General features: G+C 72.1%; 119 protein-coding genes and 3 tRNA genes (2 of these 122 only partly in view). 56 read left to right on the top strand and 66 right to left on the bottom strand.

Annotation, left to right across the window (positions count from 1 at the left end):
• Nucleotides 1-385, bottom strand: the 5' end (the start) of a protein-coding gene (gene proB / locus ACH4TL_RS21115) for a glutamate 5-kinase (RefSeq protein WP_398316768.1). It extends 779 nt beyond the left edge of the window; 385 of the gene's 1164 nt are visible here — the first part of the coding sequence; it begins with the start codon at nt 383-385; its stop codon lies off the left edge, out of view.
• Between the two features lie 388 nt (nt 386-773).
• Between proB and ACH4TL_RS21110 the strand changes: the two genes are divergently transcribed.
• Nucleotides 774-2861, top strand: coding sequence for a hypothetical protein (locus tag ACH4TL_RS21110; protein ID WP_398316538.1), 2088 nt, complete (start codon nt 774-776; stop codon nt 2859-2861).
• 145 nt (nt 2862-3006) lie between these two features.
• Here the strand turns inward: ACH4TL_RS21110 and obgE are convergent, their stop codons facing one another.
• From obgE to ACH4TL_RS21025, 17 genes are all read right to left on the bottom strand, one after another.
• Nucleotides 3007-4440, bottom strand: a complete 1434-nt coding sequence (gene obgE, locus ACH4TL_RS21105; protein ID WP_398316540.1) for a GTPase ObgE — start codon at nt 4438-4440, stop codon at nt 3007-3009.
• A 165-nt stretch (nt 4441-4605) separates the two neighbouring features.
• The gene (rpmA, locus tag ACH4TL_RS21100) at nt 4606-4863 is read right to left on the bottom strand and encodes a 50S ribosomal protein L27 (protein ID WP_009717948.1); all 258 of its coding nucleotides are present in this window, start codon (nt 4861-4863) and stop codon (nt 4606-4608) included.
• 14 nt (nt 4864-4877) lie between these two features.
• Nucleotides 4878-5198: a 50S ribosomal protein L21 gene (gene rplU, locus ACH4TL_RS21095; RefSeq protein ID WP_009717947.1), complete on the bottom strand. Its 321-nt coding sequence runs from the start codon at nt 5196-5198 to the stop codon at nt 4878-4880.
• Between the two features lie 251 nt (nt 5199-5449).
• A complete protein-coding gene (locus ACH4TL_RS21090; RefSeq protein ID WP_398316543.1) occupies nt 5450-9484 on the bottom strand; it encodes a ribonuclease E/G in 4035 nt (1344 codons plus the stop codon).
• A 223-nt stretch (nt 9485-9707) separates the two neighbouring features.
• Complete coding sequence (locus ACH4TL_RS21085; protein ID WP_398316545.1) at nt 9708-10487, bottom strand: TIGR03936 family radical SAM-associated protein; 780 nt, start codon at nt 10485-10487, stop codon at nt 9708-9710.
• A 154-nt stretch (nt 10488-10641) separates the two neighbouring features.
• Nucleotides 10642-12567, bottom strand: a complete 1926-nt coding sequence (locus ACH4TL_RS21080; protein WP_398316547.1) for a TIGR03960 family B12-binding radical SAM protein — start codon at nt 12565-12567, stop codon at nt 10642-10644.
• A gap of 70 nt (nt 12568-12637) precedes the next feature.
• Nucleotides 12638-14194 carry a CHAD domain-containing protein gene (locus ACH4TL_RS21075; RefSeq protein WP_398316549.1) on the bottom strand — a complete coding sequence of 519 codons (1557 nt, stop codon included), beginning with the start codon at nt 14192-14194 and terminating at the stop codon, nt 12638-12640.
• A 51-nt stretch (nt 14195-14245) separates the two neighbouring features.
• Nucleotides 14246-15379 (bottom strand): rod shape-determining protein RodA, encoded by a 1134-nt coding sequence (rodA, locus tag ACH4TL_RS21070; RefSeq protein WP_398316771.1) that lies wholly within the window; start codon nt 15377-15379, stop codon nt 14246-14248.
• A gap of 65 nt (nt 15380-15444) precedes the next feature.
• On the bottom strand, nt 15445-17592 hold the full coding sequence (gene mrdA, locus ACH4TL_RS21065; protein WP_398316551.1) for a penicillin-binding protein 2: 2148 nt from the start codon (nt 17590-17592) through the stop codon (nt 15445-15447).
• 67 nt (nt 17593-17659) lie between these two features.
• A complete protein-coding gene (gene mreD, locus ACH4TL_RS21060; RefSeq protein WP_398316774.1) occupies nt 17660-18397 on the bottom strand; it encodes a rod shape-determining protein MreD in 738 nt (245 codons plus the stop codon).
• A 6-nt stretch (nt 18398-18403) separates the two neighbouring features.
• On the bottom strand, nt 18404-19345 hold the full coding sequence (mreC, locus tag ACH4TL_RS21055) for a rod shape-determining protein MreC (protein WP_398316553.1): 942 nt from the start codon (nt 19343-19345) through the stop codon (nt 18404-18406).
• Nucleotides 19346-19497: 152 nt separating this feature from the next.
• On the bottom strand, nt 19498-20517 hold the full coding sequence (locus ACH4TL_RS21050; protein WP_039941926.1) for a rod shape-determining protein: 1020 nt from the start codon (nt 20515-20517) through the stop codon (nt 19498-19500).
• 319 nt (nt 20518-20836) lie between these two features.
• Nucleotides 20837-21250 (bottom strand): nucleoside-diphosphate kinase, encoded by a 414-nt coding sequence (ndk, locus tag ACH4TL_RS21045; protein ID WP_179934270.1) that lies wholly within the window; start codon nt 21248-21250, stop codon nt 20837-20839.
• Nucleotides 21251-21349: 99 nt separating this feature from the next.
• On the bottom strand, nt 21350-21703 hold the full coding sequence (locus tag ACH4TL_RS21040; RefSeq protein WP_398316556.1) for a DUF4233 domain-containing protein: 354 nt from the start codon (nt 21701-21703) through the stop codon (nt 21350-21352).
• A 1-nt stretch (nt 21704) separates the two neighbouring features.
• Nucleotides 21705-23225, bottom strand: a complete 1521-nt coding sequence (locus tag ACH4TL_RS21035) for a bifunctional folylpolyglutamate synthase/dihydrofolate synthase (protein WP_398316558.1) — start codon at nt 23223-23225, stop codon at nt 21705-21707.
• Nucleotides 23226-23303: 78 nt separating this feature from the next.
• Nucleotides 23304-24767: a peptidoglycan D,D-transpeptidase FtsI family protein gene (locus tag ACH4TL_RS21030; protein WP_398316560.1), complete on the bottom strand. Its 1464-nt coding sequence runs from the start codon at nt 24765-24767 to the stop codon at nt 23304-23306.
• A gap of 199 nt (nt 24768-24966) precedes the next feature.
• Nucleotides 24967-27600: a valine--tRNA ligase gene (locus ACH4TL_RS21025; protein WP_398316562.1), complete on the bottom strand. Its 2634-nt coding sequence runs from the start codon at nt 27598-27600 to the stop codon at nt 24967-24969.
• 121 nt (nt 27601-27721) lie between these two features.
• On the opposite strand from ACH4TL_RS21025, the gene ACH4TL_RS21020 reads away from it, so the two are divergent.
• The 3 genes from ACH4TL_RS21020 to ACH4TL_RS21010 are packed head-to-tail and all read left to right on the top strand — an operon-like array spanning nt 27722 to nt 30565.
• The gene (locus ACH4TL_RS21020) at nt 27722-28651 is read left to right on the top strand and encodes a hypothetical protein (RefSeq protein WP_398316564.1); all 930 of its coding nucleotides are present in this window, start codon (nt 27722-27724) and stop codon (nt 28649-28651) included.
• A 31-nt stretch (nt 28652-28682) separates the two neighbouring features.
• The gene (locus tag ACH4TL_RS21015; RefSeq protein WP_398316566.1) at nt 28683-29675 is read left to right on the top strand and encodes a hypothetical protein; all 993 of its coding nucleotides are present in this window, start codon (nt 28683-28685) and stop codon (nt 29673-29675) included.
• A gap of 59 nt (nt 29676-29734) precedes the next feature.
• Nucleotides 29735-30565 carry a hypothetical protein gene (locus tag ACH4TL_RS21010; protein WP_398316568.1) on the top strand — a complete coding sequence of 277 codons (831 nt, stop codon included), beginning with the start codon at nt 29735-29737 and terminating at the stop codon, nt 30563-30565.
• Nucleotides 30566-30667: 102 nt separating this feature from the next.
• On the opposite strand, the gene clpX is transcribed toward ACH4TL_RS21010, so the two are convergent.
• The 5 genes from clpX to ACH4TL_RS20985 form a co-directional block, all read right to left on the bottom strand.
• Nucleotides 30668-31954 carry an ATP-dependent Clp protease ATP-binding subunit ClpX gene (clpX, locus tag ACH4TL_RS21005; protein ID WP_123104843.1) on the bottom strand — a complete coding sequence of 429 codons (1287 nt, stop codon included), beginning with the start codon at nt 31952-31954 and terminating at the stop codon, nt 30668-30670.
• A gap of 183 nt (nt 31955-32137) precedes the next feature.
• Nucleotides 32138-32794: an ATP-dependent Clp protease proteolytic subunit gene (locus ACH4TL_RS21000; RefSeq protein WP_055553128.1), complete on the bottom strand. Its 657-nt coding sequence runs from the start codon at nt 32792-32794 to the stop codon at nt 32138-32140.
• Between the two features lie 61 nt (nt 32795-32855).
• On the bottom strand, nt 32856-33470 hold the full coding sequence (locus ACH4TL_RS20995) for an ATP-dependent Clp protease proteolytic subunit (protein WP_079038502.1): 615 nt from the start codon (nt 33468-33470) through the stop codon (nt 32856-32858).
• A 286-nt stretch (nt 33471-33756) separates the two neighbouring features.
• Complete coding sequence (gene tig, locus ACH4TL_RS20990) at nt 33757-35220, bottom strand: trigger factor (protein WP_398316571.1); 1464 nt, start codon at nt 35218-35220, stop codon at nt 33757-33759.
• A 154-nt stretch (nt 35221-35374) separates the two neighbouring features.
• A tRNA-Pro gene (locus tag ACH4TL_RS20985) sits at nt 35375-35451 on the bottom strand.
• Between the two features lie 149 nt (nt 35452-35600).
• On the opposite strand from ACH4TL_RS20985, the gene ACH4TL_RS20980 reads away from it, so the two are divergent.
• Nucleotides 35601-35674 (top strand) — tRNA-Gly (locus ACH4TL_RS20980).
• Nucleotides 35675-35729: 55 nt separating this feature from the next.
• Here the strand turns inward: ACH4TL_RS20980 and ACH4TL_RS20975 are convergent.
• A complete protein-coding gene (locus tag ACH4TL_RS20975) occupies nt 35730-35924 on the bottom strand; it encodes a hypothetical protein (RefSeq protein WP_398316573.1) in 195 nt (64 codons plus the stop codon).
• Between the two features lie 563 nt (nt 35925-36487).
• On the opposite strand from ACH4TL_RS20975, the gene ACH4TL_RS20970 reads away from it, so the two are divergent.
• On the top strand, nt 36488-37666 hold the full coding sequence (locus tag ACH4TL_RS20970) for an acyltransferase family protein (RefSeq protein ID WP_398316575.1): 1179 nt from the start codon (nt 36488-36490) through the stop codon (nt 37664-37666).
• 79 nt (nt 37667-37745) lie between these two features.
• Here ACH4TL_RS20970 and ACH4TL_RS20965 read toward each other — a convergent pair whose 3' ends face one another.
• The 5 genes from ACH4TL_RS20965 to ACH4TL_RS20945 all read right to left on the bottom strand — a co-directional run bounded on the left by ACH4TL_RS20965 (nt 37746) and on the right by ACH4TL_RS20945 (nt 44031).
• Complete coding sequence (locus ACH4TL_RS20965) at nt 37746-40298, bottom strand: FtsX-like permease family protein (protein ID WP_398316577.1); 2553 nt, start codon at nt 40296-40298, stop codon at nt 37746-37748.
• Nucleotides 40295-41119: an ABC transporter ATP-binding protein gene (locus ACH4TL_RS20960; protein ID WP_398316579.1), complete on the bottom strand. Its 825-nt coding sequence runs from the start codon at nt 41117-41119 to the stop codon at nt 40295-40297. The genes ACH4TL_RS20965 and ACH4TL_RS20960 overlap by 4 nt, the downstream gene beginning before the upstream one ends.
• A gap of 128 nt (nt 41120-41247) precedes the next feature.
• Nucleotides 41248-42393, bottom strand: a complete 1146-nt coding sequence (locus tag ACH4TL_RS20955) for a PP2C family protein-serine/threonine phosphatase (protein ID WP_398316581.1) — start codon at nt 42391-42393, stop codon at nt 41248-41250.
• Nucleotides 42394-42733: 340 nt separating this feature from the next.
• The gene (locus tag ACH4TL_RS20950) at nt 42734-43543 is read right to left on the bottom strand and encodes an Fpg/Nei family DNA glycosylase (RefSeq protein ID WP_398316583.1); all 810 of its coding nucleotides are present in this window, start codon (nt 43541-43543) and stop codon (nt 42734-42736) included.
• The gene (locus ACH4TL_RS20945) at nt 43543-44031 is read right to left on the bottom strand and encodes a ribose-5-phosphate isomerase (protein ID WP_398316585.1); all 489 of its coding nucleotides are present in this window, start codon (nt 44029-44031) and stop codon (nt 43543-43545) included. The genes ACH4TL_RS20950 and ACH4TL_RS20945 overlap by 1 nt, the downstream gene beginning before the upstream one ends.
• Before the next feature lie 182 nt (nt 44032-44213).
• Here ACH4TL_RS20945 and ACH4TL_RS20940 point away from each other — a divergent pair, with 182 nt between their 5' ends.
• Nucleotides 44214-45647 carry an amino acid permease gene (locus tag ACH4TL_RS20940; protein ID WP_398316587.1) on the top strand — a complete coding sequence of 478 codons (1434 nt, stop codon included), beginning with the start codon at nt 44214-44216 and terminating at the stop codon, nt 45645-45647.
• A 90-nt stretch (nt 45648-45737) separates the two neighbouring features.
• On the opposite strand, the gene ACH4TL_RS20935 is transcribed toward ACH4TL_RS20940, so the two are convergent.
• Nucleotides 45738-46331 carry a biotin transporter BioY gene (locus ACH4TL_RS20935; protein ID WP_398316589.1) on the bottom strand — a complete coding sequence of 198 codons (594 nt, stop codon included), beginning with the start codon at nt 46329-46331 and terminating at the stop codon, nt 45738-45740.
• Nucleotides 46332-46609: 278 nt separating this feature from the next.
• On the opposite strand from ACH4TL_RS20935, the gene ACH4TL_RS20930 reads away from it, so the two are divergent.
• The gene (locus ACH4TL_RS20930) at nt 46610-48031 is read left to right on the top strand and encodes an amino acid permease (RefSeq protein WP_398316591.1); all 1422 of its coding nucleotides are present in this window, start codon (nt 46610-46612) and stop codon (nt 48029-48031) included.
• Nucleotides 48032-48038: 7 nt separating this feature from the next.
• Here the strand turns inward: ACH4TL_RS20930 and ACH4TL_RS20925 are convergent, their stop codons facing one another.
• Both ACH4TL_RS20925 and ACH4TL_RS20920 read right to left on the bottom strand, forming a co-directional pair.
• Nucleotides 48039-50222 (bottom strand): tetratricopeptide repeat protein, encoded by a 2184-nt coding sequence (locus tag ACH4TL_RS20925; RefSeq protein WP_398316593.1) that lies wholly within the window; start codon nt 50220-50222, stop codon nt 48039-48041.
• Nucleotides 50219-50641, bottom strand: a complete 423-nt coding sequence (locus tag ACH4TL_RS20920; protein WP_398316595.1) for a hypothetical protein — start codon at nt 50639-50641, stop codon at nt 50219-50221. The genes ACH4TL_RS20925 and ACH4TL_RS20920 overlap by 4 nt, the downstream gene beginning before the upstream one ends.
• A gap of 141 nt (nt 50642-50782) precedes the next feature.
• On the opposite strand from ACH4TL_RS20920, the gene ACH4TL_RS20915 reads away from it, so the two are divergent.
• Entirely contained in the window at nt 50783-51424 is a 642-nt protein-coding gene (locus ACH4TL_RS20915; RefSeq protein WP_398316597.1) for a superoxide dismutase, read from the top strand.
• 105 nt (nt 51425-51529) lie between these two features.
• Here the strand turns inward: ACH4TL_RS20915 and ACH4TL_RS20910 are convergent, their stop codons facing one another.
• Complete coding sequence (locus ACH4TL_RS20910) at nt 51530-52171, bottom strand: DsbA family protein (RefSeq protein ID WP_398316599.1); 642 nt, start codon at nt 52169-52171, stop codon at nt 51530-51532.
• Nucleotides 52172-52326: 155 nt separating this feature from the next.
• On the opposite strand from ACH4TL_RS20910, the gene pepN (ACH4TL_RS20905) reads away from it, so the two are divergent.
• Together pepN (ACH4TL_RS20905) and ACH4TL_RS20900 are read left to right on the top strand one after the other, a co-directional pair.
• Nucleotides 52327-54951 carry an aminopeptidase N gene (gene pepN, locus ACH4TL_RS20905; protein ID WP_398316601.1) on the top strand — a complete coding sequence of 875 codons (2625 nt, stop codon included), beginning with the start codon at nt 52327-52329 and terminating at the stop codon, nt 54949-54951.
• A gap of 122 nt (nt 54952-55073) precedes the next feature.
• On the top strand, nt 55074-56141 hold the full coding sequence (locus tag ACH4TL_RS20900) for a hypothetical protein (RefSeq protein WP_398316603.1): 1068 nt from the start codon (nt 55074-55076) through the stop codon (nt 56139-56141).
• A gap of 9 nt (nt 56142-56150) precedes the next feature.
• On the opposite strand, the gene ACH4TL_RS20895 is transcribed toward ACH4TL_RS20900, so the two are convergent.
• Entirely contained in the window at nt 56151-57887 is a 1737-nt protein-coding gene (locus ACH4TL_RS20895) for a TIGR03767 family metallophosphoesterase (protein ID WP_398316605.1), read from the bottom strand.
• A gap of 335 nt (nt 57888-58222) precedes the next feature.
• On the opposite strand from ACH4TL_RS20895, the gene ACH4TL_RS20890 reads away from it, so the two are divergent.
• The gene (locus ACH4TL_RS20890; RefSeq protein WP_398316607.1) at nt 58223-59248 is read left to right on the top strand and encodes an aspartate-semialdehyde dehydrogenase; all 1026 of its coding nucleotides are present in this window, start codon (nt 58223-58225) and stop codon (nt 59246-59248) included.
• A 176-nt stretch (nt 59249-59424) separates the two neighbouring features.
• Nucleotides 59425-61998 (top strand): aminopeptidase N, encoded by a 2574-nt coding sequence (gene pepN / locus ACH4TL_RS20885; RefSeq protein WP_398316609.1) that lies wholly within the window; start codon nt 59425-59427, stop codon nt 61996-61998.
• A 199-nt stretch (nt 61999-62197) separates the two neighbouring features.
• Here the strand turns inward: pepN (ACH4TL_RS20885) and ACH4TL_RS20880 are convergent, their stop codons facing one another.
• The 6 genes from ACH4TL_RS20880 to ACH4TL_RS20855 form a co-directional block, all read right to left on the bottom strand.
• A complete protein-coding gene (locus ACH4TL_RS20880) occupies nt 62198-63982 on the bottom strand; it encodes a tetratricopeptide repeat protein (RefSeq protein WP_398316611.1) in 1785 nt (594 codons plus the stop codon).
• A gap of 21 nt (nt 63983-64003) precedes the next feature.
• Nucleotides 64004-64978 (bottom strand): acyl-ACP desaturase, encoded by a 975-nt coding sequence (locus ACH4TL_RS20875; RefSeq protein ID WP_398316613.1) that lies wholly within the window; start codon nt 64976-64978, stop codon nt 64004-64006.
• Nucleotides 64979-65232: 254 nt separating this feature from the next.
• Nucleotides 65233-65475: a hypothetical protein gene (locus ACH4TL_RS20870; RefSeq protein ID WP_398316615.1), complete on the bottom strand. Its 243-nt coding sequence runs from the start codon at nt 65473-65475 to the stop codon at nt 65233-65235.
• Between the two features lie 49 nt (nt 65476-65524).
• Nucleotides 65525-67210, bottom strand: coding sequence for an alpha-L-fucosidase (locus ACH4TL_RS20865; protein ID WP_398316617.1), 1686 nt, complete (start codon nt 67208-67210; stop codon nt 65525-65527).
• 256 nt (nt 67211-67466) lie between these two features.
• The gene (gene malQ / locus ACH4TL_RS20860; RefSeq protein WP_398316619.1) at nt 67467-69659 is read right to left on the bottom strand and encodes a 4-alpha-glucanotransferase; all 2193 of its coding nucleotides are present in this window, start codon (nt 69657-69659) and stop codon (nt 67467-67469) included.
• Nucleotides 69659-69916 (bottom strand): hypothetical protein, encoded by a 258-nt coding sequence (locus ACH4TL_RS20855; RefSeq protein WP_398316621.1) that lies wholly within the window; start codon nt 69914-69916, stop codon nt 69659-69661. Before ACH4TL_RS20855 ends, malQ begins: the two co-directional genes overlap by 1 nt.
• 453 nt (nt 69917-70369) lie before the next feature.
• Here ACH4TL_RS20855 and ACH4TL_RS20850 point away from each other — a divergent pair, with 453 nt between their 5' ends.
• Complete coding sequence (locus ACH4TL_RS20850; RefSeq protein ID WP_398316623.1) at nt 70370-73348, top strand: beta-N-acetylglucosaminidase domain-containing protein; 2979 nt, start codon at nt 70370-70372, stop codon at nt 73346-73348.
• A 128-nt stretch (nt 73349-73476) separates the two neighbouring features.
• Here the strand turns inward: ACH4TL_RS20850 and ACH4TL_RS20845 are convergent, their stop codons facing one another.
• Nucleotides 73477-74013 carry an HNH endonuclease gene (locus ACH4TL_RS20845; protein ID WP_361481753.1) on the bottom strand — a complete coding sequence of 179 codons (537 nt, stop codon included), beginning with the start codon at nt 74011-74013 and terminating at the stop codon, nt 73477-73479.
• Between the two features lie 410 nt (nt 74014-74423).
• On the opposite strand from ACH4TL_RS20845, the gene ACH4TL_RS20840 reads away from it, so the two are divergent.
• The gene (locus tag ACH4TL_RS20840; RefSeq protein WP_398316626.1) at nt 74424-75515 is read left to right on the top strand and encodes a mechanosensitive ion channel family protein; all 1092 of its coding nucleotides are present in this window, start codon (nt 74424-74426) and stop codon (nt 75513-75515) included.
• 36 nt (nt 75516-75551) lie between these two features.
• On the opposite strand, the gene ACH4TL_RS20835 is transcribed toward ACH4TL_RS20840, so the two are convergent.
• Complete coding sequence (locus ACH4TL_RS20835) at nt 75552-77489, bottom strand: protease pro-enzyme activation domain-containing protein (protein WP_398316628.1); 1938 nt, start codon at nt 77487-77489, stop codon at nt 75552-75554.
• A gap of 207 nt (nt 77490-77696) precedes the next feature.
• Here ACH4TL_RS20835 and ACH4TL_RS20830 point away from each other — a divergent pair, with 207 nt between their 5' ends.
• The 13 genes from ACH4TL_RS20830 (at nt 77697) to ACH4TL_RS20770 (ending at nt 95359) form a co-directional block, all read left to right on the top strand.
• Nucleotides 77697-78923: an ROK family transcriptional regulator gene (locus ACH4TL_RS20830; RefSeq protein ID WP_398316630.1), complete on the top strand. Its 1227-nt coding sequence runs from the start codon at nt 77697-77699 to the stop codon at nt 78921-78923.
• Between the two features lie 52 nt (nt 78924-78975).
• Nucleotides 78976-80292, top strand: a complete 1317-nt coding sequence (locus ACH4TL_RS20825; protein ID WP_398316777.1) for an ABC transporter substrate-binding protein — start codon at nt 78976-78978, stop codon at nt 80290-80292.
• A gap of 11 nt (nt 80293-80303) precedes the next feature.
• The gene (locus tag ACH4TL_RS20820; RefSeq protein ID WP_398316632.1) at nt 80304-81257 is read left to right on the top strand and encodes a carbohydrate ABC transporter permease; all 954 of its coding nucleotides are present in this window, start codon (nt 80304-80306) and stop codon (nt 81255-81257) included.
• Nucleotides 81258-81271: 14 nt separating this feature from the next.
• Complete coding sequence (locus tag ACH4TL_RS20815; protein WP_398316634.1) at nt 81272-82177, top strand: carbohydrate ABC transporter permease; 906 nt, start codon at nt 81272-81274, stop codon at nt 82175-82177.
• A complete protein-coding gene (locus ACH4TL_RS20810; protein ID WP_398316636.1) occupies nt 82174-83436 on the top strand; it encodes a 6-phospho-beta-glucosidase in 1263 nt (420 codons plus the stop codon). The genes ACH4TL_RS20815 and ACH4TL_RS20810 overlap by 4 nt, the downstream gene beginning before the upstream one ends.
• A 62-nt stretch (nt 83437-83498) precedes the next feature.
• The gene (locus tag ACH4TL_RS20805) at nt 83499-84569 is read left to right on the top strand and encodes an N-acetylglucosamine kinase (RefSeq protein ID WP_398316780.1); all 1071 of its coding nucleotides are present in this window, start codon (nt 83499-83501) and stop codon (nt 84567-84569) included.
• Nucleotides 84570-84732: 163 nt separating this feature from the next.
• The gene (locus tag ACH4TL_RS20800) at nt 84733-86142 is read left to right on the top strand and encodes a hypothetical protein (protein WP_398316638.1); all 1410 of its coding nucleotides are present in this window, start codon (nt 84733-84735) and stop codon (nt 86140-86142) included.
• Nucleotides 86143-86162: 20 nt separating this feature from the next.
• Nucleotides 86163-87239, top strand: a complete 1077-nt coding sequence (locus ACH4TL_RS20795) for a glutamate ABC transporter substrate-binding protein (RefSeq protein ID WP_398316640.1) — start codon at nt 86163-86165, stop codon at nt 87237-87239.
• Nucleotides 87240-87369: 130 nt separating this feature from the next.
• The gene (locus ACH4TL_RS20790; RefSeq protein WP_398316642.1) at nt 87370-88713 is read left to right on the top strand and encodes a hypothetical protein; all 1344 of its coding nucleotides are present in this window, start codon (nt 87370-87372) and stop codon (nt 88711-88713) included.
• Entirely contained in the window at nt 88706-91225 is a 2520-nt protein-coding gene (locus tag ACH4TL_RS20785; protein WP_398316644.1) for a tetratricopeptide repeat protein, read from the top strand. The genes ACH4TL_RS20790 and ACH4TL_RS20785 overlap by 8 nt, the downstream gene beginning before the upstream one ends.
• A gap of 3 nt (nt 91226-91228) precedes the next feature.
• Complete coding sequence (locus ACH4TL_RS20780; protein ID WP_398316646.1) at nt 91229-92521, top strand: PP2C family protein-serine/threonine phosphatase; 1293 nt, start codon at nt 91229-91231, stop codon at nt 92519-92521.
• Nucleotides 92522-92644: 123 nt separating this feature from the next.
• The gene (locus ACH4TL_RS20775; RefSeq protein WP_398316648.1) at nt 92645-94057 is read left to right on the top strand and encodes a VWA domain-containing protein; all 1413 of its coding nucleotides are present in this window, start codon (nt 92645-92647) and stop codon (nt 94055-94057) included.
• 60 nt (nt 94058-94117) lie between these two features.
• Nucleotides 94118-95359: an FHA domain-containing protein gene (locus tag ACH4TL_RS20770; protein ID WP_398316650.1), complete on the top strand. Its 1242-nt coding sequence runs from the start codon at nt 94118-94120 to the stop codon at nt 95357-95359.
• Between the two features lie 53 nt (nt 95360-95412).
• Here ACH4TL_RS20770 and ACH4TL_RS20765 read toward each other — a convergent pair whose 3' ends face one another.
• The gene (locus tag ACH4TL_RS20765) at nt 95413-96456 is read right to left on the bottom strand and encodes a methyltransferase domain-containing protein (RefSeq protein ID WP_398316652.1); all 1044 of its coding nucleotides are present in this window, start codon (nt 96454-96456) and stop codon (nt 95413-95415) included.
• 119 nt (nt 96457-96575) lie between these two features.
• Between ACH4TL_RS20765 and ACH4TL_RS20760 the strand changes: the two genes are divergently transcribed.
• Nucleotides 96576-96980 carry a globin gene (locus tag ACH4TL_RS20760; RefSeq protein WP_398316654.1) on the top strand — a complete coding sequence of 135 codons (405 nt, stop codon included), beginning with the start codon at nt 96576-96578 and terminating at the stop codon, nt 96978-96980.
• Between the two features lie 12 nt (nt 96981-96992).
• On the opposite strand, the gene ACH4TL_RS20755 is transcribed toward ACH4TL_RS20760, so the two are convergent.
• The 7 genes from ACH4TL_RS20755 to ACH4TL_RS20725 all read right to left on the bottom strand — a co-directional run bounded on the left by ACH4TL_RS20755 (nt 96993) and on the right by ACH4TL_RS20725 (nt 106122).
• Nucleotides 96993-97790 carry a hypothetical protein gene (locus ACH4TL_RS20755; protein ID WP_398316656.1) on the bottom strand — a complete coding sequence of 266 codons (798 nt, stop codon included), beginning with the start codon at nt 97788-97790 and terminating at the stop codon, nt 96993-96995.
• A complete protein-coding gene (locus ACH4TL_RS20750; RefSeq protein WP_398316658.1) occupies nt 97787-98266 on the bottom strand; it encodes an acyl-CoA thioesterase in 480 nt (159 codons plus the stop codon). Before ACH4TL_RS20750 ends, ACH4TL_RS20755 begins: the two co-directional genes overlap by 4 nt.
• A 4-nt stretch (nt 98267-98270) precedes the next feature.
• On the bottom strand, nt 98271-99935 hold the full coding sequence (gene ettA / locus ACH4TL_RS20745) for an energy-dependent translational throttle protein EttA (protein WP_398316660.1): 1665 nt from the start codon (nt 99933-99935) through the stop codon (nt 98271-98273).
• A gap of 264 nt (nt 99936-100199) precedes the next feature.
• Nucleotides 100200-101633, bottom strand: a complete 1434-nt coding sequence (locus ACH4TL_RS20740) for a Cys-Gln thioester bond-forming surface protein (RefSeq protein WP_398316662.1) — start codon at nt 101631-101633, stop codon at nt 100200-100202.
• Between the two features lie 206 nt (nt 101634-101839).
• On the bottom strand, nt 101840-102286 hold the full coding sequence (locus tag ACH4TL_RS20735) for a single-stranded DNA-binding protein (protein ID WP_398316664.1): 447 nt from the start codon (nt 102284-102286) through the stop codon (nt 101840-101842).
• A 203-nt stretch (nt 102287-102489) separates the two neighbouring features.
• A complete protein-coding gene (locus tag ACH4TL_RS20730; RefSeq protein WP_398316666.1) occupies nt 102490-104499 on the bottom strand; it encodes a GTPase in 2010 nt (669 codons plus the stop codon).
• Between the two features lie 6 nt (nt 104500-104505).
• Nucleotides 104506-106122 carry a dynamin family protein gene (locus ACH4TL_RS20725; RefSeq protein ID WP_398316783.1) on the bottom strand — a complete coding sequence of 539 codons (1617 nt, stop codon included), beginning with the start codon at nt 106120-106122 and terminating at the stop codon, nt 104506-104508.
• 383 nt (nt 106123-106505) lie between these two features.
• Here ACH4TL_RS20725 and ACH4TL_RS20720 point away from each other — a divergent pair.
• The 10 genes from ACH4TL_RS20720 to ACH4TL_RS20675 all read left to right on the top strand — a co-directional run bounded on the left by ACH4TL_RS20720 (nt 106506) and on the right by ACH4TL_RS20675 (nt 117706).
• Nucleotides 106506-106581, top strand: a tRNA-Arg gene (locus ACH4TL_RS20720).
• A 254-nt stretch (nt 106582-106835) separates the two neighbouring features.
• The gene (locus ACH4TL_RS20715; protein ID WP_398316668.1) at nt 106836-107603 is read left to right on the top strand and encodes a DUF6182 family protein; all 768 of its coding nucleotides are present in this window, start codon (nt 106836-106838) and stop codon (nt 107601-107603) included.
• Nucleotides 107600-108610, top strand: a complete 1011-nt coding sequence (locus ACH4TL_RS20710) for an alpha/beta hydrolase (protein ID WP_398316670.1) — start codon at nt 107600-107602, stop codon at nt 108608-108610. The genes ACH4TL_RS20715 and ACH4TL_RS20710 overlap by 4 nt, the downstream gene beginning before the upstream one ends.
• A 135-nt stretch (nt 108611-108745) precedes the next feature.
• Entirely contained in the window at nt 108746-109408 is a 663-nt protein-coding gene (locus ACH4TL_RS20705; protein WP_398316672.1) for a hypothetical protein, read from the top strand.
• A complete protein-coding gene (locus ACH4TL_RS20700) occupies nt 109401-111071 on the top strand; it encodes a GH3 auxin-responsive promoter family protein (RefSeq protein WP_398316673.1) in 1671 nt (556 codons plus the stop codon). The genes ACH4TL_RS20705 and ACH4TL_RS20700 overlap by 8 nt, the downstream gene beginning before the upstream one ends.
• 68 nt (nt 111072-111139) lie before the next feature.
• Nucleotides 111140-112006, top strand: coding sequence for an SAM-dependent methyltransferase (locus tag ACH4TL_RS20695; RefSeq protein ID WP_398316674.1), 867 nt, complete (start codon nt 111140-111142; stop codon nt 112004-112006).
• 2 nt (nt 112007-112008) lie between these two features.
• Nucleotides 112009-113466 carry an FAD-dependent oxidoreductase gene (locus tag ACH4TL_RS20690; protein WP_398316675.1) on the top strand — a complete coding sequence of 486 codons (1458 nt, stop codon included), beginning with the start codon at nt 112009-112011 and terminating at the stop codon, nt 113464-113466.
• A gap of 36 nt (nt 113467-113502) precedes the next feature.
• A complete protein-coding gene (locus tag ACH4TL_RS20685; RefSeq protein ID WP_398316676.1) occupies nt 113503-114195 on the top strand; it encodes a LysR substrate-binding domain-containing protein in 693 nt (230 codons plus the stop codon).
• 41 nt (nt 114196-114236) lie between these two features.
• Complete coding sequence (locus ACH4TL_RS20680; protein ID WP_398316677.1) at nt 114237-115319, top strand: hypothetical protein; 1083 nt, start codon at nt 114237-114239, stop codon at nt 115317-115319.
• Nucleotides 115320-115450: 131 nt separating this feature from the next.
• Nucleotides 115451-117706: a BTAD domain-containing putative transcriptional regulator gene (locus ACH4TL_RS20675; protein ID WP_398316678.1), complete on the top strand. Its 2256-nt coding sequence runs from the start codon at nt 115451-115453 to the stop codon at nt 117704-117706.
• Nucleotides 117707-117784: 78 nt separating this feature from the next.
• Here ACH4TL_RS20675 and ACH4TL_RS20670 read toward each other — a convergent pair whose 3' ends face one another.
• Nucleotides 117785-118315, bottom strand: coding sequence for a MarR family winged helix-turn-helix transcriptional regulator (locus ACH4TL_RS20670; protein WP_398316679.1), 531 nt, complete (start codon nt 118313-118315; stop codon nt 117785-117787).
• A gap of 349 nt (nt 118316-118664) precedes the next feature.
• Between ACH4TL_RS20670 and ACH4TL_RS20665 the strand changes: the two genes are divergently transcribed.
• From ACH4TL_RS20665 to ACH4TL_RS20650, 4 genes are all read left to right on the top strand, one after another.
• Nucleotides 118665-122492, top strand: coding sequence for an amino acid adenylation domain-containing protein (locus ACH4TL_RS20665; protein WP_398316681.1), 3828 nt, complete (start codon nt 118665-118667; stop codon nt 122490-122492).
• Between the two features lie 31 nt (nt 122493-122523).
• On the top strand, nt 122524-122748 hold the full coding sequence (locus tag ACH4TL_RS20660) for a tautomerase family protein (RefSeq protein ID WP_398316683.1): 225 nt from the start codon (nt 122524-122526) through the stop codon (nt 122746-122748).
• A 23-nt stretch (nt 122749-122771) separates the two neighbouring features.
• The gene (locus tag ACH4TL_RS20655; protein ID WP_398316685.1) at nt 122772-123512 is read left to right on the top strand and encodes an arylmalonate decarboxylase; all 741 of its coding nucleotides are present in this window, start codon (nt 122772-122774) and stop codon (nt 123510-123512) included.
• Nucleotides 123513-123592: 80 nt separating this feature from the next.
• Nucleotides 123593-124816, top strand: coding sequence for an MFS transporter (locus ACH4TL_RS20650; RefSeq protein WP_398316687.1), 1224 nt, complete (start codon nt 123593-123595; stop codon nt 124814-124816).
• A 96-nt stretch (nt 124817-124912) separates the two neighbouring features.
• On the opposite strand, the gene ACH4TL_RS20645 is transcribed toward ACH4TL_RS20650, so the two are convergent.
• The 3 genes from ACH4TL_RS20645 to ACH4TL_RS20635 all read right to left on the bottom strand — a co-directional run bounded on the left by ACH4TL_RS20645 (nt 124913) and on the right by ACH4TL_RS20635 (nt 127601).
• Nucleotides 124913-125179, bottom strand: coding sequence for a GlsB/YeaQ/YmgE family stress response membrane protein (locus tag ACH4TL_RS20645; protein WP_398316689.1), 267 nt, complete (start codon nt 125177-125179; stop codon nt 124913-124915).
• A gap of 83 nt (nt 125180-125262) precedes the next feature.
• Nucleotides 125263-126291, bottom strand: a complete 1029-nt coding sequence (locus tag ACH4TL_RS20640; RefSeq protein ID WP_398316691.1) for a hemolysin family protein — start codon at nt 126289-126291, stop codon at nt 125263-125265.
• Nucleotides 126288-127601 (bottom strand): hemolysin family protein, encoded by a 1314-nt coding sequence (locus ACH4TL_RS20635; RefSeq protein ID WP_398316786.1) that lies wholly within the window; start codon nt 127599-127601, stop codon nt 126288-126290. Before ACH4TL_RS20635 ends, ACH4TL_RS20640 begins: the two co-directional genes overlap by 4 nt.
• Nucleotides 127602-128473: 872 nt before the next feature.
• Here ACH4TL_RS20635 and tgmA point away from each other — a divergent pair.
• Nucleotides 128474-128665 (top strand): putative ATP-grasp-modified RiPP, encoded by a 192-nt coding sequence (gene tgmA / locus ACH4TL_RS20630; RefSeq protein ID WP_055552772.1) that lies wholly within the window; start codon nt 128474-128476, stop codon nt 128663-128665.
• A gap of 24 nt (nt 128666-128689) precedes the next feature.
• Complete coding sequence (gene tgmB, locus ACH4TL_RS20625; RefSeq protein ID WP_398316694.1) at nt 128690-129622, top strand: ATP-grasp ribosomal peptide maturase; 933 nt, start codon at nt 128690-128692, stop codon at nt 129620-129622.
• A 1-nt stretch (nt 129623) separates the two neighbouring features.
• On the opposite strand, the gene ACH4TL_RS20620 is transcribed toward tgmB, so the two are convergent.
• Nucleotides 129624-130613 carry a zinc-dependent alcohol dehydrogenase family protein gene (locus tag ACH4TL_RS20620; protein ID WP_398316789.1) on the bottom strand — a complete coding sequence of 330 codons (990 nt, stop codon included), beginning with the start codon at nt 130611-130613 and terminating at the stop codon, nt 129624-129626.
• An 80-nt stretch (nt 130614-130693) separates the two neighbouring features.
• Nucleotides 130694-130915, bottom strand: a complete 222-nt coding sequence (locus ACH4TL_RS20615; RefSeq protein WP_398316696.1) for an MbtH family protein — start codon at nt 130913-130915, stop codon at nt 130694-130696.
• 97 nt (nt 130916-131012) lie between these two features.
• Here ACH4TL_RS20615 and ACH4TL_RS20610 point away from each other — a divergent pair, with 97 nt between their 5' ends.
• From ACH4TL_RS20610 to crcB, 3 genes are read left to right on the top strand one after another with little or no spacing between them, the layout of a single operon-like run.
• Nucleotides 131013-131444 (top strand): fluoride efflux transporter FluC, encoded by a 432-nt coding sequence (locus tag ACH4TL_RS20610; protein WP_398316698.1) that lies wholly within the window; start codon nt 131013-131015, stop codon nt 131442-131444.
• Nucleotides 131441-131773, top strand: coding sequence for a DUF190 domain-containing protein (locus tag ACH4TL_RS20605; protein ID WP_398316700.1), 333 nt, complete (start codon nt 131441-131443; stop codon nt 131771-131773). The genes ACH4TL_RS20610 and ACH4TL_RS20605 overlap by 4 nt, the downstream gene beginning before the upstream one ends.
• Nucleotides 131770-132144, top strand: a complete 375-nt coding sequence (gene crcB / locus ACH4TL_RS20600; RefSeq protein WP_398316702.1) for a fluoride efflux transporter CrcB — start codon at nt 131770-131772, stop codon at nt 132142-132144. Before ACH4TL_RS20605 ends, crcB begins: the two co-directional genes overlap by 4 nt.
• A 43-nt stretch (nt 132145-132187) precedes the next feature.
• Here the strand turns inward: crcB and ACH4TL_RS20595 are convergent, their stop codons facing one another.
• Nucleotides 132188-133108: a LysR family transcriptional regulator gene (locus ACH4TL_RS20595; protein WP_398316705.1), complete on the bottom strand. Its 921-nt coding sequence runs from the start codon at nt 133106-133108 to the stop codon at nt 132188-132190.
• 96 nt (nt 133109-133204) lie between these two features.
• Between ACH4TL_RS20595 and ACH4TL_RS20590 the strand changes: the two genes are divergently transcribed.
• Genes ACH4TL_RS20590 through ACH4TL_RS20580 form a run of 3 tightly spaced genes read left to right on the top strand, consistent with a single transcriptional unit; the run spans nt 133205 to nt 136690 of the window.
• Nucleotides 133205-133951: a succinate dehydrogenase cytochrome b subunit gene (locus ACH4TL_RS20590; protein ID WP_398316708.1), complete on the top strand. Its 747-nt coding sequence runs from the start codon at nt 133205-133207 to the stop codon at nt 133949-133951.
• Between the two features lies 1 nt (nt 133952).
• Nucleotides 133953-135935 (top strand): fumarate reductase/succinate dehydrogenase flavoprotein subunit, encoded by a 1983-nt coding sequence (locus ACH4TL_RS20585; RefSeq protein ID WP_398316711.1) that lies wholly within the window; start codon nt 133953-133955, stop codon nt 135933-135935.
• Nucleotides 135932-136690 carry a succinate dehydrogenase/fumarate reductase iron-sulfur subunit gene (locus tag ACH4TL_RS20580; protein ID WP_398316714.1) on the top strand — a complete coding sequence of 253 codons (759 nt, stop codon included), beginning with the start codon at nt 135932-135934 and terminating at the stop codon, nt 136688-136690. The genes ACH4TL_RS20585 and ACH4TL_RS20580 overlap by 4 nt, the downstream gene beginning before the upstream one ends.
• A gap of 43 nt (nt 136691-136733) precedes the next feature.
• Here the strand turns inward: ACH4TL_RS20580 and speB are convergent, their stop codons facing one another.
• Together speB and ACH4TL_RS20570 are read right to left on the bottom strand one after the other, a co-directional pair.
• A complete protein-coding gene (gene speB / locus ACH4TL_RS20575) occupies nt 136734-137705 on the bottom strand; it encodes an agmatinase (protein ID WP_398316717.1) in 972 nt (323 codons plus the stop codon).
• Nucleotides 137706-137941: 236 nt separating this feature from the next.
• Nucleotides 137942-138985 carry a sulfotransferase gene (locus ACH4TL_RS20570; RefSeq protein ID WP_398425298.1) on the bottom strand — a complete coding sequence of 348 codons (1044 nt, stop codon included), beginning with the start codon at nt 138983-138985 and terminating at the stop codon, nt 137942-137944.
• Nucleotides 138986-139563: 578 nt separating this feature from the next.
• Between ACH4TL_RS20570 and ACH4TL_RS20565 the strand changes: the two genes are divergently transcribed.
• Together ACH4TL_RS20565 and ACH4TL_RS20560 are read left to right on the top strand one after the other, a co-directional pair.
• Nucleotides 139564-142431, top strand: coding sequence for an AAA family ATPase (locus ACH4TL_RS20565; RefSeq protein ID WP_398316723.1), 2868 nt, complete (start codon nt 139564-139566; stop codon nt 142429-142431).
• 39 nt (nt 142432-142470) lie between these two features.
• Nucleotides 142471-144129 (top strand): flavin monoamine oxidase family protein, encoded by a 1659-nt coding sequence (locus tag ACH4TL_RS20560; RefSeq protein WP_398316726.1) that lies wholly within the window; start codon nt 142471-142473, stop codon nt 144127-144129.
• An 88-nt stretch (nt 144130-144217) separates the two neighbouring features.
• Here the strand turns inward: ACH4TL_RS20560 and ACH4TL_RS20555 are convergent, their stop codons facing one another.
• On the bottom strand, nt 144218-145630 hold the full coding sequence (locus ACH4TL_RS20555) for a class I adenylate-forming enzyme family protein (protein WP_398316729.1): 1413 nt from the start codon (nt 145628-145630) through the stop codon (nt 144218-144220).
• A gap of 56 nt (nt 145631-145686) precedes the next feature.
• Entirely contained in the window at nt 145687-146349 is a 663-nt protein-coding gene (locus ACH4TL_RS20550; RefSeq protein WP_398316732.1) for a thioesterase II family protein, read from the bottom strand.
• Nucleotides 146350-146574: 225 nt separating this feature from the next.
• On the opposite strand from ACH4TL_RS20550, the gene ACH4TL_RS20545 reads away from it, so the two are divergent.
• The 3 genes from ACH4TL_RS20545 to ACH4TL_RS20535 are packed head-to-tail and all read left to right on the top strand — an operon-like array spanning nt 146575 to nt 150243.
• A complete protein-coding gene (locus tag ACH4TL_RS20545) occupies nt 146575-147675 on the top strand; it encodes an ABC transporter ATP-binding protein (RefSeq protein WP_398316735.1) in 1101 nt (366 codons plus the stop codon).
• Nucleotides 147672-149255 carry an ABC transporter permease gene (locus ACH4TL_RS20540; protein ID WP_398316739.1) on the top strand — a complete coding sequence of 528 codons (1584 nt, stop codon included), beginning with the start codon at nt 147672-147674 and terminating at the stop codon, nt 149253-149255. Before ACH4TL_RS20545 ends, ACH4TL_RS20540 begins: the two co-directional genes overlap by 4 nt.
• Nucleotides 149256-149295: 40 nt before the next feature.
• Nucleotides 149296-150243, top strand: a complete 948-nt coding sequence (locus ACH4TL_RS20535) for an ACP S-malonyltransferase (protein WP_398316742.1) — start codon at nt 149296-149298, stop codon at nt 150241-150243.
• Between the two features lie 118 nt (nt 150244-150361).
• On the opposite strand, the gene ACH4TL_RS20530 is transcribed toward ACH4TL_RS20535, so the two are convergent.
• The 5 genes from ACH4TL_RS20530 to ACH4TL_RS20510 form a co-directional block, all read right to left on the bottom strand.
• Nucleotides 150362-172492, bottom strand: coding sequence for an SDR family NAD(P)-dependent oxidoreductase (locus ACH4TL_RS20530; protein WP_398425312.1), 22131 nt, complete (start codon nt 172490-172492; stop codon nt 150362-150364).
• Between the two features lie 96 nt (nt 172493-172588).
• Nucleotides 172589-189769: an SDR family NAD(P)-dependent oxidoreductase gene (locus ACH4TL_RS20525; protein ID WP_398425310.1), complete on the bottom strand. Its 17181-nt coding sequence runs from the start codon at nt 189767-189769 to the stop codon at nt 172589-172591.
• Nucleotides 189770-189825: 56 nt separating this feature from the next.
• Nucleotides 189826-199425, bottom strand: a complete 9600-nt coding sequence (locus tag ACH4TL_RS20520; RefSeq protein WP_398329219.1) for a type I polyketide synthase — start codon at nt 199423-199425, stop codon at nt 189826-189828.
• 56 nt (nt 199426-199481) lie between these two features.
• Nucleotides 199482-215732, bottom strand: a complete 16251-nt coding sequence (locus tag ACH4TL_RS20515; protein WP_398329216.1) for a type I polyketide synthase — start codon at nt 215730-215732, stop codon at nt 199482-199484.
• A 51-nt stretch (nt 215733-215783) separates the two neighbouring features.
• Nucleotides 215784-230686, bottom strand: partial view of a type I polyketide synthase gene (locus ACH4TL_RS20510; RefSeq protein ID WP_398329213.1) — the 3' portion only. 631 nt of this gene lie beyond the right edge of the window; 14903 of the gene's 15534 nt are visible here — the last part of the coding sequence; its start codon lies beyond the right edge, outside the window; it ends in the stop codon at nt 215784-215786.

Here is a 230686-nt window from a genome sequence, read left to right as displayed (position 1 = left end):
GGCGGCTGGTGTCGTCCGTGGTGAGCAGCACCTGGCCGACCCGGCGCCCGTAGCGGGCGAAGGAGGCGGTGTAGCGGGCCACCAGCAGGCCCTGTCCGACGCTCGCGGCGGCCTGCTGGCGGGCGAGGTCGCGGGGGCGCCGGTCCAGGCCCAGGGGGGCGAGTCCGGCGGCGATGGCCCCGGAGGAGACCAGGACTATTTCCTTGCCGCCGCCCGTACCGGCGCCCGCGCCGCCGCTCCCGCTGCCGTCCCCGGCCTCGTCCTGGCCGAGCACCTTCGCGAGCGCGTCCACCAGCGCGTCGACCCGGTCCGCGTCCAGCCCCCCGGCCGCGGTCGTGAGGGAAGACGAACCGATCTTGACCACGATCCTGCGGGCCGCGGCCACCTCGCCCCGTACCGCCGACCCGTCCTGCTCTGCCACGCCGCTCCCCTGCTCGTCCCGGGATGCTCCCGGCTCGCACGCGCCCCGCGTGCCTCCGCACCTCGCGGAAGGCGGAAACGCGTGTCCTGCACACTCACATCATGACAAGGGGGCAATCTACGTGAGCCGGGCCCATGGCCGCCCGGCCATTTCACCGCGCCCATCCCGGGGCCCTCAGGTCTCGGGAAGATCGCGGAGAGATCACCACGAGATGGCGGCGCGCCCCCGGGGAATCGGATTGAACCCGTTTCGGGGCGGTTGGCACCTGCGCAGATTGTCACCGGGCCAGACGGCGGCATACGGTCAGGGGTCCCCCCACTCGTCCACCGCCCTCCCGCCAGGAGCCCATCCCGTGCCCTCTGCCGGATTCGCCCCACGCCGGGTCGTACAGCTCACGGCGCTGCTCGCCATGGTGGTGTTCTTCACCACACAGCTCGTCGGCGCCGTGCTCCCGAACGTACCGCTCTTCATTGCCGCCTCGGCGTGCGGCCTCGCCCTCGACCTCTTCCTTCAGCACAAGCAGCCCGGTCTGCTGTCGCTGCTGGGCAAGGTGCGCTTCGACATCACGGTGCGCCAGCTGTTCCGTGACATGCTCATCATGGTCGGGCTGCTGCGGATCGAGGGGATCAATCCGCTGCACGAGCAGGCTCCGCTGACCGTGGGGCTACTGCTGTTCTACGTGGTCCACTTCGCCTGCCAGGCCGCCGCCATAATGGTGCGCCGCACCCGGCAGCTGCCGTTCGCCACGCGCAACATCGACGCCTCCGCGCTCCGCCTGAGCGAGGCCCCGCCGCGGCTGTTCGCGCGCCAGCACGGCCGCCGGATGCTGCGGCTCGCCGCCCCGGCCACCGCCGGACTGCTGCTGACTGCGGGCACCAAGAACGGCGTCTGGGGCGCCGTCGGCCTCTCGATCGCCCTGCTGATCGGCATCGCGGGCACCGTCCACCTGGCGACCTGGCTGCTGCCGCGCAAGCGGGTGGCGAACGAGGCCAAGGCCCTGGAGTGGCTGGACGGGTGGCTGGCCGAGTACCAGCCGACCGTGGGCATGTACTTCTCCGGCGGCACCAGCTCCGCTTACCAGGCGAACATGTGGCTCTCCACGCTCGCCTCGCTCGAGGGCAACCCCATCATCGTGCTGCGCGAGCGGTTCATGGTGCAGAAGATCGAGGCGACGGACATCCCGATCGTCTGCCTCCCCAAGGTCGCCCACCTGATGCGCATCGAGCACTCGACGCTCAAGGTGATGCTGCACCCGGCCAACTCGGGCAAGACCTCGCAGGTGCTGCGCATCCCCTCGATCAAGCACGCGTTCATCAACCACGGCGAGAGCGACAAGCTCTCCAGCTGCAACCCGTACGCCAAGGCGTACGACGAGGTGTGGGTCGCGGGCCCGGCCGCGCGCGACCGCTACCAGCTCGCCGACATCGGCGTCGAGGACAAGGACGTCGTGGAGGTCGGCCGCCCGCAGCTGGCGCCGATCCGCCCCTACGCGGGCGCCCCGACCGCCGAGTACACCACCGTGCTGTACGCGCCGACCTGGGAGGGCTGGGACGGCAACCCCGGCAACACCTCGGTCATCCTGGCGGGCGAGAACATCGTCCGCGAGCTGCTCGCCGACCCCAAGGTGCGGCTGCTGTACAAGCCGCACCCGATGACCGGCTCCGTCGACCGGCGGGCCGGGCACGCCAACGACCGCATCAAGGCGATGATCGCCGAGGCGAACACCAAGCGCTCCGGCGCCCGTCCGCCCGCCGACGCCGCGGCCGAGCTGAACCGGCGCGCCGACGAGCTGAACCAGCTCACCAGCACGTCCTTCCGCCGCAGCGCGGACGAGATCGAGCGCATGAAGATCCAGGGCACCCCGGACGACAACCGCGCCGCGGGCGTGACGGCCGCCACCATCGCCTGGGAGAACGCCTACTGGGCGTCGCTGCCGGAGTGGGAGCACCAGATCGTCACCGGGCCGCGGCCGGCCATCTTCGCCTGCTTCAACCAGGCGGACGTCCTGATCAGCGATGTGTCGAGCGTCGTCTCGGACTACCTGACCAGCGAGAAGCCGTACGCCGTGGCGAACACCAGCGGGATGACCGAGGAGGAGTTCCGGTCGAACTTCCCGACGGTGCGCGCCGCCACGATCCTCACGCCCGAGGCGTCGGAGGTCCCGGAGCTGCTGGAGTCCGTCCGCGCGCCCGAGAAGGACACCCTCGTGGCCGCCCGCGCCGAGCTGAAGGTGCACCTGCTCGGCCCGTCCGACCCGCCGTCCCTGGTGCGCTTCGACGAGGCCGCGCAGAGGCTGTGCCGGAAGGCCGACGAGCGGCGGGCGCGGATGGCCACGCGGCTGGCCGACGAGATCCCGTCGCAGCGCGAGGCCCGGGACGCGGCCGAGGAAGCGGAGCTGGAGGCCGGCCCTTCGGAGCCGGAGGAGACGGCGACGGTCTGAGGAACCGATACGGTTCGAGACGCGCGTAAGGGCCCGGGAGCATCGCTCCCGGGCCCTTTGCCGTGCGGCGGTCCGTCGCGGCCGAGAGGGGCCACCAGGGCGCGTGACGGGGGCCACCCGCCCCCGCCTCAGGCCCTTGGTCCGCCTAGAACGGCTTGAACGACTCGTACTCCTCGTCCGCGTCGTCCCGCTCCGCGTCCCGGTCGCGGCGCCGCTGCGCCGCCGGGCGGGGGGCCTCGAAGCGGTGGTCCTCACCGCGGCGGCCCAGCATCTCGGCACCCGCCGCGAGCGTCGGCTCCCAGTCGAAGACGACCGCGTTGTCCTCGGGGCCGATGACGACCTCGTCGCCCGCGCGGGCGCCGGCCTTCATCAGCTCCTCCTCGACGCCGAGGCGGTTCAGCCGGTCGGCGAGATAGCCGACGGCCTCGTCGTTGTTGAAGTCGGTCTGGCGGACCCAGCGTTCCGGCTTCTCGCCCACGACGCGGTAGAAGCCGTCCTCGGCGACCACCTTGAAGCCGGCGTCGTCCACGGCCTTCGGGCGGATGACGATCCGGGTCGCCTCCTCCTTCGGCTTGGCCGCCCGTGCCTTCGCGACGATGTCCGCGAGGGCGAACGACAGCTCCTTGAGGCCGAGGTGGGCGATGGCCGACGCCTCGAAGACCTGGAAGCCACGGGCCTCCAGATCGGGGCGGATGATGTCGGAGAGGTCCTTGCCGTCGGGGATGTCGACCTTGTTGAGGACGACGAGCCGGGGCCGGTCCTCCAGGCCGCCGTACTCGGCGAGTTCGGCCTCGATGACGTCGAGGTCGGTCAGCGGGTCCCGGTCGGACTCCAGGGCCGCGGTGTCCAGGACGTGCACCAGCACCGAGCAGCGCTCCACATGGCGCAGGAACTCCAGGCCCAGGCCCTTGCCCTGGCTGGCGCCGGGGATCAGTCCTGGCACGTCCGCGATGGTGTAGACGGTCGAACCGGCCGTCACCACGCCGAGGTTGGGCACCAGGGTGGTGAAGGGGTAGTCGGCGATCTTGGGCTTGGCGGCCGAGAGCACCGAGATCAGCGACGACTTGCCCGCGCTCGGGTAGCCGACGAGGGCCACGTCCGCGACGGTCTTCAGCTCCAGGACGACGTCCCCGGCGTGGCCCGGCTCGCCCAGCAGCGCGAAGCCGGGGGCCTTGCGGCGGGCCGAGGCGAGGGCCGCGTTGCCGAGGCCGCCGCGGCCGCCCTGGGCGGCGATGTAGGTGGTGCCCTCGCCGATCAGGTCGGCGAGGACGTTGCCCCGCTTGTCGAGGACGACGGTGCCGTCCGGGACCGGCAGGACCAGGTCGCTGCCGTCCTTGCCGGAGCGGTGGCCGCCCTCGCCGGGCTTGCCGTTGGTGGCCTTGCGGTGCGGACTGTGGTGATAGTCGAGCAGCGTGGTGACCGACTGGTCGACGACCAGGATCACATCGCCGCCCCGGCCGCCGTTTCCGCCGTCCGGGCCGCCGAGCGGCTTGAACTTCTCGCGGTGTACGGAGGCGCAGCCGTGGCCTCCGTTACCCGCGGCGACATGCAGCTCGACGCGGTCCACGAAGGTGGTCATGACGGGTGCCTCCAGATACGTACGGGGTCGGTGTGTCGTCGTTACGTGCGCAACCTGCGTGACGTGCGCAACCTGTGTAACGCGCCGAGGGCGGACCCGCTTCCCCGTCACGGGAAAGAGCGGTCCGCCCTCGGAAAGGTGTGTGGCGTCGTGCCGGGGCCGAGATTACTCGGCGACCGGGACGATGTTCACGACCTTGCGGCCACGGTGGGTGCCGAACTGCACCGCACCGGCGGCCAGCGCGAACAGCGTGTCGTCGCCGCCGCGGCCGACGCCCGTGCCCGGGTGGAAGTGCGTGCCGCGCTGGCGGACCAGGATCTCACCCGCGTTGACGGCCTGGCCGCCGAAGCGCTTGACCCCGAGCCGCTGGGCGTTGGAGTCGCGACCGTTCCGAGTGGACGATGCGCCCTTCTTGTGTGCCATGTCTCCTCAGTCCCTTACTTCGCAGCCGAGTCGATGCCGGTGATCTTCAGCGCGGTGTGCAGCTGGCGGTGGCCGATCCGCTTCCGGTAACCGGTCTTGTTCTTGTACTTCAGGATGTCGATCTTGGCACCCTTGTGGTGGTCGACAACCTCGGCGTGAACCTTCACACCGGCCAGGACCCACGGGTCGCTGGTGACGGCATCGCCGTCGACAACGAGCAGAGTCGAGAGCTCGACGGTGTCGCCGACCTTGCTGGTTCCAATGCGGTCGACCTCGATGACATCGCCCACGGCCACCTTCTGCTGGCGGCCGCCGGTGCGCACGATTGCGTACACGCGGTTCTCACTCTCTCGCTAGTAAACGGGACCTCTGATGCCAGCCGCTCTCCATGACCCCACGAAGGTCATGACAACCGAGTGATTCGATGAGATGCACCATGCGATTCACCATCGGCCGAGCGGCCTCTCCCGGCGGGCGGGAGGGATTTGCTCAGGGGCTTGGCGTAAGACGCCGAGGGTCAAGGTTACCAGAGCCCGGAGGGCACACCCGCACGTGCGGGTGTGCCCTCCGACTGGTTGGGCCCTGCTCAGTCGTCGGCGGCGGCCGAGACCGACTGCGGCGTCTGCTGCTCCGCCGCCGCGGTCTTCTTCGACGCCGCCTTCTTGGCGGTCGTCTTCTTCGCCGTCGTCTTCTTCGCCGTCGTCTTCTTGGCCGCCGTCGTCTTCGACGCGGTCTTCTTCGCGGCGGTCTTCTTGGCGGCCGTCTTCTTCGCGGGCGCCTTCTTGGCCGTCTTACGGGCCGTCTTCTTCGCCGGTGCCCCGCTCTCGGCCTCCGCGGCCTCGGCGGGCGCCGCGGGCTCGTCGGCCTCCGGCTTCGGCTCCGCGGCCGGAGCGGTGACGACCACCACGGAGGCGTCCTCGGAGCCCGTGGGCGAGCCCGCCGGAGCGGACACCTTACGGGTCGCCCGGCGGCGTGCGCGCGGCGCGGGAGCCGCCTCCACGGCGGCCTCCGGCTCGGCGGCGGGAGCGGCGGCCTCGGGCGCCACGGCGGGCGCCTCCGGCTTCGGCTCGTCCGCCACGACGACCACGGTCTCCGGCTGCCCGGCGCTCTTCGGGGCGCCCGCCGGGGCGGACACCTTGCGGGTCGCCCGGCGCCGGGCGCGCCCGCGGGTCGCGGCGGCCTCGGCCTCGGCGGCGCTGCTGTACAGCTCCTCGTCGGCCGCGAACACCGGCTCCGGCAGCGCCTTGGGCTCCGCGACCTCGGCCGCGACCTCCTCGGCGGCCTCGGCGCCCGTCTCGGCGTCGGCCTCGGTCACGGCGCCCGTCTCCTCCGGCGTGGGCGCCTGCTGGCCACCGCCCGCCGCGGACTTCTTCTTCTTGCGCTTGCCGCCACCGCCGCCGGCCGCCGTCGGCTGGTCCATGTGGACGATCACGCCGCGGCCGTTGCAGTGCACACAGGACTCGGAGAACGACTCCAGCAGGCCCTGGCCGACCCGCTTACGGGTCATCTGGACCAGGCCCAGCGAGGTGACCTCGGCCACCTGGTGCTTCGTACGGTCACGGCCCAGGCACTCCAGCAGCCGCCGCAGCACCAGATCGCGGTTGGACTCCAGCACCATGTCGATGAAGTCGATCACGATGATGCCGCCGAGGTCGCGCAGCCTCAGCTGGCGCACGATCTCCTCGGCCGCCTCCAGGTTGTTCCTGGTGACCGTCTCCTCCAGGTTGCCGCCCTGGCCGGTGAACTTCCCGGTGTTGACATCGACCACGACCATCGCCTCGGTCCGGTCGATCACCAGGGAGCCGCCGCTGGGCAGCCAGACCTTGCGGTCCAGCGCCTTCATCAGCTGCTCGTCGATCCGGTACGTGGCGAAGACATCGACGTCCGAGTTCCACTTCTGGAGCCGGTCTACGAGGTCGGGCGCGACGTGCGAGACATAGCCGTGGATGGTCTGCCAGGCGTCCTCACCGCTCACGATGACCTTGGAGAAGTCCTCGTTGAAGATGTCCCGGACGACCCGGACGGTCATGTCCGGCTCCCCGTAGAGGAGCGTCGGCGCGCTGCCGCTCTTGGCCTTCTTCTTGATCTCTTCCCACTGCGCCTGGAGCCGCTGGACGTCACGGGCCAGCTCGTCCTCGCTCGCGCCCTCCGCCGCGGTACGGACGATCACGCCCGCGTCCTCGGGGACGATCTTCTTGAGGATCTGCTTCAGCCGGGCGCGCTCGGTGTCGGGCAGCTTGCGGCTGATGCCCGTCATGGAGCCCTCGGGGACGTACACCAGGTAGCGGCCGGGCAGGGAGACCTGGCTGGTCAGCCGGGCGCCCTTGTGGCCGATCGGGTCCTTGGTGACCTGGACGAGCACGGACTGCCCGGACTTCAGGGCGGTCTCGATGCGGCGCGGCCCGTTGGACAGGCCCAGCGCCTCGAAGTTGACCTCGCCCGCGTACAGCACGGCGTTGCGGCCCTTGCCGATGTCGACGAAGGCGGCCTCCATCGACGGCAGCACGTTCTGGACCTTGCCCAGGTAGACGTTGCCGACGTAGCTGGTGGCCTGCTCCTTGTTGACGAAGTGCTCGACGAGGACGTTGTCCTCCAGCACGCCGATCTGGGTGCGCTCGCCGTTCTGCCGGACGACCATCACCCGCTCGACCGCCTCGCGGCGGGCCAGGAACTCGGCCTCGGTGATGATCGGCACCCGGCGGCGGCCCTGCTCACGCCCCTCGCGGCGGCGCTGCTTCTTCGCCTCCAGACGCGTCGAGCCCTTGATCGACTGGACCTCGTCGGAGCTGGTCTCCTCCTTCTTACGAGGCTCGCGGACCTTGACGACCGTACGCTCCGGGTCGTCACCACCCGACTCCGCCTCGGCGGCGTCCCCGCTGCGACGGCGGCGACGGCGGCGGCGACGGCTGCTGCTGGAGCTGCCACCGCCGGACTCACCGGACTCGGCGGCCTCCTCCTCGGCGCCCTGCTCCTCGCCGGTCTCGCCCTCGGACTGCGCCTCGTCTTCGTCACGCTCGCCGTCCTCGCCCTCGGGACGGCCCTCGGCGCCCTCGGCGTCGGCCGACTCGCCCCGGCGGCGGCGACGGCCGCCACGGCGACGGCGGCGGGCCGGGCGGTCGCCCGACTCCTCGTCGCCCTGCTCACGGTCGGCCTGGCGGCCGTCCTGCTCGGCGTCCTCGGCGGCACCGGCCGGCTCCTCGGCCTCCGCCGGGCGCTGCTCCTCGGCGGGCTCGCCCCGGCGGCGCCGACGGCGGCGACCGGCCGCGGCGGGGGCCGCCGTCTTCTCCTGCTCCTCGGCCTCCTCGGTCTCCTCGGTCTCCTCGGCCTCTTCCAGGGCGGCGGCGGCCTCGGCGGCCGCGCTCTCCGGAGTCTGGAAGACCGGCTCGGTGAAGACCGGCGCCTGGAAGACCGCTGTCGGCGGGCGCACGGCCCGGCGGCGGGTGCCGCGCGGCGCGGGCTCCGGCTCGCCCTCGGGCTCGGTGGCCGTCTCGGCCGCGGCGGCCTGCGGCTCGGGCTGCTCCTCGGCGGCCGCCTTGCGCGTGGCGCGGCGGCGGGTACGGGCGCGCGGCGCCTCCTCGGCGCCCTCCTCCGCGGCGGCGGACTCGGGGACCTCGGCCGCGGGCTCCTCGACGGTCTCGGCCGCGGCGGCGGTCGCCTTCCGGGTCGCCCGGCGGCGGGTGCGCGGGGCCGGAGCGGTCTCGGCGGGGGCCTCAGCGGAAGCCTCGGCCTCGGCGGCGGCGGGCTCGGCGGCAGCGGGCTCCTCCGCCTCGGCGGCCGACTCGTCGGCGGTGGCCTGCGGCGCACCGGCCGGGGCGGACGCCTTACGGGCGGCACGGCGGCGCGTACGGGCACGGGGCGCCTCGTCGGCCGGGGCATCGGCTGCGACTGCGGCTGGGGCGGTGTCGTCGCCACTGCCACCAGCGGCCGCCGCAGACGACGCGTCCACGTCGGCGGGCTCCGCCTGCGGGGCACCCTCCGGGGCGGCGGCCTTGCGCGTCGCACGGCGGCGGGTGCGGGCGGGCGGGGCGGTCTCGGCGGCGGCCTCCGCGGCCGGAGCCTCGGCAGGTTCCGCTGCCGCGGCGGGCTCCTCCGCCGTCACCACCGTCTCGGCGGCCTCCGGCGCACCGGCCGGGGCGGCCGCCTTGCGGGTGGCCCGGCGGCGCGCACGGGCGGGCGGAGCGGCCTCGGCGGCCGGGACCGCCGCGGGCTCCGAGGGCTCGGACGGCTCGGCGGCGGCCTGCTGACCGGCGTCCGCCGGAACGACCGTCTCCGCCGTCGTCGGCGCACCCGCCGGTGCGGCGGTCCTGCGCGTCGCGCGGCGGCGCGCACGGGCGGGCGGAGCGGCGGAAGTGGTATCGGTGTCGGAGGCGGCGGACGCCTCCCCGGCGGCCACGGCGGCACCTGCGGCGATCGCCTCGGCCGGTATGGCCGGGACCGCGGTGGTGGTCACCTCGGCGCCACCCTCGGCGCCCACCGGCGGACCGGCGGGCCGGGAGGCCGCACGGCGGCGGCGCGGCGGCAGGGTATCGCTGGGTGAGGTGGAATCCCCGGAAGCGGCGGCGCGCGGCGCGGCTTGTCCCTGGGGCTGGATAGGTTCGGTCGGCTCAGTGGGCTCGAGCATGCGGGCGTTTCTCCCGTCACGCTCCCGGGCGCCGCGCCTGCTTCCGGCCGGGCCCCGCGCGCTGCGCGGGTTCCGCCGTCCGGGGCGCGGGCGCCGCACGGGAGCTGTCGTATCGCTCGCCGGGCCGGTTTTCGGGGCCGGGACCGGCGAAAGTCTCCTGGTCAGTGCGCCTGCCGGACCCGGGTGGCTCCCAAGTGCCTGGGCGGCGCATCGACGGCGGTCCTTACGCGGAACCTTCCGGCGCCGCCACCGCGGCGGTCAGCTCGGCGGCCGTGGGTGGGGCGGCCTGAACTGCCTCGCGATCGGGCGCGAGCGGGTCGGTCACCGTGCCGGACTCCTCATCGAGCAGCCCCTGCGCCAGCCTGGTCACCGCTGCGGGGACCGGCGGCGCCAGGTCGGCCGTAGCGCGGAGACCGGACAGGACGTCGTCGGGTCGCACGGCAGGTGTCAGATGCCGTACTACCAGCCGCAGTATCGCACAGCCATCGTCGCCTGGCCTATCGCCCCGACCTGCGACCGCTTCCAGGCGGGCCACCGCGGCGCGGGCGTCGAAGGTGCGCATGCCGTTTTTCGTCCGGCGCTCGACCTCGACGGTCTCGGCCTCCAGGAAGGCGGCCACGGCCCGTTCGGCCTCCGCGGGGGCCACCCGGTCGAGCCGGATCTCCCACACGGACGCCTGGAGCCGGTCGGCGAGCCCGGAGGTGCGGGCCTCGACGGCGTCGGTGATGTCGAGCCCGGTGGGCAGCGACTCGTCGAGCAGCCCGCGCAGCGTCTCGGGGTCCCGCGCCTCGGTGAGCTGGATCTCCAGGTACTCGGCCTCACTGCCGGTGCCGGTGGGTGCGGCATTGGCGTACGACACCTTGGGGTGCGGGGTGAAGCCCGCCGAGTACGCCATGGGCACCTCGGCGCGGCGCAGCGCCCGCTCGAAGGCGCGCTGGAAGTCGCGGTGGCTGGTGAACCGGAGGCGGCCGCGCTTGGTGTAGCGCAAACGGATGCGCTGCACCGCGGGTGCGGGCGGCGGGCCTTCGGGCTGTCGCTTGCCCAGGGGACTGTCTCCTTGTGCTTTCTTCGCTTGTTCGGCACACGGGCCTGTGCGGCCCGTGCGCCTCCCAGCGTACTTTGTGACCGGCCGGTTGCCCGAGGGCCGGGTCAGGGGGCTACTTCACGACCGAGAGCGGCAGCAGCTTGCGTCCGGTGGGGCCGATCTGGATGGACGTGTCCATCTGCGGGCAGACGCCGCAGTCGAAGCACGGGGTCCAGCGGCAGTCCTCGACCTCGGTCTCGTCTAGCGCGTCCTGCCAGTCCTCCCACAGCCAGTCCTTGTCGAGACCGGAGTCGAGGTGGTCCCAGGGCAGGACCTCCTCGTAGGTGCGCTCGCGGGTGGTGTACCAGTCGACGTCCAGACCGACCTCGGGCAGGGTGCGCTCGGCGCACTCCATCCAGCGGTCGTAGGAGAAGTGCTCGCGCCAGCCGTCGAAGCGGCCGCCGTCCTCGTAGACGGCGCGGATGACGGCGCCCACCCGGCGGTCGCCGCGCGAGAGCAGGCCCTCGACGATGCCGGGCTTGCCGTCGTGGTAGCGGAAGCCGATCGAGCGGCCGTACTTCTTGTCGCCGCGGATCTTCTCGCGCAGCTTCTCCAGCCGGGCGTCGGTGTCCTCGGAGCTGAGCTGCGGCGCCCACTGGAACGGCGTGTGCGGCTTGGGGACGAATCCGCCGATCGAGACGGTGCAGCGGATGTCGTTCTTGCCGGACACCTCACGGCCCTTGGCGATCACCTTGATCGCCATGTCGGCGATCTGGAGCACGTCCTCGTCGGTCTCGGTCGGCAGACCGCACATGAAGTACAGCTTCACCTGCCGCCAGCCGTTGCCGTACGCGGTGGACACCGTACGGATCAGGTCCTCTTCCGAGACCATCTTGTTGATGACCTTGCGGATGCGCTCGGAGCCGCCCTCGGGGGCGAAGGTGAGGCCCGAACGGCGGCCGTTGCGGGTCAGCTCGTTGGCCAGGTCGATGTTGAAGGCGTCCACCCGGGTGGACGGGAGGGACAGGCCGATCTTGTCTTCCTCGTACCGGTCGGCGAGGCCCTTGGCGATGTCGCCGATCTCGGTGTGGTCGGCGGAGGACAGCGACAGCAGGCCGACCTCCTCGAAGCCGGTGTTCTTGAGGCCCTTGTCGACCATCTCGCCGATGCCGGTGATGGAGCGCTCGCGCACCGGGCGGGTGATCATGCCCGCCTGGCAGAAGCGGCAGCCGCGGGTGCAGCCGCGGAAGATCTCCACCGACATCCGCTCGTGCACGGTCTCGGCGAGCGGCACGAGCGGCTGCTTCGGGTACGGCCACTCGTCGAGGTCCATCACGGTGTGCTTGGAGACACGCCACGGCACGCCCGAACGGTTCGGCACGACGCGGGAGATCCGGCCGTCGGCCAGGTACTCCACGTCGTAGAACTTCGGCACGTAGATGCTGCCGGTGCGGGCGAGACGGAAGAGCAGCTCGTCGCGGCCGCCCGGGCGGCCCTCGGCCTTCCAGGCGCGGATGATCTCGGTCATCTCCAGGACGGCCTGCTCGCCGTCGCCGATCACCGCGCAGTCGATGAAGTCCGCGATCGGCTCCGGGTTGAACGCGGCGTGGCCGCCCGCGACCACGACCGGGTGGTCGGCGGTGCGGTCGGCGGCGTCCAGCGGGATACCGGCGAGGTCGAGCGCGGTGAGCAGGTTGGTGTAGCCCAGCTCGGTCGAGAACGAGACGCCGAAGACGTCGAAGGCCCCGACGGGCCGGTGCGCGTCCACCGTGAACTGCGGCACCTTGTGCTCGCGCATCAGCTCTTCGAGGTCCGGCCAGACGCTGTACGTGCGCTCGGCGAGCACGCCCTCGCGCTCGTTGAGCACCTCGTAGAGGATCATGACGCCCTGGTTGGGCAGCCCCACCTCATAGGCGTCCGGGTACATGAGCGCCCAGCGGACGTCGCACTCGTCCCACGCTTTGACCGTGGAGTTCAGCTCGCCGCCCACGTACTGGATCGGCTTCTGCACATGGGGGAGCAGGGCCTCGAGCTGTGGGAAGACCGACTCGACAGACATCAGTAACCTTCGTGCGCTGACAGGGGTGACCCTCAAGCGTACCGGTCCCGCCGGGACCGGAACGCCACGGTCAGTTCTCCAGCGCCGCCCGGTGCTCACGGCGGGAGACCTCGGCCCACAGACCGGGCAGTTCGCGCTCGCGGGCGGCCGCGCGGGCCTCCTCCCGACCGTAGAGCAGACCGACGGTGAAGGTGGACTCCCCCGCCGCGTGCGCCTGGACGGCCAGTTCGCGCAGCGCCTCCCGCGCGACCACGCTGTCCTGGTGGTCACCGAGCAGCTCCTGCACCTCGGTCATGAGCCCCGCGAACGCCTTCGCGGGCGGGCCGAGCGCCGGGCGGGCGGCCTCGGCGGCGTAGCGGGCCCGCTTGGCGTCCTTGCGGGCCTCGTGCAGGACAACGTCCCGCTCGGGGCCCGAGGGGGCGTCCAGGACCGGCTCCAGGCGGTCCGCGAGCCGTTCGTAGTCGCGCAGCACGACCTTGCGGATCACCTCGGCGGCCGGGCGGCCGGCGGCCGAGCGCAGCGGCGGGTCTGCCAGGAGCGCGTCGAGGGCGTCGAGCAGCGCGAGGTAGCGCTCGCCGTCGAGGACGCCGATCAGCCGGTCGCGCGATCCGGTGCGGCGGGCGTGCGACCAGATCTTCAGCCGGGCGGCGACGGGGCCGAGCCGCAGTTCGACGGGCACCTCGGAGAGCCGTTCGCCGATGCGCGCGGTGAGCACTTCGCGGTCCCGGTCGATGCCCAGCTCGGCGGCCAGCCACTTCAGTTCGGCGCCGATGGGGTCGGTGACGGTGCGGTCCAGGACCTTGCGGTACGAGCGGAAGGCGCTGCGCAGCCGCCGGGTGGCGACCCGCATGCGGTGCACGGAGTCGTAGGTGTCCAGGCGTACGGCGGGGTCGAGGGTGACGATGGCGGTGATCTGGCGGCGTACGTAGTCCAGGACGATGTCCCCGGCGGTGGCCTTGGCCGCGGCCTTCTTGCCCAGCTTCTTGCCGCCCTTCTTCTTGCCGCCCTGGCGCGGATCGGTTTCGGCCAGGGCCCGGGCGAGCTTGGAAGGGAGGTCGGCGCGGCGCAGCCCGGCGTCCGTCAGAGACGGCTCCAGGGTGTCGAGCAGCGCGGGGTCGCCGCCCTCGGCCAGTTCCACTTCGACCTCGGTCCAGCGCACCGGGTCGCCGGGGGCCGGGGCCAGCCGTCGCGCGGTGACCCGGTCGGCGGACAGCTCGGCGAGCAGGGTGCCGTCGGCGTCCACGAGGTGGCGCACGTTCCGCTCGGACAGCAGGTGGACCAGCGGCACGAGACCGGTGCCGCGGATGCGGGAGCGTACGAGGTCCGCGAGGTGGGCGGGCAGGGTGTCCGAGAGCGGGGCGCGGATCTCGTCGCGTACGTCCGGGCCCACCGGCAGTTTGAGGTGCCAGCCCGCGTCGTCGCCCCCGGTGCGGCGGCGCAGGGTGATGCCGTCGGCGGCGAGCCGCTGCCCTGGGGTGTCGTAGTACGTGGCATCGAGTGTGACCACGCCCCGGTCCCTGACCTGCGCGATTCCGGCGGCCCCTGCCAGGTCGGGGAGGCCGCCGGACGCGGCGTCGTCATCGGTGGTCTCGTACTTGCGCTCGATTTCCCGCATCATGTCCACCATGGCCTGAATGTAGTCGCCCGGGACGCCTGGCGGGAGGCCCCTCGGCGCCGGTCAGGCCGATACGGGCCGTTGCACCTTGATCGACTGGAGCAGTCCGATCCCGATCCATACGGCGAACATCGACGAGCCGCCGTAGGAGACGAACGGCAGTGGCAGACCGGCGACCGGCATGATGCCCAGCGTCATGCCGATGTTCTCGAACGACTGGAACGCGAACCAGGCGATGATCCCGGCCGCGACGACCGTGCCGTACAGCTCGGTGGTGTCCCGGGCGATCCGGCAGGCGCGCCACAGGACGATGCCCAGCAGCACGATGATCAGGCCCGCGCCGAGGAAGCCCAGCTCCTCCCCCGCGACCGAGAAGACGAAGTCCGTCTGCTGCTCGGGCACGAACTGGCCGGTGGTCTGGGTGCCGTGGAAGAGGCCCTTGCCGGTGAGGCCGCCCGAACCGATCGCGATGCGCGCCTGGTTGGTGTTGTAGCCGACGCCCGCCGGGTCCAGGGCGGGGTTGGCGAAGGCGGCGAAGCGGTCGATCTGGTACTGGTCGAGGATGTGCAGCTGCCAGATCAGCAGCGCGCCGACCACCGCGGTGGCGATCAGCCCGGCGATCCAGCGGTTGGACGCGCCGGAGGAGAGCAGCACCGCGAGCACGATCACCGCCATGACCATCACCGAGCCGAGGTCCGGCATCAGCATCACGATCGCGATGGGCAGCGCGGCCAGGCCGAGCGCCTGGACGACGGTGCGATGGTCGGGGTTGAGCCGGTCGCCCGCGTCCACGCGCGCGGCCAGCAGCATCGCCATGCCCAGGATGATCGTGATCTTGGCGAACTCGCCGGGCTGGAGGGAGAACCCGGCGCCGATCACGATCCACGCGTGCGCGCCGTTGATGGTCGAGCCCAGCGGGGTGAGGACGGCGAGGACGAGGATGACGGACAGCCCGTACAGCACCGGCACCGCGCCGCGCAGGGTGCGGTGGCCGAGCCAGACGGTGCCGATCGCGAGGAGCAGCCCGATGCCGGTGTTCAGGGCGTGCCGGACCAGGAAGTAGTACGGATCGCCCTGGTTCAGCTCGGTGCGGTTGCGGGTCGCCGAGTACACCAGCACCGTGCCGATCGCGGACAGCGCGAGGCAGGTGAGCAGCAGCACCCAGTCCAGGCGGCGCAGCATCGAGTCGCGCGCCATGAGCTTGCGCCAGGTGCCGCGCTGGGGGGTGAACCGGGGGACGGAGTAGCCGTGGGTGGACGTGCTCATCCGCGCTCGCCTCCCCGCCGCCGGGTGTCGCCCAGCAGGGCGAACGGCTTGCCCACGGGCTGGGCCTCGATCGAGCCGTCGGAGGAGATCTTGGGGAGGTCGGCCTGCGGCTTGGGCAGCAGCGCCTTCTTCTCGTCGATCTTGCCCTTGCCGTCGACCCCGTACAGCGCGTTGTAGATCTTGCGCACGGCCGGTCCTGAGGCGCCGGAGCCGGTGCCGCCCTGGGAGATCGTCATGACGACCGAGTAGTCCTTGGTGTACGTCGCGAACCACGAGGTGGTCTGCTTGCCGTAGACCTCGGCGGTACCGGTCTTGGCGTGCATCGGGATCTTGCCCTGCGGCCAGCCCTGGAACCGCCAGGCGGCGGTGCCCCGGGTGGCGACGCCCGCGAGCGCCTGGTCGATCTGGTCGCGCGTCTGGCCCTTCATCGGCAGCTTGCCGTGGGACTTGGGCTTGATCTCCTGGATGTGCTTGCCGTCCGGGCTGACGATCGCCTTGCCGACGGTCGGGTCGTAGAGCGTGCCGCCGTTGCTGATCGCCGCGTAGATGGTGGCCATCTGGATCGGGGTGACGAGGGTGTCGCCCTGGCCGATCGAGTAGTTGACGGAGTCACCGGCGCGCATCTTCATGCCTTCGAGGCAGTTCTCGTAGGAGAGCCGCTCGGTGTAGTTCCCGTTCTTCTTGCCGGTCTTGCACCAGGCGTCCTTGTTGGCCTTCCAGAAGTCCTTCTTCCACTGGCGGTCCGGGACCCGGCCGCTGACCTCGTTGGGGAGGTCGACGCCGGTCTCCTTGCCGAGGCCGAACTGGTGGGCGGTCTTGTAGAACCAGTCCCCCGGGTGCTTCTTGGGCTTGTTGCCGCCGTCCTTCTTCCACTCGTCGTAGGCGAGGCGGTAGAAGACGGTGTCGCAGGAGACCTCCAGCGCGCGGCCGAGGCTGATCCCGCCGAAGTTCTCGGACTCGAAGTTCTTGAAGACCTGGCCGCCGATGTTGAACGAGCTGGTGCACGGGTAGGGCCCGTTGAAGCCGTACCCGGCGTTGACCGCGGCGGTCGTCGGGATCACCTTGAAGATCGAGCCGGGCGCCGCCTGGCCCTGGATCGCCCGGTTCAGCAGCGGGTAGTTGCTGTTCTTGCCGGTGAGCTTCTTGTAGTCCTTGCCGGAGATGCCGCCGACCCAGGCGTTGGGGTCGTAATTCGGGTTGGAGGCCATCGCCACCACCCGGCCGGTCTTGGCCTCCATGACCACGACCGAGCCGGAGTCCGCCTTGTACTTCCGGCCGGTGTTGCGGTCGTACTGCTTGCGGGCGTCCTTCATCGCCTGCTCCAGCTCCTTCTCCGCGACCGCCTGGACGCGTGAGTCGAGGCTGGTGACGACGTTGTCACCGGGCCGGGCCGTCTGGCTCTCCCGCTGGCCGATGACGCGGCCGAGGTTGTCGACCTCGTAGCGGGTCACCCCGGCCTTGCCGCGCAGCTTGCTGTCGTACTCGCTCTCCAGTCCGTTGGAGCCGATCTGGTCGGAGCGGAGCAGCGGCGACTTGGTGTGCTCGGCCTTCTTGATCTGCTCGTCGGTCACCGGCGAGAGGTAGCCGAGCACCTGGGCGGCGTTGGAACCGGCCGGGGCGGCGTAGCGGCGCACGGCGGTGGGCTCGGCGCTGATGCCGGGGAAGTCCTCTTCGCGCTCGCGGATCTGGAGCGCCTGCTTGGCGCTGGCCTCGTCGGTGATCGGGATGGGCTGGTAGGGGGAGCCGTTCCAGCAGGGCTGCGGGGTCTCGGCGTCGCACAGCCGGACCTTGTCCTTGACGTCCTTGGGCTTCATGCGGAGGACGCCCGCGAGCCGGGTGAGGACGGCCTCGCCGTCGTCGGGCTCCTTCATCAGCGCGGTGCGGCTGGCGGAGACGACGAGCCGGGTCTCGTTGTCGGCGAGGGGCACGCCGCGGGCGTCCAGTATCGAGCCGCGGACGGCGGGGTGGACGACCTGCTGGACGTGGTTGTTGGCGGCCTTCTCGGTGTATTCGTCGCCGTTGCGGATCTGGAGGTACCAGAGACGTCCACCGAGGGTGAGCAGGAGCGAGAAGACGATGATCTGGATGGCGACGAGGCGGACGGTGACGCGGGGGGTCCGTCCGGTCTCCGGGATATTGCTCATGGCGCTCCGTCGAGGGTGGAGGCGGGAGACGGGAGGGCGGGGCCTGCAGCGGTACGCGCGGCGGGGCTCACAGGCGCTTGACCCCCTTGAGCTTGACGCGGCCGTCCTTGACGCGGCCGGTCCGCTTCGTCGCCTTCGTCAGCAGTCCGCCGCCCTGGCCGCCGCCCAGACCACCGAACCGGGCGGCCCGGCCGGCCCGGCGGAACCGGCTCATCCGGCCGGCCCGGACGCTGCCCGCCGAGGTGATCCAGCGGGTGCCGCCCTCGGTGCCGGCGGTGCCGCCGGTGCTGTCGGCCATCCGGTCGTTCTCCCCGCGTCTGGCCAGCCCCATGATCAGCGGCACCGTGAACGGCGCCAGCAGCAGGTCGTAGAGGGCGGCCGTGAACAGCAGCTGGCCCAGGCCCACATGGCGGGCCGCGTCGTCGCCGACGAGGATGCCGACCCCCGCGTACAGCAGCGTGGCGCCGATGGCCGCCGCGACGACCACCACCATCGGCCCGGTGGCCGACCGGAGCTGGCCGCTCTCGGGCTTGGCGAGCCCGGCCAGATAGCCGACGACGCACAGCACCAGGGCATAGCGCCCGGCGGCGTGGTCGGCGGGTGGGGCGAGGTCGGCGAGCAGTCCGGCGCCGAAGCCGACCAGGGCGCCGCCGGTGTGGCCGTAGACCAGGGCGAGGCCGAGGACGACGAGCAGCAGCAGGTCGGGGACGGCGCCGGGCAGCTGGAGCCGGGCGAGGACGCAGATCTGGACGACGAGGGCGGCGACGACGAGGACGGTGGACAGGAGGACACGGTTGAGGCGCAGCATCGGTCAGCTCCTGTCGGCCGGGTTCGTGGGCTTGGCGGAGGGGGTGGCCGTGACGGTGACCGTGGGCGTCGGCTTGGGCTTCGCGGGCTTGGGCGGCAGCACGGTGTCGCGCGGGTTGGAGCGCGGCGGCTGGACGACCACGCCGACGATGTCGAGCCTGCTGAAGCGGACGTAGGGGCGGACCTGGAGGGTGCGGGTGAGGTCGCCGCCGGTGGGGTCGACGCGGACCACCTTGCCGACCGGGACGCCGGGCACGAACGGCTTGTCGGCCTGGGAGCCGAAGGTGACGAGCCGGTCGCCCTTCTTGATCTTGGCCTTGCCGTTGAGGAGCTGGACGTGCAGGGAGCGGTCGCCGCGTCCGGTGGCGAAGCCCAGCTCGCTGGACTTCTCCATGCGGGTGCCGACGGTGAAGTCGGGGTCGATGGCGAGCAGGACCGTGGATGTGGAGGGGCCGACCGTGGTGACCCGGCCGACCAGCCCGTCGCCGTTGATGACCGTCTGGTCGCGCTGGATGCCGTCGTCGCTGCCGACGTCGAGGGTGACGGTCCAGGAGAAGCCCTGGGCGGCGCCGATGCCGATGACCTCGGCGCCCTTGATGCCGTACTGGCCGGTGCCGGCGACCCTGCGCAGCTTGTCGAGTTCGACGGTGCGGGAGCGGTTCCGGTCGTCGCTGCCGAGCCGCTGCCTGAGTCTGGTGTTCTCCTGCTCCAGTTGACTGATGCGATCGTGCCGCGCGTCGGAGTCCCGGACGGCGGCAACGGCGTTGCCGACCGGATCGACGGCGTCCGCGACGCCGTTCTCCACCGGGCCGAAGGCGGAAGCGGCGGCCTGACGGGCGCCGTCGAGGGGCGAGTCCTCGCCGCCGCGGATGTCCACCGTGATCAGTGCGAACGCGATGGCGATCAGCAGCACCAGGAGCAGCCGGCTCTCTCGTGTGTCCCTCACGTGCGGCGACGTGCCTTCCTCGTCGAAGTCGGACCGGTCCCGATCTCGTTGTGGCCGTCCGGTCCTTAAGGAGCCTTATGCCTGTATATCAGCGGATCCGCCGATGCGCCGTACGGGCGGCACACCGCCCGCACGGCCGATCCGCCTGGTTGTCATCTGCGCGGCTGGGCGTCCAGCACCTGCTGGAGCGCCTCGAATTCCTCCACGCACTTGCCGGAGCCGAGCGCGACCGAATCCAGCGGGTCCTCGGCGATGTGGATGGGCATGCCGGTCTCCCGGCGCAGCCGCTCGTCGAGGCCGCGGAGCAGCGCGCCGCCGCCGGTGAGCACGATGCCGCGGTCCATGACGTCGCCGGACAGCTCGGGCGGGCACTTGTCGAGCGTGGTCTTGACCGCGTCGACGATGGAGTTGACCGGCTCCTCCATGGCCTTGCGGACCTCCGCCGCGGAGATCACCACGGTCTTGGGGAGCCCGCTGACCAGGTCACGGCCGCGGATCTCGGTGTGCTCCTCTTCCTCGCTCTCGAACGCCGAGCCGATCGTGATCTTGATGTTCTCGGCGGTGCGCTCGCCAAGGAGGAGGCTGTACTCCTTCTTGATGTGCTGGATGATCGCGTTGTCCAGCTCGTCGCCGGCCACCCGGATGGACTGGGCGGTGACGATGCCGCCGAGCGAGATGACGGCGACCTCGGTGGTGCCGCCGCCGATGTCCACCACCATGTTGCCGGTGGCCTCGTGGACCGGGAGGCCGGAGCCGATGGCCGCGGCCATCGGCTCTTCGATGATGTGCACCTGGCGGGCGCCCGCCTGCGTGGAGGCCTCGATGACGGCGCGGCGCTCGACTCCGGTGATTCCGGACGGAACGCACACGACCACCCGGGGCCGGGCCAGATAGCGGCGCTTATGGATCTTCAGAATGAAGTACCGCAGCATCCGCTCGGTGATCTCGAAGTCGGCGATGACGCCGTCCTTGAGCGGACGCACGGCGACGATGTTGCCAGGGGTGCGGCCGATCATCTTCTTTGCCTCGGCGCCCACGGCGAGAATTCCGCCGGTGTTGGTGTTGATGGCGACGACGGATGGCTCGTTGAGGACGATCCCGCGGCCCCTGACGTACACCAGCGTGTTGGCGGTGCCGAGGTCGACAGCCATGTCACGGCCGATGAACGACATGTTGTTCCCCATGAGGATACGTCAGGCCTTCCCTGCTGTAGCGATTGCTTGCTTGAGGTCGGCAGGATGTGGTGCGCTGCGAGGCGCGGAAGCTTCATCGTAGTCACGCCCGCGCGAACACGCTGCGGGGGTCCTCCGCCATTGTCAGCAGAACACGAGCCCGCCCCCTCTAATGGTGACGTCGTGTCGCGGAGATGCGTTCCCCCGATCGGCTCGCATATGCCAAGAGGCGGCCGATAAATTCGACCGCCCCCAGGTCAGCAGGGGTGTGACCAACTGATGATCGATCAGTGCCGGATCGGACCGAGATCAGGCGAGATCAGGCGAGACCGGGAAAGAAAATCTTGATTTCCCGCTCGGCCGACTCTTCGGAGTCCGACGCATGGATCAGATTTTCCCGAACGATGGTGCCGAAATCGCCACGGATGGAACCGGGCGCCGCGGCGATCGGGTCGGTCGGGCCCGCCAGCGCCCGGACGCCCTCGATCACGCGCTCGCCCTCGACGACCAGCGCCACGGCCGGACCGGAGGACATGAACTCGACCAGGGGCTCGTAGAAGGGCTTGCCGACGTGCTCGGCGTAGTGCTGCTCCAGCAGCTCACGGCCCAGTCGGCGAAGCTCCAGGGCGGAGATCGTCCAGCCCGCCTTCTGCTCGATCCTGCCGAGAATCTCGCCCACCAGTCCGCGTCGTACGGCGTCGGGCTTGAGAAGGACGAGCGTGCGCTGGCTCACGGTGCGGGCTCCTTTGGAAGTGGCATGGGGAAGTGCATGGGGAAGTGGCATGCGGGTGAAGCTGTGCGGCTGAGGCTACATGGGTGATCTCCGGCCATCTCACGCAGCGTCAGGGGAGGCGGCGGAGGCCGCGGCGAACCGCTCCTTCGCCTGGTCCACCTTGCGCCCGAAGTGGACCGAGGCCCACCACAGCGCGGCGAAGACCACGCCGAGGAAGAACATGGTGGTCACGACGAAGCCGCTCAGCACCAGCCCGGTCTGGAGGGCCCAGCCGATCTGCACCGCGCCGGGACGGCTCAGCATCCCGCACAGCAGGACACACAGTGCCATGGCGATGCCGCAGACCGTCCACACGGTACCCATCGACAGACCGGACACCTTCATCGCGACCAGCCCGGCGAAGCCGATCACGAAGAACTCACCGATCAGAGTGGAGGCGCACAGCGTCCGCATTTCAGCCCTTTCCCAGAAGCAGCCGGGCCTCGCCGACCGTGATGACCGACCCGGTGACCAGCACCCCCGCACCAGAGTATTCGCCCTCTTCCTCGGCAAGGGTGATCGCGGCCTCCAGGGCGTCGTCCAGCCGGGGCTCGACCTGCACCCGCTCGGAGCCGAACACCTCGACGGCGAGCCCGGCCAGCTCATCCGCGTCCATCGCCCGGTGGCTGGAATTACGGGTCACCACGATTTCGGCGAAAATCGGCTCAAAAGCCTCCAACAGCCCCCGCACGTCCTTGCCGTCGCTGGCCCCGACCACGCCGATCAGCCGACTGAAATCGAACGCCTCGGTGACCGCCTCGGCCGCCGCCCTGGCTCCTCCGGGGTTGTGCGCGGCGTCCAGCACCACGGTCGGGCTGCGGCGCACGACCTCCATCCGGCCCGGTGAGCTGACCGAGGCGAAGGCGGTACGGAGGGCGTCGAGGTCGAGCGGCCGGGCGTGCTGGGAGCCGACGCCGAAGAACGCCTCGACGGCGGCGAGCGCCACCGCCGCGTTGTGCGCCTGGTGGGCGCCGTGCAGCGGGAGGAAGATCTCGGGGTACTCACCGCCGAGGCCGCGCAGCGTCAGCAGCTGGCCGCCGACCGCCACCTCACGGGAGACCACCCCGAACTCCATGCCCTCGCGGGCCACCGTGGCGTCCACCTCGACGGCGCGCTTGAGCACCACGGACGCGGCCTCCACGGGCTGCTGCGCGAGCACCACCGTGGCGTCCTGCTTCACTATCCCGGACTTCTCGACCGCGATCTCCGCCGGAGTGGAGCCGAGCCGGTCGGTGTGGTCCAGCGAGATCGGCATGATCACCGCGACGTCCGCGTCGATCACATTGGTGGCGTCCCAGGAGCCCCCCATGCCGACCTCGACGACCGCGACATCCACCGGCGCGTCCGCGAAGGCCGCGTACGCCATGCCGGTGAGCACCTCGAAGAACGACAGCCGGTGCTCCTGCCGGGTGTCGACCATCTCCAGGTACGGTGCGATGTCCTGGTAGGTCTCGATGAAGCGCTCGGCGGAGATCGGCGCCCCGTCCAGGCTGATCCGCTCGGTGATGGACTGCACGTGCGGGCTCGTGTACCGGCCGGTGCGCAGCTCGAAGGAGCCCAGCAGCGCCTCGATCATGCGGGCGGTACTCGTCTTGCCGTTCGTCCCGGTGATGTGGATCGAGGGGTAGGCGCGGTGCGGCGAGCCGAGGATGTCCAGCAGCGCCTCGACGCGCACCAGCGAGGGGTCGAGCTTGGTCTCCTCCCACCGGGTGGCCAGCTCCGCCTCCACCTCGCGCAGCGCGCGGTCCACCTCGGGATCGGTGGGACGGGCCGGGATGCCGTCGCCCTCCGGCGGGCCTGACTGCGCGCGCAAGGTCCGGCTGCCGGCCTCGATCACCGCCAGGTCGGGGTCGCGGTCGGTCTCGGCTCCGACGATGTCGTCGAATTCATCCGGCTCGTTCAGTTCGTCCGGTTCGTTCTGGGGGCGCTCGCTCACACGGACCAGTCTACGAGCCACCCCTGACAGGCCACGGAAGCGCCCATGCCGTCCCGGGAGCGACCCCGGAACAGCCCCTCAGGACGCCGCGCCGCCGCCCACGGCCGCCGACATCATCGCCTTGGCGATCGGCCCGGCCAGACCGCCGCCGGAGATGTCCGCGCGGGGCGCGTCGCTGTCCTCGACCACCACCGCGACCGCGACCTTGTGACCGCTGCCGTCATCCGCGTAACTCACGAACCACGCGAACGGATTACCGCTGTTGTTCTCGCCGTGCTGCGCGGTGCCGGTCTTGCCGCCGACCTCGATCCCGGGGATCTTCGCGTTGGTGCCCGTGCCCTTCTGCACGACGGTCTGCATCGCCGACCGCAGCTCCTTCGCCGTGGACGCCGACATCGCCTGGCTGTAGGTCTCCGGGTCGGTGCGGTCCAGGGTGGTCGCGCTGCCGTCCGTCGTGCTGTCCACCTCGTACGGCTTCATCAGCTTGCCGTCGTTCGCGATCGCCGAGGAGACCATCGCCATCTGGAGCGGGGTCGCGGCCACGTCGAACTGGCCCATGCCGGTCAGCGCCGTCTGCGCCTTGTCCATCCCGGACGGGTACACGCTCTTGGCGGCGCGCACCGGGATGTCCAGCTTGGAGTCGTCGAAGCCCAGCTTCTTGGTCTCGGCGCGCAGCTTGGACTGGCCCAGGTCCACGGCCAGCTTCGCGAAGACCGTGTTGCACGAGTACTGCAAGGCCGTGCGGATCGTCGCGTTCTCACAGGGCGCCGACGCGTTCTCGTTCTTCATGTCGGTGACCGTGCCGGGCAGCCGGTACGGGTCCGGGCTCTTGGTCGGCTCGTCCACCGACGAGTACAGCCCGTCCTCCAGGGCGGCCGCGGCGACCACCAGCTTGAACGCCGACCCGGGCGGATACGTCTGGCGCAGCGCCCGGTTCAGCATCGGCTGATCCTTGTCCTTCGTCAGCTTCAGCCATGCCTTCTGGTCGGAGGTGTCGGACCCGGCGAAGGCACTCGGGTCGTACGAGGGCGTGCTGGCCAGGGCGAGCACCTTGCCCGTCTTCGGGTCGAGCGCCACGGCCGCGCCGGTCTTGTTCCCCAGCCCCTGATACGCGGCCTTCTGCACGGCCGGGTCAATCGTCGTCAGCACATCGCCCGGCTTGGACGGCTCCCGGGTCAGCGCTTCCATGGGGTTCTTCAGCCGGGTGTCGGTGCCGTCGAGCACGGACCGGTTCAGGGCCTCCAGCTGGTTGCTGCCGTACGACTGCGAGGCATAGCCGGTGACCGGCGCGTAGAGCTTCCCGTCGGGGTACGTCCGCTTGTACTTCAGATCGCCGCTGGTGGCAGTCGAGCCGGTGATGGGCTTGCCGCCCGCCATGATGTTGCCCAGCGGGTTGGCGTACTGGCTGATGGTGTTGCGTTCGTTGTGGGAGTTGTCCCGGAAGCTCGCGCCCTCCGCCACCTGGACATAGGTGACCCAGGCGAGCAGGACGAGCACGAGCAACAGGGAGAAGACGGAGGCGCGCCGCAGTGGTTTGTTCATGGGAGGGGGGAGCTCCTTCCGGGACGTACGGGTGGATAACTCCCGGAAGCAGGTGACGGGTTCCCGGCCCAGCGTATGGATGGTCCCGTTCCCCGGTCACTGTGGGGCATCGCACACCGGTCCCGGGGGCGGGCCGGGAAGCGCGGAGCGCCCCCGCCGTGAGGGGCGGGGGCGCTCGCGTGCGCTGTCGGCCGGGGGATCAGCCCTGGGGCAGGGACGCCAACTGGGCGGTGATCCGGGCGATGTCGGCCTCGGCGGTCGCCTGCCGGACGCGGATCTTCTCCACCACGTGGTCGGGCGCCTTGGCCAGGAACCCGTCGTTGCCCAGCTTGGCCGTGGTCTGCGCCTTGTCCTTCTCGGCCGCGGCGAGGTCCTTGGCCAGCCGCTTGCGCTCGGCCTCGACGTCGATCGCGCCGGACAGGTCCAGCGCCACGGTCGCGCCCGCCACCGGCAGCGAGGCGGTGGCGGTGAAGCCCTCCCCCGCCGGCTGGAGGCGCAGCAGGGAGCGCATCGCGTCCTCGTGCGCGGCGAGCGAGGTGCCGGACAGCTCGAGCCGGGCCGGGACCTTCTGACCGGGCTGGAGGCCCTGGTCGGCGCGGAACCGGCGGACCTCGGTGACCACCTGCTGAAGGTTCTCGATCTCCCGCTCGGCGGCCTCGTCGCGGAAGCCGCTGTCGGTCGGCCAGTCGGCGATGACGACCGACTCCTGACCGGTGAGCGCGGTCCACAGCTTCTCGGTCACGAACGGGACCACCGGGTGCAGCAGCCGCAGCGTGACGTCCAGGACTTCACCGAGGACGCGCCGCGAGGCGTCGGCCTCCGCGCCGCCCTTCTGGAAGGTGGTCTTGGACAGCTCGACGTACCAGTCGAAGACCTCGTCCCACGCGAAGTGGAAGAGCGTGTCCGAGAGCTTCGCGAACTGGTAGTCGTCGTAGAACGCGTCGACGTCCGCGACGACCTCGTTCAGCCGGGACAGGATCCAGCGGTCGGTGGCCGACAGCCGCTCGGGGGCGGGCAGTTCACCCTCGACCGTCGCGCCGTTCATCAGCGCGAAACGGGTCGCGTTCCAGATCTTGTTGGCGAAGTTGCGGGACGCCTGGACCCAGTCCTCGCCGATCGGCACGTCCACCCCGGGGTTGGCGCCGCGGGCGAGGGTGAAGCGGACGGCGTCGGAGCCGTAGGTGTCCATCCAGTCCAGCGGGTTGACCGCGTTCCCGAAGGACTTGGACATCTTCTTGCCGAACTGGTCGCGGACCATCCCGTGCAGGGCGATGGTGTGGAACGGCGGGGTGCCGTCCATCGCGTACAGGCCGAACATCATCATCCGGGCGACCCAGAAGAAGAGGATGTCGTAGCCGGTGACCAGGACCGAGTTCGGATAGAACTTCGCCAGGCTCTCGGTCTGCTCGGGCCAGCCGAGCGTGGAGAACGGCCACAGGCCCGAGGAGAACCAGGTGTCCAGGACGTCACTGTCCTGCGTCCAGCCCTCGCCGCTCGGCGGCTCGTCGTCCGGCCCGACGCAGACGACCTCGCCGTTCGGCCCGTACCAGACCGGAATCCGGTGGCCCCACCACAGCTGGCGCGAGATGCACCAGTCGTGCAGGTTGTCGACCCAGTCGAAGTAGCGCTTCGACATGTCCTCCGGGTGGATCCGCACCCGGCCGTCGCGGACGGCGTCGCCCGCCTCCTTGGCCAGCGGGCCGACCTTGACCCACCACTGCATGGACAGCCGCGGCTCGATCGTGGTCTTGCAGCGCGAGCAGTGGCCCACGGAGTGGGTGTACGGGCGCTTCTCCGCCACGATCCGGCCCTCGGCGCGCAGCGCGCCGACGATGGCGCTGCGCGCCTCCAGCCGGTCCAGGCCCTGGAAGGGGCCGTGCGCGGTGATCACCGCGTGCTCGTCCATGACGCTGAGGTTCGGCAGGCCGTGGCGCTGCCCGATCTCGAAGTCGTTCGGGTCGTGGGCCGGGGTGACCTTGACCGCGCCGGTGCCGAACTCCGGGTCGACGTGCTCGTCGGCGACGACCGGGATGCGGCGGCCGGTCAGCGGCAGCTCGATCTCGGTGCCGACCAGGTGCCGGTAGCGGTCGTCGTCGGGGTGGACGGCGACCGCGGTGTCGCCCAGCATCGTCTCGGCGCGGGTCGTGGCGACGACGATGGAGTTGTCCCCCTCGCCGTACCGGATGGACACCAGTTCACCGTCGTCGTCCTGGTACTCCACCTCGATGTCGGAGATGGCCGTCAGACAGCGGGGGCACCAGTTGATGATGCGCTCGGCGCGGTAGATCAGCTCATCGTCGTAGAGCCGCTTGAAGATGGTCTGGACGGACTTGGACAGCCCCTCGTCCATGGTGAACCGCTCGCGGTTCCACGCGACGCCGTCGCCCAGCCGCCGCATCTGGCCGGAAATCTGCCCGCCGGACTCGTTCTTCCACTGCCACACGCGCTCGATGAACGCCTCGCGGCCCAGGTCGTGACGGGAGACGCCCTCCTTGGCCAGCTCGCGCTCGACCACGTTCTGCGTGGCGATACCGGCGTGGTCCATGCCCGGCTGCCACAGCGTCTCGTAGCCCTGCATCCGCTTGCGGCGGGTGAGCGCGTCGATGATCGTGTGCTCGAAGGCATGGCCCAGGTGGAGCGATCCGGTCACATTGGGCGGCGGAATGACGATCGTGTACGGCTCCTTGCCGCTCTTCGCGTCCGCCTCGAAGTAACCGCGCTCTACCCAGCGCTCGTACAGCTGCCCCTCTACATCGGCCGGCGCGTACTGGGTCGGCAGTTCAGGGTGGCTGTTCGGCCCGCTGTCGGGGCGCTGCTGAGAGTTCTCGGTCACCCCCGCAGTCTAAGGGGCCGCCGGACTCCGTTACGAACCCGTTGCGGCCCCGGCGCAACGCCGCCGAGGCGCGTCGGGAAGGATGTTCAGGACCTGTCATGCCGCATCTAGGAGAGGCACGATGAGCTATCAGCAGCCGCCGCCGCAGCCCGGCCCCTACGGGGGACAGCCGGGCCCTCACGGCGCCGGCCAGCCGCCAGTGCCGAATCCGTACGCCCAGCCGTCCGGCTACGGCCATCCGCAGCCCGCCCAGCCGGGGCAGCCCGGGGGCTATGCGGCGCCCCCTCCGTACAACGGCGCCAGCCCGTACGGCGCCCCGGCGAACCCGTACGCCCAGCCGCCCCAGCAGCCGGGCCAGCCCGGACAGCCCGGGCAGGGCTTCTACGGCGGTCAGCAGCCGCCGTCCGCCGCGCCCGGCGGTGGCCGCCGGAACCGGACCGTCGGGCTCGTGGTGGGCGCGCTGGTGGTCGTGGGCGCGCTGACGGCGGGTGGCGTCATACTGTTCGGCGGCGACAGCGGCCCGTACAAGCTCACCACCCCGAAGACGGTCGCCGAGGACTACCAGCGCCAGGGCAGCGGCACCGACGACGGCGATCTGTCGGCTGCGGGCAAGAAGGACCTCCAGCAGGTCCCGGTGGTCAAGGATCCGCACCTGGTCGCGGCCGACTACCAGACCGACGGCAAGGAGATGCTGAAGTTCACCGGCGTCTGGGGCAAGGTGACCGACCCGAAGCGGGGCGCGGACCTCGCGCTGGCGGTCATCGTCAAGGCGCTCCAGGACAACGGCACCGCGCAGGCGAAGGGCACTCCCCAGGAGTTCTCGCCGGACGGCTTCGACGGGGACGTCATGAAGTGCCAGTCCCTGAAGTTCACGTCCGATCAGGGATCCATGGAAGCACCCGCGTGCGTCTGGGGCGACAAGAACACCCTGGGCGTCGCGGTGATGGCGGACCCGGCGGGGGCCGTTCTCGGCGGCAGCATGTCGCTGGAGGACGCCGCGGGGCTGACCGCCAAGGTGCGTGAGGACGCACGCGTCGAAATCGACAAATAGCTACACCAGCACAACCTAACGAGGGAAAAGCATGAGCTACAACCAGCCGGGCCCCTACGGCCAGCAGCCCCAGCAGCCGGGTCCGTACGGACAAGGCGGCGCCGCCGGCCAGCCCGGCTACGGCTACCCGCAGCAGCCTCCCCAGCAGCCCGGTCCGTACGGCCAGCCGCCGCAGCCCGGCTACGGCCAGCCGCAAGCGCCCGGCCAGCCCCAGAACCCGTACGGACAGCCGCAGCAGCCGTACGGTCAGCAGCCCTACGGACAGCAGCCGTACGGCCAGCCGGGCATGCCGGGGCCGTACCAGCCGGGCCCGGGCCAGGGCGGCGGCAAGAAGAAGGGCCTGGCGATAGCCATCGGCGCGGTGGTCGTGGTGGCCGCGGTGATCGGCGGCATCATGGTGTTCTCCGGCGGGGACGACGGCGGCTCCACGGTCGCCGACGACGGCAAGCGGTACAAGCTCACCACCCCGGAGACGGTCGTCACCGAGTACACCAAGCAGCCGGGCAGCGAGGACCCGATGTCCTCCAGCGACACCGGTGACTTCGAGAAGTTCGGTGTGCAGGACCCGAAGGGCACGGGCGCGACCTACAAGGCCGGGTCCGGGATGTCCCAGAAGCAGCTGCAGTTCAAGGGCGTCTGGGGCGAGGTGGAGGACCCCGAGGCGGTCGTCGACGGAGCCTTCTCGAAGATCGCGAACGAGGCCACCAAGGACTCGACCGGCAGCAGCGGGGAGAAGGCCGAACTCGTCGGCAGCCCCGAGAAGGTGACTCCCGCCGGGGCGGACGACGCCATCATCAAGTGCCAGAATGCCAAGATCACCCTTGGTTCCGGCGCCAGCGCGAGCGGTGTGGGCAGCAAGGGCTTCACCGTTCCGATCTGCATGTGGGGCGACCACAGCACGATCGCCTTCGTGACCGTGACCGACGCCGCCTCCATGCTCTCCGGCGGGGGCATGTCGCTCGACCAGGCCGGGGACGTCGTCGCGAAGCTCCGCAAGGACGTCCGCGTCGAGATCCCCAAGTAGCGGTTCCGCACCACCCCGTCCACGCACCGCCCACCGTCCGGAGGGATAACCCCACACCCATGAGCCACAACCAGCCACCGCCGCCGCCCGGTCCGTACGGCGGCGGCGGTCCCTACGGCGGCGGGCCCGGCCCGTACGGGGGCGCGCAGCCCAACCCGTACGCCCAGCCCCCGGGTTACGGCTATCCGCAGGCACCCCAGCCCGGCTACGGCTATCCGCAGCAGGCGGGTCCCTATGGACAGGCTCCGCAGCCGGGCTACCCGGTGCCGCCAGGGCCTCCGCCGGGCCGCAATCGCACGAAGATCATCGCGATATCGGCGGCGGGGCTCGTGGTGGTGGGGGCGATCGTCATCGGTGCCGTGGTGCTGTCCGGCGGCGACAGCGGCCCCGCGCCGATACGCCTCGTCACGCCGAAGACGCTCGACGACGGCACGTACACCCTGTCCAAGGGCACCGACGAGCTGAAGGACGAGGGCACCAGCGTGCAGGGCAGCATGCCCAAGGGCGCGACGTCCGTCCTCGGCCAGTACCAGCGCGCCGACGACGAGAACTCGGGGCTCGCGTTCTCCGGCATGTACGGGGAGATCGACGACCCCGCCCGGGTCCGGGACGGGATGTTCAAGGGGTTCGAGGGCGGCGAGGGCTCACCCGCCGTCGAGGAGGAGCGCAAGACGTTCCGTCCGGACGGCGCGGACGGCCCCGCGATCGACTGCGAGGTCGTGAAGATGTACGACCGGATCTACGCCCCGGCCTGTGCGTGGGCGGAGGAGACGGACGCGGCGATGGTGCTGGACGTCAACGCTGAGCACACCACCGCGTCCGACGTCGACATGGCGGACTTCGCGAAGGTGACCGCGGGCATCTACAAGGACACCCGCAAGCCCGCCTGAGCCGACCGCGGGAGGCGCCGCAGAGCGCCGTACAGCGCCTCGGACACGAAGAGGGCCCCGGGGAGAGACCGGGGCCCTCTTCGTATGCGCTCTACGCGGCGCTCACGCGCTCTTCTCGTGCCGTTCACCCGGCTCGGTGCCGCGCGAGCGGGGCACCAGCGTCGGGTTGACGTTCGAGTGGACGACGTCCTCGGTGATGACGACGCGGGCCACGTCCTTGCGGGACGGCACCTCGTACATCGCCGACATCAGGACCTCTTCGATGATGGCGCGCAGACCGCGCGCTCCGGTTCCCCGCAGGATCGCCTGGTCGGCGATGGCCTCCAGGGCGGGGCGGTCGAAGTCCAGCTCCACGCCGTCGAGTTCGAACAGCCGCTGGTACTGCTTGACGAGCGCGTTCCGCGGCTCGACCAGGATCTGGAGCAGCGCCTCGCGGTCGAGGTTGTGGACGGAGGTGATGACGGGGAGACGGCCGATGAACTCCGGGATCATCCCGAACTTCACCAGGTCCTCCGGCATGACCTCCTGGAACTGGTCGCTGGCCTCGATCTCGCGCTTGGAGCGGATCGTGGCGCCGAAGCCGATGCCCTTGGCACCGGCCCGCGACTCGATGATCTTCTCCAGACCGGCGAAGGCGCCGCCGACGATGAACAGCACGTTCGTCGTGTCGATCTGGATGAATTCCTGGTGCGGGTGCTTCCGGCCGCCCTGCGGCGGGACGGACGCCGTGGTGCCCTCGAGAATCTTCAGCAGCGCCTGCTGCACGCCCTCGCCGGAGACATCACGGGTGATCGACGGGTTCTCGCTCTTGCGGGCCACCTTGTCGATCTCATCGATGTAGATGATGCCCGTCTCGGCCTTCTTGACGTCGTAGTCGGCGGCCTGGATCAGCTTGAGGAGGATGTTCTCCACGTCCTCGCCGACATAGCCCGCCTCGGTGAGCGCGGTGGCGTCGGCGATGGCGAAGGGAACGTTGAGCATCCGGGCGAGGGTCTGCGCGAGCAGGGTCTTCCCGGAGCCGGTCGGACCGAGCAGCAGGATGTTGGACTTCGCCAACTCGATGCCGTCGTCCTTGCTGTGGCTGCCGTTCTCACCGGCCTGGACCCGCTTGTAGTGGTTGTACACCGCGACGGACAAGGCCTTCTTGGCGGCCTCCTGGCCGACCACATAGCCCTCGAGGAACTCGTAGATCTCCCGCGGCTTGGGGAGTTCCTCCCACCGCACCTCGGAGGTCTCGGCCAGCTCTTCCTCGATGATCTCGTTGCAGAGATCGATGCACTCATCGCAGATGTACACACCAGGGCCCGCGATGAGCTTCTTCACCTGCTTCTGGCTCTTCCCGCAGAACGAGCACTTGAGCAGGTCGCCGCCGTCACCGATGCGTGCCACGAGGTGCTTCCCCTTCGCCTTGGATCCGCTTTGCTCCGCGGAACCGGGTGCTTGCGCTGCGAGCTTTCCGCTTGATGTTTCCGGGGGCCGGCCCCCAGCCCTCTATGACGGTACCTTGCCGGGCCCCCGGTTCGGGCCCCCCTTGGACCTAACTGGTCCAAGGGGCGCCGGGCCGACCGGGCTTCAGCCCAGGCCGACCGAGGTCTTACGGGTCGAGACGATCTGGTCGACCAGACCGTACGCCAGCGACTCCTCGGCGGTCAGGATCTTGTCCCGCTCGATGTCGTCACGGATCTTCTCGATCGGCGTGGTGGAGTGCTTGGCCAGCATCTCCTCCAGCTGCGACCGCATCCGCAGGATCTCATTGGCCGCGATCTCCAGGTCGGAGACCTGGCCCCGCCCCGTCTCACTGTAGGGCTGGTGGATCAGGATACGTGCGTTGGGCAGTGCCATCCGCTTGCCGGGGGTACCGGCGGCGAGCAGCACGGCCGCGGCGGACGCCGCCTGGCCCATGCAGACCGTCTGAATATCGGGCTTGACGAACTGCATCGTGTCGTAAATGGCGGTCAGCGCGGTGAACGAGCCGCCGGGCGAGTTGATGTAAACCGAGATGTCGCGGTCCGGGTCCATCGACTCAAGGCACAGCAGCTGCGCCATGACGTCGTTGGCCGAGGCGTCGTCGATCTGGACGCCCAGGAAGATCACGCGCTCCTCGAAGAGCTTCGCGTACGGGTCGTACTCCCGGACACCCTGGGAGGTGCGCTCGACGAAGCGCGGGACGACATAGCGCGATTCGGCCATCGGGCCGTCGTAGAGGCCGCTGCCGGGAAAGTTGTTCATCTGGGTGTTCACCATCCTGTGGCGATCAAAGGGCTGGAGGTCGGCTACGGGACGGCGGGGCTCAGGCCCCGGTGCCGCCCCCGCCCGGAACGTTCGCAGCGGAGGTGATGACCTCGTCGATCAGGCCGTAGTCCTTGGCCTCGTCGGCGGAGAACCAGCGGTCGCGGTCGGAGTCGCGGGTGATCTGCTCGACGGTCTGACCGGTGTGGAAGGCGGTCAGCTCCGCCATCCGCTTCTTGGTGTGCAGCAGCCGCTCGGCGTGGATCTTGATGTCCGAGGCCGAACCGGCCAGGCCCGCGGACGGCTGGTGGATCAGGATCTCGGCGTTCGGCAGCGCGAACCGCTTGCCGGGGGTGCCCGCGCTCAGCAGGAACTGTCCCATCGAGGCAGCGAGGCCCATCGCGATGGTGACCACGTCGTTCTTGATGAACTGCATGGTGTCGTAGATCGCCATGCCGGCCGAGATCGAGCCGCCCGGAGAGTTGATGTAGAGGTTGATGTCCTTGTCCGGGTCCGCGGCGAGCAGGAGCAGCTGCGCGGTGATCTTGTTGGCGATTTCGTCGTCGACCGGCTGGCCGAGGAAGATGATCCGCTCACCGAGCAGCCGGTTGTAGACCTGGTCGCCGAGGCCACCGCCGGTCGGCTCGCCGGCGGCGGAAGGCATCGTATTCGTCACGTATCCACCTGCTCGTCTCTGACGGCGACTGGCCGTCTCAGCGTCTTCTTCTGGGCTCGGGGACGGGCCGGCCGGTGCTATCCGGCGGGCCTGCGAGACTCCCTGCCCTCGTATCTACGGACCCTAACGCGCTGGTCGGCGGGCGCCATCCCGGACCAGGAACTGTTCGCTCTGAGCGCAGGTTCCCCGGCCTCGCGGGCCCGCGGACTTCCCGGAACACGAACGGGCCCGGACGCGTGCAGACGTTCGGGCCCGTTCGTACGGGCTCTGGAGGGAGCGGCGAGGATCAGCCCTCGGCCTTGTCCTGCGCCTTCTCCTGCTCGGGAGCGGCCTCGGCGGCGGCCTCCGTGGCCTCCTCGGCGCCCTCGGCGGCCTCAGCGGTCTTCTCGTCCGCGTCGGTGCCCTCGGCGGCGGCCTCGACCGTCTCGGCGGTCTCGTCCTCGTCGTCCAGGTCGACGGTCTCGCCCTTGTCGTCCACGACCTTGGCGGCCTCGACCACGACGGCGAGCGCCTTGCCGCGGGCGACCTCACCGACGAGCATCGGCACCTGGCCACCCTCGACGACCTGCTGGGCGAACTGGTCCGGGCTCATGCCGGAGGACTGCGCACGGCGCATCAGGTGCTCGGTGAGCTCCTCCTGGCCGACGGACAGCTTCTCCTTGTTGACCAGCTCGTCGAGGACGAACTGGGTCCGGATGCCCTTCTCGGCCTGCTCCTTGAGCTCGGCGTCGAACTCCTCGGCGGACTTGCCCTGGAGCTCCAGGTAGGAGTCCAGGTTCAGGCCCATCTGGCCGAGCTGGTGGTGCTCCAGGTTGTGCTTCCGGGTCTGGATCTCGTCCTCGAGCAGCTTCTCGGGGATCGGGACCTCGACCAGCTCCAGGAGGGCGTCCAGCACCTTCTCCTGGGCCTGGGTGGCCTGGTCGTACTTCTTCGACTGCTCAAGGCGCTTGCGGCTGTCGTCGCGCAGCTCCTCGAGGGTGTCGAACTCGCTGGCCAGCTGGGCGAACTCGTCGTCCAGCTCAGGCAGCTCGCGGGCCTTGACCTCGTTCACCTTGACGGAGACCTCGGCCTCCTTGCCCTGCGCGGAGCCGCCCTTCAGCTCGGAGGTGAAGGTGGCGGTGCCACCGGCCTCCAGGCCGGTCACGGCCTCGTCGATGCCGTCGAGCAGCTCACCGGAGCCGATGGTGTAGGTGACGCCCTCGGCGACGCCGTCCTCCAGCACCTCGCCGTCGACCTTGGCCTCCAGGTCGATCACGACGATGTCGCCCTCGGCGGCGGCGCGCTCGACGGGGCTGGTGGTGGCGAAGCGGTCGCGCAGCTGCTCGACCGACTTGTCGATGTCCTCGTCCGAGACCTCGACGGAGTCGACGGTGACCTCGATGCCGGAGTAGTCCGGGATCTCGATCGTCGGGCGGATGTCCACCTCGGCGGTGAACGTCAGCAGCTCGTTGTCCTTGAGCTCGGTGATGTCGACCTCGGGCTGCCCGAGCGGGTTCAGCTCACCCTCGTTGACCGCGTCGGTGTAGAACTTCGGAAGGGCGTCGTTGACGGCCTCCTCCAGCACCGCGCCGCGGCCGAAGCGCTGGTCGATGATGCGGGCCGGGATCTTGCCCTTGCGGAAGCCAGGCACCGTGACCTGCTGGTTGATCTTCTTGTACGCCGCGTCGAGGCTGGGCTTGAGCTCCTCGAAGGGCACCTCGACAGTGAGCCGAACCCGGGTCGGGTTCAGGTTCTCCACGGCGCTCTTCACGGTTCGGTCTCCTTGGGGCTGACGTGTGGTGTTCTGCTGCCTCGCACTGATGCTTCGCAGCGGATCGCGCCCGGTAAAGAAAGACACAGACGCGCAGCTTGCATAGTAACCGCAAGCATGACGCGGCCCACAACGCGATCTTGACGCCTGTGGATGGTCGGGGTGGCCGGATTCGAACCGACGACCTTCCGCTCCCAAAGCGGACGCGCTACCAAGCTGCGCCACACCCCGTCGGTGCGACACGTAGGGTACATGGCCGCGGACGCCCCGGCCGCCCGTTATTCCACCGGCGGGCAAGGGTGTGCGGGAAGGGCCCTGAACCCGCTACGATGCTTCCCGTGCCGCGGGCCGGGATCACACCCGGGCGATGCGCGGCGCGTGCGGGCGTAGCTCAATGGTAGAGCCCCAGTCTTCCAAACTGGCTACGCGGGTTCGATTCCCGTCGCCCGCTCCACGACGTACGACGGCCTGGCGCCAGGGATTCCCCCAGCGCCGGGCCGTCGGCGTCTTCACAGGTTTATGTCACCGATGGAGCTGGCGACCGAGTCGAGGAAGTCCTGGATGTTCGGCGCGAGGTCGGAGGACGCCAGGAGGAAGCCGAAGAGGGCGGCGACGAGCGCCGGTCCGGCCTTCATCTTCCCGGCCCGGATCATCAGTACGAGGATGATCCCCACCAGCACCACCAATGACAGGGAAATGACCACAGCTGATCACGCTTCCTCGGTCGCTCATGTCTTCACCCGGCCCCGGAAGCACGCGACCTCGCACACCCCCGCTGCAACCATCGTGCCATCAACTACGGCTCCACAGCAGCAGGGTGAGGTGATCACCTGCATCGGCACACACCACACCCACCCTTTGGTACCCCGTCAGAAATCCCTTACACGAGCGGTCACGGGTGACGCTCCCCACAATTTCCGTGGATCAATTTTCGACCTGATCGCATAACCCGGAAGGGAATTCCGATTTCCATGAATCAGACATTCCACCGGAGCCACCTGAGGGGCATATGCACCATTTAAGGGGGATGAAACCCGACAGAACGGGCACTCTGGTTCCTCATATCGAACAACCGGATCGCTATGTCGACTTGATAACGGTCGGCTATCGGCCGGAGTGTGAACCGTATTACTGGGGAAGACCTGGCCGAGGTTTTACGCAATAGAGGTTTCGGCGCTATCGTGCCTTAGATGTTCCACGCTGCCATCTCTCCCCCACGCGCAGTGCGGTCCCGGGTGCTCTCCCCCAGCTCCTGGTGGGAGGGCCTGTGACCAACTCCCTGCGCCCGCACGGTTCCCAGCGGTCCCCGCTCCCCCCGGCCCGTGAGGCCGAGGCCGGAGCGCCCCCCACGCCGCAGCGCGAAGAAGCAGGGCGTCCGGCGACCCCGCCCGCCGACGCCCCTGCCGGGCAGAAGCCGAAGCAGCGGGACGCGTTCTTCGACAACGCGAAGTACCTCGCGATCGTGCTGGTCGCGATGGCCCACTCGTGGGAGCCGCTCACCGATTCGAGCCGTACCGCGGAAGCCCTGTACATGACCGTGTACACCTTCCACATGCCGGCCTTCATCATCATCTCCGGCTTCTTCTCCCGCAGCTTCGACATGCGGCCGGACCGGCTCAAGCGGCTCATCACCGGGGTCGCGGTGCCGTATGTGCTGTTCGAGGTCGCCTACAGCTTCTTCAAGCGCTGGGCCGACGACGACCCGGGCCACCCGATCAGCCTGCTCGACCCCTGGTACCTGACATGGTTCCTGGTCGCGCTGTTCGTGTGGCGGCTGACGACGCCGATCTGGAAGCTGGTGCGCTGGCCGGTCCCGCTCTCGCTGGCGATCGCCACCCTGGCCTCCGTCTCGCCCGACATCGGCGACGACCTCGACCTCCAGCGGGTCCTTCAGTTCCTGCCGTTCTTCGTCATCGGCCTGTGCATGAAGCCCGAGCACTTCCAGATGATGCGGGGCCGCAAGATGCGGATCGCGTCGGTGCCGATCTTCGCGGGCGCCCTGCTGTTCGCCTACTGGGCGGCGCCCCGGATGAACTCGGCCTGGTTCTACCACCGCGACAGCGTCCAGGAGCTGCACGCCCCGGCGTGGACCGGCCCCGTGATGACGCTGGCCATGTTCGGCTGCTCGATGGTGCTCACCGCGTGCTTCTTCGCCTGGGTGCCGCGCCGGCACATGTGGTTCACCGTGCTGGGCGCCGGGACGCTGTACGGCTACCTGCTGCACGGCTTCCTCGCCAAGGGCTCGCGCTTCTGGGGCTGGTTCGACGCGGGGTGGGTGCACAAGCCGCTCGGTGAGATCGCCGTCACCGTCGTCGCCGCCACCGTGGTCACCGTGCTGTGCACCCCGCCGGTGCAGCGCGCCTTCCGCTTCGCGATGGAGCCGAAGATGACGTGGGCCTTCCGCAAGAACGCCACCGAGCAGGCCCGGCACCGCACGGCCGCCTGACGGTTCGCCCACCGCCCGCTCGACGACCGCCCGAAGGGGCCGGGACCGTTTCCCCACGGTCCCGGCCCCTTTCGCTGTCTCACCGCCCCCGCCCCGGTGTCTCCCGGCGCAGCGCCGCCCGGGCGGGCAGGACGGTCGCCGCGAGCCCGAGCGCCACGGCGGCGGCCACGAACCCGACGTAGGTCAGCGGCGGGACGTACGGGCTTCCGCCGGTCAGCCCGCGCACCATCGGGACGAGCGTGGCCAGGGCGATCGCCGTGCCCAGCGCGACCCCGGCCGTGGCCACCAGCAGCGCCTCCCAGCGCAGCATCCCCAGCACCTGCCGCCGGGTCGAGCCGATCAGGCGCAGGGTGCCCAGTTCCCGGCGGCGGTCGAGGACCGTCATCACCAGGGTGTTGACGGCGGCGACCGCGGCGAAGCCGCCGAGCACCCAGGCCATCGTGGTGTTGGACCAGGCGTTGAGCGCGCGGTCGCGGTCCTCGGCGGCCGCGTAGCCGTCCCGTCCTGTGACCCGCTCGCCGAGCCGCTTGCCGAGCGCCTCCGCGACGGCCGCGCGGTCCGCGCCCGCGTCGTCCCGTACCAGCACGTCGCCGTCGTAGGACGACGTGACGTGGGCCGCCAGGGCCGCGCGGGGCAGGGTGATCCGCGCGAGGCCCAGGCCCCGGCCGTACGTCGCGACCACCTCGGGCGCGGCCCTGGTGCCGTCCGGGAAGCGGAGCCGCAGCCGGTCGCCCACGCTGACGTGCGCGGACTCCGCGAGGATCGCGTCCACCGCGACCCGGCCCGGCCCCAGGCCCGCCAGGCGGCCGGTGCGGACGTCCAGGTCCTGTACGGCCGCCAGCGCGCGACCGGTGCCGGAGACGCCCTGGGCGGTCTCGCCCTGGAGCGAGGAGCCCGCCGTGACGAGCACCCCGGTGCGCAGCACGCCCACCGCCTCGGCCACGCCCGGTACGGCGGCGGCGCGGTCGGCCGTGTCGGCCGGGAGGCCGCCGGGTGCGGAGACGACCTGGTCGGCGACGATCCCGGCGCGCCGCTGTCCGGCCATCGCGCGGTCCTCACTGGTGTGCATGAAGACGAGCGTCGAGGAGAACGCGATGGCCAGCACGATCGGAGTGATCGCGGAGGCCAGTCGGCGCGCGTTGGCCAGGGTGTTGGCCGACGCCAGGACCGCCGGGGCGGCGCCCGCGCGCAGCGGCAGCCCGATAAGCCAGGCGCACAGCCGGGCGATCAGCGGGCCGAGCAGGGCCACGGCCAGCATGAACAGCATCACGATCCCGAGCGCGGTGTTGGCCGCGTCCTCCCCGGAGGCCGACGCGGCGAACCCGGCCAGCACGAAGCCGCCGACCAGGGCCGCCGCGCCCAGCAGGGTGCGGATCACCCCGGGGCGCATCCGCTCCACCGCCGCCTCGCCGAGCGCCTGGCCGGGTTTGATCCGCGCCGGGCGGCGGGCGGCCATCAGGCCCGCCAGGAGCGAGCTGACCAGTCCCGCACCGACGGCGCTGACCAGCGGAATCCAGGAGACCGCCAGCTCCACGGGGGCGGGGATCGCGCCCTTGTCCTTCAGCTGTCCGAACCACCAGTGCGCGAGGACGATGCCGGGCAGGCAACCGAGCGCGCCCGCGAGCGGGGCGATGAGCAGCGCCTCGGCCGCGATGGAGCGGCGGATCTGGCGCGGGGTGGCGCCGATGGCGCGCAGCAGGGCCACCTCCCGGGCGCGCTGGCCCACGGAGAGGGCGACGGTGCCCGCGGCGGTGAAGACGGCGACGGTGGTGGCGATCCCGCCGAAGGAGCCGCCGAGGGCGGTGAGCAGCTCCCTGGTCCCGGCGATGGCGGGGTTCTCGGCCGCGCCGCGCCCGTCGCCGGTGTGCACGCGCACGGAGCTGCCGTGTGCGGTCTTGTCGTACGCCGTCTTCAGGCGGGCTGCCAGGCGGTCCGGGCCGGTGCCGGGGCCGGGGCCGGGGCGTACGAGGATCGCGTCGACGGTACGGGGGTGGCCGGACAGGGCCCGGGCGCGGGCGTCAGTGAACCAGGCCGTGGGCCCGCCCCCGGCGCCGCGGGCGGTACGGGCGGTGCCGGACACCCGGAAGGTGTGGCTGCCGTCCGGGGCGCCCACCGTGACGCGGCCGCCGACCCCGGTGCCCGTCGCGCGGGCGGCCGCCTCGTCGAGCACGACGTCGCCCGCGGCCCGGGGCGGGGTGCCGGTGGTGAGCGTCACGCCGGTGAAGGGGGCCGCTCCCCAGCCGTGGCCGGTCAGTGCGCCCGCGCTCTTCGGGGCGCTTCCCGTACGCAGCGGGAAGGTCGTGTCGGGAGCGGTGGCCGCCGTTCCGGGGGTGCGGGCGGCGGTGGTGACGAGCGCGGCGTCGAGCCGGGCCCGGTCGGGGACCGGTTCGGACTCGTCCTCCCGTTCCTCGCCGTGGCCGACGATGTGGTGCGCGCGCTGGTCGGCGGCGACGACGACCGGGACGCTCGCGTAGCGCTCGGGCGGCACGGAGGCCCGTACGCCGGTCTCCAGCAGGATGCCGCAGGCGGACACGATCATCGCGGTCATCATCAGGGCGACGAAGGTGCCCGCGAAGGCGGCGGGCTTGAAGCGGACGGAGGCGCGGGCCAGTCCGTTGGTCAGCGCCCTCACCGGACGGCGGCGAGGGCGGCGGGGGCGGCGGGGGTGCGGGCGGTGAGCCGGGTCATCCGGTCGGCGATCTCGTGCGCCGGGGCATGGGTGAGCCGGTCGGTGATCGCGCCGTCCGCGAGGAAGAGCACCCGGTCGGCGTAGCTCGCGGCCACCGGGTCGTGGGTGACCATCACCACGGTCGCGCCGAGCGCGTCCACCGCGTGCCGCAGCAGCCCGAGCACCTCGGCGGCGGTGACCGTGTCCAGCGCTCCGGTCGGCTCGTCGGCGAAGACGACGTCGGGGCGGGTGACGAGGGCGCGGGCGATGGCCACTCGTTGCTGTTGCCCGCCGGAGAGCTGTCCCGGGCGGCGCCGGGCGTGCTCGTGCAGCCCGACCTGCGCCAGGACCTCATGGGCCCGGTGGCGGTCGGGGCGGGCGCCCGCGAGCCGCATCGGGAGCAGCACGTTCTGCTCGACGGTGAGGGAGGGCAGCAGGTTGAAGGCCTGGAAGACGAAGCCGAGGCGGCTGCGGCGCAGCGTGGTGAGCTTGTTCTCGCTCAGTCCGGTGATCTCGGTGCCACCGAGCATGACGGACCCCGCGGTCGGCCGGTCGAGACCGGCGGCGCACTGGAGGAACGTCGACTTGCCGGAGCCGGACGGGCCCATGACGGCGGTGAAGCTGCCGCGCGGAAGGGCGAGGTCGATGCCGCGCAGCGCGTGCACGGCGTTGCCGCCGCGGCCGTAGCGGCGCTGGACGCCGTGGAGTTCGACGGCGTGGGTGGCAGCAGGGGCGGGGGGCGGCGCCGGGTGCGCCGCTGTCGTACGCCGCTTGCGCAGCCGCATGGTGGTGGCCCTTCTGGGAGTTCGCCCGATGTCCTACGACGGTAGGGATCGGAGATGCCCCGGAGCCATGGCGGTCACCGCCGTACCGAGGTGGGGTTAACCCCCCGTCAGTCCCCGGTGGGACGGCCCTACTGGCGGCAGATCAGCAGCAGCGCGCGGTCGTCGTTGACGTCCTTGGCGACCGTCTCGATCAGGTGCCAGGCCGCGCCCTGGAAGCCGGAGGAGACATAGCGGTCGGCCTCGCCGGTGAGGTGGTCGATGCCCTCGCTGATGTCGCGGTCGGCGGTCTCCACGAGGCCGTCGGTGAACAGCATCAGGACGTCCCCGGGGCGCAGGGTGCCCTTGGTGGGGTCGAACTGGGCGCCGTCGTAGACGCCCAGCAGCGGGCCGTCCGCGGACTTCTCCTCCCATTTGCCGGTCCCCGCGCTGAGCTGGAGCGCGGGCAGATGACCGGCCGAGAAGAGTTCGAAGTCGCCGCTGTCGAGGTCGAGTACGAGGTGGACGGAGGTCGCGAAGCCCTCTTCCCAGTCCTGGCGCAGCAGATAGCCGTTGGCGGCCGGGAGGAAGCCGTGCGGGGGCAGCGAGCCGAGCAGACCGCCGAAGGCGCCGGAGAGCAGGAGGGCGCGGGAGGCGGCGTCCATGCCCTTGCCGGAGACGTCGGTGAGGACGACTTCGAGAGTGCGGCCGCCGTTGCCGGTGCGGGCGGCGACCACGAAGTCGCCGGAGAAGGACTGGCCGCCGGCCGGGCGCAGGGCCATCTCGCGGTGCCAGCCGCGTGGCAGGGCGGGCAGCTTGCTCTGGACGCGGATGCGTTCGCGCAGGTCGAAGAGCATGGTGCCGCCGCGCCGCCAGGGCACGCCGACGCGGCTGCGGAACTGGGCGATGAGCAGTCCGGAGAAGCCGACCGCGGCGACCACCAGGATGGTGCCGGGGGTGACCCGCGCGGAGGTGTCCTCCTCGGTGTACGGGCCGAGGACGGCGGACTCCACGATGAGGGCGGTGGCGGCGGCCGCGTACAGGGCGAGCAGGCTGGCGGGGCGCAGCAGCAGCCCGCCCGCGACGATCGGCAGGACGAGGGCGGAGGGCGCGCACCAGTCGGGGGTGGCGATGGTGCCGCCGGCGATGGCGGGGACGGCGAGGAGCAGCAGGGCGAGGGCGAGCCGATCGGAGCCCTCGCCGCGGAAGTAGTCGACTCCGGCTTTGCGCACGCCTGTGCGAGCCCGGTGCAGAGCTTTGCGCATCCGGGCCGTCGGAGTGTCCGCGCCGCCAGTCATTGCATCGGGACCCTACCCACCCGTTCGGACGCGCGTCGATTCGTGGCGCGTTGAACCACCCAGCCAGGGGGGCAATCGTAAGCGATATTCGTGCGGGTGTACGGGAAACCGCTGCTGGGGATGGGGATATGAGCGCGGAGCCGGGGGTGCCCGATCTGCTGTTTGGGATGATTGGTACGGAAAGCTACCACTCGCTCTCGGTGGTGTACCCCGGCCGCCGGAGAAAACCGCGGTCCGGCGGGAGTTGACCGAATGCGAGCGCTCGGCCGGCGGCCCGGGATGCCGTGGGTTCTGACGGGGCGTCGGCCGCCGCGGCTCATGGCCGCCCCGGAGGCCGCCCTTACAACTGCTGGCAAGCGGGGCACCAGAACAGGTTCCGGGCGGCGAGTCCTGCGGTACGGATCTCACCGCCGCACACATGGCAGGGCTGCCCGGCCCGGCGGTAGACGTAGACCTCGCCGCCGTGGTCGTCGACGCGCGGCGGACGGCCCATGGCCTCGGGGGTGTGCTCGGGGCGGACCGTGTCGATCCGGTTGTTCCGTACGCCCTCGCGCATCAGCTCCGCGAGATCGGCCCAGATGGCGTCCCATTCGGCGCGGGCCAGCCCGCGGCCCGGGCGGTACGGGTCGATGCCGTGCCGGAACAGGACCTCTGCGCGGTAGACGTTGCCGACGCCCGCGACCACCTTCTGGTCCATGAGCAGCGCGGCCACGCTGACCCGGCTGCGGGAGATCCGGGCCCAAGCGGCGTCGCCGTCGTCGTCGGGGCGCAGCGGATCGGGCCCGAGGCGGTCGTGGATGGCCTGCTTCTCGCCGTCGGTGATCAGGGAGCAGGCGGTCGGCCCGCGCAGGTCCGCGTAGCCGCCGGGGCCCGCCAGCCGCAGCCGTACGGTCTCGGTGGGCGGCGGGGCGGGGGCCGGGCCGAAGGTGTACTTGCCGAAGAGCCCGAGGTGCACATGGACCCAGCCGGTGGCGGCGAAGTCCAGGAAGAGGTGCTTGCCGTGCGCCTCGGCGTGCTGGAGCGCCTGCCCGTCCACGAGGGCCGCCCCGTCGGCGAACTTGCCCTGGGGGCTGGCGGCACGGACGGGCCGGCCGCCGAACCGGTCGAGGTGGTCGGCGGCCAGTCGGTGGATGGTGTGCCCTTCGGGCATCAGTCGCCGGCGGGGTGGTGGGCCGGGATGGGCGGCAGTTCGCCGGTGGTCTCGTAGTCGGCGAGCATGGCGATGCGGCGGGTGTGCCGCTCCTCGCCCGAGTACGGGGTGGCCAGGAAGATCTCGACGAACTTGGTCGCCTCTTCCCGGGTGTGCATGCGGCCGCCGACGCTGAGGACGTTGGCGTCGTTGTGCTCGCGCGCGAGGGCTGCGGTCTGCTCGCTCCAGGCCAGCGCGGCGCGTACCCCCTTGACCTTGTTCGCCGCGATCTGCTCGCCGTTGCCGGAGCCGCCGATCACGATGCCGAGGCTGTCGGCGTCGGCGGCGGTCCGCTCGGCGGCGCGCAGGCAGAACGGCGGGTAGTCGTCCTGGGCGTCGTAGATGTGCGGGCCGCAGTCGACGGGGTCATGACCGCCCGCCCGGAGCCACTCCACGAGGTGGTTCTTCAGTTCGTATCCGGCATGATCGGAGCCGAGGTACACGCGCATGCCCTGAGTGTGGCACGGCTGTGTCGTTACCGCCGAGCCGGGTAGGCGCACTGTGATTACTTAGCAACACCAAGGAACCTCATGGAAACCTCAAGTAACAATTTGGAATCGAAGGTTCACCTGGCGGTTCCCCTGAGATTCACTGGCGTCGCTCCTACCCCGGAAGCAAAGGATCGAGCCATATGAGCGCACAACCAGCGACCTCCCCGGACGGGCTGAAGGCCGGGCTCAAGAACCGCCATCTGTCCATGATCGCGATTGGCGGGGTGATCGGCGCCGGGCTGTTCGTCGGCTCCAGCGCCGGTATCGCCAAGGCCGGACCGGGCATTCTCGTCTCCTACGCGCTCGTCGGCCTCATGGTCGTCCTCGTGATGCGCATGCTGGGCGAGATGGCCGCCGCGAACCCGACGTCCGGCTCCTTCTCCGCCTACGCCGACCGCGCGCTCGGCCGCTGGGCGGGCTTCTCCATCGGCTGGCTCTACTGGTTCTTCTGGGTCGTGGTGCTGGCGGTCGAGGCGACCGCCGGCGCCAAGATCCTGGAGGGCTGGTGGCCCGCCGTACCGCAGTGGGGCTGGGCGCTGATCGTGATGGTCGTGCTCACCGCCGCCAACCTGGTCTCGGTCTCCTCCTACGGTGAATTCGAGTTCTGGTTCGCCGGGATCAAGGTCGTCGCGATCGCCGCCTTCATCGTCATCGGCGGGCTCGCGGTCTTCGGTCTGCTGCCCGGCTCCAAGAACGAGGGCGCGGGTCTTGCCCACCTCACCGACCACAGCGGCTTCCTGCCCAACGGGCCGGGCGCGATCCTCACCGGGGTGCTGCTGGTCGTCTTCTCCTTCATGGGCAGTGAGATCGTCACCCTGGCCGCCGGTGAGTCCGAGGACCCGCAGCGGGCCGTCTCCAAGGCCACCAACAGCGTGATCTGGCGTATCGCGGTCTTCTACCTGGGCTCGATCTTCGTCGTGGTCACCCTGCTGCCGTGGGACGCCAAGTCGATCACCAAGGACGGCAGCTACGTCGCCGCGCTCGACTCCATCGGCATCCCGCACGCCGGTCAGGTCATGAACGTCATCGTGCTGACCGCCGTGCTCTCCTGTCTCAACTCCGGCCTCTACACCGCCTCCCGGATGGCCTTCTCGCTCGGCCAGCGCGGCGACGCCCCGGCCGCGTTCGCGAGGACCAACACGCGCGGTGTGCCGCAGGCGGCGATCCTCGGCTCGGTCGTCTTCGGCTTCATCGCGGTCTGGTTCAACTACCAGTGGCCGGACACGGTCTTCGACTTCCTGCTGAACTCCTCGGGCGCGGTCGCGCTCTTCGTCTGGCTGGTGATCTGCTTCACCCAGCTGCGGATGCGCGGCATCATCCTGCGCGAGAACCCGGACAAGCTCGTCGTCCGGATGTGGGGCTTCCCGTATCTGACCTGGGCGACCATCGGGATGATCTCGTTCGTGCTGGTCTACATGCTCACCGACGACGACGGACGCGAGCAGGTGCTGCTGTCCACCCTGGCGGCGGCGCTCGTGGTGGTCATCGCGCTGGTACGGGACCGGCTCGTCGGGACCAAGCCGGGCGCCCCCGCCGGGAGCCCCGCCAAGGAGTCCGAGTCCGTGGCTCCGTAACGCCGGGCAACGGATACGCGAACGGGCGGGCTGGAGAACCAGCCCGCCCGACGCGTACCGACTGAGGGTGTACGCCTCAGCCGCGACGCCTCAGCCGCGACGCCCCACCAGCTTCCAGGCCCCCGGCAGCGCGCCCATCGCCAGTGCGGCCTTCAGCGCGTCCCCGACCAGGAACGGGATCAGCCCGGCGGCCACCGCCTGGCCAAGGGAGATGCCCGTGGCCAGCGCCAGATACGGGACGCCGACCGCGTAGATGATCGCGGAGCCGACCGCCATGGTGCCCGCGGTGCGCAGCGCCCCGCGGTCGCCACCGCGCCGCGCCAGCGCGCCCACCACGGTCGCGGCGAGCAGCATGCCCAGCACATAGCCGAAGGACGGCATGGCGGCACCGGAGGCGCCCTCGGCGAACCAGGGCAGGCCCGCCATCCCGGCCAGCGCGTACAGCGCGAGCGACAGGAAGCCCCGGCGGGCGCCGAGCGAGGTGCCCACCAGCAGCGCGGCGAACGTCTGGCCGGTCACCGGCACCGGCGAGCCGGGGACGGGCACCGAGATCTGCGCGGCGAGGCCGGTCAGCGCGGCGCCGCCCACGACGAGCGCGGCGTCACGGACGAGAACGCGCCGGGCGGGGAACACCGCGTCGGCGAGGACCGTACCGGTCGGGGAAGCGGCAGAAACTGTGCTCATCAGCGGAACTCCGAGGTCAGGAGGGGTGGACTACGCGACGGTAACCCGGCACGAAGCCACCACACACCATCGGATCGTCACAAAGCCCGGGCGCCGGGCTTGGCGGCTTCGGCAGATTGGCGCATAAATCGGTGCGCGGATTGGCGTGATACGGAGCGTGACCATCATGTCCGATATCCAGAAAAGTTTGACATCAATGTTGTCCTGATCGGACGCACACCTCACACTGGGGTCGTTTTGCATCCGCCCGCCCCTCACACAAGGGACAGAGACCAGCCATGAACCCGACACCTGCGTCCTCAGCGCCGCAGAGCGGCACCGAGGCGACCGACGCGGGCGCGGACGCTTCGCGCCCGCTCTCGCACGGCCTCAAGCAGCGCCATCTGTCGATGATCGCCCTCGGCGGGGTGATCGGCGCCGGGCTGTTCGTCGGCTCCGGTGCCGGAATCGCCGCCGCAGGGCCGTCGATCATCCTCGCCTACGCGCTCTCCGGGCTGCTCGTGATGCTCGTGATGCGGATGCTCGGCGAGATGTCGGCGGCCAACCCGGCCTCCGGCTCCTTCTCCGTGCACGCCGAGCGCTCGATCGGGCCGTGGGCCGGATTCACCGTCGGCTGGATGTTCTGGACCCTGCTGTGCGTGGGCATCGCCGCCGAGGCGATCGGCGCGGCCGGGATCATGGTCCACTGGTTCCCCGGCACGGACTCCTGGATGTGGGTCGCCGTCTTCATGGCGATCTTCTGCGGCACCAACCTCGCGGCCGTCAGCAACTTCGGCGAGTTCGAGTTCTGGTTCGCCGCGCTGAAGATCGCCGCGATCAGCATCTTCCTCATCCTGGGCGTCCTCGCCATCCTCGGCGTCCTGCCCGGCACCGACGCCCCCGGCAGCAGCAACCTCACCGGCGAGGGCGGCTTCATGCCCAACGGCGCGAACGGCCTCGTCGTCGGCCTGCTCGCCTCCGTCTTCGCCTACGGCGGCCTGGAGACGGTGACGATCGCGGCGGCCGAGTCGGAGAACCCGGTCAAGAGCGTCGCGGGCGCCGTGCGCACCGCGATGTGGCGCATCGCCCTCTTCTACGTCGGCTCGATGGTCGTCGTGGTCACGCTCATACCGTGGAACGACGCGTCGGTGGTCAAGGACGGCCCGTACGTGGCCGTCCTCGACCACCTGGACATCCCGGCCGCGGGCGACATCATGAACGTCATCGTGCTGATCGCCCTGCTCTCCGCGATGAACGCCAACATCTACGGCGCCTCCCGCATGTCCTACTCCCTGGTCGTCCGCGGCGAGGGCCCCGCCTTCCTCGGCCGCGTCTCCGGCGGCGTCCCCCGCCTCACCGTCCTCGCGTCGTCCTTCTTCGGCTTCGTCGCGGTGCTGCTGAGCTACTGGTGGCCGGACACGATCTTCAAGTGGCTCCTCAACATGGTCGGCGCCGCGGTGCTGGTCGTCTGGGGCTTCATCGCCGTCTCCCAGCTCGTGATGCGGAGGCGCCTTCAGCGTGAGGCCCCGGAGAAGCTGGTGGTCAAGATGTGGCTCTTCCCCTACCTGACCTACGTCGCTCTGGCCGCGACGGTCGCCGTCCTGCTGCTGATGCTGCGCGAGGACGACACGAGTACGCAGCTGTACTTCACGCTGGGCATGACGGCGGTGCTCGCCGCGATCGGCTACGCGCGGCAGCGGGCGGTGGCGGGGCGGCACTGACGGTAGGTCAGGGCTGGGTTTCGGCTTCGGCCTGCCAGCGGGCCAGCTCCTTCCGGTTTTCCACGACGAACGGGTGCTCGGTGCCGAGCACCCGTTCTCGGCGTTCGATGAGCTCCTGGACTGCGGCGATAGCCTTGTCCAGGTTGCCCAGCCCATGCGCGACCCGAGAAGTGAGGCTCAAAGCTGCGAGGGTCAGCGGGTGGTCGTGTCCCTGGAGGCGGATGCGATCCGCCAGCACACGACGGGCCACTGATTCAGCTTCGGCAAATCGCCCGAACACCCGCAGCCCATCGCCGTAATCATGGTGGGCCATGACGGTCGTAAGGTGATCGGGCGGCAGGAAGCGCTCACAGACTTCAATGACCCGAGCCTCTTCATCAAATTCCTCCGCGTCGCCGATCTGCGGCAGGACCTCTAGGAGCGTGACCCGGCTGAACAATGTCTCCGCAGAGTGTTCACCGAGCACCCTTCGCTGTCCGTCGATTGCACGTCGCAGCCAGTAAGTAGCCTCCTCTTCGCTGCCGGGCAAGCAGAGCGGAAAGAACAGAGCAACGCAGCTGCGCAGAGTGTCCGGGTGATCGGGGCCAAGGAGCCGCTCACGGCTCTCCAGGACCTTCCTTAGCAATGCCTCCGACTCGGTGTACCGCCCCAAGCGGAACAGCGCTTGCCCAACCACGGCCCGTGCACTGAGGAGCACGGGGTGCTCCTCCCCGAGGAGTTGCTGCGCCTTGTCGGCGATGGCCCGTGAAGTGGCCAGCGCTATCGCATAGCCCCCCGCTTCATACACCTGTTGCGCGACACGCACCGCGAGTTGGGCCGATTCCTCTCCCGGAGACATGTGGAACAGCCGGGAGGCATGCGGCGCGAGCAACCGTAACTCGGAGCGGGCTTGTGTCGATGCGTCATCCTCCGGTGGCAGCGCCACTTCCAGCAGCCGCCCTGCCGCCTCGGTCAGCGGCGCACGCTCGCCGTCCGGAACCCCGGCCGCGACGCTGTCCAGCAGGACACCATGCGCGTGCAGACACCGACGGCCGTCCGCCTCGACCATGCCGATCAGCGAGTGGTCGAGCAATCCGCGCAGGGCAGGCTCGACGCGATCTGGGTCGAGGTGGTCGAGAGCCAGCTCGCCCCGGGCCACCGGCATCAGGAGGGACAGCGGCACCGGGTCAGCCGCCCAGCAGGACAGCAGTCGCAGGAGGGTCGTCGCCTCCGGGAGGCCCTGGTCGGCGAGGGCGTCCAGGGACAACTGCCAGGTGCGGCCGACGAGATGGCGGGACTGGCTGCTGCCGGTGCCCGCCGCGCCCTGGTCCACGAGGGCCGTCGAATCCTCGCTGAGCTTCCGGTCGTACTCGTCCATCGACCACGACTCCAGGAGTTGATGCGACAGATGCGAACCCGCCAGGGTCAGGGCCAGTGGCAGACAGCCCAGCCGTCGCGCCACCTTCTGCGCCGATTCGACGGTACCGGCGTCCGGGGCCAGGTCGCAGAGGACCTGGGCGGCGTCGGTCTCCGGCAGCACCCCGACGGGGTGCCGGGCGGCGCCGGTGCCGCGCCACAGGGGCGACGTCGCGTGCCGGGTGGTCACCAGGACCGTGCCGAGCGGGCTGCTACGCAGCCAGCCGCCTTCCTCCAGCACCGCCGGGTCGTCCGCGTTGTCGAGGACGAGCAGCCAGGGCTGGGCCGAGTGGTCCAGGTAGTGCCAGACCAGGTCGGCGGCGGCGCGCTGGCCGCCGGAGGCGGCGGCCAGCTCTCCGGTGGTCGCGCCGCGGTCACCCGCCACGGCGAGCATGCCCGCGCGCAAGGAGATCCGTTCGGAGGCGTTCACCCAGAGCCCGATGCGGCCGTGGTCCCGGACGGCCTCCGTGAAGAGGGCGTGGGCCACCGCAGTCTTTCCGCAGCCGCCCAGGCCGTGCAGGACGTGAACGTCGCCGCCGGGGCCGGTGACGGCCGCTCGTAAGCGCTCCATGAGATCGGCGCGGTCCCGCAGGATGCCCGGTGCGCGGCCGACGAGCGGTACGCGGACGGAGTCGGGGGCGGTCATGTCCCGGGGGGCGGCCGGGGCCGGGGCGAGCAGCGGGGTCGCGCCGGGCTCGTAGTGGTGGTGATGTTCCTCGATGTACTGGTCGCCGCCGGTCTGGAAGACCCGGCCCTGGCCCGACGCGCGGCCGTCGATCGGCCCGGGCCCCCTCATCGCTCGGTGATGTGCTGGTCGCGACCCGCCTGGTAGACCCGGCCGCTGCCGGACGCCTCGGCCGTCATGTGGATCTCGCCGACGGCGGACGACGGTTCGGGGAGGGCGGGGGTCAGGTCGTCGAGGATGCGGCGCAGTTCGTCCGCCACCTCCGGCTGGGCCACCAGCAGGCGCCGCACCCGGCCCTGCCATTCGGCGGCCAGTTCGGACGCGGAGTCCTCGTCGCCCGCCTCGTGCGCGAGGAGCAGATCGGCGCGGGCCGCCTCGTACTCCTCGGCGATGCCGTCGGCCCGGGCGGGCTGGAAGCGGCGCCAGAGGCCGACCAGGCCGTCGCGGGCCGATTCCCAGGCGCTGGTGGTCATCAGCGTGACCATCGTGGTGCCCGCCGTTCTGGCGAGATCGGCGATCTGCGGATCCATGCCCTGCCCCCTTCGAGCGGCCTTCGATCATAGGCCACCGCCCCGTTGCGGCACAGGTCACACAACTCCCCCACGCCGCCCCTTGTTGGTGGTAGCGTGCAGTTGCAAGTGATGTGCAATAAGAGGTCCGGAGGGCTCGGCATGGCCATCTACACACTTCCTGAACTTCCGTACGACTACGCGGCGCTGGCGCCGGTCATCAGCCCCGAGATCATCGAGCTGCATCACGACAAGCACCACGCCACGTACGTCAAGGGCGCGAACGACACGCTGGAGCAGCTTGCGGAGGCGCGGGACAAGGATCAGTGGGGGTCGATCAACGGGCTGGAGAAGAATCTGGCCTTCCATCTGTCGGGCCACATCCTGCACAGCATCTACTGGACCAACATGACCGGCGACGGTGGCGGTGAGCCGCTGGCGGCGGACGGGGTGGGCGAACTGGCCGATGCCCTCGCCGAGCACTTCGGGTCCTTCGGCCGGTTCAAGGCGCAGCTGTCGAAGGCGGCGGCGACCACCCAGGGGTCGGGGTGGGGGGTGCTGGCGTACGAGCCGGTGAGCGGGCGGCTGGTGGTGGAGCAGGTGTACGACCACCAGGGGAACGTGGGGCAGGGGTCGGTGCCGATCCTGGTGTTCGACGCCTGGGAGCACGCCTTCTATCTCCAGTACAAGAACCAGAAGGTCGACTTCATCGAGGCGATGTGGAAGGTCGTCGACTGGCAGGATGTCGCCCGCCGCTACACCGCGGCGAAGGAGCGCGCCCACAATCTGCTGCTCGCGCCGTAGGAGACCTCCTGCTCACGTGATCGTCTTCTCAACCTTCACGGGCAGGCGGAAAAACAGGGCCCCCGCGCGGTCGAGTCGCGCGGGGGCCCTGCCGTGAGGGGGGCGTCAATCGAAGATCGGGCCCACCGTGCGGGTGCGCTTGATCTCGTAGAAGCCGGGGATGGCGGCGACCATCAGGGTGCCGTCCCAGAGCTGGGCGGCGGCGTCGCCCTTGGGGGCGGGGGTGACGACCGGGCCGAAGAAGGCGATCTGCTCGCCGTCCGAGCCGGGGACCGCGATGACCGGGGTGCCGACCTCCTGGCCGACGAGGTCGATGCCCGCCTTGTGGGAGGCGCGCAGCTCGGTGTCGTACGCGTCGGAGTCGGCGGCGTCCGCGAGGTCGGCGGGCAGTCCGGCCTCCTCCAGGGCGGCGACGATCGTCTCGCGGTTCTTCTCCAGGCCCTGGTTGTGGAAGCGGGTGCCGAGGGCGGTGTAGAGCGGGCCGAGGACATCGCTGCCGTGCTTCTGCTCGGCGGCTATGCAGACCCGGACCGGGCCCCAGGCGGTCTTCATCAGCTCCTGGTACTGCTCGGGCAGCTCGTCGATCTTGGGCTCGTTGAGGACGGCGAGGCTCATCACATGCCAGCGCACCTCGACCGGGCGGACCTTTTCCACCTCGAGCATCCAGCGCGAGGTCATCCAGGCCCAGGGACACAGCGGGTCGAACCAGAAATCAGCGGGAGTCTTGACGGTCTCGGTCTCGGTCACGGTCTCTCCTCAGGCGGACACGCGTGGGTAAAGAGTTATCTCGTTCGCACAACGCGGCCGGGCTCGGGGACCATTCCCCGATGCCGCCTGTCGGTGCCCCATGACATGATTCCCGCTGTCCGAAAGGCGAGACGGAACACGAGGGGAGCCGCTACGTGCCCGGTGAGAACCTGACCCGTGACGAGGCCCGCGAGCGGGCGAGGCTGCTGGCGGTGGACGCGTACGAGGTGTCCCTCGACCTGCGGTCCGCGGTCGGGGCGGACACCGGACCGGGACCGCGCACCTTCCGCTCGACGACGACCGTGCGCTTCCGCTGCGCCGAGCCGGGGGCCGCGTCCTTCGCCGATCTGGTGGCGCCGGAGCTTCTCGCGGTGCGGCTCAACGGGCGGGAGCTGGACCCGGCGGCCGTGTTCGACGGGGCCCGGATCGCCCTGGAGGGGCTGGCGGGGGACAACGAGCTGGTGGTGGACGCGCGGTGCGCGTACAGCCGCACCGGCGAGGGGCTGCACCGCTTCGTCGACCCCGAGGACGGCGAGGTGTATCTGTACACGCAGTACGAACCGGCCGACGCCCGCCGGGTCTTCGCCAACTTCGAACAGCCCGACCTGAAGGCGCCGTTCACCTTCTCGGTGACCGCCCCCGCGGGCTGGACGGTGCTGAGCAACGGGACGGCCGCCGGTACCGAGCCGTCCGGCGACGGCGACGGGGCCGCGACCACCCGCTTCACCCCGACGCTGCCCATCTCGACGTACATCACGGCCGTCGTCGCGGGCCCGTACCACTACGTGAGCGACCGCTACCGCCGCACCCAGCCGGACGGCTCGGTGCTGGAGATCCCGCTCGGCGCGCTGTGCCGCAAGGGGCTCGCCAAGCACTTCGACGCGGACGACATCTTCAAGGTCACCAAGCAGGGCCTGGACTTCTTCCACGACCACTTCGACTATCCGTACCCCTTCGGGAAGTACGACCAGGCGTTCGTGCCGGAGTACAACATCGGCGCGATGGAGAACCCGGGGTGCGTGACCTTCCGCGAGGAGTTCGTCTTCCGCGGCAAGGTCACCCAGGCGTCGTACGAGCACCGGGCCACGGTCCTGCTGCACGAGATGGCGCACATGTGGTTCGGCGACCTGGTCACCATGGAGTGGTGGGACGACCTGTGGCTCAAGGAGTCGTTCGCCGACTTCATGGGGGCCTTCGCGCTGGTCGGGGCGACCCGCTTCACCGACGGCTGGGTCACCTTCGCCAACCGCCGCAAGGCCTGGGCGTACCGGGCCGACCAGCTGCCGTCCACCCATCCGATCACGGCCGACATCCGGGATCTGGAGGACGCCAAGCTCAACTTCGACGGGATCACCTACGCCAAGGGCGCGTCCGTGCTCAAGCAGCTGGTGACCTACGCCGGGCAGGACGCCTTCCTGGAGGGCGCCCGCCGCTACTTCAAGCGGCACGCGTACGGGAACACCCGGCTGACCGATCTGCTGTCGGTGCTCACCGAGACCTCAGGGCGGGACATGGCGGCCTGGTCGCGGGCCTGGCTGGAGACCGCGGGCGTCAATGTGCTCACCCCGCGGGCCGTCTACGACGCCGAGGGGCACATCACCGAGCTGGCCATCGTCCAGGAAGCCGGGTCCGGGGATCACCCCACGCTGCGCCCGCACCGGGTCGCGGTCGGGCTGTACCGGAGGGACCCGGCCGCCGCCGGGGAGCGCCCCGGGGCGCTGGTGCGCTACGCCCGCGCCGAGGTGGACGTCGACGGCCCCCGTACGGTCGTGGCCGAGCTGACCGGGGCCGAGCGGCCCGATCTGATCCTGGTCAACGACGAGGACCTCACCTACTGCAAGGTCCGCTTCGACGAGGTCTCGCTGGACACCCTGCGCGAGCATCTGGGCGAGCTGAGTGATCCCCTGGCCCGCGCGCTGTGCTGGTCCGCGCTGTGGAACCTCACCCGGGACGGGCTGATGCCCGCCCGCGACTATCTGACGCTGGTGGAGCGGTTCGCCGGGGCGGAGACCGACATCGGCGTGCTCCAGACGGTCCAGGCGTGGGCACTGTCCGCGCTGCACCACTACAGCGCGCCGGAGCGCCGCGCGGAGGCCGGGGGCCGGATCGCCGAGGGCGCGCTGCGCGAGCTGCGGCTGGCCGCGCCGGGCGGCGGCCACCAGCTCGCCTGGGCGCGCTTCTTCGCCCAGGTCGCCTCCGGCGACGCCGAGGTGCGGATGCTGCGCGGGCTGCTGGACGGTTCGGCCCGGATCGACGGGCTCGATGTGGACCAGGAGCTGCGCTGGACGTTCCTGGCGTCGCTCGCCTCGCAGGGCGAGGCCGACGAGAAGGCGCTCGCGGCGGAGCTGTCCCGCGACGACACCGCGTCCGGCAAGCGCCATCAGGTGCGGTCGCTGGCCGCCCGGCCCTCGGCCGCGGTCAAGGCCGAGGCATGGGCGGCCGTGATGGACTCCGACCGGCTGTCGAACGCGCTGGTGGAGGCCACCATCGCGGGCTTCGACCAGCCGAACCAGCGCGAGCTGCTGACCCCGTACGCCCCGCGCTACTTCGCGGCGATCGAGCGGATCTGGCAGGAGCGGTCGATCGAGATCGCCATGGCGATCATGCGCGGGATGTTCCCGTCCACGCAGGGCGACGCGACCACCCTGGCCGCGGCCGACGCCTGGCTGACCGGCCATCCGGCGGCGCCGTCCGCGCTGCGCAGGCTGGTGCTGGAGTCCCGCGACGACCTCGCGCGGACCCTGCGCGGGCAGGAGTGCGACGCGCGGGCCGCCGGGTAAGCGCTCGCGGCGGGGGCCCTTTCGGCATTCGAACTGCCGTACTTTAGTGCGGTGTTGTCCGGTTTTGTCGACGGTTCTGTCACAGCGGTGAGCGGGGTGGAGCGGGCGGGAATGGCGGGGTCATGAACCACAACACACCGCTGTCGCCCCGCCCCCTCCACCACCTCTCCGACGCCCGCCGCCGAGTGCTGACGTCGCGTCAGCTGCGTGAGCACGGCGTGACCGCGGCCCAGACCGCCGAGCGCTGCCGCCCCGGCGGCCCCTGGCAGCGGATGCTGCCGGGGGTGCATCTGCTGCACCCGGGTCCGCCGACCGGCGAGGAGCGGCTGTACGCGGCGCTGCTCTACACCGCGAGCCGCGGCCACGCGGCCGACCACGGCACCGGTCACGGGACCGGCCACGGGACAGGGCACGGCACCGGGGGTTCCGCGGGCGACGGCCCGCACGGCGAGGCGATGATCACCGGGCTCGCGGCGCTCGCCCTGCACCACTTCTCCTCCGCTCCCCCGCTGGCCTCCCTCGACCGCATCGACGTGCTGGTGCCGCGCGCCCGGCGGCTGCGCTCCACCGGCTTCGTACGGTTCGTCCGCGCCCACCCCCTCCCGCCGCCGCAGGACCGCGCCGGGATGCCCGTCGCCCCGGTGGCCAGGGCGCTGGCCGACGCCGTCGCCCGGCTCTCCGACGCGGTGACGGTGCGCGCGCTGCTCACCGAGTCCGTGCGCCAGGGGCACTGTGACGCCGCGACCGTGGTCACGGAGCTGAGCGCGGCCCGGCTGCTGTCCCGGCCGCATGTGATGGACGCCGTGGACGCGCTGCTCGCCGAGGGGCGGGCCATCGCCGAGGGCCGCCTGTACGACATGGTGCGCGGCTACGGCCTGCCCGAGCCGCTGTGGAACGTGGAGCTGCGGCTGCCGAGCGGGCCCGCGCTCGGCGGGGTGGACGCGTACTGGCGGGACCAGGGCGTCGCGCTGGAGATCGACGCCCGGGGGCCGCGCCACGGCGGGCCCGTTCCGGGCACCGCCCAGGCCCGGCGGCGCGAGCATCTGGAGGGGATGGGCATCACGGTCGTGCGCGTCACGCCCAAGCGGCTCCGGGAGGGCCTGGAGGAGCAGGCCGCGGTGGTCCGTACGGCGCTGATCGCGTCCGCCGACCGCGGCCCGGCTCCCTATGTGATGCTGCTGCCGCGCTGAAGGGGGCGCTCAGGGCTTGCGCAGCAGCAGCTCGGTGTTGCGGTCGTCCGGGTCACCGGCGAGGGTCTGGCTGGCGCCGGGCGCGTTGAAGGCCAGCTCGCGGTAGAGCGCGGCGAGCCCGGTCTGCGACAGGTCCTCGAAGTCGGTGCGGCGCGGGGCGGCCGCCTCGATGAGCGTGGTGAACAGGGACAGCGTGCCGTCGTGGTTGTCGACGACCTCGATGACCCGGGCCAGCTGGGGGAAGTCGACGTGGGAGGCGGTGGTGATCTCCCAGAAGGTGTCGTGCGGCGTGATCTCGTTCTGGTGGCTGTGACCGTTGATCCAGGCCACCACGTGGGGGTTGCTCTTGAAGAGGGAGACCACCTCGTCGCCGCCGTGCCGGGCCTCGCCCGGGCGGGACGGGTCGGCGTTCATGTTGTTCAGGCTGTCGCTGTAGTGGTGGCTGTAGACGATGACGTAGTCGTCCTTGTGCTCCTTCAGCGTCCGCTCCAGCCACTTCAGCTGCGCGGTGCCGATCGAGCCGGTGTAGTGGCCGCCCGGGTCGGTGGTGTCCAGGCTGATGCCGATGACGTTCTCGGCGATCCGGAACGAGTAGTAGAGGGTGCCCTCTTCGAGGTTGGCCTTGGTGTAGCCGTGGCCGACCGGGCTCTGCCCGGCGGCCAGCGGGTCGAGGTGGGCGGCGAGGTATTCCTTCTGGGTGAAGGGCGCGCGGCGCTCGTCCGGGGTGACCGTGCGCATCTCCTTGGCGTGCGCCTCCACCAGCGCCTTCATGTCGGCGCCCTTGGGGTCGGCGCCCTTGCGCTGGCCCTTGTAGATCGCCGCGGCCTCGTCGGCCGGGATGAGCTGGAGCTTCCGCTTGCCGGTCGCGATGTCCGCGAGGTAGTCGGCGCCGAACGAGTAGACACCGCCCGCCAGATCGTCGTGGTTGCCGATGGTCGAGTACCACGGCAGGCGCAGCCCGGGGCTGTTGACGGTGCGCAGGGCGGCGTCGAGGAAGCCCTCGATGCGCGGGAAGCCGAGCTGCTTGTCGGAGTCGCGCAGCGCCTGCTCGGGGTGCCAGAACTCCTTGAGCCCGCTGTTCTGCACGCCCTCGTAGTGGCGCGGGTCGCCGGTGTTGGGGGTGATCCGGCCGCCGTTCATGGCGGTGAGGAACCAGTCCAGCTCGATCTTCGAGTTGTTGTCGGTGTTGTCACCGGTGGTCATCACGAAGGAGAGCGGGGCGCCGGTGGCGGGGCCGCCGCGCAGTCCGTTGATCCGCTCGATGAGGGAGGTGAGGCCCACGACCGTGAGCGCCTCGTGGGGGCGCCAGGCGCCGGTGCGCCCGGAGCGCAGGAACTCGTAGCGCAGCGGGTGCTGGACGTCCGTCAGGTGCAGGTCCGTCAGCTGGACGAACGAGGCGAGCGCGGTGCGCCGGTCCTCGCGGCCCGCCTTGGCGCCGGTGATGTCGGTGCGTACCCGGCGGTCCCAGGCCGGACCGTCGCCGAGGCGCCGGTAGCCGCCGGAGCCGGTGGTCGGCGCGGAGAACGTCTCCAGCGTGGTCCCGGCCTTGGAGGGGGCGGCGGGCGCCTGGGCCACCCTGGCTCCCGCGGCATGTGCCGTGGCGGGCTGCGAGGCCTTCGCCGATCCGCTGCCGGGGCCGAAGGCGATGCCGAGGCCGGCCGTGGCGCCGGTGGCTGCCGCGGCGGTGAGGAAGGTGCGACGGTCGAGCGCGGCGACCGCGGAGGCGGCGGACCGTATGCGGGACATGCGCGATCTCTCCCCGAGTGATTCGCGAAGCGGGTGGACAGCGGCGGCTGTCCTCACTTCGGATCGTTGGCATCGGGGATGGCCTGGGAGTGAACGACATGGCAACGCCGGTCGCCGATCTCCTCACGTCGATCTTCGTGAAGAAAACGGCCATCGCACCCTCGTGAACAGGAATTCTTCCGCTCACTTCGTGTTCACTCGCGCGGGAAGCCCGGCCCCCGCCGCGGGGCACCCGACCTGCGTGGCGTTGGTCACGGAAGGGTCACGGCGGGGCCTGAGACACTGGCCGGAAGGGTAGGCGCCATCACGAGACACAACCAAGGAAAAGGGTTCATATGAGGATCGGAATCGTCGGAGCGACCGGCCAGGTCGGCGGAGTGATGCGGAGGATACTCGCCGAGCGCGACTTCCCCGCCGACCAGCTGCGGCTGTTCGCGTCCGCCCGTTCCGCAGGGCGCACGCTCCCCTGGGGCGGCACCGAGGTCACCGTCGAGGACGCGGCCACGGCCGACTACTCGGGGCTGGACATCGTGCTGTTCTCCGCGGGCGGCGCCACCTCCCGGGCGCTGGCCGAGAAGGTCGCCGCGCAGGGCCCGGTCGTGATCGACAACTCCTCCGCCTTCCGCATGGACCCCGACGTTCCGCTGGTGGTCTCCGAGGTCAACCCGCATGCGGCGGTGCAGCGTCCCAAGGGCATCATCGCCAACCCGAACTGCACCACCATGGCGGCCATGCCGGTGCTGCGCCCGCTGCACCAGGAGGCCGGGCTGACCGCCCTGGTCGCCACCACCTACCAGGCCGTCTCCGGCTCCGGGCTGGCCGGTGTCGCCGAGCTGGACAACCAGATCCGCAAGGGTGCCGAGCGCGCGGCCGAGCTGACCCACGACGGTGCGGCGGTCGACTTTCCGGAGCCGGAGGTCTACGCCCGCCCGATCGCCTTCAACGTGCTCCCGCTGGCCGGGAAGATCGTCGAGGACGGGCGGCTGGAGACCGACGAGGAGCAGAAGCTCCGCAACGAGAGCCGCAAGATCCTGGAGATCCCGGATCTGAAGGTCTCCGGCACCTGCGTCCGGGTCCCGGTCTTCAGCGGCCACTCGCTCCAGGTGAACGCCCGCTTCGAGCGCCCGATCAGCGTCGAGCGGGCCGTGCAGCTGCTGGCCGGCGCCCCGGGCGTGGCCCTCAGCGACATCCCGACCCCGCTCCAGGCCGCGGGCCAGGACCCGAGCTTCGTGGGCCGCATCCGGGTGGACGAGACGGTCGAGAACGGCCTCGCGCTGTTCCTGTCCAACGACAACCTGCGCAAGGGCGCGGCGCTGAACGCGGTGCAGATCGCCGAGCTGGTGGCGGCCGACCTGAGCTGACGCCCGCACGCCCCCTGGAGGGGGAGCGGCTCCGGCCGCTCCCCCTCCGGCGTTTCCGGGGCCCCGTGTACCGGCTCATGTACCGGCGCCGAACGCCTCCGACGTGCGAGGATGGCAATCCGCCTGACGCATGGCGTACCGCACATACCGCACATGACGAACGGGAGAGAGCCGACGTGCCTGGTACCAACCTCACCCGGGAGGAAGCGCAAGAGCGAGCGCGCCTCCTCACCGTGGACGCGTACGACATCGAGCTGGATCTGAGCGGCGCGCAGGAGGGCGGCACCTACCGATCGGTGACCTCGGTGCGCTTCGACGCCGCCGAGGCGGGTGCGTCCTCGTTCATCGACCTGGTGGCGCCCGCCGTGCACGAGGTCGTCCTCAACGGGGACGTCCTGGACCCCGCCGAGGTCTTCCAGGACTCGCGGATCGCGCTGCCGTCGCTGCTGGCCGGGCACAACGAGCTGCGGGTCGTCGCCGACTGCGCGTACACCAACACCGGTGAGGGGCTGCACCGCTTCGTCGACCCGGTCGACCAGCAGGCGTACCTCTACACGCAGTTCGAGGTGCCGGACGCCCGCCGGGTGTTCGCGAGCTTCGAGCAGCCGGACCTGAAGGCCACCTTCCAGTTCACCGTGACCGCGCCCGAGGGCTGGACGGTGATCTCCAACTCGCCGACGCCCGAGCCCAAGGACAACGTCTGGCGCTTCGAGCCGACGCCGCGCATCTCGACGTACATCACCGCGCTCATCGTCGGCCCGTACCACAGCGTGCACAGCAGCTGGGACGGCGGCGACGGCCGGTCGGTGCCGCTCGGCATCTACTGCCGCCCCTCGCTCGCCGAGTTCCTGGACTCGGACGCCATCTTCGAGGTGACGCGGCAGGGCTTCGACTGGTTCGAGGAGAAGTTCGACTACGCGTACCCCTTCGCCAAGTACGACCAGCTCTTCGTGCCGGAGTTCAACGCGGGCGCGATGGAGAACGCTGGTGCGGTCACCATCCGCGACCAGTACGTCTTCCGCTCCAAGGTGACGGACGCGGCGTACGAGGTGCGCGCCGAGACGATCCTCCACGAGCTGGCCCACATGTGGTTCGGCGACCTGGTCACCATGGAGTGGTGGAACGACCTGTGGCTGAACGAGTCGTTCGCCACCTACACCTCCATCGCCTGCCAGGCGTACGCGCCGGGCAGCAAGTGGCCGCACTCGTGGACCACCTTCGCCAACTCCATGAAGACCTGGGCCTACCGGCAGGACCAGCTGCCGTCCACCCACCCGATCATGGCCGAGATCAGCGACCTGGACGACGTCCTGGTCAACTTCGACGGCATCACGTACGCCAAGGGCGCGAGCGTGCTCAAGCAGCTCGTCGCGTACGTCGGCATGGACGAGTTCTTCCGCGGTGTGCAGGCGTACTTCAAGCGCCACGCCTACAAGAACACCCGGCTCAGCGATCTGCTCGGCGCGCTGGAGGAGACCAGCGGACGGGACCTCAAGACCTGGTCGAAGGCGTGGCTCCAGACCGCGGGCATCAATGTGCTGCGCCCGGAGATCGCCACGGACGCCTCCGGCACCATCACCTCCTTCGCGATCCGGCAGGAGGCCCCCGCGCTTCCGACGGGCGCCAAGGGCGAGCCGACGCTGCGGCCGCACCGCATCGCGATCGGGCTCTACGACCTCTCGGCGACCGGCAAGCTGGTCCGCTCCGAGCGGATCGAGCTGGACGTGGACGGCGAGCTGACCGAGGTGCCCGGCCTGGTCGGCACCAAGCGGTCCGCCGTCATCCTGCTCAACGACGACGACCTCTCGTACGCCAAGGTCCGGCTCGACGCCGACTCCCTGGCCGTCGTCACCGAGCACCTGGGCGACTTCGAGGCGTCCCTGCCGCGCGCCCTGTCCTGGGCCTCCGCCTGGGACATGACCCGCGACGGCGAGCTGGCCACCCGCGACTACCTGGCGCTCGTGCTGTCCGGGGTGGCCAAGGAGTCCGACATCGGCGTGGTGCAGTCCCTGCACCGTCAGGTGAAGCTCGCGCTCGAGCTGTACGCCGCGCCCGAGTGGCGCGAGACCGGGCTCGCCCAGTGGACCGACGCCACGCTGGAGCACCTGCGCGCCGCCGCCCCCGGCAGCGACCACCAGCTCGCCTGGGCCCGCGCCTTCGCGGCGACGGCCCGCACGGACGCCCAGCTCGACCTGCTCGCCGGGCTGCTGGACGGCAGCGAGACCATCGACGGGCTGGCCGTCGACACCGAGATGCGCTGGGCCCTGGTCGAGCGGCTCGCCGCGACCGGGCGCGCCGACGAGGCCGAGATCGCCGCCGAGCTGGAGCGCGACAAGACGTCGGCGGGCGAGCGGCACGCCGCCACGGCGCGGGCCGCCCGGCCGACGGAGGCCGCCAAGGCGGAGGCGTGGGCGTCGGTCGTCGAGGCCGACAAGCTGCCGAACGCGGTGCAGGAGGCGGTGATCGGGGGGTTCGTCCAGACCGATCAGCGGGAGCTGCTGGCGCCGTACGCCGAGAAGTACTTCACGGCGGTCAAGGACGTCTGGAACAGCCGCAGCCATGAGATGGCGCAGCAGATCGCCGTGGGGTTGTACCCGGCGCTCCAGGTGTCCCAGGCCACGCTGGACGCGACCGATGCGTGGCTGGAGGCGGCTGAGCCGAGTGCGGCGTTGCGGCGGCTGGTGACCGAGTCGCGGGCGGGCGTCGACCGCGCGCTCAAGGCGCGGGCCGCGGACGCGGCGGCAAGCTGACCCAGTTGCGGGCGGTGGGTGTAACCCACCCACCGCCCCGCGGACGGCGACGATGGCTCAGGTCGCACCCAGCGGCACCGCACCGGCCCGGTGGCCGTACGACAGGCCGTCCGCGGCCAGGGTTTCGGGGCCTGGTGCGGCCCGGTGGCCGTTTGTGCCCACCCGTCCCGCCCAGCGGGACGATTGCCTACAAACGGGGTTACTGGTCCACAGGGTCGGGGATGGCCAGGCGGGCCATGGGGCCGTAGTCGCGGAGGAGCTGCGGGTGGCGTTCGGCGGCCGTCCGCAGCCACCGCTCGGCCTCCTCCGTGCGCCCCAGCCCCCGTACGGCCTTGGCCAGCCAGTACGCGGCCTCCGCATGGCCCCCGTCATGGGCGGCGTGCAGCAGCGGCACGGCCTCGGCATGGGCGCCGCGCCGGACCATGCTGCGGCCCGCGAGGAAGGCGGGTGGCACCAGGCCGGTGCGGGCGGCGCGTACGTACCACCGCTCGGCCTGCTGCGGGTCGCCGCCCCGCTCCTCCGAGGTCCGGCCGAGCCACCACGCGGCGCCCCCGTGGCCGAGCCCGGCGGCGCGGTGGAACCAGATCTCGGCGGTGCGCGGGTCTCCGGCCTCCTCGTGGATGCGGCCGATGTCGTACGCGGCGGTGGCGTCGCCCTCGCCCGCCGCGGGCTCGTAGTACGGCACCATCAGCGTGCCCTTGGCGCCGCCGGACCGGTGCAGCATCCGCCCGAGGGCGAGGAGGGCGCGCGGGGTACCGGCCTTGCGGTACGACTCGGCGGCCTCGGGGAGCCGGTGGATGTGGTCGAGGGCCTCGGCGTACGCGTACCAGGCGTCGGGTCCGCCGCCGTCCAGGGCGCGGGCGCGCAGGGCGGGGAGGCGGTCGCGCCACTGGGCGGAGCCGTGCCGTCCGGGGTCGTCGCGGATGGCGGCGACGTCTTCCAGGGCTCTGATGACGCGTTCCTCGCTCTCCGAGAACGGATCCCAGTGCTCCGGGTCGATGCCGGTGGACAGCAGCCACTCCTCGGCCTCGTCCAGCCGCCGCTGGCGCGTGCACAGCACGCCGAGGTTGTAGCAGGCCCAGAAGTGGCCGCCGTCCGCGTCGTCGGCGGTGCGGTACCAGGCTTCCGCGTCCCGTAGCTCGCCGCGCTCCTCGGCCCAGACGCCGAGCACGAACGCGGCGCCGTCGTAGCCGCGTTCATGGGCGCGCTCGACCAGGGCGCGGGCCTCGTCCCCGCGGGCGGCGTCACGGGCGACGAAGATGGCCTGGTCGACCAGGGCCTTGACGCTGCCGACCCCGGCGGCGCGGGCGTACAGCGCCTCGGCCTCGGCGACCAGGTGCGGATACGTGTCGTACATCCCCGCCCGCTCCGGGTCGAGCAGCCCGCGCAGCGCCTCGTACGCGGCGTCGGGGTCGCCCGCGGCCTCCGCCGCCGCGAGGGCGTCGCGCCAGCCCGCCAGCTCGTCCAGCAGGGCCTCGATGGCCTTGCGGGCGCGGGTGGCGGTGGCATCGCCCTCGGCTGACGCCTCGGCCAGCCGCTCGAGGGCGGTGTCCCACGCGCCCCGGGCGGCCAGCATCAGGGCGCCACTGGTCGTGCAGGCGACGCTGCCGAGGGCCGCGCCGCGCCCGTACCACTGCTCCGCACCGGCCGGGTCGCCCGACTCCTGGAGGAGCCGGGCGAGGCCGAAGGCGCAGCCGCCGTCGCGGTCGGCGGCGGTGCGGTACCACCGTTCGGCCTCGGCGAAGTCGCCGCGGTCCTGGTGGCATGTCGCGAGGGTGCGCGAGGCGTCCGCGTCACCGGCGTCGGCAGCCCTGGCCCACCAGGGCAGGGCCTCGTCCAACTGCCCGCGCCCGGTGAGGAGTTCCGCGTACCGGCGGTACGCGCCCGGCTCCCCGGCCGCCGCCGCGGCCCGCAACTCGGCGGCCGCGTCACGGTTTTCCTCGGGTGCCGCGCCGGACGTCCCGTGCGAAGGATGATCGACCATCACCCGATGGTGCCAGAGTGATCAATCCCGTTCGGCACGGGCCCTGCGCCGGGCCAGCAGCGCCTCGCGGCGCTCGTCGAACTTGGTGGCCTGCTCGTCCAGGCCGCCCATGTAGAGGCCCAGTTCCTCCTGCGCCTTCAGCCCCTCCGGGCCGAGCCCGCCGATCTGGAGCACCTTCAGGAAGCGCAGCACCGGCTGGAGGACGTCGTCGTGGTGGATGCGCAGGTTGTAAATGCCGCCGATCGCTATCTGAGCGGCGGCCCGCTCGAAGCCGGGCATGCCGTGACCGGGCATCCGGAAGCCGACGACGACATCGCGGACGGCGCACATGGTCTGGTCCGGGGCCAGCTCGAACGCCTTCGAGAGCAGGTTCCGGTAGAAGATCATGTGCAGGTTCTCGTCGGTGGCGATGCGCGCCAGCATCCGGTCGCAGACCGGGTCGCCCGAGTGGTGACCGGTGTTGCGGTGCGAGATGCGGGTGGCCAGCTCCTGGAAGGCGACGTAGGCCACGGTGTGCAGCATGCTGTGGTTGTTGTCGGACTCGAAGCCCTCACCCATGTGCTCCATGCGGAACCGCTCCAGCTGCACCGGGTCGACGGCGCGGCTGGTGAGCAGGTAGTCGCGCATGACGATGCCGTGCCGCCCCTCCTCCGCCGTCCAGCGGTGCACCCAGGTGCCCCAGGCGCCGTCGCGGCCGAAGAGGGTCGCGATCTCGTGGTGGTAGCTGGGGAGGTTGTCCTCGGTGAGGAGGTTCACCACGAGCGCGATCCGGCCGACGTCGCTGACCTTGGACTGGTCGGGGGCCCATGCCTCGCCGCCCATCACACCGTCGAAGTTGCGGCCGTCGCTCCACGGCACGTACTCGTGCGGCATCCATTCCTTGGCGACCTTCAGGTGCCGGTTCAGCTCGGTCTCGACGACTTCTTCGAGCGCGTACAGGAGCTGGGTGTCGCTCCACACGGCCTGTCCGTTGCGGCTGGAGGGGGCGAGGGTCACTGCGGAGCTCCTGGGGACGGGTACGGCGGACTTTACCTACGGCTCCGTAGGTTACGACACCGTAGGTTAAAGCGAAAATAAATCGGTCAGGACCCGCGTGTGGCAACCACGCGTACGGAGTGGGGTCGGTAGGGGTGCGCGGATACGACGAGGGCGCCCCCGGCCGGTTCGGCCAGGGGCGCCCTCGCAGCGCCGTTCAGCGCTTCGTCGATCGCTCGCGAGTCGTCGGTACGTCAGTCGTCGGTCGCCCGTCGTCAGTCGGCCTGCTGACCGGACTTCTTGTCACCCAGCATGACGAGGCCCGCGATCACCAGGAACAGGACGATCGGGGCGACGACGAAGAGGCCCAGCGTCTCGGCGACGCTCAGGCCCGGACCCGGGTCGTCACCGTCGTCGCGGGTGAGCGCGAACGCGGGGGACGACATCAGCTGCATCGCCGTCGTCGCGGCGATGACGGCACCGGCGCGCACGGCGTTCTTTTTGACCTTGTTGCTCACACGCTCAAGCTATCGGACGCCTGCGGGGGGCGCGTGCGCGGGGTCGCCCTTACGGTTTCCGCACCCGGTGGACGGTCACCGGCAGCAGCCGCGGCGTCGCGCGCGACTCCTGGACCCGCACCCGCACCGCGTCGGCGGTGACCGCCGTGGGCAGCGCCAGGATGCGGCGCGCGCCGACGGTGGTGCCGGTGGCGATGTCCCGCCAGGTCCCCGCGGTCCGGGCCTGCACGGTGAACGCCTCGACCCGCTGTCCGTACCGGATGTCCTCGCCGAGCCGCACCCGGTCGAACGTCACGGTGTCGCCGCCGCCGGTCGGCAGGCCCGCGCCGTAGGTCTTCGTCACGGCCGCGCCGAAGGCGGTCAGCGAGGCCACGTCGGCGTCGTCGATCCGGCCGTTCTTCGCGGGCGGGACGTTGAGCAGCAGCGACGCGTTGCGGCCCACGCTGCGCTCGTACAGCGACAGCAGCTGCGCGGCCGTCTTGGGGCGCTCGGCGGGGTGGTGGAACCAGCCGGGGCGCAGCGAGACGTCCGCCTCGGCCGGGTACCACTGGAGGTACTTCACGCCGGGGGCGGTCAGCTTCGCGCGGGAGCCGATGTCGGCGTCGGTCGAGTCGTTGGGCAGCCCGCCGCCGATCACGGTCCAGGGGTCGACGGCGGACGGGGTCACCGACCACTCCGTCTCGCGCGCGACGCCGTCCTCGTTGCCCACCCAGCGCACGCCCTGGGCGCCCTGGAAGACGACGGTGTCCGGGGAGAGGGCGTGGATCAGCCGGAACCAGTTGGTGACGTTGTACTTCTGCGTGACCCCGGCGCCCGACCAGGGGTTCGCGCCGTCCAGCCAGAACTCGTCGATCGGGCCGTACTGGGTGAGGATCTCGTAGATCTGGTTGAGGTAGTACGCGTCGTAGTCGTCCGCCGTGTAGCGGAAGCTCGGCAGCTTGCCGGAGGCGACGTCCGCGGCGCGGTCGTCACCGGGGACGAGGGTCGGGATGGTGCGCTCGGTGGGCGTGCTGCCGTTCCCGTACCGCCCCTGGCCCGCGGGCGCCCGGCCCGCGTCCTCCAGCGCCATGCGCTCCGGCAGCGACAGCTGCTCGCCGTTCGCCTGCTTCTGCTTGACCTTCTCGACCCACTGGGCGTGCCAGGCGTGCGGCAGCTCGGCCCCGTCGGCGGGCGAGAGGTACACCCCGACCTTGAGCCCCGCCGCCCGGGCCGCCTTCACGTACGCCCCGAGCACGTCTCCCTCCGGGTTCTTGCCGTTCGGACCGCGGGTCCACCAGGGGCTGGCGGCCACGTCGTGGCCGGTGTAGCGGCTGGGGTACAGCGTGAAGCCGTCGTGATGCTTGGCGGTGAGCATGACCTGCCGTGCCCCGGCCGCCTTGTACGCGCGCATCCACTGGCCGAAGTCGAGCGCGGCGGGGTCGAACAGCTTCTCGTCCTCGGTGCCGGAGCCCCATTCGCGGTTGGTGAAGGTGTTCATGCCGAAGTGAGTGAAGGCGGTCACCTCCCGCTGCTGCCAGGCGAGCTGGCCGGGGGTGGGGACGGTGTGGACGGCCTTGTCGATGATGCGGGCGGGGGTGTCGCACACCTCGACGACGTGCTGCGGGGCGTCGGTGACGGGCGCGTCGCAACCGTCCTGGGCGGCGGCTCCGCCGCCCATGGGTATCAGCGTCGCGGCGGCGGCCATGGTGGCGAGGGCGAGGGTGCGGAGTCTTCGGGCGGGTCGTCGTCCGGTCATGGGTCCCCTCCGGTATGCGGTTGTGTCCATGACACCTCTACCCCCACCCCACCCCACCACGAACCGGCGCCGAGCCCCGGCGGGGGGGGGGCGCTGCGCGGTGACGGTCTCGCTGCCAGGTGCGGCCCGGTGGCGTACGGGGCCGGAGCCCCATGGGTGGGGGGCCGGGGGCTTGCCCCCGGTTTCGGGAAGGGGCGGGGTGGGGGAAATCCACCACCCCGTCGGCGCGCGGGAGCAGGGCCCCTCCCCTCGGGGGCTAATTCGCGTCGGTCAGGGTGGCCATCAGGGCGTGGAGGCGGGGGGAGGCCGCCAGGGCCTCCAGGGTCATCGGCCGCCCCGCCGCGTCAGCGATCGGCAGGCGCCAATTCGGATACTGATCCCACGTCCCCGGCAGGTTCTGCGGCCGCCGGTCCCCCACCGCGTCCGGCAGCCACACCCCCACCATCCGCGCGGGCGTCCGCAGCAGGAAGCGGTGGACGGCCCGGATCGCGGCCTCCTCGTCGCCCGGCCCCTCCGGCAGCAGGCCGAGCCGCCCGAGGAGTTCCGTCCACTCGGCGACCTCGGCCGCCTCCGCGGCCCGCTCGGCGGCGAGGGGGCGGGTCAGGAGGCCCAGGCGGTGGCGCAGGGCGACGTGGTCGCCGGTGAGCCGGGCCGCGGTGCTGGGGAGGTCGTGCGTGGTGGCCGTGGCCAGGCAGTCGGCGCGCCATTCCTCGGGGGCCAGCGGACGGGCGGCGCCGTCGCCGTTCCAGTCGCGTTCGAACCACAGCACCGACGTCCCGAGCACGCCCCGCCCGGCCAGGGCCTCCCGTACGCCGGGTTCGACGGTCCCCAGGTCCTCCCCTATGACCGCGGCCCCGGCCCGGTGGGCCTCCAGGGCGAGCACGCCGAGCATGGCGTCCGCGTCGTACCGCACGTACGTGCCCTCGGTCGGCGGCCGTCCCTCCGGGACCCACCACAGCCGGAACAGGCCCATCACATGGTCGATGCGCAGCGCGCCCGCGTGCCGCAGCAGGCCGCGCAGCAGCTCGCGGTACGGGGCGTAGCCGGTGGCGGCGAGGGCGTCGGGGCGCCAGGGCGGCAGGCCCCAGTCCTGGCCGCGGGAGTTGAAGGCGTCCGGGGGCGCGCCGACGGACATGCCGGAGGCGAAGACGTCCTGGAGGGCCCAGGCGTCGGCGCCCGAGGGGTGCACGCCGACGGCGAGGTCGTGCACCAGCCCGATGCCCATGCCCGCGTCGAGCGCCGCGCGCTGGGCGGCGGCGAGCTGGCCGTCGGTGAGCCAGGCGAGCCAGGAGTGGAAGTCGACGCGGTCCAGGTGTTCGCCCCGGGCGCGGGCGGTGCGGGCGGAGCGCGGGTCGGCGAGGCCGTCGGGCCAGCCGCGCCAGTCGGGGCCGTACGTCTCGGCGAGCGCGCACCACAGGGCGTGGTCCTCCAGCGCCTGGCCGCGCTCCGCGAGGAAGTCGCAGTAGGCGGCGCGGCGGCCGGGGCTGAGGGGGACGGCCCGTACCAGCTCCAGGGCCTCCCGCTTGAGGGCCCAGACCGCGTCCCGGTCGATGAGCGCGCCGTCGCGCAGGACGGACGTGCGGAGCGCCGCCGCGGCCTCCAGCAGCCGGTCGGCCCGCTCGCGGGCGGCGCCGCCGAGGTGGGCGTACTCGGGCACGTTCTCGACCCGCAGATGGACGGGGTCGGGGAAGCGGCGCGAGGAGGGGCGGTAGGGGGAGGGGTCGGTGGGGGCGGCCGGGGTGCCGGGCACCGCCGAGTGGAGCGGGTTGAGCTGGATGAATCCGGTGCCGAAGGCGCGTCCGGTCCAGGCGGCGAGGTCGGCCAGATCGCCGAGGTCGCCCATGCCCCAGGAGCGGGCGGAGAGGAGGGAGTAGAGCTGGACGAGGAAGCCGTGGCTGCGGGCCGGGGGTGCGGGCATCCGGTCGGGGGCCACGATGAGGGCTGCGGTGGCGGTGCGTCCGTCAGGGGCGTGTGCGATGAGGGTGTGCGTTCCCAGGGGCACCTTCGCGCCCGGGGGCCATGCGGCTCCCTCGGGCCATGCGGGGCCCAGGGACAGCTCCGTACCAGGTGACGGTTCCGCGCTCGGGGGCGCGCTCGGGGGCGCTTGCGCGCCCATGGGTAATAAGCGGCGGCAGCCGTCCTCGGCCGCCCGCCCCCACCCGCGTGGCGCGCCGTCCTCGATGCGCAGGCGCAGCTCCGTGCCGTCGGGCAGGGCCGGGCGCGCCGCGCCGCCGGGGCGCAGGACCACGCAGGGGGGCAACAGCCGGTCGCGCTGTCGGCGCTCGTGCCGGTCCAGCGCGTCTTTCACTGATCGGGGGGTGGAGGCGTCCACGCCCAGCGCGGCGAGTACGGCCACGACGGTGTCCTCGGGCACCTGGACGGTGCGGCCCGGGGCGGGCTCGTAACAGGTGGCGACACCGTGCAGCTCGGCGAGCCGCGCTCTGCCCATCAGTACTCCATCGGCTCCATGGCTGTGCCCACGCCGGTCCCGGCGGCAGTCGGCTCACTGGTCAGTGGAAGTTCGGTGGCGAGCGGGGGCTCGCTGGTCAGGGGGACGTTGTCGGCGAGTGGGGGTTCGCTGGTGAGGGGTGCCTCGGTGGCGACACCGGACCCGAAACCGTCCAGTCCGCACAGTCCGCAGTCGGGGTCGGAGACCCCGGCGAACGGGTCCGGCTCGCGCACGGCTTCGGGCACGGGTTTGGACATAGCGGCGGGGAGAAGAGCTGACGCGGCCACACGGACCTCCGTGGGGTGTCGGCAGTGTGTCAATGACGAGCCCTACCCACTCATTCCAGCCGCAGACGTAAACAGGGCCCGGACGTGCCGTACGTCACACCCACGGGACAGGCGATTTCGCGGCCGGGAGGGGTCGGGAACACAGAGCTTACGGACAGGACCCGCCTTCATCCGTCAGACTTGCGGGGGCGACACGACGGCGCACGGGGGGCGGCCGCGCAGGGGGCGCACATCCGTTGGCACCACCGCGGTTGCGGCAATGCCGACAGTTCGGTCAAGCGCGTTGACACCTCACCGGCGTGCTGGTGGGCTCGTCGCCGATTGGCGCATTTTGTGGCCGATACGACGGGGCCAGCTATCTGAATCGAGGAGACGCCCGTGCACTTCCGGGGGAAGAGGCCGAGGGCAGTGGGGGCGACGGCCATGGCGGCCGCGGTCATCGGCGGACTGCTCGGCGGCGCCCAGGGGGCGAGCGCCGCACCCGTGGATCCCGGCACCGCCGGGGCCTCCACACCGGACCGGAACAGCGCGGGGGACGCGCCGACCGTCTGGCCGCGGCCGCAGTCGCTGCGCGCCCAGGGGACGGATGTGGCGATATCCGACGAGGCCACGCTGATCGCCGACGGCGACACCGATCCGTACGCGCTGGACGCGCTGCGTGCCCTGCTGCACGACGCGGGGGTGCGTACGGTTGACGAGGTCACCTCAGGGGGCACGCCCCCGGCGCGCGGGCTCGTGGTGCACGCCGGAGGCAAGGGCGCGCAGACCGCGTTGCGCGCGCTGCGGGCGCCGGAGCGCGGCGATCTGCCGTCCGGCGGCTACCGGCTGGCCACCGGCCGGGTGGACGGGCGCGCCACGGTCGCGCTGGACGGCGTCGGGCCGGACGGCCTCTTCCACGCCGTGCAGACGCTGCGCCAGCTACTCGTCCAGCGGGCCGGACAGGACACCAAGGCGTTCGCCGGGGTCACCGTCCGCGACTGGCCCGGTACGGCGGTCCGCGGCACCACCGAGGGCTTCTACGGCTCCCCCTGGTCGCAGCGGGACCGGCTGGCCCAGCTGGACTTCATGGGCCGTACCAAGCAGAACCGCTACCTCTACGCGCCCGGCGACGACCCGTACCGCCAGGCCCGCTGGCGCGATCCGTACCCCGCCGAGCGGCGCGAGGAGTTCCGTGAGCTGGCCACCCGCGCCCGCGCCAACCATGTGACCCTCGGCTGGGCGGTCTCCCCCGGCCAGGAGATGTGCTTCTCCTCGAACAGCGATCTGAAGGCGCTGCTGAAGAAGGTCGACGCCATGTGGGCGCTGGGGGTGCGCTCCTTCCAGCTCCAGTTCCAGGACGTCAGCTACAGCGAGTGGCACTGCGGCAAGGACGCCGACACCTTCGGCTCCGGCCCCGGGGCGGCCGCGAAGGCGCAGGCGAAGATGGCCAACGCGCTCGCCCGCCACCTCGCCGGGCGGCACCCGGACGCGGCCCCGCTCTCGCTGATGCCGACCGAGTACTACCAGGACGGCGACACCGAGTTCCGGCGGGCGCTCGCCGCCGAGCTGGACTCCGCCGTCGAGGTGGCCTGGACCGGCGTCGGGGTGGTGCCCCGGACGATCACCGGCGGTGAGCTGGCCGACGCCCGGGCCGCCTTCGGCCACCGGCTGGTCACCATGGACAACTACCCGGTCAACGACTACGCCCAGGACCGGATCTTCCTCGGCCCCTACACCGGCCGGGACCCGGCCGTGGCCACCCAGTCCGCCGCCCTGCTGGCGAACGCCATGGAGCAGCCGGCCGCGTCCCGCATCCCGCTGTTCACGGCGGCCGACTTCGCCTGGAACCCGCGCGGCTACCGCCCCCAGGAGTCCTGGCAGGCGGCCATCGACGACCTGGCGGGGGCGGACGGCAAGACCCGCGCGGCGCTGCACGCGCTCGCCGGGAACGACGCGTCCTCGGTGCTCGGCGGCGACGAGTCCGCGTATCTGCGGCCCCTGACCGACGCCTTCTGGGCGGAGGTCGGCGGTACGGACGTGGCGCGTCTCGACCGGGCCGCGGATCGGCTGCGCGCGGCGTTCCGCACCATGCGCGACGCCCCCGAGCGGCTGTCCAAGACGCTGGGCGAGGACGTACGGCCCTGGCTGGAGCAGCTCGGGCGCTACGGCGACGCGGGCGTCCAGGCGGTGGACATGCTCACCGCCCAGGCGCACGGCGACGGCGACAAGGCGTGGACGGCCCGGCTGGCGGTGGAGGGGCTGCGCGAGAAGATCGCGGACAGCCGGGTCACGGTCGGGCACGGCGTGCTGGACCCCTTCCTGAAGAAGGCCCTGACCCGGGCGGACGACTGGTCCGGCGTGAAGCGGCCGGGTCAGGAGAAGCTCCGTACCCGCGACGCCGACCGCGCGGCCGCCGACGGCAAGGCGACCACCACGGTGGCCCCGGGCAAGCCGGTCACCGTGCGCTTCGGCCGCACCCGCCCGCTGTCCTCGGTCTCGGCGCTCACCGGCCGGTCGGCGGCCGGTTCGGGCACCGTCGAGGCCCATGTGCCGGGCGAGGGCTGGCGCAGGCTCGGCGCGCTGGCCACGGACGGCTTCACCCAGGTCGGCGGCAAGGGCCTGCGGGCCGACGCGGTCCGGCTGAGCTGGGCGGCGGACACCGCGCCGCCCACCGTGCACGAGATAACCCCCTGGTTCGCCGACACCCCGGCCGCCGAGCTGCGGCTGTCCCGCGGCTCGGTGGACGCCGAGGTCGGCGGCCGGTCCGCGACGGTCGAGGCCGAGCTGACCTCGCTGCGCCCCGGCGATGTGAACGACAAGCTCAAGCTGCGCACCCCGCGCGGCATCACGGCCCGGGCCCCCGGGGCTGTGACGGCCCCGCGCGGTGCGACGGCGACGGCCCGGATCGAGATCTCGGTCGACAAGGACACCGAGCCGGGCACGTACGCCGTCCCGGTCCGCTTCGGGTCGGAGCAGCGCATGCTGACCGTCCGGGCCCTGCCGCGCACCAGCGGCCCCGACCTGGCCCGCGCGAAGGGTACGAAGGCAACCTCGTCCGGCGACGAGACCCCCGACTTCCCGGCCTCGGCGGCGATCGACGGGGACTCCGGGACCCGCTGGTCCTCCCCCGCGAAGGACGGCGCCTGGCTCCAGCTCGAACTGGCCCGCCCGACCCACCTCGGGCGGATCGATCTGCGCTGGCAGGACGCGTACGCCGCGCGCTACCGGGTCCAGGTCTCGGCCGACGGGCGCACCTGGCGTACGGCGGCGACCGTCAACGACGGCAAGGGCGGCCGGGAGATGGTGGGGGTGGACGCCCCGAACACCCGGTTCGTCCGCGTCCAGGGCATCGAGCGCGGCACCCGCTTCGGCTACTCGCTCTGGTCGGTCGCCGCGTACGCGGTGGAGAAGGGCAAGCGCTAGGGGGTGTCTCGCCGACCGTGCCGGGCTCCCGACGCCGCCTGGCACGGCACCTCGCTCGGGCTCCCCCAGCCACCGCTGGGGGAGCCCGAGAGGCTCACCGCGTCGCAAAAAAGCGCTAGCCCGGTATCTCAGGCGGATTTGCCGTCGATCCGGGCCATCGCGTCGTCCGCGCCGAATGCCTCCAGGTATGGCAGCCAGCGCGGGTCCCTATGGCCCGTGCCGATGATGCGCCAGGCGAGGCCGGACGGCGGCGCGGGTTGATGGCGCAGCCGCCAGCCGATCTCGGCGACGTGTCGATCGGCCTTGACGTGGTTGCACCTGCGGCAGGCGGCGACCACGTTTTCCCAGGTGTGCTGCCCGCCACGGCTGCGCGGGATGACGTGATCGACGCTGGTTGCGACGCCACCGCAGTAGGCGCATCTGCCGCCGTCGCGGGCGAACAGGGCGCGGCGGGTGAGCGGGACGGGCCCGCGAAAGGGCACCCTCACGAAACGCTTCAGCCGGACGACGCTGGGAGCGGGGATCGCGCGGGTTGCGCTGTGCATCAGGGCGCCTGAGTCCTCGAGGCTGATGGCCTTGTCGTTGAGGACGAGAATGAGCGCGCGGCGGAGCGGTACGACGCCGAGCGGCTCGTACGACGCGTTGAGGACCAGGACATGCGGCACGGATGCCTCCTTGTACGCCGGCGGCGCGTGGCTCGCGCCGGGACGATCTCACCCAGTTTCCCCTGAACCCTGGCCGGAACGCCACTATCACCGGGTTAACGGTTGAGAGGCATTTCCGCGTACCGCACGTATACGACCCGCACACACTGCACACGAGGCTCGCTAGAGCCTCACTGGAGTGGCAAGAATCACGGCCCCTGGCGACCCCCGGTCCGCCTGGACGATCTTCGGACCCCGGACGGCGCCGGAAACCGCGAGCTGAGGCCGTTCACCCTGCTTTCGTGCGCCCCCCCGGGCGCCTTCACGCGCTCTCGAACACAGGAACGGCGGTTTCCCGCGCCCGGCTACTGTGTGAAGGAATTGCGCGTGCGCCTTCCGCGCGGGCATGCCGCATACGAAGGGTTTCCGCTGTGTTCTGGTCCGCTGCTCTGGCCGCAGACTCGACGCCTCGTCCCACGACCCCGACGCTGGACGACGCGCACAGGAGCGCCACCAACGCCGCGGGCTGGGTGGAGGAGAACTGGTCCACCTGGCTCAGCGTGGGGCTGCGCATAGCCCTGATCCTGGTGATCGCGTTTGTGCTCCGGTCCGTCGTACGGCGGGGGATCACCAAGCTGATAGAGCGCATGAACCGCACGGCCCAGGCCGTGAACGGCACCGCCCTCGGCGGGCTGCTGGTCAACGTCGAGCGGCGGCGGCAGCGGTCCGCGGCCATCGGCTCGGTGCTGCGGTCCGTCGCCTCGTTCGTGATCATGGGAACCGCGGGGCTGATGATCCTCTCCGCGCTCCAGATCAATCTGGCGCCGCTGCTCGCGAGCGCCGGTGTGGCGGGTGTGGCGATCGGTTTCGGCGCCCGCAACCTGGTCACCGACTTCCTCTCCGGCGTCTTCATGATCCTTGAGGACCAGTACGGGGTGGGCGACTCGGTCGACGCGGGGGTGGCCTCCGGCGAGGTGATCGAGGTCGGTCTGCGGGTCACCAAGCTGCGCGGGGACAGTGGGGAGATCTGGTACGTCCGCAACGGCGAGGTCAAGCGGATCGGCAACCTCAGCCAGGGCTGGGCGACGGCCGGGGTCGACGTCCAGATCCGCGCCGACGAGGACCTGGACCGGGTCCGCGAGGTGATCAACCAGGTCGGCGTGGACATGGCCAAGGACGAGCCGTGGAACGAGCGGCTGTGGGAGCCGATCGAGGTGCTGGGGCTCACCGCGGTCTATCTGGAATCGATGATCGTCCAGGTCTCGGCGCGGACCATGCCGGGCAAGGCCCTCGGCGTCGAGCGCGAGCTGCGCTGGCGGATCAAGAAGGCGCTGGACGAGGCGGGCATCCAGCTGGTCGGCCACCCGCCCGAGCCGAACCTGGCGACGGACGCGGCCGACCCGACGGCGTCCATGACCGCGCCGTCCGCGCTCTCCAACCCGGACTCGCCGCAGTCCGCCGCGGCCAGCCCCCTCGCGGCGCCCACCACGACGACGCCGACACCGCCCGCCCCCTCGAAGTAGACGGGGACGGGCGGCTCGTAGCCGGGGGCAGGCGGCTCAGCGCCGGTGGGCGCCGAGCGACGCCAGATATCCGGCGGCCGGGGTGCCCACCCCGGTCACGTCGTCGTAGCCGACGGTCGCGCTCAGCGAGCTGTCACGGCCGAGGCTGCGCAGCGAGGTGACCAGGCCGTCCGAGGCGTCGTGGCTGTTGACGTAGTCGACCCGGACCACGCCGAGCGAAACCCCGGCGCCCAGCGGATGGTCGGTGACGTCGTGGTACGAGGCGGTGCCGTACCGGCCGTACAGCGACGGGTTGGCGAAGCCGATCGGCCGTCCGCCGCCCGCCTGCTGGGCGAGCGCCTGGACTCCGGCGATCACCGGGGCGGCCAGCGAGGTGCCGCCGATGCGGTACTCGCCGTACTGGAGCGATCCGTCGGGGAAGGTCTGCGTCTGCCCCACCAGGAAGCCGGTGTTGGGGTCGGCGACGGCCGCGACGTCCGGGGTGACGCGCTGCTTGGCGGTACCGCCGTTCGCCTGGGAGAGCGCGTCGGGCACCACACCACGCTGGTAGAACGGCTGCGGCACGGTCTTGCTGGTGCCGCCTCCGGCGCCCGAGGTGAACGCGCCGGGCAGCGAGTCCCAGTTGGCGCCGTCAGCCGTGAGGGTGGACTTGGTGGTGCCCCAGCCGGTCTCCCACTGGTACGAATTCCCCTTGCCGACGGCCAGTGAGGTGCCGCCGACCGCCGTCACCCACGCCGAGTTGGCGGGGGTGTCGACCTGCTTGGTGCCGGTGGAGGCGACGTTGTCGCCGTTGTCGCCGGAGGAGAAGTAGAACCCGATGCCCTCGACGGCGCCCTGCTGGAAGATCTGGTCGTAGGCGAGCGCCAGGTCCGGGGTCTGGTTGGCCTCCACATCGCCCCAGGAGTTGGAGACGATGTCGGCGAGCCGGTTGTCGACGACCTTGGCGAGCGAGTCCAGCAGATCGTCGTCGGTGCAGGACGCGCCGCCGACGTAGACCAGGTCGGACGCGGGGGCCACGGCGTGCACGGCCTCGACGTCGAGGGTCTCCTCGCCGTACCAGCCGCTCGCGTCGCACTCCTCGGTGTACCGGTAGTCGGCGGGCAGCACCTGCGTCAGCTGGCCCTTGCGGTAGGCCGGGTCACCGTTGCGCCGCGCGTACTGGGCGGCGTCGGCGGCGATGGTCGGCGAGGCGTAGGCGTCGGTGATGGCGACCGTCACGCCCTTGCCGGTGTTGCGGCTCTTGGCACCGTAGGCGGCGCGCAGCTGCTTGCCGGTGTACCCCTTGATGGCGTACGGCTGCTTGGCGCCGTACGCGGACGGCAGGCTCTTGTCGGTGCGGGAGCCGTAGTAACTGGAGAACGGCCCGGCGTTCTTGAAGACCTCTCCGGGCGGCGGCAGCGTCTCGCCCTGGGTGGCCATGTGCTTCGCGCGCTTGGGCGCGTTGTCGAGGCCGACGACGGTGAGGACGGCGCCGTTCAGCGAGGCGGGCACGGTGGCGGCCTTGGACGGGGCCCGGTAGACCTTGCTGCCCTTGGCGTAGTTGTGCAGCTGGGTGCCGAACGCCTTCTCGGCTGCGGCCACTTGGCCGGTCACCGAGAAGTAGTGCTGGTTGTGGCCGGTGACGGTGAGCCCGGAGCCCCGCAGCCAGCTGGTCACGGCGTCGGTCTGCTGCCGGGTCGGCCCGAACCGCGCCCGGGTCTGCTGTGCCGTCAGATACGCGCCGTAGCTGGGCGAAGAGGGGTCGGACACGGCGGCCGCGTAGTCGGCGAGCCCCTTGGCGTCGCGCCCGGCGAGGTAGACGCGCGCGGTGACCTTGCCGCTGTCGGCGGCGGCACCCCGGTCCGAACGCGCCGTCGCCCAGCCGGGCTTGGTCGCGCTCAGGGTGTCCCGGCCGGACGGTGCGGAGTCGGCCCGGGCGGCGGATATGCCGATCGTGAGCGGCAGTGCCGTCGCCATCACCAAGGCCGTACGCATACCGGAAGAAGACAATCTCACGTAGCCCCCTGTGATCCATGAAGTCGTCAGGCCACTCTCGCGGTGACTTGTCCATGCCAGGACTATGGCTTCGCCAAGAAGACGCCAAATCCGGACGCTCACACCCATTGACGTCGTCCCGGAAGCGTCTTACGTTCCTCTTCATCAATAGGAAAGTTTCTTAACAGAGTGAAGCGGGGCACCACGATGGCCGCACCACCCCCCGGCAACACCACCCCCAACGGCACTCCCGGGACCCCCCGGGTCCTGCGCGCCATGAACGACCGGGCCGCGCTGGACCTGCTGGCCGCGCACGGCCCGCTCACCCGGACCCGGCTCGGGGAACTGACCGGGCTGTCCAAGCCGACCGCCTCACAACTGCTGACCCGACTGGAGACCGCCGGTCTGGTCCGGCCCACCGGCAATGTGACCGGGCGGCCCGGGCCCAACGCCCAGCTGTACGAGATCAACCCGGCCGCCGCCCATGTCGCGGCGCTCGCCGTCGACCAAGAGGGCATCACCGCCGCCGTCGCCGACATCACCGGCCAGGTCGTCGGCGAGCACCGGGTGACCGCCCCGACCACCGACGAGTCCCTGACCGGCCGCACCGCGGAGCTGGTGGCCGAGGCCGTCGACGGCGCCCTGGCCGCGGCCGGACTCGCGCGGGCCGATCTGCACGGGACCGTCATCGGCACCCCCGGCGCCCTCGACCCGCGCACCGGAACCCTGCGCTACGCGCCGCATCTGCCCGGCTGGCAGTCCCGCGCGCTGCGGGACGAGCTGGCCGAGGTGCTGCACACCCCGATCGTCATCGAGAACGACGTCAATCTGGCGGCCGTCGCCGAACAGCACCAGGGCACCGCCCAGGACTTCGACGACTTCGCCCTCGTCTGGGCCGACGAGGGCGTCGGCGCGGCCATCGTGCTCGGCGGCACGCTGCTGCGCGGCGCCACCGGCGGGGCCGGGGAGATCGGCTACATGCCGCTCCCGGGGGCGCCGCTCGCCCGCGGCGGGCCGGACGCCGCGGCGGCGCCGGACGGAGGCGGCGGCTTCCAGAAACTGGTCGGCTGCCCGGCCGTCGTGGAACTGGCCAGGGAGCACGGCATCGAGGCGCCCACGGCCGCCAAGGCGCTCACCGCCGCGCTGCGCACCCCGGGGGCAGGCGACGCGGTGCTGACCGAGCTGGCCCGGCGGCTGGCCAGCGGGCTCGCCTCCGTCGTCGCCGTGGTCGACCCGGAGCTGGTGGTGCTGTCGGGGGAGGTCGCGCAGGCCGGTGGGGAGCGGCTGCGCGAGCTGGTCGAGTCCGAGCTGACGGGGCTGGCCCTGCCCCGGCCAGAATTGCGGATCAGCGCCATCGAGGGGGATCCGATACTCATCGGCGCGCTGCGTCAGGCGGTCGCCGATGCGCGTAACACCGTTTTCGACACCGCCTGAGTTTCGACATCGCCCGAATTCCCCGCAAGGAAGTACCGCCATGCCACGAAGAATGGCTGTTCTCGCCTCGGTGCTCGGCGCCGGTGCCCTGCTGCTCACCGGATGCGCCAATCCCAGCACCGGCAGCGCGACCGACGATCCGACCAAACCCGTCACGCTGAAGTTCTGGCACGGCTGGTCGGAATCCAACGAGGTCAAGGCGATCGACGCCAGCATCGCCCGGTTCGAGAAACTCCACCCCAACATCAAGGTGAAGACCACCGGCAATGTCACCGACGCCACCTTGAACCAGGCGCTGAGGGCCGGCGGGGACGACGCCCCGGACGTGGCCTCCTCCTTCACCACCAACAACGTCGGACAGTACTGCTCGTCCGGAATGTGGGCGGACCTCGACCCGTTCATGAAGAAGACCGGGCTGGACAAGAACAAGGTCTTCCCCAAGACGCTGCTCGACTACACCAGCTATGACGGCGACCAGTGCGCGCTGCCGCTGCTGGCCGACGCGTACGGCATGTACTACAACAAGGACGCGTTCCGGGAGGCCGGGATCTCCCGGCCGCCGCGCACCATGTCGGAACTGAAGCGGGACGCCGTCAAGCTGACCGAGCGCACCAAGAACGGCGGCTATGAGCGGGTCGGATTCATGCCGAACTTCCGGCTCTACCAGAACAGCCCGGACCGCCTCTTCGCCCAGTGGGGCCCGACCTACTTCGGCAAGGACGGAAAGGCGCGGCTGGCGGAGGGCAGCGCCGCCAAGGACTTCTTCGCCACCACCCGGGACCTGATAAAGAGCCAGGGCGGCTACGGTCCGCTGGAGAAGTTCCGTACGTCCTTCGGCGACGAGATGTCCTCACAGAACGCCTTTCTCACCGGCAAGCTGGCCATGCACATGGACGGCGAATGGCGCGGCCTGTTCATGAAGGGCGCGAAGTTCAAGTGGGGCACCGCTCCCCTGCCGGTCCCCGACGACCAGCCCGAGACCTACGGCCGGGGCTATCTCACCGGCACGGTGATCGGCATCGGGCACAGCAGCAAGCACCAGAACGCGGCCTGGGAGCTGGTGAAGTTCCTTACCGCCGACACGAACCAGGTCGTCTCCTTCGCCAACGCCATCCACAATGTGCCGTCCACCAAGGCGGCGCTCACCTCCCCGAAGCTCGACCCCGATCCCACCTTCCGCGCCTTCCTGGACATCGCGCAGAACCGATACAGCACCGCCCTGCCCGCCTCGATCAACGGCGGCCAGTACGTGGTCTCCCTCCAGGACTTCTCCTATGGCGTCGAGGCGGGCAAGGTGCCCGATCTGAGCAAGGGGCTGAGGGAACTCGACAAGGAAATCGACGACGACAATCTCCAGGCCCAGAACTGACGGAGCGCGACATGGCCACAGTGACGAACTCCCCCGCCCTGCGCCGCAAGGCCGCGCGCGAGCGGCTGCGCACCCTCGGTTTCCTCTCCCCCTGGCTGGTCGGTTTCACCGTCTTCTTCGGCTATCCGCTGGTCGCCACCATCTACTTCTCGTTCATGCACTACAACCAGATCGAGGCCCCGGACTTCGTGGGGCTGCGGAACTGGCGTTATGTCTTCGAGCAGATGCCGCTGTTCGGCCCGGCGCTGTGGAACACGCTCTGGCTGGTCGTGGTGATGGTGGCGCTGCGGGTCGTCTTCGGCCTCGGCATCGGTCTTCTGGTCACCAAGGTCAAGGCGGGGGTCGGTTTCTTCCGCACCGCGTTCTACCTTCCGTATCTGGCTCCCCCGGTAGCGGCCACCGTCGCCTTCGTCTTTCTGCTCAATCCCGGCACCGGCCCGGTCAACGACATTCTCGGGAGCATCGGGATCTCCGCCCCCAACTGGTTCAACGACCCCACCTGGGCCAAGCCCTCGCTCGTCCTGCTGTCCCTGTGGGGCATCGGCGACCTCATGGTCATCTTCATGGCGGCGCTGCTGGACGTGCCGAAGGACCAGTACGAGGCGGCCGACCTGGACGGCGCCAACGCGCTCCACAAGTTCCGCTATGTGACCTGGCCGTCGATCACGCCGATCGTGATGTTCGCGGTGGTGACGGGCGTCGTCCAGACCATGCAGTACTACACCCAGGCGCTGGTGGCCGGAAAGCTCGCCTCCGGCGTCTCCATCGGGCCCGGTTCGGTCATCCAGCCCGGCTATCCCGACCACTCCACCCTCACCGTGCCGCAGCTCGTCTACTCGCTCGGCTTCCAGAACTTCAACACCGGAGCCGCCTGCGTGCTCTCGCTCGTGCTCTTCGCGATCGCGATGGCGGTGACGACGCTGCTGATGCGCCGGCGCGCCGGCCTGCTGTCGGCCGAGGACTGAGAGGACCGTCCGCCATGACCGCAACCACCACCCTCACGGCGCCCCCCGCGCCCGTCCGTCCCCGCGTCGGCCGCTCCCCCGTCCCGGCCGCCCGCCGCCGCGCCGCGCTCCACTGGATCGCCGTGCACACCGTCGCGATCGCCGCGGCGCTCTTCTTCCTGCTGCCGTTCGTCTTCGTCTTCCTGACCGCCGTGATGAGCGACAGCCAGGCGATGAGCGGCGCCCTGTGGCCCACCGAATGGCACTGGTCGAATTACGCCGAGGTCTTCCGGACCCCCGGTTTCCTCGACTGGTGGCGCAATTCGCTGATGTACGCGGTGCTCGGCACTCTCTTCACGCTCTGTTCGTCGATTCCGGTCGCGTACGCGCTCGCCAAGTTCCGCTTCCGTGGCCGCCGTACCGCCATGATCCTGGTCATCTCGACGATGATGCTGCCGCCGCAGGTCATCGTGGTGCCCATGTATCTGGTCTGGGCCCAGCAGTTCCATCTGTCCGGCTCGCTGTGGCCGCTGATCATCCCGATGGCGTTCGGTGACGCGTACTCCATCTTCCTGCTGCGCCAGTTCCTGCTGACGATTCCGAAGGAATACCTTGAGTCGGCGCGGGTCGACGGCTGCGGGGAGTTCCGCACCCTGCTGCGCATCATCGTTCCGATGGCCAAGCCGGGCATCGCGGCCGTCGCGCTCTTCCAGTTCTTCTACTGCTGGAACGACTACTTCGGCCCGCAGATCTACGCGGCGCAGAATCCGGCCGCCTGGACGCTCAGTTACGGGCTGGAGAGCTTCAAGAGCGCGCACAGCGTCAACTGGAACCTGACGATGGCCGCGACGCTGCTGGTCATGGCCCCCGTCATCATCGTCTTCTTCTTCGCCCAGAAAGCCTTCGTGGAAGGCGTCACACTGACAGGAGTCAAGGGTTGAAACTCGCAGTCGTGGGGGGCGGGTCCACCTACACCCCCGAACTCATCGACGGGTTCGCCCGGTTGCGGAATGTGCTCCCCATGGAGGAGCTGGTCCTGGTCGACCCGGCCGCGGACCGGCTGGAGCTGGTCGGCGGGCTGGCCCGCCGGATCTTCGCCAAGCAGGGCCATCCCGGGAAGGTCTCCTGGACCGACGACCTGGACGCGGGCGTGGACGGCGCCGACGCGGTGCTGCTCCAGCTGCGCGTCGGCGGTCAGGCCGCGCGCGAGCAGGACGAGACCTGGCCGCTGGAGTGCGGCTGCGTCGGCCAGGAGACCACCGGCGCCGGCGGGCTCGCCAAGGCGCTGCGTACCGTGCCCGTGGTGCTGGACATCGCGGAGCGGGTGCGCCGCCGCAACCCGGACGCGTGGATCGTGGACTTCACCAACCCGGTCGGCATCGTGACCCGGGCGCTGCTGACGGCCGGGCACCGGGCCGTCGGCCTGTGCAACGTCGCCATCGGCTTCCAGCGCAAGTTCGCGAAGCTGCTGAACGTGGCGCCGGGGGACGTGACGCTGGAGCACGTCGGCCTCAACCACCTCACCTGGGAGCGGGCGGTGCGCGTCGGCGGCCCGGACGGCGAGGACGTGCTGCCCAAGCTGCTCGCCGAGCACGGCGGCGCGATCGCCGACGACCTGCGGATGCCGCGCGACCTGGTGGACCGGCTGGGCGTCGTCCCGTCGTACTACCTGCGCTACTACTACCAGCACGACGCCGTCGTACGGGAGCTGCGCACCAAGCCGTCGCGGGCGGCGGAGGTCGCGGCGATCGAGCGCGAACTGCTGGAGATGTACGGCGACCCGGCGCTGGAGGAGAAGCCGGAGCTGCTGAGCCGCCGGGGCGGCGCGTTCTACTCGGAGGCGGCGGTCGATCTGACCTCGTCGCTGCTGCGCGACAGCGGGGAGGTGCGCATCGTCAACGCGTTCAACGACGGAACCCTGCCCTTCCTGCCCGACGACGCGGTGATCGAGGTCCCGGCGGCCGTGGACGCCAGCGGCGCGAAGCCGCTCCCGGTACGCCCCCTGGAGCCGCTGTACGCCGGGTTGGTCTCCCATGTCACGGCATACGAACACCTGGCGCTGGAGGCAGCGTTGAAGGGCGGGCGGGAGCGCGTCTTCCAGGCGCTGCTCTCCCACCCCCTGATCGGCCAGATCGACCGCGCCGAGAAGCTGACCGACGACCTGATCGCGCACAACCGGGAGCACCTGGCGTGGGCCTGACGCAGTCCGAACCGGCCGGTTCCGCACCGGCCTCCCCCTCCTCCGCCGCGCCGGGTCCTTCCGTGCTGGCGATCGACGCGGGGAACAGCAAGACCGACGTCGCGCTGATCGACGGGTGCGGAACCGTGCTCGGCACGGCCCGCGGCGGCGGCTTCCGGCCGCCCGCCGTGGGCACCGAGCGGGCCGTCGGCGGGCTGGCGCGGCTGGTGGAGGAGGCGGCGCGGCGGGCCGGGGGCTCCGGTCCGCCGCGGGTCGGGCACGTCTCCGCGTGCCTGGCCAACGCCGATCTGCCGAGCGAGGAGGAGGAGCTGACGGAGGCGCTGACCGGCCTCGGCTGGGGCGGCACCGTCACGGTCGCCAACGACATCTTCGCGCTGCTGCGGGCCGGGGTCGCGGACGACGGCGAACCGACCGGCGTGGCCGTCGTCTGCGGCGCGGGCATCAACTGCGCCGGTCTCGGCCACGGCGGGCGCACCGCCCGCTTCCCCGCCATCGGGCGGCTCTCCGGCGACTGGGGCGGCGGGGGCTTCCTGTCGGAGGAGGCGCTGTGGTGGGCGGCGCGCGCGGAGGACGGCCGGGGCGAGCCGACCGAGCTGGCCCGCGCGCTGCCCGCGCACTTCGGCCTGACCACGATGTACGAGCTGATCGAGGCCGTCCACCTGGGGCGGCTGGAGCCGTCCCACCGCTATGCGCTGACGCCGGTGCTGTTCGCGGTAGCCGCGGGCGGCGACACGGTGGCGCGCGCGATCGTCGACCGGCAGGCGGAGGAGGTGGTCACGATGGCCACGGTCGCGCTGACCCGGCTGGACCTGCTGGCCGAGGAGACGCCGGTGATCCTGGGCGGCGGGGTGCTCGCGGCCCGGCATCCGCAGCTGGACGACCGGGTCCGCGAACTCCTCGCGGAGCGCGCCCCGAAGGCCGCGCCGCGGGTCGTGACGGTCCCGCCGGTGCTCGGCGCGGCGCTGCTCGGCCTGGATCGCACCGGCGCGCCGCCCACGGCCTACGCCCGGCTGCGCGCGCATTACGACGGGGGCGAGGATCCGGCGTCGCGGATGCGGACGCAGCGTGCGCGACAGGGCGTCACGGAAACTGACAGTGACGAAAGGGGAACCGGGAGTCCGTCCCGAGCGTAATCAGAGTGGGGAGAGAAGATCGCGGTCCGAGCAAGATCCGGACACAACCAGTGACCTGACCGGGGGGCGCGGTCCATACTTCTGCGGTACTTCTGCGGTACTTCTGCGGACAGTGACCGCGGGGTCCGGATCAAGGGGTTCAAGGGACCAAGGGGGAGGTCTTGTGTCACATCTGTCGACCACCGGCAGACCCGCGCCGCCGCCCGCGCCCGCGGCCCCGCCGCGGACCGCGTGGCGGGAGGGCGTGGACCGGCTGCGGACCGCGGCCACGACCGAGCCGGGTCGGCTGCGGATCATCGGAGCCGTGCTGGCCGCGCTGGTGGTGGCGTTCGGGGCGGTGACGGCCTGGCAGATCGCCGACCGGGAGACCGCGGCCGACGCGGTGGTCGAGCAGAGCCAGCCGCTGAGCGCGGACGCCGCGCGGATCTACCGCTCGCTGGCCGACGCCGACACCACGGCGGCGAGCGGCTTCCTGGCGGGCGGGCAGGAGCCCGCCGCGGTGCGCGGGCGGTACGAGCGGGATATCGACACCGCGTCCGAGCTGCTGGTGCGGGCCGCGGCCAACACCGAGGGGTCGGCCTCGGCACGCGCCGAGATACGGAAGATCAGCCAACTGCTGCCGGTCTACACGGGGCTGGTCGAGTCCGCGCGCGCCAACAACCGCCAGGGCCTGCCGCTGGGCGGCGCGTATCTGCGGTATGCGAACGACACGATGCGCACCCGGCTGCTGCCCGCCGCCGACCGGCTGTACGAGGCGGAGACCGCCCGGCTCGGTGAGGACTACGGGGACGCGAAGTCCTGGCCCTGGGTGGCGACGGGGGTGGGCGTGGTCGCGCTGGCCGCCCTGGGCTGGGCCCAGCGCCGCACGTATCAGCGGACCAACCGGGTGTTCAACCACGGTCTGCTGGGCGCGTCCGCCGCCGCCGGGGTGGTGCTGGTGTGGCTGGTGGTCGGCCATGCCATCGCCCGCGCCGACTTGAGCGAGTCCGACGACCACGGGGCGAGGTCCCTGCGGGTGCTCAACGAGGCGCGGATCGCCTCGCTGCGGGCCCGCGCCGACGAGAACCTGACGCTGGTCGCGCGCGGCGCGGTCGTCGTCGACAAGGACGGCGCCAACAAGGGCAAGGACGCCTATGAGGTCAGCTACGCCTCCCGGATGGCCGGGCTCGTCGGCCGCGGGTCCGGCGACCGGGCGGCCGAGGGCAGCCTGCTGGACCGGGCGCACGATCTCGCGGACGACGGCGGCGGCCGGGAGCCGGTGGAGGCGGCCGCCGCGGCGGTCCGCACCTGGCAGTCCCGCCACCAGGCGGCCCGCGGCGCCGACGACGCGGGCGACTACAAGGACGCGCTGGAGAAGGTCATCGGCACCAAGGACAGCACGGGCGACTCCTTCGACCGCGTGGACAGCAAGCTGGCGAAGGCGCTGGACCATGAGCAGCGGCAGTTCCAGCAGGCCGCCGACAGCGGACGCGGGGCGTTCACCGGGCTGGCGGTCGGGGCCGGGGTGCTGGCGGTGCTGAGCGCGGCGGGCGCGGTCCTGGGCATAGGCCGCAGGCTGTCGGAGTACCGGTGACGGCGATGGGGGGCGGAGACATGCGATCGGTACGGACGGGTTCCACACGGCTGCGGTCGGCGCGGCCGCGATCCACACGGCTGCGGTCGGGCCTTGCCGCGGGGGTGTGTGCCCTCGCGGTGACCACGGCCATCGTGGGGCCCGCACTGGTGGACGGCGCGGACGGCGCCCGGCAGTCCCAGCCGTCTCACCGCTCCCGCCTGGCCCCGCACACCCTGGGCACCGGTTCCGAGGCGGCGGCGGAGGACTGCGAGAAGCCGGAGGCGAGCCTCAGGCCGTCGAGCGCGAGCGGAAAGGCGATCGACCGGATCAAGCAGCGGAAGATCCACGGCCACAAGGTCGGCAAGCTGATCGCGGGCGTCGACCAGAACAGCTACCGCTGGGGCTATCGCGACCCGGCTACCGGCGAGCTGACCGGGTTCGACATCGATCTGGTGCGCGCGATCGCCAAGGACATCTTCGGCGATCCGGACGCGGTCATCTACCGCACCATTCCGACCAGTCAGCGCATCAAGGCCCTCCAGCAGAACAAGGTGGACATCGTGGTGCGCACCATGACCATCAACTGCGACCGGATCAAGGACGTGGCCTTCTCCACCGCCTACTTCCAGGCCGGACAGCAGGTGCTGGTCCCCGACGGCTCCGCCATCACCGGCTACAACAGGACCCTGCGCGGCAAGCGGGTCTGCACGGCACAGGGTTCGACCGCCGAGGCCGTGCTGGACGATCCGGAAAAGGGCGCCAAGACCCTGGGCGCGATCAAGGTGAAGCCCGTACCCAACCAGCTGGACTGCCTGGTCAGGCTGCAAATGGGCCAGGTGGACGCGGTGATCACCGACAACGCGCTGGCGGCGGGCCAGGCCGCCCAGGACCCCTCCGTCAAGCTGGTCGGCCCCCGATTCACCGATGAGCTGTACGGCGTGGCGATGAACAAGAAGGACACCGACCTGGTACGCCGGGTCAACAAGGTCCTGGAGGAGTACCGCAGCGGCGGCGCCGACAGCCCCTGGCAGCGCGCCTACCGCACCTGGCTCGCGGCGGATTTCGGCAGGACACAGCGGAACCCGGCACCTCCGGATCCCGTGTACCAGAACTGAGGGGCCAAGTGAGGGGCCAGGAGTTGACCGAGGGACCGGCAAGGATTAGCGCCCGGTTCATACGCGTAGGAATGTCGCAGCAGACGGATCACGCCTGACGGATACGGACACGGACTCGGAGAGGTGATCGATGGGGGTCCCGGGACCCTTCCCCGGCTCCGCGGGGACACCCGAGGGGCCGGCCATGGGCCGCGAAGAGGTGGACCGTGCGCTGGTGAGGCTCGGCGCCGAGCACGAGGCGATCGAGACGTCTCTGCTCGCCCTACAGGACCACGCGGGCAGAAGGCTGCTCGAAGGCGCCGAGCTGACAGGCGTCACCAAGGAGCGGTGGGCTACCACCGAGCAGGCCATCTCCCTGCTGTGGAGCTATTTCGACGCGTACACCGACGCCCTCCAGCGCGCCCGTGAGGTGCGCTCCCGGCACCGCTGGTCCACCCCGGGCGAGCTGACCGAGCTGACCGAGCTGCTGCGCGGCCCCGGTATCACCCTGCCCAGCACCGCGACCCTCACCGGATCGCCGCTGCTCAGCGAGCAGTTGACCATGGACCAGCTGGTCGACCGGATGAACCGCTGGTATGCCGAGGCGCTGGACGTCATCGTCACGGCCGACGCCGTGTGGTCCGCGCTGCCCGCCCGGATCGACATGCTCTCCGCCGAGCTGCACCGCACCCGTTCGCTCGCCCACTCGGTCGGGGTGCGGCCCGGTGAGCACCCCTCGGGCGACGATCTGGAGCAGATCACCGCCGAGCTGACCGCGCTGCGCGCCGAGGTGGTCTCCGATCCGCTCGCCTTCTGGAAACCGACGGCGGGCAGTTCGGCGCCCGGCGGCGGCAGCCCCGACACCGTCCGCTACGACCGCGCAGCCCGGGCCCTGGACGATGTGCGGCGCGAGATCGAGGCCGTCCTGGACGTCCGGCAGGACGCGGAGCGGCGTCTGATGCGGCTGCGCGATGTGCTGTCCCGCGCCGATCGCACCCTCGCCGAGGCCCGGCAGGCGCGCGGTGAGGTGCTGGCGAAGATCGCGGCGTCCGAGGTGCCCGCGGTCAGCGGCCCGCCGACCGCCCTGCACGAGCAGCTGGTCGCGGCCGCCGACTACCGTCGGCGCTCCCAGTGGCACCGGCTCTCCCCGCTGCTGGAGAGCCTGGAGGAGCGCGCCGACGACGAACTGCTGCGCGCCCGCGAGTCGTTGACGGCGGTGACCGCGCCGCTCGCGGTCCGCGCCGAGCTGCGCGGCCGCCTGGACGCGTACAAGGCGAAGGTCGCCCGGCACGGCATGGCGGAGGACCCGCTGCTGGCGGAGCGGTACGACGTGGCGCGCCGGATGCTGTGGAGCGCCCCGTGCGATCTGCGCGCCGCGGAACAGGCGGTCCTGCGCTATCAGCGGGCGGCCGCCGAGGCGTTGGTGCCCCGGCAGCAGGACCCTGCGGGGCGGGGTGCCGCCGATCACGGCAGCGAGGGGGAGCGGCATGAGTGACACCGTCACCTGTCAGCGGCGCGAATGCGGCGGTGCGTACGAGGACGTGGGCAGCGGCGAGCTGTACTGCGACACCTGCGGGATGGCCCCGGTGGTCTCCCCGCAGGGCATGGTGAGTTCGCCGCCCACCGGTGTCGCAGGCGGCGGGGGCGGCGGGGGCGGGGCGGGCCAGGGCTCGTCGTCGTCGCGCTCCTCGCAGTCCTCGCGTGCGTCCCGGCCGTCCCGGTCGTCCTCGTCCCGGCGCTCGGTGTCCGGGCGGCTGTCCCGCTCCGCCTCCGGGCGTACCTCGCGTTCGGTCTCGGTGCGCGGCTCCGGCTCCTCCGCGTCCGCCTCCGGGCGGAACGCGCTGGGGGCGGGCCTGGTCAGCGTCCCGGAGGTGCCGCGCCCCGATCCGCGTACCGCGGTGCTGGCCGACCCCGAGGTGCCGGAGCGGAAGCGGTTCTGCAGCCGGGGCGACTGCGGGGCGCCGGTGGGCCGCGCCCGCGGCGACCGGCCGGGCCGCACCGAGGGCTTCTGCACCAAGTGCGGTCACCCCTACTCGTTCGTGCCGAAGCTCGGGCCCGGCGACATCGTGCACGGCCAGTACGAGGTGGCGGGCTGTCTGGCGCACGGCGGGCTCGGCTGGATCTATCTGGCCATCGACCGTGCGGTGTCGGACCGCTGGGTGGTGCTCAAGGGCCTGCTGGACACCGGCGACGAGGAGGCGCTGGCGGCCGCCGTCTCCGAGCGCCGCTTCCTCGCCGAGATCGAGCACTCCAACATCGTCCGGATCTACAACTTCGTCGAGCACCTCGACCAGAACACGGGCAGTCTCGACGGCTACATCGTGATGGAGTACGTCGGCGGCAGGTCCCTCAAGGACATCGCCAACGGGCGGCGCACCCCGGACGGCAGGCGCGATCCGCTGCCGGTCGAGCAGGCGTGCGCGTACGGGATCGAGGCGCTGGAGGCCCTCGGCCATCTGCACAGCCGCAACCTGCTCTACTGCGACTTCAAGGTCGACAACGCCATACAGCAGCAGGACCAGCTCAAGCTCATCGACATGGGCGCGGTCCGCCGGCTGGACGACCATGACAGCGCCATCTACGGCACGGTCGGCTACCAGGCCCCGGAGGTCGCGGAGCAGGGCCCCTCGGTCGCCTCCGACCTCTACACGGTGGCGCGCACGCTCGCGGTGCTCACCTTCGACTTCCAGGGCTATACGAACGTCTTCGTGGACAGCCTCCCGGACCCCGAGCACATCGAGGTCTTCCGGCGGTACGAGTCGTTCTACCGGCTGCTGGTGCGGGCCACCGACCCCGATCCGGAGCGCCGGTTCTCCTCCGCGCAGGAGATGGCCGACCAGCTGACCGGTGTGCTGCGGGAGGCCGTGGCGCTCCAGACCGGGCGGCCCCGGCCCGCGCTGTCGACGCTCTTCGGTCCTGAGACCCGGGTGGTGGACACGGCGCTGTTCCCCGAGCAGGGCGAGGATCCGTCCCTGCTGGGCGGGCGGGCGGCGGGCCGTGGCGCGCCGCCGGGCGGCTCAGTGCCGCCGCAGGGCCCGCCACCACCGCAGGGCCCACCGGCCCTGCCGCTGCCCGCCATCGCTCCGCTGGACACCCGGGCCACCGCCCTCGCCCTGCCGGTGCCGCTGGTGGATCCCTCCGATCCCAACGCCGGTTTCCTGGCCGGGCTGCTGGCCGCCCCGGCCGCCGAGGTCGGCGCGGCACTGCACACCGCGCCCGTGGACTCGCCCGAGCTGCGGCTGCGCCGGGTGCGCGCCCTGCTCGAGTTGGGCCAGGCACATGAGGCGGGCGTCGCGCTGACCGGTCTGGAGGCCGCGTACCGCGACGACTGGCGGATCGTCTGGTACCGGGGAGTGCACGCGCTGGCGGTCGGCGACCACGAGACGGCCGCGCTGTCGTTCGACGCCGTCTACGACGCGTTCCCCGGCGAGCCCGCGCCGAAGCTGGCGCTCGGCGTCTGCGCCGAGGTGCTGGGCCAGCTGGACAACGCCGCGGAGTACTACCGGCTCGTCTGGACGACCGATCCGAGCTTCGTGAGCGCCGCCTTCGGGCTGGCCCGGGTCCGGCTGTGCTCCGGGGACCGGGCGGACGCGGTGCGGGTGCTGGAGTCGATTCCGGAGTCGTCCATCCACTACACGGCGGCCCGGGTCGCCGCGGTGCGGGCCCGGCTGCGCCAGCGCGCCGCTTGGGAGGGGCTGCTGGCCGATCTGGCGGCGGCCGCCCGCCAGGTGGAGCGGCTGGACGACTTCGGCCTCGACGCGGTGCGGCGCGAGCGGCTGTGCACGGAAGTCCTGGGCAGTGCGCTGGATTGGGTACTGTCCGGCAGCAGCGGCGCACCGCCGGGCCAGTCCCGGCCGCCGCTGCTCGGCAGCAGCCTGGACGAGCGCGGGCTGCGGTTCGGACTGGAGCGCTCGTACCGGGTACTCGCCAGGCTCGCGCAGCGCGGCGAGGAAAGGATCGAACTGGTGGAGCGGGCCAACCGCTACCGCCCCAGGACGTGGGTGTGATCGATGTCGCAGATGCCACAGCTGCCCCAGCTGTCAGCCTGCCCGACCTGTGCAGAGCCGCTGGAGGCGGGAGACAACTACTGTGGCGGGTGCGGGGCCGACCTGTCGGCCGCCGTGCCGTCCGCGCGGCAAGAGCCACAGGACTACCCACTGGCAGCCCCGGAACCGGCCCCGGTGGCCGATCCGCGGACCGCGGCGGCGCTCGACGCCCCGCCGCCACCGGGCCCGGCGGCTCCCGGCGCACAACTGACCACCCCCGCCGGTGAACCCGCCGGCGCGCACCCGCAGACTCAGACGCACACCAGCACACGCACGGCAGCGAGCGCGGGCACCGGCACCGGGGCGGATCCCCGGCTGTCCGGCGGCGAAAGCCGCCCCCGGTGCGCCGCGTGCCAGGAGGGCACCATCGACAGGGACGGATACTGCGAGCACTGCGGGCACGCCCAGACGCGTGAGCGCGACCATATGGAACGGGAGTTGGCGGGCGTCGCCGCGGCCAGTGACCGAGGGCTGCGCCACCACCGCAACGAGGACGCGTTCTCGGTGGCCACCGTGGCCCTCCCGGACGGCGCACCGGCCGTCGTCGCGGTGGTCTGCGACGGGGTCTCCTCGGCCACCCGACCCGACGAGGCGTCAGCCGCAGCCGCCCATGCGGCGGAAGTCTCGCTGCTGACCTCGCTCCCCCGCGGCTCACACCCCCAGCAGGCCATGAACGAGGCGATCGTGGCCGCGGCCGACGCGGTCAGCTCACTCGCCCTGGACACCGGCGAGCCGGACCCGCACGACGAGCAGCAGCGCCATCAGAACGCCCCGGCCTGCACCATCGTCAGCGCCGTGGTCACCAGCGACATCCTCACCGTCGGCTGGATCGGCGACAGCCGCGTCTACTGGGTGCCCGACGACCGGACGACACAGCCCGCCCGGCTCACCGAGGACGACTCGTGGGCGGCCCAGATGGTGGCGGCGGGGCTGATGTCGGAGGCCGAGGCGTACGCGGACGAGCGGGCGCACGCCATCACGGGCTGGCTCGGGGCGGACGCCTACGAAGTGGAGCCGCACACCGCGTCGTTCAAGCCCGACCGGCCGGGCGTCGTGGTGGTCTGCACCGACGGCCTGTGGAACTACGCCGAGTCGGCGGAGGAGATGGCGCACGCGGTGCCGCCGGACGCCCGGGGGCGGCCGCTCCAGAGTGCGCGGGTCCTGGTGGGCCACGCCCTCAACGGCGGGGGCCACGACAACGTAACAGTGGCCGTGGTGCCGTTCCCCGCCGCGCCGGAAGGGGCAGGATCGGCCTGACGGCCCGAGGGGGGGACGGGCTCCGGCCCGGGGCGGCCGCCGTCACTCCGCCCACGCTCTCGTGGCACGACGCCATGCCCATACGTCCTGTACGTCCCTGTGGAGTGCCAAGGAGCGGATCAGATGGCCAATTTCTCCAAGTCCCAGGTGCCGCGGTTCTCGGTCGACGTCTATCAGAACGAGTACCTCCCGGAGGGGGGCCGTGAGGTCAACGCGGTCGTGACGGTGACCTCGACCGGCGGCGGGACGACCGGAGGGATGCCGCTCCCCGCTCCCGTCGCCGCTCCGGGCCAGTACGCCCGGGGCGGCGACGCGCGGGACCGGGACGCCCGGGGTCAGGGCGCACCCGGCGGCGGCGCGGCCGACGCGGCCGTGGCGATCATGGTGGACTGCTCAGGATCCATGGACTATCCGCCGACGAAGATGCGTCACGCCCGGGACGCTACGGCCGCCGCGATCGACACGGTGCGCGACGGGGTCGCCTTCGCCGTGATCGCGGGCACCCACAAGGCGGTCGAGGTCTTTCCGGGCAACGGGCGGCTGGCGACCGCTGATCCGGTCACCCGCGCCGAGGCCAAGGACGCGCTGCGCGGGCTCAAGCCGGCCGGGGGCACCGCGATAGGCACCTGGCTGAGGCTCGCCGACCGGCTGCTGGGCGCCACCGATGTTTCGATCCGGCACGGCATCCTGCTCACCGACGGCCGCAACGAGCACGAGAAGCCGGAGGAGCTGCGGGCCGCACTGGACGCCTGCGCGGGCCGTTTCACCTGTGACGCCCGAGGGGTCGGCACGGACTGGGAGGTCAAGGAGGTCACCGAAATCGCCTCCGCCCTCCTCGGAACGGCCGATATCGTGGCGAATCCGGCCGAACTGTCCGCGGACTTCACGCGGATGATGGCGACGGCCATGCGGAAAGAGGTCGCGGACGTCCATCTGCGGCTGTGGACCCCGGCGGGCGCCGAGGTGGTCTTTGTGAAACAGGTCGCACCCACGGTCGAGGATCTGACCGGGCGGCGCACCGGGACCGGACCGCGCTCCGGCGACTACCCAACCGGGTCATGGGGGGACGAATCCCGCGATTATCACGTATGCCTGCGGGTTCCAGCGGCGGAAATCGGCCAGGAAATGCTGGCGGCCCGGGTCTCCCTCGTCCTGCCCCAGCCGGAGGGCCAGAGCCCTCCGACCCCGCTGTCCCAGGGGCTCGTCCGGGCCGTGTGGACGGCCGACATGACCGCATCCACCTCGATGAATCCGCAGGTCGCGCACTATACGGGCCAGGCCGAACTGGCACAGGTCATCCAACAGGGCATGGATGCGCGTAAGTCGGGCGATGTCGAGGGAGCGACCGCGAAGCTGGGAAGGGCCGTACAGCTGGCGGACGCCTCGGGGAACAGGGGCACGGCGAAACTGCTTGCGAAGGTGGTGGACGTCGTCGATGCGGCGACAGGTACTGTGCGACTCAAAGCGAAGGTCGCGGAGGCGGACGAGATGACACTCGAAACACGCTCGACCAAGACAGTTCGCGTCAAGAAGTAGCACACAGAGATCTCGTTACGGCAGAAATGCCAGGAACGGCACAAGAGGGGGATCACCGACATGCCGACCTGCCCTAACGGCCACCAATCGGCGGCCGACGACTGGTGCGAGGTGTGTGGTCACCGGATGTCGGGGACACCCATGCCCTCCGGCCCGCTCGCGCCGCCTCCGCCCCCTCCGATGCCGGGCGGCCCGGGCGCGCCCGCCCCCGGTGGCTACGGCTCTCCGCCGCCCGCGCCCGGCGCGCCTTCCTCCGGCTACGGCTACCCCGGCCACGCCCCGCCCTCGCCGCAGCCCGACGGCGGCTACCAGCCGGAGGTGTGCCCGCAGTGCCGTACGCCGCGTGAGGCGCAGGCGCCGTTCTGCGAGGAGTGCCGCTACAACTTCCTGACGCAGCAGCCCACCTCGTACGCTCCGCCGCCCCCCGGACAGGGCGGCTTCCCGCCGCCGCCCGGGCCGCAGCAGCCGCACGGCCAGCCGCCGCAGGGTCCGCCGTCGTACGGGCAGCCGGTGCCGCCGCACGGTCAGCAGCCCCCGCACCAGCCGCACGGCGGCGACTACCAGGCGTCGCGCCCGTCCCAGATCAACCGCCCGGCCGAGCCGCTGTCCCCGTCGGAGCCGCACCAGTCCCCCGGCCAGGGCTTCGGCTCCGCCGAGGACGACTGGCCGCTGGCGCCGCCGCAGGCGTCCGCGGGCGCCGCCCCGCCACCCCCGGCTCCGGCCCCGCCGCAGCAGCAGGGGTACGGCTACGGCTACCCGCAGGCGCCGCAGCCGCCCGCGCCGCAGGCCCCGTCGTACGGCAACGAGGCGTACCAGGGCCCCGGCGCGCCCCAGCCGCCCGGCCCGTACGGGCACCAGGGCGGCGGCCACACGCCCCCGCACCCGACGGCCGGGCCCGGGAACTGGACGGCGACCGTCGCGCCGGACCGTGACTACTTCACGGCGATGATGCACCGCAGCGGCCCGGAGGCCGCCGGGCTGAACCTCCCGGCGTACTCCCCCGAGCAGCAACTCCAGCTCAGCGGCCAGCAGATCACCATCGGCCGCCGCCGCCACAGCACGGGCGAGGCCCCGGACATCGACCTCGGGCGCGCGCCCGAGGACCCGGGCGTCTCGCACCAGCACGCGGTCCTCGTCCAGCAGCCGGACGGCGCCTGGGCGGTCGTCGACCAGGACTCGACCAACGGCACGACGATCAACGGCGGCGAGGATCCGATCCAGCCGTACGTCCCGATCCCGCTCCAGGACGGCGACCGGGTGCACGTCGGCGCCTGGACAACGATCACCGTCCGCCGCGGCTAGATCAGAGCTGGTCGGCGCCCGGGCCGGGGCAAGTTGCCCCGGCCCGGGCGCCGTCAGGTGAGGTCCGCGCCCAGCGGCCAGGCGTACGCGCCCTCCGCGTCGTCCAGCCAGGCCCACTGCCGCTCGCCCCGCACCGTGACCCCGTAGCGCTCGCGGCCCGGCCGCCCCTCGTGCTCCCACAGCGGCAGCGCCTCGACCGGCTCCAGCCGTCCCGCGGCCACGTTCAGCAGGAAGCGGAACGACTCGTCCAGCAGCGGCCACGACGGCAGCCCGTGCGTGGGGACGGGCCCGGGCGGCCCGCTGCCGCGCAGCGGGACGAAGTACGCGGGCGTGGCCAGAAACCGGCCCTCCGCATGCCGGGCGTCCCGGACCCGCATCAGCACCAGCCCGGTGGCCAGCGGCGTCAGTATCAGGGCCCCGGGGCGGCACTGCCCGAGCCACGCGGGCGGTACGGACGGCACGGCGCACGTCGCGATGATCCGGTCGTAGGGGGCTCGCGCGGGACAGCCACGCGCCCCGTCACCGGTGATCACGGCCGGACGGAACCCGGCCGCGGCGAGATGGCAGCGCGCGGCGTCGGTGATCTCCGGGTCGAGATCGACGGTCGTCACCCGGGCGTCGCCGAGCCGATGGGCGAGCAGCGCCGCGTTGTAGCCGCTGCCCGCGCCGATCTCCAGCGCCCGGTCACCGTCCCGCACCCGCAGCGCGTCCAGCATCCGCGCCATCAGGGACGGCTGGCTGCTGGAGGAGATCAGCTCACCGTCGCGCACCCGCGTCGCCAGCGGCACGTCGGCGTACGCCCCGGTCAGCCAGCGGGACCGGCGCAGCGGATTCCGGTCGTCCCGCCAGAGCCGCGTGGTGAGCGCCGCCCCGCGCTCGTCGCCCGCCGCCCCCGCCTCGTAGTAGTACGGCACGAACAGATGGCGCGGCACCTCCTCGAACGCCGCCCGCCACCGCGGATCGGTGAGCCCGCCGCCCGCCGTCATCTCCCGGACGAGCCCGGCCCGCGCCACGGCGGCCGCCTCGGCGTACGGATCGGGCTTCTCGCCCGTACGTCCGCGCCCGCCGCCCGCCTGAGTCACGCCCGCGCCGCCCATGCCTCCACTGTGCTGCGCCCGCCCCCGGGCCGCTACCTCCGCCCCGGCCGTCCGGGGCCGTCCGGCGGGCAGGGCCTACGCCCCCTTACCTAGGACGCGTGGTCTGAGAGCATGGAGGCGTGAAAGACATTCCGCGCGGCACACTTCAGGAGCAGACCTTCTACGAGCTGGTCGGCGGCGAGCAGACCTTCCGGCGCCTGGTGCGACGCTTCTACCAGGGGGTCGCGGAGGACCCGCTGCTCCGGCCGATGTACCCCGAGGAGGATCTGGGCCCGGCGGAAGAGCGGCTGGTGCTCTTCCTCATGCAGTACTGGGGCGGACCCCGCACCTACAGCGACAACCGCGGCCATCCGCGGCTGCGCATGCGCCACGCGCCGTTCACCGTGAACCGGGCGGCCCATGACGCCTGGCTGCGCCATATGCGGGACGCGGTCGACGAGCTGGAGCTGGCGCCCGACCTGGAGCGCCAGCTGTGGAACTACCTCACCTACGCGGCCGCCTCCATGGTGAACACGGAGGGCTGAGGCCGCACCGCTTCAGGCTGGCGTCACGGACAGCCCGGGCAGCCCCGACGTACGCACCGCGATCGAGCCGTACGGGGTGCGCAGCCGCAGCCAGCCGCCCGCCGCGAGCAGGGCCGGCGGCTCGGCCGCCGGGGCGAGGGCGGTGGCACCGCGGGCGGAGCCGGTGGCCGCTGGCGCGCCCGCGGCGGCGGGGCGCAGGAAGCCCAGCGACTGGGCGGCGTGAACGGCGCGCAGCGGCAGCCCGGTGTCCCCGAGGGTGCGGGACCAGATCTCGTGGCCGATGCGGTCGCGCTCGGCGCGCGTACGGTGCTCCTCGGGCAGCGCCTCGTCGCGGGCCCGGAACTCGGCGACCGCGGTCGCGACCGCCCCGCGCACCTCGTCCGCGCCGGGCAGCCCCGGCACCCGGCGCCAGCCGCCGCGCGGCGGCAGCACCCCGGCCCAGGGCGGGCCGGTGACGGCCTCGGGCACCGCGACGGTGAGCCCGTCGGACGCCGTCGCCGCGCCGGAGGAGGCCGCCGCGTCCAGTGCGTCGGCGAACTGACCGGCCGAGACGGTGGTGTCCAGCGCGCCCGGCCCGCCGGACGCCCCGGTATCCGTGGCGCCCGCGGTGACGACGGCCTCCAGCCGTGCCGTACGGATGGCCAGGACCTCGAACGAGGGCGGCCGCCCGAAGACGGCCAGCACCCCGCCGCCCGCCTGGAGACGGACGGCCGCGGCGCGGTCGTAGTGGATCAGCCGGGCCAGGAAGGCGGCGAGGTCGGCCGCCTCCCCGGCGTCGGCGAAGTGCAGCTCGTGCCGGAAGGCCGTCATACCCGGACGGCCCCCTCGGCGGACTTCCCGGTCCCGGCCGCCCTCCCGGCCGACGCCCCGGTGCCCGGCTCGGGCTCCAGATAGTCGGTCAGGAAGCGCTCCTCCACGGACGAGACGCGGCGCGGGCGGCCCGCTTCGAGGTCGAAGGGGACGATACGGGTGGCGGCCCGCACGTACACGGTCTCCTCGTCCTTGATTTCGTAGCGGAGGGTGATGTAGGCGGCACGGATCTCCGTCACCCAGGTCTCGATGGTCACCGGCGCGTGCCGGTGGACGAGCGGCTTGAGGTAGTCGATCTCGTGCCGTGCCACGACCACCCCGCCGGTGAACGCGTCACTTCCGTTCCCCGGCGCCAGCCGCCACATGAAGTCGACGCGCGCCTCCTCCAGATAGCGGAGGAAGACCACGTTGTTGACGTGGCCGAACGCGTCCATGTCGGACCAGCGCAGGGGGCAGGAGTAGATGTGCCGGGCCATCCCCTCAGCCCCGGGTGAGCTTCTTGTAGGTGGCGCGGTGCGGACGGGCGGCGTCCGGGCCGAGCCGCTCGACCTTGTTCTTCTCGTACGACTCGAAGTTGCCCTCGAACCAGAACCACTTGGACTCGCCCTCGTACGCCAGGATGTGGGTGGCGACGCGGTCGAGGAACCAGCGGTCGTGGGAGACGACCACGGCGCAGCCGGGGAAGTCCAGGAGGGCGTTCTCCAGGGAGGAGAGGGTCTCGACGTCGAGGTCGTTGGTCGGCTCGTCGAGGAGCAGCAGGTTGCCGCCCTGCTTGAGGGTGAGCGCGAGGTTGAGGCGGTTGCGCTCACCACCGGAGAGTACCCCGGCGGGCTTCTGCTGGTCCGGGCCCTTGAAGCCGAAGGCGGAGACATAGGCGCGGGACGGCATTTCGACCTGGCCGACGTTGATGTAGTCCAGCTCGTCGGAGACGACCGCCCACAGCGTCTTCTTGGGGTCGATGTTGGCGCGGCTCTGGTCGACGTAGGAGATCTTGACGGTCTCGCCGACCTTGATCTTGCCCGCGTCGGCGGTCTCCAGGCCCTGGATCATCTTGAAGAGCGTGGTCTTACCGGCGCCGTTGGGGCCGATGACGCCGACGATGCCGTTGCGCGGCAGGGTGAACGAGAGGTCGTCGATGAGGACCTTCTCACCGAACGCCTTGGAGAGGTTCTCCACCTCGACCACGATGTTGCCCAGGCGCGGGCCCGGCGGGATCTGGATCTCCTCGAAGTCCAGCTTCCGGGTCTTCTCGGCCTCGGCGGCCATCTCCTCGTAACGGGTCAGCCGGGACTTGGACTTCGCCTGGCGGCCCTTGGCGTTGGAGCGGACCCACTCCAGCTCTTCCTTGAGGCGCTTCTGGCGCTTGGCGTCCTTCTGCCCCTCGACCTTGAGGCGGGCCTGCTTCTTCTCCAGGTACGTGGAGTAGTTGCCCTCGTAGCCGATGGCGCGGCCGCGGTCGAGCTCCAGGATCCACTCGGCGACGTTATCCAGGAAGTACCGGTCGTGGGTGATGGCCACGACGGTGCCCGCGTACTTGGCGAGGTGCTGCTCCAGCCACTGGACCGACTCGGCGTCCAGGTGGTTGGTGGGCTCGTCGAGGAGCAGCAGGTCGGGGGCCTCCAGCAGCAGCTTGCAGAGGGCGACGCGGCGCTTCTCACCACCGGAGAGGGTGGTGACCGGGGAGTCGCCGGGCGGGCAGCCGAGGGCGTCCATGGCCTGCTCCAGCTGGGCGTCCATGTCCCACGCGTTGGCGTGGTCCAGCTCCTCCTGGAGCTTGCCCATCTCCTCGAGCAGCGCGTCGCTGTAGTCGGTCGCCATCAGCTCGGCGATCTCGTTGAAGCGGTCGAGCTTGCCCTTGGTCTCCGCCACACCGTCCTGGACGTTCTCCAGCACGGTCTTGGACTCGTCCAGCGGGGGCTCCTGGAGCAGGATGCCGACGCTGTAGCCCGGCGAGAGGAACGCGTCGCCGTTGGACGGCTGCTCCAGCCCGGCCATGATCTTCAGCACCGTCGACTTACCGGCGCCGTTGGGGCCCACGACACCGATCTTCGCGCCGGGATAAAAGCTCAGCGTGACGTCGTCGAGGATCACCTTGTCGCCGTGCGCCTTACGCGCCTTGCGCATGGTGTAGATGAACTCAGCCAAGAGAAACCGTCCGGCAATCTGGTAGGTATCGGTGTGCGGCCGCGCCGCATGGGTGCATGCGGGCTCCGCCGCGTCCAGGGCAGAGACACCCCACCCCATCTTGCCGTACGGCGGCCCCGAGGCGGAAACCAGTTGTTCCGCCGTCCGGGGCGGCCGCCCCGGAACGAGGGGCCCGAAGGACCGCGAAGGGCCGGAACCTCCGCTTCCCCGGAGGCCCCGGCCCTTCCTCACCGTCCGTCGTCAGCGGTCACCGACGCCGGGCGGTCACTCGCCGGATGGGGTCTTCTTCTTGCGGACGAAGAAGATCGCACCGCCGCCGACCACGACGAGCGCGATGGCGATTCCCGCGATCAGCGGGGTGGAGCTGCTGCTTCCGGTCTCGGCGAGGTCACCGCCGGTGGTGGCGTCGACGGCGGTGGTGTCACCGCTGGTGATCTCGCCGGTACCGGTGCCACCGGCCGACGCCGGGCCCGCCTTGGTGGAGGGGCTGTCATCGGCGTCATCGGTGCCCGCGGTCCTGCAGTCGAGGACGCCGGAGAAGGACTTCTTGAATCCGTTCGGGCCGCGGACGCTGAACGAGTAGCTCTGGTCCTCGTTCACCGGCACGGTGACGGTCTTCGACTGACCGGCCTCGACCGTGTACTTCTCGTTCAGCAGGGTGAAGGTGAACGCCTCGTCGCCCTTGTTGGTCGCCGTGACGTCCACACCGCCCTCGGCGCAGTCCTTCTCGGCGGTGACGGCCGGGACCGCGCCCTTCTCCGCCCAGTGGGCGGTGGCCGAGGCGGAGACGGTGCTCTCGCTGGAACCGGCGAGTATCTGGGTCTGGCTCTTGGTGTCGCTGGAGAACGCGCGGCCGACCGGAACCTTGGTGGCGGCCTGGGCGGTCAGCGTGGCGGAGCCGTCGGCCGCGTCGGACGGCACGTCGACGTAGACCTCGCCGCCGTTGACGGCGCTGGTGATCGCCTTGCCGCTCTTGTCGACGAGCCTGACGCCGGAACCTGCGGCCTCGGTGCCCGGGGCGAGGGTGACGCTCTCGGCGTTGGTGCGGACCTTGACCGGGCCCAGCCGCTCACCGGCCTTGCCGGAGACGGCGGGCGGCTCCAGGCTCAGCGAGGCCTTGGGCTCGGCCAGGTTCCGCGCGCTCTTCTCCAGGTAGTCGGCGAGCTTCTCGGCCGCCGGGTCCGCCGCGTCGACCTTCGCCTTGTCGGAGAAGCGCCAGATGGCGACCTGCGTACCGGCGGCCGCGGTCTTCTCGGTGAGGGCGCCGGAGCCCGCCTTCGAGGCGAGTTCGGCGAGGTCGTTCACCTGGGGGTAGGAATTCTGGAGAATCCAGTTGATCTTGCCCGCTTCGCGGTTGTTCGCCAGCGAGGTCTGACTCCAGGGCTTCTCTTCGTACTTCGCCTTGCTCTGCGTCGGGTTGTGCAGATCGATGCAGTACGTCTGAATGCTGCCGCCGTTGTCGACCGCCATCTCGAAGAGGCCGGCGCCGACCTCCTGGTCACCCTTGCCCTGGTCGTGAATGACCGCCCGGTCGAAGGTCTTGAGGCCGCTCAGCGTCGCGGTGGCTCCACCGTTTCCCGAAGGCACATCGTCCGCGGCGGCGGCACCGGCGCCGGCTATCGCACCCACGGCGACCAGCCCGGACGCCAGCACGGCGGCCACAAGGCGGGCGGCGCCCCGCCCCTTCACAGAAATCATGGTTTCCCCTCCGGACGAGCGCCGGTCAGTCGGTGCGCCTCGCCAGCGAACTCAAAACTCAGTAACCCCCGTTGGGCACTCAGGGATCCTAGGGAGCGAAAAGCCGCATGATCCCCGCCAGGGCCTGACCCCACCGATCCGAATCGGAATTGTTATCTGCCCCACAGACCCCGCATGACCTGGGATTATCGATAAATCACCCCTGGTCACAGGGGCGTTGTCCCGGTCGGTGCGTTTAAAAGGGGTTTGGCCTGCGAGACCCGCCGGAAGGCGGAGGTACCGCGGGTCAGATCGTGCCCGACCGCCACCGCGTCGATCTCCGCGGTGACCCACCGCTTGGGGCCGCTCTCCCCCTCCACCTGCCGCGCCGGGTCCCCCTCGCGCTCCTTCTCCCGCTCACGCACCCGCAAGGTGCCATGGACCAGCAGCGGTTCGCCGAGCGACACCGAGGCGGCCACATTCGCCGCGAGGGTCCGCCAGGTCCAGACCGTGTAGAAGCTCGTATACGCGTCCGCCCACCCCGCGCTCTTCCGGTCCCAGCGGCGCACCGTCGCCGCCAGCCGGAACCGGGCCACCGCGACCCCGGCCGCCGTCTCCCAGAAATCCGGCCGCGTCGCGGCGTTCCCCACCACCGTCGTCCAGGTCTCGTTCATGCCCCGCTCCCCCGCATCTCCCGCGCCTCCCGCGTCCCCCACCGGACCGCTCTCCCCCGGCGGCCCGCCGGTCTTCCCCGGCCGCCCATCGGACCGCCGACCCTCATGCTGCCCGCGATCCGCTTCCCTCGCCGGAGCCTGTGCACAACCCCCAGGCTGTGGACAACCCGCTCCCTCGTTCCGGTGAAACGCCCGGGGGCGGCTCACCCCTCCCCCGCCGCGATCACGTACTGCGCCCGCACCTCCCGGTATCGCGCCAGCTCCGCCCCGACCGGCTCCAGCACCCGCGCCCGGCCGCAGCCCACCGCCGCGTCCCGCAGCCGTGCCTCCGCTGCCCCTCCGTACCGCCGTGCGGGCCCCCGCGCCGCCAGCCCGCACACCCACGCCAGCCCCGCCCCCGCCAGCGCGCCCCCCGCCACCAGCGCCGCGGGCGCCCACCACTCCGGCCCGCCGAACAGCCCCGCCACGGCGCCCGCCAGCCAGACCGCCCCCACCACCTGAAGCACCAGCAGCACCACCTGGGTCACCGCCACCGCCGACCACCACCCGGGCCGCGTCAGGCGCTGTCCGCGCCGCGCGTCCGCCACCGCCTCGTCCACGGCCTCCGGCAGCCCCCGGCCGCCCCACCCGGCCGCCTCCCGCACCGCCTGGGCCCAGGGCCCGGGCAGCCCGGTCGTGGCCTCGTCGGCGAGCGTGCGCACGGCCTCCTCCACCGCGGGCCGCGCCGTGACCGCCTCCATCGCCGCCGCCTTCGCCCGCGCGCCCGGGATCTCGCGCTCGGCCTCCGCCCGTCGCCTGCCGCCCCGCGCCAGCCGCCCCCACGGCGTCCCGCACGCCTGCCGCGCGTCCCGCAGCCAGGCCCGCTCCGCGGCCTGTCCGGCCGCCGCCGCGCCCGCCGCCTCCGCCAGCCGGTCCTCGAACTCCGCCCGCGCCCGGCCGCTGAACCCAGCCGGTGCCCCCTCCGCCACGTACTGCGGCCGCAGCCGCGCCGTCGTGCCGTCCACGTCCGCCGCCAGCCGTCGCTCCGCCGCGCCGCATTCGGCCGCGAGCCCGCCCAGCATGTCCCGCAGCTCCCCGACGCCCTCCCCGGTGAGCGCGGACAGGGCGAGCACCGCCGCGCCCGGCTCCCCGTGCTCGCCGAGCGCCAGCCCGTCCTCGTCCAGCAGCCGCCGCAGATCGTCCAGCACCTGGTCGGCGGCGTCGCCCGGCAGCCGGTCCACCTGGTTGAGGACGACGAACGTCACCTCGGCGTATCCGGCGAGCGGCCGCAGATAGCGCTCGTGCAGCACCGCGTCCGCGTACTTCTCGGGGTCCACCACCCACACCACCGCGTCGACCAGCCCCAGCAGCCGGTCCACCCGGTCGCGGTGGCCGGGGGCGGCCGAGTCGTGGTCGGGCAGGTCGAGCAGGACCAGGCCGCGCAGCGCGGGGTCGTACGGATACGCCGGGCGGCGGCGGTCCGCGTGCGGGATGCCGAGCCGGTCCAGCAGCCCGTCGGCGTGATCGGTCCAGGCGCAGGAGAGCGGCGCGGCGGTGGTCGGCCGACGGATCCCGCAGTCGGAGAGCGGCGCCCCGGCGAGCGCGTTGAAGAGTGTCGACTTACCGCTTCCGGTGGCTCCGGCGAGGGCGACGACGGTGTGCCCGAGCGGGTGCCGTCCGCGCGCGGCGGCCTCGTCCAGTACGCGCCCGGCCCCGGCGAGGGTGCGCCCGTCCAGCCGGGTGCGGGACAGGCCCACCAGCTGGCGCAGGGCGTCGAGGCGCGGCCGCAGACTCCCGGCGGTGAAGCTGCGGGCGCCGGGCCCGAAGGGCCGTTCGTACGATGCGTACGTCTCGTAGGCCTCGTACGTCTTATAGGGATCGCGCGAGCCGAACGAGCCGTACGTGTCGTACGACGGCTCACCGGCCCCAGGCGCACTGCCAGCCCCGTACGCGGGCCCAGGCGCGCTGCCGGAACCGTACGCACCGCCGGGCCCGAACGGCTCCCGCGGTCCGGCGGCACCGGCATCGGGCACCGCCGACGGTGCCTCCGCGCCGGACGCCTCGCGGGGGGCTCGGCGGGCGGCCCGCCGCCCGGCGCGCCGGGCGATCAGCCCGTCGTCCCATGTCTGCCGCGTCCGCACCGCACCCTCCGCGTCCTCCGCACCCTCCGGGCCCGCGTCCGCCCCGGGCCCGCCCCCGTCCCCGCCGTCGAGACCCGCAGCAGTGGCCGTCACCTTCGGTCACCTCTCCTTCTGTAGTAGGGACAGCGCGGCGATCAGCTGGACCTGGTGGTCCGGGGTGAGGTCGAGGGCGTCGAGGGGCGCGAGCCGCCTGTCGCGCTCCGTCTCCAGGGCGCGCGCGACGCAGCCGTCGAGCAGCCGCCCGCCGCGGTCGCCCAGCCCCAGCGCCCGGTGCGCGCCCAGCGTCTCGGCGAGCCGTTCGCCCGCCTTGCGGGCCCGCTTCCCGCCCAGCAGGGAGGCCACCAGCTGGGCGGCGACCTCGTCGGAGGCATCGGCTCCGCCGTCGTCGGGGGTGTGGGCGCGGGTCTCCTCCTCGGCCAGTTCCTCGACGCAGCGCTGCCAGCGCCGTACGGCCACGCCGATCCGTTCCCCGGCCTCGCGCGCGTCGGCCGGGGCGAGCCCGGTGAGCGCGGCGGGGTCCCGTCTGCCCGCCTCTGCGACCCGCTCGTCGGCTGCGGCCGCGGCGCTGCGCAGCAGGGTGGCGAGGGATTCGGTGAGCGCCGCGAGAAGCTCACCGGGGGTGCTGTCGCGCGGCTGGCCGTGCCAGTGGGTGAGCGCGCTGCCCGCGAGCGCCGCGCCCCCGGCGATCTCCCGCCGCACCCGCTCGGCCGCCTCCGCGTACGCCCCCTCGACCCGCTGGACCAGCCGCACCCCGGCGGCGTGCTGGGCCGCGGCGGCCCCGGCCAGCGCGGGCATCCGGGACTGGAGCGAGGCGAGGACACCGGCCGCGGTGCGGGCGGCGGCGACGGTGCGGGCCTGCGGGTCCTGGGCGTGCTGGGTGAGCCAGCCGCGCAGCGCGGCGACGGCGGTGGCCGGGAGCAGCCCGCTGCCGCCGCCCGCCGACTCGGGCAGTTCGGGGATGGTGAAGCGGGGGACGTCGCCGAGCCCGGCCTGGTCGAGGAGCGCGGCGTACTGCCCGGAGACCTCGGCGGCGACCTGGTGCGGCACCCGGTCGAGCACCGTGACAAGTGTCACGTCGTACTCCTTCGCGGTCCGCAGCAGATGCCAGGGGACGGCGTCGGCGTACCGGGTGGCCGTGGTGACCAGCACCCAGATGTCGGCGGCGCAGATCAGCTCGGCGGCGAGATCGCGGTTGCGGGCGACGAGCGAGTCGATGTCGGGCGCGTCGAGCAGCGCGAGCCCCCGCGCGAGCCCCGGGTCGGTCTCGATCCGCAGCGCCGCCGGTCCGTCGGCCTCCCGGGTCCGTTCCTCCTCGTCGTACGGGCCCTCCGCGCGGTCGCCCTGGGCCGGTACCCACACCCTGGTGAGCTGCGGCAGCACCCGTTTCCCGGCGAACCAGGAGTGATCGTCGGGGTGGCACACCAGCACCGGTGTACGGGTCGTCGGCCGCAGCACACCCGCCTCCGTGACCCGCCGCCCGACCAGCGAATTGACCAGAGTGGACTTTCCAGCTCCGGTCGATCCGCCGATCACCGCCAGGAGAGGCGCTTCGGGGGCGCGCAACCGGGGCACGAGGTAGTCGTCCAGTTGAGCAAGCAACTCGGCACGGCTGCGGCGAGCGCGGTCGGCACCGGGAAGGGGAAGGGGAAACCGTGCGGCGTCAACGCGGTCGCGCAGTGCGGTCAGCGCGTCGAGCAGCCGGGGCCGTACGTCCAAGATCGCCACATGCGAAGAATGCCCGGTTTTGATGTCTTTTTGAAGCGTATGCTCATTCGTGCGCGTCAAAGAGACCCACCCGGATCACCTCAGATCGGACATGAGGCGAAGGTGACGGACGGGACTCAGGCATAACGAGTAGACAACACCCGCCGTTTGAGGCGTGAAAAACGATGCGAGTTTCGTACCTGCCTGCGATTATCGGACCGCTTCACCGAACCTCCACAACGTGCCACGGAGGTGAAGCAACCGGGGCGAGGCGCAAGGAGCCCTATCCTTGTCCCCGGCAAGGTCACGGATCCGCCGCGCCCGGCCACCGGCACCACGGCCGCACCGTGGGCCCGTCGGCACCCGGGGGCTCAGCAGTTCCAGGCCCACCACCGGCCCCCGTAGCTCAGTGGATAGAGCAGGCGCCTTCTAAGCGCTTGGCCGCAGGTTCGAGTCCTGCCGGGGGCGCCACTGGCTCACGCCAGCCGGGCCGCGCGTTCCGCGCCGCTCCGTCGGCCTGCCTTCCTCCCCGTTCCGTCGGCCTTGAGCCGTCTCCGCGCAGCGCCCCCTGCCGATGGCTCGCCACACGGCCGGGTACACCTGCGCCTCCGGCCGCGCTATCGCGGCGATAGAACCTCTTTGGATACTCGGCCATGCCCGAGGAAGGACGACTGCTCGCGGGCTCCCGCCTCACCCCCTCTGTCCGGAACTGAGAGGAGTCGCGCATGTTCACCCAGCAGTTCCTGCGGACACAACTGGCGTCCAGGATCCGCGTCGCGCGTACGGGACGGGACGACGAAGCGCTCGACGCCCAGCCTCTGCCCGCGGATCTGACGGACCTCGCCGCGGCGGCCGATCCGGCGGCGACGACCGTGACGGTGGTACTGCGGCGGTTCGAGCCGCAGGTCTACGCGGAATCGGTACTGCGCTACACCCTGAGCCTTCCCGACACCCTGCGTGAGGCATGGCTCCGGGCGTACACCCGGACCGTCTTCCTGTCCGGGAACCCGGCGAACCTCGCCACCAGGTTCGGCTTCCACCACATCAGCCGGGACGGCTCGATGGCCTGGACGGCGCCCGACGAGGCGGGAGAACGGTCCCCCCTCCGCCGCCTGCTCCGGCTGTTCCCCGCGGCCGAACTGCCGCTCCTCCCCGCCCGTCTGCACGTGCCCGCGACGGCCCGTGCGCCCGAAGGCGGCGACAGCGCTCCGGTCCGCGAGGCGCGGCTGTACGCCGTCACCACCCGGGTGTCCCTGGCCACTTATCTCGTACACGTCCACCACGTCCTCGCCGAGGCCGTGATCGCGGGCCTGATCGACGAGCACACGGATCTGACGATCCACCACGTACCCCAACTCGACCCGTCGGACGGACCGTTCGACATGCTGCGCGTCGTCCCCGAAGCCGAGCCCTCCGGCGACGGCCCGGGGGCCGCCGCGCCCGGTCGGCTGCGCGCCTACGCAGGGCTTTCCCTCACGGCAGGAGCATCATGACGTACGCCTACGACCCCGAACTCGCCCCGTGGACGGCGCTCCCCGGGCTCCGGCCGCTCGACTTCTCCCATCCGGAGGCCGCGCGGGCCGCCATACGAGAGGCGGCGGGCGGCTTACCGGGCTACGAGCCGTCCCGGCCCGTGCACGTGACCGACACCCTGATCCCCGGACCGCCCGGGGCGCCCGAGGTCACGGTACGGATCTACCGGCCGCACGACGACGCGGCGTCGTCGCCCGCTGCTCCCCTGCCCGCGCTGCTCTACTTCCACTGGGGCGGCCTGGTCTGCGGGGACCTGGACACCAACCACGCGTCCGCGCTGCGCCTCGCCGACCAGGTGGGAGCCGTGGTGGTCTCCGTGGACTACCGGCTCGCCCCCGAGCACCGCTCCCCCTGCGGTCTGGAGGACGGCTACGCCGCCCTGGTCTGGGTCGTGGACCACGCCGACGAACTGCGGATCGACCCACACCGGGTGGGGGTCGCGGGCGACAGCGCCGGGGGTGGACTCGCGGCCGGGCTGGCCCTGCTCGCCCGCGACCGCGGCGGACCGCAGCTGTGCTTCCAGTGCCTCAACTTCCCGATGCTGGACGACCGGCTGGACACCCCGTCGGCGCATGCGTTCACCGACACCCCCGTCCTGGACCGCGCCGCCGCCCTCCAGAGCTGGCGGCACTACCTGGGCTGTCCGGGAGAGGAGGAGCGGATCTCCCCCTACGCCGCTCCAGCGCGCGCCCATGACCTCGCGGGGCTGCCCCCGGCGTACATCAGTGCCTGCGAGTTCGACCCGCTGCGCGACGAGGACATCGCCTACGGCCACCGGCTGATCCAGGCCGGAGTGCCCACGGAACTGCACCACTACGCCGGCACCTTCCACGCCAGCACCGCCCTCGCCGAAGCAGCCGTGTCCCAGCGGATGATCAGCGACCAGCACGCCGCTCTGAGGCGCGGACTGCGAACCGGCCGGCCGGCAGCGGGGCAGCCGGAAGCGCGGGACGGCTCAACCCTCTGACGCCGCATTCGGCATCCCCGCGCGCAATACCCCTGCGCGCTGCGGGAAAGCCTCCGATTCCGGCGACGCTATCGAGGCGCTATATCTCCCACGGATACTCGGACATATCCAGGTGGACGACCAAAGGAACCATCCATGGCGGACTTGCGCATGCGCACCCTCACGGGCCCGCGATTCACGGTTCTGCTGGGGCCCGACTACTCGGGTAAGTCCTCGGTGCTGGAACGCCTCGCCGAGCGCGGGACCTGCACGGTCGTGTCGTACGACGAGACATTGCTCGACCCGGCGTACTCGCTCATCGCCAGCGCACGCGACGAATTCATCGCGGACGCGCTGCGAGCGCCCGCCGGGCTCTACTCCTCGGATCTCTTACTCACGCTGGTGCAGATCGCGGTGGTGCACCTGCGGGACCGGGTGGTGGACGCCCCGCCCGATCGGCCCGTGATCGTCGATTCGTACTACTTCAAGCTCCTGGCCAAATGTTCCCTGCTCGGACACGGAAACCCGTCGCTGTTCTCCTGGTGGCGGTCCTTCCCACGGCCCGACCAGGTGATCTACCTGGAGGTGGCGCCCGCCGTCGCCTGGGAGCGCAGCGGCTGGGGAGCCGGGACGAACACGATGGAGCACTACGGCGAAAAGCCCACCGAGGAATCCTTCACCAGTTTTCAAGCCGACCTGGCCCGGACGATTCGGCAAGAGGTGGCCGGACTGAACCTCACCACTCTCGGGCCGTGCGACGACATCGAGGAATCCGTGGATCTCGTGGAAAAGGCGATAAAGGACGGTGGACATGGCTGACGCGCAGGAGGACGGGACGTTCTCCGCCTACCAAAAGAGGGTGCTGGACGAGCGGGACCGGCTCTGGGCGGCGCTGGACAATCCACGGCAGTCCCAGGACGACGCCCTGCGCGCCATGCTGCGGGAAAACGCGGACACCGAGTTCGGGAAGGCGCACGGCTTCTCCCGCTGCGGCAGCGTGGACGAATACCGCGCGGCGGTCCCCATCGCCGGTTACGCGGGGCTCGCACCCTGGATCGAACCGGCCGCCGCCGGGCGGCAGAACGTACTCAGCGCGGATCCCGCCGTCGTCTTCTTCAAGAGCAGCGGCAGCACCGGGGAAAGCAAACAGATTCCCATCACCCGCCAGTTCATGCGCACCTCCTTCTTCCCCTTCTACTATGCGGCCTGGGCCGGTTTCGTCGAACACTTCCCGGAGGCCGTTCGGCGGGCCGACGCCACGCTCAACCTCAAGCACGACCCGGCCCCCGCGATCGGCGCGACCCGTTCCGGGCAGCCCCATCTGGGCGCCAGCCAGGTCGATTTCGGCACCGCGTTCGGCGAACCGCTCGCGGCGGAGCCGGGCAGCCGCGCCCCCTGGGGGACACTGCCGGAATTCGTCGATCCCACGGATCACCTCCAGCGCAGCTATGTACGGCTGCGCACCGCGATCGAGGCTGACGTGCGGTGCGTCATCGGCATCAATCCGGCCATGGTGGCCGCGCTGCCGTACCAACTCGTCCAGTGGTGGCCCCGGCTGGTCAAGGACCTGCACGACGGCACGGTCGACGGGCACCCCGGCGGCACCCCCGACCCCGGCCGCGCCCGCCTGCTGGAGCGGTCGGCGGAGCGCGCGGGAGGGCTGCTGCCCACGCACGTCTGGCCCCGGATGCAGCTCCTCTTCTGCTGGACCACGGGCCTGGCCTCGCTCTATCTGCCACGGCTGCGGGAGGCGTTCGGGCCCCGGGTCACCGCGCTGCCCGCGCCGGTGGCGGCGTCGGAAGGCTTCGTCGCCGTGTCCCTGGACCGCCATCTGACGGCCGGATCACCGGCGGTCACCGGTGGGTTGCTGGAATTCGTCGACGCCGACGAGGACCTGCGGCCCGACTCCGCCACCCAGCTCGTCCACGAGCTGGAGACCGGCCGCGAGTACCACGCCGTCATCAGCCACGTCGGCGGCCTGTACCGGTACGCGCTCGGCGACGTGGTGCGCGTGGTCGACCGGGTCAAGGACGTCCCCCGCGTCGAATACGCGGGGCGGCGCACGCTGTCGGACGCCGTGGGCGAGCGGCTGCGCGAGTCCCATGTGGTGACCGCGCTGCGCACGGCACTCGCCTCCACCGGGCTGGACGCGCGCAACGCCACCTGCCGGGTGGTCACCGCCCCCGGAGAAACCGCCTCCCCGCGCTACGCCTTCGCGCTGGAGCCGTTCCTGCCCTGGTCGGACCGGGAAGCCGCGGCCTTGGGACGTGCGCTGGACGCGGCGCTCGGCGCCGCCGCCCCCGGTTACCGATCGGCGCGCGACACGGCCCGGCTGGGCGCCCCCGAGATCCACCGTGTGGCACCGGACGCCTTCGCCCGCGAGTGGCACCACAGGGTCGCCGCCGGAACCCGCCCGGCTCAGGTGAAGGACCGGGTCTTCCAACAGGACGACGCCGCCTGGCAGCGCCTGCTCGGCGACTGAGACCTGAGACCTGAGCCCTCCCCGGTCGAACCCGGGGCCCCCTTTTCCCTCGTACAAGGAGCGCTCCCATGGAACCATTCGACGCCGTCGCCCGGACGTCCCTGCTGACGACGGCCCTGCGCGCCAAGGAGACCAAACGGCCGGACCGGCTCTACGAGGACCCGTTCGCCGCCCGGCTCGCGGGCACCGTCGGGGCCGACCTGTTCGGCCAGGTCTCCGACGCCACCTGGCCGAATCGCACCGATCCCGGGCAGAAGGTGCCGAGCACCTTCGACTACAACGCGATCAGGACCCGCTACTTCGACGACTACCTCCTCGCCCAGGTGAAGGACGGAGCGTATCCCCAGGTCGTGATGGCGGCCGCGGGCATGGACACCCGCGCGTACCGGCTGCCCTGGCCCCGGGAAGTCGAACTCTTCGAGCTGGACCGTCCCAACGTCCTGGCGGCGAAGGAGTCGGCACTCGGCGACCAGCCGGTGCACGAGCGGATCACCCGGCATCTGGTCGGTGCCGACCTGATCGGCGAGGACTGGAAGGACTCCCTCCGCGCGGCGGGCTACCGCCCCGACCAGCCCTCCCTGTGGCTGCTCGAAGGGCTGCTGTACTACATCACCGAGGAGCAGACCCGGCAGTTGCTCGCGAACGTCGCGGAGCTCACCGCCCCCGGCAGCCGGGTGGCCGCCGACCTGGTCAGCGCCACCGCCCTCACCGTCCCGGCCGTCAAGCCGCTGCTGGAGGTCTTCGAACGCTGGGGATGCCCCTGGCTGTACGGGCACGACGAGCCGGAGGCGCTGTTCGCCGAGTACGGCTTCGAGGCGGAAGCGGTGCAGCCGGGTGAGGAGTCCGCTCACTACGGCCGGTGGCCCGATCCCGTCCACCCGCGCCATGTGCCGGACGTCGAGCGGGTGTTCCTCGTCAGCGGCAAGCGGAAGTGACCATGGCCACCGCAGTCATCGTCGGCGGCAGCATCTCCGGGTGCGCGGCCGCGCTCGCGCTCAGCGATCTGGGATACGACGTCACGATCCTGGAGAAGGACCCGGGCCCCCTGCCCGCCGACCCGCACGAGGCTCATCACGGCTGGGACCGCCCCGGCGTGCCGCAGGGCCTCCACGCCCACGCCTTCACCTCACGGGGCGTCAACCTCCTGGCGGACCGGGCGCCCGGCGTCTACGAAGCGCTCGTCGACGCGGGCGCCAGGGTGCTGCGGCTCGGTGCCAGCATGCCGCGGCCGGGCGGCGGCGAAGCCGACGCCGGAGCGGAGAAGGTGCGGGACGACGAGCTGACCGTTCTCGCCTGCCGCCGCAGGACCTTCGAGATGGTGCTCCGGCGGGAAACCGCCCGGCGCGACCGGGTCACGGTACGAACGGGCGTGGCCGTCCAGGGCCTCGTACTGACCCCCGGCACCGGGGACCTGCCGCGCCGGGTGACCGGAGTACGGACAGCGGCCGGCACCCCGCTGCCCGCCGACATCGTCATCGACGCGACGGGACGGCGCTCCCTCTCCGGCTCATGGCTGGCCAAGGAGGGCGTCCCCCAGCCCGAGGATGTCGTGTGCCGCTCCCGCATCACCGCCTACGCCCGCTTCTACCGGCTGCGGACCGGCGCCTTCCCCGGTCCCCTCAACCGCGACAACGCGGCCGGGGCGATCTGGGACGGCTACGCCGCCTTCCTGCACCCGGGGGACAACCAGACCTTCAGCGTCTCCTACGGTGTGCTCCCCGACGACATCCCGCTGCGTGCCCTGCGCGAGGAGTCCGTCTTCAGCGCCGCGGCGGCCGCCAATCCGCTCTTCCGGCCCTGGCTGGAACCCGGTGTGGCCGAGCCGATCTCGGATGTCCGGGTCATGCCGTTCGCCGACAGCGTCCTGCGCGGCGCGGCCGTGGGCACCGGGCGGCAGCCGGTGCACGGGCTCTTCCGGGTCGGTGACGCGGCGTGCGTGACCAACCCGCTGTACGGGCGCGGCGTTTCGCTGGCCCTGGCACACGCCTACGCGCTGACTGCGGTTCTCGACCGCTGTCCGGTGGTCGGGGAGGAGCAGAGCCGGGAGGCAGCCGCGGCCGCCGACGCCCACTTCCGGCCCTGGTTCGACCAGGCCGTCCGGGCCGACGCCGAACGCCTCGCCCTGTGGAACCGGACCGTCCACCGCGTCCCCCCACCGGACACCGGGGCGGGTGGCCTGGGCATGGCGCAGGTGGCCGTCGCCGCCACCAAGGACCCGGCGGTCTGGCGCCATCTGGCGCGGCTCCAGATGTCCCTGCCTCCCACGGAGTCCTCGCTCACCCCGGACGAACTGCGCCACCGGGTGCTCCGGGCCTGCGAGGAACTCGGCCCGCTCCAGCAGCCAGGACCCCACCGTGAGGAACTGCTCGCCACCATCTCCTCCGCCGCCTCCTGACCCGGCGTCCCCACGTCTCCACAAGGGAGCATCATCGTGCGTACGACCGAACCGCCCGCCGCCGAGCCGCACTCCGGCACCGCCGGAACCAGCCCGGACGGCCCGCTCCGGCTGGTGTATCCGGGGTCCCCGGACGCGGCGGAAAAGATCCTCGCCGCGGCGAATGAGGCCGGGCACCGGCATCCGGTGACCGTCTCGGAAGCGCTCATCTCGGACCCCTACCGCGCGCTGCGCGCGGGCGAGGCGGACGTGATGATCACGCGCTTCCGCATTGACGAGCCGGATCTGACCGTCGGCCCCGTGCTCTACACCGAAGGGCGCGTCGTCGCCGTCGCCGCTGGTCATCCGCTCGCCGGCCGGGCCTCGGTGAGCAGTGACGACCTCGCGGACCACGACTTGTTCCAGCGTCCCGGGGCCTTTCCCGCCGATGTCTACGACCAGCTGGTCCCGCACGTATCGGCGCAGGGGCGGCCCCTGGTGAGGAGGTGTCCCGCCGACTCGATGCAGGACATGTTCGCCGCGATCGTCGAGGGGCGGGCCGTCCACCCCACCATCGAATCCATGCGGGCGGTCAGCCATCCGGGCGTCGTCTACGTGCCCATCACCGATCTGGACCCCGCCCCCGTCTGCCTGGTGTGGGTCACGGCGCGGACCTCGCCCGCGGTCCTGGCCTTCGCGCAGGCGGCCGCCGAGGGCTTCGCCGTACCCGCCACGGGCGCACAGCGATGACGGACCGTCCGCCGCACACGCCCAGAGTGCTGATCGCTCCGGTGACCGTGACCCCCACCAAGGCGCTCGGGCTGAGCCACCTCAAGGGTCTGCTGTGGGTGGACGCCATGTTCCGCTCCACGCGGTTGCTGACCGACGTCGACTATCTCTACAGCCACACCACCTTCAACATCACCCGCCAGACCGCGGGCTTCTGGGAGTACCTGGACCGCGCCTGCCCGGACATCGACCCCTCCCGGTGCGGGGAGGACGACATCGGCCGTCTCTACACGGCCTTCCAGACGCAGCCGTCACCGCCGCCGGACGAAGCGCTCCAGCCGTACGTCCGCGCGGTCGAGGACACCGGGTGGACCCATCCGGTGAGCCGGCGGATCCTGGACATCTGGCGCGGGCATTACGCCTGGCTGGGTCTGCACGACCCGGGCATCACCCGGCGGCAGCCGCCCAGGCTGGGGCTGGAGGAGGTGGTCGAACACCTCGCCAAGCGCGACCTGTGCCTGGACACCCGCTGCGACGGAGGCCCCGTCTATCTCGACGCCACCGCGCAGGGCCTGCCCCTGCGCGCGCTCACCTCCGCCACCGGCCATCCCAACTACCTGGGCTGCGCCCTGCGCGACCTGGTGCCGATGCTCGACGACTACGACGAGATCGTCCTCGTACACGACCGCGAGCTGACCGAGGACTACATACTGCTCCAGAAGATCCTCGGCGCGCTCGGCGCCCGCACCCACCGCCTCAGCCTCAACAGAGTGCCCCTCGACGGCGTCGTACGGTCAAGCCGTCATGGAGTCGACCGGCGGCACACCGTCGCCGGGCTCGCGGACGAACTGAGTGCCCGTGGAACCGCCGAAGCCGTGCGCCTCGGCCTGCGTCTGTACTTCATCGCGGGGCTCGGAAAGGGCAGCGACCAGTCGTTCCGCATGGATCTGCTGCACGGATTCATCGACCGGGCCGAGAAGCTGCTCGCCAGGGACGACACCCCGGACACACCGGACGTGGCGGAGTTCCTGCGGCGGAGCACCGGCGGCCGGTCCTTCGTCGACTCCTACCGCCTCACGTCCGCGCTGCTGGGAAAACACCGGCGAGTTCCGCTCCGGGACCTCGCCTCGTCCGTCTACGTCTGAGGCAGTTCACATCCGCCTCAAGGGGGTATTCCGGTCACCTCAAACTAGGTCTTCTGCCGGTCTTTCATCATGGATCATGATCTAGGGCTTACATCCCCGGGTCCGCCAGTCGACGTCCGAATGAGGTAGTCGTGCACTTCGCGTTTCTCGGCCCCCTCACCGTCACCGTCGAGGGGCGCCAGCTGACCGTCCCCGCGTCCCGGCAACGCATCCTGCTGGCCGCGCTGCTGCTCAACGCGAACCGCGTCGTGTCCATCGACCGCCTCTCGTACTTCCTGTGGGACGGAGTCCCGCCGTCCAGCGCCTCCGCCACCCTGCGCACCTACGCCATGCGTCTGAGACAGGTGCTCGGCCCCGAGGTGGGCCGGCGGATCGTGACCCGTTCCCCGGGTTATCTCCTCGAACTCGACGAAAGCGAAAGCGATCTCGGCCAGTGCGCCGCGCACCGCCGCGCCGCGGAGACCGCCATCGCCGCCGGTGACCTGTCCACCGCGGCCGACGAACTGACCCGGGCGCTGTCGCTGTGGCGGGACGAACCGTTGCTGGACATCCCCTCCGCCACGCTGTGCGAGGTCGAGGTGCGCCACCTCCAGGAGCTGCGCAAGCAGACCGTCGCCAAGCGGATCGACATCGAACTGGAGCTCGGCCGGCACAACAAGATGCTTCCCGAGCTGTGGCGCCTGGTCCTCCAGAACCCGCTGGACGAGCCGATGGCGGCCCGGCTGATGCTGGCGCTGTCCCGCTCGGGACAGCAGTGCGAGGCCCTGGAGGTCTTCCAGCGCACCCGCGTCCTGCTGATCGACCAGCTGGGGACCGAACCCGGGCCCGAGCTGCGACAGATGCAGCAGCGGGTGCTGACGGACGACGCGCCGCGGCCGACCGCCGACGAGCGCGTCACGGTGAACCGGCCCCGGGGACGGCTACGGCCTGCGCAGTTACCCGTCCCTCCCGCGGCCCTCGTCGGGCGGGCCGAGGAATCCGCCGCGCTCCGCTCCTCCCTGTGCTCCCCGGCATGGGGCCCGGGTGGCACCGTGACCGTGGCGCTCACCGGCAGGCCCGGGGTGGGCAAGACCGCGCTGGCCCTGCATGTGGCCCATGGCCTGCGCGACAAGTTCGAGGAGGGCGAACTCTTCGCCGCGCTGCGGGACGCCGACGGGCGACCGGTCCCGACCGCCGACGTGCTGGTCCGCTTCCTGACGGACCTGGGTCTCGACCGGTCCGCCGTCCCCGATGACGAGGCCGAACGGGTCGGCCTGTACCGGTCGTTGATCGCCGACCGCACGATGCTCGTCGTCCTCGACGATGCCCATGACGCCGCCCAGGTCCGTCACCTGGTCCCGGGAAGCGGCGGCAGCCGCGTGATCGTCACCAGCCGCAACCATCTCGCGGATCTGGAGGGGGCCTGCGCCATGACGGTGAGCCCGCTCACCGAAGACGCGTCACTGGACCTGCTGGGAAGCATCGTCGGCCACCACCGTGTGCGGAAGGAGCCACATGCCGCCCAGCGCGTCGCCTCCGTCTGCGCCGGGCTGCCGCTGGCGATCCGGATAGCCGGTACCCGCTGCCTGGCCCGTGAGCAGTGGTCCCTGGGCGATCTGGCCGAACGGCTCACCTCTCCCGGCCGATTACTCGACGAGTTACGCGTCGGCGACCTCACCGTAGGCGCGGGTCTGCGATCCGAGTACGCCGCTCTGCGCGCTCGCTCCCTCCGTCACCGCCACCCGGCGGCCCCCGCCCCCGACGCGGCCTTCCGCGCGCTGGGTGTCCTGGGCGCCGCCGAAGTCACTCCGGAGCCCGTGGCGGCCATGCTGAACTGCCACCCGCACCAGGCGCAGGACACCCTGGAGCGACTTGTCGACGCCCGGCTGCTGGCGTCCCCGAACCCCGGCCGGTACCGCCTCGATCCCCTGCTGCGGGCACTGGCCCAGGAGGTGGCCGAGGCGGAGGAGTCACCGGCCGACCGCACCGCCCTCCTCCGCGAACTGCTGTGCTGGTACGGCCGGGCGTGCTGGAAGATGAACCGGGATCCGCGGCACGGCGCCCCGCGGCCGTCGCTCCGGACCGGCTGTCCGCTCCCCGCCTTCGACGACGAGGGAGCCGCCGCCCGCTGGCTGACCCTGCAACGGGACTCCATCGCCAGTGCCGTGCTCGCGGGCCGACGGTGCGAAGCGGGCCACATCGCCGATCAGTTCGTCGCGGCCCTCGCCGACCTGAACCCCGCCGACGGGCTCCTCCCCGATCTGGAGACCGCCCGGGACAGCATCCTGGGCCGGGTCGGGGTGGGGCGTCGCCGAACCCGGCACGGCCTCGTGCTCAGGGATTGGCCCAGGCAGGTCAGCGTGGGCGGGCCGGGCCGTACGACTCCGGCGTCGGCGCCACCGGCCTGACCCGGGCCGGTGTGAACTCCTGATGAAACATGGCGCACCGCCGGACGTCCCGGAGTTCACACGACGCCCGGCCGCCGCTCAAGGGGTGTTCGGGGGAGCCGCGTCGCCGAGCGACAGCAGCAGCTTGCGCATCAGATGGGTCAACTGCTCCTGCTCCACCCGGTCCAGGGCGCTGAACAGGCGTTCTCCGTTGAGGACATGGCCCTCCACCGCCTCGTCCAGCAGCTCGAATCCCTCCGGGGTGAGTGAAATCACCATGCGGCGCCGGTTGGTGGGATCGAGCTCGCGGTCGACCAGCCCGCGGTGCACCAGCCGGTCGACCCGATGGGTCAGCGCCGGAGGCTTGATCATCATGGTCGCGGCCAGGGCCTTCGGGGACAGCGCGTACGGCGGGCCGCTGCGCCGCAACGTTGCGAGCACATCAAATTCCCAGCGCTCCATCCCCTCGGCTGCGAGGTATTCCACAACACCCCGCTCGACAAGCCGGGTCGCACGGAAGAGCCGCCCCATCAGCCCCATGGACCATGCGTCCAGGTCAGGGCGGGTCTCGGCCCACTGCTGAAGGATGCGATCGAGCGCGTCCTCCGCCTGCCCGGGCTGCTCGTTCATCTCGTCGGTCCCGCCTCTTCGGGGCGAGTTCAACATCGAACTATTTGACATGAACCAAGCCTACTTTCTACGGTCAGTGGCTGTCAGACAGCTCTGGGTACGCAACCGAGGCCGATTCCCGGCCACCCCCATGAGCACACCAACCCTCGTCCATGCCCATGGCCGGCGCCAGGCCCGGGACGCCTTCCGGCCGAAGGTCCCGGCCGGGCCATGTCTGGGGTGACAACCGAAGACCTGAACAGCCCAGTCTCGTCAACACTGCTTGATCTCATCCGACGGCGTCGCGCAACGAAGCCCTCGCCGAAAGCCATCGCCGGAAGCCATCAACAGAGACACGGGAAGGTTATTCATGCCTGTCGGAAACAACGCCACCCTCCCTGCGCTCCTCCGCGCACAGGCTGCCTCACGACCCGACGACGTCGCAGTCGTCTCCGCGGACGCCCAGCTCACCTATGCGGGCCTCCTCGACCGAAGCGCCCGCTTAACGCGTCGGCTCCAGGAGGCCGGCGTACGGCGCGACCACCGCGTGGGGCTCTTCACCGATCCGTCCCTCGACCTCGTCATCGGCGCCTGGGGCATCCTCGGCGCCGGCGGCGCGTATGTGCCGCTTTCCCCGGACTATCCGGAGGAAAGGCTGCGCTTCATCATCGAGAACGCCCGGGCGCAGGTCATCGTCTGCCAGCCGCATCTGGCGGGCCGACTGCGCCAGCTCGCCCCGACCGACACCCTGATCCTCACGGTCGACGAGGCCCTGGCCGAACAGCCGACCGGTCCCCCGCTGTCACCGCCGGGCAGCGCGGAGGAGCCACAGCCGGACGGGCTCGCCTATGTCATCTACACCTCCGGAAGCACCGGCCGGCCCAAGGGGGTGATGGTCGAACACCGCAGCATCGTCGCCCAGCTGAGCTGGCTCCAGGACTCCGGGCACCTCGGCGATGACACCGTCATCCTCCAGAAGACCCCGATGAGTTTCGACGCCGCCCAGTGGGAGATCCTCGGCTCGGCGTGCGGCGCCCGTGTGGTGATGGGCGCCCCGGGGGTCTACCGCGACCCGGAGGGTCTGATCGACACGATCGACCGCCACCGGGTGACCACGCTCCAGTGCGTCCCGACGCTGCTCCAGGCGCTGGTGGACACCGAGCGGCTGGACGGCTGCACCAGCCTGAACCGGGTGTTCAGCGGTGGCGAGGCGCTGACCAGGGCGCTGGCCGCTGAGTTCTTCGCGACGCTGCCGACGGCGCGGCTGGTGAACCTGTACGGACCCACCGAGTGCACCATCAACTCCTCGTCGTACGAGGTCGACCCGGCCACCGTGGACGACGAACCCACCGTCATCCCCATCGGCACCCCGGTCGACCGCACCGGCTACCACGTGCTGGGCAAGGACCACCGGCCCGTGCCGCACGGCGAGACCGGTGAACTGTACATCTCGGGTGTCCAGCTCGCCCGCGGCTATCTGCACCGGGCCGAGCTGACCGAGGAGCGCTTCCCGCACCTCGCGCCGGAGCCCGGGCAGGACCCGGTGCGGCTGTACCGGACCGGCGACCTGGTGTCCCAGGCCCCCGACGGCACCGTCCACTTCCTCGGCCGGACCGACAGCCAGGTCAAGCTGCGCGGCTACCGCGTCGAGCTGGACGAGATCGCCCGCACCATCGAGAACCACGCCTGGGTCAAGCGGGCCGCCGTGTTGGTGAAGGACGACGCGCGTACCGGATCCCAGAACCTCGTCGCCGCCGTGGAGCTGAACCCCAAGGAAGCCGCCCTGATGGACCAGGGCAACCACGGCTCCCACCACCAGTCCAAGTCCAACAAGCTCCAGGTCAAGGCCCAGCTCTCCAACCCCGGGCTGCGTGACGCCGAACAGCTCGCCGGGCGGCCCCGGGTGGACCTGCCCGGGCGCGACGCGAGCCCGGAGCTGCGCCGGGAGGCGTTCGCCCGCAAGACCTACCGGTTCTACGAGGGCGGGGACGTCAGCCGGGCCCGCGTCCTCAAGCTGCTCGACCACGGTGTCGACCCGCTGTCGTCCCGCCCGCTGGGCGAGCTGACGCTTCAGGGGCTGGGCACGGTGCTGCGGTCCTTCGGTCAGTTCCACAGCGAGGAGCGGCTGCTGCCGAAGTACGCGTACGCCTCGCCCGGCGCGCTGTACGCGACCCAGATGTATCTGGAGCTCGCGGGCATCGGTGATCTGCCGGCCGGGATCTACTACTACAACCCGCTGGACCACCAGCTGAGCCGGATCCGCACCGTCGAGGAGGGCGACTCCCCGCGGCTGAAGGTCCACTTCGTCGGCAAGCGGCAGGCCATCGAGCCCGTCTACAAGAACAACATCCTCGAAGTCCTGGAGTTCGAGACGGGCCATATGGTCGGCCTGTTCGAGCAGGTGCTGCCCGCCCATGGCCTGGCCATCCACCCGGACGGCTTCCGGCCGGAGCTGCTGGAGCAGTTCGACGTGGCCCCGGACGACCACTATCTGGGCACCTTCGACATCCGGCAGAGCGACGGCCGGCCGCCGGAGGACCCCACCGAGATCTACCTCCAGGTCCACCCCGGGAAGGTCACCGACCTGCCGGGCGGTCAGTACCGCTACCAGGACGGCGACCTGGAGAAGATCTCCGACGAGCTGGTGGAGAAGAAGCAGGTGATCGCCATCAACCAGGCGGTCTACGAACGCTCCAGTTTCGGCATCAGCGCCGTCAGCCGGGCGGCCGAACCGTGGCTGGAGTACATCGCGCTCGGCAAGAAGCTCCACCACCTCCAGGCCAACCAGCTGGGGCTGGGGCTGATGTCCTCCGGCTACAGCTCCAAGAGCGGCAATCCGCTGCCCGCCGCGCGACGGCTGGACGCCATCCTGACCGAGCGCGGGATCCCGGCCGGTGCCTCCTACTTCTTCGTCGGCGGCCGGATCTCGGCCGAGCAGGAGGCGAGCGAGGGCATGGGCGAGGACGTCGTCCATATGAAGGGTCCGACCGAGGTGATCAGGGACGACCTGGCCGCCTATCTGCCGGACTACATGCTGCCCAACAAGGTCGTCGTGCTGGACGCGCTGCCGCAGACGGCCAACGGCAAGATCGACGTCAAGACGCTGGCCACCTTCGACGAGATGTCGCAGGGGCTGGAGAGCCGCGCCTTCGTGGCGCCGAGCACCGACGCCGAAAAGGCCCTCGCCGAGCTGTGGGGGGCGGCGCTGCGGTACGAACCGGTCTCCGCCGAGGACAACTTCTTCGAAGCGGGCGGCAATTCGCTCATCGCCGTGACCCTGGTCAACCGCCTCAACAAGCGGTTCGGGACCCGGCTTCCGGTGCAGGTGCTCTTCGAGGCGCCCACGGTCGCCCGGCTCGCCCGCCATGTCGACGGCACCGTCACCGGGGAGATATCCCGCTTTCTGCGGCTGCACTCCGGGGGAAGCCAGTCGCCGGTGTTCTGCTGGCCGGGGCTCGGCGGCTATCCCATGAATCTCCAGCAGCTCGCCTCGGGCGCCGATGTGAACCGGCCGTTCTACGGAATTCAGGCGCACGGCATCAACGACGGCGAGACGCCGTACGCGACGATCCGGGACATGGCCGCGGCGGATGTGGCCGAGATCCGGAAAATCCAGCCGGAAGGCCCGTACACCCTGTGGGGATATTCCTTCGGCGCCCGGGTCGCGTTCGAGACCGCGTGGCAGCTGGAGGACGCGGGGCACCAGGTGGAGAACCTGTTCCTGATCTGCCCCGGGAATCCCAAGGTCCGCGAGACGGAAGGAAAACAGTACGGGCGTGAGGCGACGTACCGCAATCCGGCCTACCTCACGATCCTCTACTCCGTCTTCACCGGCGGCATCAGCGGGCCCGACCGCGACCGCTGCCTCGAGACGGTCCGGAACGAGGACGAGTTCGTGGCGTACATCCATGCACTCCTCCCGCAGCTGGACGAGGCGCTGATCCGCCGGATCACCCGGATCGTGGAGGCGACGTACGAATTCGAGTACAGCTTCCGCGAACTGGCCGAGCGCAAGCTGAACACCCCCGTGACCATCTTCAAGGCCACGGGCGACGACTACTCGTTCATCGAGGGAAGTTCGGGCTATTCCGCGGTGCCCCCGACCATGGTGGAGATGGCCGGGGACCACTACAGCGTGCTCAAGGAAAAGGGGGTCGGCGAACTCATCTCGGCGATCCACACCCGCCTCGGCAACTGATGTCCGCCCCCTCGGATCCAGGGAGGAAGACGTGCCTCATCTGACCATCAAGCACTTTCCGAAGGACGTCGGAGAGCAGCAGCGGAAGGAGCTCGTCGAGGACCTGACCGCACTCGTCACGCGGCACTTCGAGGTCCCCGAGGGCGCCGTCTCGATCGCACTGGAGCAGGTGGACCAGTCGTCATGGAACGACGCCGTCATCGTTCCGGAAATCATAGGCCGGGAGCATCTGCTGATCAAGACCCCGAACTACTGAGAAACGCGTTCAAGGAGTTCAATATGACCGACTGCCTCGGACCCCGTCTCAAAGTCGGCGTGGTCCTCCCCGCGACCAACACCTCCGTCCAGCCGGAAATGGAAGCCATGCGCCCCGAAGGGGTGACCAACCACACCGGGCGCATGCAGACCGAGGACACCTCGCTGACCGGTGGCATCGACGATCTGGTCAGCAGTTACCGGGAGGCGACCCATCGGGCGATCGGCAGTCTGCTGCCGTGCAAACCCGACTGCTTCGTCATCGCTTTCTCCCCCGAGATCTACTGGGACGGACCCGGATCCCAGGACGAGGTGGTGGCGTCGATGAAGTCCGCCAGCGGCGGACTTCCGGTGACCATGAGCCCGGACGCCTTCACCACGGCGCTGTCGCATTACGGCGCCCGGCGGCTCGGGGTCATCACCCCGTACGTTCCGGCCGGTGACGACTCGGTGAGCCGGTTCTTCACCGAATCCGGATATGACGTGGTGTCGATGTCGGGTCTTGGATGCAGCAGCCCCGAGCGCATCGCCCATGTCGGCGAGCCCGAGCTGCGCGAAGCCATCAAGGCCGTCGACACCCCGGATGTGGAGGCGATCGTGCAGGTGGGCACCAACATGGCCATGATGCGCGTCGCGGCCGGAGCCGAGGAATGGCTCGGCAAGCCGGTCATCTCCAACAACACGGTGCTCTATTGGCGGGCGCTGCGGCAGAACGGCATCGCCGACCGCGTCACGGGATTCGGCTCCCTGGCCGCCGAGTACTGAGAAAACCCGCCGGGCGGGGGCGTGCCGAAACGCCCCCGCCCGGCGCCCACAGGGAAAACACGAAAAGACAGGAGAACTACGTGAGCACTACCGGCAGTGAGAAGACTGCCATCGACCCGCAGCGGGTCATCGAGGACGACCGGCTCCCCATCGGGAAACTGCTGGCGCTGACGACGGCCGGATTCCTGGCCATCATGACCGAGACCACGCCCGCGGGTCTCCTGCCGCAGATCGGCGACGGACTCGGCGTCTCCGAAGGGCTGGCGGGACAGCTCGTCACGCTCTACGCGATCGGTTCCGTGGTGGCGGCCATCCCCGTCATCGCCGCCACCCGCAGTATGCGGCGGCGGCCACTGCTGCTCCTCGCGGTCGGCGGGCTGCTGGCGTTCAACACCGTCACGGCGCTGTCCACGAGCTATGAACTCACCCTCGTCGCCCGCTTCATCGCCGGTATGGCGGCCGGTGTCGTCTGGGGGCTGCTCGCCGGATACGGCCGTCGGCTGGTGCCCGAACACCTCCAGGGGCGGGCGCTGGCCATCGTCGGCGTGGGCCAGCCGGTCGCGCTGACGCTCGGGGTCCCGCTGGGCACCTGGCTCGGGTCGCTGTTCGACTGGCGCGGGGTGTTCTGGATCATGTCCGGCGTCGCGCTGCTGCTGATGTTCTGGATCCGCGCGCTGGTCCCGGACTTCCCCGGGCAGAGCGCCACCGAGCGGCAGCCGATCCGGCAGATCTTCCTCATGCCGGGCATCGGCGCCGTGCTGGCCGTGGTGCTCCTGTGGATCCTGGCGCACAACATCCTCTACACCTACATCGCCCCGTTCCTGGAGCGGGCCGGTCTCGGTGAGCGCGTCGACCTCGCGCTGCTGGTGTTCGGCGCCTCGGCGATCGTGGGGATCTGGCTCACCGGCGTCCTGGTCGACCGCAAGCTGCGCCAGGTCACCCTGCTGAGCCTCGCCGGGTTCGCGCTGGCGTCCCTGGTGCTGGGGGTCGCGGGCACATCCGTGCCGCTGGTGTTCCTCGGCATCGTCGGCTGGGGGGCGACGTTCGGCGGCGCGCCCACGCTGCTCCAGACGGCCAACGCGGACGCGGCCGGGGAGGCGGCCGATGTCGCGCAGTCGATGTTCGTCACCGTCTTCAACCTCGCGGTCGCGGGCGGCGGGGTGTTCGGCGGTCTCCTGCTGGAGTCGGCCGGCGCCGCTTCCCTCCCCTGGGTGCTGCTCGGGCTGACCCTGCTGGCCACCGCGGTCGTCGCCGTGGCCCATCGGCACGGCTTCAAGCCCGGCCCCCGCGTCACCGACGGCTGAATCGAACCACATCGGCCTCCTCCCCTACGCCCTGGGCGGCACGTAGCGGAGGAGGCCGTTTTCGCATGCCCGGGCGGGCCCGGGCGGCTCCGGCCGTCAGCGGCGGGAGTGGCCGAACAGCAGCCGGTAGGCGATCAGCAGGACCAGGGAGCCGCCGATGGCGGCGCCCCAGGTGGCGGGGTCGAAGAACTGGTCGTCGACGGGGCGGTCGAGGAACTCGGCGGAGAGCCAGCCGCCGATGAAGGAGCCGACGACGCCGATGACGGTGGTGCCGATGAGACCGCCCGGGTCACGGCCGGGGAGGAGGAACTTGGCGACGGCTCCGGCGATAAGCCCGAGGACGATCCAGCTCACGATGCTCATGGTGCGGTTCTGGCCTTTCGCTGTGCGGAGTGCGGGTCTTGGCTGCCCGTCTGGCTTCTTTACCGGGCCGTACGGGGCAAACCTCACGCCGGGACATCCGATGCCGCCTCCCCCACCAGCTCCTCCAGGACGTCCGTCATCGTCACGAAGCCGAGGACGGCGCCGTCGTCGCCCGTCACCGCCGCCAGATGGGTCCCGGCGCCGCGCATCGCCGTCAGCGTGTCGTCCAGCGGGGTGTCGGCGCGGACCCGGGTGACCGCGTGCAGGGCGGAGCGCGGGAAGGGCCGGTCGCGGTCGGTCACGCCGAGGGTGTCCTTGATGTGGAGGTAGCCCAGCACCGTGCCGCCGGGGCCGGTGACCGGCAGCCGGGAGAAGCCCGAGGCGGCCGCGGTGCGCTCCAGGACGGCGGGGGTGACCCGGTGGTCGACGGTGACCGTCTCGCCGAGCGGTACGAGGATGTCGCCCGCCCGCCGGGTGCCCAGCTCCAGGGCGTCGCGCAGCCGCTCGCTGCCGGAGGCGTCGAGCAGGCCCGCGTCGCTGGAGTCCCGCACCATCCGGATGAGTTCGGCGTCGGTGTAGACCGATTCGACCTCGTCCTTGGGCTCGACCTTCAGCAGCCGCAGCAGCCCGTTGGCGAAGGCGTTGATGCCGAAGACGACGGGGCGCAGCGCGCGGGTGACGGCCACCAGGGGCGGGCCGAGGAGCAGCGCGGTGCGCTCCGGGGCGGCCAGCGCGATGTTCTTGGGGACCATCTCGCCGATGAGCATGTGCAGATAGGTGGCCGCGGTCAGGGCGAGGACGAACGCGATCGGGTGCACCAGGGCCTCGGGGACGCGGACGGCCGCGAACACCGGCTCCAGCAGATGGGCGATGGCCGGTTCGGCGACCGCGCCGAGGACGAGCGAGGAGATGGTGATGCCCAGCTGGGCGGTGGCCAGCAGGGCGGACAGGTGCTCCAGCGCCCACAGCACGGTGCGGGCGCGCTTCCCGCCCTCCTTGGCACGCGGTTCGATCTGGCTGCGGCGCACGGAGATCAGGGCGAACTCGGCGCCGACGAAGAAGGCGTTGGTGAGCAGGGTGAGGGCGCCGATGGCCAGTTGGAGCAGGGTCATCGGGCGTCCTCTCCCGTGTCGGCGGCGGCCGGGGCGGTGATGCGTATGCGGTCGGCGCGGTGGTGGTCCACCTTGAGCACGGTGAGCCGCCAGCCGTCGGTCTCGATGGCGTCGCCCGCCTCGGGGATGCGCCCCAGGGCGGTGGCCATCAGGCCCGCGACGGTCTCGTACGGGCCCTCGGGCACGGTCAGCGCGATGGCGGACAGCTCGTCCAGCCGGACGGCGCCGTCGGCCTCCCAGGTGCCGGGGCCCGCGGGCACCAGGGCGGGGCTCTCGTCGGGGTCGTGTTCGTCGCGCACGTCGCCGACGACCTCCTCGACGATGTCCTCCAGGGTGGCGACCCCGGCGGTGCCGCCGTACTCGTCGATGACGACGGCCATGGTGTGCGCGCCGCGCAGCCGTTCCAGCAGCCGGTCCACCGGGAGGCTGTCGGGGACCAGCAGCGGAGGCGTGGCCAGTTCGGTGACCGGGGTGCTGGGGCGGCGGGCGGCGTCCAGCGCGAGGACGTCGCGGATGTGCACGGTGCCGACGACCTCGTCCAGGCTGTCGCGGTAGACGGGGAACCGGGACAGGCCGGTGGCCAGCGTGAGGTTGGCGGCGTCGGCGGCGGACGCGTGCGCCTCCAGCGCCTGCACGTCCACCCGCGGGGTCATCACGTTCTCGGCGGTCAGCTCGCCCAGGTGGAGCGTACGGACGAACAGCTCGGCCGAATCGGGCTCCAGCGCGCCCTCCGCCGCCGAATGGCGGGCCAGCGCGACCAGTTCGTCCGGGGTGCGGGCCGATGCCAGCTCCTCGGCGGGCTCCAGGCCGACGCGGCGCACCAGGCGGTTCGCGGTGTTGTTCAGGTGGTGGATCAGCGGGGCGAAGGCGGCGGTGAAGCCGCGCTGGGGGCCCGCGACCACCTTGGCCACGGCCAGCGGGCGGGAGATCGCCCAGTTCTTGGGGACCAGCTCGCCGATCACCATCAGGACGACGGTCGACAGCGCCACGCCGAGCACCGAGGCCACGGACGAGGCGGCGGAGCCCAGCCCCGCGGCGGCCAGCGGGCCGCGCAGCAGGACGGCCAGCGAGGGTTCGGCGAGCATGCCGATCACCAGCGAGGTCACGGTGATGCCCAGTTGGGCGCCGGACAGCTGGAACGTCAGCCTCCGGGCAGCCTTGAGCGCGCTTCCGGCTCCGCGCTCGCCCTCGGCGGCCGCGCGCTCCAGCTCCGCGCGCTCGACCGTGGTCAGCGAGAACTCCGCGGCGACGAAGACCGCGCAGGCCAGGGTCAGCGCCAGGGCCAGCAGGACCAGCAGCACTTCGGTCAGCACACCGGCCCCCTTCCGATGCGCTCGATGGACCACGCGGGGGTGGACGGCTCATGGGCGGAAACCGGCGCCTGCGCGTCGGGGAGGGGGAGGGTGGTACTCGGAGGTTCGTCCATCGCGGTGACCGCGACTCCTTCATGGCTCGAGGGGCTGCTGGTAAAGGAACGGCAAAGCGCGAGCGAAGGTTCCCGGACAGTCGTCCGTCTCCCCTCCCTGGCAAGGGCCTCGGGGAAGTGCGGGCGACACCCGGCAAGGTGGCCGAATTGATCCACCCATGACACAGGCGCGGGAGTTGCTTTACCCGGCCGGAGCGTTCGGTCCGGCAAGAACGGTGAACGGCGCACAGAGAAGGAGTGAACGCCGCGATGGTGTTCAAACGACTGCCTGGTCGATTCGGCGCGGACCGGCCCACCGTGGCACCGGTTCCGGCCGCCGGTCCGGTGCGCCCCGGCGGGCAGCCGTGGGACGGGAGACAGGAGATCCAGCTCACACCGACGCCTCGGCGCGCCCCCGCGACCCCGGAGACCGGAGTGGCCTTATCGGCCAACCCGGACGGCCGGAATGGCGTCTTGGTTGCCGACAGGCATGGCGGGTTGTTCGCGGATGGGCATTGCACCCTCCGCAAACACGGAGGTGGAGGCATGGATCCGGTAGGTGAGCGGCGGTCGCGCCGGGGCCGTCACGGGGCGGTTCGCGCCCCGGAACCGGGTCGACGGTAATGGAATTGCGCACGTGGTGTGACGTACTTCATGCTGTCACAGATCTGACATAACAACGCGTAGCGAGACTCCTACCAATTTAGTACGTACTGTTGTGTGATGGTTGAGCTCATCTCGAAACAAGCGAATCCCGTGGAGCATTAGAGGTCAGTCATGCAGCCCTTCGCCCTGAACCATGCGGTCCCGGCCGACCAATCACCGGCCGTCATTCCGTACTCGTACAACGCCGCCCTCCAGTTGAATGTGCTGCCCGACGGGCGGCCCGCCATCTCGGACCGGGGGGTGCTCCTGGAATGCGGCACGACGACGTCCACGGCGGGCTCCAAGACGCACTTCGACGACTGACCCACCCACCGACTCCCGACGTCGATGACGGTACTCATCCTGACCAGCCAGGAGGATGTGACAGCGGACCTGGTGGTGGCCGAATTACGTGAGCGAAATGTCCCTCTGATCCGCTTCGATCCCGCCGACCTTCCCGGACAGGCGGGGATCTCGACCGAATTCGAACGCGGTGACTTCACCGGCTATCTGTCGACCGACGGCCGCCTGGTCAGCGTGAACAGCCTGCGGTCCATATGGGTGCGCCGCCCGGGACAACCGGCGGCGCACGCCCCCCAGCCCTCCGAGTGGCTGACCGCCGAGTGCGGACAGGCCCTGTACGGAATGCTGTATTCCACCGAGGCGCGCTGGATGAACCATCCCGGTGCCGCCCTCTTGGCGCGCTCCAAACCGTGGCAGTTGCGCACCGCCCACCGCAGTGGATTCGCCGTTCCCCCGACACTCATCACCACCTATCCGCGCGCCGCGAAGGAGTTCGCGGGCCAGTTCCAGGACGTCGTGGTGAAGACCGTCTCCGGCCCGCCGCCGGCCCATCCGCCAATAGCGCTGCCCACCACCCGCATCGACCCCGAGACGGATTTCTCGGGCGTTGCGGCAGGTGCCACGCTTCTTCAGCGCTACATTGCCAAAACGGCCGATATCCGGCTGACCTGTGTCGGTGGCCGATTGTTCGCCGCCCGGAAGACCGCCGCTTCCGGGCAGGTCGATGGGAGATATGGTTTCTATGGCCATCTATGGGGCGCGGTGGACGTTCCCCACCGGATCGACCGGGCCGTCCGGGAATACATGACCCTCGGCGGTCTCGCCTACGGGGCTTTCGACTTCGCCGAGGACGAGGACGGCACCTGGTGGTTTCTGGAGTGCAATCAGGGCGGCCAGTTCGGGTTCATCGAGCTGGAGACCGGCCAGCCGATCGCCGCCACCATCGCCACCTGGCTCGCCGCGCCTCGCCCTGCCTAGCTCACGCAACGTCCGTCAGGACCGCGACGCCGTTCACCCGGTCGTGTCCGAGGTCGTCCAGGGCGGCGTCCGCGCGGCCGAAGGGGTAGCGGGTGACCGTGGCGCGGATGTGGTGGGCGGCGGCCGCGGTGAGGAACTCGCGGCCGTCCTCACGGGTGTTGGCGGTGACGCTGCGCAGGGTGCGCTCGTGGAACAGATGGCGCTCGTACACCAGCGCCGGGATGTCGGAGAGGTGGATTCCGGCGACGCTCAGGGTGCCGCCCGCCTCCAGCGCCTCCAGCGCCACCGGCACCAGCTCGCCCGCCGGGGCGAAGAGGATCGCGGCGTCGAGCGGTTCGGGCGGCCGGTCGTACGCGTCCCCGGCGGAGGCGGCGCCGAGTTCGAGGGCGAGGTCCCGGGCGGCGGCCGAGCGGGTCAGCACATGGACGACGGCGCCGCGCGCGAGGGCGACCTGGGCGGTGAGGTGCGCGGAGCCGCCGAAGCCGTAGATGCCGAGCCGTCCGCCCGCCGGGAGGTCGGCGCGGCGCAGCGCGCGATAGCCGATGATGCCCGCGCACAGCAGCGGGGCCAGCTCCTCGTCGGCGTATCCGGTGGGCAGCTCATAGGCGTACGCCGCCGGTACGGTGACGTACGGGGCGTAGCCGCCGTCCGCGTCCCAGCCGGTGTAGACGGACGAGGGGCACAGGTTTTCCTGGCCGCGCACGCAGAAGCGGCAGCGTCCGCAGGTGCGGCGCAGCCAGGGGACACCCACCCGGGAGCCGGGCGCCGGTCCGGTGGCCCGCTCCCCCGCCGCGATCACTTCACCGACGGCCTCGTGGCCGGGGACGACGGGGGTGCGGTGCGGCGGCAGGTCGCCGTCGCGTACGTGGAGATCGGTGCGGCAGACCCCGCAGGCCCGGACCCGGACCAGCAGTTCATCGGCCGCCGGGCGCGGAATCGGCAGCTCCAGCTGCTCGACCCGGCCCGGCGTGCGCACCACCCAGGCCCGCATGGTGCCCGGGATGTCGGCATTCGCACCCGTCACATGCCCAACGTAACGCCGTGGCGGGGCCGCCCGCGATCAGGAGCGCGTCAGGACGTGGCGGAGCCGTCCATCGCGGTCGCGAGGCTCTTCGGACGCATGTCGGTCCAGCGCTCCTCGACGTAGTCCAGGCACGCCTGGCGGTCGTCCTCGCCGTGCGCGACGGTCCAGCCCTCGGGCACCTCGGCGAAGGAGGGCCACAGGGAGTGCTGCCCCTCGTCGTTGACCAGGACGACGTAACGGCCGTCGGGGTTGTCGAACGGGTTGCTCATGGACTGTCTCCTCGCTGTCTCACTCACCGTCGGCCCGACGGTACCGGGCGAGGACACGCGTCGTGAAGCGCTGCCCGCACCGCGTAGCCTGAGCCGTATGGAGCACAGCGCATGGCACGGTCAGGGGCCGGTGGTGTGCGTGGTCGCGGTCGGCGGAGCCATCGGCGCGACCGCCCGGTACGGGGCGTCCCTGCTGTGGCCGACCCCGGCGGGCGCCTTTCCCTGGACGACGCTGCTGGTGAACGCGGTGGGCTGCGCGCTCATCGGCGTCCTCCTGGTGCTGATCGGCGAGGTGTGGGCGGCCCATCGGCTGGTGCGGCCCTTCGTCGGCACCGGGGTGCTGGGCGGGTTCACCACCTTCTCGACGTACGCCGTGGACGTCAGGCGGCTGGTCGTGGACGGCCACGCCGCGACCGGGGCGGCCTATCTGGTGGCGACGCTGCTGGCGGCGATGGCGGCGGTATGGGGCGCGGTGGTGGGAACCCGGCGGGTGGTCGGGGCCGTGGGAGCGTACGGGAGCACGGGATGAACGCGAACGGACTGAGGCTGACCGTCTTCGTCGGCGAGAACGACACCTGGCATCACAAACCGGTCTTCGCCGAGATCGTGCACCGCGCGCACCGGGCGGGGCTGGCGGGGGCGAGCGTGTTCCGCGGGGTGGAGGGCTTCGGCGCCTCGTCCCTGGTCCACACCTCGCGGCTGCTGTCGCTCAGCGAGGAACTGCCGGTCTGCGTCGTGATCATCGATACGGAGGAGCGGGTGCGGTCCTTCCTGCCCGAACTGGAGGAGATCGTCGGCGACGGCCCGGTGACCCTGGACCCGGTCGAGATCGTCCGCTTCCCGGAGCGCGACCGGTGAACTGGCTCCTGGTGGTGGCCGGCGGCATGGTCGGCGCCCCGCTGCGGTATCTGACCGACCGGATGGTGCAGTCCCGGCACGACTCGGTGTTCCCCTGGGGGACGTTCGTGGTGAACGTCGTGGGGTGCGCGATGCTGGGGACGCTGACCGGCGCGGTGGCGGTGGGCGCCGCGTCGTCGCAGGTGCAGCTGCTGCTGGGGACGGGTCTTTGCGGCGCCCTGACCACGTACTCGACGTTCTCGTACGAGACGCTGAAGCTGGCCGAGGACGGGGCGCGCGGTTTCGCGGTGGCGAACGTGGTGGGCAGCGTGACCGCGGGGGTGGCGGCCGCCTTCGCGGGCGGCGCGGCGGCCACGGCGCTCTGGGGCTGACCCCGCACGAGAGCCCCGCGCGGCCGCCTCGGACAGACGCGGCTCAGGGCAGCAGCCGGGTCCCGAGGTCGTCGGCGTCGGCCGAGCGCAGATACTCCAGCAGCACCCGGCGCAGCTCGCGCGCGGCCCTCGGCGGAGCCACGTCCTTGCGGTGGGCGACGGCGATGGTGCGCCGCATCGCGTGGCCGGCGAAGGGCGTGATCCGCAGGCCAGAGCGCGCCGCCACCATGCCGGGGAGAACGGCGATGCCGAGCCCGGCCCGTACGAAGCCGAGCACCGCGTCCATCTCGCCGCCCTCGACCGTGAACGAGGGCTCGAACCCGGCCGCCCGGCACGCCGCGGTGGTGAATTCCCGCAGGTCGTAGCCGCGGCGGAACATCACCATCGGCCGGTCGCGAAGATCCTCGACCCGGATGCGCCGGGCCTGCGTGGGCGGCGGGGCCGTCGGCGAGGAGGCGACCACCAGCTCCTCGCGCAGCAGCTCGGTGGCGGCGAGGGCGGGGGCCTGTCCTGGCAGCGGGGTGATGATCAGGGCGAGGTCCAGCTCACCGGCGGCGAGGGTGCGGACGAGGTCCTGGGAGCCGCCCTCGTCGACGATCAGCTCGATGCCGGGGAACGCGTCGTGGAAGCGGCGCAGCACGTCCGGTACGAGGCTCGCGCACAGGCTGGGCGGGGCGCCGAGCCGCACCCGGCCGCGCCGGAGCTGGGCGACCTCCTGGACCTCGCGGCGCGCGGTCTCGGTGTCGGCGAGGATCTGGCGGGCCAGCGGAAGCAGCGCCTCCCCCGCGTCGGTGAGGGCGATGTGGCCGCGCGCCCGGTGGAAGAGATCGGCGCCCAGCTCCCGCTCCAGCGCCCTGATCTGCTGGGACAGCGACGGCTGGGCGACATGGAGGCGCTGCGCGGCGCGGGTGAAGTGGCGGGTGTCCGCGACGGCGGCGAAATAGCGGAGCTGCTGGAGCTGCACACAGCGATCATAGGCAGGCTTCATAGGCCCTGGCTATGGAAACCAGCCGGAGCATGTCTTGGACTGATCGCGGCGCCGCTGCCTAGCGTCACAGACATGGCACTGGCGACACGGACGGACACGGGCCACGAGCGGCGGCCCGGCCAGAAGCGGAAGCCGCCGCGGAAGCCGTCCTTCATCGGCTCCGTGTGGCGGTCGACCATCGGCAAGAAGGCCGTGATGGCCGTCACCGGGCTGATCATGCTGACCTATCTGGTGGCACACATGGTCGGCAACCTGAAGGTCTTCCTCGGGCCCGGCGACCTCAACGGCTACGCGCACTGGCTGCGCACCGTCGGCGAGCCCTTCCTCCCGTACGAGGGGTTCGTGTGGCTGGCCCGGGTCGGGCTGCTGGCCTCCGCCGTGCTGCACGGCGTGGCCGCGTACCAGCTCAGCCGCCGCGATCTGGCGGCCCGGCCGCACGGCTACGCGCACCAGCGGCGGCGGGCGAGCTACGCGACCCGCACGATGCGCTGGGGCGGGGTGATCCTCGGGCTGTTCATCGTCTGGCACATCCTGGATCTGACGACGCTCACGGTGAACGAGCGCGCCGAGCCCGGCCATCCGTACGAGAACGTCGTGGCGACCTTCTCCACCTGGTACGGCAACACGATCTACATCGTGGCGATGCTCGCCCTCGGACTGCACGTCCGGCACGGCTTCTGGAGCGCCGCCCAGACCCTCGGCGCGGGCAGGCCGCGCCGCGACCGGGCCCTCAAACTGGCCGCGAACGGCCTGGCCGCCATCCTGACCTGCGGCTTCATCGCGGTGCCCGTCGGCGTGATGAGTGGAGTGGTGAGCTGAGATGAACACGTACACGGACTATGCGACCGGTGAGCCGATCGCCGACACCAAAGCGCCCGAGGGGCCGATCGAGGAGCGCTGGGACCGCCGCCGCTTCGAGGCGAAGCTGGTCAACCCGGCCAACCGCCGCAAGTACACGGTCATCGTGGTCGGTACGGGTCTCGCGGGCGGGGCGGCCGGGGCGACCCTGGCCGAACAGGGCTACCACGTGGTGCAGTTCTGCTACCAGGACTCGCCGCGCCGGGCGCACTCGATCGCCGCCCAGGGCGGGATCAACGCCGCCAAGAACTACCGCAACGACGGCGACTCCATCCGCCGCCTCTTCTACGACACCGTCAAGGGCGGCGACTTCCGCGCCCGGGAGGCAGGCGTCCACCGGCTCGCGCAGGTCTCGGTGGAGATCATCGACCAGTGCGTGGCGCAGGGCGTGCCGTTCGCCCGCGAGTACGGCGGTCTGCTGGACACCCGCTCGTTCGGCGGCGTCCAGGTCTCCCGCACCTTCTACGCCCGCGGCCAGACCGGTCAGCAGCTGCTGCTCGGCGCGTATCAGGCGCTCAGCCGCCAGATCGCCGCCGGGGCCGTGGAGATGCACGCGCGCACCGAGATGCTGGACCTGATCGTCGTCGGCGGGCGGGCCCGCGGCATCGTGGCCCGCGACCTGATCACCGGCGAGATCTCCACCCACTTCGCGGACGCCGTGGTGCTGGCCTCCGGCGGCTACGGCAACGTGTTCTATCTGTCGACGAACGCCAAGAACTCCAACGCCACCGCGATCTGGCGGGCCCACCGGCGCGGCGCGTATTTCGCCAACCCCTGCTTCACCCAGATCCACCCCACGTGCATCCCGCGCTCCGGCGACCACCAGTCGAAGCTGACGCTGATGAGCGAGTCGCTGCGCAACGACGGCCGCATCTGGGTGCCGAAGGCGAAGGGCGACACGCGCCCGCCCGCCGAGATCCCGGAGGACGAGCGCGACTACTACCTGGAGCGCGTCTACCCGGCGTTCGGCAATCTGGTGCCGCGCGACATCGCCTCCCGGGCCGCGAAGAACGTGTGCGACGAGGGGCGCGGGGTGGGCCCCGGCGGACAGGGCGTCTATCTGGACTTCGCGGACGCCATCGCGCGGATGGGCCGGGCGGCGGTCGAGGAGAAGTACGGCAACCTCTTCGAGATGTACCAGCTGATCACGGCGGAGAACCCGTACGAGGTGCCCATGCGCATCTACCCCGCGATCCACTACACGATGGGCGGACTGTGGGTCGACTACGACCTCCAGACCACGGTGCCGGGGCTGTTCGCGATCGGCGAGGCCAACTTCTCCGACCACGGCGCCAACCGGCTCGGCGCCTCCGCCCTGATGCAGGGCCTGGCCGACGGCTACTTCGTCCTCCCGGCCACCATCAACGACTACCTCGCCCGCCATCCGCACGACGAGGTCGACCCGTCCCATCCGGCGGTGACCGAGGCCGTGGTGTCGGTCACCGACCGGCTGCGACGGCTGCTGGAGAACGACGGCGACCGCACCCCCGACTCCTTCCACCGGGAGCTGGGCGAGCTGCTGTGGGACGAGTGCGGCATGGCCCGCACCGAGACCGGGCTGCGCAAGGCGCTGGACCGCATCCCGGCGCTGCGCGAGGAGTTCTGGCGGCGGATCAAGGTGCCGGGCCGCGGCAGCGAGCTGAACCAGTCGCTGGAGAAGGCGAACCGGGTCGTCGACTATCTGGAGCTGGCCGAGCTGATGTGCCTGGACGCGCTGCACCGCGCCGAGTCCTGCGGCGGCCACTTCCGCGAGGAGAGTCAGACCGCGGACGGCGAGGCGGCCCGCGACGACGAGGCGTTCTCGTACGCGGCGGCCTGGGAATTTCGGGGGCCCGGGGGTCGCCCCCCGGAAGAACACGGCACCGGTAAGGGCCGAGCGCCCGTGCTACACCGCGAAGACCTGGTCTTCGAGCACGTCCACCCCACCCAGCGGAGTTACGCATGAGGCTCACCCTGCGGATCTGGCGCCAGCAAGGACCCGAGGAGCCGGGCGCCCTGACCGCCTACGAGGTCGAGGGCATCTCGCCCGAGATGTCCTTCCTGGAGATGCTCGACACGCTCAACGAGCGGCTGATCCTGCGCGGGGAGGAGCCCGTCGCGTTCGACCACGACTGCCGCGAGGGCATCTGCGGGGCGTGCGGGATGGTGATCAACGGGCAGGCACACGGCCCGGAGCGCACCACCACCTGTCAGCTGCACATGCGGCACTTCCGCGACGGCGACACCATCGACGTGGAGCCGTGGCGCGCCGCCGCGTTCCCGGTCGTGAAGGATCTGGTAGTGGACCGGTCGGCGTTCGACCGGATCATCGGATCGGGCGGCTTCGTCTCGGTCCCGACCGGGAGCGCCCCGGAGGCGCACTCCACGCCGGTGCCGAAGCCGGTCGCGGACACCGCGTTCGAGCACGCGGAGTGCATCGGGTGCGGGGCGTGCGTGGCGGCGTGTCCCAACGGCTCGGCGATGCTGTTCACTTCGGCGAAGGTGACGCATCTGAACGTGCTGCCGCAGGGGCAGCCCGAGCGCGAGTCCCGGGTGCTGGACATGGTCGGCACGATGGACGAGGAGGGCTTCGGCGGCTGCACCAACACCGGGGAGTGCGCGGTGGCCTGCCCGAAGGGCATCCCCCTCCAGTCCATCTCGACCATGAACCGGGAGTTCCTGCGAGCGAGCCTCAAGAACGGCGGCCGCGGGGCCCGTTGAGCGGCCGCGTTCACCGAGGAGCAGGAGCAGGGGCCAGGGGGGTCTACGCCTGCTTCTGCTCCTCCAGCCAGCGCAGGAAGGCGATCTGCCGGGACATGAGGGTGACCAGCTCGTACGCGGTGTGCGAGGCGGCCACGGAGGTGATGTCGGCGTGGTCGTACGCCGGGGCGACCTCGACCAGGTCGGCGGAGACCAGATGGCAGTCGGCCAGCCCGCGCACGATCTCCAGCAGCTCCCGCGAGGTGAGCCCGCCCGCCTCGGGGGTGCCGGTGCCGGGGGCGTGCGAGGGGTCCAGGACGTCGATGTCCACCGAGATGTAGAGCGGCCGCTTGCCGATCCGCTCCTTGAGCTGCTGGATCACCTCGTCGACCCCGCGCCGCATCACATCGGCGGAGGTGACGATCCCGAAGCCCAGCTTGGTGTCCTCGTCCAGGTCCTCCTTGCTGTACAGCGGGCCGCGGGTGCCCACGTGCGACAGCGCGGAGGTGTCGAGGATGCCCTCCTCGGCCGCGCGGCGGAACGGCGTGCCGTGGGTGTACCGGGCGCCGAAGTGGGTGTCCCAGGTGTCCAGGTGGGCGTCGAAGTGCAGCAGCGCCACCGGGCCGTGCTTGCGCGCCACCGCGCGCAGGATGGGCAGCGCGATGGTGTGATCGCCGCCCAGCGTCATCAGCTGCGCGCCCGTGGACAGCAGCTCCTCCGCGCCCGCCTCGATGTTCTCGACGGCCTCGTCGAGGTTGTGCGGGTTGGCGGTGATGTCACCGGCGTCCGCGACCTGGACGTAGTGGAACGGGTACGCGTCCTGCGCCGGGTTGTAGGGGCGCAGCTGGCGCGACGCCTCCCGGATGGCGTTCCCGCCGAAGCGGGCGCCGGGCCGGTAGGACACCCCGGCGTCGAACGGCACCCCGACCACCGCGATGTCCGTGGTCCCGACCTGGTCCAGGCGCGGGACGCGGCCGAAGGTCGCGGGGCCCGCGAAGTGCAGGGTGCGCTCGCTCTCCTCGGGAGGGACGGGCATGGCTGGGTCGCGAGGGTTCGCGGGCATGGTCGGTTCTGAGCCCTTTACGTGGGGGAGACAAGCGAACAAGCAGTCGATCCTGCGTCAACCATTGAATCCCTCGATCGGGTGAATGCCCACCGCAATTACCCCCTAGAAGCAGTCACACCCCCTATTGGGCAGCCGGTACACGCCGAAGGGCGCCACCCAGCGGCCGACCGCCGAAAGGCGATGGCCGCCGGGTGACGATGTGCGCCCTACGGGTGGGCGGCCAGCGCCCGCATACCCGGACTACAGGATTCGAGCAGCGGGGTCAGCTCCGCTTCGGGCAGCTTCCGCGCGGCGCCGGGGCGGCCGCCGTCGAGATGCGCGACGGACTCCTCCAGCCAGGCGGGGTGCGGTTCCACACCGATGAATTCGGCCAGCCGGATCAGTTCCTTCTCCGGCTCCTCCAGCAGGTTCTCGTACGGCAGCGCGGTGCGCTGTGCCGCCGGGACCGCCTCCAGCTTCTCGAGACCGTCGACGATCAGACCGGACCACAGACCGCCGAACGCGGTGAGCGGGATGGGACGGTCCATCACCAGGGCCGGGTCCCACTCGTCGCGCAGCAGCGGAGCGAGGTCGGGCGGGAGCTGGTCCGCGTGCTCCGGGGTCAGCTCGAACGGCGTCTCCAGGCCGCAGCGGATGGCCATCTCCCACCCCAGCGGAAGCATCCGGAAACTGACGTGCCGGCTCATGGAGACGGCACAGTCAGGGCCTTCGCGGTAGAGATGCACGAAGCGCGCCTCGGGGAAGGCGCGGTGCATTTCCGCGACGCGGTTGATGGACATACCGCTCCGCTCGACGACGGCACCGGGGTTGCCGAACCGTTCGCCGAGGGTGGCGAAGAGGGCCCGCCAGTGGTCCGCCGGAGCGCGCGTGGGCCAGGAGGTGACCTCGGCCTCCAACTCGTCGAAGAGCGCGTCCGGTTCATCGGTCAGATGGGGCAGCGCCATGAGGCTGATGGCCGGGATGCCGGTGGTCTGGGCGTCGAACCGCCCCTCGGGCACCCGGTGGTAGAGGAACTCGGGCGGGATCGCCCCGTTCTTGATCAAGGTGTCGCTGGCCGCGTTGGGCCGGGACAGATATTCCCAGAACTCCGGTCCGCTCAGCGGGGCCTCGTCCAGCACTCCCGAATCGGGAATGCTGGCAAACAATTCGTTGACGCTGAGAACGTCCGGGTGAAGATTGATCACTTGAGACAGCGCCGTCGAACCGCATCGGCCGGTGCCGACGACGAATGTCAAGTTCTGATTGAGCACGCGCACTTTCCTCCCGTTTGCTCGTACAACTCGGCACTCCCATGGTGGCCCATGACGCACCGCAGCCTGTGCTTGCAGTGTGAATGAATCCCTAGACTTGACGCCCCTCGGGCGTCGGTCATCGACCAAGGGAAACGCACCACAACGTGATGCGAAGAGCGCGTGACCGGTTCAAGAGTTGTCGCAATTTTTGCGCAACTTTCACATTCGGCAGGTTCGTCGGCCCGCGTCGCACCCCGCCCCATCAGCGATGGAACCAGGGTCCGGCGGCCGGGTGGGGCTTCACAACTCTGCTACGACACCGTGACGCCAATCGAACACATTCGCCTGTGACGAGACAGTCATCTTTTCGCACCAACAGCACTGCTACAGTGCCCACTCACTCCATGCCTGTGTTCCACGACTGGCAGCCCCAGCCTGACCGCGCGGGGTTGTGAACACACGGCATGACATCGAACACATGACATGACGCAGAGCAGCCATGCCACCGCAGAGGGTGCGGTAACGGGAGGGACGGAGAGCGCCAAAGGGCGGCACGGCATTTTTATCTAAGGGGACGGTGCGTTACCAGGTGCGCCATGCACGATGATTCGATTTCACCACCCCTGCGCACGAGTGAATTCGGGGAAGGTGTTTCGTACGTGTTAGTGGAACGCGATCAGGAGATGGCTCGGCTCAATCGTCTCCTCTTCGGGAACACCCGGGAGGGAAGCCGACTCGCCGTCATCAGCGGTGCCGTGGCGTCGGGGAAGACCGCGCTGCTGCACGCGGTGACGGACACCGCGGGTGCGCGGGACGTCCGGGTGCTGCCCGCGGTCGCCTCCGCTTCGGAGCAGAAGTTCCCGTACGCCGTGCTCGACCAGCTCTACCAGGGCATGCCGGCGCGCCTTCGGCACACCCTGCCGCGGCCGGGTCTCGACGCGCCGTCAAATCCGTACGACCCGGACCAGGTCGACCTGCCGCTCCTCCAGGAATTCCACCGTGCACTCGAGGAACTGACCGATGACGCACCGCTGCTGATCGCGATCGACGACGTCCAGTTCGCCGATCTGCCGTCGCTGCGATGTCTGGCGTACGGCATCCGCCGCTGTCGCTCCGAGGCGCTGTCGGTCGTGGTGAGCCGCGGGTCGCTGACCGGGCCCGCCGCCCCGGCGCTGGACGAGCTGCTGCACGAGCCGAAGGTGTGCCACGTGCGGCTCGCCCCGCTCACCGTCGCGGGCGTGGCCGCGCTGCTGGCCGGGGAGTCGGGTGCCGAGGAGGCCGAGCGCCACGCCGTCGCGTTCCATGACATGACGGGCGGCAACCTCCTGCTGCTGCGCGGCCTGTTGGACGACCGGTTCTCCCACCTCGCCCGGAGCCCCCTCCAGGCCGAGCCGGGCGCCCCGGTGGCCGGGGAGCTGTTCCGGCAGGCGGCGCTGTCCTGCGTGTACCGCGGCGGCCCGGCCCACCGCCGGGTGGCCCAGGGGAGCGCGCTGCTGGGCGACGCCGGGTCCGTTCCCCTGCTGAGCAGGGTGATCGAGGTCGAGGAGCGGCTGGTACGGCGGTCCGTGGCGACGCTCACCGAGGTGGGCATCCTGCACGACGCCCACTTCCGCAGCGACGCTGTGCGCACCGCGCTCCTGGAGGATCTGGAGATGGACGAGCTCGGTCCGCTGCACCACCGGGCCGCCCGGCTGCTGTACGAGGAGGGCGCCGACCCCCTCGAGGTGGCCCGCCATCTGCTCAGCCAGGAGGTGTCCGAGCCGGTCGAGGAGTGGATTCCGCAGGCGCTGCGGGACGCCGCCGAGCACGCCATCGCCGCCGAACGCCGCGAACTGGCGATGAACTGCCTCCAGATGGCCGACCGGTGCGTCACCGATGAACGCGAGGGCCTGATCCTCCAGGCGACCATGGTCGAGGCCATGTGGCCGTTCAACCCGCTCTCCCAGATGCGGCGGCTCCAGTCGCTGGCCGGCCCGGCAGGCAGCGGACTGCTGCCGGCCCGGCACACCCTCGATGTGGTCGTCGGGCTGCTGGGGTTCGGCCGGATGGACGACGCGGCCGCCGCCCTCGGGCAGGTCAGCCGGGCCGCCGCCGAGAACCCGGGCACCCAGCTCGACACGGGTCTGCGGAGCATCGGGCTGGCGCTCTCCACCACCTACCCCGACCACCCCGAACTGCGGCCCTTCCTGCCGCAGGGAGAGCCGGTCGGCCCGTGGGACGACGACGCCCCGTCGCCGGACGCGGCCCCCGAGTCGCCTCAGCTCATCGCGCTCAGGGCACTGCGGACGGTGCTGAACCGGGGCGTCGACGAGGGCGCCGTACGGGCCGCGGAACGGGTGCTGGAAACCGTCCAGCTCTCCGACCGGACGGTGCTGACGGTGCACGCCGCGCTCCAGGCGCTGGTGTACGCGGACCGCCACGCCACCGCCACCGCCTGGTGCGACCGGCTGATCAAGGAGTCGGAGGAGCGCGGCGCCAAGGCGCTGCTGGCCTACTTCTGCGTGCTGCGGGCCCAGACCGCGCTGCGCGCCGGACGGCTGCGGGACACCATCCGGTACGCGGAGTGGGCGCTGGAGGAGCTTCCGGCACGCGGCTGGGGCGTCACCGTCGGCATGCCGCTCGGGATGCTGATCAACGCCCACACCGCGATGGGCAACCATGAGGCGGCGGCCGAACTGCTGGCCCGCCCGGTGCCGGAGGAGATGTACCGGAACCGCTTCGGGCTGCACTACCTCTACGCCCGGGCCCGGCATCAGCTGGCCACCGGCCGCCAGCACGCGGCCCTCACCGACTTCCGCGCCTGCGGCGAGAAGCTGGCCGCCTGGGGCCTGGACTCGCCCGCCACCCTGGCCTGGCGGCTCGGTGCCGCCGAGACCTGGCTGACCCTGGGCAGTCAGGAGCGGGCCGCCCGGCTGGCGGAGGAGCAGCTGGAGCTGACCGGTGAGGCCCCCTCCCGCACCCGTGGCGCCGCGCTGCGCGTCCTGGCCGCCACCCGGCCGCTGACCGAGCGGCCCGCCCTGCTGGAGCAGGCGGTGACGGTGCTGCGGGCGAGCGGCGGCTGGTACGAGATGGCGCGGGCGCTGGCGGACCTCGCCGAGGCACACAAGCAACTCGGCGACGCGGACAGCGGCCGCCTGATGACCCGGCGGGCCCTGTGGCTCGCTGACAACTGCGGCGCCGAGGAGCTGTCCCGTTCGCTCCAGCGGACTCCGGGGCGCTCGGCGCTGTCGGAGGCGGCCCGCACCGGCGAGGACACCACCGCGTTCTCCGAACTGTCCGACGCCGAGAGCCGGGTGGCCGCGCTCGCCGCCTCGGGCTACACCAACCGGGAGATCGCCGCCAAGCTCTACATCACCATCTCCACCGTGGAGCAGCACCTCACCCGGGTCTACCGGAAAATCAACATAAGTCAGCGCCGGGACCTGCCCGCGAGCCTGGAATTCGATGTCGCCTACACCGCCTGATCGCCCCGCGGTGCCGCTCGGCCCCGAGAGGTTCATGCCATGACGTCCGCGACCACGACTGCCACGACGATGCTGGTGCCGGACTTTCCTTTCTCCTACGACAACTGGCTGCGCCACCCGGCGGGTCTCGGTGTCCTGCCGAGCGCGCTGCACGGCACGGAAGTCGCGGTCGTCGGCGGCGGTATGTCCGGACTCACCGCGGCATATGAGCTGTTGCGCCTGGGACTTCGCCCGGTTCTCTACGAAGCGGAGGAATTGGGCGGCCGGATGCGTTCCACGCCCTTCCCCGGAAATCCGGAATACAAGGCGGAGATGGGCGCCATGCGCTTTCCCGTCGCCGCACGGTCGCTGTTCCACTACATCGACCTGCTGGGCCTGCGCACCCGGCCCTTTCCCAATCCGCTGGCACCGGCCACCCCGAGCACGCTGATCGACCTGAACGGCGACCGCGACCGGGCACGCACCCCCGACGACCTCCCGGCCGTCTACCAGGAGGTCGCCGACGCCTGGGAGAAGGCGCTCCAGGAGCGGGCCGAGCTGTCCACCGTGCGGGACGCCATCCAGCAGCGGGACACCGCAACGCTCAAGGCCGTGTGGAACCGGCTGGTCAGGGAGTTCGACGACCAGTCCTTCTACGGCTTCCTGGCCACCTCCCCCACCTTCCAGTCGTTCCGGCACCGGGAGATCTTCGGGCAGGTCGGCTTCGGCACCGGCGGCTGGGACACCGACTTCCCCAACTCGGTGCTGGAGATCCTGCGCGTCGTGGTCACCGAGGCCGACGACAACCAGGTCGGCATCGTCGGCGGCTCCTCCCAGGTGCCGCACGGGCTGTGGGAACACCGGCCGGAGACGCTCGCGCACTGGCCGCGGGGCACGTCGCTGGCGTCGCTGCACGGCGGCCGGCCGCGCCCTGCGGTCACCCGGCTGCGGCGTACCGCGGACGGCATCCGGGTGGCGGACGAGAGCGGCGAGGAGCGGGAGTTCCCCGCGGTGGTCTTCAGCCCGCACGTGTGGACGCTGCTGCACCGGATCGACTGCGATCCGGCGCTGCTGTCCACGCCGCTGTGGACGGCGGTGGAGCGCACCCACTACATGGGCGCGTCCAAGCTGTTCGTCCTGGTCGACCGGCCGTTCTGGCGCGATACCGACCCGGTGACCGGCCACGACGTCATGGGGATGACCCTCACCGACCGGATGCCGCGCGGGGTCTACCTGTTCGACGAGGGGCCCGACCGGCACGCGGTGATGTGTCTGTCGTACACCTGGAACGACGACTCGCTGAAGGTCGCCACACTCTCGGACGAGGAGCGGCTGGAGGCGCTGCTGACCAAACTGGGCGCGCTCTATCCCGGCGTCGACATCCGGTCGCACATCATCGCGGGACCGCTGACCGTCACCTGGGAGACCGAGCCGCGCTTCATGGGCGCGTTCAAATCCAATCTGCCGGGCCATTACCGCTATCAGCGGCGGCTGTTCACCCAATTCATGCAGGACGGCATTCCTGCCGAGCAGCGCGGTCTTTTCCTGTGCGGGGACGACGTCTCGTGGACGGCCGGATTCGCGGAGGGCGCGGTGACCACGGCACTCAACGCGGTGTGGGGGGTGCTCCACCATCTGGGCGGCGCCACCCACCCGGACAACCCGGGCCCGGGCGACCGCTTCCACGACCACGCCCCCGTGGAGCTGCCGTACGACTAGGGAACCCCCTAGAAGCGGACTAGGGGGTTCCTTAGAACACGATGTGGAGCCGGCGCACACCACCGGCCCACATCTTCTTCACATCTCGCTAGCCGCGCGCGATCTCTTCCAGCTGCTTCTTGTCCGGCTTGCCGTTGCGGTTGAGCGGGAACGCGTCCAGCACCTCGACCCGGTTGGGCTGCTCGTAGACCGGCAGCACCTCGCACAGCCGCTCGCGCCAGTACTTGGCGTCCCGCTGCTCGTCGTCCTCCACGAAGAAGACCAGCTGCACATCGCCGCGGCGGCGCTCGTCGGGGAGCGGCACGATCCGGGTGGAGATCCGGGCGACGGCGGCCTTCCGTTCGACCAGCTCGGGGTAGAGCAGATAGCCGTAGCGGTGCACCGCGAACTTCCGGCCCAGCACGAAGAGGTTGTCGTCCTGGTCGAGGTAGCCGAGGTCGCCGGTGGGGTGCCAGCCGGTCGGCATGACGTCGATGGTGCCGTCCTCGGCGAGGTGGCCCTCCAGCGCGTCCGGGGTGTCGACCTCGATCTCACCGGCCTGGCCGGGCGCGGCCTCGATGCCGGACTCGTCGATGACGCGCAGCTTGATGCCCTCCATGGCCCGGCCGCAGGAGACCGGGTTGTCCAGGGTGGCGAAGGCGATGTTGCCCAGCTCGGTGCTGCCGTAGCTGTCCAGCAGCGGCAGCCCGAACTCGGCGACGTAGGCGTCGGAGAGCGCGCCGTCGAGCGGCGCCGCACCGGAGCAGAACATCCGGACCTGCTCCAGCCGCGCCCGCAGCGATGCCTTGCGGCCGACCAGGTTGAGCATGGTGCGGTAGCTCGACGGGGTGGCGTCGATGACCGTCGCACCGGTCCGCCCGGCCATCTGCACGGCCCGGTCCAACCGCTTGTACGGGGCGATCACCAGTGAGCAGCGGGTGAGCCACGCGATGAGCACCATGGACAGCCCGTACTGGTGGGCGAAGGGCAGCAGCGGAAGGAGGACGTCGTCCTCCCGGTGCCCCACCTGGGCGGCGTTGCGCTCCAGGTTGGTCAGGAACTTGCGGCCCGACTTGACCGCGCCCTTGGGCTCGCCGGTGGATCCTGACGTCCACATGATGAGGCCGTCCTGCCGCTTGGCCCAGGCGTCGAAGGACAGCTCACGGGTGCTGAGCGGGCGGCCGGCGGCCGGGGCGATCAGCTCGTAGAGGTCGACCACACGGCCGTCGTCGTGGATCGGGGAGTCGTCGTCGACGAAGGCGATCCCGGCGCCGGTGCGCCGGGCTATCCGCCGGGTCTCGTCCGGGTGCTCCTGCTGGTCGATCAGGACGATGGAGGCGCCGACGTGCATGAGGGCGAACAGCACACTCACGTAGGCGGCGGAGTTGCCCGCCTTGAGGATGACGCGGTCGCCCGCGGCCACCCCGTGCTGTTCACGGATCACATCGGCGACGCGGATCGCGTCCAGCTCGAAGTCGGCCAGGGTCTGCACCGAGTCGAGCGCGTAGATCTTCGCGGTCATCGAACGTACTCTTTCCTTTTCACTCAGGAGTACGGGCAGCCCTGGGCTTGTCCCCCCTAGGCTCCCTTGTCTTCGGCGCCGGTTTCCCACTCGGCGTCGACAGTGGACTGCGAGAGCAACTGGTCGTGCACCAGGTTGACGACCTCGCGCCGGCTCGAGTCGAGGTAGCCACGGGCACCGGGAAACACCTCGAGGTCGAATCGTCCACTCGTGCGCCGCCGCCAGGCCCGTACACCGCGCAGCGGGGTCTTGGGGTCCCCCTCACCGGCGAGGGCGACGATCCGGCAGCCGAGCGCGGGCGGTCCGAGGACCCTGCCCCACTTCGCGGTCCGGCCGGAGACGAACAGGGTCAGCAGCGGCGTCCCGGTCTCGCGCTCCAGGCGCTCGGCGACGCGGTATGCCAGGTCGGCGCCGGCCCGGTGGCCGAAGAAGGCGAACGGGCGGTCCATCCACTCCCCCAGCGCGCCGAAGATCCGGTCGGCGAGCTCCGGGGAGTCGGTCAGCCGCTCACCGTCGCCGTCCTCGTCCCCGGCGTACAGGGGGTACTGGATCGCCAGCACCTCCACCGTGGGCAGCAGAAGCTCGGACAGGGAGAGGTAGTACGCGGCCGAGTTGGCGGACTCCGGGAAACAGATCAGTCGGAAACTGCTCGGAGTTTCCGTTTGCAATATCCGGATAAGGCCCACATCATCGGGCTTGATCTGGCTCAAGGAGTCCATCCCCGGGATTGCACTGAGGGGCCGGGCACGAGTACACGGTGGGGCGCGTCGACCACGCTCGTCCGAGGCGCTGACTCCGTGAGGTTAGTGAGCCCGTCTCCCGCGCCACAACCCCTAGTAACCGCTATTCGCGGACGCGTTATATGCGGGTACCGCGCACCCCGGCGCGTATAGGCTCCGGACGCCCCCTTAACCCCCCTCACTTGCTCCACCACCCCCTAAATCGTGGGCAGTTCGACCCCGGAGTCAAGCCGTTGTGTTAAACATGACGCAAAGAATGTTCTCCTCAAACCAATTAAATTCGGTGCGACGACAGCGATGAACACAACACGTCCCATTGATTTCGCCGCCGTCGTCGACGGTTTGGTAAAGAAGTACCCCGGGCGCCCCGCCCCGGCGGTCGACAATCTCAGCTTCACCGTGAGGCATGGTGAGGTCTTCGGCTTCCTCGGCCCCAACGGAGCCGGCAAGACCACCACCATCGGCATCCTGACCACCCGGGTCGCCCCCACCAGCGGACGCGCCTTCGTGCAGGGCGTCGATGTGATCGCCCGGCCGGCGGTGGCGCGGCAGTCCTTCGCGGTCGTGCCGCAGCGCAACAATCTCGACCGTTCGCTGACGATCCGTCAGAATCTCACGTTCCACGCCGGCTACCACGGGCTCTCCCGCGCGGAGCGCGCCCGGCTGGCGGACGAGAGCCTGGAGTGGCTCGGTCTCACCGACCACGCCAAGGCCCGGGCGGACCAGGTCTCCGGCGGTCAGGCGCAGCGCGTGATGATCGCGCGGGCGCTGATGCACCGCCCCCGGGTGCTGTTCCTCGACGAACCGGCCACCGGTCTGGACCCGCAGTCGCAGATCTTCGTGCGCGACCGGGTGTCCGAACTCAAGACCCGTGGCGTGACGGTGGTGCTCACCACTCACGACATGGAGGAGGCCTCCAGGCTGTGTGACCGGATCGGCATCGTCGACCACGGCAAGCTGCTCGCCCTGGACACTCCTGAGGCGCTGACCAGCAGGATGAGCAACACCGCCCTGACCGTCTCGGTGCGGCCGCCGTACAGCGGAATGAACGGCGTGGTCCACATGGTGCAGGGCCTCGGTGTCGCGGAGCGGGTCGAGGTGCTGCAACAGGAGGACCCCACGCATGGCGGACCCGGCGACGGCACCTTCCGCATGAAGGTCTACAGCAACGCGACGTCCTCCGTGCTTCTGCCCACCGTCATCAAGGCCCTGTCCGACACCGGCTGTGAAATCAAGGACCTGAATGTGAGCAAGGCGAGCCTGGAAGACGTGTTCGTCGAGCTGACGGGGAAGGAAATGCGATGAGCACCTCCGCACGCCCCCCGTCCTCGACGGGCGAGAACGCCGGTGGCGAGGCCGCTGAGGAAAAGCCCGCGACGGGTGCGACACGGTCCGGGTCCGCGGACCGGGACGGCCAGGGAACCTCCGCCGACCGGGGTGCCGAGCGCACGCCCGTCGACACCAGGACCACGAACTTCAGGTCCTCGGACTTCGGAATCCCGGACGCCAAGCCGGACGGGAACAAGGCTGCCGACCCGCGGGCCACCGCCCCCCGAGCGGCCGATCCGCGAGCCACCGACCCGCGAGCTGCCGACCCGCGGCCCGGCGACCCGCGGGCCACTGATGCGCGGGCCGCCGAGGTGCGGGCCGCCGAGGTGCGGGCCGCCGAGGACGACGGTTTCGAGGACACCCGGACCGCGCTCGTCCGGGCCAAGCCGCGCGCGTCTCTGCCCGCCGCCACGGACCGGAACACCTCCACCGTCCCGCCGGTCAAGCACGAGCCCAAGCCGCACGAGGCCAGGTCCCACGAGACCCGGCCCCAGGAGCCCCGGCACGAGGCCCGGCCGCACCCGGTCGCGGGCCAGGGCCCGGGCCCCCGCTCCGGTCCCACCCACGGCGACATCGGCGACACCCTGACCCTGGTCATCAAGCCCGTGCCGGCCCCGTCGGCATCCCAGGCCGCCCAGGACGCCAAGGCCGCGCTGAACAGCATCATCGCGGCGGCCGAGGCCCGTTCGCCCCTCGCGCCGCCCGAGCCGGAGCCCCAGCCCGAGCTGGATCTGCCCGACGGCAAGCGCCGCGGCGGGCGCCACCGGCGCCGGGCCAACCGGTGGCGGACGTTCTTCTTCATCCTGTGGCGCGACATCTTCGTCACCGGCCGCGAGATCGGTCCCTTCCTGGGACAGGTCATCGTGGAACCGTTCTTCATGCTGTTCGTCTTCGGCAAGGTGCTCGGCGAGATCGGCATGACCCAGCCCGGATTCCAGCAGGTGCTGCTGCCCGGTGTGGTGGCGCTCAACAGCTTCCTGGTCTCCCTCCAGAACACCGCGTTGCCCCTGGCCATCGACTTCTCCTGGACCAAGGAGATCGAGGACCGATTGCTCTCGCCGCTGCCGACCGGCATGGTGGCGGTGGAGAAGGCGCTCTTCGGAGCGATCCGCGGGGTGATCGGCGCCCTGGTCATGATCCCGATCGGTCTGCTGCTGCTGGACGGCGTCTCCTGGCCGCTGTCCAAGATGCCGGAGACCCTGGGCATCCTCAGCCTCGGCGGGCTGGTCGGCGGTGCGGTCGGACTCACCCTCGGCACCCTGGCGCCCGCGCGCCACATCTCCATCGTCTTCGCCATGACGCTCACCCCGATCATGTTCACCGGGGCCACGCAGTTCCCGTGGCGGAGCCTGGACGGTGTCCGCTGGTTCCAGATCCTGTGCACCTTCAACCCGCTGACCTACGTCACCGAGGCGATGCGCGGGCTGCTGCTGCCCGACGCGCCCGGGGTGCCGCCGTCGATCCCGCTGTGGATCTGCGGGTGCGCCATCGCGGCGTCCCTCCTGGTTTTCGGGTTCATCGGTATCCGCGGCTTCAACCGCCGGGCGCAGGACTGAGCAACAGCAGGTCCAGAGAGTCCAGAGAGTAAGGCACACCATGACGGCATCCGAGCAGACCGAGCAGACGAAGACAGCCATCGTTTTCCCGGGCATGGGACCTTCCAGCTTCGCCGAGGTGGGCAGGTTCCTGACGCTCGACCCGTTCGCCCGGAAGCGGCTCGCCGAGGCCGACGAGGCGCTGGGCTACTCGGTCTTCGACCAGCTCCGCGACTCCGAGGACGACTACTCCGAGGCCACCCAGATCGCCTTCCTGGTGAACTCGATGGCCTCGGCGGACCGTGCGGAGCAGGTCCACGGCCTGGTCCCGGACCTGTGCGTGGGCCCCAGCTTCGGGCAGAAGGCGGCGGCGGCCTACGTCGGTTCGCTGCCGTTCCCCGAGGTGGTGCGGCTGACCGCGGAGCTGGCCCGCTGCGAGCTCACGTACTTCACCGAGGAGTACCAGGACGCGGTCACCCACACCTTCGTCCGCACTCCGCAGGAGAAGCTGACGGAAATCCTCACCGAACTCGGTGAGCGCGGTGAGTGGTACGACTACTCCGGCCATCTCGACGACGGCTTCTTCATGGTGTCGCTGCGCGAGAAGGAGCTCGACGGGTTCAAGAAGGCGATCAGCCAGGCCGGCGGCTACTCCATGTACACCATGGTCCCCGCGGTGCACGCGCCCGCGTTCGGGGAGCTGCGGCGCCGGGCCGCCGAGGAGATCCTGCCGAAGTACGACCTCCTCGACCCGAAGCTGCCCGTGGTCACCGACCAGGACGGCACCATCGTGACCTCGGCCGACGCGCTGCGCACGATGCTGCTGGACACCTTCGACCTGCCCATCCACTGGCCCAAGGTCGTCGACGCCCTGAAGGGCGCCGGGGTGTCGAAGATGTACATCACCGGTCCGGACAACCTCTTCCACCGGCTGGACCGCACCAAGTCCAACTTCGAGGTCGTGACGGTGGGGCCGGGCAAGCGCTCGCGCCCTGCCCGTAAGCGCTGATCCAACTCCGCGGCACCGCACAACACAGCACAACGCAACACAGCACAGCAGAAGGGCCGGGCCCCGCCCCCTCCGAGGAGGGGGCGGGGCCCGGCCCTTCGGGGCGCCGGAGCGCCCGTCAGTCCGACAGCCAGTCCTCCACCACGCGCGCCGTCGTACCGGCGTGGTCCTCCATCATGGTGAAGTGGTGCCCCGGCACATCGCGCACCGTGTGCGGCAGCTCCCAGTACGACCGCCAGTCCCCGTCGCGGGACCAGTCGAAGAACTGCTCCTCGGCCCGGACCAGCAGGGTCGGCGTCTTGACCTCGCGGGGCTCCCACTGGCCGAACAGCCGGAAGTACGCGCCCATGGCCAGCAGCCGGGCGTCGTCCACCGGCACCGGGCCCGTGCTCCGCTCGTCGATCCCGGCCCGCAGGCCGGGCTGGAGGGCCATGGCCGCCTCCCGGTCGTGCGAGTAGATGTCGAGCAGCACCACCGCGTCCGGGAAGACCCCGGTGCTCTCCAGCCGCGCGGCCACCTCATGGGCGAGCAGCCCGCCCGAGGAGTGGCCGAGCAGCACGAACGGCGCCCCGTCGGTCTGTCGCAGCACCGCCTCGGCCTGCGCCTCGATCACCGCCTCCGGGTTCGCCGGAAGCAGCTCCCCGGCGACGAAGCCGGGGTTGCCCAGCGCCCAGACGTCCCGGTGGCCGCGGAATCCGGCGGCGAACCGCGCGTACTGGTGGGGGCCTCCGATCGACAGGATCGAGGGGAAGCACACCAGCGCGGGCCCGGTCTCCCCGCGGGACAGCCGCACCAGCGTGGGCGCCTTGTCCAGCTCGGCGGCGGTCGCGAACGAGGGCCGGAACCGCGAGACGTCCATCAGCAGCCGGGTGAACTCCCCCTGCTGGCCCAGCTCCTCGGCTTCCCGCATCATCGCGCCGAACACGGCCGACGGCTCCGCGCCCGCCGCGTCTGCCGGTGCGGCGTCCGACACCGCACCGCCCTCGGCGGCCACCGAACCGGCCAGCCCGGCGAGCAGCTGCCGGGCGACCAGCTCGGGCGTCGGCTGGTCGAAGAGCAGCGTCGGGGGCAGCCGCAGCCCGGTCGCGGCATTGAGCCGGTTGCGCAGCTCGACGGAGGTCAGCGAGTCGAAGCCCAGCTCCAGGAAGCCACGCGTAGCCCCCACGGCCTCCGGGTCCTCGAAGCCGAGGACCACGGCGGCATGGGCGCGGACCAGGTCCAGCAGGACCTTCTCCCGCTCAGCCTCGTCCAGCCCGGCCAGTCGCCGCGCCAGCGAGGGGCCGCCCGCGTCGACCGCCGCGTCGGCGGCCGTGCGGCGCCGGGGCGTCGCCCGGACCAGTCCGCGGAACACTGCGGGCAACGCGCCCTCCGCGGCCTGCTCCCGCAGCGGCGCGATGTCCAGGTGGAGCGGCAGAAGCACCGCCTCACCGTCGACCGCGCACGCCGCGTCGAACAGCTCAAGACCGTCCCGCGAGGACAGCGGCGCCATCCCGGAGCGCGCCATGCGCCGCACGTCCGCGTCCGTCATGGTGCCGGTCATCGCGCTGCGCTCGTCCCACATGCCCCACGCCAACGAGAGGGCGGGCAGTCCGGCGGAGCGGCGCTGCGCGGCGAGGGCGTCCAGGAAGACGTTGGCGGCGGCGTAGTTGGCCTGGCCCGGCGCACCGAAGGTACCGGCGACGGACGAGAACAGCACGAACGCCGCGAGATCGAGATCCCGGGTCAGCTCGTCGAGGTTCCGTGCGGCCTCCACCTTCGGCCGGAAGACCGTGTCGATCCGGTCCGGGGTGAGCGCGGGCAGCGGCCCGTCGTCCAGCACACCCGCCGTGTGCACCACGGCGGTGAGCGGATGCGCCGGGTCCACCTCGGCCAGCATCGCCGACAGCGCCTCGCGGTCGGCCACGTCGCAGGCCGCGACGCTCACCTCCACGCCCTGCGCGGTCAGTTCGGCGACCAGCTCCGGCATTCCCTCGGCGCTGTAGCCGCGGCGGCTGTTGAGCAGCAGATGCCGCACCCCGTGCCCGGCCACCAGATGGCGGGCGAGCTGCCCGCCGAGGGCGCCGGTGGCGCCGGTGATGAGTACCGTGCCGTCCGGGTCGAACCCCGGCAGCCCCTCCTCCTCGGGCTTCGGCTCGGTGGCGACCCTGGCCAGGCGGGGCGCGTGCAGGGCGCCCCCGCGGACGGCCAGCTGCGGTTCGCCACCGGCGACGGCCGCCATGAGCGCGTCGGACGAGGCCTCCCCCTGATCGAGGTCGAGCAGCAGGAAGCGGTCCGGGTTCTCGGTCTGGGCGGTGCGGATCAGCCCCCATACGGGCGCGTGCAGCAGGTCGTTCACCTGGGCGTCCGGGGACGTGGCGACCGCGCTCCGGGTGACGAACGCCAGCCGCGCCCCGGCGAAGCCCTCCTCCGCGAGCCACGCCTGCGCGCTCTCCAGCGCCTCGTGCGTGGCCAGCCGCGCACCCTCCGCCAGAGGGGTGCCACCGCCCCCGGCTGGGCCGGTGAGCGGGAGCAGGACGACGTCCGGCCGGTGCCCGCCGGAGGCCACCACGGCCGCCAGCTCGTCCAGGTCGGGGAACACGTCGTACTCGGCACCGGCCGACTCCAACGCAGTGACCAGCCCGAAGGCGTCCGTACCGTGGTCCGCGGCCTGCCGGCCGACCACGGCCCAGCGGGTGCCCGCAGGGGCCGCCGAGGGCGCGGGCACCGGGGTCCACTCCATGCGGAACAGCGACTCGTGGTAGGTCACCTGGGTCGCGCGCAGCTGCTCCGGGGCGATGGTCCGCAGCGTCAGGGAGTCCACCGACGCGACCGCGCCGCCGTTCTCGTCCGTGACAGCCAGGGCCACCGCGTCCGGCCCGGCCGGTGCGATCCGTACGCGCAGCGCCGTGGCACCCGCCGCGTGGAGGGTGACACCGCTCCAGGAGAACGGCAGCCGGATCCCGTCGGCGTCGGCGCCCACGAAGTCGCCGAGCGCCACGCCGTGCAGCGCGGAGTCCAGCAGCGCCGGGTGCAGCCCGAACAACGCGGCGTCGGTCCGCTGCCGCTGCTCCAGCCGGAGCTCGGCGAAGACCTCCTCGCCACGTCGCCAGGCGGCCGTCAGCCCCTGGAACGCCGGACCGTAGCCGATACCGGCGACGGCGAACCGCTCGTACAGATCGTCCACCTCGATGGCGACGGCCTCGGCGGGCGGCCATTCGGCCAGGCGCTCTGTGGTGTCGGCGGCGTCTGCGACCTCGGCGGCTTCACCGGACGCGAGGACACCGCTGGCGTTACGGCTCCAGGACTGATCCGAGCCGTCGCCCCGGTTCGCGTCCGGCTCCGGGCGGGAGTAGACCTCCAGGGTCCGGCGTCCCTCCGCGTCGGCCACACCGACGGTCAGCCGCAGCTGGACCCCGCCCCGCTCGGGCAGGACCAGCGGCGCCTCAAGGGTCAGCTCCTCCAGAACACCGCAGCCGACCTGGTCACCGGCGCGGATCGCCAGTTCGACGAAGGCCGTCCCCGGCAGCAGCGCGGTACCGGCCACGGCGTGGTCGGCGAGCCAGGGGTGGGTGTGGAGGGAGAGCCGCCCGGCGAGCAGGAAGCCGTCGGAGTCCGGCAGTTCGACGGCCGCGCCGAGCAGCGGGTGGTCGGCTGCGCCGAGACCGGCGGAGGCGACATCGCCCACCGAGACCGGGACCTCGATCCAGTAACGCTCGTGCTGGAAGGCGTACGTGGGCAGCTCGACGCGCTGCGCGCCGGTGCCCGCGTAGTACGCCTCCCAGTCGGGAGCGATACCCCGGGTGTGCAGGGCCGCCAGGGCGGTGGTCAGCACCTCGGCCTCGGGGCGGCCGGAGCGCAGCACCGAGGTGAACCCGGCACCCTCGCCGGACACGCACTCCTGCGCCATGGCGGTGAGCACACCGTCCGGGCCGAGTTCGAGGTACGTGGTGACGCCCTGGGCCTCCAGGGTGCGGACACCGTCGAGGAAGCGGACCGCCTCGCGGACGTGGCGCACCCAGAAGTCGGGGGTGGTGATCTCCTCGGCGGAGACCACGGTGCCAGTGAGGTTGGAGACGATCGGGATGCGCGGGGCCTCGTACGAAAGCCCCTGCGCCACCTCACGGAACGCGTCCAGCATCCCGTCCATGCGGGGTGAGTGGAACGCATGGCTGACCGTGAGCCGCTTGGTCTTACGACCCTGCGCCTCGAAGCCGTTCGCGATCTCCTGCGCCGCGTCCTCGTCGCCCGCGATGACCACGGACGTCGGGCCGTTGAGGGCGGCGACGCTCACGCGCTCCGTGAGGAGCGGTGCCACCTCGTCCTCCGACGCCTGCACCGCGACCATCGCGCCACCGGCAGGCAGCTCCTGCATCAGACGGCCACGCGCGGCCACCAGCTTCGCCGCGTCCGCCAGCGAGAACACGCCCGCCACATGCGCGGCGGCCAGCTCGCCGATCGAGTGCCCGGACAGGAAGTCCGCCTTCATGCCCCACGCCTCGACCAGGCGGAACAGCGCCACCTCGATCGCGAACAGCGCGGGCTGAGTGAAGCCGGTCCGGTCCAACGCCTCGGCGTCGTCCCCGAACAGCACCGTCTTCAGCGGCCGCTCCAGATACGGGTCCAGCGCGTCGCACACCTCGTCCAGCGCCTCCGCGAACACCGGGTAGGCGCCGTACAGCTCACGGCCCATCCCGAGCCGCTGGCTGCCCTGTCCCGTGAACAGGAACGCCAGCTTGCCCCGGGTCTCCGCGCCCTCGACCACTCCCGCAGCGGACTCGCCAGCGGCCAGCGCGGCGAGCCGGTCCAGGAAGGCCGCGCGGTCACCGGCGACAACGGCCGCCCGGTGCTCCAGTGCAGCGCGCGTCGTGGCCAGCGAGTAACCGACCGACACCGCATCCAGATCGGGGCGCTCGGCCACATGGCTGTGCAGCCGGGCCGCCTGAGCCCGCAGAGCGTCCTCGCTCTTACCGGACACCACCCATGGCACCAGGGGAAGGGCTCGGGGCTCCACCGGTGCACCGGTCCGGGCGGGAGCCGTGGGAGCCTGCTCGATGATGGTGTGCGCGTTGGTACCGCTGATACCGAACGACGACACGGCGGCGCGGCGCGGACGGCCGGTCTCGGGCCACTCCAGCTGCTCGGTCAGCAGCGACACCGCACCCATCGACCAGTCCACATGCGAGGACGGCTCATCCACATGCAGCGTCCTGGGCAGGACGCCGTGCCCGATGGCCATGACCGTCTTGATGATTCCGGCTACACCGGCCGCGGCCTGGGTGTGCCCGAAGTTGGACTTCACCGAACCCAGCCACAACGGCTCGTCCTCGGTGTGCTCCTGACCGTAGGTGGCCAGCAGCGCCTGCGCCTCGATCGGGTCGCCCAGCGTCGTACCCGTGCCATGCGCCTCGACCACGTCCACCTCGGACGCCGACAGGCGGGCGTTGGCCAGCGCCTGGCGGATGACGCGCTGCTGGGACGGACCGTTGGGCGCCGTAAGACCGTTGGACGCACCGTCCTGGTTGATCGCGGAGCCGCGGACCACCGCGAGCACCGGGTGACCGTTCTTCCGCGCGTCCGACAGCCGCTCCACCAGCAGCATGCCCACGCCCTCGCCCCAGGCCGTGCCGTCAGCGGCGTCGGCGAACGGCTTGCAGCGACCGTCGGTCGCCAGCCCACGCTGCTTGCTGAACGCCACGAACGTACCCGGGGTGGCCATCACGGTCACACCGCCCGCGAGCGCCAACGAGCATTCGCCGTTGCGCAGCGCCTGCACCGCCATGTGCAGCGTCACCAGCGACGACGAACACGCCGTGTCCACGGTGACGGCCGGGCCCTCCAGGCCGAAGGTGTACGACACCCGGCCCGAAGCCACACTGCCCGAACTCGCGGTGCTGATGTAGCCCTCAAGACCGTCGGGCGCACGGTGCAGCAGCGTGCCGTAGTCGTTGTACATCACGCCCGTGTAGACACCGGTCTGGCTGCCACGCAGCCCGGCCGGGTCGATGCCGGCCCGCTCGAACGCCTCCCACGAGGTCTCCAGCAGCAGCCGCTGCTGCGGGTCCATCGCCAGGGCCTCACGCGGCGAGATCCCGAAGAACACCGGGTCGAAGTGGTGGGCGTCGTACAGGAAACCGCCGTTGCGGGCGTAGCTGGTGCCCCGCTGGTCCGGGTCGACGTCGAACAGCGCCTCGATGTCCCAGCCACGGTCGGTGGGCATGTCGCTGATGGCGTCAGTGCCCTCGGTCACCAGCTTCCACAGGTCCTCGGGCGAGGTCACCCCGCCGGGGAACCGGCAGCTCATCGCGACGATGGCGATGGGGTCGTCGTCACCCGCCTTGGCGGCGACGACCGGTGCGGCCGCGTCCGACTGGCTGCCCTGGGCCTCGCCCCGCAGGTACGCGGCGAGAGCCATCGGGTTCGGGTAGTCGAAGATCAACGTCGCCGGAAGCCGTACGCCGCTGACCGCCGTCAGGCGGTTGCGCAGCTCGACAGCGGTGAGCGAGTCGAAACCGACCTCGCTGAACGCGCGCTGCGGATCCACCGCATCGGGCCCGGCGAAGCCGAGCACGGCAGCCACCTGGGTACGGACCACGCCGAGCACGATCGCCTCGGCCTCGGCGTCCGACACCCCGGCCAGCTGCTGGGCGAGCGCACCGGACTGCGCGGCGGCCGCAGCGGCCTGGGCCGCCCGACGCGGCGGAACGCGCACCAGACCACGGAAGAGCGGCGGCAGCATCCCCGCACCCGCCTGCGCGCGGAGGGCGCCCAGGTCGAGTGGCATCGGCACCAGCAGCGCCTCGTCAGCGGCATCCGCCAGGTCGAAGAGCTCCAGGCCCTGGTCGGCGGTGAGTGCGACGACACCACCGCGCCGCAGGCGGGCGAGCTCCGCCTCGTCCAGCTCCCCGGTCATGGCGCTGGCCTCGGCCCACAGACCCCAGGCGAGGGAGGAGGCGGGCAGGCCCTGGGCACGGCGGTGCTGGGCGAGGGCGTCCAGGAACGAGTTGGCCGCCGCGTAGTTGCCCTGGCCCGCGCCGCCGAAGACACCGGCAGCCGACGAGAACAGCACGAACGCCGACAGATCCAGATCGGCCGTCAGCTCATGCAGATTCCACGCCGCGTCCACCTTCGGACGGAGCACAGTGCTCAGCCGCTCCGGGGTCAGGGCCCCGATCACACCGTCGTCCAGCACACCGGCGGTGTGCATCACGGCCGTCAGCGGATGCTCGGCGGGAACCGACTCGATGACGCGGGCGAGGGCATCACGGTCGGCCACATCGCATGCGACCCACTGCGCCTGCGCACCCAAGTCGGCCAGCTCAGCGGTCAGTTCGGCGGCACCCGGAGCCTGGTCACCACGGCGGCTGACCAGCAGCAGCCGACGCACGCCCCGCTCGGTCACCAGATGGCGCGCGAAGAGGTTGCCCAGCATGCCACCGGCACCGGTGATCAGTACCGTGCCGTCCGCACCGAAGGCAGGGACCTCCCGATCCTCGGCGTCGGGGGCGGTGGCGCGGGCCAGACGCGGAGCCTTGATCGCGCCCTGACGGACGGCGAGTTCCTGCTCGTCCGAGTCCAGGGCGGCGGGAAGCGCGGCGAGGGAGTCCGGGTGGCCGTCGAGGTCCACCAGGATGACGCGACCGGGATTCTCCGACTGCGCGGAGCGGATCAGGCCGGTCACGGTCGTCTGGGCCAGGCTGGTCGCCGGGTCGTCGGTGGCGGTGGCCACCGCGCCCTCGGTGAGGACGACGAGGCGCGAGTCCGCGAAGCGGTCCTCGGCCAGCCACGTCTGGAGCACGGTCAATGCGTGGACGGCGATCTCGTGCGCCGTGGCGACCGGCGAGGAGGCCTCTCCCGGCACCGTGCGCGCGGACACCACCACGTGGTCCGGGGCCGTGGCACCGGACGCGATCTCCTCGGCCAGCGCGGCCAGGTCCGGGTACGTCCCGGCCTCGACGGCGAGGCCGGGGACGTCCGCGCCCACGACCGCGACACGGTCGGCGGAGGGCGTCCCCGAGGGGGCCGGGACCGAAATCCAGTCCACGCGGAACAGGGCGTCCGCCGCATCGCCACCTGCGCGGTCCCCGCCCAGCTGCTCGGGGGACACGGTGCGCAGCGCGAGCCGTTCCACCGACGCCACCGGGGCACCCGTCACATCGGCGAGCTGGAAAGCCACCGTGCCGTTCCCGGCCGACGACAGCCGCACCCGCACGCTGTCCGCACCCACCGAATGGATCCGGACGCCCGTCCAGGAGAAGGGAAGTCCGACCCCCTCCAGGTTCTCGGTCAGGTCGCCCAGGGCGATGGCGTGCAGGACGGAGTCCAGCAGCGCGGGGTGCAGGCCGAACAGGTCCGCACCGGGCTCGACGCCCTCGGGCAGCGCGACCTCGGCGTACACCTCGCCGTCGCCCCGCCAGGCGGCCCGTACGCCCTGGAAGGCCGGACCGTAGCCGAAGCCCGCCTCGGCCAACCCCTCGTACAGCCCGTCGATCTCGACCCGCTCGGCACCCGCCGGGGGCCAGGCGCTCAGCTCGAAGGACGGCGCCGACGACGGCGCGCTCTCCACGAGCACACCCGTGGCATGCCGCACCCACGGCACCTCGTCGCCGACCCCATCGGGGTGCGAGTGGAGGGCAAGGGTGCGGCGGCCGGAGTCGTCCCGGGCGCCCACGGCGATCTGGAGCTGGATCCCGCCCCGCTCGGGCAGGATCAGCGGCGCCTCAAGCGTCAGCTCCTCCACCAGATCGCAGCCCACCTGCTCACCGGCGCGCACCGCAAGCTCCACGAACGCGGTACCGGGCAGCAGCACCGAGCCCATCACCGCGTGATCGGCCAGCCACGGATGCGTCTCCAGCGAAAGCCGACCGGTGAACAGGAAGCCCTCGAAGTCCGGCAGTTCGACGGCCGCACCCAGCAGCGGGTGATCGGCCGCGCCCAGACCGGCGGAGGTGACATCGCCCACCGTGACCGGGACATCGATCCAGTAGCGCTCGTGCTGGAAGGCGTACGTGGGCAGCTCGACGCGGCGGGCGCCGGTCCCCTCGAACACCGCGTCCCAGTCGACCGACACGCCCCGCGACCACGCCTCACCGGCGGAGGTCCAGAACCGCTTCAGCCCGCCCTCGTCGCGGCGCAGCGACCCGATCGCGGCCGCGTCCACACCGGCGTCCTCGGCGGTCGCCTGCACACCCATCGTCAGGACGGGGTGGGCGCTGGACTCGATGAACACACCGAAGCCCTCGTCCAGCAGCCGCCGGACGGCACCTTCGAGTTCGACGGTACGACGGAGGTTGGTGAACCAGTACTCGGCGTCCAGCTCCGGACCCTCGACCCACTCCCCCGTGACGGTGGAGAGGAACGGCACCCGCGCGGTCTGCGGCTGTACGGGGGCCAGCAGGTCGAGCAGTTCGTCGCGCAACAGCTCCACCTGCGCGGAGTGCGAGGCGTAGTCCACCGGCACGCGGCGGGCCCGGACCTCATCCGCCTCGCAGGAGGCCAGCAGCTCGTCCAGGGCCTCGGGCTCGCCCGAAACCACCACCGACGAGGGCCCGTTGACGGCGGCCACCGAGATGCGCTCCTCGCCCCACGGCGCGATCCGCTCCCGTACCTCGGACACCGGCAGTGCGACGGACACCATGCCGCCCTGGCCCGCCAGCACCCGGCCAATGGCCTGGCTGCGCAGCGCCACCACACGCGCCGCGTCCTTCAGGGACAGAATCCCGGCCACGCACGCGGCCGCGATCTCGCCCTGGGAATGGCCCACCACCGCCGACGGTACGACCCCGAGTGAACGCCACAGCTCGGCCAGCGACACCATCACGGAGAACAGCACCGGCTGGACCACGTCCACGCGGTCCAGCGACGGCGCGCCCTCGGCGCCGCGCAGCACCTCCACCAGCGACCAGTCGGTGAACTCCGCCAGCGCGGCGGCACACTCGTGGACACGGGCCGCGAACGCCGGTGAGGTGTCCATCAGTTCCACGGCCATGCCTGCCCACTGGGAGCCCTGTCCCGGGAACACGAACGCCGTCTTGTCGGACGTCCCGATGCCCTGGACCGGAGCCTCACCCTGGGCCAGCGCCGTCAGGGCGCGGAGGAAGTCGTCCCGGTCGGTGCCCACCAGGACCGCGCGCTGTTCGAAGGCGGCGCGGGTGGTGGCAAGCGAGTGGCCGACGTCGGCCGGGCGCAGGCCCGGGTCGGCACCGAGGTGGTCCAGCAGCTTGGCGGCCTGCGCGCGCAGGCCCGCCTCGCCCCTGGCGGACAGCGGCCACGGCAGCACACCGGGCGCTTCGACGGAGGGTTCGGCCGACTCGGCCGCCGTCTCCCGTGGCTCCGGGGCCTGCTCGATGATGGTGTGCGCGTTGGTGCCACTGATACCGAACGACGACACGGCAGCGCGGCGCGGACGGCCGGTCTCGGGCCACTCCACCTGCTCGGTCAGCAGCGACACCGCGCCCATCGACCAGTCCACGTGCGGCGACGGCTCATCCACATGCAGCGTCGCGGGCAGGACGCCGTGCTCGATGGCCTTGACCATCTTGATGATTCCGGCGACACCGGCCGCGGCCTGGGTGTGGCCGAAGTTGGACTTCACCGAGCCCAGCCACAACGGCACGTCCGCGTCCCGCTCCTGGCCGTAGGTGGCCAGCAACGCCTGCGCCTCGATCGGGTCACCCAGCCGGGTGCCCGTGCCGTGCGCCTCGACCGCGTCCACCTCGGCGGCGGACAGCCGCGCGTTGGCCAGGGCCTGGCGGATGACGCGCTGCTGGGACGGGCCGTTCGGCGCGGTCAGACCGTTCGACGCGCCGTCCTGGTTGATGGCGGAGCCGCGGACGACCGCGAGCACCGGGTGACCGTTCTTGCGCGCGTCCGACAGCCGCTCCACCAGCAGCATGCCCACGCCCTCGCCCCAGGCCGTGCCATCGGCGGCGGCCGCGAACGGCTTGCAGCGACCGTCGGTCGCCAGCCCACGCTGCTTGCTGAACGCCACGAAGGTGCCGGGGGTCGCCATCACGGTCACGCCACCGGCCAGCGCGAGGGAGCATTCGCCGCTCCGCAGCGCCTGCACCGCCATGTGCAGGGTGACGAGGGAGGAGGAGCAGGCCGTGTCGACCGTGACGGCCGGGCCTTCGAGGCCGAACGTGTACGACACGCGACCGGACGCGACGCTGCCGGAGCTGGCAGTGCCCATGTAGCCCTCAAGACCGTCGGGCGCACGGTGCAACAGCGTGCCGTAGTCGTTGTACATCACGCCCGTGTACACACCGGTCCGGCTGCCGCGCGCGGTCGCCGGGTCGATACCCGCCCGCTCGAACGCCTCCCACGACGTCTCCAGCAGCAACCGCTGCTGCGGGTCCATCGCCAGGGCCTCACGCGGCGAGATCCCGAAGAACACCGGGTCGAAGTGGTGGGCGTCGTGCAGGAAGCCACCATTGCGGGCGTAGCTGGTGCCCTGCCGGTCGGGGTCGTCGTCATAAAGCGACTCGATGTCCCAGCCACGGTCGGTGGGCATATCGGTGATCGCGTCCGTGCCCCCGGTGACCAGCTTCCACAGATCCTCGGGCGAGCTCACCCCACCGGGGAACCGGCAGCTCATCGCCACAATGGCGATCGGCTCATCGTCACCCGCCTTGGCGGCGACGACCGGTGCGGCCGCGTCCGACTGGCTGCCCTGGGCCTCGGCCCGCAGGTACGCGGCGAGAGCGATCGGGTTCGGGTAGTCGAAGATCAACGTCGCCGGGAGCCGAACGCCGCTGACGGCGGTGAGGCGGTTGCGCAGCTCGACGGCCGTGAGCGAGTCGAAACCGACCTCGCTGAACGCACGCTGCGGATCCACCGCATCGGGCCCGGCGAAGCCGAGCACGGCAGCCACCTGCGCGCGCACCACGCCCAGCACGATCACCTCGGCCTCGGCCTCGGAGGCCCCGGCCAGCTGCCGTGCCAGCGCGCCGGACCGCGCCGCCGCAGCGGCCTGGGCCGCCCGACGCGGCGGAACGCGCACCAGACCACGGAAGAGCGGCGGCAGCATCCCCGCACCCGCCTGCTCACGCAAGGCCGCCAGGTCGAGCGGCATCGGCACCAGCAGCGCCTCGTCGGCACCATCCGCCAGGTCGAAGAGCTCCCGCCCCTGCTCGGCGGTGATGGCGGCCACGCCACCGCGCCGCAGCCGGTCCAGCTCCGCCGCCTCCAGCTCCCCGGCCATACCACCGGACTCGGCCCACAGACCCCAGGCGAGGGAGGTGGCCGGAAGTCCGGCGGAGCGGCGGTGCTGGGCGAGGGCGTCGAGGAAGGCGTTCGCCGCAGCGTAGTTGCCCTGTCCCGCACCGCCGAAGACTCCGGCGGCGGAGGAGAACAGCACGAACGCCGACAGATCCAGATCCGCCGTCAGTTCGTGGAGGTTCCACGCCGCGTCCACCTTCGGACGCAGCACACCGGCCATACGCTCCGGGGTCAGCGATCCGATCACGCCGTCGTCCAGCACACCGGCGGTGTGCATCACGGCTGTCAGCGGATGCTCGGCGGGGACAGACTCGATGAGGCGGGCCAGGGCATCACGGTCGGCCACATCGCACGCGACCCACTGCGCCTGCGCACCCAAGTCGGCCAGCTCAGCGGTCAGCTCGGCGGCACCCGGAGCCTGGTCACCACGGCGGCTGACCAGCAGCAGCCGACGCACGCCCCGCTCGGTCACCAGATGGCGCGCGAACAGTCCGCCGAGCGTGCCACCGGCACCGGTGATCAGCACCGTGCCGTCCGCGTCGAAGACGGAGGGCTCCCGGTCGGTGATCAGGGCGGTGGTCCGGGCCAGACGGGGAGTCATGACCGTGCCCTGACGGACGGCGAGTTCCTGTTCGCCCGATTCCAGGGCGGCGGGAAGAGCGGCGAGGGAGTCCGGGTCCTCGTCCAGGTCCACCAGGATGACGCGGCCGATGTTCTCCGACTGCGCGGAGCGGATCAGGCCGGTCGCTGTGGCCTGCGCGGGCTCGGTCACCGTGTCATCGGTGCCGGTGGCCACCGCGCCCTGGGTGAGGACGACCAGGCGCGAGTCCGCGAACCGGTCCTCGGCCAGCCATTCCTGGAGCAGAGCGAGGACGCGAACGGCGTTCTGATGTGCCGTGGCGGCAGGCGAGGAGTTCTCCCCCGGCACCGTGCGCGCGGACACCACCACGTGGTCCGGGGCCGTGGCTCCGGACGCGATCTCCTCGGCCAGCGCGGCCAGGTCCGGGTACGTCCCGGCCTCGATACCGAGGCCGGGGACATCCGGGCCCACGACCGCGACACGGTCGGCGGAGGGCGTCCCCGAGGACGCCGACACCGGAAGCCACTCCACCCGGAACAACGCGTCCGCCGCGCCGCCACCGGCCTGATCGGCGCCCAGCTGCTCCGGGGACACGGCACGCAGTGCGAGCCGTTCCACCGATGCCACCGGGGCACCGGTCACATCTGCCAATTGCAGAGCCACCATGCCGTTTCCGGCCGACGACAGCCGCACCCGCACGCTGTCCGCGCCCACCGAATGGACCCGGACACCGGTCCAGGAGAAGGGCAGCCCGCCCTGTCCCAGGTTCTCGTCCGGGCCACCGAGCGCGACGGCGTGCAGAACGGCGTCCAGCAGCGCGGGGTGCAGACCGAACAGGTCCGCACCGGGCTCGACGCCCTCGGGCAGCGCGACCTCGGCGTACACCTCGCCGTTGCCCCGCCAGGCGGCCCGTACGCCCTGGAAGGCCGGGCCGTAGCCGAAGCCCGCCGCCTCCAGGCCCTCGTACAGCCCATCGGTCTCGATCCGCTCGGCACCCGCCGGGGGCCAGGCGCTCAGCTCGAACGACGATGCCGAGGACGGCGCGCTCTCCACGAGCACACCCGTGGCATGCCGCACCCACGGCACCTCGTCATCGCCCGCTTCGGGGCGCGAGTGGAACTCAAGGGTGCGGCGGCCGGAGCCGTCCTCGGCGCCCACGGCGATTTGCAGCTGGATCCCGCCCCGCTCGGGCAGGATCAGCGGCGCCTCCAGGGTGAGTTCTTCCACCAGGTCGCATCCGGCCTGCTCACCGGCGCGTACGGCCAGCTCCACGAACGCGGTGCCGGGCAGCAGCACCGCGCCCATCACCGCGTGATCGGCCAGCCACGGATGCGTCTCCAGCGAAAGCCGACCGGTGAACAGGAAGCCCTCCGCAGCGGCCAGGGACATGGCCGTGCCGAGCAGCGGGTGGTCGGCGGCGCCCAGACCGGCGGAGGCGACATCGCCCACCGAGACCGGGACCTCGATCCAGTAACGCTCGTGCTGGAAGGCGTACGTGGGCAGCTCGACGCGCTGCGCGCCGGTGCCCGCGTAGTACGCCTCCCAGTCGGGAGCGATACCCCGCGTGTGCAGGGCCGCCAGGGCGGTGGTCAGCACCTCGGCCTCGGGGCGGCCGGAGCGCAGCACCGAGGTGAACCCGGCACCCTCGCCGGACACGCACTCCTGCGCCATGGCGGTGAGCACACCGTCCGGGCCGAGTTCGAGGTACGTGGTGACGCCCTGCGCTTCGAGGGTGCGGACACCGTCGAGGAAGCGGACGGCTTCCCGGACGTGGCGCACCCAGAAGTCGGGGGTGGTGATGTCGTCTGCGGAGACGACGTCACCGGTGAGGTTGGAGACGATCGGAATGCGGGGGGCTTCGTACGACAGTCCCTGCGCGATCTCGCGGAACGCCTCCAGCATCCCGTCCATACGCGGCGAGTGGAACGCGTGGCTCACGGTGAGACGCTTGGTCTTGCGGCCCTGCGCCCCGAAGTCCGCCGCGATCGCGACAGCCGCGTCCTCGTCACCCGCGATCACGACCGACGTCGGCCCGTTGATCGCGGCGATGCTCACGCGCTCGGTGAGGAGCGGCGCCACCTCGTCCTCGGACGCCTGGATCGCGATCATCGCGCCACCGGACGGGAGCTCCTGCATAAGACGGCCACGGGCGGCCACCAGCTTGGCCGCGTCGGCGAGCGAGAACACGCCCGCCACGTGCGCGGCGGCGATCTCACCGATGGAGTGGCCGGAGAGGAAGTCGGGCCGCAGACCCCAGGCTTCGGCCAGGCGGAACAGCGCCACCTCGACCGCGAACAGGGCGGGCTGGGTGAACGCCGTCTGGTCGAGCACTGCGGCGTCGTCCCCGAACAGGACCGTCTTCAGAGGCTGTTCGAGGTGCGAGTCGAGCGCGTCGCAGACCGCGTCCAGCGCTTCCGCGAACACCGGGTAGGCGTCGTACAGCTCACGGCCCATGCCGAGCCGCTGGCTGCCCTGGCCGGTGAAGAGAAACGCCAGGTTCCCCTGGGTCTCCACACCTTCGGCCACTCCCGCCGCAGGCTCGCCAGCGGCCAGCGCCGCGAGTCGGTCCAGGAAGGCCGCGCGGTCACCGGCGACAACGGCCGCCCGGTGCTCCAGTGCAGCGCGCGTCGTGGCCAGCGAGTAGCCGACGGACACCGGATCCAGTTCGGGGCGCTCGGCCACATGGCTGTGCAGCCGGGCCGCCTGAGCCCGCAGAGCGTCCTCGTCCTTCCCGGACACCACCCATGGCACCAGGGGAAGGGCTCGGGGCTCCACCGCTGCATCGGTCCGGGCGGGAGCCGTGGGAGCCTGCTCGATGATGGTGTGCGCGTTGGTACCGCTGATGCCGAACGACGACACCGCGGCACGGCGCGGACGGCCGGTCTCCGGCCACGGACGGCCCTCGGTGAGCAGCGCCACCGCGCCCGCCGACCAGTCCACATGCGTGGACGGCTCGTCCACGTGCAGCGTCGCGGGCAGGACGCCGTGCTCGATGGCCTTGACCATCTTGATGATTCCGGCGACACCGGCCGCGGCCTGGGTGTGGCCGAAGTTGGACTTCACCGAGCCCAGCCACAACGGCTCGTCCTCGGTGCGCTCCTGGCCGTAAGTGGCGAGCAGCGCCTGCGCCTCGATCGGGTCGCCCAGCGTCGTACCGGTGCCGTGCGCCTCGACCACGTCGATCTCGGCGGCGGACAGGCGGGCCCCGGCCAGGGCCTGGCGGATGACGCGCTGCTGGGAGGGGCCGTTGGGGGCGGTGAGGCCGTTGGACGCACCGTCCTGGTTGATCGCGGAGCCGCGGACCACCGCGAGCACCGGGTGACCGTTCTTCCGCGCGTCCGACAGCCGCTCGACGAGCAGCATGCCCACGCCCTCGCCCCAGGCCGTGCCATCGGCGGCGGCCGCGAACGGCTTGCAGCGACCGTCGGTCGCCAGCCCACGCTGCTTGCTGAACGCCACGAAGGTGCCGGGGGTGGCCATCACGGTCACGCCGCCCGCGAGCGCGAGGGAGCATTCGCCGTTGCGGAGGGCCTGTACGGCCATGTGCAGGGTGACGAGGGAGGAGGAGCAGGCCGTGTCGACCGTGACGGCCGGGCCTTCGAGGCCGAACGTGTACGACACGCGACCGGACGCGACGCTGCCGGAGCTGGCAGTGCCCATGTAGCCCTCAAGGCCGTCGGGCGCACGGTGCAACAGCGTGCCGTAGTCGTTGTACATCACGCCCGTGTACACACCGGTCCGGCTGCCGCGCGCGGTCGCCGGGTCGATACCCGCCCGCTCGAACGCCTCCCAGGTGGTCTCCAGCAGCAGCCGCTGCTGCGGGTCCATGGCGAGGGCTTCGCGCGGGCTGATCCCGAAGAAGACGGGGTCGAAGTGGTGGGCGTCGTGCAGGAAACCGCCGTTGCGGGCGTAGCTGGTGCCCTGCTGGTCGGGGTCGTCGTCGTACAGCGACTCGATGTCCCAGCCACGGTCGGTGGGCATATCGGTGATCGCGTCCGTGCCCCCGGTGACCAGCTTCCACAGATCCTCGGGCGAGCTCACCCCGCCGGGGAACCGGCAGCTCATCGCGACGATGGCGATGGGGTCGTCGTCGTGCGCGGTGGCGCTTGCCACGGGTGCGGCCGCGTCCGCCGACTGGCTGCCCTGGGCCTCGGCCCGCAGGTACGCGGCGAGGGCGGCGGGGTTCGGGTAGTCGAAGATCAGGGTGGCGGGGAGCCGTACGCCGCTGACGGCGGTGAGGCGGTTGCGCAGCTCGACGGCGGTGAGCGAGTCGAAGCCGACCTCGCTGAACGCGCGCTGCGGGTCGACCGTTTCGGGCCCGGCATTGCCGAGTACGGCCGCCACCTGCGTACGGACCAGGGTGAGGACGATCGCCTCGGCCTCCGCCTCGGAGGCCCCGGCCAGCTGCTGGGCGAGCGCGCCGGACTGCGCGGCGGCGGCCGCCTGCGCGGCGCGGCGCGGGGGGACGCGGACCAGGCCGCGGAAGAGCGGCGGCAGCATGCCGACGCCTGCCTGGGCGCGGAGGGCGGCCATGTCGAGCGGCATCGGGACCAGGAGGGGGTCGCCCGTGGAGGTCGCGGCGTCGAAGAGTTCACGGCCCTGCTCGGCGGTGATGGCGGCGACGCCGCCGCGCTGGAGGCGGGCGATCTCCGTCTCGTCCAGCTCACCACCCATGCCTCCGGCCACCGACCACAGGCCCCAGGCGAGGGAGGTGGCGGGCAGGCCGTTGGCTGCGCGGTGCTGGGCCAGGGCGTCGAGGAAGGCGTTCGCGGCCGCGTAGTTGCCCTGGCCCGCGCCGCCGAAGACTCCGGCGGCGGAGGAGAACAGGATGAACGCGGCCAGGTCCGCGTCCTGGGTCAGCTCATGCAGGTTCCAGGCCGCGTCCGCCTTCGGGCGGAGGGTCGTGGCCATGCGCTCCGGGGTGAGCGATGCGATCACGCCGTCGTCCAGCACGCCTGCCGTGTGGATCACGGCGGTGAGCGGGTTTTCGGCGGGGATCGCGGCCAGGGTCTCGGCAAGGGCGTTCCGGTCCGCCACGTCGCAGGCCGACCAGCGGACACTTGCGCCCAGCTCGGTGAGCTCCGTGGCCAGTTCCGGTGCGCCAGGGGCCTCCGCTCCGCGACGGCTCACCAGGAAGAGGTGGCGTACGCCGCGCTCCGCCACCAGGTGGCGGGCGAACAGGCCGCCCAGGGTGCCGGACGCACCCGTGAGCAGGACCGTGCCCTCCGGGTTCCACCCGGTGGGTTCCGTCTCCGGCGTCGCGGTGACGCGGGCCAGGCGCGGGGTCTTGACCGTGCCCTCGCGCACCGCCACTTCCTGCTCGCCGGAGGCGAGGGCGGTGGGCAGTGCGGCGTGGGAGTCCGCGTGGCTGTCCGTGTCGACGAGCAGGATGCGGTCCGGGTTCTCCGACTGGGCGGAGCGGACCAGGCCGCGGGCCGCGGCGTGGGCCAGGTCGGTGCCGTTGGTGAGGACGACCAGGCGGGAGTCCGCGAAGCGGTCGTCGGCCAGCCAGGTTTGGAGGAGGTCCAGCAGGTGGGTGGTGGTCTGCTGCGCCGTGGTGGCGGGCGAGGTTTCCCCCACCCCGCCCCTTCCCGAAACAAGGGGCTCCGCCCCTTGACCCCGGTCCTCAAACGCCGGACGGGCTGCGATTGGTGCGTCCTCCAGGGACACCACCAGGTACTCCGGAGCCTCCTTGCCCGCTTCCAGGGCGGCTGTCAGCGCGGCCAGGTCCGGGTAGGGGGTGTTGGGGCCTATGGAGGTCCAGGTGGGCTTGGGCGTCGACTCGGGCGGTGCCGCCACCGGGGTCCAGTCCACGTGGAACAGGGACTCGGACGCGGCGCCTGCGCGCGTCGGGCTCAGCTGGTCCGGGGACACCGTGCGCAGGGCCAGGCGGTCCACCGAGGCCACCGGGGCGCCCGTCACGTCCGCCAGCTGGAGCGACACCGTGCCGTTTCCGGCCGACGTCAGGCGGACCCGTACCGTGTCCGCGCCCACCGAGTGGACGCGGACGCCGGTCCAGGAGAAGGGCAGACCGCCCTGGCCCGGAGTTTCGGTCAGGTCGCTGAGGCCGATGGTGTGCAGCACCGCGTCCAGCAGGGCCGGGTGCACGCCGAACAGCGCGGCGCCCGGTTCGGTGCCCTCGGGGAGCGCGACCTCGGCGTAGACCTCGCCGTCACCGCGCCAGGCGGTCCGCAGGCCCTGGAAGGCCGGGCCGTAGCCGAAGCCCGCCGCCTCCAGGCCCTCGTACAGGCCGTCGGTGTCGATGCGTTCCGCACCGGCGGGCGGCCAGGCGCTCAGGTCGAACGGCGCCGTCGGGGCGGCCTGCGCGAGCAGGCCCGTGGCGTGGCGTATCCACGGCTCGTCGTCGGTGGCCGTGTCGGGGCGTGAGTGGAGTGCGAGGGTGCGGCGGCCGGTGTCGTCCTGGCCGCCCACGGCGATCTGGAGCCGGACCCCGCCCTGTTCGGGCAGGATCAGCGGGGCTTCCAGGGTGAGTTCTTCCACCAGGTCGCATCCGGCCTGCTCACCGGCGCGTACGGCCAGCTCCACGAACGCGGTGCCGGGCAGCAGCACCGCGCCCATGATGGCGTGGTCGGCGAGCCACGGGTGGGTGTCCAGCGAGAGCCGCCCGGTGAACAGGAAGCCCTCCGCGGCGGCCAGCGAGACGGCCGCGCCGAGCAGCGGGTGGTCGGCGGTGCCGAGCCCGACCGAGGAGACGTCGCCGTAGGCGGTGCCCGCGTCCAGCCAGTAGTGCTCGCGCTGGAAGGCGTACGTGGGCAGCTCGACGCGCTCCGCGCCGGTGCCCGCGTAGTACGCCTCCCAGTCGGGGACGGTGCCGCGGGTGTGCAGGGTGGCCAGGGCGCTGGTCAGGGCCTCGGCCTCGGGGCGGGCCTTGCGCAGCACCGGGGTGAACGCGGCGCCGTCGCCGGTCACACACTCCTGCGCCATGGCGGACAGCACGCCGTCCGGGCCGAGTTCGAGGTAGGTGGTGACGCCCTGGGACTCCAGGGTGCGTATCCCGTCGAGGAAGCGGACGGCCTCGCGGACGTGGCGTACCCAGAAGTCGGCGGTGGCGATCTCCGAGGCGGGGGCGATGCCGCCGGTGAGGTTCGAGACGACCGGGATCTTCGGGGTGTCGTACGTCAGGCTCTCGGCGACCTTGCGGAACGCCTCCAGCATCGGGTCCATGAGCGGCGAGTGGAACGCGTGGCTCACCGTGAGCCGCTTGGTCTTGCGGCCCTGCGCCTCGAAGTCCGCCGCGATCGCGACAGCAGCGTCCTCGTCGCCCGCGATGACCACCGAGGTCGGGCCGTTGAGGGCGGCGATGCTGACGCGCTCGGTGAGGAGCGGCGTCACCTCGTCCTCGGACGCCTGGACGGCGATCATCGCGCCGCCGCCCGGGAGCCGCTGCATCAAGCGGCCGCGCGCGGCCACCAGCAGGGCGGCGTCGGGGAGCGACAGCACGCCCGCGACGTGGGCGGCGGCGATCTCGCCGATGGAGTGGCCGGAGACGAAGTCCGGCTTCAGGCCCCACGATTCGACGAGGCGGAACAGGGCCACCTCGATGGCGAACAGCGCGGGCTGGGTGAAGCCGGTGCGGTCCAGTTCGGCGGCGTCGTCCCCGAAGAGGACCTCCTTCAGGGGGCGTTCGAGGCGCGGGTCCAGCGCGGCGCACACCTCGTCCAGCGCCTCGGCGAAGGCCGGATAGGTCTCGTACAGCTCACGGCCCATGCCGAGCCGCTGGCTGCCCTGGCCGGTGAAGAGGAACGCCAGCTTGCCCCGGGTCTCCGCGCCCTCGATCAGCCCGGCCGCGGGCTCGCCCGCGGCGAGCGCGGCGAGCCGGTCGAGGAACGTCTCGCGGTCTCCGGCGATCACGGCCGCGCGGTCCTGGAGGGCGGCGCGGGTGGTGGCGAGGGAGTAGCCGACGGACAGCGGGCCCAGGTCGGGGCGTTCGGTGACGTACGCGTGGAGGCGGGCGGCCTGGGCACGCAGCGCGTCCTCGCCCTTGCCGGACAGCACCCAGGGGAGGAGGGGGAGGGCGCGGGGCGATACGTCGGCGAACGCTTCGGTGGCCTCGCCCGTCGCGTCGTCCGTCGCGTCGTCCGACGCCCCGTCGGTGGCCTCGTCCGGGGCCGGGGACTGCTCGATGATCAGGTGGGCGTTGGTGCCGCTGATGCCGAACGACGACACGGCGGCGCGGCGCGGGCGGCCGGTCTCCGGCCACGGGCGGCCCTCGGTGAGCAGCGAGACGGCCCCGGCCGACCAGTCGATGTGCGGCGACGGCTCGTCGACGTGCAGGGTCCTGGGCACATAGCCGTGCTCGATGGCCTTGACCATCTTGATGATCCCGGCGACACCGGCGGCGGCCTGGGTGTGGCCGACGTTGGACTTGATGGAGCCGAGCAGCAGCGGACGTTCGGCGGACTTCTCCTTGCCGTACGTGGCGAGCAGCGCCTGCGCCTCGATCGGGTCGCCCAGCGTGGTGCCCGTACCGTGCGCCTCGACGACGTCGATCTGGTCGGCCGTCAGCCGGGCGCTGGCCAGGGCCTGGCGGATGACGCGCTGCTGGGACGGGCCGTTGGGGGCGGTCAGGCCGTTGCTGGCGCCGTCCTGGTTGGTGGCACTGCCGCGTACGACGGCCAGCACCCGGTGGCCGTTCTTCCGGGCGTCCGACAGCCGCTCCACCAGCAGCATGCCCGCGCCCTCGGACCAGCCGGTGCCGTCGGCGGCGGCCGCGAACGACTTGCAGCGGCCGTCGAAGGACAGCCCGCGCTGGCGGCTGAACTCGGTGAAGGTACCGGGGGTCGACATCACGGTGACGCCGCCCGCGAGCGCCATCGAGCATTCGCCGTTGCGCAGCGCCTGCATGGCCAGGTGCAGGGTGACCAGGGAGGAGGAGCACGCGGTGTCGACGGTGAGGGCGGGGCCTTCGAGGCCGAAGGTGTACGCGACCCGGCCGGAGGCGATGCTGCTGGAGCCGCCGGTGCCGAGGTAGCCCTCGACGCCGGGCGGTACGGCGCGCAGCCGCGAGGCGTAGTCGTGGTACATGACGCCCGCGAACACGCCGGTCTTGCTGCCGCTGACGGACGTGGCGTCGATGCCCGCCCGCTCGAACACCTCCCACGTGGTCTCCAGCAGCAGCCGCTGCTGGGGGTCCATGGCGAGGGCCTCGCGCGCGTTGATGCCGAAGAACGCCGGGTCGAAGTAATTGGCGTCGTGGAGGAACCCGCCCTCCCGGACATAGCTCGTCCCGGAGCCGTCCGGGTCGTCATCGAACAGTCGCTCGATGTCCCAGCCGCGGTCGGTGGGGAATTCGGAAATACCGTCCCCGCCCTCGGACACCAGCCGCCACAGATCCTCGGGCGACTGGACTCCACCCGGGTAGCGGCAGCTCATGCCGATGATGGCGATGGGCTCCTGGTCCTCCGACTCGACCGCCTGGAGGCGTCGCCGGGTCTCGTGCAGGTCGGCAGTCACCCGCTTGAGAAAGTAACGGAGCTTTTCCTCGTTCATACGTGCGTTCCCTCTCGAGGAATCCGGAAGTCGGGTCCCTTGACGTCGGCCACGGTCACTTCAGGAGATCCCGAATTCTTTACCGAGGAAGTCGAAGAGGTCGTCGTCCGACGCGGACTCGATCTCGTCGACGACATCGGTGCCGTCTTCCGGTCCTCGGTTGTCGTTCCATTGCGCGAGCAGCGCCTGCAGCCGCGCGGTGATCCTGCTCCGGTCCTCGCCGTCCGGGGTTGCCCCGGCCAAGGACTTCTCGAGCCCGTCCAGTTCGGCGAGCAGCGAGGTGACCCCCGTCGTCGCCTCTTCCGGCAGGATCTCGCCCCGCAGGTACTGGACCAGTGCGTTCGGTGTGGGGTAGTCGAAGACCAGCGTCGCCGGGAGCCGGACTCCGGTGGTCGCGTTCAGCCGGTTGCGCAGCTCGACCGCGGTGAGCGAGTCGAAGCCGACCTCGCTGAAGGAGCGGGCCGGGTCGACCGTCTCCGGGCCCGGGTAGCCGAGTACGGCCGCCACCTGGGCGCACACCAGCTCCAGCACGGCCTCGTCCCGCTCGGGCTCGGAGAGCCCGGCGAGGCGGGCCCGCAGCTCGTCGGCCCCGCCGGTGGGGGCGGCGGTGTCGGCTCCGGCCGCCCGGCGGGTGGCCGGAGCCGCCCGTACCAGGCCGCGGAACAGGGGCGGCAGCATGCCGACGCCTGCCTGGGCGCGGAGGGCGGCCATGTCGAGCGGCATCGGGACCAGGAGGGGGTCGCCCGTGGAGGTCGCGGCGTCGAAGAGTTCGCGGCCGCTGTCGGCCGTGAGCACGCCGATACCGCCGCGGCGGATGCGGGCGATCTCCGTCTCGTCCAGCTCACCACCCATGCCTCCGGCCACCGACCACAGGCCCCAGGCGAGGGAGGTGGCGGGCAGGCCGTTGGCTGCGCGGTGCTGGGCCAGGGCGTCGAGGAAGGCGTTCGCGGCCGCGTAGTTGCCCTGGCCCGCGCCGCCGAAGACTCCGGCGGCGGAGGAGAACAGGATGAACGCGGCCAGGTCCGCGTCCTGGGTCAGCTCATGCAGGTTCCAGGCCGCGTCCGCCTTCGGGCGGAGGGTCGTGGCCATGCGCTCCGGGGTGAGCGATGCGATCACGCCGTCGTCCAGCACGCCTGCCGTGTGGATCACGGCGGTGAGCGGGTTTTCGGCGGGGATCGCGGCCAGGATCTCGGCAAGGGCGTTCCGGTCCGCCACGTCGCAGGCCGACCAGCGGACACTTGCGCCCAGCTCGGTGAGCTCCGTGGCCAGTTCCTGCGCGCCGGGGGCCTGGTCGCCTCGGCGGCTCACCAGGAGGAGGTGGCGTACGCCGCGCTCCGCCACCAGGTGGCGGGCGAACAGACCGCCCAGGGTGCCGGACGCACCCGTGAGCAGGACCGTGCCCTCCGGGTTCCACCCGGTGGATTCCGTCTCCGGCGTCGCGGTGACGCGGGCCAGGCGCGGGGCCTGGATCTCGCCGTTGCGGATGGCCACCTGGGGTTCGTCGGTTGCTACGGCCGTCGCGAGTGCCTTGAGGGTGGTGTCCTCGCCGTCGGTGTCTACCAGGACCAGCCGGTCCGGGTTCTCCGACTGGGCGGAGCGGACCAGGCCGCGGGCCGCGGCGTGGGCCAGGTCGGTGCCGTTGGTGAGGACGACCAGGCGGGAGTCCGCGAAGCGGTCGTCGGCCAGCCAGGTTTGGAGGAGGTCCAGCAGGTAGGTGGTGGTCTGCTGCGCCGTGGTGGCGGGCGAGAGGGTCTCCCCCACCCCGCCCCTTCCCGAAACAAGGGGCTCCGCCCCTTGAACCCCGCCGGGGCTCCGCCCCGGGCCCCGGTCCTCAAACGCCGGACGGGCTGGAGTTGCCCCAGCGGCCTGGTTCGCCGCATCGGCCTCGGGCGCCCCCAGGCGCAGGACCACGTACTCCGGAGCCTCCTTGCCCGCGTCCAGGGCCTCGGTCAGTGCGGCCAAATCCTCGTACACGGGGAGGCCCAGGGCTGCCGTGCCCAGGGCTGCCCACCGCTCGGGCGACGGGGCGGCCTCGGTTGTCGCCACCGGGGTCCAGTCCACGCGGAACAGGGCGTCCGCGGCGGCCGGGCGGGCGGCGGGCAGCTGGTCCGGGGACACCGTGCGCAGCGCCAGGCCCTCGACCGACGCCACCGGGGCGCCCGTCGTGTCCGCAAGCTGGAGCGACACCGTGCCCGTGGTCGTGCCCGTGACTCGCACTCGCAGCGCCGAGGCGCCAACCGCGTGCAGGGACACTCCCGTCCACGAGAACGGCAGGCGGCCCTGGCCGCCACCCTCTTCGGCTGCGGCCAGTCCGAGGGCGTGCAGCGCCGCGTCCAGCAGTGCCGGGTGCAGGCCGAAGGTCTTCGCTTCGGCCTCGGCGCCCTCCGGGAGCCGGACCTCGGCGAACACCTCGTCGTCCCGCCGCCAGGCGGCGGTCAGGCCCTGGAAGACCGGGCCGTAGGCGAAGCCCGCCTCGGTCAAGCCCTCGTACAGGCCCTCGACCGGGATCTGCTCGGCCTCGGTGGGGGGCCAGGCGGTGAGGTCGAACGTCGACGCCGGGGCGCCCGCCGCCAGCGCGCCCGTCGCGTGGCGCAGCCACGGCTCGTCGGCCGGGGCGTCCTCGGCGCGGGAGTGCATCGTCAGCGCGCGGCGGCCCGTGGCGTCGGGGGCCGCGAGCGACAGGCGGAGCTGGACGGCACTCCCCTCGGGCACCATCAGCGGCGCCTCCAGGGTGAGTTCGTCCAACCGGTCGCAGCCCGCGTGTTCCCCGGCGCGCAGCGCCAGTTCCACGAACGCCGTACCGGGCAGCAGGACCGTGCCCATCACGGCGTGGTCGGCCAGCCACGGCTGGGCCTGGAGGGACAGCCGTCCGGTGAAGACGAAACCGTCCGCGTCCGGCAGCTCCACGGCGGCGCCGAGCAGCGGGTGGCCCGCCGCGTGCAGGCCGATCGCGGTGGCGTCACCGCCGGCGGGCACGGCGTCCAGCCAGAACCGGCGGCGCTGGAACGCGTACGTCGGCAGCTCCACCCGCTGCGCACCGTACGGGGCGTACAGCGCCTCGAAGTCCACTGCCGTGCCCCGGACATGGGCCTGTCCGAGGGCGATGAGCAGCGTCTCGGGCTCCGGGCGGCCGCTGCGGCAGGTGGCGGCGAAGGCGTGGCGGTCGCCGGTGACGCAGTCCTGCGCCATGGCGGTGAGCACACCGTCGGGGCCGAGTTCGAGGAAGGTGGTGACGCCCTGGGCCTCCAAAGCGCGGACGCCGTCGAGGAAGCGGACCGCCTCGCGGACGTGGCGCACCCAGAAGTCGGGGGTGGTGATCTCCTCGGCGGAGACCAAGGCGCCGGTCAGGTTGGAGACGATCGGGATGCGCGGGGCCTCGTACGTCAGCTCCTCCGCGACCTGGCGGAACGCGTCCAGCATCCCGTCCATGTGCGGCGAGTGGAACGCATGGCTCACCGTGAGCCGCTTGGTCTTGCGGCCCTCGGCCTCGAAGCCCGCCGCGACCTCAAGGGCCGCGTCCTCGTCGCCCGCGACCACGACCGAGGTCGGGCCGTTGACGGCCGCGAGGCTCACCCGCTTGCCCAGCAGGGGCGTCACCTCGTCCTCGGACGCCTGCACCGCGATCATCGCGCCACCGGCGGGCAGTTGCTGCATCAGACGGCCACGGGCCGCCACCAGCTTCGCCGCGTCCGCGAGCGACAGCACGCCCGCCACGTGCGCGGCGGCCAGCTCGCCGATGGAGTGGCCGGAGAGGAAATCGGGCCGCAGACCCCACGCCTCGGCCAGGCGGAACAGCGCCACCTCGATGGCGAAGAGGGCGGGCTGGGTGTACGCGGTCTGGTCGAGCACCGCGGCGTCGTCACCGAAGAGCACCGTCTTCAGCGGCGCTTCGAGGTGAACGTCCAGCGCGTCGCACACCGCGTCCAGCGCCTCCGCGAACACCGGGTACGCCTCGTACAGCTCGCGGCCCATGCCCAGCCGCTGGCTGCCCTGTCCCGTGAACAGGAACGCCACCTTGCCCTCGGCCACCGCGTCCGCCACCAGCCCGGGCGCCGTGCGGCCCTCGGCGAGGGCGTCGAGCGCGGCCAGGAAGCCGTCGCGGTCGCGGGCGACGAGCGCCGCCCGGTGGTCGAAGGTGGCGCGGGCGGTGGCCAGGGAGTGGCCGAGGTCGGCGAGGGCGGTCTCGGGGTGGTCCGCCACATGGGTACGGAGCCGGGCGCCCTGGGCGCGCAACGCCTCCGGGGACTTGCCGGAGAGCACCCACGGCAGCGCCCCGGGCTGCCGGTTCTCCGTCCGGGCCGCCTCGATGACGACCGGGGCCTGCTCGATGATGGCGTGGGCGTTGGTGCCGCTCATGCCGAAGGAGGAGATGCCCGCGCGGCGCGGACGGCCGGTCTCCGGCCAAGCCCTCGCCTCCGCGAGCAGCGACACCGCACCCGCCGACCAGTCGACGTGCGGCGACGGCTCGTCGATGTGCAGGGACTGCGGCAGCACGCCGTGCCGCATCGCCAGCACCATCTTGATGATGCCAGCGACACCGGCGGCGGCCTGTGTGTGGCCGAAGTTGGACTTGATGGAGCCCAGCCACAGCGGCTGGTCCTCCGGCCGCTCGCGGCCGTACGTGGCCAGCAGCGCCTGCGCCTCGATCGGGTCACCCAGCGTCGTACCCGTGCCGTGCGCCTCGACCGCGTCCACGTCGGCGGCTGACAGCCCGGCGTTCGCCAGGGCCTGGCGGATGACGCGCTGCTGGGACGGACCGTTGGGCGCCGTAAGACCGTTGGACGCACCGTCCTGGTTGACCGCCGTACCGCGCACGACGGCCAGTACCTGGTGACCGTTCCTGCGGGCGTCAGACAGCCGCTCCACGAGCACCATGCCGACGCCCTCGCCCCAGGCCGTACCGTCGGCCGCCGCCGCGAACGGCTTGCAGCGGCCGTCGGTGGCCAGGCCGCGCTGGCGGCTGAACTCGGTGAACACGGCGGGCGTGGTGATGATGGTGACACCGCCCGCGAGCGCCAGCGTGCATTCGCCGTTGCGCAGCGCCTGCGCGGCGAGGTGCAGCGCCACCAGCGACGACGAGCACGCCGTGTCGACGGTGACGGCCGGGCCCTCGAAGCCGAAGGTGTAGGAAACCCGGCCGGAGGCGATGCTGCTGGAGCCGCCGGTGCCGAGGTAGCCCTCGACGCCCTCGGGGACGGTGTGCAGCCGCGACACGTAGTCGTTGTGCATCTGGCCGACGAAGACGCCGACCTCCTTGCCGCGCAGCGTGCCCGGGTCGATGCCCGCCCGCTCGAACGACTCCCAGGTGGTCTCCAGCAGCAGCCGCTGCTGGGGGTCCATGGCGAGCGCCTCGCGCGGGTTGATGCCGAAGAAGGCCGGATCGAAGTCGTTGGCGTCGTAGTAGAAGCCGCCCTCGCGGGCGTACGAGGTGCCGGGGCGGTCCGGGTCCGGGTCGTAGAACGCCTCCAGGTCCCAGCCCCGGTCGTCGGGCAGCCGGGAGATGCCGTCGCGGCCCCCGGCCAGCAGCTCCCACAGGTCCTCGGGAGTGCGGACGTCGCCGGGGAAGCGGCAGCTCATGGCGACGATCGCGATCGGGTCGTCCTCGTCGGCGGTGGCCCCCGCACCGGACCGGGTCTGCGCCGTTACGGCGGCGGCCGCCGCCTCGGAGCCGAGCAGCTCCTCCAGCAGATAGCCGGCGAGCGCGGCGGGCGTCGGGTAGTCGAAGACGAGCGTGGCGGGCAGCCGCAGCCCGGCGGCGCCGCCGAGGCGGTTGCGGAACTCCACCGCCGTCAGCGAGTCGAAGCCGAGGTCCTTGAAGGCCCGGCTCGCCTCCACCGCGTCGGGCGAGTCATGGCCGAGCACCACGGCCACCTGGGCACGTACCAGGTCGAGCAGCATCTGCTCGCGCTCGGCAGCGTCCAGCCGGACCAGCCGCTCCACCAGCGAGGAGCCGTCCCCGGCCGCGCTCGACTCGGCGGTGCGGCGGGTCGTACCGCCGCGCACCAGACCGCGCAGCAGCGGCGGCACCATGTCGACGCGTGCGCCCGTGAGCGAAGCCAGGTCGAGCTGCATGGGCACCAAGAACGCGTCGCCGACCTGCTGAGCGGCATCGAACAGGGCCAGGCCCTCGTCCGAGGACAGCCCCTGCACGCCCGAACGGCTCATGCGGGACTTGTCGGTGGCCTCCAGCTCGCCGGTCATGCCGCTGGCCTCGGCCCACAGGCCCCACGCGAGGGAGGTGGCGGGCAGGCCGTGGGCCTGGCGGTGACGGGCGAGGGCGTCCAGGAAGGAGTTGGCGGCGGCGTAGTTGGCCTGCCCCGGGCCGCCGAACGTACCGGCGGCCGAGGAGAACAGCACGAACGCGGCCAGGTCGAGTCCCCGGGTCAGCTCGTGCAGGTTGACCGCCGCGTCCACCTTGGGCCGCAGCACCTTCTCCAGCCGCTCCGGCGTCAGCGAGCCGATCACGCCGTCGTCCAGCACACCGGCCGTGTGCACCACGGCGGTCAGCGGATGTGCGGCGGGGATGGCGGCCAGGACGGTGGCGAGCTGGTCCCGGTCGGCCGCATCGCACGCGGCGATGGTGACCTCGGCGCCCAACTCGCGCAACTCGGAGGCGAGTTCGGCCGCGCCCGCGGCCTGCTCGCCGCGGCGGCTGGTCAGCAGCAGATGCCGGGCGCCGCGCTCGGTCACCGCGTGCCGGGCGACCAGGCCGCCGAGGGTTCCGGTGCCGCCGGTGATCAGCACCGTGCCGTCCGGGTTCCACGCGGCGGGCACGGTGAGGACGACCTTGCCGATGTGGCGGGCCTGGCTGAGGTAGCGGAACGCGTCCGGGGCCTGCCGCACATCCCATGCGGTGATCGGCAGCGCGCGCACCGCGCCCTGCTCGAACAGCTCCAGCAGTTCGCCCAGCATCTCCTGGATGCGGTCCAGGCCCGCCTCGGTCAGGTCGAACGCCTGGTAGGAGACGCCCGGGTAGGCGGCCGCGACGTCCTCCGGCGCACGGACGTCCGTCTTGCCCATCTCGACGAACCGGCCGCCGCGCGGCAGCAGCCGCAGCGACGCGTCCACGAACTCCCGGGCCAGCGAGTCCAGGACGACGTCCACACCACGTCCCCCGCTGGCCTCGCGGAACGTGTCCTCGAAGGCCAGGTCACGGGAGGACGCGATGCGGTCGTCGGCGAGCCCGAGGCCGCGCAGCGTGTCCCACTTGCCGGGGCTGGCGGTGGCGTACACGTCCACGCCCCAGTGGCGGGCCAGTTGCACGGCGGCCATGCCGACACCACCGGCGGCGGCGTGGACCAGCAGCGATTCCCCGCCGCGCAGGTCCGCGAGGTCGCGCAGCGCGTAGTACGCCGTCATGAAGACGATCGGCACGGACGCGGCCTGCGCGTACGACCAGCCCCGCGGCATCGGCACGACCATGCGGCGGTCCACGACCACCAGCGGGCCGAACCCGCCGGGCAGCATGCCCATCACCGGGTCGCCGGGCACCAGATCGGTGACCCCGGGGCCGGTTTCGAGGACGACACCGGCGCCCTCACTGCCCATCAGGCCCGCGTCGCCCGGGTACATGCCCAGCGCGTTCAGCACGTCGCGGAAGTTCACACCGGCGGCCCGGACCGCGACCCGCACCTGTCCGGCCTCCAGCGGCGCGGTGGCCTCCGGGGTCGGCAGCAGGGTCAGGTTCTCCAGCGTGCCCTTGTCCTCGATGTCGAGGCGCCACGCCTGCTCACCGGCCGGGGGCACCATCGGCCCGTCGGCGGCGATGCGCGCCAGCCGGGGAGCGTGGACGGCGCCTCGGCGCAGCACGAACTGCGGCTCGCCGGAGGCCAGCGCGGCGCCCAGCGCCTCGTACGACGCGTCGGTGCCGTCGACGTCGACCAGCACCAGCCGGTCGGGGTTCTCCGACTGCGCGGAGCGCACCAGCCCCCACACCGGGGCGTGCGGCAGGTCGTACGTGCCCGCGTCACCGGCGGTGGCCACCGCGCCGCGGGTCACCAGGACCAGCTGCGAGGCGGCGAACCGGTCGTCGGCCAGCCACTCCCGTACGAGGGACAGGGCCTCCTGGGTGGCGGTGTGCACCGCGCCCGCCACCTCGTCGTCCGCGCCGCGCGGGTCGAGGTACGCGAGAACGTACTCGGGCACGTCCGGCGCCGTCCCGGCCTCGCCCAGGGCGGCCAGATCGGCGTGGACCCCCGCACCGGACGTCAGCGCACCGGACGTCAGCGCGTCGGGCGCGCCGCCGCCGAGCACCGCCCACCGCACGGTGGCTTCCGTGGTCAGCGGCACGGTGGCCCAGTCCAGCCGGTACAGCGACTCGTGGTACGCGGCTGTGCGGGCACCCTCGAGCTGCCCGGCCGCGACCGGACGCAGCGCCAGCTGCTCCACGGACGCCACCGGCGCACCGGTCCCGTCGGCCAGCTCCAGCGACACCGCGTCCGCCCCGGCCGGGGTCAGCCGCACCCGGAGCGCACCGGCGCCCACCGCGTGCAGCGACACCCCGCCCCAGGAGAACGGCAGCCTGCCCTGTTCGTCGCCGTCGGGACGGGCGAACGTGCTGTGCAGCGCGGCGTCCAGCAGCGCCGGGTGCAGCCCGAACGCCTTCGCGTCGGCCTCGGCGCTCTCGGGCAGCCGTACCTCGGCGAACACCTCGTCGCCGCGCAGCCAGGCAGCCTCCAGGCCCTGGAAGACCGGGCCGTACGCGAAACCGCCCTGCGCCAGGTGCTCGTAGAGCCCGTCGACCCCGGCGGGCTCGGCGCCCGGCGGCGGCCACGCCGTCAGATCGAACGACGGCTGCGGGGCGCCCGCCACCAGCACACCGCTGGCGTTCCGGGTCCACGGCAGCTCGGCGGGCGCGTCCTGGGCCCGCGAGTACAGCTCCAGCGTGCGAAGGCCCGCGGCCTGCGGGGCGCCGACCACGATCTGAAGCTGCACCGCGCCGCGCTCGGGGAGGATCAGCGGCGCCTCGATGGTCAGCTCGTCCAGCCGGTCGCAGCCCACCTGGTCACCGGCGCGGATCGCCAGCTCCACGAAGGCGGTGCCGGGCAGCAGGGCCGTGCCCATGACGGCGTGATCGGCCAGCCACGGGTGGCTTTCGAGGGACAGCCTGCCGGTGAGCAGGAAGCCGTCGGAGTCGGCCAGCGGCACGGCAGCGCCCAGCAGCGGATGGTCCGCCCGGCCCAGACCCGCCGACTCCACATCGCCCACGAAGCCCGCCGGGTTCGTCAGCCAGAAGCGGCGGTGCTGGAAGGCGTACGTGGGCAGGTCGACGCGGGACGCACCGGTGCCCGCGAAGTACGCGGCCCAGTCCGGCGCCACGCCACGGACGTGCAGCCGGGCGAGGGCAGCGGTGACGGTCTCGGCCTCGGGCCGGTCCTTGCGGCAGGTGGCGGCGAAGGCCGCGTCGCCCTCGGTGAGGCAGTCCTGCGCCATGGCGGTGAGGACACCGTCCGGACCGAGTTCGAGGTAGGTGGTGACGCCCTGGACCTCCAGGGTGCGGACACCGTCGAGGAAGCGCACCGCCTCGCGGACGTGGCGCACCCAGAAGTCGGGGGTGGTGATGTCGTCTGCGGAGACGACCTCCCCGGTGAGGTTCGAGACGATCGGGATGCGGGGCGCCTCGTACGAAAGCCCCTGCGCCACCTCGCGGAACGCGTCCAGCATCCCGTCCATGCGCGGCGAGTGGAACGCGTGGCTCACCGTGAGCCGCTTCGTCTTACGGCCCTGCGCCTCGAAACCAGCGGCGATCTCCAACGCCGCGTCCTCGTCGCCCGCGATGACGACCGACGTCGGGCCGTTCACAGCGGCGATGCTCACACGCTCCGTGAGCAGCGGCGCCACCTCGTCCTCCGACGCCTGCACCGCGATCATCGCGCCACCGGCCGGGAGTTCCTGCATCAGACGGCCACGTGCGGCCACCAGCTTCGCCGCGTCGGCGAGGGAGAGCACACCCGCCACATGGGCGGCGGCCAGCTCGCCGATGGAGTGGCCGGAGAGGAAGTCCGCACGCAGCCCCCACGCCTCGACCAGCCGGAACAGCGCCACCTCCACCGCGAACAACGCGGGCTGGGTGTAGGCGGTCTGGTCGAGCACCGAGGCGTCATCGCCGAAGAGCACGGTCTTCAGGGGCGCGTCGAGGTGCGGGTCCAGCGCGTCGCACACCTCGTCCAGCGCCTCCGCGAACACTGGGTACGCGGCGTACAGCTCACGGCCCATCCCGAGCCGCTGGCTGCCCTGGCCGGTGAACAGGAAGGCCACCTTGCCGTCCGCCACCGAGCCCTCGACGAGCCCCGCGGCCGCGTCGCCGCGCGCCAGCGCCTCCAGGCCCGCGACCAGCGCGGCACGGTCCTCACCGACCACCACAGCGCGGTGGTCCAGCGCGGCGCGGGTGGTGGCCAGGGAGTAGCCGAGGTCGGTCAGCGGCAGCTCGGGCCGCTCCTCGATGTGGGCGAGCAGCCGTACGGCCTGGGCGCGCAGCGCGTCGGCGGACTTGCCGGACAGGGTCCAGGGCACCACACCGAGCTGCCGGTTCTCCGGCCGGGGCTCCTCGATGACAACGGGCGCCTGCTCGATGATGGCGTGGGCGTTGGTGCCGCTGACGCCGAAGGAGGAGATGCCCGCGCGGCGCGGGTGGCCGGTCTCCGGCCACTCCCGCGATGCGGCGAGCAGCGACACCGCGCCCGACTCCCAGTCGACGTGCGGCGACGCCTCGTCGATGTGCAGCGACTGCGGCAGCACACCGTGCCGCATCGCCTGCACCATCTTGATGATGCCCGCGACACCGGCGGCGGCCTGCGTGTGGCCGATGTTCGACTTGATGGAGCCGAGGTACAGCGGCTGTTCGGCGGTCTTCTCCTTGCCGTACGTGGCCAGCAGCGCCTGCGCCTCGATCGGGTCGCCCAGCGTGGTCCCCGTACCGTGTCCCTCGACGACGTCCACCTCGGCGGCGGAGAGTCCCGCACCCGCCAGCGCCTGGCGGATGACGCGCTGCTGCGACGGACCGTTCGGCGCCGTCAGACCGTTGGACGCGCCGTCCTGGTTGACCGCCGTACCGCGCACGACGGCCAGCACCTGGTGGCCGTGTCGACGCGCGTCCGACAGCCGCTCGACCAGCAGCATGCCGACGCCCTCGGCCCAGCCCGTGCCGTCCGCGTCCGCCGAGAACGACTTGCAGCGGCCGCTGGCGGACAGGCCGCCCTGGCGGCTGAAGTCGATGAAGGTGTCCGGGGTGGACATGACGGTGACACCGCCCGCGAGCGCCATGGTGCACTCGCCGCTGCGCAGCGCCTGCGCGGCGAAGTGCAGCGCCACCAGCGACGACGAGCACGCCGTGTCGATGGTGACGGCCGGGCCTTCGAGACCGAAGGTGTACGCGACGCGGCCGGAGGCGACACTGCCCGCCGTACCGGTGCCGAGATAGCCCTCAAGGCCCTCGGGGAGCGCGGTCAGCCGGGAGAGGTAGTCGTGGTACATGACGCCGGTGAAGACGCCGGTCCGGCTGCCGCGCACGGCCGCCGGGTCGATGCCCGCGCGCTCGAACGCCTCCCAGGAGGACTCCAGCAGCAGCCGCTGGTGGGGGTCCATGGCGAGGGCTTCGCGCGGGTTGATGCCGAAGAAGTCCGGGTCGAACTCGCCCGCCTCGTAGAGGAATCCGCCCTCGATGGTGGCGCTGGTGCCCGCCTGCCCCTGGTCGTCGCCGAGCAGCCCGTCGAGCTGCCAGCCGCGGTCGGTGGGGAATCCGGAGATGGCGTCGGTGCCGCCCGTGACGAGCTGCCACAGCTCCTCGGGGCTGCTGACGCCGCCCGGGTAGCGGCAGCTCATGCCGACGATGGCGATCGGCTCGTCGTCGGCGATCGCGACGGCGGTGGCGGGTGCCGCGGCGGCCTCGTCGGCCTGGTCGCCGAGGATTTCGGTGCGCAGGAAACCGGCGAGCGCGGTGGGCGTGGGGTAGTCGAAGACGAGGGTGGCCGGGAGCCGTACGCCCGTGACCGCGCCGACGCGGTTGCGCAGCTCGACTGCGGTGAGCGAGTCGAAGCCCAGCTCCTTGAAGGCGCGGCCCGCGCCGACCGCCTCCGGGCCCGCGTAGCCGAGGACGGCGGCGACCTGGCCGCAGACGATGTCCAGCAGCAGCCGGTCGCGTTCGGGGACGGACAGCCCGAGGAGCCGGGTCGCGAGTCCGCCGCCGTCCGTGGCGCCCGACTCGGCGGTGCGGCGGGCCGGTCCGCCGCGCACCAGCCCGCGCAGCAGCGCGGGGACCATGGTGGCATCGGCGTGGCGCAGCGACGCGAGGTCCAGGTGCATGGGGACGAGCGCGGGGTCGCCGACGGCGAGCGCGGTGTCCAGCAGGGCCAGGCCCTCGTCGGAGGAGAGGGCGGCGACTCCGGCGCGGGTGATGCGCTCGATGTCGGCGTCGTCCAGGTCGCCGGTCATGCCGCTGCGCTCGGCCCACAGGCCCCAGGCGAGGGCGGTCGCGGGGAGCCCCTGGGCGCGGCGGCGCTGGGCGAGGGCGTCGAGGAAGGCGTTGGCGGCCGCGTAGTTGGCCTGCCCTGGGCCGCCGAGGGTGCCGGCGGCGGCGGAGAACAGCACGAACGCGGACAGGTCGAGGTCGCGCGTCAGCTCGTGCAGGTTCATCGCCGCGTCCACCTTGGGCGGCAGGACGCGGTCGACGCGCTCGGCGGTGAGCGAGCCGATGACGCCGTCGTCCAGCACGCCCGCCGTGTGCACGACGGCGATGAGCGGGTGTGCGGCCGGGACGGCGGCCAGCACCTCGGCCAGCGCGGCGCGGTCGGCCACGTCGCAGGCGGCGAGGGTGACATCGGCACCGGACGCGCGGAGTTCGGCGACGAGTTCGGCGGCGCCGTCCGCGTCGGCGCCGCGCCTGCTGAGCAGCAGCAGGTGGCGTACGCCGTGCTCGGCCACCAGGTGGCGGGCGACGAGGCCGCCCAGGGTGCCGGTGGCGCCGGTGACCAGGGCGGTCCCCTCGGGGTCGAGGGCGGGCGCGGTGTGCGCGGCGTCGGAGGCGACCTTCGCCAGGCGCGGCACGACGACGGAACCGGCACGGACCGCGAGCTGCGGTTCGCCGGTGGCGAGCGCCGGGGCGAGGGCGCGGTACGAGGCGTCGTCGCCGTCGATGTCGACCAGGGTGAAGCGGTCCGGGTTCTCGGACTGCGCGGAGCGCAGCAGGCCCCACAGCGGGGCGTGCGCCAGGTCCTCGGTGTCGGCGTCGGCCGCGGTGGCGACGGCGCCACGGGTGGCGATCACCAGCCTGGAGCCCTCGAAGCGGTCGTCGGCGAGCCAGCCCTGGGCCAGTTCCAGCGCGCGGTGCAGTACGTCGCGTACGGCGGCCTGCTCCGAAAGCCCGCTGTCGGGCGCGAAGAACGGCGCGACGACGGCCTGCGGCACCGTGGCGCCACCGGTCACGGCCTCGCCGAGCGCGGCCAGGTCGGGGTAACCGGCGGCGGTGGGCAGCGCGGCGGCCAGTTCCGGGCTGTCGTCGCCCAGCAGCGCCCACTGCCCGGCCACGACGGTGGTGGCCGACGGCACCGGGACGGGGGTCCACTCGACGCGGAACAGCCCGTCGTAGAAGGCGCCGCGCGCGGTGTGCACCTGCTCGGGGGAGACCGGGCGCAGCAGCAGCGCGTCGACGGAGGCGACGGGCGCGCCGCTCTCGTCGGTCACCAGGACAGCGACGGAGTCCTGGCCCGCGGGCGAGAGCCGGACGCGCAGCGCGGAGGCGCCGACGGCGTGCAGCCGGACGCCGCTCCAGGAGAACGGGAGGCGGCCGTGCTCGGTGTCCTCCAGCAGGGAGCCGATGCCGACGGCGTGCAGGGCCGCGTCCAGCAGCGCCGGGTGCAGCCCGAACAGGTCGGCCTCGCCGCGGGCGCTGTCGGGCAGGCGTACCTCGGCGTACACGTGGTCGCCGTGCTGCCAGGCGGCCTTGAGGCCCTGGAACACGGGACCGTAGGCGAATCCGCTTGTCGTGAGCCACTCGTACAGCCCGTCGACGGGCACCTCGGTGGCACCGGTCGGGGGCCAGGTGGTGAGGGTGTCGCCGGAGGCGGTGGCATCCGTGGCGCCGGTGGCGAGCACACCGGTGGCGTGGCGGGTCCACTCGCCCTCGCCCCAGGTGCCGTCGGCGGCCTCTTCGAGCCGCGAGTGCAGGGTCAGCGAGCGGCTTCCTGTCTCGTCCGGCGCGCCCACGGACACCTGCACCTGCACCCCGCCCTGCGGGGGCAGGGCGAGCGGCGCTTCGAGGGTCAGCTCCTCCAGCACATCGGCGCCGACGTGGTCACCGGCGCGGATGGCCAGCTCCACGAAGGCGGTGCCGGGCAGCAGCACGGTGTCCATGACGGCGTGGTCGGCGAGCCACGGGTGGGTCTGGAGGGAGAGCCTGCCGGTGAACAGGAATCCGGCGGCGTCGGCGAGCGACACGGCGGCGCCGAGCAGCGGATGGTCGGCGGAGCCGAGCCCGGCGGCGGTGACGTCACCGGTCCAGGGCCCGGCGGGCTCGGGCCAGTACAGCTCGCGCTGGAAGGCGTACGTGGGCAGCTCGACGCGGCGGGCACCGGAGCCCGCGAACACCGCGGCCCAGTCGACGGCCACGCCGTGCACATGGGCGCGGGCGAGCGCGTCGGTCAGCGCGGTGGCCTCGGGCCGGTCACCGCGCAGCACGGGGACGAACGTGGCGCCCTCGGCGGTGACGCAGTCCTGCGCCATGGCGGTGAGCACCCCGTCGGGGCCCAGCTCCACGAAGGTGGCGACGCCGTACTCTTCGAGCCCGCGGATGCCGTCGGTGAAGCGGACGGCCTGCCGGACGTGGCGGACCCAGTAGTCGGGCGAGCAGATCTCGTCGGCGGAGACGGACGCACCGGTCAGGTTGGAGATGACGGGGATGACCGGCGGCGCGTAGCTGACGCCCTGCGCCACCTCGCGGAACGCCTCCAGCATCCCGTCCATGTGCGGCGAGTGGAACGCGTGGCTGACGGTGAGCCGCTTGGTCTTGCGGCCCTGTGCCTCGAAGCCCGCCGCGATCTCCAGCGCCGCGTCCTCGTCGCCCGCGATGACGACCGAGGTGGGCCCGTTGAGGGCGGCGAGGGAGACGCGCTCGGTGAGCAGCGGCGTCACCTCGTCCTCGGACGCCTGGACGGCGATCATCGCGCCGCCGCCGGGCAGTTCCTGCATCAGTCGGCCGCGCGCGGCCACCAGCTTCGCGGCGTCCGCGAGCGACAGCACGCCCGCCACATGGGCGGCGGCCAGCTCGCCGATGGAGTGGCCGACGAGGAAGTCGGGCTTCACGCCCCACGTTTCCAGCAGCCGGAACAGCGCCACTTCGAGGGCGAACAGGGCGGGCTGGGTGTACGCCGTCTGGTCCAGTACGGAGGCGTCGTCCCCGAACATCACCTCGCGCAGGGGCAGTTCGAGGTGGCCGTCGAGTGCGGCGCACACCTCGTCCAGGGCCCGTGCGAAGGCCGGGACGGTCGCGTACAGCTCGCGGCCCATGCCGACGCGCTGGCTGCCCTGCCCGGTGAACAGGAACGCGACCTTGCCCTCGCTGACCTCGCCCTGGACCAGCCCGCTCGCGGGCCCGTCCTCGGCGAGCGCGGCCAGCCCGCGCAGCAGGTCGTCCCGGCCGCCGTCGCCCGTGAGGACCACGGCCCGGTGGTCCAGCGCGGCGCGGGTGGTGGCCAGGGAGTGGGCGAGGTCGACCAGGCCGAGGCCCGGGTCGCCTTCGACGTGGGCGGCGAGCCGCGCGGCCTGGGCGCGCAGCGCCTCGGCGCTCTGCCCGGACACCAGCAGCGGCAGTCGCCCGCCGAGCCCGGTCCACTGGCCCTCGGCCGTCTCCGGCTCGCGGTCCTCGGCGGGCGCCTGCTCGATGACGGTGTGGGCGTTCGTACCGCTGACGCCGAACGAGGAGATGCCCGCGCGGCGCGGCTGTCCGGTCTCCGGCCACGGCGTGTTCTCGGTGAGCAGGGACACCGCGCCCGCCGACCAGTCGACGTCCCCGGAGGGCGCGTCGACGTGCAGCGTCCTGGGCAGCACCCCGTGCTCGATGGCCTTGACCATCTTGATGATTCCTGCGACACCGGCCGCGGCCTGGGTGTGCCCGAAGTTGGACTTCACCGAGCCGAGCCACAGCGGGCGGCCCTCGGCGCGGTTCTGCCCGTACGTGGCGAGCAGGGCCTGCGCCTCGATGGGGTCGCCGAGCGACGTCCCCGTGCCGTGCGCCTCGACGGCGTCGACCTGGGCCGGGGTGAGGCGGCCGTCGGTGAGCGCCTGCCGGATGACGCGCTGCTGGGACGGACCGTTGGGCGCCGTAAGACCGTTGCTGGCGCCGTCTTGGTTGATGGCCGAACCACGGACGATGGCGAGCACCTGGTGGCCGTTCTTACGGGCGTCCGACAGCCGCTCCACGAGGAGCATGCCGACGCCCTCGCCCCAGCCGGTGCCGTCCGCGCCGTCCGCGAACGCCTTGCAGCGGCCGTCGGGCGCGAGGCCCCGCTGCCGGCTGAAGTTGATGAACGCGCGCGGGCTGTTCATGACCGTGACACCACCGGCCAGCGCCAGCGAGCACTCGCCGTTGCGCAGCGACTGCACGGCCAGGTGCAGCGCCACCAGCGAGGCCGAGCACGCGGTGTCGACGGAGAGCGCCGGGCCCTCCAGTCCGAAGGTGTAGGAGATGCGGCCGGAGATGACGCTCGCCGCGTTGCCGGTCAGCAGATACTGCTCGACGCCGGGCGGCGCCGTGTGCATCAGCTCCGGGTAGTCCTGGCCGTTGGTGCCGATGAAGACACCGGCCTTGCTGCCGCGCAGCGTGACCGGGTCGATCCCGGCCCGCTCGAACACCTCCCAGGACGTTTCCAGCAGCAGCCGCTGCTGGGGGTCCATGCCGAGGGTTTCGCGCGGGCTGATCCCGAAGAACCCGGCGTCGAACTCGCCCGCGCCCTCCAGGAATCCGCCCTGGTCGGTGTAGCTGGTGCCCTGCTGGTCCGGGTCGGCGTCGAAGAGGGACGAGACGTCCCAGCCCCGGTCCGTGGGGAAGTCCGTGATGGCGTCGCCGCCACCGGCCACGAGCTGCCACAGCTCCTCCGGAGACGTGACGCCTCCGGGGAACCGGCAGCTCATGCCGACGATCGCGATCGGCTCAGGCTCCTGCGACTCGACCTCGCGGAGACGCTGCCGCGTCTGATGCAGATCGGCAGTTACCCGCTTGAGGTAGTCGAGGATCTTGTCCTGATCCGCCATTGGAGTCTCACCCATGCTTCTCGTCACAAACCTTGCGCCCGCGGACTTGCAGATCCCTAGATTCCGAGTTCCTTGTCGATGAAGGCGAAGACCTCGTCGGGCGTCGCCTCCTGCAACTGCGCCGTCACGGCCCCCTCACCGTCCCCCGTCCCGGCCTCGGCCTTACGGGGCTCCGCCCACGTGGCCGCGAGGTCCCGCAGCCGGGCCGCGATGTCCTCGCGGGCCTCGCTGTCGGGGTCGAGGACGGACAGCGCGGACTCCAGCGCGTCGAGTTCCGCGAGCCCGGGCGCGGCGGCCGTGCCGCCGTCGCCGACGAGTTCGCCGCACAGGAACTCGGCGAGCGCCGCCGGGGTGGGGTAGTCGAAGACCAGCGTGGCGGGCAGCTTCTGCCCGGTGGCGGCGCCCAGCCGGTTGCGCAGCTCCAGCGCGATCAGCGAGTCGAAGCCCAGCTCCTTGAACGCCCGCCCCGCGCCGACCTCGTCGGTCGTCGGGTGGCCGAGCGCCGCGACGGCGTTCGTGCGGACGACCTCCAGGACCACCAGGGACTGTTCGGCCCGGGAGATCCCGGCCAGCCGCTGCCGCAGCGCCTCCGCCGGGGAGCCGTCCCCCACCGCCGGGTCGCCGCCCTGGGCGCCGGTCTCCCGCAGCCGCCGCACCTCCGGCAGATCGCCGATGAGCGGGCTGGGGCGGACCGCCGTGTAGCCCTGGGCGAAGCGTTCCCACTGGATGTCGGCGACGGCCAGCACCGTGTCGGCGTGGTCCAGCGCCTGCTGGAGCGCCGTGATCGCCGCGTGCGGGTCCATCGCCGGGACACCGCCCCGGTCCAGCCGGTCGCCGACGGCACCGCCCGCGGCGAGTCCCGTCTCGCCCCAGCGGCCCCAGGCCACCGAGGTGGCGGGCAGGCCGTCGGCGCGGCGCTGCTCGGCCAGCGCGTCGAGGTAGGCGTTGGCCGCCGCGTAGTTGCCCTGCCCGGCGTCGCCGAGGGTGCCCGCGATGCCGGAGAACAGCACGAACGCGGACAGCTCCAGACCGCGGGTCAGCTCGTGCAGGTGGCGCGCCGCGTCGGCCTTCGGGCCGAGGACGGTCGCGAACCGCTCCGGGGTGAGGGCGTCCAGGACACCGTCGTCGAGCACGCCCGCGGCGTGCATGACGGCGGTGAGCGGCTGGTCGGCCGGGATGTCGGCGAGCAGGCCCTCGACCGCCTTGCGGTCGGCCACATCGCACGCGGCGACGGTGACGCGCGCGCCGAGCGCGGTCAGTTCGTCGCGCAGCTCGGCCGCGCCGGGCGCCTCCAAGCCACGACGGCTGGTGAGCACCAGGTGCTCGGCGCCATGACGGGCCAGCCAGCGCGCCACATGGGCGCCCAGCGCCCCCGTACCGCCCGTGACCAGCGTGGTTCCGGCGGGCTTCCAGGACCGTACGGCGGGCGCCCCGGCGAGCGGGGAGCGGGCGAGCCTGCGGGCGAACACGCCCGCCGCGCGCACCGCGAGCTGGTCTTCGCCGTCGGCCCCGGCGAGCACGTTCACCAGCCGGGACAGCGCCCGGTCGTCAGGCGTTCCCGGCAGGTCGACCAGACCGCCCCAGCGCTCCGGGTACTCCAGCGCCGCGGTGCGGCCGAGGCCCCAGGCGAGCGCCTGCTCGGGGGATTCGGGCCGGTCCGTACCGCTGACGGACACCGCGCCACGGGTGGCGCACCACAGCGGCGCCTCCACCCCGGCGTCGCCCAGCGCCTGGATCAGCGCTGCGGTGCCGGTCAGCCCGGCGCCGAGGCCGTCCGTGCCGGGCGCGGTCCGCTCGTCGAAGGCGAGCAGCGAGAGCACACCGGAGACGGTTCCGGCACCGGCCAGTTCCTCGCACACCAGGCGGGTCAGCGACTCCCGGTCGGCCTCGACGGCGGCCGGGGTGATCTGCCGTACGTCGGCGCCGCGTTCGGCGAGCGTACGGACCACCCCGAGCGTCCAGTCGTCGGTGGCGGCGGACTCGGGCACGGCCAGCAGCCAGGTCCCGGACAGCCGCGCGGCCCGGCCCTCAGTCTGCGACTTCCATGTCACGCGGTAGCGCCAGCCGTCCACGGTGGACTGCTCGCGGGCCTGCTTGCGCCACGAGGCGAGGGCGGGCAGGACGGCGCCGAGCGAGGACCGCTCGGTGTCGTCGTCACACGCGAGGGTGTCGGCCAGCGACTCCAGGTCCTCGCGCTCGACGGCCTCCCAGAAGCGGGCGTCGACGGCGTCGGACCGCGTTGCGGGAGCCGTGGCTTCGGGTGCCTGCGGCCAGTAGCTCTGGTGCTGGAAGGCGTACGTGGGCAGCTCGACGCGGGCCGCGCCCGTACCGTCGAACACCGCGTCCCAGTCGACGTCGACACCACGGGTCCACGCCTCGCCGAGGGACGCCCAGAAGCGGTCGAGACCGCCCTCGTCGCGGCGCAGCGATCCGATGGCCGCCGCCTCGCGGCCCGCGTCCTCGGCCGTCTCCTGCACGCCCATGGCCAGCACCGGATGGGCGCTGGACTCGATGAACACGTTCATGCCCTCATCGAGCAGGCGGCGGATGGCGCTCTCCAGCTCGACGGTGCGGCGCAGGTTGGTGAACCAGTACTCGGCGTCCAGCTCGGAACCGTCGGCCCACTCCCCCGTCACGGTCGACAGGAACGGCACCTGCGCGGTCTTGGGCTGTACGGGGGCCAGCAGGTCGAGGAGTTCGTCGCGCAGCAGTTCCACCTGCGCGGAGTGGGAGGCGTAGTCCACCGGGACGCGGCGCGCCCGGACCTCGTCCGCCTCGCACGCGGCGACCAGCTCATCCAGCGCGGTCGGCTCACCGGAGACCACCACGGCCGAGGGGCCGTTGACGGCGGCCACCGAGATGCGCTCCTCGCCCCACGGCGCGATCCGCTCCCGTACCTCGGACACCGGCAGCGCGATCGACACCATGCCGCCCTTGCCCGCCAGCACCCGGCCGATCGCCTGGCTGCGCAGCGCCACGACCCGCGCCGCGTCCCGCAGCGACAGAATCCCGGCCACGCACGCCGCCGCGATCTCGCCCTGCGAGTGGCCCACCACGGCCGAAGGCCGCACACCCAGCGAACGCCACAGCTCCGCGAGCGAAACCATCACGGAGAACAACACCGGCTGAACGACGTCCACCCGCTCCAGAGACGGCGCGTCCTCCGCTCCTCGCAACACATCCACCAACGACCAGTCGGTGAATTCGGCGAGTGCGTCGGCACACTCATCAATACGGGCAGAGAACACCGGTGAAGCATCCAACAGCCCCACGGCCATGCCTACCCATTGTGACCCCTGTCCGGGGAACACGAATGCGGCCTTGCCCCCGATTGAGGCCCCCTGCACCAGGTTGGGCAGGACCTGCCCCCTAGCGAGGGCGTCCAAACCCCGGACGTAGTCTTCCCGCTCGCCGCCTACCAGCACCGCGCGCTGGTCGAAGGCGGCCCGGGTGGTGGCCAGCGAGTGGCCGATGTCCAGGGGGTTCAGGTCCGGGTCGGCGTCGAGGTGGGCCAGCAGCTTGGCGGCCTGCGCGCGCAGGCCCGCCTCGTTCTTGCCGGACACCACCCACGGCAGCGCGTCGAGCCGCCGGGTCGCCGGTTCCGTCTCGTCCCGCTCCTCGGCGGGCGCCTGCTCCAGGATGGTGTGGGCGTTGGTGCCGCTGAAGCCGAACGAGGACACCGCGGCCCGGCGCGGCCGGTCGGTACGCGGCCACTCCCGCGCCTCGGTCAGCAGCTCGACGTCGCCCGACGCCCAGTCGACGTGCGGGGTGGGCTCAAGGATGTGCAGCGACTCCGGCAACACCCCGTGCCGCAGCGCGAGTACGAGCTTCATCACGCCCGCGACTCCGGCGGCCGCCTGCGCGTGGCCGATGTTGGACTTGATGGAGCCGAGCAGCAGCGGCTGCCCCTCCGGCCGGTCCTGGCCGTACGTGGCGAGCAGCGCCTGCGCCTCGATCGGGTCGCCCAGCGTCGTCCCCGTACCGTGCGCCTCGACGACGTCCACCTCGGCGGCCGACAGGCGGGCGTTGGCGAGCGCCTGGCGGATGACGCGCTGCTGGGACGGGCCGTTGGGCGCGGTGAGCCCGTTGGACGCACCATCCTGGTTGATGGCGGAGCCACGGACGACGGCCAGCACCGGGTGGCCGTTCTTACGGGCGTCCGACAGCCGCTCGACCAGCAGCATGCCCACACCCTCGGCCGGGCTGAAGCCGTCGGCGTCCGAGGAGAACACCTTGCTGCGGCCGTCGGAGGACAGCCCGCGCTGGCGGCTGAACTCGATGAAGGTGCCGGGGGTGGCCATGACGGTCACACCGCCCGCGAGCGCGAGCGAGCATTCGCCCTGGCGCAGCGCCTGCACGGCCAGGTGCAGCGCCACCAGCGACGCCGAGCACGCGGTGTCGACGGTGACGGCCGGGCCCTCCAGGCCGAAGGTGTACGAGAGGCGGCCTGAGACGACGCTCGCGGCGCTGCCGGTGGCGAGGTGGCCCTCGTAGCCCTCGGTGGTGTTGCGCATGAGGATCGAGTAGTCGGAGCCGTTGGTGCCGACGAAGACACCGGACGGGCTGCCGTGCAGCGTGGCCGGGTCGATGCCCGCGCGCTCGAACGCCTCCCAGGAGGTCTCCAGCAGCAGCCGCTGCTGCGGGTCCATCGCCATCGCCTCACGCGGCGAGATTCCGAAGAAGGCCGGGTCGAACTCGGCGGCCCCGGTGAGGAATCCGCCCTCGCGGGTGTAGCTGGTGCCCTGCGCGTCCGGGTCCGGGTTGTAGAGGGAGTCGATGTCCCAGCCGCGGTCGCCGGGAAACTCCGACAGCGCGTCGCCACCGGCGTCGAGCAGCTGCCACAGCTCCTCGGGGGTGCGGACGCCGCCCGGGAAGCGACAGCTCATGGCGACGATGGCGATGGGCTCGTCATCGGCGGCCGCCGCAGCGGTGGGCTGCGTGGCCACGGCCGCCCGCTGCCCGCCGGACAGCTCGGTGCGCAGCTGGCGCGCGAGCACCGTGGGGGTGGGGTAGTCGAAGATCAGCGTCGGCGGCAGCTTGAGCCCGCTGGCGGCGCCGAGGCGGTTGCGGAGTTCGACGGCGGTCAGCGAGTCGAAGCCCAGGTCCTTGAAGGCCCGGCCCGCCTCGATGTCCTCGGCGCCCGCGTAGCCCAGCACGGCGGCGACTGCGGTGCGGACCAGTTCCAGCACCAGCCGCTCCTGCTCGTGCTCCGGCACCCCGGCGAGCTGCTGTGCCAGGGCGACGCTTCCGGCGTCTTCCGCCTCGGTGTCCCCGCGCATGCCGTCGATGACGTCCCGCGCCTCGGGCAGGTCGTGCAGCAGCGGGCGGGACCTGCCGGAGGTGAAGGCGAGGACGAAGCGCTTCCACTCCATGTCGGCGACGGTCAGCGCCGTCTCCTCGCGGTCCAGGGCGTGCTGGAGCGCGGTGACGGCCAGCCGCGGCGCCATCTCGATGACGCCGTGGCGGCGCATCCGGTCGCCGACGCCGCCCTCGGCCATGCCGCCCTCGCCCCACGGGCCCCAGGCCAGCGCGGTGGCGGGCAGTCCGGCGGCGCGGCGGTGCTCGGCGAAGGCGTCCAGGAAGGCGTTCCCCGGCGCGTAGTTGCCCTGACCGGGCGCGCCGAAGGTGGCCGCGAAGGACGAGAACAGCACGAACGCGGACAGGTCCAGGTCGCGGGTCAGCTCGTGCAGATGGCGGGTGGCGTCGACCTTGACCTTGAGCACCCGGTCGACCTGGTCCGGGGTCAGGCCCTCGATCACCCCGTCGTCCAGTACGGCGGCCGTGTGGACGACGGCGGTCAGCGGGTGTTCGGCAGGGATGGCGGCGAGGGTCGCGGCGAGGGCGTCGCGGTCGGCCACGTCGCAGGCGGCGATGGTGACCTTCGCGCCCAGCTCCGTCAGCTCCTCGCGCAGCTCGGCGGCGCCGGGGGCGTCCGGGCCACGGCGGCTGGTGAGCACCAGGTGCTCGGCGCCGTTACCGGCCAGCCAGCGCGCCACATGGGCGCCCAGGGCGCCCGTACCGCCGGTGACCAGGGTGGTGCCGTCCGGCTTCCAGGACCGTACGGCGGGCGTGGCGTCCAGCGGGGCCCGCACCAGGCGGCGGACGAGCAACCCGGTGGCGCGGATGGCCACCTGGTCCTCGTCCTCGGCACCGGCGAGCGCGGCGACCAGCCGGGACAGCGCCCGCTCGTCGGCCGTCCCCGGCAGGTCGACCAGACCGCCCCAGCGCTCGCCGTGCTCCAGCGCGGCCACCCGGCCCAGGCCCCAGATCAGCGCCTGCTCCGGGGAGTCCAGCCGGTCCGAGCGGCCGACGGAGACCGCGCCGCACGTGGCGGACCACAGCGGCGCCGCGATCTCCGCGTCGCCCAGCGCCTGGACGAGCGCGAGCTGTGCGGCCACCCCGGCGGGGACGGAGGTGTGCACCGGATGCGGCCGACCGTCCAGGGCCAGCAGCGACAGCACACCGCTGTACGGGGCGGCGGCTTCGGCTTCGGCGCGCAGGCGCTCGGTCAGTTGTTCACGGCCCTCGGTGGCGGTGTCCACCACGATCTGCCGTACGTCGGCGCCGCGTTCGGCGAGCGTACGGAGCGCGCCGGTCGCCCACTCGCCCTCGGCGACGCCCTCCGGCACGACCAGCAGCCAGGTGCCGGACAGCCGCGCGGTCTGCCCCTCGGCGAACGGCTTCCACGTCACGCGGTAGCGCCAGCCGTCCACCGTGGACTGCTGACGGCGCTGCTTGCGCCAGGAGGCCAGGGCGGGCAGCAGCGTGCTGACCCGCTCGTCGCCGTCGACGTCCAGCTCGGCGGCCAGCGCCTGCCAGTCCTCGCGCTCCACGGCGTCCCAGAACCGGGCCTCGACGGGGTCGGCTTCAGTGGCGGCGGGGGCGGCCTGGGCGGTGGTGCCCGACTCCAGCCAGTAGTGCCGGTGCTGGAAGGCGTACGTGGGCAGCTCGACGCGGCGGGCACCGGTACCGGCGAACACCCCGGCCCAGTCGACACCGGCGCCCCGCGTCCATGCCTCGCCGACGGAGGTCCGGAAGCGGTCGAGACCGCCCTCGTCGCGGCGCAGCGACCCGATCGCGGCCGCCTCCAGACCTGCGTCCTCGGCCGTCTCCTGCACCCCCATCGTCAGGACGGGGTGGGCGCTGGACTCGATGAACACACCGAAGCCCTCGTCCAGCAACCGCCGGACCGCGCCCTCCAACTCGACCGTACGACGCAGGTTGGTGAACCAGTACTCGGCGTCCAGCTCAGGACCCTCGACCCACTCCCCCGTCACCGTCGACAGGAACGGCACCTGAGCGGTCTTGGGCTCTACGGGGGCCAGGAGGGTCAACAGCTCCTCGCGCAACAGCTCCACCTGCGCGGAGTGCGACGCGTAGTCCACCGGCACCCGGCGCGCCCGCACCTCATCCGCCTCACAGGACGCCAGCAGCTCGTCCAGCGCCTCGGGCTCGCCGGAGACCACCACCGACGACGGACCGTTCACCGCCGCCACCGAGATCCGGTCCTCGCCCCACGCCGCGATCCGCTCCCGTACGTCGGACACCGGCAGAGCCACGGACGCCATGCCGCCCTTGCCCGCCAGCACCCGGCCGATCGCCTGGCTCCGCAGCGCCACCACACGCGCCGCGTCCTCCAGGGACAGAATCCCGGCCACGCACGCGGCCGCGATCTCACCCTGGGAATGGCCCACCACCGCCGACGGCGCCACGCCCAGCGAACGCCACAGCTCGGCCAGCGACACCATCACGGAGAACAGCACCGGCTGGACGACATCCACCCGCTCCAGCGACGGCGCGCCCTCCACGCCGCGCAGCACCTCCACCAACGACCAGTCGGTGAACTCCGCCAGCGCGGCGGCACACTCCTCGATACGGGCGGCGAACACCGGCGAGGCGTCCATCAGCCCCACCGCCATGCCCGCCCACTGCGAACCCTGCCCCGGGAACACGAACACCGTCCGGCCACCGACGACGGAACCCTGCGCCACGCCCGAGGCCATACCACCGGTCGCGAGGGCACCCAGCCCGGCGAGCAGTTCGTCGCGCTCCCCGCCCTGGACCACCGCACGGTGGTCCAGCGCGGCTCGCGTGGTCGCCAGCGACAGGCCCACATCCACCGGACGCGCCTCCGGCTCGGCCTGGAGGCGGGTCAGCAGGCGCTCGGCCTGCGCCCGCAGCGCCGCCTCGCTCTTGCCCGACACCACCCACGGCACCGCGCCCGGCTGCTCCGCCGCCACCGTGGGCTCCTCGGCCACCGGCTCCTCGGCGGGGGCCTGCTCCAGGATGGTGTGGGCGTTGGTGCCGCTGAAGCCGAACGAGGACACGGCGGCGCGGCGCGGCCGGTCGGTCTCCGGCCACGGCGTCGCCTCGGTGAGCAGCGACACGGCGCCCGCCGACCAGTCGACGTGCGGGGTCGGCTCGTCGAAGTGGAGCGTCTTGGGCAGTACCCCGTGCCGGATGGCCATGACCATCTTGATGATTCCGGCGACACCGGCGGCGGCCTGGGTGTGGCCGATGTTGGACTTGATGGAGCCGAGCAGCAGCGGCCGGTCCTCCGGCCGGTCCTGCCCGTACGTGGCGAGCAGCGCCTGCGCCTCGATCGGGTCGCCGAGCGTCGTACCCGTGCCGTGCGCCTCGACGGCGTCGACATCGGCGGCGGAGAGGCGGCCGTTGGTGAGCGCCTGGTGGATGACGCGCTGCTGGGACGGGCCGTTGGGCGCCGTGAGCCCGTTGGACGCGCCGTCCTGGTTGATCGCCGAGCCGCGCACGATGGCGAGGACCGGGTGGCCGTTCTTGCGGGCGTCCGACAGCCGCTCCACGAGCAGCATGCCGACGCCCTCGCCCCAGCCGGTGCCGTCGGCGGCGGCCGCGAACGGCTTGCAGCGGCCGTCGGCGGCGAGTCCGCGCTGACGGCTGAACTCGGTGAACGTGGCCGGAGTGGCCATCACGGTGACACCGCCCGCGAGCGCCAGCGAGCATTCGCCGTTGCGCAGCGCCTGCACCGCCATGTGCAGGGTGACCAGCGACGACGAGCACGCCGTGTCGACGGTGACCGCCGGGCCCTCCAGGCCGAAGGTGTACGACACCCGGCCGGACGCGATGCTGCCCGAGCTGCCGGTGCCGAGGAACCCTTCGACGCCCTCCGGTATCGAGTCGAGCCGCGAGGTGTAGTCGTGGTACATGACGCCCGCGAACACGCCGGTCCTGCTGCCGCGCAGCCCGGTCGGGTCGATCCCGGCCCGTTCGAACGCCTCCCACCCGGTCTCCAGCAGCAGCCGCTGCTGCGGGTCCATCGCCATGGCCTCGCGCGGCGAGATGCCGAAGAGCGTGGGGTCGAACGCGCCCGCGTCGTAGAGGAATCCGCCCTCGTTCACATAGCTGGCGCCCGCCTGGTCGGGGTCGGCGTCGTAGAGCGACTCGACGTCCCAGCCACGGTCCGTCGGGAAGCCCGAGATCGCGTCCTCGGCGCCGAGGACGAGCCGCCACAGGTCCTCGGGGCCGCGTACGCCACCGGGGTAGCGGCAGCTCATCGCGACGATCGCGATCGGCTCCTGGTGCCGCTCCTCGACCTCGCGCAGCTGGCGGCGGGCCTGACGCAGGTCGGCGGTGGTCCGCTTGAGGTAGTCGCGGAGCTTGTCCTCGTTATTCACCATTGCGTCGGCTCCTTGCGAAGGGGGAGGTCGTGCTCATGAGGTCAGTACGCTCCCGTTCAGGAGGAGCCGAGTTCGTCGTCGAGCAGGTCGAAAAGCTCATCGTCGGTCGCGGATTCGAGATCGTCGTCGTCGGTGGCACCGTCGGTCGTCGCACCCTGGCCGTCGTTCCACTTCGCCAGGAGCGCCTGGAGGCGCATCGTGATCCTCGACCGGGTGACGCTGTCGTCGGCGGCCACCGTCAGGGCCGCTTCCAGCCGGTCGAGTTCGCCGAACACCGACGGGCCGCCGTCGTGCGGAAGCTCCGCACGGAGGTGATCGGCCAGGGCGCCGGGGGTCGGGTAATCGAAGACCAGCGTGGCGGGCAGCCGGATTCCGGTGGCGGCGCCGAGCCGGTTGCGGAGTTCGACGGCGGTGAGCGAGTCGAAGCCCAGCTCCTTGAAGGCCGCCCCGGGCTCGATCGCCGCCGCGCTGCCGTGGCCGAGGACCCCGGCCACCTGGCCGCAGACCAGGTTCAGCAGGTGGCGGTCCCGCTCGGCCGGGGACATGCCCGCGAGCCGGTCGGCGAGGCTCGCCGCCTCGTCGGCCCCGCCGCCACCGGCCGCGGCACGCCGCACCGGGGTGCGGATCAGCCCGCGCAGCAGCGGTGTGACGCCCGCCGTGGCCTGGGCGCGCAGGGCGCCGAGGTCCAGGGCTGCGGGGAGCAGCACCGCGTGTCCGGCGAGGCCGGAGACGTCGTACAGGGCCAGGCCCTCGGCGTTGCTCAGCGCGCCCATGCTGCCGCGGCTCATCCGCTGCCGGTCGGCGGTCGCGAGGGTCGCGGCCATGCCGCCCTCGTCCTCCCACAGGCCCCAGGCCAGGGAGACGGCGGGCAGGCCCTGGGCGCGGCGGTGCTGGGCGAGGGCGTCCAGGAAGGCGTTGGCCGCCGCGTAGTTGCCCTGCCCGGGGTTGCCGAAGACACCGGCCGCCGAGGAGAACAGCACGAACTCGGCCAGGTCCAGGCCGCGGGTCAGCTCGTGCAGATGCCACGCCGCGTCCACCTTCGGACGCAGCACACCGGCCATACGCTCCGGGGTGAGCGATTCGACGACCCCGTCGTCCAGCACGCCCGCCGCGTGGATCACGGCGGTCAGCGGATGCTCGGCGGGGACGGTGGCGAGGGTCGCGGCGAGCGCGTCCCGGTCGGCCGCGTCGCACGCCGCCCAGGTGACGTCGGCACCCAACGCGCCCAGCTCGGCGGTCAGTTCGGCGGCTCCCGCCGCCTCCGCGCCACGCCTGCTGGTCAGCAGCAGTCGCCTGGCCCCGCGTTCGGTCACCAGATGGCGGGCCAGCAGCCCGCCCAGGGTGCCGGACGCGCCGGTGACCAGCACCGTGCCCGCCGGGTCGAGGCCGGGCACGGCCGCCGCGTCCAGCGCCGCCACCCGCGCGAGGCGCGGTGCGTGGACGGTCCCGGCGCGCACGGCGAGCTGGGGCTCGTCCGTCCGCAGCGCCGCCACCAGCGCCGGGAGCCAGCCGCCGGCGGCGCCGTCGGCCGGGCCGCCGTGGACGTCGGCGAGGACGAACCGGCCCGGGTGTTCGGCCTGCGCCGACCGCACCAGACCCCAGGCCGCTGCGTGCGTCAGATCGTCCACTCTCTCGGCCCCGCTGTCGTCGCCCGTGGTCACGGCCACGGCGCCACGGGTGAGGAGGACGAGCCGGGAGTCGGCGAACCGCTCGTCGGCGATCCACTCCTGGACCAGCGCCAGCGTCCGCCGGACGACGGTGTGCGCGGCGCCCACGGTGTCCCCTGGCGTGGCCAGGTCGGGCAGGCACGGTACGAGGACCACTTCCGGCGCGATCCCCTCGGCCTCGACCGCCTCGGCGAGCGCGGACAGGTCCGCGTAGGTCTCGGCCTCGACGCCGATGTCCGTGTCCGTCAGCGCGGCCGTGATCTTCAGATCGCCGCCGCCGGTGCCGTCCAGGACGGCCCACAGGGCGCCGGAGGTGTCGTTGCCCTCGTCGAACACGGGCAGAGCGGCCCAGTCGAGACGGAACAGCGACTCCTGGTGGCGCGCGTTGGCGGCGTTGAACTGCTCCGCGTCCAGAGGCCGGAGCGCGAGCGAGCCGACCGACACCACCGGGGCACCGGCCTCGTCGGTGATCTCCAGCGCGACCGCGCCCTGCCCGGCCGGGGACACCCGCACCCGCAGCGCGGTCGCACCGACCGCGTGCAGCCGTACGCCGTCCCAGGAGAACGGCAGCCGGGCCTGTCCCGCCTCTTCGGCCGGGAAGAAGTCGCCGAGGGCCACCGTGTGCAGGGCGGCGTCCAGCAGGGCCGGGTGCAGTCCGTACGCCCGGGCCTCGCCCTGCCGCTCCTCGCCGAGCGCCACCTCAGCGAACACCTCGTCCCCGCGCCGCCAGGCGGCGCGCAGCCCCTGGAACACCGGCCCGTAGGCGAGGCCGAGCGCGGCGAAGCCTTCGTAAAGTCCGTCCACGTCGAGCGGTTCCACCTCGGCCGACCCGGTGGCGGCCGGGGGCCACTCCGCCATGCCGCTCGGCGCGGCGGTGGTGGTGGCGGCGGCGAGCAGACCGGAGGCGTGCCGGGTCCACGGCTCGTCGACGGCGTCCTCCAGCCGCGAGTAGACGGTCAGCGCCCGCTGCCCGTCGGGGCCGTCGGGCTCGTCGACGGCGACCCGCAGCCGCACCCCGCCGCGCGAGGGGAGGATCAGCGGCGCTTCGAGGGTCAGTTCCTCCAGCAGATCACAGCCAACCTGGTCACCGGCCCGGACCGCCAGCTCGACCAGGGCCGTCCCCGGCAGCATCACGGTGTCCATCACGGCGTGGTCGGCCAGCCAGGGGTGCGTACGGAGGGAGAGCCGACCAGTGAAGAGGAAGCCCTCGGAGTCGGGCAGGTCCACCGCCGCACCCAGCAGCGGGTGATCGGCCGAGGCGAGACCGGCCGAGGCCACGTCGCCCACCGCTCCGGCGGGAGCCTCCAGCCAGTAGCGCTCGCGCTGGAAGGCGTACGTCGGCAGGTCGACGCGGTGGGCGCCGGTCCCGGCGAAGTACGCCGCCCAGTCCGGCGTCACGCCACGGACGTGCGCCCGCGCGAGGGCCGTCGTCAGCGCCTCGGCTTCGGGGCGGTCCTTGCGGAGGGCGGCCGCGAAGGCGGCTTCGTCGCCGGTGACGCACTCCTGCGCCATGGCGGTGAGGACACCGTCGGGGCCGAGTTCGAGGTACGTGGTGACGCCCTGCGCTTCGAGCGTGCGGACACCGTCGAGGAAGCGGACCGCCTCGCGGACGTGGCGCACCCAGAAGTCGGGGGTGGTGATCTCCTCGGCGGAGACCACGGTGCCGGTGAGGTTGGAGACGATCGGAATGCGGGGGGACTCGTACGACAGCCCCTCGGCCACCTCGCGGAACGCCTCCAGCATCCCGTCCATGCGCGGCGAGTGGAACGCGTGGCTCACCGTGAGCCGCTTGGTCTTACGACCCTGCGCCTCGAATCCGTTCGCGATCTGCACGGCGTCGTCCTCGTCGCCCGCGATGACCACGGACGTCGGGCCGTTGAGGGCGGCGATGCTCACCCGCTCCGCGAGGAGCGGCGCCACCTCGTCCTCCGACGCCTGCACCGCGATCATCGCGCCACCGGCCGGAAGCTCCTGCATCAGCCGACCGCGCGCGGCCACCAGCTTCGCCGCGTCCGCCAACGACAACACACCCGCCACATGCGCGGCGGCGATCTCGCCGATGGAGTGCCCGGACAGGAAGTCCGCACGCAGACCCCACGCCTCGACCAGGCGGAACAGCGCCACCTCGATGGCGAACAGCGCGGGCTGAGTGAACGTCGTCTGGTCGAGCACCTCGGCGTCGTCCCCGAACAGGACCGTCTTCAGCGGCTGTTCCAGGTGCCGGTCCAGCTCATCGCAGACCGCGTCGAGCGTTTCGGCGAAGGCCGGGTACGCGTCGTACAGCTCACGGCCCATCCCGAGCCGCTGGCTGCCCTGCCCCGTGAACAGGAACGCCACCTTGCCGCCCTCGGCCACCGGACCCTGAACCAGTCCGGCCGCCGACTCACCACGCGCCAGCGCCGCCAGGCCCGACAGCAGCCCGTCCCGGTCGCCGCCGACGACCACCGCACGGTGGTCCAGCGCGGCACGCGTGGTCGCGAGCGAGTACCCCAGGTCGCTGAGCGACACCTCGGGCCGCCGCTCGATGTCGGCGAGCAACCGCGACGCCTGCGCCCGCAGCGCGTCGGCGTTCTTCGCCGAGAGCACCCAGGGCGAAACGGACGGCTGAGCGGTCGGAATCGCGGAAACCTCCGCCGGTTCCAGCTCCGGCGCCTGCTCGATGATCGTGTGGGCGTTGGTGCCGCTGAAGCCGAACGACGACACCGCGGCACGCCGTGGACGCCCCGACTCCGGCCACTGCACCGGCTCCCGCAGGAGCGAGACCGCACCGGCGGACCAGTCCACGTGCGGCGACGGCTCGTCCGCGTGCAGCGTTCGCGGCAGCACACCGTGCCGCATCGCCATCACGATCTTGATGATGCCCGCGACACCGGCCGCGGCCTGCGTGTGGCCCATGTTGGACTTGATGGAGCCGAGCAGCAACGGCCGCTCCGCGTCCCGCTCCTGACCGTATGTCGCCAGCAGCGCCTGCGCCTCGATCGGGTCGCCCAGCGACGTCCCCGTGCCATGCGCCTCGACCGCGTCCACCTCGGACGCCGACAGGCCGCCGTTCGCCAGCGCCTGCCGGATCACCCGCTGCTGCGAGGGACCGTTCGGCGCCGTCAGACCGTTCGACGCACCATCCTGGTTGACCGCCGTGCCCCGCACCACCGCCAGCACCTGATGGCCATGACGGCGCGCGTCCGACAGCCGCTCCACCAGCAGCATGCCCGCGCCCTCGGACCAACCCGTGCCGTCCGCGTCCGCCGAGAACGCCTTGCACCGGCCGTCGGCGGCGAGCCCGCGCTGACGGCTGAACTCCACGAAGGGCGCCGGAGTCGCCATCACCGTCACACCACCGGCCAACGCCAGCGAACACTCACCGTTGCGCAGCGCCTGCACCGCCAGGTGCAACGCCACCAACGACGACGAACACGCCGTGTCCACCGTGATCGTCGGCCCCTCCAGGCCGAACGTGTACGCCAACCGGCCGGAGATCACACTCGCCGCGTTGCCGGTGCCGACGAAGCCCTCCACGCCTTCCGGAAGCGCCGGCAGCGAGGAGGCGTAGTCGTGGTACATCACACCGGCGAAGACGCCGGTGCGGCTGCCGCGCAGCGCGCCCGGGTCGATGCCCGCGCGCTCGAACGCCTCCCACGACGTCTCCAGCAGCAGCCGCTGCTGCGGGTCCATCGCAAGGGCCTCACGCGGCGAGATCCCGAAGAACGCCGGGTCGAAGTGGCCCGCCCGCTCGACGAAGCCGCCCTCGCGGGAGTACGAGGTGCCCGGGTGGTCGGGGTCCGGGTGGTAGAGCCCGTCCAGATCCCAGCCACGGTCGGTGGGGAACTCCGAGATCGCGTCCCGGCCCTCCATGACCAGCCGCCACAGATCCTCGGGAGTCTCCACCCCACCCGGATAACGGCACCCCAGACCCACGATCGCGATCGGCTCGTCATCCGCGGCCGCCACCACCACCGGCCCGGCCACCTCGGCCGCCGCGCCCGCGACCTCCGCACGCAGGAACTCCGCCAGCACCACGGGCGTCGGGTAGTCGAAGACCAGCGTCGCGGGCAGCCGCAGCTCAGTCACCACGCCCAGCGCGTTGCGCAGCTCCACCGCCGTCAGCGAGTCGAAGCCCAGCTCACGGAAGGAACGATGCGGTTCCACGGTGTCCGTCGAGCCATGTCCCAGTACGGCGGCAACCTGGCTACGGACCACACCGAGCAGGACGTCGAGCTGTTCGGCCTCGCCGAGCCCGGCCAGCCGCTGCGCCAGCGCGCCCGCCCCGGCCGAACCCTCCGCCGTACGCCGTGCCGGGATCCGCACCAGTCCGCGCATCAGCGGCGTGACCACACCGGATGACGCCGCCTCGGCGCGCATCACGGCCAGGTCCAGCGGCACGGGCACGAGCAACGCCTCGTCCGTGCGGTGCGCGGCGTCGAACAGCTCCAGACCCTCGGCGCCGGACAGCGCGATGACGCCACCCCGGCTCATCCGGGAAACGTCCCCGTCGGCCAGCTCGCCGGTCATCCCGCTGGAGTCGGCCCACAGGCCCCAGGCCAGCGACGTACCGGCCAGGCCGGACGCCCTGCGGTGCTGCGCCAGCGCGTCCAGGAAGGCGTTGGCGGCGGCGTAGTTGCCCTGCCCCGCGTTGCCGAAGACACCGGCGGCGGACGAGAACAGCACGAACGCCGACAGATCCAGATCGCGGGTCAGCTCGTGCAGGTTCCAGGCCGCGTCCACCTTCGGGCGCAGCACCCGCTCCAGCCGCTCCGGGGTCAGGGAGCCGATCACACCGTCGTCCAGCACACCGGCCGTGTGCACCACGCCCGTCAGCGGATGCTCGGCGGGGACGGCGGCCAGGGTCGCGGCGAGCGCGTCCCGGTCCGCCACATCGCACGCGGCCCACGCCACCTCGGCACCCAACTCGGCCAGCTCGGAACCCAGTTCCGAAGCGCCCGGCGCCTGGTCGCCACGACGGCTCACCAGCAGCAGCTGCCGTACGCCACGCTCCGCCACCAAGTGCCGCGCCACCAGGCCACCCAGCGTGCCGCTCGCACCGGTCACCAGCACCGTGCCGCTCTCGGCACCAAAGCCGGCCCTCTGCTCGGCATCCACCACGGCCCGCGCCAGACGCGGCGCCCGCAGCGCACCATCGCGCACCGCCACCTGCGGCTCACCCGACGCCAGCGCACCCGCCACCGCCGCACGCGAATCCGCCGCGCCATCGACGTCGACCAGCACGAACCGGCCCGGGTTCTCCGACTCGGCCGAACGCACCAGGCCCCACACGGCGGCATGGGCCAAGTCGGTCACCGGCTCGTCCGCACCGGCGGCCACGGCGCCCGAGGTCACCACCACAAGGCGGGCCTCCGCGAACCGGTCGTCGGCCAGCCAGGTCTGGAGGAGGTGAAGGGCCCGGGTGGTGGCGTCATGTGCGGCTTCGGCGGGCGAGGAACTTTCCCCCACCCCGCCCCTTCCCGAAACAAGGGGCTCCGCCCCTTGAACCCCGCCGGGGCTCCGCCCCGGACCCCGGTCCTCAAACGCCGGACGGGCTTGATTTGCCGGACCTGGGCGTTCAAGTGCCGCATCCGGGTGTTCGAGTGCGGCCGCCAGCGACATCACTACGTACTCCGGGGACTCCGCACCCCCGTCCACCGCAGCCGCCAGCGCCTCCAAGTCCGCGTACCTATCGAACCCCTGCGCCAGGCCATGAACATCGGCCCCCAGCAGCACGCACCGACCCACAGCGCCCGCGCCCGACACCTCGGTCCAGTCGAGCCGGTGCAGCGACTCCTGCCGCCCGCTCCGCGCACCGCTGATCTGCTCAACGGCCACCGGCCGCAGCACCAGCGAATCCACCGACAGCACCGCACGACCCGCGCCATCGGCCACCGCCAACGACACCGCATCCGTACCGGCCGCAGACAGCCGCACCCGCAGCACCGACGCACCCACCGCGTGCAGCGACACACCCGACCACGAGAACGGCAGCCGCGCCCCGTCCTCACCCGAGATCAGGCCACCCAGACCCACCGCGTGCAGCGCCGAATCCAGCAACGCCGGGTGCAGACCGAACGCCCCCGCCTCGGACCGCGCGTCCTCCGGCAACTCCAGCTCGGCGAAGACCTCATCGCCCAGCCGCCACGCGGACTTCAGCCCCCGGAACACGGGGCCGTACGACAGCCCGAGCCCTGCCATGCCCTCGTACAGACCATCGACCTCAACCGGCTTCGCACCCGCCGGAGGCCACACACCCAGATCAGCCGGTGCGGGAGCGGCGCCCTCCGCCAACGCACCCGAGGCATGCCGCACCCACGGCTCGTCCTCAAGCCGCGAGTACACCTCGAACGCCCGACGCCCAGCGCCATCGCCCGCCCCCACCGACACCTGAAGCTGAACGCCACCCACCTCAGGAAGCACCAACGGCGCCTCCAGCGTCAGCTCCTCCACCAGACCGCAACCGACCTGGTCACCAGCGTGAACAGCCAGCTCGACAAAGGCCGTGCCCGGCAGCAGCACCGAACCCATCACCACGTGATCGAGCAGCCACGGGTGCGTCTGCACCGACAACCGCCCGGTGAGCAGCAGCCCGTCACCGCCCGCGAGCGGGACAGCAGCCCCCACCAGCGGATGATCCACGCTCGCCAGCCCCAGCCCGGCCGTACCGCCCAGTGCGGCGGCCGACAGCTTCGGCCAGTAGCGCGCGTACTGGAACGCGTACGTCGGCAGGTCGACCCGCGCGGCGCCTGTACCGGCGAAGACGGCATCCCAGTCCACCCTTACGCCACGGACATGTGCCCGCGCGACGGCCGACAGCAGCGCCTCGGCCTCGGGGCGGTCCTTGCGGCAGACGGACGCGAAGGCGGCATCGTCACCGGTCACACACTCCTGCGCCATCGCGGTGAGCACACCGTCCGGGCCCAGCTCGACGTACGTCGTGACGCCCTGGGCCTCCAGCGCGCGCACACCATCGAGGAAACGCACGGCCTCACGGACATGCCGCACCCAGAAGTCGGGGGTCGCGATCTCCTCGGCGGAGACGACATCCCCGGTCAGGTTCGACACGATCGAGATGCGGGGAGCTTCGTACGAAAGCCCCTGCGCGACCTCGCGGAACGCCTCCAGCATCCCGTCCATGCGCGGGGAGTGGAACGCGTGGCTGACGGTGAGCCGCTTGGTCTTACGACCCTGCGCCTCGAAACCAGCGGCGATCTCCAACGCCGCATCCTCGTCACCCGCGATGACCACCGACGTCGGGCTGTTGATCGCGGCGATGCTCACCCGCTCGGTGAGCAGCGGCGCCACCTCGTCCTCGGATGCCTGCACCGCGATCATCGCGCCACCAGCAGGCAACTCCTGCATCAACCGGCCACGCGCCGCGACCAGCTTCGCCGCGTCCACGAGCGACAGCACACCCGCCACGTGCGCGGCGGCCAGCTCGCCGATCGAGTGCCCGGAGAGGAAGTCGGGCCGCAGCCCCCACGCCTCCACCAGCCGGAACAGCGCCACCTCCACCGCGAACAACGCGGGCTGAGTGAAAGCCGTCTGGTCCAGCACCGAGGCGTCGTCCCCGAACAGCACCGTCTTCAGCGGCGCCTCAAGGTGCGCGTCCAGCGCATCGCACACCTCATCCAGCGCCTCCGCGAACACCGGGTACGCCTCGTACAGCTCACGGCCCATCCCCAGCCGCTGACTGCCCTGACCCGTGAACAGGAACGCCACCTTGCCACCGGCCACCGAGCCCTCGACGAGCCCCGCAGCCGACTCGCCCCGCGCCAGCGCCTCCAGACCGGCCAGCAGCCCGGCCCGGTCCTCGGCGACGACGGCCGCGCGGTGGTCGAAGGCGGAGCGGGTGGTGGCGAGCGAGGAGGCGAGGTCGAGGGGGCGCAGTTCGGGGTGGGTGTGCACATGTGCGGCCAGGCGCTCGGCCTGGGCGCGCAGTGCGGCCGCGCTGCGGCCGGAGACGGTCCAAGCGAGCGCGGGCGCGGTGTCGGGAGCGGTTTCCGCGTCCGCCCCCGCCTCGGCCGGGGCCTGTTCGATGATCGTGTGCACATTGGTGCCGCTGATGCCGAACGACGACACACCCGCCCGGCGCGGACGGCCGGTCTCCGGCCACCGCGTCTGCTCAGCCAGCAGCGACACCGCACCCGCCGACCAGTCGACGTGCGGCGACGGCTCGCCCGCGTGCAGGGTCTGCGGCAGCACACCGTGGCGCATGGCGAGGACCATCTTCATCACGCCCGCGACACCGGCCGCGGCCTGCGTGTGGCCCATGTTGGACTTGATGGAGCCGAGCAGCAGGGGCCGCTCCGCGTCCCGCTCCTGGCCGTACGTGGCAAGCAGCGCCTGCGCCTCGATCGGGTCGCCCAGCGTGGTGCCCGTACCGTGCGCCTCGACCGCGTCCACCTCGGACGCCGACAGACCGGCACCGGCCAGCGCCTGCCGGATGACGCGCTGCTGCGACGGGCCGTTCGGCGCGGTCAGGCCGTTGCTCGCACCGTCCTGGTTGACGGAGCTGCCGCGTACGACGGCCAGCACCGGATGGCCGTTGCGGCGCGCGTCCGACAGCCGCTCCACGAGCAGCATGCCCGCGCCCTCGGCCCAGCCCGTGCCGTCCGCGTCGGCCGAGAAAGCCTTGCAGCGGCCGTCGGCGGACAGGCCGCCCTGGCGGCTGAAGCCGATGAAGGTGGCGGGGGTGGCCATCACCGTGACGCCACCGGCCAGCGCCAGCGAGCATTCGCCCGCCCGCAGGGCCTGCATGGCCCAGTGCAGGGCGACGAGCGACGACGAGCAGGCCGTGTCGACGGTGACCGCCGGGCCCTCAAGGCCGAGGGCGTACGCGACCCGGCCGGAGGCGATGGAGCCGGTGCTGCCGGAGCCGATCGCGCCCTCGCCACCGCCGTCGGGCGACTGCTCCACGAGCGTGGCGTAGTCGTGGTACATGACGCCCGCGAAGACACCGGTCCGACTGCCGCGCAGGGTCGTCGGGTCGATGCCCGCGCGCTCGAACGCCTCCCACGACGTCTCCAGCAGCAGCCGCTGCTGCGGGTCGGTGGCCAGGGCCTCGCGCGGCGAGATGCCGAAGAAGGCGGGGTCGAACTCGGCGGCGTGGTGGAGGAAGCCGCCCTCGCGGGTGTACGAGGTGCCCGGGTGCTCGGGGTCCGGGTGGTAGATCGTGTCCAGGTCCCAGCCACGGTCGACGGGGAAGCCGGAGATCGCGTCCTGGCCGGAGGCCAGCAGCTGCCACAGCTCCTCGGGGGTGCGCACCCCGCCCGGGAAGCGGCAGCTCATGGCGACGATGGCGATCGGCTCGTCGTCGGCCGCGCCCACGGTCGACGCCGGTACGGCCAACTCGCCTCGCTTGCCCGCGAGTTCATCCCGAAGGTGTTCGGCCAGGACGCGGGAGGTCGGGTAGTCGAAGATCAGGGTGGCGGGGAGCCGCATGCCCGTGGCCGCGTTCAGCCGGTTGCGCAGCTCGACGGCGGTCAGCGAGTCGAAGCCCAGGTCACGGAAAGCCCGATCGGGGTCCACGGAGTCGGCGGAGCCGTAGCCCAGGACGGCGGCGACCTGCGTACGGACCAGCCCGAGCAGCAGGGCGAGCTGTTCGGCCTCACCGAGCCCGGCCAGCCGCTGCGCCAGCGCGCCCGTCCCGGCCGAACCCTCCGCCGTACGCCGCGCGGGCGCCCGTACCAGCCCCCGCATCAGCGGCGCCACCACACCCGACGACGCGGCCTCGGCCCGTACCGCCGCCAAGTCCAGCCGCACCGGTACGAGCAACGCCTCGTCCGCACCGCGAGCCGCGTCGAACAGCTCCAGCCCCTCGGCGGCCGGCAGCGCGGCGACGCCACCCCGGCTCATCCGGGACACATCGGCCTGGTCCAGCTCACCGGTCATCCCGCTGGCATCGGCCCACAGACCCCAGGCCAGCGACGTACCGGCCAGACCGCGCGCCCTGCGGTGCTGCGCCAGCGCGTCCACATACGCGTTGGCCGCCGCGTAGTTGCCCTGCCCCGCGCCACCGAAGACGCCGGAGGCCGAGGAGAACAGCACGAAGGCCGACAGGTCCGTAGCGGCTGTCAGCTCGTGCAGGTTCCAGGCCGCGTCCACCTTCGGGCGCAGCACCCGCTCCAGCCGCTCCGGGGTCAGGGAGCCGATCACACCGTCGTCCAGCACACCGGCCGTGTGCACCACGCCCGTCAGCGGATGCTCGGCGGGGACGGCGGCCAGGGTCGCGGCGAGCGCGTCCCGGTCCGCCACATCGCACGCGGCCCACGCCACCTCGGCACCCAACTCGGCCAGCTCGGCACCCAGTTCCGAAGCGCCCGGCGCCTGGTCGCCACGACGGCTCACCAGCAGCAGCTGCCGTACGCCACGCTCCGCCACCAAGTGCCGCGCCACCAGGCCACCCAGCGTGCCGCTCGCACCGGTCACCAGCACCGTGCCGCTCTCGGCACCAAAGCCGGCCCTCTGCTCGGCATCCACCACGGCCCGCGCCAGACGCGGCGCCCGCAGCGCACCATCCCGCACCGCCACCTGCGGCTCACCCGACGCCAGCGCACCCGCCACCGCCGCACGCGAATCCGCCGCGCCATCGACGTCGACCAGCACGAACCGTCCCGGGTTCTCCGACTCGGCCGAACGCACCAGGCCCCACACGGCGGCATGGGCCAAGTCGGTCACCGGCTCGTCCGCACCGGCGGCCACGGCGCCCGAGGTCACCACCACAAGGCGGGCGTCCGCGAACCGCTCATCGTTCAGCCACGCCTGGATCAGCTCCAGCGCCTCGGCCGTGGAGCGGCGTACGGCAGCGGGATCGTCCTCGCCCTCAGGGGCAACGGTCACCAGCACGTCATCCGGCATGGCAACGTCACCGGACGCCACCGCCGTGGCCAGCCCCTCCAGGTCCGCGTACGCAGCAAACGGCTGCGCCAAGCCCAGAGCGTCGGACCCGATCAGGGCACACTGCCCCGCCGCGCCCGCGCCCGACACCTCGGTCCAGTCGAGCCGGTACAGCGACTCCCGGCGGCCGCCCCGGATCTGCTCAACGGCCACCGGCCGCAGCACCAGCGAATCCACCGACAGCACCGCACGACCCGCGCCATCGGCCACCGCCAACGACACCGCATCCGTACCGGCCGCAGACAGCCGCACCCGCAGCACCGACGCACCCACCGCGTGCAGCGACACACCCGACCACGAGAACGGCAACCGCGCCCCGTCCTCACCCGAGATCAGGCCACCCAGACCCACCGCGTGCAGCGCCGAATCCAGCAACGCCGGATGCAGACCGAACGCCCCCGCCTCCGACCGCGCGTCCTCCGGCAACTCCAGCTCGGCGAAGACCTCATCGCCCAGCCGCCACGCGGACTTCAGCCCCCGGAACACCGGGCCGTACGCCAGCCCGGCATCAGCCAGGCCCTCGTACAGGCCGTCCAGCTCCACGGGCGTCGCGCCCGCCGGGGGCCATACGCCCAGGTCGAAGGAGGCGGACGGCGCGCCCGACGCCAGAACGCCGGAGGCGTGGCGCTCCCACACCTCGTCCACGGCCGCATCCTCGGGCCGCGAGTACACCGTCAGCGCGCGCCGACCCGACGCGTCGGGGGCGCCCACCGACAGCTGGAGCTGAACGCCACCCACCTCGGGAAGCACCAACGGCGCCTCCAGGGTCAGCTCCTCCAGCAGATCGCATCCGACCTGGTCACCGGCGCGCACCGCCAGTTCCACGAACGCGGTCCCGGGCAGCAGCACCGCACCGGCCACGGTGTGGTCCGCAAGCCACGGGTGGGTGTCGAGGGCGAGGCGGCCGGTGTAGAGGAAGCCGTCGGTGTCGGCGAGCGCCACGGCGGCGCCCAGCAGGGGGTGATCGGCGGCGCCGAGCCCGGCGGACGTCACGTCGCCCATCGGGTATCCGGCATCCAGCCAGTACGTTTCGCGCTGGAAGGCGTACAGCGGAAGGTCGGTGCGCGCGGTGTCCGTCCCGGCGAACACGGCGTTCCAGTCGGGCGAGACGCCGCGTACATGGGCCTGCGCGAGGGCGGTGGCCAGGCTCCGGACCTCGGGGCGGCCGGTGCGCAGCGCGGAGACAAGGGTGGCGTCGTCACGGGTCAGGCAGTCCTGCGCCATGGCGGTGAGGACGCCGTCCGGGCCCAGTTCCACGAACGTCGTGACATTACGGGCCTCCAGCGCGCGCACACCGTCGAGGAAGCGCACGGCCTCGCGGACGTGCCGCACCCAGAAGTCGGCGGTCGTGATCTCGTCGGCGGAGACCACGGCACCGGTCAGGTTGGACACGATGGGGATCTTCGGGGCCTCGTACGTCAGCCCCTGCGCCACCTCGCGGAACGCGTCCAGCATCCCGTCCATGCGGGGCGAGTGGAAGGCGTGGCTGACGGTGAGCCGCTTGGTCTTACGGCCTTGGGCCTCGAAGTCCGCCGCGATCGCGACAGCCGCGTCCTCGTCACCCGCGATCACGACCGACGTCGGGCCGTTGATCGCGGCGATGCTCACCCGGTCGGTGAGGAGCGGGGTCACCTCGTCCTCGGATGCCTGCACCGCGATCATCGCGCCACCGGCCGGAAGTTCCTGCATGAGGCGGCCACGGGCGGCCACCAACCGGCAGGCGTCCGCGAGCGACAGCACACCCGCCACGTGCGCGGCGGCCAGCTCGCCGATCGAGTGGCCGGAGAGGAAGTCGGGCCGCATGCCCCACGCCTCCACCAGCCGGAACAGCGCCACCTCGATGGCGAACAGCGCGGGCTGGGTGAACCCCGTCTGGTCGAGCACCGAGGCATCGTCACCGAAGAGCGCGCTCTTCAGCGGCCGTTCGAGGTGCGGGTCCAGCTCGGCACACACCTCGTCCAGGGCACCGGCGAACACCGGGTACGCCTCGTACAGCTCGCGCCCCATCCCGAGGCGCTGGCTGCCCTGCCCCGTGAACAGGAACGCCACCTTGCCGCCCGCAACCTTGCCGTCGAACAGCCCGGGCGCGGGCTCCTCGCGGGTCAGCGCGTCGAGGGCCCGCACCAGGCCGTCGCGGTCGTCGGCGACGATCGCCGCCCGGTGCTCGAAGGCCGCGCGGCCCGTGGCCAGCGAGAACGCGATGTCGGCGAGCGGGAGCCCGGGGTTGGCGTCGAGGTGGGCGCGGAGGTTCGCGGCCTGGGCGCCCAGCGCCGACCGGGACTTGGCCGCGACGGTCCACAGCGGCAGCGCGGCGGCGGGGCTGCCGTCCTCGGCGGCCTGCGGCTGCTCGGCGTCGGCGGCGGCCGGGTCGGGCGCCTGCTCCAGGATGGTGTGGGCGTTGGTGCCGCTGATGCCGAACGAGGACACGGCGGCGCGGCGCGGCTGTCCGGTGTCGGGCCAGGCGCGGGCCTCGGTGAGCAGCGAGACGGCCCCGGCGGACCAGTCGACGTTGGGGGTGGGCTGGTCGACGTGGAGGGTCTGCGGGAGGACGCCGTGGCGCATCGCCATGACCATCTTGATGATGCCCGCGACACCGGCGGCGGCCTGGGTGTGGCCGATGTTGGACTTCACCGAACCCAGCCACAGCGGCTGCTCTTCGGTGTGGTTGCGCCCGTAGGTGGCGAGCAGCGCTTGCGCCTCGATGGGGTCGCCGAGGGTCGTCCCCGTACCGTGCGCCTCGACGACGTCGATCTGTCCGGCGGAGAGCCGGGCCCCGGCCAGGGCCTGGCGGATGACGCGCTGCTGGGAGGGGCCGTTGGGGGCGGTGAGGCCGCTGCTTGCGCCGTCCTGGTTGATGGCGGAGCCGCGTACGAGGCCGAGCACCTGGTGGCCGCCTGCGCGGGCGTCGGACAGCCGCTCCAGCAGCAGCATGCCCGCGCCCTCGCCCCAGCCGGTGCCGTCGGCGGCGCCCGCGAACGACTTGCAGCGGCCGTCCTGGGCCAGCCCGTTCTGGCGGCTGAACTCGGTGAAGGTACCGGGGGTGGCCATGACGGTGACGCCACCGGCCAGCGCCAGCGAGCACTCCCCGCGGCGCAGCGCCTGCGCCGCGAAGTGCAGGGCGACCAGCGACGACGAGCAGGCCGTGTCGATGGTGACGGCCGGGCCTTCGAGACCGAAGGTGTACGCGACGCGGCCGGAGGCGATGGACCCGGAGCTGCCGTTGCCGAGGAAGCCCTCGACGTCCTCGGGCGCGGAGAACAGCCGGGACGCGTAGTCGTGGTACATGACGCCCGCGAACACGCCGGTCTGGCTGCCCTGGAGCGTCGTCGGGTCGATGCCCGCGCGCTCGAACGCCTCCCAGGACGTCTCCAGCAGCAGCCGCTGCTGCGGGTCCATGGCCAGCGCCTCGCGCGGCGAGATGCCGAAGAACGCCGGGTCGAACTCGGCCGCGTCGTGCAGGAAGCCGCCCTCGCGGACGTATGGCTCCTGGCCGCTGTCCGGCTCGGGGTCGAAGAGGACGTCCGCACCCCAGCCACGGTCGGTGGGGTACGGCGTGGCCGCGTCACCGCCGCGCGCGACCAGCTCCCACAGCTCCTCGGGCGTACGGACACCGCCCGGGTAGCGGCAGCTCATCGCCACGATGGCGATGGGCTCCTGCTCCCGCTCCTCGACCTCGCGCAGCCGCCGCCGCGCCTCGCGCAGGTCGGTGGTGGCCCGCTTGAGGTAGTCGAGGTACTTCTCTTCGTTCGCCGTCGCCATTACGCCGTCCCCGCGGTGCTGAGATGAGTCGATGAGCTCTTGTGGAGCTGGTCAGGAGAGCCCGAGCTCGTCGTCGAGGAGATCGAAGATCTCGTCTGCTGTCGCGGACTGGATTTCACGGTCTTGTGCGGTGCTGTCCGTAGCACTGTGCGTTTCATTCCACTTCGACAGGAGGTCGCGCAGGCGGGTGGTGATGCCGGGGCTCTCGACGTCGTCGGGGGCGATCGTGGCGAGGATCGCTTCCAGCTTGTCGAGTTCCGCGTGTACGGGTTGGTGTGCGGCGGTGGTGTCCAAGCCGAGTTCGTCGCGCAGATACCCGGCGAGGGCGTTGGGCGTCGGGTAGTCGAAGATCAGCGTGACCGGAAGCCGCAGTCCGGCGGCGGCGCCGAGGCGGTTGCGCAGATCCACGGCGGTGAGCGAGTCGAAGCCCAGGTCGAGGAAGCCGCGCCCGGCGTCGACGTCGTCCGGTGTGGCGTGGCCGAGGACGGCCGCCACATGGGTCCGTACGACGTCCAGCAGCTCCCGGTCGCGCTCGGTGGCCGACAGGCCAGCGAGCCGTTCGGTGAGCGAGCCGGAGTCGGTCCCGGAGACAACGGCACCGGCGGCTCCGGTGTCGGCGGAGCGCCGTACCGGGGTACGCACCAGGCCGCGCAGCAGCGGCGGCAGCAGCCCGGCGGCGGCCTGGCCGCGGAGGGCGGCCGTGTCGATGCGGATGGGTACGAGCGCGGCCTCGGAGAGGGCGTCCGTCACGTCGAACAGGGCCAGGCCCTCGTCCTGCGGCAGCGCCTCGTAGCCACCGCGCGAGATGCGGCTCACGTCGGTGGACTCCAGGCTGCCCGCCATGCCGTCGGCCGCCGCCCACAGGCCCCAGGCCAGCGACGACGCGGGCAGACCGAGCGCCGCACGGGCTTGCGCGAGCGCGTCCAGGAAGGTGTTCGCGGCGGCGTAGTTGCCCTGCCCCGCGCTGCCGAACGCTCCGGCGGCCGAGGAGAAGAGCACGAACGCGGACAGGTCAAGATCGCGCGTCAGCTCGTGCAGGTTCCAGGCGGCGTCCACCTTGGGGCGCAGCACCGCGTCGATCCGCTCGCCGGTCAGCGAGCTGATCACACCGTCGTCCAGGACGCCCGCGGTGTGCACCACGGCGGTGAGCGGGTGTTCGGCGGGGATCGCGGAGAGGACGGCGGCCAGGGCGTCCCGGTCGGCGGTGTCGCAGGCCACCCAGGTCACCGTGGCACCCAACTCACCCAGTTCGGTGGCGAGTTCGGCCGCGCCGGGGGCGTCGCCGCCGCGCCTGCTGAGCAGCAGCAGCTGCCGTACGCCGCGCTCGGCCACCAGGTGGCGGGCGAACAGGCCGCCCAGGGCACCGCTGGCGCCGCTGAGCAGCACGGTGCCGTTCGGGTCGCCGAATCCGGCCGCCGCCGGGGTGTCCTGCTCGGCAGGGACCCGGGCGAGCCGGTAGGCGTGGACGGTGCCGGAACGCAGCGCGAGCTGCGGTTCGTCGGTGGCGAGCACCGTCGGCAGCGCCCGCTGGGAGGCGTCGGTGCCGTCGACGTCGACCAGCACGAACCGGCCCGGGTTCTCCGACTGGGCGGACTTGACCAGGCCCCACACGGTGGTGCGGGTGAGGTCGGCGACGTCCTCACCGGGGCGTGCCGCGACCGCGCCGCGGGTCACGAACACCAGGCGGGTGTCGGCGAACCGCTGGTCGGCCAGCCACTTCTGGACGAGGTCCAGGGCGTCCCTGGCGGCCGCCTTGGCCGCCTCGGGCAGCGACGCCGCCCCGCCACCGGTGAGCGGCACGAACACCACGTCGGGGGCGGTGCCGTCGAGGGCGTCGGTGAGCGCCGTCAGATGCGGGTAGTCCTCCAGCCGCTCGCCCGCCGCCGTGAAGTCGGCGTCGGCGCCGAGGGTCACCCAGCGCTCGCCCAACGGGATGGTGGCGGACGTGGCCAGGCCCGGCAGGGCCGTCCACTCCGGGCGGAACAGGGCCTCGTGGTACGCGGCGCGCGACGCGTTCAGCTGGTCCGCCGACAGCGGGCGCAGCACCAGCCCGTCGATGGTGGCGACGGGCGCGCCGGTGCCGTCCGCGAGGTGGAGCGCCACGCCTTCGGCGGCCGGGCGCAGCCGTACCCGCAGCGATGCGGCGCCGCCCGCGTGCAGCCGTACGCCCGTCCACGCGAACGGCAGCCGCGCGCCTTCGCCGGCCGTGTCGTCGTCCGGCGTGTCGAGGCCGAGGGTGTGCAGGGCGGCGTCCAGCAGGGCGGGGTGCACCCCGTACGTGGCGGCCTCGGGCTCGTGGCCGCGCGGCAGCCGGATGTCGGCGAACAGCTCGTCGCCGCGCTTCCAGGCGCCGTGCAGGCCCTGGAAGACCGGGCCGTAGCCGAGCCCGGCGGCGGCCGCGCCCTCGTAGAACGCCTCGGTGTCGAGGGCGGTCGCGTCGGCCGGAGGCCAGACGGCGAGGTCGGCCTGCTCCGCGGGGTCGGACGACGGGCTGAGGAAGCCGGTGGCGTGCCGGGTCCACGGCTCGTCGGCGGGGACGTCCTCGCGGCGGGAGTGCAGGGTCAGCTGGCGCCGCCCGGTCTCGTCGCCCGCCGCCAGCTCCAGCCGCAGCTGGACGCCGCCCTGTTCGGGCACTACCAGCGGCGCCTGCAACGTGAGCTCCTCGACCGTGTCGCAGCCCGCCTCCTCACCGGCCCGCAGGGCCAGCTCGACGAAGGCCGTGCCGGGCAGCAGCACGGTGTCCATGACGGCGTGGTCGGCCAGCCACGGGTGTGTGAGCAGCGACAGCCGTCCGGTGAACACGAAGCCGCCGGTGTCGGGGAGTTCCACCGCCGCGCCGAGCAGCGGGTGGCCCGCGCTGCCGAGACCCGCGGAGGCCACGTCCTCGGCGGAGATGCCCACGTCGAGCCAGTAGCGCTGGCGCTGGAAGGGGTACGTCGGCAGCTCGACGCGGCGGGCGCCGCGACCGGCGTAGACGGCCGCCCAGTCCAGGGCCACGCCGCGCACATGGAGCTGTGCGAGGGCGGTGGCCAGCGCCTGGGCCTCGGGGCGGCCGTTGCGCAGGGCGGTGACGAACGCCGCTTGGTCGTCATCGGAATCGGACTCGGACTCGGCGAGGCAGTTCTCGCCCATCGCGGAGAGCACCCCGTCGGGGCCGAGTTCCACGAAGGTGGTCACACCGTTGTCGCGCAGGGTGCGCACACCGTCGAGGAAGCGCACGGACTCGCGGACGTGGCGGACCCAGAAGTCCGGCATACGGATCTCGTCGGCCGTGGTCACGGTGCCGGTGAGGCAGGAGACCAGCGGGATCGCCGGGGCGTTGAACGTCAGGCCCTCCGCGACCTTGCGGAAGTCCGCGAGCATCGCGTCCATGCGCGGCGAGTGGAAGGCGTGGCTGACGGTGAGCCGCTTCGTCTTCCGACCCCGCTCCTCGAAGCCCGCCGCGATCTGCACGGCGTCGTCCTCGTCACCCGCGATCACGACCGACGTCGGGCCGTTCACGGCGGCGATGCTGACGCGCTCGGTGAGCTGCGGTGCCACCTCGTCCTCCGACGCCTGCACCGCGATCATCGCGCCGCCGCCCGGAAGCTCCTGCATCAGACGGCCACGCGCCGCGACCAACTTCCCGGCGTCCGCGAGGGACAGCACACCCGCCACATGGGCGGCGGCCAGCTCGCCGATGGAGTGGCCGGAGAGGAAGTCGGGCCGCATGCCCCACGCCTCCACCAGCCGGAACAACGCCACCTCGACCGCGAACAGCGCGGGCTGGGTGAAGCCGGTCCGGTCCAACGCCTCGGCGTCGTCCCCGAACAGCACCGTCTTCAGGGGTCGTTCGAGGTGCGGGTCCAGCGCGTCGCACACCTCGTCCAGCGCCTCCGCGAACACCGGGAACGTCGCGTACAGCTCACGGCCCATGCCGAGCCGCTGGCTGCCCTGCCCCGTGAACAGGAACGCCACCTTGCCGCCCTCGGCGGCGACCCCGCGCAGCTCGGCCGCCGAGTGCTCGCCGCGCGCCAGCGCGTCCAGCGCGCCCAGCACCTCGTCGTGGCCGTCGGCGACCAGCGCGACGCGGTGTTCCAGCGCGGCCCGGGTGGTCGCGAGGGAGAAGCCCAGATCGGTCAGGTCAGCGGTCCCGGTGGCGATCCGCGAGCGCAGCCGCCGGGCCTGGGCGCGCAGGGCGTCCTCACCGCGCGCCGACAGCAGCACGGGGACGTACGGCAGGGCCCCGGTGTCCGCCGGGGCGTCGTCCGCCTCCAGGGCGGGCGGCTGCTCAACGATGGCGTGGGCGTTGGTGCCGCTGATGCCGAACGACGACACGGCGGCGCGGCGCGGGCGGCCGGTCTCCGGCCACGCCCGCTGCTCGGTGAGCAGCGACACCGCACCCGCCGACCAGTCGACGTGCGGCGACGGCTCGTCCACGTGCAGGGTCTGCGGCAGCACACCGTGGCGCATGGCGAGCACCATCTTGATGACACCGGCGACACCGGAGGCGGCCTGGGTGTGGCCCAGGTTGGACTTGACGGAGCCCAGCCACAGCGGCCGTTCCGCGTCCCGCTCCCGGCCGTACGTGGCGAGCAGCGCCTGCGCCTCGATCGGGTCACCCAGCGTGGTACCCGTACCGTGCGCCTCGACCACGTCGACCTCGCCGGTGGCGAGGCGGGCGTTGGCGAGCGCGGCGCGGATGACGCGCTGCTGGGACGGGCCGTTGGGCGCCGTAAGCCCGTTGGAGGCACCGTCCTGGTTGACGGCCGAGCCGCGCACGATGGCCAGCACCTCATGGCCGTTGCGGCGGGCGTCCGACAGCCGCTCCAGGAGCAGCATGCCCGCGCCCTCGCCCCAGCCGGTGCCGTCGGCGGCCCCCGCGAAGGACTTGCAGCGGCCGTCCCTGGCCAGCCCGCGCTGACGGCTGAAGTCGATGAACGTACCCGGGGTGAACATCACCGTGACGCCACCGGCCAGCGCCAGCGAGCATTCGCCGTTGCGCAGCGCCTGCGCGGCCAGGTGCAGCGCCACCAGCGACGACGAGCAGGCCGTGTCGACCGTGACGGCCGGGCCCTCCAGGCCGAAGGTGTACGCGACGCGGCCGGACACCACGCTGCTGGAGCTGCCGGTACCGAGGTAGCCCTCGACCCCGTCCGGCACGGCGTGCAGCCGGGAGCCGTAGTCGTGGTACATGACGCCCGCGAACACACCGGTCTTGCTGCCGCGTACGGACGTGGCGTCGATGCCCGCGCGCTCGAACGCCTCCCAGGTGGTCTCCAGCAGCAGCCGCTGCTGCGGGTCCATCGCCAGGGCCTCGCGCGGCGAGATGCCGAAGAACGCCGGGTCGAACTCGGCGGCGTCGTGCAGGAATCCGCCGTCGCGGGCGTACGAGGTGCCGGGGGTCTCCGGGTCCGGGTCGTACAGCGCGTCGAGGTCCCAGCCGCGGTTGTCCGGGAAGCGCGTGATGCCGTCCTCGCCCGCGGCGAGCATCTGCCACAGTTCCTCGGGCGTGGTGACCCCGCCCGGATAGCGGCAGCTCATCGCCACGATGGCGATCGGGTCGTCGTCGGTGGCGGCGCCGGTGACGGGCACCGGCGTGTGCACCTCCGCCGTGTCCTCGCCCACCAGCTCGGTCCGCAGGTGGCGGGCCAGGACCTGCGGGTCCGGGTAGTCGAAGATGAGGGTCGCCGGCAGCCGCAGACCGGTCACCGCGTTCATCTGATTACGCAGCTCGACGGCGGTGAGCGAGTCGAAGCCCAGGTCCTTGAACGCCCGCCCGGAACCGATGGTGTCCGCACCCGCGTAGCCGAGGACGGTCGCCACCTGCGCCCGGACCAGGTCCAGCAGCAGCCGCTCCTGCTCCGCCACGCCCAGCCCGGCCAGCCGACCGGCCAGCCCGGCATCGCCACCGGCCGCGACAGCGTCCACCGCGCGCCGCGCCGGGATGCGTACCAGGCCACGGAAGAGCGGCGAGATGGCGGGCTGGTTGCGCAGCGCCGCGAGGTCCACCCGCATCGGGACGAGCGCCGCCGCGTCGACGGTCAGCGCGGTGTCGAGCAGCGCGAGGCCGTCCGCCACCGGCAGCGGCGGAAGCCCGGCCCGCCGCATGCGGTTGATGTCCGCCTCGTCCAGCGTGTCGCCCATACCGGCACCGGCCCACAGGCCCCAGGCCAGCGCGGTGGCGGGCAGCCCCTGGGCGGCGCGGGCTTGCGCCAGTGCGTCGAGGAAGGCGTTGGAGGCGGCGTAGTTGCCCTGTCCCGGACCGCCGAAGACGCCGGAGGAGGACGAGAACAGGACGAACGCCGCGAGGTCGAGATCGCGGGTCAGCTGGTGCAGATTCCACGCCGCGTCCACCTTCGGGCGCATGACGTGGTCGACGCGCTCGGGCGTGAGCGAGCCGATCACACCGTCGTCCAGCACACCGGCCGTGTGCACCACGGCCGTCAGTGGATGCTCGGCGGGAACGGTGGCCAGGGTAGCTTCCAGCGCGTCCCGGTCCGCCACATCGCACGCCGCCCAGCGCACCTCGGCGCCCAACTCGGCCAACTTCGTACCAAGTTCGGCCGCACCCGGGGCCTGGTCGCCACGGCGGCTCACCAGCAGCAGGCGCCGTACGCCGCGCTCCGCCACCAGGTGGCGCGCCACGAGCCCGCCCAGCGAGCCGGACGCACCGGTCACCAGCACCGTGCCCTCGGGGTCAAGGCCACGGGCGTCGTCCGCCGCCACGGCCACTCGCGACAGCCGTGGCGTCGACACCACACCCGCGCGGAGCGCGAGCTGCGGTTCGCCCGACGCGACGGCGGCGGGCAGCGCCCGCGCCGACTCGTCCAGGCCGTCCATATCCACCAGGACGAAACGGCCCGGGTTCTCCGACTGCGCCGAGCGCAGCAGACCCCAGACGGCCGCACCGGCCGGGTCCGCCACCGGCTCATCGGCGGCGACTGCCACCGCGCCACGGGTCACGACCACCAGCGGCGCGTCCCCGAACCGCTCCTCGCCCAGCCACTGCTGGACGGTGGCCAGCGCCTCGGCGGCGGCACGGTGGGCGCCCGCGGCCATGTCATCGCCGTCCGCGCCCGTGGACGGCGCCACCACGACGTACTCGGGCGACGGAGCGGTGCCCGAGGCGACCGCCTCGGCCAGCGCCGCGAGGTCCGCGTACGCCGTGCCACCGAGCCCCAGCGCGTCCGTGCCCAGGACGGCCCAGCGGCCGTCGGCCGGGGCCTCCGTCGGGGCCACGGGCCCGGCCGCCGCCCACTCCAGGCGGAACAGCGACTCGTGGTAGGCCGTACGCGCGCTCTGCAACTGCTCGGCGGACACCGGACGCAGCCCCAGCGTCTCCACGGCCCCGACCGGCGCACCGGTGGTGTCGGCGATCTCCAGCCGCACCCCGTCGTTGCCCGCGGGCACCAGGTGGACGCGCAGCGCGGACGCGCCGCTCGCGTACAGCGACACCCCGGTCCAGGCGAACGGCAGCCGCCCCTCGCCGCCTGTGTTGCCCAGGCCGTCGAGGCCGATGGCGTGCAGGGCGGAGTCCAGCAGCGCCGGGTGCAGCCCGAACGCGGCGGAGTCCTCGGCCACGTCGTCGGGCAGCGCCACCTCGGCGAACACCTCGCCATTGCGCTGCCACGCCCTGCGCAGACCCTGGAACGCCGGGCCGTACGCGAAGCCGATGTTCAGCAGGCCGTCGTAGTGGCCGTCGAGGTCGATCTCGGTGGCGTCGGCGGGCGGCCAGGAGCCCAGCTCGAACATCGCCTCCGGGCGACCGCCCGCCGCCAGCACACCGGTCGCGTGCCGGGTCCACGGCTCCTCGGCGGGCAGGCCCTCGGCGCGCGAGTGCAGCGTCAGCGGGCGGCGGCCCAGCTCGTCGGCCGCGCCCACCGAAAGCCGCAGCTGGACGCCGCCCTGCTCGGGCAGGACCAGCGGCGCTTCGAGGGTCAGCTCTTCGAGGTAGTCGCAGCCGACCTGGTCACCGGCGCGGATCGCCAGCTCGACGAACGCGGTGCCCGGCAGCAGCACGCTGTCCAGGATCGTGTGGCCCGCGAGCCAGGGGTGGGTCGACAGCGCCAGACGGCCGGTGAACAGCGTCCCGTCCGAGTCCGGCAGTTCGGCGCTCGCACCCAGCAGCGGATGCTCGGCCTCGCCCAGGCCCACGGCGGCCACGTCGCCGAGGAAGAGCGACGACACCTTCGGCCAGTAGTGCTGCCGCTGGAAGGCGTACGTGGGCAACTCGACCTGCGCCGCGCCCGTACCTGCGTAGTACGCCGCCCAGTCCACGGCCACGCCACGGACATGCGCCCGCGCGAGGGCCGACAGCAGCGCCTCGGACTCGGGACGGCCCTTGCGGCAGACGGGCGCGAAGGCGGCATCGTCGCCGGTCACGCACTCCTGCGCCATGGCGGTGAGGACACCGTCCGGGCCCAGCTCGACGAAGGTGGTCACGCCCTGCGCTTCGAGCGTCCGGACGCCGTCGAGGAAACGCACGGCCTCGCGGACGTGGCGCACCCAGAAGTCCGGGCTGGCGATCTCCTCGGCGGAGACAACGTCTCCGGTCAGGTTGGAGACGATCGGGATGCGCGGAGCCTCGTACGACAGCCCCTGCGCGACCTCGCGGAACGCCTCCAGCATGCCGTCCATGCGCGGCGAGTGGAACGCGTGGCTGACCGTAAGCCGCTTGGTCTTACGACCCTGCGCCTCGAAGCCCGCCGCGATCGCTACGGCGTCGTCCTCATCGCCCGCGATCACGACCGACGTCGGGCCATTCACAGCGGCGATGCTCACCCGGCCGGTGAGCTGCGGTGTCACCTCGTCCTCGGACGCCTGGACGGCGATCATCGCGCCACCGGCGGGCAGCTCCTGCATCAGGCGACCACGCGCGGCCACCAGCGTGCAGGCATCCGCCAGGGACAGCACACCCGCCACATGCGCGGCAGCCAGCTCACCGATCGAGTGGCCGGACAGGAAGTCCGCCTTCACACCCCACGCTTCGACCAGCCGGAACAGCGCCACCTCGACCGCGAACAGCGCGGGCTGGGTGAACCCGGTCTGATCCAGCGCGGCGGCGTCGTCCCCGAAGAGAACGTCACGCAGCGGCTGCTCCAGATGCGCGTCCAAGTGGGCGCACACCTCGTCGAAGGCATCGGCGAACGCCGGGTACGCCTCGTACAGCTCGCGGCCCATGCCGAGCCGCTGGCTGCCCTGCCCCGTGAACAGGAACGCCACCTTGCCGCCCGCCACCGAGCCCTCGACCAGGCCCGGTGTGGTGTGGTCCTCGGCGAGCGCGTCCAGAGCGATCAGCAGCCCGGCGCGGTCGTCGGCGACCAGGGCGGCCCGCTCCTCGAACGCCGTACGCCGCGTGGCGAGCGTGAACGCCACGTCGGCCACGTCCAGCTCGGGGCGGGATTCGAGGTGTGCGCGCAACTGCACGGCCTGGTCGCGCAGCGCCTCGGGGGTCCTGGCCGACAGGACCCAGGCGGCGGGGCCATGGGCCTCACGAGCCGCCGTGGCTTCCTCGGCCTCGATCGCCGGGGCCTGCTCGATGATGGTGTGCGCGTTGGTGCCGCTGATGCCGAACGAGGACACCGCGGCCCGGCGCGGGCGGCCGGTCTCCGGCCACTCGCGCGCCTCGGTCAGCAGCGCGACGGCGCCCGCCGACCAGTCGACCTCGGGCGTGGGCTCGTCCACGTTGAGGGTCCGCGGCAGTACGCCGTGCCGCAGCGCGAGCACCATCTTCATCACGCCCGCCACACCCGCGGCGGCCTGCGTGTGACCGAAGTTGGACTTGATGGAGCCCAGCCACAGCGGCTGATCGGCGTCGCGGTCCTGGCCGTACGTGGCGAGCAGGGCCTGTGCCTCGATCGGGTCGCCCAGCCGGGTGCCCGTACCGTGCGCCTCGACCGCGTCCACCTCGGACGCGGACAGACCCGCTCCGGCGAGCGCCTGCCGGATGACGCGCTGCTGCGACGGACCGTTGGGCGCCGTCAGACCATTCGACGCACCGTCCTGGTTGATCGCACTGCCACGCACCGTCGCCAGCACCGTGTGCCCGTTACGACGGGCATCGGACAGCCGCTCCACGAGCAGCATCCCGACGCCCTCGCCCCAGCCGGTGCCATCCGCACCCGCCGCGAACGCCTTGATACGGCCGTCCGCCGCCAACCCACGCTGACGACTGAAGTCCACGAACGAACCCGGCGTCGACATCACCGTCACACCACCGGCCAACGCCAACGAACACTCACCGGCACGCAACGCCTGAATCGCCCAGTGCAACGCCACCAGCGACGACGAACACGCCGTGTCCACCGTCACCGCCGGACCCTCAAGACCCAGCGCGTACGACACCCGACCGGACAACACGCTGGCCGCGTTGCCCGTCCCCATGAAGCCTTCGGACCCGTCGGGGGCGGCCAGGATCAGGGGCAGGTAGTCCTGGCCGTTCGTACCAGCGAAGACGCCGACCTGCTGGCCGCGCAGCGTCGTCGGGTCGATCCCGGCCCGCTCGAACGCCTCCCACGACGTCTCCAGCAGCAACCGCTGCTGCGGGTCCATCGCAAGCGCCTCACGCGGCGAGATCCCGAAGAACGCCGGGTCGAACTCGGCCGCGTCCGTGAGGAAGCCGCCCTCGCGCACGTACGAGGTGTACTCGCCGCCGGGCTCCGGGTCGTACAGCGACTCGACGTCCCAGCCGCGGTCGGCCGGGAAGTCGCTCACCGCGTCCTGCCCGGACACCAGCAGCCGCCACAGCTCCTCGGGGGTGCGGACCCCGCCGGGGAAGCGGCAGCTCATGCCGACGATCGCGATCGGGTCGTCGTCGACGGCCACGCCCACGGACGACGCCGCGGTGACGGCCGGGCGCGAGCCGACGAGTTCGGCCTGGAGGTGGTCGGCGAGGGCGAGGGGGGTCGGGTAGTCGAAGATGAGGGTGGCGGGGAGCCGTAGCCCGGTGAGCGACCCGAGCAGGTTGCGTATCTCGACCGCGGTCAGCGAGTCGAAGCCGAGGTCCCGGAAGGCGCGGCTGGGCTCAACCGATTCGGGCCCGGGGTAGCCGAGGACGACGGCCACCTGGGTGCGGACGAGTTCCAGGGCCAGCCGCTCGCGCTCCTCGTCGGTCGCGGCCCCGGCCAGGCGCTGCCGCAGGGCCGACGGTTCGTCCGCGGAGCCCGTGCCGGTGCCCGCCGATGCCGCTTCGATGGCGCGCTGGGCCTCGGGGATGTCGGCGACGAGCGGGTGGGGGCGGACGGCGGTCAGGCCGGGCGCGAAGCGGCCCCATTCGATGTCGACGACGAGGGAGAAGGTTTCGTCGAGGTCGAGGGCGGTCCGCAGGGCGGCGGTGGCCAGTTCGGGGGCGAGGGCGGGGAGCCCGGACTGCCGGAGCCGTTCGGCGACGACCCCGTCGGTGGCCATGCCGCCTTCGGCCCAGGCGCCCCAGGCCACCGTGGTGGCGGGCAGGCCCTCGGCGCGGCGCTCTTCGGCGAGCGCGTCGAGGTAGGCGTTGGCGGCCACGTAATTGGCCTGGCCCGGCGCGCCGAAGGTGGCGGACATGGAGGAGAAGAGCACGAAGGCGGACAGGTCGAGTCCGCGGGTCAGCTCGTGGAGATGGCGCGCCGCGTCGGCCTTGGGGCGCAGTACGTCGGCCATCCGCCGCGGGGTCTGGGCGTCGAGGACGCCGTCGTCCAGTACTCCGGCGGCGTGCACGACCGTGGTCAGCGGAAGCTCTGCCGGTATGGAGGCGAGGAGGGCGGCCAGGGCGTCGCGGTCGGCCACGTCGCACGCGGCGATGGTCACCTCGGCGCCGAGGGCGGTGAGTTCGTCCCGCAGTTCGGTGGCGCCGGGGGCGTCGGGGCCGCGGCGGCTGGTGAGCACCACGTGCTCGGCGCCATTGCCGATCAGCCAGCGGGCCACGTGCGCGCCCAGTGCGCCCGTACCGCCGGTGACCAGGGCGGTGCCGTGGGTGGACCATCCGTCGTCGGCGGTCCCCTGGTGCGGTGCGCGGGTCAGGCGGGGCACCTGGATGCCCTGCGGGCGCACGGCGAGCTGGTCTTCGTCGCCGAGTCCGGCGAGGACGTCGGCCAGCCGCCCGAGGGCGCGGGCGTCGGCGACCGGGGGCAGGTCGACCAGGCCGCCCCAGCGTTCGGGGTGCTCATGGGCGACGGTGCGGCCCAGGCCCCAGACCTGGGCCTGGAGCGCGCTGGTGAGCCGGTCGGAGCGGCCGACGGAGACGGCGCCGCGGGTGGCGGCCCACAACGGGGCGTCGATGTCCGCGTCGCCGAGGGCCTGGACGAGGGCGAGGGTGCCCGTGAGTCCGGCGGTGAGCGTGGGGTGTTCGGCGTGGGGCCGCTCGTCCAGGCCGAGCAGCGACAGGACGCCGTCGGCGTGCGGGGGCTGCGACGGGCCTTCGGACGGGGTCTGCGACGAGCCTTCGGCGGGGGTCAGCGCGGCGCGTATCCGCTCGGCGATGCCCGCGCGGTCGGCCGTCGTGCCGTCCACGGTGATCTCGTGGACGTGTGCGCCGCGTTCGGTCAGGGTCCGTATCGGCTCCGAGGCCCACGGGTCGCCGGTGTGTCCGGCGGGGGTGACGACGAGCCAGGTGCCGGTGAGCGGCCGGGGCTGCGGCGGCGACAGCGGCTTCCAGGTGGTGCGGTAGCGCCAGTTGTCGATCGTGGACCGGTCGTTGCTCTGCCTCCGCCACGCGGACAGGGCGGGCAGCACCTCGCTGAGCGGCTGGTCGCCGTCGAGGCCGAGGGTCTCGACCAGGGCGGCCAGGTCCTCGCTGTGCACGACCTCCCAGAAGCGGGCGTCGGCCACGGCGGGCACGACGCTCTCCTCGGGTCCTTCGAGGTCCGAGAAGGGGTCGTTCGGCCAGTAGCGCTGGCGCTGGAAGGCGTACGTGGGCAGGTCGACGCGGCGGGCGCCGTCACCGACGTAGTACGCGTGCCAGTCGACGGGGACGCCGCGCACATGGGCCTGCGCGAGCACCTGGTTGAGGGTGCGGGCCTCGGGGCGTTCGGGGCGCAGCGCGGGCAGGAACGCGTACGTGCGCGTCTTGGCGCCGCTCACGCAGTCCTGTGCCATGGCCGAGAGCACTCCACCGGGGCCCAGTTCGACGAAGGTCGTCACGCCGTAGTCCTCGAGCCGGCGGACGCCGTCGAGGAAGCGGACGGCCTCGCGGACGTGGCGGACCCAGAATTCGGGGGTGGTGATCTCGTCGGCGCTCACCAGGGTGCCGGTGAGGTTGGAGACGATCGGGATCTTCGGGGCCTCGTACGTCAGCCGCTGGGCGACCTGGCGGAAGTTCTCCAGCATCCCGTCCATGTGCGGGGAGTGGAACGCGTGGCTGACGGTGAGCCGCTTGGTCTTGCGGCCCTGCGCCTCGAAGGACGTCGCGATCTCAAGCGCCGCGTCCTCGTCACCGGCGATGACCACGGACGTCGGGCCGTTCACAGCGGCGACGCTCACGCGCTCGGTGAGCAGCGGCGTCACCTCGTCCTCGGACGCCTGCACCGCGATCATCGCGCCGCCGCCCGGGAGCTGCTGCATCAGCTGGCTGCGCGCGGCCACCAGGGCGCAGGCGTGGGTGAGCGACAGCACGCCCGCGACATGGGCGGCGGCCAGCTCGCCGATGGAGTGGCCGGAGAGGAAGTCGGGGCGCAGGCCCCAGGATTCGACGAGGCGGAAGAGGGCGACCTCGACGGCGAACAGGGCGGGCTGGGTGTAGCCGGTGCGGTCGAGGGTTTCGGCGTCGTCGCCGAACACCACGTCCTTCAGCGGCCGGTCGAGGAAGCGGTCGAGCTGGGCGCAGACCGCGTCCAGCGCCTCGGCGAACGCCGGGTACGTCTCGTACAGTTCGCGGCCCATACCGAGCCGCTGGCTGCCCTGGCCGGTGAAGAGGAACGCGACCTTGCCCTCGGCGGCCAGCCCCTCGGTCACCTCGGGGTGGTGGCGGCCCTCGGCGAGCGCGGCGAGGCCCGTGAGGAGTTCGTCGCGGTCGGCCGCGATGACCGTGGCGCGGCGGTCGAGCGCGGCGCGGGTGATGGCCTGGGAGTAGCCGATGTCGACGAGGCGGTGCCCGGGGTGGGCGGTCAGATGGGCGTGCAGCCGGGCGGCCTGCGCGCGCAGCGCGTCCTGGTCCTTGCCGGACAGCACCACGGGCGTGAGCGGCGGTGCGGTGCGCTCGTCCGTCTCGCCCGTCTCGGCGGGGGCGGCCGGGGCGGGGGCCTCCTCCAGGATGGCGTGCACATTGGTGCCGCTCATGCCGAACGACGAGACGCCCGCGCGGCGCGGCGCCCCGCCCTCGGGGTCCCGGGCCCACTCGCGGGTGCTGGTGAGCAGTTCGACGTCCCCGGCCGTCCAGTCGACGTGCGGGGTGGGCTCGGTGAGGTGGAGGGTCTTGGGCAGCACACCGTGCCGCATCGCCATGACCGTCTTGATGACGCTGCCGACACCGGCGCCCGCCTGCGCGTGGCCGATGTTGGACTTGATGGAGCCGATCAGCAGCGGTTTGCCCTCGGGCCGGTCCTGGCCGTAGGTGGCGAGCAGCGCCTGCGCCTCGATCGGGTCGCCGAGGGCGGTGCCGGTGCCGTGCGCCTCGACGGCGTCGACCTGGTCCGGTGTGAGCCGGGCGTCGGCCAGCGCCTGGAGGATGACACGCTGCTGCGACGGGCCGTTGGGCGCGGTCAGGCCGTTGGACGCACCGTCCTGGTTGACGGCGGACCCGCGTACCACGGCGAGGACCGGGTGGCCCTTGCGCTGGGCGTCCGACAGCCGCTCGACGAGCAGCATGCCGACGCCCTCGCCCAGGCAGAAGCCGTCGGCCTCCGGGGAGAAGGGCTTGGAGCGCCCGTCGAAGGCCAGTCCGCGCATCTTGCTGTAGTCGATGAAGACGCCGGGCGCGCACATCAGGGTCGCCCCGCCGGCCAGCGCGAGCGAGCATTCGCCGTTGCGGAGCGCCTGGACGGCGAGGTGGAGGGCCA

This window comes from Streptomyces sp. NPDC021115, from assembly GCF_044333065.1.
In the GTDB taxonomy this organism is placed as follows: domain Bacteria; phylum Actinomycetota; class Actinomycetes; order Streptomycetales; family Streptomycetaceae; genus Streptomyces.
The sequence above is the reverse complement of the archived record's forward strand: the minus strand, read 5'-3'. Positions and strand labels throughout refer to the sequence as shown.

What these genes read in the sequence shown, in the direction of transcription:
- obgE (WP_398316540.1), bottom strand. Translation starts at nt 4,440, where the DNA reads ATGACCACCTTCGTGGACCGCGTCGAGCTGCATGTCGCCGCGGGTAAC.
- rpmA (WP_009717948.1), bottom strand. Translation starts at nt 4,863, where the DNA reads ATGGCACACAAGAAGGGCGCATCGTCCACTCGGAACGGTCGCGACTCC.
- ACH4TL_RS21090 (WP_398316543.1), bottom strand. Translation starts at nt 9,484, where the DNA reads ATGCTCGAGCCCACTGAGCCGACCGAACCTATCCAGCCCCAGGGACAA.
- ACH4TL_RS21080 (WP_398316547.1), bottom strand. Translation starts at nt 12,567, where the DNA reads ATGTCTGTCGAGTCGGTCTTCCCACAGCTCGAGGCCCTGCTCCCCCAT.
- ACH4TL_RS21075 (WP_398316549.1), bottom strand. Translation starts at nt 14,194, where the DNA reads ATGGTGGACATGATGCGGGAAATCGAGCGCAAGTACGAGACCACCGAT.
- rodA (WP_398316771.1), bottom strand. Translation starts at nt 15,379, where the DNA reads ATGGCGCGCGACTCGATGCTGCGCCGCCTGGACTGGGTGCTGCTGCTC.
- mrdA (WP_398316551.1), bottom strand. Translation starts at nt 17,592, where the DNA reads ATGAGCAATATCCCGGAGACCGGACGGACCCCCCGCGTCACCGTCCGC.
- ACH4TL_RS21050 (WP_039941926.1), bottom strand. Translation starts at nt 20,517, where the DNA reads ATGTCGTTCATCGGCCGTGACATGGCTGTCGACCTCGGCACCGCCAAC.
- ACH4TL_RS21040 (WP_398316556.1), bottom strand. Translation starts at nt 21,703, where the DNA reads ATGCGGACGCTGTGCGCCTCCACTCTGATCGGTGAGTTCTTCGTGATC.
- ACH4TL_RS21030 (WP_398316560.1), bottom strand. Translation starts at nt 24,767, where the DNA reads ATGAACAAACCACTGCGGCGCGCCTCCGTCTTCTCCCTGTTGCTCGTG.
- ACH4TL_RS21020 (WP_398316564.1), top strand. Translation starts at nt 27,722, where the DNA reads ATGAGCTATCAGCAGCCGCCGCCGCAGCCCGGCCCCTACGGGGGACAG.
- ACH4TL_RS21015 (WP_398316566.1), top strand. Translation starts at nt 28,683, where the DNA reads ATGAGCTACAACCAGCCGGGCCCCTACGGCCAGCAGCCCCAGCAGCCG.
- ACH4TL_RS21010 (WP_398316568.1), top strand. Translation starts at nt 29,735, where the DNA reads ATGAGCCACAACCAGCCACCGCCGCCGCCCGGTCCGTACGGCGGCGGC.
- ACH4TL_RS21000 (WP_055553128.1), bottom strand. Translation starts at nt 32,794, where the DNA reads ATGAACAACTTTCCCGGCAGCGGCCTCTACGACGGCCCGATGGCCGAA.
- ACH4TL_RS20960 (WP_398316579.1), bottom strand. Translation starts at nt 41,119, where the DNA reads ATGCGGCTGCGCAAGCGGCGTACGACAGCGGCGCACCCGGCGCCGCCC.
- ACH4TL_RS20955 (WP_398316581.1), bottom strand. Translation starts at nt 42,393, where the DNA reads ATGACTGGCGGCGCGGACACTCCGACGGCCCGGATGCGCAAAGCTCTG.
- ACH4TL_RS20950 (WP_398316583.1), bottom strand. Translation starts at nt 43,543, where the DNA reads ATGCCCGAAGGGCACACCATCCACCGACTGGCCGCCGACCACCTCGAC.
- ACH4TL_RS20945 (WP_398316585.1), bottom strand. Translation starts at nt 44,031, where the DNA reads ATGCGCGTGTACCTCGGCTCCGATCATGCCGGATACGAACTGAAGAAC.
- ACH4TL_RS20940 (WP_398316587.1), top strand. Translation starts at nt 44,214, where the DNA reads ATGAGCGCACAACCAGCGACCTCCCCGGACGGGCTGAAGGCCGGGCTC.
- ACH4TL_RS20935 (WP_398316589.1), bottom strand. Translation starts at nt 46,331, where the DNA reads ATGAGCACAGTTTCTGCCGCTTCCCCGACCGGTACGGTCCTCGCCGAC.
- ACH4TL_RS20930 (WP_398316591.1), top strand. Translation starts at nt 46,610, where the DNA reads ATGAACCCGACACCTGCGTCCTCAGCGCCGCAGAGCGGCACCGAGGCG.
- ACH4TL_RS20925 (WP_398316593.1), bottom strand. Translation starts at nt 50,222, where the DNA reads ATGAGGGGGCCCGGGCCGATCGACGGCCGCGCGTCGGGCCAGGGCCGG.
- ACH4TL_RS20920 (WP_398316595.1), bottom strand. Translation starts at nt 50,641, where the DNA reads ATGGATCCGCAGATCGCCGATCTCGCCAGAACGGCGGGCACCACGATG.
- ACH4TL_RS20915 (WP_398316597.1), top strand. Translation starts at nt 50,783, where the DNA reads ATGGCCATCTACACACTTCCTGAACTTCCGTACGACTACGCGGCGCTG.
- ACH4TL_RS20900 (WP_398316603.1), top strand. Translation starts at nt 55,074, where the DNA reads ATGAACCACAACACACCGCTGTCGCCCCGCCCCCTCCACCACCTCTCC.
- ACH4TL_RS20895 (WP_398316605.1), bottom strand. Translation starts at nt 57,887, where the DNA reads ATGTCCCGCATACGGTCCGCCGCCTCCGCGGTCGCCGCGCTCGACCGT.
- ACH4TL_RS20890 (WP_398316607.1), top strand. Translation starts at nt 58,223, where the DNA reads ATGAGGATCGGAATCGTCGGAGCGACCGGCCAGGTCGGCGGAGTGATG.
- ACH4TL_RS20880 (WP_398316611.1), bottom strand. Translation starts at nt 63,982, where the DNA reads ATGGTCGATCATCCTTCGCACGGGACGTCCGGCGCGGCACCCGAGGAA.
- ACH4TL_RS20865 (WP_398316617.1), bottom strand. Translation starts at nt 67,210, where the DNA reads ATGACCGGACGACGACCCGCCCGAAGACTCCGCACCCTCGCCCTCGCC.
- malQ (WP_398316619.1), bottom strand. Translation starts at nt 69,659, where the DNA reads ATGGGCAGAGCGCGGCTCGCCGAGCTGCACGGTGTCGCCACCTGTTAC.
- ACH4TL_RS20855 (WP_398316621.1), bottom strand. Translation starts at nt 69,916, where the DNA reads ATGTCCAAACCCGTGCCCGAAGCCGTGCGCGAGCCGGACCCGTTCGCC.
- ACH4TL_RS20850 (WP_398316623.1), top strand. Translation starts at nt 70,370, where the DNA reads ATGGCGGCCGCGGTCATCGGCGGACTGCTCGGCGGCGCCCAGGGGGCG.
- ACH4TL_RS20835 (WP_398316628.1), bottom strand. Translation starts at nt 77,489, where the DNA reads ATGCGTACGGCCTTGGTGATGGCGACGGCACTGCCGCTCACGATCGGC.
- ACH4TL_RS20830 (WP_398316630.1), top strand. Translation starts at nt 77,697, where the DNA reads ATGGCCGCACCACCCCCCGGCAACACCACCCCCAACGGCACTCCCGGG.
- ACH4TL_RS20825 (WP_398316777.1), top strand. Translation starts at nt 78,976, where the DNA reads ATGGCTGTTCTCGCCTCGGTGCTCGGCGCCGGTGCCCTGCTGCTCACC.
- ACH4TL_RS20820 (WP_398316632.1), top strand. Translation starts at nt 80,304, where the DNA reads ATGGCCACAGTGACGAACTCCCCCGCCCTGCGCCGCAAGGCCGCGCGC.
- ACH4TL_RS20815 (WP_398316634.1), top strand. Translation starts at nt 81,272, where the DNA reads ATGACCGCAACCACCACCCTCACGGCGCCCCCCGCGCCCGTCCGTCCC.
- ACH4TL_RS20795 (WP_398316640.1), top strand. Translation starts at nt 86,163, where the DNA reads ATGCGATCGGTACGGACGGGTTCCACACGGCTGCGGTCGGCGCGGCCG.
- ACH4TL_RS20790 (WP_398316642.1), top strand. Translation starts at nt 87,370, where the DNA reads ATGGGGGTCCCGGGACCCTTCCCCGGCTCCGCGGGGACACCCGAGGGG.
- ACH4TL_RS20785 (WP_398316644.1), top strand. Translation starts at nt 88,706, where the DNA reads ATGAGTGACACCGTCACCTGTCAGCGGCGCGAATGCGGCGGTGCGTAC.
- ACH4TL_RS20780 (WP_398316646.1), top strand. Translation starts at nt 91,229, where the DNA reads ATGTCGCAGATGCCACAGCTGCCCCAGCTGTCAGCCTGCCCGACCTGT.
- ACH4TL_RS20775 (WP_398316648.1), top strand. Translation starts at nt 92,645, where the DNA reads ATGGCCAATTTCTCCAAGTCCCAGGTGCCGCGGTTCTCGGTCGACGTC.
- ACH4TL_RS20770 (WP_398316650.1), top strand. Translation starts at nt 94,118, where the DNA reads ATGCCGACCTGCCCTAACGGCCACCAATCGGCGGCCGACGACTGGTGC.
- ACH4TL_RS20765 (WP_398316652.1), bottom strand. Translation starts at nt 96,456, where the DNA reads ATGGGCGGCGCGGGCGTGACTCAGGCGGGCGGCGGGCGCGGACGTACG.
- ACH4TL_RS20755 (WP_398316656.1), bottom strand. Translation starts at nt 97,790, where the DNA reads ATGACGGCCTTCCGGCACGAGCTGCACTTCGCCGACGCCGGGGAGGCG.
- ACH4TL_RS20750 (WP_398316658.1), bottom strand. Translation starts at nt 98,266, where the DNA reads ATGGCCCGGCACATCTACTCCTGCCCCCTGCGCTGGTCCGACATGGAC.
- ACH4TL_RS20740 (WP_398316662.1), bottom strand. Translation starts at nt 101,633, where the DNA reads ATGATTTCTGTGAAGGGGCGGGGCGCCGCCCGCCTTGTGGCCGCCGTG.
- ACH4TL_RS20735 (WP_398316664.1), bottom strand. Translation starts at nt 102,286, where the DNA reads ATGAACGAGACCTGGACGACGGTGGTGGGGAACGCCGCGACGCGGCCG.
- ACH4TL_RS20715 (WP_398316668.1), top strand. Translation starts at nt 106,836, where the DNA reads ATGTTCACCCAGCAGTTCCTGCGGACACAACTGGCGTCCAGGATCCGC.
- ACH4TL_RS20710 (WP_398316670.1), top strand. Translation starts at nt 107,600, where the DNA reads ATGACGTACGCCTACGACCCCGAACTCGCCCCGTGGACGGCGCTCCCC.
- ACH4TL_RS20705 (WP_398316672.1), top strand. Translation starts at nt 108,746, where the DNA reads ATGGCGGACTTGCGCATGCGCACCCTCACGGGCCCGCGATTCACGGTT.
- ACH4TL_RS20700 (WP_398316673.1), top strand. Translation starts at nt 109,401, where the DNA reads ATGGCTGACGCGCAGGAGGACGGGACGTTCTCCGCCTACCAAAAGAGG.
- ACH4TL_RS20695 (WP_398316674.1), top strand. Translation starts at nt 111,140, where the DNA reads ATGGAACCATTCGACGCCGTCGCCCGGACGTCCCTGCTGACGACGGCC.
- ACH4TL_RS20690 (WP_398316675.1), top strand. Translation starts at nt 112,009, where the DNA reads ATGGCCACCGCAGTCATCGTCGGCGGCAGCATCTCCGGGTGCGCGGCC.
- ACH4TL_RS20670 (WP_398316679.1), bottom strand. Translation starts at nt 118,315, where the DNA reads ATGAACGAGCAGCCCGGGCAGGCGGAGGACGCGCTCGATCGCATCCTT.
- ACH4TL_RS20665 (WP_398316681.1), top strand. Translation starts at nt 118,665, where the DNA reads ATGCCTGTCGGAAACAACGCCACCCTCCCTGCGCTCCTCCGCGCACAG.
- ACH4TL_RS20655 (WP_398316685.1), top strand. Translation starts at nt 122,772, where the DNA reads ATGACCGACTGCCTCGGACCCCGTCTCAAAGTCGGCGTGGTCCTCCCC.
- ACH4TL_RS20645 (WP_398316689.1), bottom strand. Translation starts at nt 125,179, where the DNA reads ATGAGCATCGTGAGCTGGATCGTCCTCGGGCTTATCGCCGGAGCCGTC.
- ACH4TL_RS20640 (WP_398316691.1), bottom strand. Translation starts at nt 126,291, where the DNA reads ATGACCCTGCTCCAACTGGCCATCGGCGCCCTCACCCTGCTCACCAAC.
- tgmA (WP_055552772.1), top strand. Translation starts at nt 128,474, where the DNA reads ATGCAGCCCTTCGCCCTGAACCATGCGGTCCCGGCCGACCAATCACCG.
- tgmB (WP_398316694.1), top strand. Translation starts at nt 128,690, where the DNA reads ATGACGGTACTCATCCTGACCAGCCAGGAGGATGTGACAGCGGACCTG.
- ACH4TL_RS20620 (WP_398316789.1), bottom strand. Translation starts at nt 130,613, where the DNA reads ATGCGGGCCTGGGTGGTGCGCACGCCGGGCCGGGTCGAGCAGCTGGAG.
- ACH4TL_RS20615 (WP_398316696.1), bottom strand. Translation starts at nt 130,915, where the DNA reads ATGAGCAACCCGTTCGACAACCCCGACGGCCGTTACGTCGTCCTGGTC.
- ACH4TL_RS20610 (WP_398316698.1), top strand. Translation starts at nt 131,013, where the DNA reads ATGGAGCACAGCGCATGGCACGGTCAGGGGCCGGTGGTGTGCGTGGTC.
- ACH4TL_RS20605 (WP_398316700.1), top strand. Translation starts at nt 131,441, where the DNA reads ATGAACGCGAACGGACTGAGGCTGACCGTCTTCGTCGGCGAGAACGAC.
- ACH4TL_RS20590 (WP_398316708.1), top strand. Translation starts at nt 133,205, where the DNA reads ATGGCACTGGCGACACGGACGGACACGGGCCACGAGCGGCGGCCCGGC.
- ACH4TL_RS20585 (WP_398316711.1), top strand. Translation starts at nt 133,953, where the DNA reads ATGAACACGTACACGGACTATGCGACCGGTGAGCCGATCGCCGACACC.
- ACH4TL_RS20580 (WP_398316714.1), top strand. Translation starts at nt 135,932, where the DNA reads ATGAGGCTCACCCTGCGGATCTGGCGCCAGCAAGGACCCGAGGAGCCG.
- speB (WP_398316717.1), bottom strand. Translation starts at nt 137,705, where the DNA reads ATGCCCGTCCCTCCCGAGGAGAGCGAGCGCACCCTGCACTTCGCGGGC.
- ACH4TL_RS20565 (WP_398316723.1), top strand. Translation starts at nt 139,564, where the DNA reads ATGCACGATGATTCGATTTCACCACCCCTGCGCACGAGTGAATTCGGG.
- ACH4TL_RS20560 (WP_398316726.1), top strand. Translation starts at nt 142,471, where the DNA reads ATGACGTCCGCGACCACGACTGCCACGACGATGCTGGTGCCGGACTTT.
- ACH4TL_RS20555 (WP_398316729.1), bottom strand. Translation starts at nt 145,630, where the DNA reads ATGACCGCGAAGATCTACGCGCTCGACTCGGTGCAGACCCTGGCCGAC.
- ACH4TL_RS20550 (WP_398316732.1), bottom strand. Translation starts at nt 146,349, where the DNA reads ATGGACTCCTTGAGCCAGATCAAGCCCGATGATGTGGGCCTTATCCGG.
- ACH4TL_RS20540 (WP_398316739.1), top strand. Translation starts at nt 147,672, where the DNA reads ATGAGCACCTCCGCACGCCCCCCGTCCTCGACGGGCGAGAACGCCGGT.
- ACH4TL_RS20535 (WP_398316742.1), top strand. Translation starts at nt 149,296, where the DNA reads ATGACGGCATCCGAGCAGACCGAGCAGACGAAGACAGCCATCGTTTTC.
- ACH4TL_RS20525 (WP_398425310.1), bottom strand. Translation starts at nt 189,769, where the DNA reads ATGGCGGATCAGGACAAGATCCTCGACTACCTCAAGCGGGTAACTGCC.
- ACH4TL_RS20520 (WP_398329219.1), bottom strand. Translation starts at nt 199,425, where the DNA reads ATGGTGAATAACGAGGACAAGCTCCGCGACTACCTCAAGCGGACCACC.
- ACH4TL_RS20515 (WP_398329216.1), bottom strand. Translation starts at nt 215,732, where the DNA reads ATGGCGACGGCGAACGAAGAGAAGTACCTCGACTACCTCAAGCGGGCC.